Source organism: Streptomyces sp. MI02-7b (genome assembly GCF_033793585.1).
Classification (GTDB): Bacteria; Actinomycetota; Actinomycetes; order Streptomycetales; family Streptomycetaceae; genus Actinacidiphila.
This window is the reverse complement of sequence record NZ_JARAWX010000014.1, coordinates 56285-225513: the sequence shown is the minus strand read 5'-3', so window position 1 is coordinate 225513 and position 169229 is coordinate 56285. Positions and strand designations below refer to the sequence as shown.

Genomic DNA, 169229 nt, shown 5'->3' with positions numbered 1-169229 from the left:
TGGCACCCGCGCCCGCCGCCGCCGCGGCGCGCGGCGCGGCGGCCTTGCGGTTGCGCCGGGCGAGCCGCCGCCGTGACCACCAGCGGCCGCCCGGCGAGCTGTGCAGCACGGAGCCGAGCACGGTGCTGCCCGCGCCGCTGATCAGCTGCCTTACCCGGTCCAGGTCGGCGCGGTGCACCGCGTGCGGGTCGGCGACGACCAGGACGCCGTCGATGCGGTCGGCCAGCGCCAGCGCGTCCGCGTACGTCAGGACCGCCGGGGCCAGGACGACGACGGCCGACCCCGGCTCGTCGGCCTCCGCGAACAGCCGCCCGGCAGCGGCCGAGGTGAGCGCGCGGGCCACATTGCGCACCCGGCGTCCCGGCACGAGGTCGAAGGAGCCGGACTCGCCCGCGTCGACGGGCACCTGGATGCCGGCCGGCCAGCCGCCCTCGCTGAGCTGCGGGGAGCGCGCCCAGCCGGGCCGGGAGCCGTCCGCCGCGCGCAGCCGCGCCGACAGTCCGGGGGTGCGCAGGTCGGCCTCGACCAGCAGGACGTCCATGCCCATCTCGGCGAAGGACGCGGCCAGGTTGACCGCCACCGCGGCGGCCGTGTCCCCGGTGCCGCGCGGGGCGACCACCAGCAGCCGCCGCCGGTCGGCGAAGCGCTGGTCGTAGGCGAGCCGGAAGGCGACGGAGCGGTACTCCTCGGCCAGGCGCGGGTCGGCGTGGTCGACGGCGAGCAGCGGGCCGCTCCTGGTGCGCGGCAGCGTGCCCAGCACGGGCGCGCGCAGCGCCCGCACCACGTCGCCCTCGGAACGCGCGGTGGGGTCGAAGACCAGCCGTACCCAGGCGGCGAGCAGGCCGACGGCGACGCCGACGAGCGCGCCGAGCCCGAGCATCATCGCCAGTCCGGGGCCGGAGGGCGCGTCCGGCGGGGTCGCGACGCGGTTCCAGCTGCCGGGGGTGGTGTCCAGTGACTGCAACTCGGTGATGCGGCTGCTGAGTTCGGAGATACGGCCGACGAGCGTGGCCTGCACGGTGGTGGCCGCGTCCAGGGTGGGTCCCTCGCCGAGGCCGGCGATCTGGGCGTCGAGCTCCTTGCGCTGCTTGACGACCGGGTCGAGCTGCTTCTGCAGGCCGTGCACGGTGTTCTTGATGGTGTTCTCGGTGCTCTCCTTGCGCGCGTCCATGAAGGCCGTGGCCAGGGCGTTGGCGCGGCGGGCCGCCTCGTCCGCGTCGGTCCAGGTGTACGCGAAGCGCAGCACCACGGTGTTGGGCGGGTTGGTGACCTGCAGGTCGGACTGGAGCTCGGGCACCGCCCGCGAGGACAGCCCGAGCCGCTTGGCGGCGCGCTTGGCGATCTCGTTGCTCATCGCGGTCTGCCGCTCCGAGCCGATGTTGATCGACTTGTCGGGCGAGGACGCACCCGCGGCGAACGGGTCGGTCGTGGCGGCGCGCAGCACCACCTCGCTGGTGGCCACGTAGCTGTCGCTGCCGGTCAGCGCCAGGTAGCCGCCGCCCAGCAGGCCGAGCAGCACACCCGCCACGAGCAGCGCGCGGTAGCGGATGAGCTGCCGGAACTGGTCCCGGAGGAGATCGGGTTCGTCCTGTGCCTCGGACATCTGCGAACCGTGCGGTTGATCACTCACGTGCGTGGAACCCCCCATGCGTCCGACCCCACAGGATCGGCACCTCGCGTCGTTGTGTCCAGTGCCTCGGCGAGCAGCGCGCTCATCCGTGACAGTCCCGCTTCGCGGCTGAGATGAGCCGCCACGTACGCCGGGCCGCGGGCGCCCAGTTCGTCGGCTGCCTCCGGGTCCTGGGCCAGTGCCCGGACCGCCTTCATGAACGCCTCCGGGTCCTCCGGCGCCACCAGCAGCCCGGCCTCGGAGCGCACCACCTCCTGGGCGGTGCCCCCCTCGGCGGCGACGGAGGCGATGACCGGGCGACCGGAGGCGAAGTACGAGGTGAGCTTGGAGGGGATGCTCATGTCCAGCACCGAGGCGCGCTGCGTGACCGCCAGCACGTCGGCGGCGGCCAGCACGTCGGGGAACTCCGCGTCCCCGGCGGGCGGGGCGAACTCCAGGTTCGGCACGTCCGCGGCCAGCAGTCGCAGGTGTTCGCGCTGGTTGCCGTCGCCCATGAGCACGATCCGCACCGACGGGTCACGGCGGGCCGCCTCCACCAGCACGTCCAGGCCCTGCTTGAGCCCCATGTTGCCGGAGTGCAGCACCACCGTCCGCTCCGGGGCCCAGCCCAGCCGGGCCCGGGTCTCCTCGCGCGGGCGCGAAGGACGGGCCACGTGCGACCAGTTGGGCACCAGGCGGATGCGGCCGCGGTCGATGCCCATCGCGGCGACCTTGTCGACGAAGGTCTCGTGGATGACGCCGACCAGCGTCGCCCGCTTCAGCGCGTACGCCTCCGCCGCTCCCGCGACGGCCGCCGCCCGGTCCCCGCCGCGGATGCCGCTCTGCGCCGCCGCCGCACCCATGAGGTCCTGCACCACGGGTATGTACGGCACCTTGTGCCGGGCCGCGACCCGGGCGCCGATCACACCGCCCGCCAGGCTCGGCATCTGCGCCACCACCGCGTCGGGACGGATCCGCGGTGCCGCCACCAGGCCGTGCGCCAGGACCGACGCCTCGAACAGGCCGCGCCGCAGCGCGGTCTGACGCGGCGGCACGGTGTGCCGGCGCCGGTGCACCGTGACGCCCGCGCGGTGCTCCTCGGCACGCCACACCCCGCGGTAGGCCGGGTCGAGCCGCCACGACGGGTAGTGCGGCATCCCGGCGAGCACATGGACCTCGGCCCCGCCGCCGTCGGGCGCCGCCCAGTGCTCGGCGATCTGCGTGGCGTACGGGCCGATACCCGCGTGCTCGGGCGCGTAGTTGGTGGAGACCAGCAGCAGAGTGCGGCCCTGGAACTCGGGCACGGACGGACCCCTTCCCCCCAGAAGTGACCAGATGCTCACCTTAACCGTTCACCAGAGAAACATGCCGCCTTCACGCTAATGTCTGAGACTCCGCAACTCGCGAGAAGGTTGTGTTCCTGTGGGGGGGATTGACAACATGTCGCACCGAGTGGGCTACGCTCCCGGCGTCTACGACCTGTTCCACGTCGGGCATCTGAACATCCTGCGGCACGCCCGCAGTCAGTGCGACTACCTCGTCGCCGGGGTGGTCTCCGACGAGATGGCCGCCCTCGCCAAGGGGCGCACCCCGGTCGTGCCGCTCATCGAGCGCCTGGAGATCGTCCGCAGCGTGCGCTTCGTGGACGCCGCCTTCGTCGAGACCGTTCCCGACAAGCTGGAGACCTGGCAGCAGGTCCGCTTCGATGTCATCTTCAAGGGCGACGACTGGCGCGGCACCGACAAGGGGCTGCGGCTGGAACGGGACTTCGCCACCGTCGGCGTCGAGGTCGTCTACTTCCCGTACACCGTGCACACCTCCAGCACGCAACTGCGCCGCGCCCTGGACGCGCTGACCACGCCCGCCGCCGGGGCCTCCGCGCAGTAGGCGGTGCGCGGCCGGCGGTCAGCGCAGCAGCCTGCGCGGGTCCGAGCGCAGGGTGGTCACCAGCGCGAAGCAGATCAGCGCCACGCCGATGCGGCCCGAGGCCTGCAGCAGCGGGCCGCGCAGCAGGATGAAGGAGTACCCGGCGATCAGCGGGATGACGATCGCCATGACATTGCCGGGGCGCCGGTCGACGGCGGTCCGCCGGGCATAGAGGCGGTCGCCGCGCGCGGACAGGTAGCCCAGGCCCAGGAAGCCCGCGACGACGCCCCCGGCGCCGAAGTCGATCCACAGCTCCGCCCACATGGGGGAGGAGAGGTTGACGTTCTTCATGCCCATCCACTGGCCGATCATGACGCCGGTGTCGCGCGGTTTGCCCGGCCACACCGAGCGCGGCACGAAGAAGAACACGGAACCCGCGATCTGCCGCCCGTAGAAGTGGCCGGGTCCGCTGTCGGCGAAGGTGACGGTGTTGGCGAACATGCCCACCTGGTCGTAGTCCTTGACGGCGAGCGGTTCGAAGACCGACGTGGTCTCCACCGGTTTGTAGCCGCCGTCGTCGTACCGGAAGCGGTCGGCGAAGGGGAAGACCACCAGGGCGCCGATGACGCCGAGGGCCAGCGCCGCCCGGTACATCGCGGGGCTTCTCGGGAAGGCCGTGAACAGGAAGGAGAACAGAACCGTCAGGAACCAGTAACGCGGGTTGGAGACCGGGTTGTTCACCACCGCGTTGAGCAGCAGCAGGGCGCCCCAGGTCGCGATGACCAGCGGCCGGCGCCGGGCCCGCCGCGAGGTCACCAGCCAGCGCGTGAAGATCAGCAGGGCCACCAGCGCCGGCACGGTGCCGAAGCCGCGCAGGAAGGCGGAGCCCACATTGGACTCGGCGGAGGCGGCGCCGTCGGCGCGGATGGTGTCGGTGATCGCCTGCCGGCTGCTGAAGAAGACCGCGGGGCCGCCGAGCTTGACGACCAGCAGCGCGCTGCCCGCGAAGGCGACCGCCGCCAGCAGGAACACCCGCTTGCGGTGGAAGGACGCCGAGCGCTCCCGCCGCCGGGCCCGCCGGATGGGGCGGTGCCGCGACAGCAGCGTGCCCACGTCGAACGCGGCGCAGCCGATCAGCACCAGGGCGACCGCCACCAGCAGGTCCGCCCGGGTGCCGACCACCGGCGTGGGCGTCTGGTCCAGGACGTCCTGGGCGAGCGGGGCGACGCCCATCGCCACGTACACGAAGAGCCAGAACGAGCCCTGGATCAGCTTGCGATGGGCGGTCAGCGCCATCACCGCGAGCCGGATGCCCGCATAGCTGGTCAGCACCATCTGCACCCAGAAGACGCTGTCCCGTACGCCCGGCCCCGGCTGCACGGCGACCAGCGCGGGCAGGAACAGTCCCAGACCGAGGATCAGCGGCACCGCCAGTGCCCGGGACAGCAGCGCCCGCGGCGAGACGGCCGGGACCTCAACCTTGCCCGGCGGCAGGCCCGGTGACCGGATTTCGTGCGTCTGAACCGCCATGCAACAGCCCCCCAACGATTCCCCTCGGGCAGTCTATAGATCCGGCTGCCCCGCAACCGTGTACGCCGATAATCTGTGCGGACGGTGCCGGGGAGGGCACGGGTACGGGGGACACAGGGGGGTGCGCCGTGACGGCACGTGATCTGACGGCCTTCACACTGGCCGGGTACGACAAGGGGCGGGGCAAGGTGGTCCAGGCCCTGTGGTTCGCCGTGATGAACACCGTCTTCGCCGCCTGGTTCTGCCCGGCGCGGCTGCGGGTCGCCCTGCTGCGCGCCTTCGGCGCCACGATCGGCGAGGGCGTGCTCGTGCGCCACCGGGTGCGGGTGCTGTGGCCCTGGAAACTGACGGTCGGCGACCACACCTGGATCGGCGAGGGCGCCTGGCTGCTCAACCTGGAGCCCATCACCCTCGGCGCCCATGTCTGCGTCTCGCAGGAGGCGCTGCTCTGCACCGGCAGCCACGACCACCGCGCGGTGGACTTCCGCTACCGCAACGCGCCCATCACCGTCGAGGACGGCGCCTGGGTCGCCGCCCGCGCCGTCGTGCTCGCCGGGGTGACCGTCGGCCGGCACGCGGTCGTCGCCGCCGGCACCGTGCTCGCCAGGGACCTGCCCGAGCTCACCCTGCACGCGGCCGACGGCACGCGCCCGCTCAAGGAGCCGCAACGGTGAAGGTCCTGCACGTCGTCACCCTGCACACGCCCACCAACGCCTTCGGCGGTCCCACCCGGGTCGCCCTCAACCTGGCCGCGGGCCTGCGCGGCCGCGGCGTCGACGCCGAACTCGTCACCCTGGGCGACGGGTTCCCGCCGGGGCGGCTGCCGGACGAGGTGGAGGGCGTGCCCGCGCGGGTCTTCCAGGCCCGGCACGTCCTGCCGCGCTTCGAGGTCTCCGGGATCACCTCGCCCTCGCTGCTGGCCGGCGCCCGGCGCCTGGTGCGCTCGGCCGACGTCGTCCACGTCCACCTGATGCGCGACCTGATCACGCTGCCGGTGGCGGTGGCGGCGCTCCAGTGCGGCCGGCCGCTGGTGCTGCAGACCCACGGCATGATCGACCCCAGCGACAAGCCGCTCGCCAAGGTGCTGGACGCCCTCGCCACCAAGCGCCTGCTGCGCCGCGCGGACGCCGTCCTGCACCTCACCGAGTGGGAGCGCGGCGACCTGGAGGCCGTCGCCGGCCCCGGCGGACCGGCCCGTCCCGTACGGCTGCCCAACGGCACCGCGCTGCACCAGCCGCGCACCCGCAGCGGCCCGCCGACCGTCCTCTACCTGGCGCGGTTCCAGACCCGCAAGCGTCCGCGCGACTTCGCCGCCGCGATTCCGGAGGTGCTGGGGCGGTACCCCGACGCGCGCTTCGTCCTGGCCGGACCCGACTCGGGCGAGCTGGCCGGCACCCTGGAGGCCGTCCGCGAGCTCGGCGTGACGGACGCGGTGCGGCACGTCGGGCCGCTCAGCCACGCCGAGGCGCTGGAGGCCTTCCGCGCCGCCGACGTCTACGTCCTGCCCTCCGTGGACGAGCCGTTCGCGATGTCGCTTCTGGAGTCGATGTCGGTGGGCACGCCCGTCGTCGTTCGGGAGTCCAACGGCCTCGCCCCCGACATCGATCGGGCCGGCGCAGGCCGTGTCGTGCACCGCCCCGGCGACGTCGGCGCGGCGGTCCTGGACCTGCTCCGGCCGGAGGCCAACCAGGCGGCCTCGCAGGCCGCCTGGCGCCTCATCAGGGACGAACTGTCGCTGGACGCCGTGCTCGACACCCTCCAGGAGGTGTACGAGACGGCTATGAAGGCGCCCGCTCGCGCGTCTTCAGCCCGATCTGCCAGCGGTAGAAACTGAGCGCCAGCGCGTAGTCGAACCCGGCGCGGCCGTCGAGGAAGCCCCGTCGGGCGACGTAGGTGTAGCCGAAGAAGAGCAGCGGCTTGAACGGCACCTTCTGGAACAGCCGACCCTGCCGGGTCTTCAGCCCGCGCACCTGCTCCTTGGCGCCCGGGTGGTGCTCCAGCCACGCCTCCCAGTCGGAGTAGCGGTTGTGCCGGTCGAACCAGGTGCGCACCGGGTCCAGGTCGCGGTGCTCGATGCGCCCCCGCAGCCGCCCGACCGGGCCGTCCGCCGTCGGCTGGTAGTGGCCCTCCTGCTCGCCCATGCCGGGCGCGGCCAGGTCGTCGACCTCGGGGTAGGAGACCCGGGTGCGGTCCAGCAGCGAGCGCTTGACCACGGTGTGGCCGCGCCGCAGCGGGCGTCCGGCGAACCAGTACAGCAGCGGGATGTCGAAGGCGGCCGCCGTGACCGGCCGGGCGAAGAGCTCCCGCAGCTCGGCGATGAGCTCCGGCGTCGGCACCTCGTCGCCGTCCAGGAAGAGCAGCCAGGGCACGTCCGGGTACACGTTCTCCAGGCACCACTGCTTCTTCTTCGGGTAGCCGCCGTCCCAGGTGTACGGGACGACCTCGGCGCCGTGCGCCACGGCGATCGCCTGCGTGTCGTCGGTGCTGCCGGAGTCGACGACCACGACCGCCTCGAAGTGGCCGGCGACCGCGTCGACGGTCGTGGCGATGTTCTCGGCCTCGTTCTTGGTGGGGATCGCCACCACCACGGGCAGCCTGCTGACGAGTTCGGTCATCGGTCCTCCTTCGCCCACGCGAAGCAGCCGCGGGAGCCGAAGGTCCTGGCGGCGGCGGTGACGGTGACCTTGCGGGCGGTGCCGGACTTCGTCCCCACCGTCCACGTGCAGTCCTTGGTGGGGGTCAGGGCGCGGTAGGTGCCGGGCGTGATGACGCTGCCCGCCTTCGCCTTGGCGCCGACGGTGTAGGAGCCGTCGGCGAAGCCGGTCTCGGCGGCCCGCAGGATGTCCTCCTGCTTCGGGCACAGATGGGTGACCGCGCCGTTGGCGCCGCCGATCTGGCCGGTGATGATGCCGCCGATGGCGGCGTCCCGGTCGATCCGGGCGACCGAGGCGATGCGGTCGCAGGTCTCCTGGCCGAGCTGGAGCACGGCCGCCGGATCGGTGCCCTTGGGAACCCGGCCGGTCAGATAGGCCTTCTCCTTCTTGGTGAAGGAGCCGGTGACCGGGGTCAGTTCGCCCTGGGGGACCTTGGGCCCGCTGGGGACGGCGTCGGAGGCGGGGTCCGCCGGCGCGGAGGGCGCGGAGGTGGCACCGGCGGACCCGGTGGACGCCGTGGCGGGTGCGGTCGCGGCGGGGGCGGATCCGCCCCGCGCGGCGTCCTTCGTGCCGGAGCCGCCGGACCCGCCGGGGCCGTCCGAACCGCTGGAGCAGCCGGTGAGCAGCACCGCCGCCGCCGTCACGAGGACGGCGGCGGCGAGGCGGACCCGGCGGTGCGTACGGGTCATCCGTTCGTCCCCAGGGAGTAGTGAAGGGCGATCTGCGCGGGCGACAGGACGCTCGGGTAGATCGCGGTCTCGTCGAGGGAGCCGGCGAAGTAGTTGCTGGTCGGGCGGCTGGTCCAGCCCGACAGATTGTCCCCGCCGACGTGCCAGTAGCCGGTGTAGTCGGTGCCCCCGGTGGTGAACGGACTGGATGCCTGCAGCGCGCCGTCGACGAACAGCCGCATCCCCGTCGAGCCCTGCGTGGCGACGACGTGGTGCCACTGGCCGTCGTTGTAGGCCGCGGAGGTGGTGACGGTGCGGTTGCTGCCGCTGCGCACACCGAAGATCAGCCGGCCCGCGTTGGTCATGTAGACGTGCTTGTCCGTGGTGGCGCTGATCTCGGAGGTCCGGTCGCCGAAGCCGACGAGCTTCCCGCCGGCGGTGGTCGTCGTTCTGAACCAGGTCTCGATGCTGTACGAGGACGGCCGGCTGTGCTTGGCGTCGCTGTACGACCACTGCGTCGTGCCGTTGTACGTCACGGCCGTACTGGCCGAACCGGTCAGCGCGCCCGGGCTGACGCCGCGGGTCGGGCCGCCGACGTGGTTGCCGCCGTCGTCCGCCGGGGAGTTGTCGGCGACGAAGGTGTTGGCGGTCTCGTTGTAGCGCCAGTACAGCGTCGCGCCGTCGGCGAGGACCTGGGTCGGGTAGGCCTCGGGTACGGTCGCCGCGGTCACCGTCTGGGTCGGGGACTTGACGGTGGTGTTGGTGCCGTCGCTCGCGGTCACGCGGTAGGTGTACGTGGCGCCCGCGGTCACGTCGGTGTCGGTCCAGGTGAACTGCGGGCGGACCCACGGGAGCGACGACGCGGTCGTGGTGTACACCGGCGTCGCGCCGCCGTTCTTGTACACGCGGTAGGTCAGCGAGCTGTCGTCGAGGTCCAGGCTGGTCTGCACGCGCACCGCGACCGAACCCGGCGTCACGCTGGAGACGCTGACGTTCGGCGTCGTCGGGACCCCCGTGTCGGGACCGGAGGCGAAGCGGGTCAGGCCCTGCTGGGCCACCCCGTTGACCGTGGTGAACTCACCGCCCACCCACAGGTAGTCGGTGCCGCCGGAGGAGGCCAGGCTCATGGCGCGCGGGCCGATGCCCTCGCCCAGGCCGTCGTTGGTGTCGGGGAACCAGCCCAGCTTCGCCGGGTTGTCGACGCCCTGCGCGAGCAGGTGCTTGCGCCGCTGGTTGGGGTACTCGTTCATGGTGCTGCAGTCGTGCGCGTGCGAGCCGCTGTACAGCACGGTCTTGTAGACCTCGACCGACTGGGTGGCTCCCAGGCAGGTGTCCCGCCAGCGCTGGTTGAGGTCGCTGAGGTTGATCGCGATACGGCCGTCGAACACGCCGCCGCCGGTGCCCTCGTTGCCGGTGTAGAAGCCGGTCGCGTCGGTGGCGATGTCCTTGACGACCGAGGTCGACGGGATGAAGGAGGAGCCGTAGCCCTTGACCACCGCGCCGGTGCCGGCGTCCACGACGGCCAGCGCGTGCGAGGCGGTCCCGTTGACCCGGTCGAAGTCGCCGCCCAGGATCGCCTTGCTCCCGTCCGGGGTGAGCGCGAGCGCGCGGCCGGGCGCGTCGCCGTCGGCGGTGAAGGGGGTGACGGCGCCGGAGGTGCTCACGGCCGCGAAGTCGCTGCGGGGCTGGCCGCCGACGGAGGAGAAGTCGCCGCCCAGGTAGACGGTGTCGCCGCTGACGGCCAGGGCGCGCACGGTGGCGTTGACCGACACCCCGAACCCGGACTTCACGGCGCAGGTCGCGATGTCGATCGCGGCCAGGCTGCTCACCGGCGTCCCGTTGACCGCCCCGAAGAAGCCGCCCGCGTACAGGGTCGTGCCGTCCGGCGAGACGGCCAGCGCCCTGACGGTCGCGGTACCCGAGCCGACGGTGAAGGACAGCTTGCAGTCCGTCGGCGCGCCGGTCGCCGCGTCGAAGGCGGCGAAGTTGACCGCCTCCTGCTCACCGGCGCCCCCCGCCGCCTCCCCCGACGGCCGCACCGACGAGAAGGTGCCGCCCGCGAAGACGGTCCCGTTCGCCTGTGCCATCGCGAAGACGATGCCGTTGGTCTGCCAGGTCGGCAGGTTGTCGGCGGTGATCGCCACCGGCGCGGTCAGCGCGCCGGCCGGCTGCGGTGCCACCGCGCCGGCCGCCAGCGAGCCCGCCGCCACGGTCAAGGCGGCGGATATGGATCTGAGCTTGCGCTTTCTCATGTGCCCCCCAAAGGCCCCCAGAGCCCGGGCGCCCCCTGCGGTGCCCGTGCACCGCAGGGTAGGGCGTGGCATACGTCCGATGGACGTGCTTTGAAGAAAAAGTGAGCACTAAGGTGCGCCGAACGTCAGAACGAGTTCCGGGTGGTTCCCGGTGCCCGCGGCCTCGCTCGACCACAGCCACAAGGCGTCCGTGCCCGCGCCGGTGAGCGCGAGGTCGTAGGAGCCGCCCAGCGCCCCGCTCGGCCCCGAGGGACTCAGCGCCGCCGTGTACGTGGTCTGGGAGGCGGTCGCGCCGCTCAGCGTGCCCAGCACGGTGGAGGACAGGGCCGGGCGGTTGCCGTACGTCGCGCCGGTCTCGGTCCAGGCCCCGGTGACCGGGACGACGTTCTGGCTGTCGGCGGAGCCCGCGGTGGGGTCGGAGTTGGTGCGCACCCGCAGCGTCGCGGACTTCAGCACCGTGCCGGCGGGCGCGGACGGCAGTGCGAAGCGCAGGTAGGTGACGTACGCCGAGCCGCCGCGCACGGCCAGCGACCCGGAGGTGCCGTAATTGGTGGAGGGCGCCCCGGCGTTGACGTAGGTGTCGGCGTCGGCTGCCACGGTGACCTGGGTGTCCTGCGGCGGCGGTGTGCCGCCGCCACCGGTGCCCAGGGCGTGGTGCTCGGCGACTTGGGCGGCGGTCAGCACGAGCGGGTACACGGCGGTCTCGTCCAGCTGTCCGGCGAAGAAGTTGCTCGCCGGCTGCTCGGGCCAGCCGCTGAGGTTGTCGCCGCCGATCCGCCAGTAGCCCGCGTAGTCCTGGCTGGTGGTGGTCGTGCCGCTGCCCGCCGGGGCCCCGTCGACGTACAGCCGCATGCCGCCGCCGCCCTGGGTGGCCACCACGTGGTGCCAGGCGCCGTCGTTGTAGGCGGCGGTGGTGGTGACCGTGCGGGTGCCGCCGTTGTAGACGCCGAAGACCAGCCGGCCGTTGTTGGTCATGTAGAGGTGCTTGTCGTAGCTGGCGCTGAGGTTGTCGTCCACGTTCCGGTCGCCGAAGCCGATCAGCTTGCCGCCGGAGGTGGTCGTGGTCCGGAACCAGGTCTCGATGCTGTACGCGGCCGGGCGCGGGTGCCGGGCGTCGCTGTAGGCGTAGTCGTTGGTCCCGTTGAAGCCCATGGCCGTGCCGCCGCCGGGCACCGCGCCCGGGGCCTGCCGGTACAGCGGGCCGTTGAGGTAGACCGCGTTGTCGTCGCCCGGCGAGGAGTCGGCGCCGAACTGGCCGGAGGCCTCCTCGTAGCGCCAGTACAGCGTCGCGCCGTCGGCGACCACCCGCGCCGGGTAGGCCTGCGTGCCGCCTGCCGCCGTCACCGACTGAGCGGCGGACTGGGCGCTGGTGTTCGTGCCGTCGCTCGCGCTGACCCGGTAGGAGTACGTGGTGCCCGGGGTGACCGAGGTGTCGGTGAAGGTGAGCTGCGGGCGCGACCAGGGCAGCGAGGGGCCGGTCGTGGTGTACACCGGAGTGCTCGACCCGTTGCGGTAGACGCGGTACGTCAGCGGCCCGTCGTCCAGGTCCAGGCCGGACCGCCAGCGCACCGCGACCTCGCCGGCCCGCACGCTGGAGACGTTCACCTCGGGCACGCTCGGCGCCCCGGTGTCGGGGCCGGAGGCGAAGCGGGTCAGACCCTGCTGGGCCGCCCCGGCGACGGTGGTGAACTCGCCGCCCACCCACAGGTAGTCGGTGCCGCCGGATGAGGCCACCGTCATCACCCGCGGCCCCAGGCCCTCGCCGATGCCGTCGTTGGTGTCGGGGAACCAGGGCAGCAGCGTCGGGTCGTCCACCGACTCGGCCAGCAGGTGCTTGCGCCGCTGGTTGGGGTACTCGCCCATGCTGCTGCAGTCGTGCGCGTGCGAGCCGCTGTAGAGCACCGTGCGGTACACGACGACGGACTGGGTGGCGCCCAGGCAGTTGTCCCGCCAGCGCTGCCCGAAGTCGGTGGTGTTCAGGGCGATGCGGCCGTCGAAGACCCCGCCGCCGGTGCCCTCGTTGGCGGTGAAGACCGCCGTGGCGTCGGCGGTGAGGTCCTTGACCACCGACGTGGGCGGTATGAAGCCCACCGGGTAGGCCCGGGTCAGGGCGCCGCCCGCGGTGTCGACCACGGCCAGCGCGTGCGAGCCGGTGCCGCCGACGGTGTCGAAGTCGCCGCCGATGACGGCGTGCGCGCCGTCCGGGGTGAGCTGGATCGCCCGGCCGGGCTTGTCGGCGTCCGGGTTCCAGGCGCGCAGCGCCCCGGCTGCGGACAGGGCGGCGAAACGCGGTCGGGACTGGCCGGCGACGGAGGTGAAGTCGCCGCCCGCGTAGACCGTGTCCCCGGTGACCGCCAGCGCCCGCACCGTCGCCGAGAACGTCGGCCGGAAGGAGGCGACCGGGGTGCAGGTGGCGATGTCGATCGCGGCCAGGCTGCTGACGGTGACGCCGTTGACGGCGTTGAACCAGCCGCCCGCGTAGAGCGTCCGCCCGTCCGGCGAGACCTCCAGGGCGCGCACGGTCGCGGTGCCCGAGCCGATGGTGAAGGAGAGCCGGCAGCCGGTGGGCGCGCCGGTCGCCGCGTCGAACGCGGCGAAGTTGACGGCGGGCTGCGTGGTCGTGCCCGCGCCGGAGGAGCGGATGACGGAGAACGTGCCGCCGGCGAAGACGGTGCCACCCTGCTGGGCCATCGCCCACACCACGCCGTTGGTCTGCCAGGTGGGCAGCGGGTCGGCGGTCATCGCGACCGGCGCTGTGAGGGCCGCGGCGGGCGGCGCGGTCGCGACCGCCGCCCCGGCGAGCGACGCCGCCGTCAGTGCGAGCGCGGCCGACAGCGTTCTCGCCGTTCTCGCCGTTCTCGCCGCGCTGGTCGTGCTGGTCGTTTCGGCAGTTCCCGCAGTGCGCATGAGCCCCCCAGCCCTCGCGACCCCCGGCGGCGCAGAAACGAACCGCCTGGCACGGCAGCGTACGCCGTGACAGGCGGCCCGGAGGAGACCCCGACGCGTACTTTCCGCCGGGGTCTCCGGAATGCCCTGCTAGGACCCGAAGGTGAGCACCAGCTTCGGGGTGTTCGCGGAGGACGGCGCCTGACGCGACCACAGCCACAGCGCGTCGGTCCCGGTGCTGGTCACCGCCATGCCGTACGAGCCGCCGAGCGACCCGCTGAGCTGTGCGGCGTCCAGCGGCACCGTGTAGGCCGTGGAGACGGCCGTGGCACCGGTCAGGCTGCCGAGCACCGTCGGGGACAGCGCGGGACGGCTGGTGTACGTGGTGCCGGTCTCCGTCCACGTCCCGGTCACCGGCACCACGTTGGCGGTGTCGTTGGTGCCGGCCGTGGGGTCGCTGCTGGTGGTCAGCCGCAGGACCGCGCTCTTCAGGGTCTGGCCGGCCGGGGCCGACGGCAGGCTGAAGCGCAGGTAGGTCAGGTACGCCGAGCTGCCGCGCACGGCGAGCGACCCGGAGGTGCCGTAGTTGGTGGACGGCGCCCCGGCGTTGACGTACGTGTCCTCGGCCGCGGTCAGCGTGGTCACCGTGTCGGCGGGCGCGCTGGCCAGGTCGTAGTGGTGCGCGACCTGGGCGGCGGTGAGCGCCGCCGGGTAGACCGCCGTCTCGTCGATCTGCCCGTTGAAGTAGTTGCTGGACGGTTGCAGGGGCCAGCCGTTGAGGTTGTCCCCGCCCGCGCGCCAGTAACCGGTGTAGTTCTCGTTACTGGTCTGCGGGTTGGTGCCGGTCAGGGCGCCGTCGACGTAGAGCTTCATGCCGCCGCCGTCCTGGGTGGCCACCACGTGGTGCCAGGTGCCGTCGTTGTAGGACGTGCTGCTGGTGATGGTGTTGGTGGCACCGGTGTAGACGCCGAAGACCAGCCGGCCGTCGTTGGTCATGTAGACGTGCTTGTCGTACTGACCGCTGGTGCCGGTCGTCGAGTTGCCGAAGCCGACGATCTTGCCGCCCGCCGTCGTGGTGGTCCTGAACCAGGTCTCCACGCTGAAGGTGGCCGGCCGGCCGTGGCTGCGGTCGCTGTAGACCCACTGGTTGGAGCCGTTGAAGCCGATCGCGGTGCTGGGCCCGGTCACCGCGGCCGGGGTCTGCCGGTAGGACGGCCCGCCGACGTAGTCGCCGTTGTCGTCCGTGCTGGAGGCGTCGGCGGCGTAGGTGCCGCCCGCCTCGTCGTAGCGCCAGTACAGGGTGGCGCCGTCGTCCAGCACCGCCGCCGCGTAGCTGTTGCTGCCCGATGCCACGGTCACCGTGGCGGTGGAGGACAGCGGGCTGGTGTTGGTGCCGTCGCTCGCGGACACCCGGTAGCTGTGCACCGATCCGGGGGTGAGCCCGGTGTCGGTGAAGCTCAGCTGCGGACGCACCCACGGCAGGGAGGTGCCGGTGGTCGTGTACACGGGGGTGGCGCCCCCGTCCCGGTAGACCTTGTACGTCAGCACGCTGTCGTCGTTGTCCAGGCTCGCCTGCCAGGTCACCTTGGCCTTGCCGGCCGACAGGCTGGCCGCGCCGGCCTCCGGCGTGGTCGGGTTGCCGGTGTCCGGGCCGGACGCGAAGCGGGTCAGGCCCTGCTGCGGGCTGCCGTCGACGGTGGTGAACTCGCCGCCGACCCACAGGTAGTCGGTGCTGTTCTTCGACGAGACGGCCATCACGCGCGGGCCGATGCCCTCGCCCAGCCCGTCATTGGTGTCGGGGAACCAGCCGAGCAGGTGCGGGTCGTTGACGGGCTCGGCCAGCAGGTGCTTGCGCCGCTGGTCGGGGTACTCGCCCATGCTGCTGCAGTCGTGCGCGTGCGAGCCGCTGTAGAGGACGGACTGGTAGACCTCGACCGACTGGGTGGCTCCCAGGCAGTTGTCCCGCCAGCGCTGGCCGAAGTCGCTCAGCTCGAAGGCGGTCCGGCCGTCGAAGACCCCGCCGCCGGTGCCCTCGTTGCCCGTGTAGAGGCCGGTGGCGTCGACGGTGATGTCCTTGACGACCGAGGTCGCGGGGAAGAACCCCACCGGGTACGCCTTCGTCAGCGCTCCGGTGGCGGAGTCCACCACGGCCAGGGCGTGCGAGTCGGCGCCCCCGATGGTGTCGAAGTCGCCGCCGATCATGACGTTCGCGCCGTCCGGGGTGACCTGCACCGCCCGCCCGGGCTCGTCGCCGGTCGGGTTCCACGCGGTCAGGGACCCCGAGGAGGTCAGCGCCGCGAAGTAGCGGCGGGACTGGCCGGCGACGGAGGTGAAGTCGCCGCCCGCGTAGACGGTGTCCGCGGTCGCGTCCAGCGCCCGGACGGTCGCGGAGACCGCCGGGTGGAAGGAGGCGATCGGGGTGCAGGTGGCGGTGTCGATGGCGGCCAGGCTGTTGACCTGGACACCGTTGACGGCGCTGAAGTACCCGCCCGCGTAGAGCGTCCCGCCGTCCGGCGAGACCGCCAGCGCGCGCACGGTGGCCGTGCTGCCCGCGCCGATGGTGAACGACAGCCGGCAACCGGTCGGTGCCCCGGTCGCGGTGTCGAAGGCGGCGAAGTTCACCGCCGGCTGCTCGTTGCTGCCCGCCCCGGAGCCCGGCGGGCGGACGGTGGAGAAGGTGCCGCCCGCGTAGACGACGCCCTGTGCCTGGGCCATCGCCCAGACGATGCCGTTGGTCTGCCAGGTCGGCAGATCGTCGGCGGTCATGGCCACCGGCGCGGTGAGCGCGGTGGCGGCGGGTGCCACCGCCGCGCCCGCCCCGGCCAGTGCGCCCGCCACCAGCGCACCGGCGGCCGTTATTGCCCCAAGTCTTCGCATGTGCCCCCCAAGGCCCACTCGTGCACAAGCGGCCCAATCGCCCGCCTGTGGACGGCAGCGTAGGGGTATGTGAACAGGGCCGGTAGAAAGTTTGACGAATTTGTGTTCACTGAATACCCGACCGGACGTCATCTGCCGGACGCCTCCGGCGGGTCGGGGTCCGCCGGGTCGCCGGCGGAGCCGCCGGGATCCCGGCGGCCGCGTCAGCGGTCGATGCGTACCGTCGCGCCCGCGAGCTGCTGCTCGACCTGTTCGCAGTCGGCGTCGACCATGATCCGGGCCAGCTCGTCCACCCGTACCGAGGGCTTCCAGCCGAGCAGTTCCTCGGCCTTGCTCGCGTCACCGATGAGGGCGTCCACCTCGCTCGGGCGCTCGTACTTGGGGTCGTAGCGGACGTACTCGGCCGCGTCGAGGCCGGCGTGCGCGAAGGAGGTCTCCAGGAACTGCCGCACGGTGGCCGCCTCCCCGGTGGCCACCACGTAGTCGTCCGGGGTGTCGCGCTGCAGCATCAGCCACATCGCCTCGACGTACTCGGGGGCGTAGCCCCAGTCCCGGACCGCGTCGAGGTTGCCCAGGTAGAGCCGGTCCTGCAGCCCCGCCTTGATGCGGGCGACGGCGCGGGTGATCTTGCGCGTCACGAAGGTCTCGCCGCGGCGCGGGGACTCGTGGTTGAAGAGGATGCCGTTGACCGCGAACATGTCGTACGCCTCGCGGTAGTTGACGGTCGCCCAGTAGCCGTACACCTTGGCGCAGCCGTACGGGCTGCGCGGGTGGAAGGGGGTCCGCTCGTTCTGCGGCGGCGGGGTCGCGCCGAACATCTCGGACGAGGAGGCCTGGTAGACGCGGGTGTCGACGCCGCTGGCCCGCACCGCCTCCAGCAGCCGGATCGAGCCGAGGCCCGTGACGTCGCCGGTGTAGAGCGGGGCGTCGAACGAGACGCGGACGTGGGACTGCGCGCCCAGGTTGTAGACCTCGTCGGGGCGCAGGTCGCGCAGCAGGTTGACCAGGGCCACGCCGTCGGAGAGATCGGCGTGATGGAGCGTGAAGGAACGATTCGCCTCCTGCGGCCCCTGGTAGATGTGGTCGATCCGTTCGGTGTTAAAGCTGGACGACCGTCTGACGAGGCCGTGCACCGTGTATCCCTTGCTCAGCAGCAGCTCCGCGAGATAGGAGCCGTCCTGGCCGGTGACACCCGTGATCAGGGCGCTCTTGCCCATGCGCTGTCCCCCCTGGGGTCGGATATGTTTCCTTTGCGTACTGATGTTTGGATTCAGCCCCTATGGGGTGACCCGGGCTGGCAGAATCCGCTGTCATGACCCAAGCGAACGCAACCCTGCCGGAGCGTGCCCGGATCTTCGTCGCGGGCCACCGCGGACTGGTCGGATCGGCGCTGGTGCGCCGGCTGGAGGCCGACGGGCACGAGGTGATCACCCGCGGCCGCGACCAGCTCGACCTGCGGGACGCGGCGAGCACCGAGGCGTTCCTGACCGGGGCACGCCCGGACGCGGTGGTGCTGGCCGCCGCCAAGGTGGGCGGCATCATGGCCAACAGCACCTACCCGGTGCAGTTCCTGGAGGACAACCTGCGGATCCAGCTGAGCGTGATCGCCGGCTCCCACGCCGCCGGCGTGGGGCGGCTGCTCTTCCTCGGCTCGTCCTGCATCTACCCCAAGCACGCGCCCCAGCCGATCCGCGAGGACGCGCTGCTCACCGGCCCGCTGGAGCCGACGAACGAGGCCTACGCACTGGCCAAGATCGCGGGCATCGTCCAAGTCCAGTCCTACCGGCGGCAGTACGGCGCGTCCTTCGTCTCCGCCATGCCGACCAACCTCTACGGGCCCGGCGACAACTTCGACCTGACGTCCTCGCACGTGCTGCCGGCCCTGATCCGCCGCTTCCACGAGGCCCGCCGGGCCGGGGTCCCCGAGGTGGTCCTGTGGGGCTCCGGCACACCGCGCCGTGAGTTCCTGCACGTGGACGACCTCGCCGCCGCCTGCGCCCTCCTGCTGCGCTCCTACGACGGAGACGAGCCGGTCAACGTCGGCTGCGGCAGCGACCTCACCATCCGCGAACTCGCCGAGACCGTACGGGAGGTCGTCGGCTACGCGGGCGACATCGCCTGGGACACCGGCAAGCCCGACGGCACACCGCGCAAGCTGCTCGACGTGTCGCGGCTGACCGGCCTCGGCTGGAAGCCGGAGATCGCCCTGCGGGACGGCATCGCCTCGACGTACGCCTGGTGGCGGGAGCACGGCGCGGACTGACCTCACCCGCGCCGACCGCTCCGCCCCCCGCCCGCCGGGCATCAGTACGCTCCGCGGCCGTCGACGACGGCCCGGAGCGTGCGGGCCATCAGGTCGACGTCGCTGGTGAAGGTCCAGTTGTCCACGTAGCGCAGGTCGAGCTGGAGGGTCTCGTCCCAGGAGAGCTCGGAGCGCCCGCTGACCTGCCACAGGCCGGTCAGGCCCGGCTTCACCGCGAGCCTTCGCAGCTCGACCTCGTCGTAGCGCGCGACCTCATCGGGCAGCGGCGGGCGCGGGCCCACCAGGGACATGTCACCCCGGAGGACGTTGAAGAGCTGGGGCAGTTCGTCCAGCGAGCAGCGGCGCAGGAAACGTCCGACCCGGGTGATCCGGGGGTCGCGGCGCATCTTGAACATCAGGCCGTCGTTCTCGTTGGCGGGCGCCAGTTCCGGCTTGCGGTCGTCGGCGTCGGCCACCATCGTGCGGAACTTCCACATGGTGAAGGGCGCGCAGTCCAGCCCGTGCCGGATCTGCCGGTAGAAGACCGGGCCCTGGGAGCCCAGCCGGATGGCCGCCGCGATGATCCCGAACAGCGGGGAGAGCAGCAGGAGTCCGACCGCCGCCCCGACCCGGTCCAGTGCCGACTTCAGGGTGACCTGCACCCCGCGCCGCACCGGTGGGCTGATGTGCAGGAGCGTGAGCCCGGCGGCGGAGGTGAGCTCCACCCGGCGCTCGGAGACGTCGGTCAGGCCGGGCAGGACGGCCAGCGGCACCCCCGCGTCGTGCACCGCCCACGACAGCCTGCGCAGCCGCTCCCCGGCCATGCGCGGGCCGGGCGCCACCAGCAGCAGGTCCGCGCCGAGTTCGCGGGCGGAGGCCAGGACGGCGCCGGAGTCGCCGCTCGGACGGGCCGGCGGCAGCGATTCCAGCCGGGTGGCGACCGGGGCACCGCACTCCAGGTTCGCGAGGCCGACCGGCACGACGCCGACGACCACGTACTCGTGGTCGGTGCGCGCCGCCAGATGGTCGACCACGTAGTCCGCCGCGCTCGGCTCGCCCACCACGAGCACCCGGCGCACGGCGTGGGCCTCGCGCCGCGAGGCGATCAGGTGATGGTACGTCAGTTTCCGGCAGGCGGCGGTCAGCAGGAGCCCGGGGGTGAGCGCCAGCAGCGCCACCAGGGGCTCGGAGGCCTCGCCCACCACGGTGCGGACCATGGCCAGCACGCCCAGCAGGATCAGCCAGTCGTACAGCACCGAGCGCGCGCTGCGGGACTCGCCCAGCACCCGGGCCGCGTAGCGGTGCCGGCCCGCCAGGACGCACGTCCACGCCAGCGCGGCGGTCCCCGCGCACAGCACGGGATGCGGCTGGCCCGTGGCGTCGAAGACGAGCTCGACGGGTACGCCGACGCCTGCGGCATCCGTGACGAGCGCCGCCGGGAGATACCAGCGCGCCTTGTCGCTCGACCCCGGCGGAGCCGCGACCACGCGGCCCGGCGCGGGAGTTGTATCCGTCTCTTCCGAACTGGGTATACCGACCCGCCGCATGGACCCCCCTGGCACAACGCGACAAAGTGGGCACACCTGCCACTTCCCCAAGCAGCGGTGTGCCGTAGTAAGCCGGAACGCTATGCCAAACAGTTGTACGTTCGCTGCGGTTTACGAAATTTCGGAGGTCCGTTGTCCTGAAGTTCACGTTCGGCTGGATCTGCGCACTCCAGTGAAGCGTCTGCCTTTTTGTGGCTGATTGCGCGTATGTTGCGGCGTGCGGAGATCGACCTGCGGGTTTGCCCGCGACGGGTCCGCATTGTGTACAAACGGCCCTGAATGCGGCGGCGGGGCGCGGAGGGCAATGATTCGGCCACCCGTTCGGCCGTCAGAGTGACGCGCGGACCGCGCGGCGGGGGCCGCCGACGGGACCGGTGGCGCGGAGGGGGCCCTTACCCTTGTCCTTTGTGTCCACTCTGCATGCCGCCCTCGCCGATCTCCTCGACGGGCTCCCGCCGGGCCGCGCCGCCCAGGCCGTCGACCGCCTGATCGCCACGTACCGGGGGCGTACGCCCAGCAGCACGCCGATCCTCCGCGACCGCTCCGACGTGGCGGCCTACGCGTCCTACCGCATGCCCGCGACCTACGCGGCCGTGTGCGCGGCGCTGGCGGAGTTCCGCGACCGGGCGGGCGCGTGGGCGCCGGACAGCCATCTCGACGTGGGCGGCGGCACGGGCGCCGCGACCTGGGCGGTCGCCGACGCCTGGGACGAGGGCACCCACACCAGCACCGTCCTGGACTGGTCGGAGGCCGCCCTCGCACTCGGCCGCGACCTGGCCGGTTCCGCCGGGCACGAGGCCGTACGGCAGGCGCGGTGGCTCAGGGCGCCGCTCGGCACCGGGGCGCGGCTGCCCGAGGCCGACCTGATCACGCTCTCCTATGTCATCGGCGAGCTGCCGGACGCCGACCGCGAGGCCGTCGTCGCCGAAGCCGCGCGGGCCGCGCGCGGCGCGGTGCTCGTCGTCGAGCCCGGCACACCCGACGGCTACGCCCGCGTGCTCGCCGCCCGCGACGCCTTCGTCGCGGCCGGCCTCCACGTGCTCGCGCCCTGCCCGCACGACGAGGTGTGCCCGGTGCAGGCCCCCGACTGGTGCCACTTCGCCGCCCGGGTCGCCCGCACCTCGCTGCACCGCCAGGTCAAGGGCGGCTCGCTGCCCTACGAGGACGAGAAGTTCAGCTACGTCGCCGCGGCGCGCTTCCCCGCCGGGCCCGCGCCGGACCGGGTGGTGCGCCACCCCCAGATCCGCAAGGGGCAGGTGCTGATCGACCTGTGCACGGTGGAGGACGGCCTGCGCCGCACCACGGTCAGCAAACGGCAGGGCTCCTTGTACCGATCGGCCCGCGACGTGGCCTGGGGCGACGCCTGGCCACCCCCGGACCCGGGCGAGTAGCCGGTCCGCGCGGTTCCGGTCGTCGCGTTGCCCAGGGATGCGGCCGGGCGGCCCGTTCCGGCCACGTCCCGCTGGGCCGGGGAGTCGCTTCGCCGGACGTCACGGTGTCCGGCCGGCCCGCGGCGTGCGACCGCCCGCCCCGGGCCCGGTGGCCGCGGCCGTGCCGCGAGGTCTGGCCGGCCCGCACATCACGCCGCAGCTCAGTCCCGCCGTGGCCGCGTTGTGGCCCGGGATGCCGGGCGCCCTTGGGCATGCCGGGTCGTTTCGTCCGCGTCGCGTGGCGGGCTGGGGTGAGGGGCCGGGGGTGCGCGCTCGACAAGCAGGTCCGAGGGGCGGCAGGGCACGCATCGCGGCCGCCCGCCCGGGCCCGGTGGCCGCGGCCGTGCCGCGAGGTCTGGCCGGCCCGGACACATGGCCGCCGGCACGGCCGGGTAGGTCCGTTCTCGTTGCGGGCTTCGGCGCGGGGCCTGGGGGTGCGCCCCCCGGGTGGGCCCGGGCGCTCTGGGCCATCGGCCCGCGTCCTGTGTCCGCCTGCCCCGGGCCCGGTGGTCGCGGCCGTGCGGAGACGTCTGGCCCGGCCCGGACGCCACGCCGCAGCTCAGTCCCGCCGTGGCCGCGTTGTGGCCCGGGATGCCGGGCACCCGGGGGCGCCGGGTCGTTTCGTGCGCCTTGCGCGGCGGGCTTCGGCGCGGGGCCGGGGGTGCGCTCCCGGGGCGGGCCGCGCCGTCAGGCGCTCAGTGCCGCCATGGCCGCGTTGTGGCCCGGGATGCCGCTGACGCCGCCACCCCGCACCGCGCCCGCGCCGCAGAGCAGCACGTTGGCGTGGGCCGTCGCGACGCCCCAGGCGCCGGCGCGCTCCTGTGCGTACGGGAAGGACAGGTCCCGGTGGAAGATGTGCCCCCCGGGGAGACCGACCTCGCGCTCCAGGTCCAGGGGCGACTTCGCCTCGATGCACGGCCGCCCGTCAGCGTCGACCGCCAGGCAGTCCGCCAGCGGCTCCGCGAGCACCGCGTCCAGCTGCGCGAGCGTGGCCTTGAGCAGGGCGTCCTTCGCCCCCGCGGGGTCGGCCGCGAAGAGCCGCGCGGGGGCGTGCAGGCCGAACAGGGTGAGGGTGTGCATGCCGTCCGCGACGAGCCCGGGGGCCAGGATCGTCGGGTCGGTCAGCGAGTGGCAGTAGATCTCCGAGGGCGGGGCCGTGGGCACCGCACCGGCCGCGGCCTCCTCGTAGGCCGTCTGCAGCTGGGTGTAGGACTCCGCGATGTGGAAGGTCCCGGAGAACGCCTCGCGCGGGTCCGCGCCCGCGTCCCGCAGTCGCGGCAGGCGCCGCAGCAGCATGTTGACCTTGAGCTGGGCGCCCTCGGGCCGGTCCGGGGCGGCCTCGCCGAGCAGTCCCGCGAGGGCGTGCGGCGAGGCGTTGACCAGCACGTGCCGGGCCGACACCCGGCCGCCGTCGAAGTCCACCTCGGCCCGGGTCCCGTCGGTGGCGATCGCGGTCACCTCGGTGCCCGTGACGATCTCCGCCCCGGCCGCCCGCGCCGCCTCCGCGAGGGCGTCGGTGAGCGCGCCCATGCCGCCGACGGGCACGTCCCAGTCGCCCGTGCCGCCGCCGATCACGTGGTACAGGAAGCAGCGGTTCTGCAGCAGCGAGGGGTCGTGGGCGTGCGTGAAGGTGCCGATGAGGGCGTCGGTGAGCACCACGCCCCGCACCACGTCGTCGTCGAACGCCGCCTCGAGGCTCTCGCCCAGCGGGCGCTCGAACAGCGCCTCCCAGGCCCGCGGGTCGTCCACGATCCGCTCCAGTTCGCCGCGCGAGGGCAGCGGACCGGTCAGCGTGGGGAAGACCCGCTCGGCGACCCGCTGGGTCATCCCGTAGAAGCGCTGCCACGCCTCGAAGTCGCGGTCGGAGCCGGTGAGCCGCACGAAGCTCTCCCGGGTGCGGGCGGCAGACCCGGCGTCCACGAGCAGGCCGCCGTCCCCGTGCGGGGTGTACGAGGAGATCCGGCGCCGCCGCACCGCGAAGCGCAGCCCCAGGTCGTCGACGATCTTCCGGGGCAGCAGGCTCACCAGGTACGAGTAGCGCGACAGCCGCGCGTCGAAACCGCTGAACGCCCGCGTGGAGACGGCGGCGCCGCCGGTCGAGGGCAGCCGCTCCAGCAGCAGCACCGAGCGGCCCGCGCGGGCGAGGTACGCGGCGGCGACCAGTCCGTTGTGGCCACCGCCCACGATCACGGCGTCGTAGGTGGTCCGGAGGGGCCGGTGGGGCTGCGGCTGCTGAGGCATGGGCCTCTTCGTATCACGGTCAGTCCCGCAGCTCCATGGTGCAGCACTTCACGCTGCCGCCCGCCTTGTGCAGTTCGGACATGTCCACCGGCAGCGGCTCGAAACCGCGTTCCCGCAACGGCTTGAGCAGCCCCTTGGCCGCGGCCGGGACCAGGACGTTCAGGCCGTCGCTGACGCAGTTCAGGCCGAAGGCGAGCGCGTCGTCGCGGGTGGCGACCAGCGCGTCGGGGAACAGCCGGCGCAGCACCGACCGGCTGCCGGGGGAGAAGGCGTCCGGGTAGTACATGATCTCGTCGCCGGAGAGCACGCACAGCGCCGTGTCCAGGTGGTAGAAGTGCGGATCGGTGAGCTCCAGGCCGATCACGGGCCTGCCGAAGTACTCCTGGAGCTCCGAGTGCGACAGCGGGCTGCTGCGGAAGCCCTTGCCGGCCAGAAGCCAGCTCTCGGTGACCGCGAAGTCGCCCTCGCCCTCGTTGATGTGCTGCGGGTCGTGGACGTGCGTGTAGCCGCGGCTGAGGAACCATTCGCGGTGCGCCGGGGCCTCCGCCTTCCGCTCGATGTTGGCGAAGCGGGCGCCGAAGACCCGTCCGTCCACCACGGTCGCGCCGTTCGCCGCGAACACCATGTCCGGCAGGCCGGGGAGCGGCTGCAGGATCTCGACGGCGTGTCCCAGCGAGCGGTACCGGTCGCGGAGGTCCTCCCACTGGAAGAGGGCCAGCGCGGGATCGACCGGCTTGGCGGGGTCCATCCAGGGGTTGATGGAGTAGGTGACCCGGTAGTACGTGGGAGGACACATCAGGTACCGCCGGAACGAAGCGGTTCGCGCAGCGCTCAATGAAAGCTCCTCGCGGTGTCGTTGAGACCGTTGTGCTCATGGTGGACCCCCCGCGGACATCCCGCACCGGATTGCGGACGGAAAAATGCCCGTTCGGCCCTGGTGGGCGGCCTCTAAGGTGAGCGCATGCCGACACCCAGTCCCGCGTCCGACGCATCCTCCGACGCCCTGTTCCCCGAGACCCGCCGGGCCCTGATGCACCGGATCGCGGTCGCCCAGTCGACCTCCCGCACGCCCTCCCTCGTGGCGGCCGTCGTCCGGGACGGCCGCACCGTGTGGACCGGCGCCCGGTCCTGCGTGGACGGGCACGCGCCGGACGGGGACACGCAGTACCGGATCGGCTCGATCACCAAGACCTTCGTGGCCGTGCTGGTGATGCGGTCGCGCGACGCGGGGCGGCTCGGGCTGGACGACCCGGTCGACAAATACCTCGGCGCCACGGCCGCGGACGGGGTGACGATCCGTCAACTGCTGGCGCACACGGCGGGTCTGGCCTCCGAGAGCCCCGGCCCGTGGTGGGAGCGCACCCCCGGCGCGCTGCGCCCGGACCTCGACGGGGTGCTGGGCGAGCGCGCCCGGCTGCACCCGGCGGGGGAGCGGCACCACTACTCCAACCCGGGCTTCGCTCTGCTCGGCGCCGTCGTGGAGCGGCTCCACGACGGACGGCCGTGGGACGAGGTGCTCTGGTCCCAGGTGCTGGAACCGCTCGGCATGACCCGTACCTCGCGCCGCCCGCAGGCCCCGCACGCGGGCGGCTGGGCCGTGCACCCCTATGCAGAGCTGATGCTGCCCGAGGCGGTCCACGAGACCGGGCTGATGGCCCCGGCCGGTGAGCTGTGGTCGACGGCGGACGACCTGTGCCGCTGGGCGGCCTTCCTGGCCGCGGGCGACGAACACGTCCTGTCCGCAGCCACGTTGGAGGAGATGCGCCGGCCCGCCGCGCCCTCCGGCGACTACGGCCTCGGCCTCCAGGTGGCGACGGCGCCCGACGGGCGGCAGTTCGTCGGGCACGGCGGCTCCATGCCCGGTTTCGTGGCGGCGCTGTGGTGCGACGTCGCCGAGGGGCTGGGCGCCGCCGTCCTTGCCAACTCCACCACCGGCGCCCCGACCGGGGTGATCGCCCGCGACCTGCTGGCCATCGTGACCGAGCGCGAGCCGCGCATCCCCGAACCCTGGCGCCCGGTCTCCGACCCCGACCCGGAACTGCTGGCGCTGACCGGCCCCTGGTACTGGGGCACCTCCCCGCACGTGCTGCGGCTGGCCGCGGGCCGTGACCTCGAAATCGCCCCGGCCACCCCCGGCGCCGGCCGCGGCGCCCGCTTCCGCGCCGGCCGGGACGGGACCTGGACCGGCCTGGAGGGCTACTACGACGGAGAGACGCTGCGCGCGGTCCGCTCGGCCGACGGCACGGTCACCCACCTCGACGTCGGCTCGTTCGTCTTCACCCGCACCCCCTACGACCCCGCCGCCCCGGTCCCGGGCGGCGTCGACCCGACCGGCTGGGGGACGCACGGGGCCTAGCGGCGGGGACGCGCTCAGGCGGTGAGCGGGAACTCCCGCCCGAGCGCGGCGAAGACCGCCGCGTTGTGGGCGAAGGCCCGGCGGCACTCCTCGACGACGCGCTGCTTCTCCAGCTCGTCGGCCGGCAGGGCGTCCAGCAGGGCCCGGTACTCGCGCTTGAAGGCGGCGGGGTTGCCGATCGTCTCGAAGACGTAGAAGCGCACGCCGTCGCCCTTGCGGGGGAAACCCCAGGTCCGCTCGGCGATGCCCCGGATGGCCTGGCCGCCCGAGAGGTCGCCGAGGTAGCGGGTGTAGTGGTGGGCGACATAGCCGGCCGGCCAGTCACGGGCGGTCTCGGTGATGCGGGCGGCGTAGGCGGCGGTCTCGGGCAGTGCCGCCGCCCGCTCCCGCCAGCCTGCCCCGAGCAGGTGGCCGAGGTCACGTTCGAGGGCGGCGACCCGCGGCAGCTCCGGCCGCAGGAAGGGGCCCGCGACGGGGTCGCCGGCCAGCATCCCTGCCGCGTCCTCCAGAGCCCGGTAGACGAACCACAGCTGCTCGGTGTAGCGGGCGTAGGCGGCCACCGCCAAGCGGCCCCCGAGCAGGTCGCCGATGAAGGTGGAGTTCTCCGCGTCGGTGTGGCGGTCGTGGCTGGCGGTGCGGATCACCGCCGAGAAGGGTGCGGCTCCGTCAGGGCTGGCGGGCGTCAAGGGGATCCTCCTGCGTCGGGCGCCTTGCAGGGATCATGCCGACTTAGGCTGACCTAAGTCAATGGGCTTGCCGACAACCTGTCGGAAACCAGGCTACGTCCGGGTGGAGCGGTATGGGGTCATTTGCGGGTTCCCATCCCCCAATCGGGGGACCTTCCGGGCACCCCGGGTGCGGACCGGATCCGTACAGGGCGCAGGATGGAAATCCACCATCCGTGGATTCCGCTTACGGCTTTTCCTTCGTTACGTAGGGTGGAGCGAGGGTTCACGGGGCGAGGGAAGGGGCTCGATGGTCACCAAGGGCAGGTTGTCCGGCTGGTTGCGCCGGAAGGCGGGAGAGCGGGACGCCGAGGGCGAGGACGGCTTCGCCCAGCGGACCCCGGGCGCCCGCGACCGGGACGACCTGCTGCTGGCGGCCGCCGTGGCGGGCCTGCCGTTGGCCCCTGCCGCGCACCCGTCCGCCGAGTCCGGCTACCGCTGCTCCTGCGACCGGATCGGCTGTCCCACCCCGGGCAGCCACCCGGTCTCCTTCGCCTGGCAGACCCAGGCCACCACGGACCCGGAGAAGATCCAGCGCTGGCTGCGCACCCAGCCCCTCGCGAACTTCATCACCGCCACCGGCATCGCCCACGACGTCCTCGACGTCCCCGCCGAGGCCGGCCGGATCGCACTGGACCGGCTGGCCGTCGAGGGCGCCGCCACCGGGCCGGTGGCCGTATCCGACGGCCGGACGCTCTTCTTCACCGGCACCCGCGCCACCGCCGACGAGGACGAGTGGTGGCCCTGTGAGCTGGACTGCCATCCCGAGACCCTGGACGAGCACCCCGGCCTGCGCTGGCACTGCCGCGCCAGTTACGTCCTGATGCCGCCCTCGCGCCTGCCGTCGGGCGCGGTCGTGTCCTGGCTGCCGGGCCACGGCCCCGACCGGCCGCTGCCCGACCCCCTGCCGCTGCTCGCGGTCCTCACCGACGCCTGCGCCCAGGTGGAGCACGAGCCGGAAACCGCCGGCTGGATCAGCTGACCCCGCGCCCGCCCGGTCCCGGCGGCGGTGGGCGCCTCGCCGCCGTTTTCCGCGCCGGGTCACCCGGTCGGGCGTGAGCGTCTTCTTCGTGCCGCCCCGGCCGGCGCCCCGCCGTGCTCGGCGCCCAGCCCGCCCCCCTTCCGAGGCCGGGACAGCGCGGGCGGCGTCACCCAAGGCCGGGCGATACGCCGTGAGACCGGCCTCGTCGGCACTGCCGAGGGGCCGGTCTCACGGCGGTGACCAGTCGCGTACGCCGGGATCGCGCCCGGGCCTCGGCGGTGTCAGCCCTTCTCGCCGACGGGACGAGCGTCCGCTTCCCGCGCACCGTCACGCACCGCGTCGGCGGCGGGCGCCTTCGCGGCCGGGGCCGCGGCCCTGCCGGGGCGCAGGAAGAAGAACATCGTCGGGACGAGGTACACCGCCCAGACCGTGACCTGGAGCCAGGTCGGATCCGGCTGGAAGTTGAACACGCCCTTGAGCAGCGTCCCGTACCAGGAGTCGGCCGGGATCGTCGTGCTGATGTCGAAGGCCCGCGCGCCCAGGCCGGGCAGCCAGTCGGCCTCCTGGAGGTCGTGGAAGCCGTAGGCGAGCACGCCCGCCGCGACGACGACCAGCATCGCGCCGGTCCAGGTGAAGAACTTGGCCAGGTTGATGCGCACCGCGCCGCGGTAGAACAGCCAGCCCAGCACCACGGCCGTGAGCAGTCCCAGCGCCGCGCCGACCAGCGGCCGCACGCCGTCGTCGGTGGCCTGCACGGCGGTCCAGATGAACAGCGAGGTCTCCAGCCCCTCGCGGCCCACCGCGAGGAAGGAGGTGACGACCAGGGCGCCGGTGCCCATGGCGACCGCGGCGTCCAGCTTGCCGTGCAGCTCGGCCCTCAGGTGCCGCGCGGTGCGCCGCATCCAGAACACCATCCAGGTCACCAGGCCGACCGCGACGACCGACAGCGAGCCGCCGAGGGCCTCCTGCGCCTGGAAGGTCAGCTCGGAGGAGCCGAACTGCAGGGCGGCGCCGAAGCCCAGGCTCAGCAGCACCGCGGCACCGACGCCGAGCCAGACCGGCGGCAGCTTGTCCTTGCGGTCGGTCTTCACCAGGTAGGCGACCAGGATGCAGACGACCAGGCTGGCCTCCAGGCCCTCACGGAGTCCGATCAGGTAGTTGCCGAACACCCGCCGTCACTTCCTTTCAGTTGTTCTCGAAGAGCGCGCGGCCCCACCAGTCGCCGGTGTCCCGGACGCCCGGCGGCACGGCGTAGACGGCCGAACCCACGTGCTGGATGTACTCGTTGAGCGCGTCGGTCTTGGCCAGCCGCATCTGCAGCGGGATGAAGCCGTCGCGCACGTCGCGCTGGTAGGCGAGGAAGAACAGCCCGGCGTCCAGCCGTCCGAGGCCGTCGGTGCCGTCGGTGAAGGAGTAGCCGCGCCGCAGGATCGTGACGCCGCTGTTGTCCGGGTGCGAGAGCCGGACGTGCGCGTCCGGCTTCATCGCCTTGAAGTCCGGTGTGTCCCGCTCGTGCTTCCTGCCGAGCGGGGCGCCCTCGCCCTTGGTCCGGCCGAAGACGTCCTCCTGCTCGCGCAGCGAGGTCCGGTCCCAGGTCTCGATGTGCATCCGGATCCGCCGGGCCACCAGGTACGAGCCGCCGGACATCCAGGCCGGCCCGTCGGCGGACGCGACCCACACGTGCTTGTCCTGGACGGACTTGTCGGAGCCGGCGGCGTTGTGCGTGCCGTCCTTGAAGCCCATCAGGTTGCGCGGGGTCTGCTCGTCGGGCGTGGTCGAGGAGGTCTTGCCGAAGCCGAGCTGCGACCAGCGCATCGCGACCTTGCCGAAGCCGATGCGGGCCAGGTTGCGGATGGCGTGCACCGCCACCTGCGGGTCGTCGGCGCAGGCCTGCACGCACAGGTCCCCGCCGCTGCGGCCCGCGTCCAGGTTGTCGCCGGGGAACTTCGGCAGGTCCACCAGGGCCTCGGGACGCTTCCCGGCGAGCCCGAAGCGGTCCTTGCCGTCCGCGCCCCGGAAGAGCGAGGGCCCGAACCCGATGGTGAGGGTGAGCCGTGACGGCTGCAGGCCCAGCGCCTCGCCGGTGTCGTCCGGCGGGGCCTCGGCGAGACCGCCGACCGCGCCCTCGCCGACCGGCCGGCCCTGCGTCATCCTGCGCGCGGCCTCGGTCCACTCCTTGAGGAGCGCGACCAGCTCCTCGCGGTCCTCGGTCGTGACGTCGAAGGCCGCGAAGTGCAGCCGGTCCTGGACCGGGGTGGTGATACCGGCCTGATGCGCGCCGTGGAAGGCGATCGCGCTGCCCGCGGAGGCCGCGGGCACCGCGTCGTTCCCGGAGCGCACGGCGGCCACGGCGCTGCCGGCCGCGGCGGCGCCGAGAACGACCCCGGCGCCGGTCCAGCCGAGCAACGTGCGCCGCGAGGTGGTGGTTTCCTCGGACATGCTCCCCAGTCCTCTGCGATTACTTGGCGACGGCCGCGGCGAGCTTGGACAGCGGCTCGGCGAGCGCGTTGACGCTGTCCGAGAGGTCCTTGCGGTCGGCCTTGCCCACGGTGTCGTACGAGACGAACGTGTCGCCCTTGCGGTACTTGGCCAGCAGGCCGTTCAGGGCGGTGAACTGCTTGTCCAGCTCGGTGGTGAGCGCCGCGTCGTTCTCGGCGGCGACCGGCTTCAGCAGCTCGTACGCCTTCTGCGCGCCCTCGACGTTGGCCTGGAAGTCCGACAGGTCGGTGTGGGAGTAGCGGTCCTCCTCACCGGTGATCTTGCCGGTGGCGACCTCGTCCAGCAGCTCCTTGGCGCCGTTGGCCATGCTGGTGGCGGTGATGTCGGCCTTGCCGACCCGGGTCTGCCAGTCCTTCAGGTCGGTGACGAGCTGGTCGGCGAGGGTGCCCTCCTCGGCGCCGGCCTTCTTGTCCTTCCACAGGGACTTCTCCAGGCGGTGCCAGCCGGTCCACTTCTGGCCGTCCTCCAGACCGTCCTCACGGGTGTCGGTCAGGGGGTCGATGTCGCCGAAGGACTCGGCGACCGGCTCGGTGCGCTCCCAGCCGACGCGCGAGGGCGCGAAGAGCGACTTGGCCTTCTCCACGTCGCCGGCCTTGACGGCGTCGGCGAACTGCTGGACCACCGGGATGGTCTGGTCGGCCTGCTCCTGGGCGTACTTGCGGTAGGCGGCGACGGCCGCGTCCAGGCGCGGGTCGGACGTCACGGCGCCCTTGCCGGTCACGGTGATCTTCTGGCGGATGCCGTCGCCCTGCATGCCGGGCTTGCAGGCGATCTCGTACGAGCCGGCCTTGATCTCGGCGGTGATGGTGGCCTTGGTGCCGGGGCCGATGTTCTCCCGCTCGGTCACGATCTTGTCGCTGGGCGTGTAGACGTAGACCTCGGTGACCTTGGAGCCCTTGTTCTCCACGGCGAGCTGCACGTGCCCGGCCGGGAAGGTGGCCTTGGAGATGTCGCAGGCGGTGTCCGAGGCGGTCACCGTGATCGCGTCCGAGGAGGCGCTGTCCGCTTTCTTCGCACAGCCGGTCACGGCGGTGACGGCGACCACTATGCCGGCGGCGGCTACTGCGGACATGCGGACGGCGGACATACAGGCTCCTGGCGATCGGTGCGGCGAGGACTTAGGCATGCCTTCCTGTGGAAAGGCTTGCCTAACCTATCCGAGCCTCATCTCGCCTTGCCCACTTTAGGGTAAAGAAAAGGTAATGAAGGGCGTGGCGGTGCCCGGTGCGCTTCAGGGCGTCACGGCAGGGTCAGCACCTCGGCGCCCGTGTCGGTGACCACCAGGGTGTGCTCGAACTGCGCCGTGCGTTTGCGGTCCTTGGTGACCACCGTCCAGCCGTCGTCCCAGATCTCGTACTCGTGGGTGCCGAGCGTCAGCATGGGCTCGATGGTGAAGGTCATGCCCGGCTTCATCACCGTGGTGGCGCGAGGGTCGTCGTAGTGCGGAACGATCAGACCCGAGTGGAACGCCGTGTTGATGCCGTGGCCGGTGAAGTCGCGCACCACTCCGTACCCGAAGCGCTTGGCGTACGACTCGATCACCCGGCCGATCACATTGATCTGCCGGCCCGGCTTGACGGCCTTGATCGCGCGATTCAGCGACTCCCGGGTGCGGTCCACCAACTGCCGTGAGGTCTCGTCGACTTCTCCGACGAAGTAGGTGGCGTTGGTGTCGCCGTGCACGCCGTGGACGAAGGCGGTGACATCGAGGTTGACGATGTCGCCGTCGCGCAGCAGGGTCGAGTCGGGGATGCCGTGGCAGATCACCTCGTTGATCGAGGCGCACAGCGACTTGGGGAAGCCGCGGTAGCCCAGGTCCGAGGGGTAGGCCTGGTGGTCGCACATGTACTCGTGGGCGATCCGGTCCAGTTCGTCGGTGGTGACGCCGGGCGCGATGGCCTTCGCAGCCTCCTCCATCGCCCGCGCGGCGATCCGGGACGCGACGCGCATCTTCTCGACGGTCTCCGCCGACTGCACCTCCGGCCCGTCGTACGGCCGCGGGGCCGGACGGCCCACGTACTCGGGCCGCGGGATCGAGGCGGGGACGTGACGCGTGGGGGAGAGCTTGCCGGGCACCAGGACAGACATGTCAGCGAGTGTATCGGCGGCCGGTCGGGCAGCATGGCGGCAGGACGTCGTAGGAGGAGGAGCGATGGCGCCGTTCAGGAGGGTCCGCAAGCCGGCGGGAAAGCCCGGTGAGTGGTTCTACTGCATCGAGCACAGAAAGGTGGAGGAGGGGCCGGAGTGCCCGGCCAAGGACCGCATGGGGCCGTATCCCAGCCGGGCCGACGCCGAGCGCGCGATGGAGACCGCCGCCGAGCGCAACCTGCAGTGGGAGAACGACCCGCGGTGGAAGGACCAGCCGCGCGAGGGCGAGGGCGGCTGAACCGCCCGGTGGTGACCAGGCGCACGCCGCGGGGCTGAGGCCCGCGCCGGCCGGGGTCCCGGCCGGCGCGCGGCGGCCTGTTCCCTCGCGTTCCCACCGCGCGCCCGGCGCTTCACCCGATTGGCCAGTCGCGGGCAGCCGGCCCGGAGGTCCGCCGGCTACCCGTGCGTAGCACACCACCCCCTTTTCTGTCCGAGGTTCCGAACGTATTGAGGTTCGGACCGAGGACGCTCCGTTTCTCAGGACATGCGGACCGGATCCGACCACGACAGGTCGGACGGAGCCGGAGGAGACCGGAAGACCAGGAAGACCCGGGAAAGCCGGAGAACCTGAGGAACCGAGAAACCCGAGAAACCCGAGAAACCCGAGAAACCCGAGAAAAGGGGCCCCATGTCCAGGAAACGCAGGCTCGGGACCAAGCAGAAGATCGCGCTGATGACGGGTGCGGCGACGCTCGCCGGCGGCTTCGCCGCGGCGACGATGGCCAGCGGCCACGCCTCCGTGGTGTGCGACGGCCTCGACCAGGCGATACGCAACAACCAGGCCTTCATCGCGGGCCAGCGGGCGAATCCCGACGCGCAGTCGGCGGCCCGCATCGCCAACCGCGAGGCGGTCATCCAGCAGATCAACGTGCAGCGCCAGGCCTCGGGATGCGGTGCGGCCCCGGGGGCTCCCGCGGCCGCGGCGCCCGCGGGCCAGAACCAGGGCCAGAACGCGGCGCAGCCGCCCGCCGCGCCGCCCGCGGGAGCCGTGAACGGCCAGGTCGTCTGCCCGGGTTCGACGGTGACGCTGTCCGGCGAGGCGGGCGCTCCGGCCGCGTCCAGCAACCAGTTCCCGATGGGCACCAGGCTCAAGGTGACGAACCTGGACAACGGCACGTCGACGACGGTCGCCGTGACATCGACGTCCGGAAGCTGCGTACTGCTCAACAACGCGGCCTTCGAGCAGGTCCGCGAGCCGGGCAAGTTCCTGATCCGGAAGGCGCGCATCGAGCGCGTCGGCTGATCGGCGCCCACCCCGCGCCGCTCTCCGGCGACCACCCAGCCGTCCGGGCCACCGCCGAAACAGGAAGCGGCGGTGGCCCGGACCTCTTGACGGGGGCACGACACTCCGCTTCAATCCGGCGTGATGGTCCAGACCAACGGTCCAGACCACTTGCCCGGCACCGTCTGAACCCCCCGCCCCCCACTGGGAGGTCACGTGCTCTTCCGTCGTCATGTCCCGCGCACCGGATCGCGCAGATCCCGCATCCTCTCCGTCGTCACCGCCGCCTTCCTGGCCGCCGCCGGCAGCCTGATCGCCCTGCCCGGCACCGCCCAGGCGGCCAACCTCGTCAGCAACCCCGGCTTCGAGAGCGGCAGCCTGTCGGGCTGGTCCTGCTCGGGCGGATCCGTCGTCAGCAGCCCGGTGCACAGCGGCACCAAGGCGCTGGCCGGAGCCGTCAGCAGCAGTGACACCGCCCAGTGCACCCAGACCGTCTCGGTGCAGCCCAACACCGCCTACTCACTGACCGGTTGGGTGCGCGGAGCGTACGTCTACCTCGGTGTCACCGGCGGCGCCTCCACCTGGACGCCGTCCGCCGCCTCGTACACCCAGCTCACGGTGCCCTTCACCACCGGTGCCTCGCAGACCAGCGTGCAGTTGTACGTCCACGGCTGGTACGCCCAGGGCACCTACAACGCCGACGACATCAGCCTCGATGGGCCGGGCGGCGGGGGCGGCGGCGACACCCAGGCGCCCACCGCGCCCAGCGGCCTGACCTCCACGGGCAAGACCTCCTCCAGCGTCTCGCTGTCCTGGAACGCCTCCTCCGACAACGTCGGCGTCACCAGCTACGACGTCTACCGCGGCAGCACCCTGGCCACCACCGTGACCGGCACCTCCGCCACCGTCACCGGCCTGGCCGCGAGCACCGCGTACACCTTCACCGTCAAGGCGCGGGACGCCGCGGGCAACACCTCGGCGGCCTCCAACGCGGTGAGCGTCACCACCAGCGCGGGCGGTGGCGGCGGCACCGGCTTCAAGCAGGCCGCGCCCTACCTCTACCTCGGCTGGGGCGACCCGCCGAGCCCGTCCACGGTGATGAGCGCCACCGGCGTCAAGTGGTTCACGATGGCCTTCATCCTCTCCTCGGGCGGCTGCAACCCCGCCTGGGACGGCTCCCGTCCGCTGACCGGCGGCACCGACCAGTCCACCATCAACGCCATCCGCGCGGCCGGCGGCGACATCGTCCCGTCCATCGGCGGTTGGAGCGGCAACAAGCTCGGGCCCAACTGCGCGACCCCCGAGGCGCTGGCCGGCGCCTACCAGCAGGTGATCAACGCGTACGGGCTCAAGGCGATCGACGTCGACATCGAGAACACCGACGAGTTCGAGAGCGAGGTCGTCCAGGACCGGGTCCTGAACGCACTGAAGATCGTCAAGCAGAACAACCCCGGCATCCGGACGATCCTCACCTTCGGCACCTCGACGACCGGCCCGACCTACTGGGGCGGCCGGCTCATCGACCGGGCCAACGCGCTGGGCGCCAACATCGACGTCTTCACGATCATGCCGTTCGACTTCGGCGGCGGCGCCGACATGTACGGCAACACCGTGAACGCCGCCGAGGGGCTGAAGACCAAGCTGAAGTCCACCTTCGGCTGGGACGACGCCACCGCCTACGCCCACATCGGCATCTCCGGCATGAACGGTCTGAGCGACCAGCAGGAGAACACCACCCCGGCCATCTGGACCCAGATCCGGGACTGGGCCAACTCCCACCACATCGCCCGGCTCGCCTACTGGGCCGTCAACCGTGACCGCCCCTGCGCGGGCGGCGGCGTGACCAGCAACTGCTCCGGCATCAACCAGAGCACCTGGCAGTTCACCTCGATCACCGCCGGCTTCACCGGCTGATCCCCGGCCCGGCCGGTGATCCGGCCGGGCCCAGCGACCGCCCCACGGGTCAGGCGGCGGGGGACACCGCGTCCTCCGCCGCCGTCCGCATGCTCACCGCGTGCTCGTTGGTCCGCGCGTCGTACGCCATCAGGGTCGGCAGGCACACCGCCAGCGTCCCGACCGCCGCCACGCACGCCAGGCCGCCGGTCCACACCGAGGTCCGCAGCCCCAGCGCCGCCGCCGCGCCACCGGCCCGCACCTGGCCCAGCTGAGGGCCTGTCATGAACGACAGCAGCTCGATGCCGGCCAGCCGGCCGCGCAGGGTGTCCGGGATGGTCTGGTTCCAGATCGTCGAGCGGAACACCCCGCTGATCATGTCCAGCGCTCCCGCCAGCACCAGGAAGAGCAGCACCAGCCACACGTCGCGGGTCAGTCCGGCCGCCGCCATGCACAGCCCGAAGCCCGACGCGGCCAGCACGATCGCCACACCGTGCCGGTGCACCCGGCTGGACCAGCCGCTCGTCAGGCTCATCAGCATCGCCCCGGCCGGCAGCGCCGCGTACATCAGGCCCAGTGACCACGGGGCGCCGAGGTCGTCCGCCATGAAGGGGAACACGGCGATCGGGAACGCCAGGCCCATCGCCGCGATGTCCACCACGTACGTGCCCAGCAGTTCCTTGCGGCTCCACGCGTAGCGCGCGCCCTCGCCGATCGAGCGCAGCGACGGGCGTTCCGCGTCGTGCGAGGGCGGGGACGGTCGCAGCCGCAGGCCCAGCAGCAGCGACACGGCGAAGGTCAGGGTGTCGATGGCGTACGCCCAGCGCAGGCCCGCGTAGGCGATCAGCACACCGGCCAGCGCGGGTGCCGCGATGGCGCCGAGCTGCCAGCGCAGCGCGTTCAGCGAGGCCGCCGCGGTGAGCTGGTCGTGCGGCACGATGCGGGGCACGATCGCCTCCAGCGCGGGGCGTTGCAGGCCCCCGAGCGCGCTCGTCAGCGCCGCCACCACGTACAGCGGCCAGAGCAGCGGACGCGGGAGCAGGGTGTTGGCCAGCAGCAGGGCCGACATCAGGCCGAGCGCCGCCTCCGTCCACAGGATCAGCTTCCGCCGGTCGAGGGCGTCGGCCAAGGCGCCCCCGTAGAGCCCGAACACCACCAGCGGGACCAGTTCCACCGCGCCCAGGGCGCCGACCGCCAGGGTCGAACCGGTCAGGTTCTTGATCTGGACCGGGAGCGCCACGAAGGTCAGGAAGCTGCCGAAGCTGGTGATCAGTCCGGCGCACCACATCAGGCGGAAGTCGCGGGAACTGCGCCACGGAGCGAGGTCGGGGAGGAGATTGCGCACCATGGCATGTTTGGCGGGCGGGCGCCGGGGCGCAACGCATTTTCCGCCGCCCTCCCGGCCGTTCCGGTGCGTGCCGGAACGGCCGGGACAGGGGTCACGCCATCAGGCCGGCCGCCTCCAGGCGCTCCCCGATGGCCTTCACCGCGGTGTCGTCCAGCGGGGTCTGCGGCGCGGCCGTGGCCGGGCAGGGGATGACACCCCGCAGGTGCAGCGCCGCCTTGAAGGCGCCCAGCGCCGAGGCGCTCGCGCTCATCGGGGCGGCCGCCGCGCCGATGTCGACGATGGAGAACAGCGCCGCGAGCCGGTCCTGCTCCGCGGCGGCCTCCCGCCAGCGCCCGGCCAGCGCGTGCTCGTAGAGCCGCACATAGCCGTGCGGGTCGACGTTGCCGAGTCCCGGCACGACGCCATGGGCCCCGGCCAGCAGGGCGGCGTCGACGGTGAGTTCGGAACCGGTGAGCAGCGAGAAGGAGCCGGCCAGACCGCGCCGGCGGAGCTCCACGAGCAGCCGCCGCATGCCGCCGTCGGCGCCGCTGCTGTCCTTGAGACCGGCCAGCGTGCCGTTCTCCGCCAGCGCCAGTACCGTCGCCGCGGGCAGCTTGGTGTGCACGGCGGAGGGGATGTCGTACGCGAACAGCGGCAGGCCGTCGGCGCCGTCCCGCACCCGGCGGAAGTGGTCGGCGATCTCGACCGGGTGCGTGGTGGTGTAGAAGGGCGCGGTCGCCACCAGACCGTCCGCGCCCGCCGCGACGGCCGCGCGGACATGGTCCAGCACCCGCGCCGTGCTCATGTCGACGACCCCGGCGAGCACGGGGACGCGCCCGCCGACCGCCTCGACGACGGTGGTGAGCGCGAGCCGGCGTTGCGCGTCGGACAGATAGGCCGTCTCGCCGCTCGACCCGAGCGCGAAGACGCCGTGGACGCCCGCCGACAGCACATGGCCGACCAGGGCGCGCAGCCCGTCGGTGTCCACGTCGCCCGCGGGAGTGAGAGGAGTGCACAGAGGAGGTACGACGCCACGCAGAGGGGCGTGCATAACGGTCATAACGCCCACTTCTACCAGCTTGCCGGGGGCGGCGACACGAACTGCTCGGCGAGCCGCGCGAGCCGCGGCAGCCGGTCCCGCAGCCGCACCCGCCGCCCCGCGGCGGCACTGACGAGGTGCTGCAGCAGATCCAGCCCGACCTCGCCCGGCTCCGGCGGCACGGACAGCGCCTCATGGGCGAGGCCGGCGAGCTCCCGGTCGCCCGCGTCCATCGCCAGCACCGTCGCCCCGGCCCGGCGGGCGCCGTCCACCCGCTCCAGCAGCGCCGCCTCCGCCCGCTGGGGCGTGACCACCAGCACCGTCTCGCCGCGCCGCACGGCCTCCAGCCGCGCCGTGCCGACCGCGAGATGCGCGGGCGCGCCCGGCGGCACGCGCTGCCGCACCAGCGTGGGGGAGAGCTCCGGCAGCCCGCTCCAGGCCGCCTCGTCGTCCAGATGGGCGGCCATGTGCCACGGTTCGTACCCGCCGCCGCCCACCAGCAGCAGCCCGCCCGGGGACCCGCGGCCGACCGCGCCCCGCAACGCCCCCGCGAACGTCCGGGTCCGCTCCGGCCACTCGCTGCCGGCCAGCAGTTCACGGACGACCTCGACCCGTACGGCATCCATGCCACGGCATCCTGGCGCAGGCCCGCGCCGTCCGGCGGGGCTTCCCGCCCGGCTCACCCGAAGGGGGTCAGTGCGCGGGAACGGCCCGCGCGACCCTGGCCCGCACGTCGGTGAAGTGCCGGCGCATCGCCGCCCGCGCCGCGCCCGCGTCCCCGGTGCGCAGGGCGCCGACGACCGCGCGGTGGTTGGCGATGATGCGCTCGACGGGGTCGTCGGCGGGCGCGAGGGCGGAGCCGACGTCCTGGTAGACGCTCCAGAACAGATCGATGAGCTGGAGCACCAGTTCGTTGTCGCAGGTCGCGTACAACAGCGCGTGGAAGGTGCGGTCGGCGTCCGGATCGGTGACCATCCGCGAGGCGAGCGCGTCGAGTTCGTCCAGCCGCTCCGCCGGTATCGTGCCGGCCACCTCGCCGATCAGCCCGACCTCCAGCAGTTCGCGCACCGCCACCAGGTCGGCCAGCGCCCGTACCCGGGAGCGGATGTGGAAGGTGAGCGAGGGCAGCAGCACCCGCAGCGGCGCGTCGGCCACGAAGGTGCCGGTGCCGTGGCGTATCTCGACGATGCCCAGCGCCTGCAGCGCGCGCACCGCCTCGCGCACGCTGTTGCGGCCGGCGCCCAGCAGATCCATCAGCTGGGGCTCGGTGGGCAAAGTGGCGCCGGGGGCGAGTCGCTGCTCGTGGATGAGCTCGATGATGCGATCCTGGAGCGTCGGGCCGCGGCCCCCGCCGGCGGTTCTGGTCACAAGTGGCCGCCTTTCCCTCGTACTGTCGTGCTTTCTTGACGTGCCGTCAGTGCCTTGTCTACCGTCCCTTGACGACAAGGGACGTCCTACGTCTGCCATGCAAGGGCGCATCGGAGGCAACACCGATGTCATACCTCACATCCGTCCCCTACCGAGCCGGTACCCGGGGAACCTCCGGGGAAGACCCGGAGGCCGTCTACGCCAGCTTCCGCATCCCCGCGGTCGTCGTGACGGGCACCGGCACCGTGCTCGCCTTCGCCGAGGGCCGGCACGAGTCGGCGGCGGACACCGGGCGCATCGACCTCGTCCTGCGGCGGTCGGCGGACGGCGGCCGCACCTGGGACGACCTGCGGGTGGTGACGTCCAACGGCTCCGGCACGGCGGGCAACCCGGCCCCGGTCGTCACCGCGGAGGGCCGGGTCGTCCTGGTCCACGTGCGCAACGCCGGGACCGCCGAGGAACGGGCCATCATCCGCGGCAAGGTGCCCGACGAGGACGGCCGCCGGGTCTGGGTCCAGTACAGCGACGACGACGGGGTCACCTGGTCGGTGCCGCGCGAGATCACCGCCGCCGTCAAGCGCCCCGGCTGGCGCTGGTACGCCACCACCCCGGGCCACGCACTCCAGTTGCGCGCGGGCCGGCACGCCGGCCGGATCGTCGTCGCCGGCAACCACACCTGCCCGCCCGAGGGTCCCGACACCGGCGCCGAGCCCCGCTACAACGGCGGTCACTGCCTGTACAGCGACGACCTCGGGGAGACCTGGCAACTCGGCTACGTCGACGACACGTCCGACGACTACGTCAACCCCAACGAGACCACGGCCGCGGAACTGCCCGACGGCACGGTCTACTTCAACACCCGCACCGACTCCCGCAGCCCCGGCAACCGCGCCGACGCGGTCTCGGCCGACGGCGGCGCCACGCTGGAGCGCCGCTTCCGCCCGCAGGCCGGCCTGGTCGCCCCCGTCGTGCAGTGCAGCGTCCTGCACCTCGGCACACCCGACGTACTGCTCTTCTCCGGCCCCGGGCATCCCACCGCACGGGCCGGGATGACCATCCGGGCCAGCCACGACCGCGGCGTCACCTGGCGGACCGCGCACACCGTGGACGGCCTGCCCGCCGCCTACTCCGACCTGGTGCGGCTGGACGAGGACACCGTCGGACTGCTGTACGAGACCGGCGACTTCGACCCCTACGAGACGATCACCTTCCGCCGCGTCCCCCTCGCGGAGCTGGTCTCTTGATCGGCCGGCGCGGCGTGCTGGCGGCGGCCGGGGGCACGGCGGCGGCGCTCGCCCTGCCCGGCTGCGCCCCCTCCACCGGCGCGACGGGGCAGGGCACCACGACCCTCACCTTCTGGTCCTGGGTGCCCGGCATCGAGCGCAACGTCGCGCTGTGGAACCGGCTGCACCCCGGGGTCCGCGTCGAACTGGAGAAGGTGGCCGCGAGCGGCGGCGCCCAGTACGCCAAGATGCACGCCGCGCTCAAGGCCGGCAGCCCGCCCGACCTCGCCCAGGTCGAGTACCAGATGGTGCCCGGATTCCTGCTCGACCAGGGCCTGGTGGACCTGGCCCGGCATGGCGCCGACCGCTACCGCGCCCGGTTCGCCGACTGGCTCTGGCAGCAGACCGTGTACGCCGGCGGCGTCTACGCCATCCCGCAGGACTCCGGGCCGATGGTGCTGTTCCAGCGCCAGGACCTGTTCGACCGGTGGGGCATCGAGACGCCCGCCACCTGGGACGACTTCGCGGCCGCCGCCCGCGTCGTACGCCGCCGCGGAGCGCACCTCACCTCCTTCTCGCCGTCCAACCCCGGCTGGTTCACCGCCCTGGCCTGGCAGGCCGGCGCCCGCTGGTTCCGGGCCGGCGGCGACACCTGGCTGGTCTCCGTCGACGACGAGCCCACCCGCCGCGTCACCCGCTACTGGGACCGGCTCATCAAGGACCGGCTGGTCACCACCCAGCCCATGATGCAGAGCGCCTGGTACGCCGGCCTCCAGTCCGGCGACCTCGTCAGCTGGACCGGCGGCAGTTGGGGCGACGCGCTGCTCACCGGCAACGCCCCCGGGGGCGCGGGCAAGTGGCGGGTCCGGCCGATGCCGCAGTGGCACACCCCCGGCTCCGGCGCCGCCCCGTCCTCGGGGAACTGGGGCGGCTCCACCACCGCCGTCTTCACCGGCACCCGCAACCCCCGCGCCGCGCTGGACTTCGCGGTGTGGCTCAACAGCGACCCCGCCAGCGTCCGCCTGCTCATCCGGGGCGGCTACGGCTACCCCGCCCCGGTCTCCGGCTTCACCCCGGCCGAACTCGACAACCGCGCGGCCTACTTCGGCGGCCAGGACTACGGCGCGGTGGTCGCCGCCTCCGGCGCCGCGGTGGACCGCGCCTGGACCTGGGGGCCCACCATGGACACCTTCTTCCAACGGCTCACCGACGCCCTCAGCGGCGCCGTCAGCGACGGCACCCCGCTCACCGCCACCCTGCCGGGCCTCCAGGCCCGCACCCTCGCCGACCTGCGCGACAAGGGCCTGAAGGCGGAGGCCGCGTGACCGCGCGGGCGGACGTCGTGCCGCCGGCCGTGCCCGGTTCCGCCCCGGTGCCCGGGGCCCGGCCCGGCCGGGCCGGCCCCACCCGCCCCCGGAGGCGTTCCCGCACCCGCTCCCGCGAGGCGCGCACCGCGGCCGCGTTCCTCCTGCCGTTCTGCGCACTGTTCCTGCTCTGCTTCGTCGTGCCCATCGGCTACGCCGTGCAGCAGAGCCTGCTGCGGACCGTACGCACCGGGCCGCTCGGCTTCGGCGGCTCGCACGACGTGTTCGCGGGCCTCGGCAACTACGCCCACGCGCTGCGTGACGGCTCGTTCCTCGCGGGCTTCGGGCGGGTGCTGCTCTTCGGGGTCGTGCAGGTGCCGCTCATGCTCGCGCTGGCCGCCGGACTCGCCCTGCTCCTGGACAGCGCCTCCGCCCGCGGCATCGGCTTCTTCCGCACCGCGTACTTCCTGCCCTACGGCGTGCCCGGGGTGATCGCGTCGATCCTGTGGGGCTTCCTGTACGTCCCCGGCATCAGCCCCATCGTGCAGATCCTGCACTCGGCCGGCTGGCAGGTCGACTTCCTGTCCCGCTCCACCGTGCTGTGGTCCATCGCCAACATCGTGACCTGGCAGTTCACCGGCTACAACATGCTGGTGCTGATCGCCCAGCTCAAGGCCGTGCCCGCCGAGCTGTACGAGGCGGCCCGCCTCGACGGCGCGAACGCGGCGCGGATCGCCTGGCACATCAAGCTGCCGCTGATCCGGCCGGCCCTCGTGCTGACCGCCGTCTTCAGCATCATCGGCACGCTGCAACTGTTCTCGGAGCCGCTCGTGCTGCGTCCGCTCTCCCCGGCCATCGACTCCGGCTACACGCCCAACCTGCACGCCTACAACGAGGCGTTCTCGGCCAACGACTACCACGTGGCCGCCGCCGAGGCCGTGCTGCTCGCGCTCGTCGCGTGCGCGCTGTCCTTCGGTTTCCTCAGCCTGGTCGGCCGGCGCGGCGGGGACGGGGCGCTGCGATGACCGTCCCCCTCCGCCACCGCGTCCTCACCGCGACCGCGCTGACGCTGGCCGCCGTCTACTTCCTCGTCCCCGTCTACTGGCTCGCGGTCTCCGCGACCAAGTCCAGCGCCGACCTCTTCGGCAGCTTCGGCCTCTGGTTCGCGCACCCGCACCCCGTCGCCTACCTGGGCCGGGTGCTGACCTACGACGGCGGCGTGTACGTCCGCTGGTTCGGCAACAGCCTGCTGTACGCCGGAGTCGGCGCCCTCGGGGCGACCTGGCTGTCGGCCGCCGCGGGCTACGCCCTCGCGCAGTACCGCTTCGCGGGGCGCGAGGCGGTGCTGACCGCCGTCGTCGCGGGCGTCCTCGTGCCGTCCACGGCGCTGGCCCTCCCGCTGTACCTGCTCTTCACCGACCTCGGATTCGCCAACACCTACTGGTCGGTCCTCGTCCCGGGCATGGTCAGCCCGTTCGGGGTGTACCTGTGCCGGATCTATGCCACGGCGGCGATCCCGCGCTCCCTGCTGGAGGCCGCCCGGCTCGACGGGGCGGGGGAGTGGCGGATCTTCCACGGGCTCGGCCTGCGCCTGATGTCACCGGCGCTGGTCACCGTCTTCCTGTTCCAATTCGTCCACATCTGGAACAACTTCTTCCTGCCCCTGGTCATGCTCTCCGACAGCGACCTGTACCCGGTGACGCTCGGGCTGACGTCCTGGCAGGGCTACGCCGACCGGCAGCCCGAGCTCTACCAGTACACGGTCGGCGGCGCGCTGCTGTCCGTCCTGCCGCTGATGCTGCTCATGGTGGTGCTCCAGCGCCACTGGCGGGGCGGCCTCAGCGAGGGGAGCGTCACAGCCTGACCGGCGCGCCGCGGGCCGCCGCTTGCTGGCAGGATCACGTACATGACTGTTGACAGTGGCAATGACACCCCCGCCGCGAAGGCTCCCGCCAAGGACCCGTGGGACCTGCCCGATGTGTCCGGCCTCGTCGTCGGCGTCCTCGGCGGCACCGGGCCGCAGGGCCGCGGCCTGGCCTACCGGCTGGCCAGGGCGGGCCAGCAGGTGATCATCGGCTCCCGCGCCGCCGAGCGTGCGCAGGCCACGGCGGACGAGCTGGGTCACGGCGTCCAGGGCGCGGACAACGCGGAGACCGCCCGGCGCAGCGACGTCGTCATCGTCGCGGTGCCGTGGGAGGGCCACGCCAAGACGCTGGAGTCGCTGCGTGAGGAACTCGCCGGGAAGCTGGTCGTCGACTGCGTCAACCCGCTCGGCTTCGACAAGAAGGGCGCCTTCGCGCTGAAGCCCGAGGAGGGCAGCGCCGCCGAGCAGGCCGCCGTCCTGCTCCCTGACTCCCGGGTCGCCGCCGCCTTCCACCACCTGTCGGCGGTGACGCTGGAGGACCCGGAGGTCGAGACGATCGACACCGACGTGCTGGTCCTCGGCGAGTCCCGCGCCGACACCGATGTGGTGCAGGCGCTGGCCGCGCGCATCCCCGGCGTCCGCGGGGTCTTCGCGGGCCGGCTGCGGGGCGCCCACCAGGTCGAGGCGCTGGTCGCCAACCTGATCTCGGTCAACCGCCGCTACAAGGCCCACGCCGGGGTGCGCATGACGGACCTCTGACCGGCGTCCGAGCGGTGCGCGCGGCCGCCGTGGGGCCGCGCGAGGGCATGGGGGACAATGAGCGGGTTCGTGACCGATCCGACAGGAGCCGCCCCCATGCCCCGCCTCGCCGTCTACGCGCTCATCGTGTGCGTCCTGTCCGCGGTCGCCGCCGTCGTCTCCTTCGTCGAGGGCAGCTGGCTCGGCGTCCTCTGGATCGCGATCACCGGCCTGACCAGCAACATGTGCTGGTACTACGCGCGCAAGGCCAGGATCGAGAGGGCGGCGGCCGTCTCCGCGGCCGGCTCCGGGGACTAGAGGGCGTTGTCCCAGAAGCGGAAGAGCTGGTAGCCCAGGCCCGACAGGCCGTCCGGCAGCCCGAAGGCGTGCGTCACGGAGTCGATGAAGCCGAAGAAGGCCGCGTTGACCTCCGGGATCCACAGCACGCCGAAGACGGCCAGCAGGCCGAAGGACGCGAACGGCTCCATCTGGCGCCGCACCTTGTACGAGAGCCAGGGCTCGATGACCCCGTAACCGTCCAGCCCCGGCACCGGCAGCAGGTTCAGGATCGCCGCCGTCACCTGGAGCATGGCCAGGAACGCGAGCGCCGCGGCGAAGGGCGTCTGCCCCGGGTCGAAGGGGTCCACGAGGTGGAGCGTGAACGGCAGCATCAGCGCGATCGCGAAGAGGATGTTCGTCAGCGGGCCCGCCGCCGAGATCAGGCTGTGCTTCCATCGGCCGCTGATCCGGCCGCGCTCGATGAACACCGCGCCGCCGGGGAGGCCGATGCCGCCCAGGATCACGAAGACCACCGGCAGCACGATGCTGAGCAGCGCGTGCGTGTACTTCAGCGGGTTGAGGGTCAGATAGCCCTTCGCGCCGATCGAGATGTCGCCGCCGTGCAGGGCGGTGCGCGCGTGCGCGTACTCGTGCAGGCACAGGGAGACGATCCAGCCGGACACGACGAACAGGAAGACGGCGAATCCGGTGTTCGAGGAGAAGCCGGTCCACACCGCCCACCCGGAGACTGCCATGATCGCGACCAGCCCCAGGAAAATCGGACTGATCTGCCGCTCACTGCGGGTTGCTGCGGTGGTCATCGTGCGGGCTCCTGCGGAGGGCGGTACGGGGGCGGTCGTGGTGGCCGCCCGATCATGCCACTCGGCTGGCGCCGGGCACACCCATTGGGGCGATAACGTCCTGCGAACGCGAGACGTTCCATGGGGGGCCGTGGGGGTTGTTCCCCCGCCCGCCCTCCCGTGTGCCCCAGGAAGTCTGGGCGCCCCGACGCGCGTGCGGGGTGGGCCGGGTGCGGGGCCTCCGGGGCTGGGCATTCTGGACAGCACATTTCGGTGCCTCGGGCGCTCTCAACTGATCACCCCGGGTTGTGCACCCAAATATGCTCCACAGTCCAGAACGCCCACCCCTATGACCCCGCCCCCTCCGTAGTGTTCGCGCCTGATCCCCGGAGGGTGGTGATAGCGGCACCGTGCCTGGGGTCGCCCGTTGGCGCGGCGCGGTCCGTGGGGCCAGCCTTCGCGCGGCAAGCCGAAGGGGCGGAGTCAGGCAACCGGGGTCACCCGGACCTCCTCTTCACCCCCCTCCGGGGATCAGGCGCGATTCGAGACGGAGGGGGCGGGGGAGGTGGGGGCACCGGAGGCTGGGGGAGGGTGGATGTTCTGGACGGTGCGGGATATTTGTGTGCGCCATCCGGGCAGGGACGGGATGAGCAGGTGCTGGAAACGCGCCCCGCACGCGCGCCGGGGTCACTGACTTGGGCACCCGGCAGGGCGGGCGGGGAACAAAAGCTGCCCGGAGGGCAAGCGGCGCGCGGGACTCGGACACAATGGGGGCGTGCGCTACGGCATCCTCGGGACCACACAGGCCCACCGCGACGACGGCACCGCCGTACCCCTGGCCGGGAACCGGCTGCGCGCCCTGCTGGCGGCGCTGGCCCTCCGCCCCGGGCGGGTGCGCACGACGGAGGCGCTGATCGACGAGGTGTGGGAGGGCGAGCCGCCCTCCGACGCGACCGGGGCGCTCCAGGCGCTGGTGGCGCGGCTGCGCCGGACGCTCGGGCACGAGGCGGTCGCGTCCGTGGACGGCGGTTACCGGCTGGCCGCGGCGCCGGACGCCGTGGACCTGTTCCGGTTCGAGCGCCTGGTGGAGGACGGCGGGCGGGCGCTGGCCGACGGCGACGCCGCCAAGGCGGCCGACGCGCTGGACGGCGCGCTCGCGCTGTGGCGCGGACCCGTGCTGGCCGATCTCCCGGACCGGGCCTCCGTCGCGTCCCGCTACGACGCGCTGCGGCTCGACGCCCGCCGTCTGCGGATCACGGCCGAGGTCGCGCTCGGCCGCGCCGAGCAGGTGCTGCCGGAGATCACGGAGCTGGCGGCCGCCCATCCGCTCAACGAGCCGGTGCAGGCCCTGCGGCTGCGGGCGCTGCGCGGGGCGGGGCGGGCGGCGGACGCTCTGGTCGCGTACGAGGACGTGCGCCGGGAGCTCGCGGACACGCTCGGCACCGATCCGGGCCCGGAATTGCGCGCGCTCCACGCCGAACTGCTCATGCCGGCCGCGCCGGCCCCCGCGCCCGTCCCGCCGCCGCGTCAGGGCAACGCACGCGCCCGGCTGACCAGCTTCGTCGGGCGGGAGGCGGACCTGTCGGCGCTGGCGTCCGACCTGTCCGCCTCCCGGCTGGTGACGATCACCGGGCCCGGCGGTACCGGCAAGACCCGGCTGTCGCAGGAGGTCGGGGACGCGGTCGCCGGTCAGTGGCCGGACGGCGTGTGGTTCGCCGAACTCGCCCCCGTCGAGGACCCGCGCACGGTGGCCGTCGCCGTGGTCAACGCGCTGGGTCTGCGCGAGACCCTGCTGCACCCGGGCTCGGCCGCCGAGGCCGCGTTCGCCGCGGAGGCGAAGGGCGCGGTCGCCAAGGACCCGCTGCTCCAGTTGACCGAGTACTGCGCCGATCGCCGGCTGCTGCTGGTCCTGGACAACTGCGAGCACGTGATCGGCGCCGCCGCCGAGCTGGCCGAGCGGCTGCTCGCGCACTGCCCGGACCTGGCGGTGCTCGCGACCAGCCGTGAACCGCTGGGCATACCGGGGGAGTCGATCCGGCCGCTGGACCCGCTGCCCGAGTCGCCCGCGCTGCGGCTGCTGGCCGACCGCGGCGCCGCGGCCCGCCCCGGCTTCACCCCGGACGAGGACCCGGAGGCGTGCGCGGAACTGTGCCGCCGTCTGGACGGCCTGCCGCTGGCCATCGAACTCGCGGCGGCCCGGCTGCGGATGATGACCCCGCGTCAGCTCGCCGACCGGCTCGACGACCGCTTCCGCATCCTGACCGCGGGCAGCCGCACCGTGCTACCCCGCCAGCAGACGCTGCGCGCCGTCGTGGACTGGAGCTGGGGCCTGCTCAGCGAGGCCGAAAGGACCGTGCTGCGCCGCCTCGCGGTCTTCGCCGGCGGCTGGGACCTGGCCGCCGCCGAGGCCGTGAGCGGCGGGGACGGCGGTGACTTCGTGGACGCGCGCGACGTCGCGCATCTGCTGGCCTCGCTGGTCGACAAGTCGCTGGTGGTCGCCGACCTCACCGAGGACGGCGCCCGCTACCGCATGCTGGAGACCATCGGCGAGTACGCCGCCGAACGGCTCGACGAGGCAGGCGAGCGCGGCACGGTGGGGCGCCGCCACACCTCGTACTTCCGCGAGTACGTCCGCACCGCCGACCCCGAACTGCGCGGTTCGCGCCAACTGCTGTGGCTGGACCGCCTGGAGCGCGAGCACGAGAACCTGCGGGCGGCCATCCGCCGGGCGGTGGAGACGGACGACGAGCAGGAGGCGCTCTGCCTGGTCCTGGCCTCCAGCTGGTTCTGGGAGATGCGCAACTACCGCAGCGAGATGGGCTACTGGCCCGGCGTCGTGGCGAAGATGAGTCCGGTGGACGCCTTCGCGGGACCCCACGCGCTGCCGCCGCTGGACCGCGGGCCGCTGGACGACCCGCTGCCGATGACGCCCCATCTGCTCACCGAGGCCCGGCGCTGGGTGCGCACCGCCGAGGTGTTCGCCCACATGGAGGAGACGGACGCCTGGAGCGAGCCGCGGTTCGTCGCGCTCGGCGAGGCGATCATCGAGGCCTACCCGCCGGAGCTGCCGCAGTCCAGCCGGCGGCCCGGGCTGTTCCGCATGCTGGGCGCCATGCTGACCGGCCGCTTCGACCTGATGCCGGAGCTGATCGACTCCACGGTGAGCAGTTGCCGGCAGCACGGCCGGACGTGGGAGCTGGCGTTCGCGCTGCAGTTGCGGGCCAAGGTCATGAACGATGTCGAGGACCGGTTCGCCCAGTCCATGGAGGACATCCGTGAGGCCCGGGCCCTGTTCGGCCGGGCCGGCGATGACTGGGGCCTGGCGGAAGTGCTCGCGGCGGAAGCCGAGGCGACCGCCAACTCCGGCGACTGGGCCCGCGCCGCGGAGAGCTGCCGCGAGGCCATCGGCCTCGCGCTCAAGCTCGGTGCCCACCAGCAGGTCCCGATGATGACGGTCCGCCTCGGCGACGCCCTGGCCAACAGCGGCCAGGAGGAGGAGGGCGAGCGGCTGGTCCGGGAGGGGATCACCGACGCCCAGCGGTTCCGTCCGGTCGGCGACGACGCGAGCTACTACGGCAAGGTGCTGCTCGTCGCGATGCTCTCCCGGCGCGGCGAACTGGACGAGGGCTTCGAGCTGCTCGACGCCATGCAGGCCGATCCCCCGCGGGGCATGCCCTCGTTCATCTTCGGGCTGCTCGCCGCGATCCGCGGCTGGCTGACCGGCATGGCCGGCGACCCGTACGGCGGACTGCCGCATCTGCGCGAGGCGGTCGACTACATGGAGGCCCATCCGCTGAGCCCGGTCATCGGGCCGCGCATGGGCGTCCTGCTCTTCCCGCCCGCCGTCACGCTCTTCACCGGCATCGCCGGACTGCGCGACGACGGTGACGCGCGGGAGCCGGCGCGCCGAGCCGCGGTGGTGCTCGGCGCCCACGACAACCTGCGGCAGACCGCCTGCACCCCGTGGGAGCGTCACAGCCTCGACGAGGACGCGGTCCGGCTGCGCGCGCACCTGGGGGAGGAGGCGTACGACGACGCCTACCGCGAGGGCGGGACCCTCACCTTCCCCGAGGCGGTCGGGCTGCTGCGAGAACCCCTGTGACACCGGCCGGTGGTCAGCCGGCCTTCTTGCGGGCCGCCGTCTTCTTGGCGGCCGTCTTCTTCGCGGTGGTCTTCTTGGCCGCCGCCTTCTTCGCGGGGGCCTTCTTCGCGGCCGTCTTCTTCGCCGCGGTCGTCTTCCTGGGAGACTGCGACTTCCCGGACTTCTCGGCTTTCTCGCCGCCGCGGGCGTCGATGCTGGCCTGAAGCGCCGCCATCAGGTCCACCACGTTGTCGGGGGCGGAGGTCACCTCGGCCGTCTCGGGCACGGGCTCACCCTCCAGACGGGCGGCGACCAGGGCGTCCAGCGCCTTCTGGTACTCGTCGTGCTGGGACTCCAGGTCGAAGTCCTCGGAAAGGGTCTCCATCAGGCTCTGCGCCATCTTCAGTTCCTGCGGCCGCACGACGACGTTCTCCGGCGGTGCCAGGCCCCCCGCGTCACGTACCTCGTCGGGCCAGTACATGGTGTGCAGGACCAGGAGCTCCTCGTGGACGCGCAGCAGCGCCAGCGACTCGCGGGTCCGCAGGGCGATCTTCGTCACGGCTGCCTTGCCGCTGGTGGCCAGCGCCTCGCGCAGCAGGACGTACGGCTTGGACGCGGCGGCCTCGGCCCCCACGTAGTAGGCGCGGGACAGCGACAGCGGGTCGATCTCGTCGGTGTCGACGAAGGCGAGGACGTCGATGAGCTTGCGGCTCGGCAGCGGCAGCTCCGCCAGGTCCGCGTCGCTGAGGACCGCCGTGCGGCCGCTCTCGTCCTCGTACCCCTTGGCGATCTCCGAGTAGGGGACCTCCTTGCCCTCCTTCTCGCAGAACCGCTTCATGCGGATGCGGCCGCCGTCCTCGGCGTGCACCTGGTGCAGGGAGACGCCGTGCTCCTCGGTGGCCGCGTAGAGCTTGACGGGAATGGAGACCAGCCCGAAGCCGATCGCACCTTTCCACATGGATCGCATACTTTCGTCCCTTTCCGGGGACTTTCCACACTATGCCCGCCCCGTCAGCCTCGCCCGACCGGCAGCCGGCCGAGGTGGACGGCCGCCAGGTGGTCCTCACCCACCTGGACAAGGTCGTCTTCCCGGCGACCGGTCACACCAAGGCGCAGTTGCTGCGGTACTACGCCCAGGTCGCCGCGGTGATGGTGCCGCACGCCACCGGCCGTCTCGCCTCGTTCGTCCGGGCCCCGGAGGGGCCGCACGGGCAGGCGTGGTTCGCCAAACGGCCCCCCGCCGGCACGCCCTCCTGGGTGACCACGGCCGGCGACCCGAAGGAGCCGCACGTCGTCGTCGACTCCACCGCCACCCTGGTCACCATGGCCAACCTCGGCGGCTGGGAGGTGCACGTCCCCCAGTGGACGGCGGCCGCGGGACGCGACGCCCACGACCGGCTCGTGCTCGACCTCGACCCCGGGGAGGGCGCCGACCTCGTCCTGTGCTGCCGGGTCGCCGAACGACTCCGCCAGATGATGGACGACGACGGGCTCACGGCCTTCCCCGTCACCTCCGGCAGCAAGGGGCTGCACCTGTACGCGCCGATCGAGCGCGCGAGCGGACGGGCGGTCAGCGGTTACGCCAAGGCGCTGGCCGGGCGGATGCGCGACGAGCACCCCGGGCTCGTCCTGGTCTCCATGACTCGCAGCCTGCGCCCCGGCAAGATCTTCATCGACTGGTCGCAGAACGCCTCGGCCAAGACCACCGCGTGCCCCTACACCCTGCGGCTGCGGGACCGCCCCGGTGCGGCCGCCCCCGTGACCTGGGACGAGGTCGCCGCCTGCCGCGCGCCGGGGGACCTGGTCTTCGGCCCCGAGGACGTGCTCGGCCGCGTCGACCGGTTCGGCGACCTGCTGGCCGGCCTCGACGACGGCGCCGCCCGGGGCCGGCTGCCGTGACCGACCCCGTCCCGCCGCCCGTGGTGGTGATGCTCGCCCGGCGGGTGGAGACCGTCCCGGAGGCGGACGCGCTGCCCGGCGGCTGCGCGTACGAGCCGAAGTTCGACGGCCACCGCATGGTCGTCCTCACCGACCCGGTGCGCCTGCAGACCCGTTCCGGAAGGATCGTCACCGACACCTTCCCCGAACTCGCCGAGGCCGCGCGGGCGTTGCCGCCGGGCACCGTCGTGGACGGCGAGGTCGTCATCTGGCGCGACGGGCGGCTCGACTTCGGCGCCCTCCAGCGCCGAGCCCTCGGCAGCACCCGGCGGCGCCTGTCCGCACCACCTGCCAACTACGCCGCCTTCGACCTCCTCGCCGCCGCCGGCACCGACCTGCGCGGCCGCCCCTACGACGAGCGTCGAGCCGCCCTGATCGCCCTGCTCACCCCGCTCGGCCCGCCGCTGCAGCCCGTCCCCGCGACCACCGACCGGGCCGAAGCGCTGCACTGGTACGCCTCCCTGGCCGACTCCGGCATCGAGGGCCTGGTCGTCAAGGGGCGTGCCCAGCGCTACCGGCCCGGCCGCCGCGACTGGCTCAAGCTCCGGCACTCCGTCCCGCAGGACGCCGTCGCCATCGGCTTCACCGGCACCCCCCGCACCCCGCGCGCGCTCGTCCTCGACCTCGGCGACGGCCCGCTGGCCTCCGCCCCGCTCGACGCCCCCCTGCGCGCCCAACTCGCCCCCCTGCTCACCCCCGCTCGCCCCGCCACGGCGGCCCTCGACGACGGCACCCCCTACCGCCCGCTGCCCGCCCCCCTCCCCGTCGAGATCCTCCAGGGCGCCGGCCGCCACGCCCTCACCACGGTGCTGCGCCTGCGCCCGCCGTGACCTCGCCGAAGAGGACCGGCACTCCGTGGGGAAAGGCCGTTGAGCGGCGGCCGGTGCCCGCATACGATGGCGCGTCGCCACTCGGCCGCCACCGCCCGTGATTCCCCGCTCCTCAGGAGATCCCTTCCGCCATGCGCGCGTTCCTGCACGCCCTCCGGCTGCTCGCGTTCCTGCTCGGCTTCTACGCCATGAGCCTCGGCCTGCTCGCGGTGATCGTCACCGTGAACGTCGCCCTCGCCGGGGCCGCGATGAAGCAGGGGTACGCGGTGGTCGTCTTCCTGGGCGTCAGCGTCGCCTTCGCCTCACCGGTGGTGTCGGGTCTGGTCGCCTCCGTCCGGGGTGCCAACCGTCACCGGCCCGCGGGCGTGCGGGTGACCGAGGACGAGCAACCGGAGCTGTGGGCGCGGATCCGTGCGGTGGCCGCGGCCGTGGGCACGGCGGCCCCCGTCGAGCTCTGGCTCGTGGCGGAGCCGGTGGCCGCGGTCTGGCAGAGTTCCTGGGTGCTCGGGCTCGTTCCCGGACAGCGGCGTATGGCGCTGGGCGTCCCGTACCTGGTCGGCTTGACGGAGCGTCAACTCGACGCGGTCGTCGCCCATGAACTCGGCCACTTCGCCCGGGGTGACACCCTCCTGTCGGGCCTGGCCGCCCGCAACCGCGTGGGCCTGCTGCGGATCATGGAACGGTACGCCGAGGACGGCCACTCCATCGGCCACGCGATGGGCTCGCTGTTCGCCGGGTACGCGCGCTTCTGCCTGCGGATGACCCAGGCCGAGGCACGCCTCGGCGAACTTGCCGCGGACCGCGCCGCCGCGCGCTTCGCCGGGCGGGACACCACCGCCGCCGCGCTCCGCCGCATCCCGCTGCTCGCCGCCGCGCACACCCGCTACATCCGCGAGTACGCCGGCATCGGCATCGACGCGGGGCTCGGGCTCCTCCCCCCGGTCGAGGAGGTGCACTCCGGGTTCGCCGCGTTCCTGGACAGCGACACCTGGCGCGAGGAGGAGGGGCGCCTGCTCGCGGACCCGCCGCGTGAGAAGAGCTCGCCCTACGACTCGCACCCGCCGATGCGCGAACGGGTCGCGGCGATCGAGGCGCTGCCCGCCGACCTCGGCGGGTCACGCCCCGAGGAGACGCGGCGCGCGGCGATCGGCCTCCTCGTGGATCCCGCCGGCACCGCCGCGCAGACGGTGCGGGCGCTGCCCTGGGCGGTGGGAATGCGTCAGCTGCCCTGGCGGGAACTGGCCGTGGCGGTGGGATCGGCGGAACTCGACGCCGAGACGGCTCCGTTGCTCCGGGCCGCCCGCGCGGCCCTGCGGGGACCGGCGGACCTCGGGGCACTTCTGGACGCCGTCGACGCCTCGAAGTGGCCGGAAATCGTCGACTGCATGCCGCGCCCCGGCTACGGGGGCCACATGCTGCTCGACGACTCCCTGCGGGCCAGGGCCCGCGCCGACGCCGCCGACGCGCTGTACTCCCTCGCCCTCGCGGCGCTGGCCGAGGACGGCCGGGTCCGCTGGGAGCTGGACTGGGAGCGCGGCAAACACCTGGAGTTCGACGAGGGCCTGCACGCCGCCCTGGACCGCGCGGTGGACGCCGCCATCGACCCGCAGGACGGGGCGGGGCCGGACACCAGCGCTCTGCGGGGTCTCGTCGGGAGCCCCGCCGAGCGGACCCCGGCTCAGGCCTGAGCCGCCCCGGCCGGCACCTGCCGGGTGCGGGTCCAGCGCAACAGGGTGTCCGCGTCCCACGTGGTGACCACCCGCTCCGGCGGGACGCCGCACTCCTCGGCACGGGCGCAGCCGAAGATCTGCCAGTCGAGCTGGCCGGGCGCGTGGGCGTCGCTGTCGACGGCGAACAGGACGCCGGCGTCCACCGCCTTGCGCAGGAGCCGGCGGGGCGGGTCGAGGCGGTCGGGGCGGCTGTTGATCTCCACCGCCACACCGAAGCGCTCGCAGGCGGCGAAGACCAGGTCCGCGTCGAACTCCGACTCGGGGCGGGACTTGCCGCGCACCAGGCGGCCCGTGCAGTGGCCGAGCACGTCCACCAGCGGGTTGCTGACGGCGGAGACCAGGCGCCGGGTCATCTCGTCGCGTTCCATGCGCAGTTTGGAGTGGGCGGAGGCGACCACCACGTCCAGCCGGTCCAGCAGGTCCGCGCTCTGGTCGAGTGATCCGTCCGCGAGGATGTCGCACTCGATGCCGGTCAGCAGCCGGAAGGGCGGGGGCAGCCGCTCGTTCAGTTCGGCGACGACCGCGAGTTGGGCCCGGAGCCGGTCCGCGGTCAGGCCGCGGGCGACGGTCAGCCGCGGGGAGTGGTCGGTGAGCACCGCCCACTCGTGGCCGAGCGCGGCCGCCGTGCGGGCCATGGTCTCGATCGGGCTGCCGCCGTCGGACCAGTCGGAGTGCAGATGGCAGTCGCCGCGCAGCGCCGCCCGCAGCCGCTGCCCCGCGTCCCCCTCGGGCCGGGGCACGGCATCCGTTCCGCCGCCCTCCTCCAGCCGGGTGAGATAGCCGGGCCGGGCGCCCGCGAGCGCCTCCCGCACGGCGGCGGCGGTCTTCGGGCCGAGCCCCTTGATCTCCTCCAGGCCGCCGGGAACGGCCGCGCGCCGCCGGAGCTCGTCCGGCGGCAACGCGGCGACCGCGGCGGCGGCGCCCCTGAAGGCCCGTACCCGGTACGTCGGGGCGCCGTCCCGCTCCAGCAGGAAGGCGATCCGGTCCAGCGCCTCGACGGGGTCCATGTCTCCAGGATCAGGTCTTGTTGCGGAACCTCGCCACCGCCAGCGGCGCGCTGATCACCGTGATGCCCACCGCCCACATCAGCGTCATCATCACCGAGTGCGCCACCGCGCCCCCGTTGATGAGGTTGCGGGAGGCGTCCGCGAGGTTGGACAGCGGGTTGTAGCGGGTGAAGGCCTCCAGCCAGCCCGGCATGGTCGTGGGCTTGGCGAAGATCGAGCTTCCGAACTGCAGCGGCAGGACGACGATCATGGACAGCCCCTGGACGGACTGGGGGGTCCGGGCGACCAGACCCAGGAGGATGAAGACCCACATCAGCGAGGCACCGAAGGTCAGGGAGAGCGCCACCGCGCTCACCAGGCCGAAGACGCCGTTGTCCACGTGCAGGCCCAGAATGAAGCCCATCGCGAGCAGGATGACCGTGGCGACCAGGGCCCGGCCGATCTCGACGACGATCTTCGCTATCAGCACGGAGGAGCGGGCGATCGGCATGGTCCGGAAGCGGTCCATGACCCCGGTCTTGAAGTCCGAGTTGACGCCCGTGCCGACGGCCATCGCGATGTTCATGCCCATCATGGCCATCAGGCCCGGCACCATGTAGTTGACGTACTTCTCCTGGCTGCCCTCCAGCGCGCCGCCGAAGACGTACACGAACAGCAGCGTGAAGACGATCGGCATCAGCAGCGCGTCGAACATCGACTCCGGGTCCTGCCGGATCTGCAGGACGTTGCGCCGCACGAGGGCGCCGACGTGCCGGAGGTTGGCCCGCAGCCCGATCCGCGGATCGGCGTCCACGGCCGCGGCGGTGGGCGCGGCGGGGGCGGTGATGGCGGTCATGCGGCGAGTTCCTCTCGGTCCTTGGCGGTGCCGCTGCCGTGCGTGACGGCCAGGAACACCTCGTCCAGGCTGGGCAGATGGGTGTCGATGCCGGCGATCGCGAAGCCGTGCGTGCCGAGTGCGGCCACGATCCCGGTCAGCTGCTCGTCGCTGATGATCGGCACGTTGAGCACGCCGCGCGCGTGGTCCGGGACGGCCTGCGCCCCCGTGCCGAGGGCGGTCGCCATGGCGTCCAGCGTGCCCGGGTCGACCGGCCGCACCTGCAGGGTGCGGCCGCCGACCTTGGCCTTGAGCTCCTCGACCCGGCCGCCGGCGATGACCCGGCCGCGGTCGATGACCGTCAGCTCGTGGGCGAGCTTCTCGGCCTCCTCCATGTACTGCGTGGTCAGCAGCACGGTCGACCCTTCCGCGACCATGTTCTGCACCTCGTCCCACACCTCGTTGCGGGTGCGGGGGTCCAGGCCGGTCGTCGGCTCGTCCAGGTAGAGCACGGCCGGGCGGCCGATCATGGACGCCGCCAGGTCCAGGCGGCGGCGCATACCGCCGGAGTACTCCTTGGCGGGCTTGCGGGCCGCCTCGGTGAGCGAGAACCGCTCCAGCAGCTCGTCGGCCCGCGACCGGGCCTCGCGGCGCGGCAGGTCGAGCAGCCGGCCGATCATGTACAGGTTCTCGCGGCCCGACAGCGACTCGTCCACCGAGGCGTACTGCCCGGTGAGCCCGATCACCCGCCGCAGCTGCCGCGGCTGCGTCAACACGTCGTACCCCGCCACCATCGCCGTGCCCGCGTCGGGCCGGATCAGCGTGGACAGGATGCGCACCAGCGTCGTCTTCCCGGCCCCGTTCGGTCCCAGCACCCCGAGCACGGTCCCCTGCCGCACCTCCAGGTCCACTCCGTCGAGGGCTTTCGTCTCCCCGTAGCGCTTCACGAGTCCCCGCACCCTCACGGCGGCGTCCGCGCTCTTCACGTCTCGCTGTGTCATGCCCCCACTGTCGCCGGGTCCGCTGACATGACGCCGATATCGTGCCGACGCGGCGCCGACGGGCGGTCGGCGCGTACCCCGGAAGTCCGCCGGCGTCGGCATCCCGCCGCAGCGCCCGCGTCCGCCGGCGCTGCCGCCCGATCGTGTGGCCGGACTCTTCGGTCTCGCGGTCGCGGCAGGACGGCCGGGTCCGGCCCGGCCCGCGGTCGTCGACGGCGGCTCCGCCCCCGTCCTCACCGGCGCCCGGGCAGCGAACGGCCGGAGGGGGACGCGCGCCGCGCGTCCCCCTCCGGCCGTCGGCCCCGTGGGGCTCAGACGTTCACCGACACCAGCCGCTGCCCCTGCGCCGTGATGACGTCGAAGCGCGCGATGTCGTCCGGCTGCATCCCCGCCGACCCGTCGAGCGTCAGCGGCTGCGGCTGGGCGGAGGTGCCGTAGCCCGCCGTGGGGACGCTCCAGGTGGAGACGGTCTGCTGGGAGCCGTCCTTGCCGATGGCGACGAGGCGGCAGGTGAGCGGGCCCTGGACGCCGGAGAGGTTGAGCCCGACCTCGCTGCCCCACTTCTTCTCGTTGACGCCGACCGTGGCCTTGACGCCCGTGGAGCTGTCGGAGCTCTTGAACTCCTGGGCGTAGGCGTGCGTCGCCGGGGTGTCCGAGCCGCCGGAGGCCAGCACCGCCACCGTCGGGCCGCCGATGATCAGGGCGACCGACGCGGCGAGGGCGAACATCCTGCGCCGGGCGCGGGTCCTGCGCTCGTCGGAGACCTTGCCGAGCAGCTTGCCGAGGACCGCGTCGTCGCTGGACGGCAGCGGTGCGCCGGCCCCTGCGGGGGCGAGTTCGGCGAGCACGGGCACGAGCCCGCTCAGCTCGTCGAGCTGCTGCCCGCACTGGTGGCAGATGGCGAGATGTTCCTCGAAGCGCGCCATGTCGGCGTCGTCGAGCACGCCGAGGACATAGGCCCCGACGTCGACGTGCGGGTCGTGAGGCGTACCCGCCCCGGAACCGTAACCGTAGACCGTCACGAGGTGGTCACACCCCTTTCCTCAAGAGCGATTTTCAGCGAGCGGAGGGCATAGAAGACCCGCGAGCGCACGGTGCCGGGCGGTACCCCCAGCGCCGCCGCGGCCTCGTTGACCGTCCGGCCCTTGAAGTACGTTTCGATCAGCACCTGGCGGTGGGCCTCGGTGAGATCTTCCAGTGCGTCGGAGATCGTCATCAGCCTCAGGGAGCGTTCGAGTTCGTCCTCGGCCGGGAGCTGGTCGAGGGCGGCCGGGGAGGCCTCCGGGGGCCGTGCCTGACGGCTGCGGTGGCCGTCTATCACGATCCTTCGGGCGACCGTCACCAACCAGGGCCGCAATGACCGGGCGCCGGGGTCGAGCCGGGACGCACTCTTCCACGCGCGCAGGAGGGTTTCCTGCACGACGTCCTCGGCGAGGTAGCGGTCACCGCCGACCAGCCGAAGGACGTATGCGAAGAGCGCGCCCGCGTGTTCGCGGTAGAGCGCCCGCATGAGGTCCTCTTCGGGGACCCCACCTGAGCGATGGTCGGCCACTAGCGCATCCTGCCCTACTGATCGCTGCGGGTCGAGTCCTCGCAATGCCTGCTGTCCCATCAGTATCCGTCCGACCCGTTCTGGGTGGTGGCGCTCTTCGCCCGTGCACCGGGCACGGCCTTCCCGCCTTGGATGTCGGCCGCGAACCAGACCCTGTCCAGGCCCTGGCCCCTGGTGTCGCCCGGGTTCTTGTCGCCCGTGAAGCGGTAGAGCGGCCAGCCGTTGAGCGTGAGCTGGAGGGAACCGTCAGGACGCTTGACGCTGCCGACCAGGTTCTGGTCCACGCCCTGCACCTGGGTGTCCGAGACCGCGGCGGCCGGCTGCCACCGGGTCGCGCACGGGCCGGCGCAGGTCGAGGTCGGCGGGACGTTCTTGTCCTGGTCGAAGCGGTAGAGGACCCAACCCTGGTTGTCGGTGACGAGGGTGCCCAGCTGGGCGTTGTCCACGGTCCGCAGTCCCACCGCCGACTGCGAGGCGGAGGGGAGGGGAAGGACCGCGTCCACCGGGGGGCCGCTGCCGCCGCTCGCGTTGCAGGCGGTGGCAGCGATCAGCATCGCGGCGGCGAAGGCCCCCGCGATCACTGATCGGTGCAGCTTGCTAAGGCTCATGCCAAGGCCCCCGGCATTCCTGGTCGGTGCAACCGCCCCCTGGTGGGCGGTTGCCCACTCATACGCGCGGGGGGCCGGGTGTACTCAACCGTCCCGGAAAAAACTTCCGCCCCGGGGAGGGGGATTCCCGGGGCGGAAGCAGGCGGCAGGGCGCACCGCCGCACAGGGGGGTCCTCGGTGGGCCGGACCTCGGTGGCGGACCTCAGTGGAAGCTGTGCTCCGCGGCGGGGTAGGCGCCGCCGGTCACGTCCTCCGCGAAGGCCTTCGCGGCGTCGCCGAGCGTCTCGCGCAGCGCGGCGTACTGCTTGACGAAGCGCGGCACGCGGCCGCCCGTCATCCCCGCCATGTCGGTCCACACCAGCACCTGGGCGTCGCACTCCGCGCCGGCGCCGATGCCGACCGTCGGGATGTGCAGACTGCGGGTGACCTCCGCGGCCAGCTCCGCCGGGACCAGCTCCAGGACGACGGCGAAGGCGCCCGCGTCCTGCACGGCCTTGGCGTCGCGCAGCAGCTGCTGCGCCGCCTCCTCGCCGCGGCCCTGGACGGTGTAGCCGCCGAAGGCGTTGACCGACTGCGGGGTGAGGCCGATGTGGGCCATCACGGGGATGCCGGCCTGGACCAGCAGCTCGATCTGGTGGGCGGAACGCTCGCCGCCCTCCAGTTTCACGGCGCCGACCCCGGCCTCCTTCAGCAGGCGGGTCGCGGTGCGCAGTGCCTGCGTCGGGCCCTCCTGGTACGAGCCGAAGGGCAGGTCGCCGATCACCATCGCGCGCTTGGTGCCGCGCACGACGGCGGCGGCGAGCATCGTCATCTCGTCCAGCGTGACCGGGACGGTGCTGTCGTAGCCGAGGTGGCAGTTGCCCATCGAGTCGCCGACCAGCAGAACGGGGATGCCGGCCTCGTCGAAGACGGAGGCGGTCATCGCGTCGTAGGCGGTGAGCATGGGCCACTTCTCGCCGCGCTCCTTGGCGGCGGCGATGTCCCGGACCGTGATGCGGCGGGTCCCCTTGCCCCCGTACAGCGCCCTGCTGCTGTCGGACGCGGGCTGGGCAGGCGCCTGGGCAGCCGAAACGGCGTGCGTCATCGCAACGCTCCTTGTGTTCATCTCGAGGCGCCCTGACGGCGTCCCCGGACCGTTTCCATGCTGACACGACCTGCCGTCCGCGCAAAGGGGGACTCCGGTCACTTCGCTTTGCCGACCTTTTACAATACGATACGGTCCCGTATCGAAATTCAGGTCTAGCGTGGAACCATGTCCGCCGACGTGCCGCAGATCCGGCCCCTCAGCGTCCCGGAGGCGGTCCATCGCCGCCGCTGGGCCATCCTCAGCGTCCTGTTGCTCAGCCTCCTCGTGGTGGTGCTGGACAACTCGATCCTCAACGTGGCGATGAAGACGATCGCCGAGCCCGCCCCCACCGGCCTGGGTGCCACCCAGAGCCAGCTGGAATGGGCGATCAACTCCTACACCCTGGTCTTCGCCGGCCTGCTCTTCACCGCCGGCCTGCTCGGCGACCGGCTCGGCCGCAAGAAGGTGCTGCTCTTCGGCATGGTCGTGTTCGGCATCGGATCGGTGCTGTCGGCCTTCGCCGGCTCCTCCGGGGAGCTGATCGGCTTCCGCGCCGTCATGGGCTTCGGCGGCGCCTTCGTCATGCCGGCCACCCTCGCCATCATCATCAACGTCTTCGAACGCGAGGAGCAGCCCAAGGCGATCGGTATATGGACCGGCGCCGTCGGCCTGGCCATCGCGATCGGCCCGGTCACCGGCGGCCTGCTGCTGCAGCACTTCTGGTGGGGCTCGGTCTTCCTGGTCAACGTGCCGATCATCCTGGTCGCGCTGGTGGCGATGGTGCTGCTCGTCCCCGACTCCCGCGACCCGCGGCCGGGCCGGCTCGACCCGATCGGCGTGCTGCTGTCCATCGTCGGCCTCGTGCTGCTGGTGTACGGCATCATCAAGGGCGGCCAACTGGCCGACTTCGGCGCCCCGGAGGCCTGGACGACCATCGTCGGCGGTCTGCTGATCCTCGGCGCGTTCGTCTGGTTCGAGGCGCGCAGCACACACCCCGCCTTCGACGTGGCGTACTTCCGCAACCCGACCTTCTCGGCCTCGGTCTCCGCGATCGGCCTGGTCTTCTTCGCGCTCATGGGCGTGACGTTCTTCATGGTCTTCTACATGCAGAGCGTGCGCGGCTACAGCGCGCTGGAGTCCGGGCTGCTGCTGCTCCCGCTGGCCGTCGCCCAGCTGATCTTCGCGCCGCGGGCCCGACTCGTCGTCGACCGCATCGGCGCCCGGGCCACCTGCGGCGCCGGCCTCGGGCTGATCGCGCTGTCCTTCCTCGGCTTCCAGCTGCTGGACGGGGACAGCCCGATCTGGATCCTGGAGCTGCTGTTCTTCCTGATGGGCACGGCCATGGCGCACGTCATGCCGCCCGCCACGGTCGCGATCATGTCCTCGCTGCCGCGCGAGAAGGCGGGCTCGGGCTCCGCCGTCAACAACACCTTCCGGCAGGTCGGCGGCGCCCTCGGCGTGGCAGTCCTCGGTTCCGTGATGTCCACGGTCTACCGTGACGGCATCAAGGACCATCTGACCGGCCTCCCCGCCGGTGTACAGCACCAGGCCGGCGAGTCCATCGAGGCCACCCGTGCCGTCGCCGAGCACATGGGCCCCGCGGGCAAGGCGCTCATCGGCCCCGCCACCGACGCGTTCATCCACGCCATCCACGTCACCGCCTGGGCCTCGACCGCCGTCGCCCTGCTCGGGATGGTCGTCGTGCTGCTCTTCCTGCCGCGCAAGAACGCGGGGACGCGCCCCGCGGGCGGCGAGGAGCGTGAGGCCCGTCCGGTCGAGGTAGGCCGATGACGGTGCCGGTGCCGGTACCTGCGACGCCCGCGCGGGAGCGCTCCGAGGCCGGACGGCCCCGGTGCCCGCGCGGGCGTCCGCGCAGCGCCGAGGCCGATTCGGCGATCGTCGAGGCCGTGCTCCGGCTCATCGAGGAGGGCGCCACCATCGGCGGGCTGTCCATGGAGGGCATCGCCCGCGCCGCGGGCGTCGGCAAGTCCACCGTCTACCGGCGCTGGCCCGGCAAGGACGCCCTCATGCTCGACGTCCTGCGGTCCCTGGACGAGACCGCGCCCGAGCTGGCCGGGGTCTCGGTCCGGGACGACCTGGTGACCTGTGTGGAGTTCATACGGCGCCGCGCCCTGGTGAAGCGGTCGTCCGCGCTCATGCGCAACGTCCTCGCCCAGTTCCAGAACGTTCCCGAGCTGTGGGCGGCCTACCACGACACGGTCATCGTCACCCGCCGCCGGCAGGTCGCCGAGGTCCTGGCCCGCGGTATCCGCGAGGGCGAACTCCGCGACGACATCGACCTGGAACTCCTCAGCGACCTCTTCGTCGGCCCTATGCTCTCGCGCGTGATGCTGCGCCCCGAGGCGTCGCTGCCGGACGGACTGTCCGAGCAGATCGTGGACTCGGTGCTGCGCGGCGTGCGGGCGGTGCGCTGAAGGGGGGCGTAACGGGCGGAATGTGCCCGTTGTGTCACAGGCGCCCACGTGCCGCCCCTCGCGGGAACCCGCCGCCCGGCGCGCCCCGTCCTTCACGTGTCGATCCCCTATGGTCGACTGAGCACTTCGCAAGACAGTGAGGACTTCCCTTATGGCGCAGGCGTACGACGCGGATGTGACCACCGAAGGCGGCGGGGAGCCGCGACGCGGGTCCGGCGCGGCGGGACGATTCCGGCGTTGGGTCAAGAAGTTCAGGGACGGCATGTGGCGGCGCGGCATCATCACCGCCGTACTGGCCGTCCTCACAGCTGTGGTGATGGGCTTTCACGGGGCGCTGCCCAACCGGATCGGCAACGTGGGCAGCCTGCTGGAGACCTTCCTTCCGTGGGTCGGGCTGGCGATCCCGGTACTGCTCGTGGTGGCTCTGCTCCGGCGCTCGGCGACCGCGCTGATCGCGCTCCTGCTGCCGGTGCTGGTCTGGGTCAACTTCTTCGGCGGTCTGCTGTCCGACAAGCACACCGGTGGCGGCGATCTGACCGTGCTCACGCACAACGTCAACGCCGACAACCCCGACCCCGCCGGCACCGCCCGCGACCTCATCGCCTCCGGCGCCGACGTGATCGCCCTGGAGGAGATCGCGGCCGGCCAGGCACCGTCGTACGAGAAGGGACTGAAGGGCACTTACCGCTATCACTCCGTGCAGGGCACGGTCGGGCTGTGGAGCAAGTACCCGCTCACCGGCGTGCGCCCGGTCGACATCGGGCTCGGCTGGGTCCGCGCCATGCGGGCCGCGATCACCACGCCGGACGGGAAGGCCGCGGTCTACGTCGCCCATCTGCCCTCGGTGCGCGTCAAGTTCAACGCGGGCTTCACGGCGGGGGAGCGGGACCACAGCGCCGACGACCTCGGCGAGGCCATCGCCAGCGAGAAGGTGCCCGACGTGATCCTCATGGGCGACCTCAACGGCACCATGAACGACCGCGCCCTCGCCAACATCACCTCGCAGATGCGCTCCACGCAGGGCGCCGCCGGCCACGGGTTCGGCTTCAGCTGGCCCGCCGACTTCCCGATGGCGCGGATCGACCAGATCCTCGTGAGGGGCGCGGAGCCCACCGACTCCTGGGTGCTGCCGCCGACCGACAGCGACCACCGGCCGGTCGCCGCCAAAGTGGCACTTTCGTAGCAAGAGGGCTTAACACGCCGTTCGTCTGTGGGTGACACCACGGGAAGAATGGTCGGGGAGAGTTTGTTCCGCAGATAAACTTATAGGGCTCCCCGCCCCCCACCTCCCCGGAAGGGTCGCTCATGCCTCTCGCCCTGCTCGCACTGGCGATCAGCGCATTCGGCATCGGTACGACGGAGTTCGTGATGATGGGCCTGCTGCCCAACGTCGCCGACGACCTGCACACCTCCATCCCGACCGCCGGCTACCTCGTCTCCGGCTATGCCCTCGGTGTCGTCATCGGCGCGCCCCTGCTGGCCGCCCTCACCACGCGCATGCCGCGCAAGGCCCTGCTCATCATGCTCATGGGCCTGTTCACGGTCGGCAACACCCTGTCCGCGCTCGCCCCCGGCTTCGGCTGGCTGCTGGCCGGACGCATCCTCGCCGGGCTGCCGCACGGAGCCTTCTTCGGCGCCGGCGCGGTCGTGGCGGCCGGCATGGTCGACCCGGCGCGCAGGGCCCGCGCGGTCTCGCTCATGATCGCCGGGCTCACCGTCGCCAACATCGTGGGCGTCCCCGCGGCCACGCTCATGGGCCAGCACCTGGGATGGCGGGCCACCTTCCTCACCGTCGGCGTGATCGGTCTCGTCGCCATGGCCAGCATCGCGCTCCTCGTCCCGCGCATGCCCGTGGCGCCGGGCGGCGGACTGCGGCACGAACTGTCGGCCTTCCGCAACGCACAGGTCTGGCTGGCGCTGGCCACCACGATCTTCGGCTTCGCCGCGGTCTTCACGGTCTACAGCTACGTCACGCCGCTGCTCACCGAGGTCGCCGGGTTCGGCGACGGCAGCGTCACGATCGTGCTGGCGCTCTTCGGCGTCGGCGCCACCATCGGCAACCTGCTCGGCGGGCGCCTCGCCGACCGGGCGCTGCGGCCCGCCCTGCTCGGCAGCCTCGCGGCGCTCGCGGTGGTCCTGCTGCTGTTCACGGTCACCTCGCACGCGCGGTGGAGCGCGGCGCTGAGCGTCGTCCTCCTCGGGATCGCCGCGTTCGCCGCGGGCTCGCCCCTGATGATGCTCGTCATGGACAAGGCCCGGCACGCCCCCGGACTGGCCTCCGCCGCGAACCAGGCGGCGTTCAACCTGGCCAACGCGGGGGGTGCGTGGCTCGGCGGGTTCGTCATCGCGAGCGGGCTCGGCTACGTCGCGCCCGCGGTCGCGGGCGCGGGGCTCGCGGTGAGCGGTGTCGTGATAGCGGGGGCGGCGGTGCTGCTCGAGCGCCGTTCCGGGGGGTCCGCGTCGCGGGTGGTGGCGGCGGGGGCGGTGCGGGGGGCGCCCGAGCGCGTCGGCTAGCGCCGGGCTGTCCGGGTAGGTTTTTTCCCCGCCCTCCCGCCCGTGTGCCCTGTGAGGTCTGGGCGCCCCGGCGCGCGTGTGGTGGGGGCCGGGTGCGGGGCCTCCGGGGCTGGCCATTCTGGACAGCACATTTAGGTGCCTCGGGTACCTGCCGTTGATCACCCCGGGTCATGCACCCAAATATGCTCCACAGTCCAGAACGCCCACCCCTCCGACCCCGCCCCCTCCGTTTCGTATCGCGCCTGATCCCCGGTGGGGGGTAGTGGCGGCACCGTGCCCGGGGCCGCCCGCTGGCGCAGCGCGGTCCGCGGGGCCAGCCCATCGCGCGGCAGGCCGAAGGGGCGGAGTCAGGCAACCGCGGTCACCCGGACCGCCCCCACCCCCCTCCGGCGCGGTCCGCGGGGCCAGCGCTCGCGCGGCAGGCCGCCGGGGCAGAGTGAGGCGACCGGGGTCACCCCGGACCGCCTCTTCACCCCCCTCCGGGGATCAGGCGCATATGGAGACGGAGGGGGCGGGGTCGGAGGGGTGGATGTTCTGGACGCTGCGGGATATTTGTGCGCGCCATCCGGGCAGGGACGGGATGAGCAGGTGCTGGAAACGCGCGTAAATATCCCAGTCCAGGACGTGCAGCCCCGGAGGCCCCGCACCCGGTCCACCCCGCACGCGCGCCGGGGCGCCCTGACTTCACAGGGCACACGGGAGGGCGGGCGGGGAAAAAGCCTCCCCGGTCCGGACGCGAAGCGTCAGGCGTGTTCGCGCCAGCGATTCGTGATCGGAAGCCGCCGGTCCTTCCCGAACCCCTTCGCCGAGATCTTCGTCCCCGGCGGATACTGCCGCCGCTTGTACTCCGCCGTGTCCACCATCCGCAGCACCTTCGAGACGAGCTCCGCGTCGAACCCGGCGGCGACGATCGCGTCGCGCCCCTGGTCCTGGTCGACGTACATCGCCAGCATCCGGTCCAGCACGTCGTAGTCCGGCAGGGAGTCCGTGTCGACCTGACCGGGCCGCAGTTCCGCGCTCGGCGGCTTGGTGAGGGAGTTCTCCGGGATCGGCGGGGTCTGGCCGCGCTCGCCTGCCGCGTCGTTCCGCCAGCGTGCGAGGCGGAAGACGGTGGTCTTGTAGACGTCCTTGATCGGCCCGTACGCGCCGACGGAGTCGCCGTACAGGGTGGAGTAGCCCACTGCGAGCTCGCTCTTGTTGCCCGGGGCGAGGACGATGTGCCCCTCCTGGTTGGAGATGGCCATGAGCATCGTGCCGCGGAGCCGGGACTGCAGGTTCTCCTCTGCGAGGCCGGTGAGCCCGAGGGCGCCCATGTAGGCGTCGAACATCGGGGCGATGGGGACGGTGCGGAAGTTCAGCCCGGTGCGCCGGGCGAGCTCGGCGGCGTCGTCCTTGGAGTGGTCCGAGGAGTACCGCGACGGCATGGAGACGCCGTACACGTTGGCCGCCCCGACCGCGTCGCAGGCGATGGCCGCGACGAGGGCCGAGTCGATGCCGCCGGACAGCCCGATGAGCACCGAGCGGAAGCCGTTCTTGGCGACGTAGGCACGCAGGCCGACCACGAGCGCGGTGTAGATCTCCTCGTCGTCGCCGAGCCGGGGCGCCTCCTCGCCGCGGACCTCCGGCTCGTAGGCCGGGAGCGGCTCGGCGGAGAGCGTGACGTGCTCGATCTCCAGACCGTCGTCCGCGATGCCGCCGGGCACCTTGGCGGGGTCGGCGGCCGGCAGGTCGAGGTCGAGCAGGACGCAGCCCTCCTCGAACTGCGGGGCGCGCCCGATCACGTCGCCCTCGGCGGAGACGACGATCGAGTCGCCGTCGAAGACCAGCTCGTCCTGGCCGCCGATCATCGCGCCGTAGGCGAGGGTGCAGCCGGCCTCCTGGGCCCGCTTGCGCACCAGCTCCAGCCGGGTGTCGTCCTTGGCGACCTCGTACGGGGAGGCGTTGATCGCGACCAGCAGACCGGCCCCCGCGGTGCGGGCGGCGGGCACACGGCCGCCGTCCTGCCAGAGGTCCTCGCAGATGGCGAGGGCGACGTCGACCCCGTGCACCCGGATCACCGGCAGGGTGTCACCGGGCACGAAGTAGCGGAACTCGTCGAAGACGCCGTAGTTGGGGAGGTGGTGCTTGGCGAACTTCAGCACGACCTTCCCGCCGTGCAGCACGGCGCCCGCGTTGCGGGGCGAGCCGGCCGGCTGGCCGTAACGCGGCTGGGCCTTCTCACTGCGGTCGAGGTAGCCGACGATCACCGGCAGGTCCCCGAAGCCCTCCGCGGCCAGGCGGGCCGCGAGCTGCTCCAGGGCGGTCCGGCTGGCTTCGACGAAGGAGGAGCGCAGCACGAGATCCTCGACGGGGTACCCGGTCAGCACCATCTCGGGGAACGCCACGAGGTGGGCTCCCTGTTCGGCGGCGTGCCGGGTCCAGCGCACCACCGACTCCGCGTTGCCGGCGAGGTCGCCCACGGTGGAGTCGATCTGATTCAGAGCGAGGCGTAGTTGAGGCACGGCGCCCAGTGTAATCGTCAGACCGACGCGATGTCCGGCTGCGCGCTGTGTGGCGCGGCCCACGTCTTGTCGTTCCGACTGTCGGAGCGGCGCGACGGATGCGTAATCTGGTCGAAACCGCGGCGGGTGATACTGGCGTGCCCCGCCATGCCTTTTGGCTGTGGTGCACAGGTGGTATGACCTGCAAGGATGTAGCTATGGACAAGCAGCAGGAGTTCGTTCTCCGCACCCTTGAGGAGCGGGACATCCGCTTTGTGCGGCTTTGGTTCACGGACGTGCTGGGCTATCTGAAGTCCGTGGCGGTCGCGCCGGCCGAGCTGGAGCAGGCCTTCGACGAGGGCATCGGCTTCGACGGCTCGGCGATCGAGGGCTTCGCCCGGGTGTACGAGTCCGACATGATCGCCAAGCCGGACCCCGGCAGCTTCCAGATCCTGCCCTGGCGCGCCGAGGCGCCCGGCACCGCCCGGATGTTCTGCGACATCCTCATGCCGGACGGCTCCCCGTCGTACGCGGACCCGCGCTTCGTCCTCAAGCGGTCCCTGGCCAAGGCCTCCGACCTGGGGTTCACCTTCTACACGCACCCCGAGATCGAGTTCTTCCTGCTGAGGAACCTGCCGCTGGACGGCACCGTCCCGGTCCCGGCCGACAACTCCGGCTACTTCGACCACACGCCGCAGAACGTGGGCCAGGACTTCCGCCGGCAGGCGATCACGATGCTGGAGTCGATGGGCATCTCGGTGGAGTTCTCCCACCACGAGGGCGCCCCCGGCCAGCAGGAGATCGACCTGCGCTACGCGGACGCGCTGTCCACCGCCGACAACATCATGACCTTCCGGCTGGTCATGAAGCAGGTCGCGCTGGAGCAGGGCGTGAACGCCACCTTCATGCCCAAGCCCTTCAGCCAGCACCCCGGCTCCGGCATGCACACCCACCTGTCCCTCTTCGAGGGCGACCGCAACGCCTTCCACGAGTCCGGCGCCGAGTACCAGCTCTCCAAGGTCGGCCGCTCCTTCATCGCCGGGCTGCTGAAGTACGCCGGCGAGATCTCCGCGGTCACCAACCAGTGGGTCAACTCCTACAAGCGCATCTGGGGCGGCGCCAACCGTCCCGCGGGCGCCGGCGGCGAGGCCCCCTCGTACATCTGCTGGGGCCACAACAACCGCTCCGCACTGATCCGCGTCCCGATGTACAAGCCCGGCAAGACCGGCTCCACCCGCGTCGAGGTCCGCTCCCTCGACTCAGGCGCCAACCCCTACCTCGCCTACGCCGTACTCCTCGCGGCCGGCCTCAAGGGCATCGAGCAGGGCGCCGAGCTCCCCCCGGGCGCCGACGACGACGTCTGGGCCCTGTCCGACGCCGAGCGCCGCGCTCTCGGCATCGAGCCCCTGCCGCAGAACCTCGGCGAGGCCATCCACCTCATGGAGCGCAGCGAACTGGTCGCCGAGACGCTCGGCGAGCACGTCTTCGACTTCTTCCTCCGCAACAAGAAGCAGGAGTGGGAGGAGTACCGCTCCGAGGTCACGGCGTTCGAGCTCCGCAAGAACCTCCCGAACCTCTAGCCCGTCCGGTCCGGGCCGACGGCGTGAAGCCGCCGGCCCGGCGCCGCGTCGCGCACCCTGGGCCGTACCGTGCTGGAGTGGCCACGTCCGAAGGGGAGTCTCATGGCCGGACGCAGTACGAGCCGCTCCCCGACCGGTGCGCTCACCTACGCCGCTGTCGGGGCGACGCGCCCCGCGCAGGAGCCGTGGTCGCCGGAGGGCGCGGGCCTGCGCCCCTTTTCCCGCACCGTCGTCATCGGCCACGGGGACGCGGACTGGCGCGCCGCGGCGGACGCCGTGCTGCGCTGGGGCGTCAAGCGGCGCAGCGGCTTCACCGTGACGGGCTGTGACGGCGCCGGTGAGCGGGTCGCCGCGGGAGCCGAGTACCGGATCACCGTGGGCCTCGGCCCGTTCGCCGTGCGGGAGCCCGTGCGGGTGGTGGCGGTGGTGGACGCACCTGAGCGATGCGGCTTCGCCTACGGGACGCTGCCCGGGCACCCCGTCTCCGGCGAGGAGGCCTTCGTGGTCCACCGCTCCCCGGACGGCGCGGTCTCACTGACGATCCGCTCCCTGACCCGCGCCGCTCCGCACGGTCCGTGGCGGGTCCTGTTCCCGGTGCTGCTCCTGGCGCAGCGGTTCTTCCGGCGGCGTTACCTACGGGCCCTGACGGCGTGCACCTGAAGGGGGCTACGCGTCACCCTCGGACGTCCAGCAGTCGCTCGTGCTGGCGGCGCGCGACGGCCTCGGGCACCGCCACCGGATCGCCCTCACCCTGCGGCAGCAGGAACTGCGACAAGGTGCCGCCGGTGCGGACGACGGACTCCACATTGCCCTTGCCACCGGGCGCGGACGCGTTCGTGATCAGGTAGGACACCGCCTCGTCGCCGGCCTCGACGGGTGCCACGTCCTTGACGGTGAAACCGTACTCCCAGCCCGCGGCGGACCTGGCCCTGAAGCCGCCGCACTCGGGCACCGCCTCCTTGAGCTCCGCCACCCAGGCCCGCGCCTCGGCCTCGGTGTGGCTGCTCAGCGCCAGGCTCCCCGACGTCGTCCCGCCGGCGCCGCGCACGCCGTCCAGCGTCTCCCACACCAGCGCCTTTCGCGCGTGGCGCGGACGCGCACTCATCATGTCGGCCAGCGGCTGGCACCTGGGCGGCGACGCGGTCACCACATCGTCCGGGTCGAACAGCGGCATCCCCGGCCCGACGTCGGCACTGAGCCCCGGAACGTCCGAGTCCCGGAGCAGGGCCCTCGTCAGCTCTCCCTTGCCCAGCGACCTGTCTTCGGTTGCCTTCGCCGCCCCCGGACGGCTGCCGCAGCCGGCGCACATCGCCGCGACGGCCACGAGGACAGCACAACGCATCAGACTCCGCACAGCAGGTCCCCCCACCAACCCCGGGGGCATGCCCCCCGTACCCCGATCTCGGCGGTGACCCTGGCAGCCGGCCGGTGCGACCAGGCTCTCCCGCTTCGGAATGGCGGAGTCACCCGCCCGGCTGGGCGGCCAGGAACACGGCCGCCACCGAAGGGCGGACCGCGTACGTCGCGCCGATGCTGCCCTCCGGAGCCTGCCACCAGTGGAAGGGAAGGCGCCGCCCGCTGTTGCCGTGTGCCTTGCTCATCCCGGACAGCACACCCGCCACGCGGTGCGCGGGGTTGCCCTCGTTCGGCCCGCCCATGACCTCGTCCACCAATTCCGTGCAGTGGATGCTCCGCCCGGGGTTGCGCAGCAGGTACTGGAACACCCGCAGGGTCTGTGCGGGGAGTTCGGCCAGGAACACCGCGGCGCGCTCCAGGTCCTCCGGGCCCCATTCCGGGGCGCCGTAGTGCCCCTCCTCACCGGAGTGCTGCGCCCACCGCGCGTCGGTCTCGATCAGGAACAGTGTCACGTCGGCCCCCCAGGCTGGTGATCGGCCCCGCCATTCTGCCCGGCACGAGCACATCGCGAGCACGCATTGGCACGGCTGTGTTCCCACCGGACCGGGTCACGAGGCCCGCGGGGGCTGGATCCAGCCGACGGAGCGTTCGACGGCGCGCTTCCAGCTGTCGTACTCGGTCTCCCGCCGCGCGGGCTCCATCGCGGGCAGCCACTGGGCGGCGCGGTGCCAGTTGCGGCGCAGGACCTTCAGGTCCGGCCAGTAACCGGCGGCCAGGCCGGCGGCGTAGGCGGCGCCGAGGGAGACGGTCTCGGCGACCATGGGGCGGACGACGGGGACGTCGAGCACGTCGGCGAGGAACTGCATGAGGAGGTTGTCGGCCGTCATGCCGCCGTCGACCTTGAGCTCCTTCAGGGCGATCGAGGAGTCGGCGTTCATCGCGTCGACGACCTCGCGGGTCTGCCAGCCCGTGGCCTCCAGGACGGCGCGGGCCAGGTGGCCCTTGGTGATGTACGAGGTGAGGCCGACGATGACCCCGCGGGCGTCGCTGCGCCAGTGCGGGGCGAACAGCCCGGAGAAGGCGGGGACGATGTAGCAGCCGCCGTTGTCCTCGACCGTGCGCGCCAGGGTCTCGATCTCCGGGGCGCTGTTGATCAGGCCGAGCCGGTCGCGGAACCACTGGACGAGGGAGCCGGTGACGGCGATCGGGCCCTCCAGCGCGTACACCGCGGGCTGCCCGTCGATCTTGTACGCGATGGTGGTGATCAGCCCGTGCGTCGAGCGCACGAGGCGGTCGCCGGTGTTGAGCAGCAGGAAGCTGCCGGTGCCGTAGGTGCACTTCGCCTCGCCGGGGGAGAAGCAGGTCTGCCCGAACAGCGCGGCCTGCTGGTCGCCGAGGGCGGCGGCGAGACGGACTCCGGGGAGCACGACCTTGGCCTCCCCGTAGACCTCGGCCGAGGCGCGGATCTCCGGGAGCATCGCGCGGGGCACGCCGAAGAAGTCCAGCAGCTCGTCGTCCCAGGCCAGCGAGCGGATGCTCATCAGCATGGTGCGGCTGGCGTTGGTGACGTCGGTGATGTGCAGACCGCCGTCGGGTCCGCCGGTGAGGTTCCACAGCAGCCAGGTCTCCATGGTGCCGAAGAGCACGTCGCCGTCCGCGGCGCGTTCCCGCAGGCCCGGGGAGTTCTCGAAGCTCCAGCGCAGGCGGGGCGCGGAGAAGTAGGTGGAGGGCGGCAGGCCGCAGCGTTCCATGAAGAACTCCGAGCCCGGCTCCAGCGACAGCTCGTCGACCTGGCGCGCGGTGCGGGTGTCCTGCCAGACGATGGCCCGCCCCAGGGGGGTGCCGGTGGCGCGGTCCCACAGCACGGTGGTCTCCCGCTGGTTCGCGATCCCGATGGCGGCGACCTCCTCGGGGGTGATGTCCGCCTCGGACAGGGCCTGCGGCACGATGCGCTGGAGGTTGCGCCAGATCTCCAGGGCGTCGTGCTCCACCCATCCCGGCTTGGGGAAGTGCTGCTGGTGCTCGCGCTGTGCGACCGACACCAGGCGCCCGCGGTGGTCGAACAGGATGCATCGGGTGGAGGTGGTGCCCTGGTCGATGGACAACACATACCGTTCAACCATGTCGGGGGCCTGCCTTCCGATGCGTTCGGGGCCAGCTGCGGGACCTGCTACCAGCGGGCCGCTCCCAGGTCTCTGGAGATCGCCCGGGCCGCCTCCCGGAGCAGGGTGACCATGGCCGGTTGCGGCCGGCCCTTGGAGTCGCAGATCCGCTCGACGGGCCCGGCGACGCCGATCGCGCCCACGACCAGCCCGCCGTGGCCGCGGATGGGCGCGGCCACGCCCGCCTCGCCCATCGACATCTCCTGCACCTCCGCGCCCCAGCCCTGCTCGCGGACCTCGGCGAGGGCGCGGCCCAGCTCCTCGGGGTCGGTCAGGGTGTGCCGGGTGTACGCCTCCAGCCCGGCGGCGACCGCCGCGTCCACGTGGCTGGCCCCGAACGCCAGCAGCACCTTGCCCAGGGCGGAGGCGTGCAGCGGCAGCAGCGCCCCCACGTCGAGGGTCTGCAGACTGTCGTCTGGCCGGAAGACGTGGTGGACGATGAGTACCTGGCCTTCCAGGGGGGTGCCCAGCCGTACCGTCTCGCCGCTGCGCGCGGCCAGGGCGTCGGCCCAGTTGATGGAGCGCGAGCGCAGGTCGTTGACGTCCAGGTAGCTGCTGCCCAGGTGCAGGAGGGCGGCGCCGAGCTGGTACTTCCCGGTCGACGGGTCCTGCTCGACGAAGTCGACGTGCTGGAGGGTGCGCAGAATTCCGTGGGCGGTGCCCTTCGCCAGACCCAGCGAGGCCGCCACCTCGCCGAGACCCAGCCGGCGGGAGCCCCCGGCCAGCAGGCGCAGGATTGCCGCCGCCCGTTCGATGGACTGGAGCGGGCCGGCCATGTATCGATCGTAGCCCGGCTGTTGCGGCTCGGCAGCGGACGCGGTCCCCGGGCCCCTCCGGCAGGGGGAATGCGGCGTTCGGTAATGCCGACCCGGTTTCATTGCCCTTCACCCGGTCTGTCAATAGCGTTCGCAGGACGTCCGGGTGCCCGCCCGGCGGGGCTCCTCGGAGGGAGGACACATGACGGCGGAGCCGAACACGATGCCGCAGCGTGAGGACGTGCACGTCGCCCCGCTGTCCCACATCCCCGGCGCCCTGTCCGTCGTCCGCCGGCGGGTCCGCGCGGTCCTGGCCGACTGGAACCTCTGCCCGGAGCTGACCGAGGACGTGCTCCTGGTGATCTCCGAGCTGACCACCAACGCGATCGTGCACGCCCTGGGGCCCGCGACCCTGCGGGTGTCGTGGGTCGCGCTGGACGGCCTGAGCGCTCTGCACATCGAGGTGACCGACTCCGGGCCGGCCAACCCCTGCGGGCCGCCCGGCGGCATCGACCCCGACGAGCACGGCCGGGGGCTCGGCATCGTCAAGGCCCTGTCCGCCCGCTACGGCATGCGCACCGACCGTGACGGAGTCACCCGCTGGGCCGACCTCCCCGTGCGGGTGGCCGCCGCCTGAACCCCGCCGGCCCCGCCGGTCACTGCCCGAGATAGGCCGGTGCAAGCGCGGCCGTGGCCATCCGCCGCGCCTTCCCGGTGCCGTCGGCCGGCACCGTCCACAGGTCGGCGCCGAAGTCGCCCGCGAGGGCGTAGACGATCGTGCGGTCGTCCCGCCAGACGACCTGGTCGTCGACGCTGCGGTCCTCCGAGAGCGGCCGCTCCCGCATCGTGGCGAGGTCCAGGACGTACAGCCGCCACGGGGCGTCGGGGGACAGGCCCGCCACGCGCTTCTTGAAGACCAGACGGGTGCCGTCGGGGGACAGCGAGGGGCACTCGACGTTGCTGCGCAGGGTGCGCACCGAACCTGCGGCGACGTCGCCGCGCACGAGGTAGGTGCGGCCCGCGGTGCCCAAGGTGGCGTAGAAGTGCCCGTCGTCGGCGAAGGTCACGCCCCAGAAGTTGACGTCGGCCGCGTGGTAGGGCCTGCCGTCCTTGGTGATCGTGAAGTCCTCGAGGTTACCCCGCAGGTCCCAGGTGCGCGTGTCGAGGACGGAGGTGCGGGTGGAGAAGTTGGTGCCGGCGTACGAGTCGCCGCCGACGAAGACCGTCCAGGCGACCATGCGGCCGCTGGGGGAGACCCGGGCCCGGGTGGGGATGCCGGCCAGCGGGTAGCTGCGGAGCTCCTTCAGGTGCGCGTCGAGCACGACCGCACGGTAGGTGTCCTGGACGGTGCCGTGCACGGACTGCAGGCAGATGCCGGTGCCGGCGGCGGCGTAGAAGCGCAGGCACTTGATGCCGGAGGCGGTGCGGGCCCCGTCGGGACGGTCGGCGGGCACGGTCGCCAGCTCGTCGCGGTGCGGGCCCCAGGCCATGTTCCGGAAGACCATGCGGGGCGCGTCCGGGGCGAGGGAGACGCTGCCCTCGGTGACGGCAGGACCGCCCGCCTGGGGGCGGTCCTTCTCGGCGGCCCGGTCCGCGGCGTGCAGCACCGCCGCCGCGGCGACGGCGGCGAGGACCGCCACGGCGGCCAGCAGCACGAGCAGGCGGTTCCGGGGGCTGATGGGGGCGGTGTCCATGCGGTCCATGCGCAGCCTTTCTGCGGGGTCAGGAGGCCGATCCCGGTCGTGTCGGTCGTGCGGGGCGCAGCCACACCGCGCAGGCCGCGCAGACCGCCAGTGCCGCGGTGGCGGTGGTCAGGGCCGTACGGTCGCCCCAGGCGGTCCAGGCGGCGCCGAAGGCCAGGGACGCGGCGAAACGGGCCGCGGCCTGCCCGGTCTGGATGAGGGCGAGCCCGGCGCCGCGCAGCTCGGCGGGCACCGCGGTGGAGGCGGCGGCCATCAGGACGCCGTCCGTGGCGGCGTAGAAGGCGCCGTGCAGCAGCAGGACGAGGTAGGCGGGCCCGTGCGCGAGCAGCAGGGCGTACGCGCCGAGCAGCGCCGCGTGCCCGGCGAGGAACATCCGCCAGCGCCCCAGGCGGTCGGCGAGCCGGCCCAGCGGGATCGCGAGCAGCAGGAAGGCGGCCGCGGTGCCCAGCGGCATCAGCGCGAACCACCGGTCGGGCACCCCCAGGCGGTGCTGCAGCAGCAGGTAGACGAAGGAGTCGCTGACGGTCGACAGCCCCAGCAGGGTGGCGCAGATCGTCAGGCGCCGCACGTCCGGGCGCCGCAGCAGCGCGACCGAGGCGCGCAGCGAGGGCTGCGCCGCCGGGGCCGCGGGCACCGGCGGATCCTCGGGGCCCGCCGCCGGCCGCGGCCGGCCGCCCGGGACGAAGAGCAGCAGCACGAGCACGCCCAGCGCGGCCACGCAGAAGCTGACGGTGAAGACGGCGTCGTAGCCGTCGGCCGCCTGCCGCAGGATGAGGAAGGCGACCAGGGGGCCCAGCAGCGCCCCGGCCGTGTCCATGGCGCGGTGCACGCCGAAGGCCCGCCCGCGCGCCTCGGGCGCGGAGGAGAGCGAGATCAGCGCGTCGCGCGGCGCCGTGCGCAGGCCCTTGCCCGTGCGGTCGGCGGCCAGCACCGCGCCGATCAGCGGCAGGCTGTGGACCAGCAGCAGGGCCGGCTTGCACACCGCCGACAGCCCGTATCCGAAGGCCGCGACGGCCTTGTGGCGGCCGCCGCCGCGGTCGGCGAGGTGGCCGCCGACCAGCCGCACCAGCGCGCTGAAGCCGTTGTAGACGCCGTCGAGCAGGCCGAAGCCGAGCGGTGAGAGGCCGAGCCCGGCGACCAGGTAGAGCGGCAGGACGGCGGTGACCATCTCCGACGAGACGTCGGTGATGAGGCTGACCGTGCCCAGGACGAGGACCGTGGGGGCGACGGCGGCCGCGACCCGAGGCCCGGGACGCGTCGCGTCCCGGGCCTCGTCGCCGGCGGCGCCGCGGCTGTCCGCGACGTACACGCTCAGCTCGCCCAGATACCGGTGATGTCGGAGGCCGAGGCGGCGTTGCCCGCGTGCGTGGTGAGACCGGCCAGGTCCTCCAGCGTGCGCAGCACGTTGTAGTGGTTGTAGGTCGTCGCCGAGGACGAACCGGCCTTGACCGGCTGGCCGTACAGGACCGTCGGGATGCGGTTGCCCGCCAGGCGGTTGTCCTCGTCGAAGGTGACGACGAGCACGCTGTTGTGCGTCTTGGCCCAGGTGGCGTAGGCGCCCAGCTTGTTCTTCAGCCAGGTGTCGCCGGTGGAGACCGAGCAGTCGTGCATGTCGCTGCACAGGTTGGGCGTGACGAAGGAGACCTTCGGCAGCGTGGTGAAGTCCGTCGGGAACTGCGCGAAGGTCTTCGCCGTCGACGTCGGGACGTTCTTGAAGGCGAACCACGGGTTGTGCTTGCGCGCGTAGTCGCCGCTGCTGCAGGTGGTCGAACCCTGGCTCGGCAGCGTCTCGTTGTAGCTGGCCCAGCTCTTGCCCGCGGCGATCAGCTCCGAGGCGAGGTTGGCGGCCGAGCTGAAGCCCGGGGTGTAGCAGCTGTCGTCGGTGACGCCCTGGTTGCCGCCCGAGAAGATCTGCAGGTAGTTGGGCTGGCTCGGGTGCGTGACGCCGTACGACTGCGTGAGGCTGGCGCCGCCGGCCTTCAGCGTGTTGTTGAGGTACGGGGCGCTGGAGCTGCCGATGACCTGGCTGTAGGCGTGGTTCTCCATCATGACCACGACCACGTGGTCGGGGTTGGGCACATTGCCCGCGGCGTGGGCGGTCTCGGAGCCGCCGAGCGCGGCCCACAGGCCGAGCGAGGCGGCGGCGAGGCCGCAGGCGGATGCGACAGCGGTGACAGTGCGACGGGGACGGGACAGGGACCAGCCGGACACGACGGACCTCCGGGGCGGGGGACAGGGAGTGGCGCCGCGCCAGGTTAGGAGGAGGCCGCGGAAGCCGGAAGCGCTCCTCAGGTGAAGGTACGTGGAACGCTGCGTGGTACCGGGGAACGTCAGGTCAAGCGCAGGCAAAGAGCCCGGGGGACGCGCAACTCGCGTCCCCCGGGCTCCCGCTGCCGATGCGTCACATCACGTCACATCAGGTCACTTCACGTAGGTGATGCCGTCCGTGGTGATGGCCGGGCGGCCCGAGGTGCCCACCACGACGATCTTCAGGGTGTGCTTGGCGCTCGTGCTCCAGGACGTGGACCAGATGGTCTGCCGGTACAGCGTGCTGGAGGACTTCAACTCCACGGTGGCCTTCTTGACGCCGTCCACGTAGACATACGCCTGCCCGGAGGTCGAGGCCCGCGAGACCACCCAGCCCACCGAGCGTCCGGTGAACGTCCAGGTGAGGCCGGCGTTCTTGGACGAGGAGGTGAGCGACTTGCCGCCGAGGTAGCTGGTGGAGCTCTTCGTGGACCACGATCCGGTCCTGACCGCCGAGGTCTCCTGGATGATCGCGGCGGTGCGGCTGACCGAGGCGGTGCTGTAGTTGCCGGCGAGGTCGGTGGCCCGCAGGTTGTACGTGACGGCGCTGCCGGCCTTGCCCGCGGTGCTCCAACTCGTCGTCGTGGGAGCGAAGGTGGCGGCGGACGGCGTGGTCGCCGAGGAGCTCTTGAGGACCGTGTTGTCCGCGGCCTTCCAGGTCACGGTGACCGGCACGGAGGTGCTGGACACCGTGGCGTTGCGGATTCTCACCGCGGGGGCGGTGGTGAAGGTCGGCTTGGTGGTGTCGCCGGTCACCGCGAGCGAGGCGGACACCGACGTCTTGTTGTTGATGTGCACCGCGCGAACCGCCACCGTGTGGTTGCCGGTCGGCACCGTGATCGCGGCCGAGGTGGCCGTGTGGGTGGTCGTGGCCTTCACGACGCCGTCGACCAGCACCTCGAAGCGCTTGACGAGCACGGCCGGCGTGGTGGTCTTCCAGGTCACCGTCATGGCGCCCTTGGTGTAGTACCTGGAGCCGGACTTGGTGGCGCCGGTCGGCGTGCCGAGCGTGGGCGTCGCGACGGGGCCGGCCGCGTAGGAGCGGATCGTGGGCAGCTTGTCGTACAGGTTCTGGCCCGGGCAGGCGGTGGCGAAGCCGTCACGGTGCCCGGAGATCGCGTTGAAGGTGTACTTGGTGCCCAGCTTGAAGGGCGGGCTGTCGCTCGCGCCCTCCGTCAGGGTCTGCGTCTTGCTGCCCGGGTTGGGGTTGATCTTGTACTGGCCGAGCTTCCACGCGGCGAGCGCCGCGACCGAACCCAGCATCTGCGAGGTGATGGGCGTGGCGGCCTTGCCGTCGATGACCTGGTACGTGCCGAGCACCGCGATGCCGAAGCTGCGGGTGTTGAAGCCGTAGGTGTGCGCGCCGATGACGGGCAGGTCGATGCCGCCGTAGCGGCCCTCGAAGATCGTGCCGCACTTGTCGACCAGGGCGTTGTAGCCGATGTCGCGCCAGCCCTCGGCCTGCACGTGGTACGCGTAGATCGACCGCACGATGCTCGCCGAGGCGGAGCAGTCGTAGCTGACGGCGGTGTCGGTGTGGTGGACGAAGACCGCGGTGACGTCCGTGGCGTAGTCCGGGTCGCCGGCCTCACGGATCTTCTCGTCGGCGCCCCAGCCGGCCCGGGAGACGATCGCGGGCTTCGCCACGGTGGACGCCGGAGCGGTCGGCCGGGTCGAGCTGGGGCTGGGGCTGGGGCTGGTGCTCTTGGTCGGCGTGGCCGTGGGGGAGGCCTTCGTCGGCGTCGGGCTCGCGGACGTCGTGGCGGTGGCCGGCGGCGTGGTGGTCTGCGAGGCCGGTGCCGAGGTCGGCGCGGACGGGCTCTCGGTGGTGCCGGAGGTGGCGGAGGGGTCCGGCGTGGTGCCGGTCGCGGTGTCCGTCGCCGTGGGCTCGCCGGGGGTGGTGCTGGGGGACTCCTCGCCGTCGGCGGCGTCCTCCGCGAAGGCCGCGGGGGCCATCGCCAGGCCGGAGCCGCTTGCGGAGCCGCCGTGCGAGGCGTCGCCCACGAGCTCCAGGCGCATGCCGTCGGGCAGCCGGCCGGACTCGCCGCTCGCGGAGACGACCTTCAGCTGCACGCCGTCGGAGGGCCCCACGTACAGCGGTGCGGAACCGCCGCGCATGTGCTGCTCGGCGCCCGGGTCCGGCGCGTCGTCGTTGTGCGGGTCGACCGTGTTCCAGCCGGACCACTGGCCGGTGGCCACCGACCGGGTGCGGACCTGCACGGTGCCGTCCAGCACGCTGCGCGGATCGTCCCACGTCAGCCCGACCAGCCCGAAGGTGTCGGTGGAGCGCTGCGGCACGGTGCGCTCGCCGCCCTGGCCCTCCAGCTTCACCGAGCGGACGACGGTCGGCACGGGCTTTCCGGCCCCCGCCGCGGCGGTGCCCTCCGGTCCCTGTGCGACGGTCACGGCCGTCACCGCTCCCGCGCCGCCGAGCACGACCGCTCCGATCGCGAGCCAGGCGCGTCCGCGCAGCCGCGGTAGTCCCGGCAGTCGTCGCGACCCCGCGGATCTCCTGCTTCCCTTTGGCATTTCCGTTGCCCCGCCCCTGATGACCGATCGACCGGCTGGTTGTACGTTCAAATGACCAACGCTTTTTATCAGACGGCCCTTTGGCCCCTCGCGCCGCGGTCGGGGTCCGCGGGAAAGCGCCCATACCGTTGCTTATCGGAGCCGGAACGGGCCGGATACCCTCTGAAGTGCGGAGCGGCGCGGCCGAGGGCCCGGACGCCGCGACGCCGGGAGACGGCGGAAGGTGGTCGGAGTGCTGGAAGGGCGACGGGACACCAGGTTCGGGCGGCTGCTCAAACGCGGCTTCGCCGACGCCGTGGCCGCCGAGAGCATGCTGGGCGGCGAGGAACTGGTGTCCGTCGGCAACGACCCGGTGCTTCTGGACGCCCTGGGCGCCACCGCGGACCCGGACCAGGCGCTGACCGGCCTGGTGCGGCTGGTGGAGGCCCTGGACGCGGGCGAGCGCCGCACCCTGCTCGACACGATCACCGCCGCCAAGCCGCTGCGCGACCGGCTGCTCGGGGTGCTGGGCGCCTCCGAGGCGCTGGCCGACCACCTGACCCGGCACCCGCGCGACTGGCACGCCCTGGTGACCTACGAGCACGCGGATCTGCACCCGGGGACGACGGACTTCGAGCGCGGCCTGCGCAGCGCCGCCGACCCGGACGCGCTGCGGGCCGCCTACCGGCGCTGCCTGCTGGGCATCGCCGCCCGGGACGTGTGCGGCACCAGCGACCTCGTGCAGACCGCCGCCGAGCTGGCCGACCTGGCGACCGCCACACTGCGCGTCGCGCTCGCCATGGCCGAGGCGGAGGCCCCCGGCGACGCCGCGCAGTGCCGGCTCGCGGTGATCGCCATGGGCAAGTGCGGCGGCCACGAGCTCAACTACATCTCCGACGTGGACGTCATCTTCGTCGCCGAGGCCCGCGGCGAGACCGACGGCCTGGAGGACGAGGCCAAGGCGGTCCAGGCGGCCACGCGGCTGGCCTCGCGCATGATGCGGATCTGCTCCGACACCACCGCGGAGGGCAGCATCTGGCAGGTCGACGCCAACCTGCGCCCCGAGGGCCGGCGCGGCCCCCTGGTGCGGACGCTCTCCAGCCACGTGGCGTACTACAAGCGGTGGGCGAAGACCTGGGAGTTCCAGGCGCTGCTCAAGGCCCGCCCGGTCGCCGGCGACCCGGCGCTCGGCCAGGAGTACGTCGAGGCCCTGTCGCCGATGGTGTGGCAGGCCGCGGAACGCGACCACTTCGTGCCCGACGTGCAGGAGATGCGGCGCCGGGTCGTGGAGAACATCCCCGTCGCGCACGTGGACCGCGAGCTCAAGCTGGGCCCCGGCGGCCTGCGGGACGTGGAGTTCGCCGTGCAGCTGCTGCAGCTCGTGCACGGCCGCACCGACCCCGCGCTGCGCAGCGGCACCACCTTGACCGCGCTCGCCCAGCTCGCCGCGGGCGGCTACGTGGGGCGCGCGGACGCGGCGGCGCTCGACGCCTCGTACCGCTTCCTGCGCACGATGGAGCACCGCATCCAGCTGCAGAAGCTGCGCCGTACCCACCTCGTGCCCGAGGACGAGGCGGACCTGCGCCGGCTCGGCCGCTCCCTGGGCTTCCGCGCCGACTCCGTCGCCGAGCTGTACCGCGAGTGGAAGCGGCACGCCCGGGAGGTGCGCCGCCTGCACGAGAAGCTCTTCTACCGGCCGCTGCTGGACGCCGTGGCCCAGCTGGCGCCGGGCGAGGTCGGCCTCACCCCCGACGCGGCCAAGCAGCGCCTGGAGGCGCTCGGCTACGCCGACCCCGCCGCCGCGCTGCGCCACCTGGAGGCGCTGGCCTCCGGCGTCAGCCGCAAGGCCGCCATCCAGCGCACGCTGCTGCCGGTGCTGCTGGGCTGGTTCGCCGACTCCGCCGACCCGGACGCGGGCCTGCTGAACTTCCGCAAGGTCAGCGACGCGCTGGGCCGGACCCCCTGGTACCTGCGGCTGCTGCGCGACGAGGGCGCCGCCGCGGAGAACCTCGCCCGGGTGCTCTCCTCCGGGCGCCTCGCCCCCGACCTGCTGATGCGCGCCCCCGAGGCGGTCGCCCTCCTCGCGGACGACGAGGGCCTGCAGCCGCGTTCACGCGCCGCGCTCGACCAGGAGGTGCTGGCGGCGGTCCATCGCGCCGGCTCCGCCGAGCAGGCCGTGGCCGCCGTGCGCGGCGTCCGGCGCCGCGAGCTGTTCCGTACCGCCGCGGCCGATGTGATCGGGGTCCACCGGGACGCGCCCGACGCCGTGGGCGCCGCCCTCACCGACGTCAACGCCGCCGCTGTCGCAGGGGCCTTGCAGGCCGCCGTCAACGCCGTCGAGGCGGCGGACGGCGAGCCGCTGCCGACCCGCTTCACCGTCATCGGCATGGGCCGCTTCGGCGGTCACGAGCTCGGCTACGGCTCCGACGCCGACGTCCTGTTCGTCCACCAGCCCTACGAGGGGGTGGAGGAGCACCACGCCTCCCGCGTGGCCGTGAAGGTCGCCAACGAGCTGAGGCGGCTGCTGCAGATCCCGACCACCGATCCGCCGCTCCTCATCGACGCCGACCTGCGCCCGGAGGGCAAGAGCGGGCCCCTGGTGCGCACGCTGGCCTCGTACGCCGCCTACTACCGGCGCTGGTCGCTGGCCTGGGAGAGCCACGCCCTGCTACGGGCCGAACACGTCGCGGGGGACGAGGAACTGGGCGCGCGCTTCATGGCGCTCGCGGACCCGCTGCGCTACCCGGCCGGGGGCCTGACGGAGGAGGCGGTCCGGGAGATCCGCCGTCTCAAGGCCCGTATGGAGTCCGAGCGCCTGCCGCGCGGCGCCGATCCGACGACCCACGCCAAGCTGGGGCGGGGCGGGCTCAGCGACGTCGAGTGGACCGTGCAGCTCTTCCAGCTCCAGCACGGCGCGCGGATCCCGGGCCTGCGGACCACGCGTACCCGGCCCGCGCTCGCAGCGGCGGCGGAGGCGGGCCTGCTCGGCGCGGAGGACGCCGAAGTCCTGGACGCCGCCTGGGTCCTGGCCGGCCGGGTCCGCAACGCCGTGATGCTCGTCCGGGCCCGCCCCGGCGACACCTTCCCCGGCGACGGCAGGGAACTCGCCGCGGTCGGCCGCCACCTCGGGTACGAACCCGGGCACGTGGGGGACATGGTGGAGGACTACCGCCGCACGACCCGCCGCGCGCGTGCGGTGGTCGAGCGGCTCTTCTACGACGCCTGAGACGCCGGGGCGGGGCGGCGCGACCGCCCCGCCCCGCGACGACCGGTCCTACGCCGTGGCGACCCGCACGTGGCGCGGGAGCCGGTAGGCCAGCCCCCCGTAGACCGCCCAGGAGGCGGCGAAGCCGACCGCGAGGCAGGCGGTGCCGCCGGCCGCGTCCAGCCAGAAGTGGTTGGCGGTGGAGACGATCACCAGCAGCGTCGTGACGGGGTAGAGCACCCCCAGCACCCGGACCCAGGTGTGCCGGGCCAGCATCGCCACGGTGATGCCGCACCACAGCGACCAGCCGATGTGCATCGAGGGCATGGCCGCGTACTGGTTGGACACATGGGCGAGGTCGCCGGAGGCCATGGAGCCCCATGTGTGGTGGATCCGCACCGTGTCGATGAACCCGCCGCCCATCAGGCGCGGCGGCGCCAGCGGGAAGAAGTAGTACCCCAGCAGTGCGATGCCGGTCGTCACGAACAGCACCAGCCGGGTCGGCGCGTAGCGCCCGGGGTGCCGGCGGAAGAGCCAGACGAGCACCGACAGGGTTACCACGAAGTGCAGCGTGGCGTAGTAATAGTTCATCCCGACGATGAGCCACGTTACCGAGTTCACGGCATGGTTGATCGCGTGCTCGAAGGCGAGGCCGAAGGACTGCTCCAGGTCCCACACCCGGTCCGCGTTGCGCATGGCCGCCGTCTTCTGCTCGGGCACGGCGTTGCGCACGAGTGAGTAGATCCAGTAGCTGACGGCGATCAGCAGGATCTCGAACCACAGCCGTGGTCGGCGCGGTGACAGCCGTCCGTTGCCCGTCGTCGCTCCATCGGGGTCACGGGAATCGATGGAGCGCGGCGGGTCGGCCGTTGCGATACGGCGTGCCATGGTCTTCGCGGTCGATTCCCCCATGGGGCGATAGTCTGCCATGCCGGGGTAGGCCGTCCGATCAGCCCCCGGTCGGATTCTGTGCATCCCTTGTACGCCTCCAGGCCGACTGCTGTACCGGTACGGCTGCCCCGGCTTGGGGACCTGATGCCGTCGAGCCGCGTACGACCAGTTCAGGCAGGAAGACGAACTCGCTGTGCGGCGCCGGGGTGCCCCCGACTTCCTCCAGCAGCGCGCGCACCGCGGCCTGGCCCATCGCCGTGACCGGCTGGCGGATCGTGGTGAGCGGCGGATCGGTGAACGCGATGAGCGGGGAGTCGTCGAACCCGACGACGGAGACGTCGCCCGGCACGGACAGACCGTGCTGCCGGGCGGCCCGGATGGCGCCGAGCGCCATCATGTCCGAGGCGCACACCACGGCGGTGCAGCCGGCCTCGATCAGCCCCGAGGCGGCCGCCTGGCCGCCCTCCAACGTGAACAGGGAGTGCTGGATACGGTCCTCGGTCTCCCGCGCCGGTATGCCGAGCACCTGGTCCATGCTGCGCAGGAAGCCCTCGATCTTGCGCTGCACGGGGACGAAACGCTTGGGGCCGACCGCCAGCCCGATCCGCTCGTGCCCGAGCGACGCCAGATGCGTGACGGCCAGCCGCATCGCGCCCCGGTCGTCGGGGGACACGAAGGGGGCCTTGATCTTGTCGGAGAAGCCGTTGATGAGCACGAAGGGCACGCCCTGGCCGTGCAGTCGGTCGTAGCGCTCCATGTCGGCGGTGGAGTCGGCGTGCAGGCCGGAGACGAAGATGATCCCGGCGACGCCGCGCTCGACCAGCATCTCGACCAGTTCGTCCTCGGTGGAGCCGCCGGGTGTCTGGGTGGCCAGCACGGGCGTGTACCCCTGGCGGGTCAGCGCCTGCCCGATGATCTGCGCGAAGGCCGGGAAGATGGGGTTCTCCAGCTCGGGCGTGATGAGTCCGACCAGGCCGGCGCTGCGCTGGCGCAGCCGGACGGGCCGTTCGTAGCCGAGCAGATCGAGTGCGGCCAGCACGGACTGGCGGGTTGCCGCGGAGACTCCGGGCTTGCCGTTCAGAACACGGCTGACCGTCGCTTCGCTCACCCCCGCCTGGGCTGCGATGTCGGCAAGCCTTGCGGTCACAGGATTGGACTGTACCGGTCGCATCTCAGATCGCCCACCAGATGCACGAATGGGCCGGAAGACGGATGTTTCCGCCGGTGGGCGTCGCGGGCTCGCTGGAGAGCACGAGCCGTCCGGGAACAGGCAGTTCGACGGGTGTGGAGCGGGTGTTCACGGTGCACGCCAGGCCGGGCCGGGCGAGGGCCAGCACCCCCTCGGGGGCGTCCTGCCAGTGCACCGACTCCCCCGCGCCGAGGCCGGGCAGTTCGCGGCGCAGCCGCAGGGCCGCGCGGTACAGCTCCAGGGTGGAGGCGGGGTCGCCGGTCTGGGCCTCGACGCTCAGCCCCGCCCAGGAGGCCGGCTGCGGCAGCCAGCTGCCCCCGCTGCCGAAGCCGTACGAGCTGCCCCCGGCCGTCCACGGGATCGGCACCCGGCAGCCGTCGCGCAGACCGTCCTGGCCGTTGGCGCGGAAGAAGGAGGGGTCCTGGCGGACATCGTCGGGCAGGTCGGTGACCTCGGGCAGGCCGAGCTCCTCGCCCTGGTAGACGTAGACCGAGCCGGGCAGCGCCAGCATCAGCATCGCCGCGGCGCGCGCACGGCGCAGCCCGGTGGCGCCGCCGCCGTAGCGGGTGACGTGGCGGACCACGTCGTGGTTGGACAGCACCCAGGTGGTGGGGGCGCCGACGGAGACGGTGGCGGCCAGCGACTCGTCGATCACCGCGCGCATGGCGGCGGCGTCCCAGTCGCAGCGCAGAAAGTGGAAGTTGAAGGCCTGGTGCAGCTCGTCGGGGCGCACGTACAGCGCCATCCGTTCCGGGGTGGGGGCCCAGGCCTCGGCGACGCCGATGCGCTGCCCCGGGTAGCCGTCGAGCAGCCGCCGCCATGAGCGGTGGATCTCGTGCACCCCGTCCTGGTCGAAGAACGGCAGCACCTGGGAGCCGATCATCGTGACCTGCTCCTGGTGCCCGATGTCGGGAAGGCCGGGGGCCTTGACCATGCCGTGGGCGACGTCGATGCGGAAGCCGTCGACGCCGAGGTCGAGCCAGAAGCGCAGGATCCGGTCGAACTCCTCCCGCACCTCGGGGTGGTCCCAGTCGAGGTCGGGCTGCTCGGGCGCGAACAGGTGCAGGTACCAGTCCCCGTCGGGGACGCGGGTCCAGGCCGGCCCGCCGAAGACCGACTCCCAGTCGTTGGGCGGCAGTTCGCCGTTCACGCCCTTGCCCGGGCGGAAGTGGTAGCGCTCGCGGTCCGGACCCCCGTGCCGGTCCGCGAGCGCGGCCCGGAACCACGCGTGCCGGTCGGAGGTGTGGTTCGGGACGATGTCCACGATCACCCTCAGACCCAGCTCGTGCGCGGTCCGGACGAGGTCGTCGGCGTCCGCGAGGGAGCCGAAGAGGGGGTCCACGGTCCGGTAGTCGGCGACGTCGTAGCCGCCGTCGGCCTGGGGGGAGGCGTAGAACGGGGTCAGCCAGACGGCGTCGGCCCCCAGCTCCGCCAGATAGGGCAGCCGCGCCCGGACGCCGGGCAGGTCGCCCACCCCGTCGCCGTCGCCGTCCGCGAAGGAGCGCACGTACACCTGGTAGATGACGGCGCTGCGCCACCAGTCGGTTTGCGCGTCCTCGGGCCGGTCCGCGGCCGCGGGGGCCTCGCCGTGGACGACGGGTGCGAGCTCTTGGGTCATGTCGGTCCCTCGTGAGTCGGCGCCGGTCCCTGCCGATGATTCCCATCCAGCACCCCGATCGGCAATACCTTTCAGAAATTTGCGGAAGATGGCGTAACGCCTTCCAAGCAGCCGGCGCTCCCACGGCACGTCTCCTCCCGGCAACTGCGAGGACACACGCGCGTAACGATCGGAAGATCTTGCAAGTCTTTGCAGCAAGGTCTTTCGGGGAGCTTTCATCCCTGTTACGTTCCTCGACAGCCCGGCGGCCGCAAAGGTGCAGTCGGCAGGGGGGTCGCGGAGACGCGCCCCGCAGTATCACGGGCTTTCATCCTGGAGGAGATCACATGCGGCGTGGCATAGCGGCCACCGCGCTGGTTGCGGCGCTCGGGCTCGCGGCAACGGCTTGCGGCGGCGACGGCGGCAGTGACAAGGCCGACGGTCCCGTCACCATCACCTGGTGGGACACCTCGAACGCCACCAATGAGGCGCCGACCTACAAGGCCCTGGTCGCGGACTTCGAGAAGGCGAACCCGACCATCAAGGTCAAGTACGTCAACGTCCCCTTCGACGCGGCGCAGAACAAGTTCGACACCGCGGCCGGCAGCAAGGGCGCCCCCGACGTGCTCCGCTCCGAGGTCGGCTGGACGCCCGCGTTCGCCAAGAAGAGCTTCTTCCTGCCGCTGGACGGCACCGAGGCCCTCGCCGACCAGGACAAGTTCCAGGCGTCCCTGCTCAAGCAGGCCCAGTTCGACGGCAAGACCTACGGTGTCCCCTTCACCACCGACACCCTGGCGCTGGTCTACAACAAGAAGCTCTTCCAGCAGGCCGGTGTCGCCGACGCCCCCAAGACCTGGGACGACCTGAAGGCCGCCGCCAAGACCATCAAGGCGAAGACCGGTGCCGACGGCTTCTGGCTGAACACCGCGTCCTACTACGCCCAGCCGTTCCTGTACGGCGAGGGCACCGACATGGTCGACACCTCCGCCAAGAAGATCACCATCAGCGGTGCGGCCGCCGTCAAGGGCCTCACCACGTGGCAGAGCATGTTCTCCGGCGCCGGGCTGCACAAGGCCGACACCACCGCGGACGCCTACGCCCACATCCAGGACGCCTTCGTCAACGGCAAGGTCGCCGCGATCATCCAGGGTCCCTGGGAGATCACCAACTTCTACAAGGGCTCCGCGTTCGCCGACAAGGACAACCTCGGCATCGCCCCCGTCCCGGCCGGCTCCGCCGGTTCGGCCGGCGCCCCCACCGGTGGCCACAACCTCGCCGTCTACGCCGGCTCGGACAAGGCCCACCAGGCGGCCTCGCTGAAGTTCGTGAAGTTCATGACCTCGGCGAAGAGCCAGACCACCATCGCCCTGAAGAACTCCACGCTGCCCACCCGCTCGGACGCGTACACCGCCGAGGTGACCGCCGACCCGGGCGTCAAGGGCTTCCAGGCGGTCCTGTCCTCCGCCCAGCCGCGCCCCGAGCTGCCCGAGTACAGCTCCCTGTGGGGCCCGTTCGGCGACGAGCTGACCAAGGTCGCCGGCGGCAAGGAGCCGCTCGACAAGGGCCTGGACAACGCGGCCGTCGCGATGGCCAAGCTGCTGCCCGACTACAGCAAGTGATCCCCGCGGCCGCCGGCCCCGCCCCCGAACCGGGCGGGCCGGCGGCCACCGGCTGTTCCACCCCGGAAGACGCCCCGCAAGTCACCCCGGAAGACACCCCGTAGAGAAGGCCCCAACGATGACAGTCGCCGTCGAGGGCGCGGTGCAGAAGTCCCGCGATACGCGTGGATCACGCCCCGGTCCGATCGAGCGCCTCAAGCGCTCCTACCAGAAGCACTGGTACGCGTACGCGATGATCGCCCCGGTGGTCGTCGTGCTCGGCGTCCTGGTGGGCTACCCGCTCGCCCAGGGCCTGTACCTCACGCTCACCGACGCCAACAGCCTGAACTCGGCCCGCACCATCGGCGTCAACCACATCGACGCCACCTACCAGTTCATCGGCCTGCACAACTACGCCGACATCCTCTGGGGCCCGACCTCCTACGACCGCTTCTGGTCGCACTTCATCTGGACGGTGATCTGGACCGCGGTCTGCGTCGCCCTCCACTACGGCCTGGGCCTGGGGCTCGCGCTGCTGCTCAACCAGAAGCTGCGCGGCCGCACCTTCTACCGCATGATGCTGATCCTGCCGTGGGCGGTGCCGACCTTCGTCACCGTCTTCTCCTGGCGGATCATGCTCAGCGACTCCGGGGTGGTGAACTCCGTCCTGGGGGGTCTCCATCTGCCGCAGCCGCAGTGGCTGGAGGACTCCACCTTCCAGCAGATCGCCGCGATCGGTGTCAACACCTGGGTGGGCGTGCCCTTCATGATGGTCTCGCTCCTCGGCGGCCTGCAGTCGATCCCCTCGGAGCTGTACGAGGCCGCCGAGATGGACGGCGCGAACGCCTGGCAGCGCTTCCGCAACGTCACCCTGCCCGGCCTGCGCTCGGTCAGCAGCACCGTCGTGCTGCTCGGCATCATCTGGACGTTCAACCAGTTCGCCATCATCTACCTGCTCTTCGGCAGCGGCGCACCGGACGCGCAGATCCTCGTGACCTGGGCCTACCAACTCGGGTTCGGCCAGCAGCCGCGCGACTACGCGCAGTCCGCCGCCTACGGCGTGCTCCTGCTGTCGATCCTGATCGTCTTCACCACCTTCTACCGCCGCTGGCTGGCCCGCCATGACCAGCTCGCCGCCTGAGGGGATCAGCAGCATGAGCACCACGACCCAGACCACGATCCCGGGCTCCGGCCCCGCCGGCGATCCCCACGCCGCCGCGTCCGAGAAGGAGCGCCCGGGCCGGTACCGCCGCGGCCGGCGCAGCCGCACCGCGTCGGTGCTGTCGCACGGCGTGCTGATCGCCGCCAGCGTCGTCGCCCTCTTCCCGATCGGCTGGCTGGTCTTCCTCTCGCTCGGGCCGGACAAGGACGACTACCTGCACCCGGGCCGGATCCTGGACAAGGCCGGCTTCTCCAACTACTCCTTCGTCCTGGAGCACACGGGCTTCCTGACCTGGTTCGGGAACACCCTGATCGTCGCCGGGTCCACCTGCGTCATCGGCGTGCTGATCGCGGCCACCACCGGCTACGCCGTCTCCCGCATGCGCTTCCCGGGCTACAAGAAGTTCATGTGGGCGCTGCTGGTCACCCAGATGTTCCCGGTCGCCGTGCTCATGGTCCCGATGTACGTGATCCTCTCGGACCTGGGCCTGATCGACACCTACGGCGGCCTGATCCTCATCTACTGCTCCACCGCCGTGCCGTACTGCGCGTGGATGCTCAAGGGCTACTTCGACACGATCCCCTTCGAGATCGACGAGGCCGGCCGCGTCGACGGACTCAGCCCCTTCGGCACCTTCTGGCGGCTGGTGCTGCCACTGGCCCGGCCCGGCCTGGCGGTGGCCGCCTTCTACACCTGCCTCACCGCCTGGGGCGAGGTCGCCTTCGCGACCACCTTCATGCTCGACGACGGCAAGTACACCCTCGCCGTGGGCCTGAGCAGCTTCGTCAGCGAGCACGACGCGCAGTGGAACTACATGGCCGCCACCGCGGTGCTCATCGCCATCCCCGTCAGCTTCGTATTCTACCTCGTGCAGAAGCACCTGGTCACCGGCCTCACGGCCGGCGCGGCCAAGTCCTGACCGCACGACCCGGGGCACCCGGCCCGACGGCCGGTTGCCCCGGCCCTGCCTCCATCGCCGTACCGCGACTCCAATCCTCCAAGGGATCACCATGACCCAGTACCTGGCGGACTCCACCCGTCACCCCCACGCCTCCGACCAGCCCGTGGCCGCCACGGACTGGTGGAGAGACGCGGTCATCTACCAGGTCTACCCCCGGAGTTTCGCCGACGGGAACGGCGACGGCATGGGCGACATCCCCGGTGTCCGCGAGCGCCTCCCCTATCTGCGCGACCTCGGGGTGGACGCCGTCTGGCTGAGCCCCTTCTACGCGTCCCCGCAGGCCGACGCCGGTTACGACGTGGCCGACTACCGGGCCATCGACCCGATGTTCGGCACCCTGCACGACGCCGACGGCCTGATCCGCGACGCCCACCGGCTGGGCCTGCGGATCATCGTCGACCTCGTCCCCAACCACTCCTCCGACCAGCACGAGTGGTTCAAGCAGGCGCTGCGCGAGGGCCCCGGCTCCCCGCTGCGGGCGCGCTACCACTTCCGCCCCGGCAAGGGCGAGAACGGCGAACTGCCGCCCAACGACTGGGAGTCCATCTTCGGCGGACCGGCCTGGACCCGCGCGGCCGACGGGGAGTGGTTCCTGCACCTGTTCGCGCCCGAGCAGCCGGACTTCAACTGGGAGCACCCGGCGGTCCAGGACGAGTTCCGCTCGATCCTGCGGTTCTGGCTCGACATGGGCGTCGACGGCTTCCGCATCGACGTCGCACACGGTCTGGTGAAGGCCGACGGCCTGCCCGACATCGGCGCCCACGAGCAGCTCAAGCTGCTTGGCAACGATGTCCTGCCCTTCTTCGACCAGGACGGCGTCCACGACGTGTACCGCTCGTGGCGGCGCATCCTCGACGAGTACCAGGGCGAGCGCATCGCCGTCGCCGAGGCCTGGACGCCCACCGTGGAGCGCACCGCCCACTACGTCCGCTCCGACGAACTGCACCAGGCCTTCAACTTCCAGTACCTGGGCACCAAGTGGGACGCCCGGGAGCTGCGCGAGGTCATCGACCGCTCGCTGGACGCCATGCGTCCCGTTGCCGCGCCCACCACCTGGGTGCTGTCCAACCACGACGTCGTCCGCCACGCCACCCGGCTGTCCGCCGACGAGAAGAGCTACGACGTACGCCGCGCCCGCGCCGCCTCCCTGCTGATGCTGGCGCTGCCCGGCTCCGCGTACGTCTACCAGGGCGAGGAACTCGGCCTGCCCGAGGTCACCGACCTGCCGGACGAGGCCCGCCAGGACCCGGCGTTCTTCCGCGCCGCCGGCCAGGACGGCTTCCGCGACGGCTGCCGGGTGCCGATCCCGTGGACGGCGGAGGGCAGCTCGTACGGCTTCGGCAGCGGGGGCAGCTGGCTGCCGCAGCCGGCCTCCTGGGCGGGGCTGAGCGTCGAGGCCCAGACCGGCGACCCCGCCTCCACCCTGGAGCTGTACCGCGCGGCCCTGCGGCTGCGCCGCGAACTGCCCGGCCTCGGCGCGGGGGAGTCGGTGCACTGGCAGGACGCCCCGGAGGGCGTGCTGGTCTTCCGCCGCCCCGGCTTCGCGTGCACCGTCAACACCACCGGCGCCCCGGTGACCCTGCCGGCGCCCGGCGCGGTGCTGCTGAGCAGCGCTCCCGTCGAGGTCACGGCGGACGGGGTGGTCCTCCCGTCCGACACGACCGTCTGGTGGGCCGTTTGACGTGCGCCGCGGTCGCATAGGGTCGGGGACTGTGAACACCACGGCCCGCCTCGCCGACATCGCGGCCCAGGCGGGGGTCAGCGAGGCCACCGCCAGCCGCGTGCTCAACGGGAAGGCGGGGGTCGCCCCCGCCACCCGGCAGAGGGTGCTGGCCGCACTGGACGTGCTCGGTTACGAGCGCCCGGTGCGGCTGCGCCGGCGCAGCGCCGGCCAGATCGGTCTGATCACCCCCGAGCTCAACAACCCGATCTTCCCCGCCTTCGCCCAGGTCATCGAGCAGAACCTGACCGGCTACGGCTACACCGCGGTGCTGTGCACCCAGCACCCCGGCGGCTCCACCGAGGACGAACTGGTGGAGGCGCTGGTGGAGCGAGGGGTGCGCGGCATCGTCTTCCTGTCGGGCCTGCACGCCGACGTCACCGCCGACCCCGAGCGCTACGCCCGGCTCCTCGGGCAGGGCGTGCCCTATGTGCTGGTCAACGGCTACAACCCGGCGATCGCCGGGCCGTACATCTCGCCGGACGAGCGCGCCTCGGCGCGTATCGCCGTCCAGCACCTGGTGGAGCTCGGCCACCAGCGGATCGGCCTGGCCGTCGGGCCCAACCGCTATGTGCCGGTGCACCGCAAGGTCGACGGCTTCGTCGAGGCGCTCGGTGACTTCCTGGGCCTCGGCGAGGAGGCGGCGGCTGGCTGCGTGCAGCACACGCTGTTCTCCGTCGAGGGCGGCCACGCGGCCGCCGGCGCGCTGCTGGACCGGGGCTGCACGGGCATCGTGTGCGGCAGCGACCTGATGGCGCTGGGGGCCGTGCGGGCGGCGCGGGAGCGGGGGCTGACGGTCCCCGGGGACGTCTCGGTGGTCGGTTACGACGACTCACCGCTGATCGCCTTCACCGATCCGCCGCTGACCACGGTCCGGCAGCCGGTCGAGGCGATGGGCGCGGCCGCCGTGAACGCGCTGCTGGAGGAGATCGGCGGCAATCCGGTGCAGCGTTCGGAGTTCGTCTTCCAGACGGAGCTCGTCGTGCGCGGTTCCACCGGCCAGGCACCCGGCGGCGGCCGGCGCTCCTGACCGAGGGCGCCCGCACGGGGTTCCGCCGCGGCGCGCCGAGGTGTGCGCCGGGGCGGACCCCGGGACCCGCCCCGGGCGGGGCGCGGCGGGGTGGCTCGTCGGCCCCGGGATCCGCCTCCGTCGATGTCTCCGGTCCAGCCGGCCGGGCGCGTGGGGCCGCCGTCAGGGGCGGACCCCCGGCCGGCCGGACCGGGATGAGGAGGAACGTAACAGCGCCTCACGCCGGGATGGAAGGCCCCTGCTGAAACTTTCTGCAAGATTCTGCAGGTAGGGGTGGTGGAGGGCGGTGGAGGGCGGTAGGGAGCGGTGGGGGAGGCGGGGCGGTGGGCCGAAGGGGTCAGGGGGCGATGCCCACGCCCGGCAGCCGGCCGAGCATCCGCTCCCGCGCGGCGGACAGGGCCGGCCAGTGCAGGCCCCCGGGTCGCGGGCGGACGCGGAAGGCGTACGGGCGCGGGGTGTAGTCGGGGGCGAAGAAGCACCCGGTGCCGTAGACGGCGTCGAACGCCGGGCAGGAGGCCGCGACCGACGCCGGGGTGGGCTTGCGGCCGGTGCGCACCCAGTCCGCCAGGGCGTCGACGGCGGCGGCGTACTCCGCCGTGCTCAGTTCGCTGTGCTCGGTCTCCCGGGTGAAGGTCTGCGCCAGCAGGCGACCGCGGTGGGCACCCTCCAGGGAGGCCCGGTAGGCCGCCTCGTGCTCGACGAACGCCGTGGGGTCGTCGATGGCGTGCATCGTGAGCACCGGGACGGAGACCGCGCCGGTGACGTCGCTGTCGAAGGACAGGTCGCGCGTGGCCGCGGGGTCCGCGGAGAAGCGCTCCACGCCCGCGTTGAGGGCCGCGTCGTCGTGCGATCCGGTGTAGCGCACGGAGGCGTTGCCGAACGGATTGCGGCCGCCCAGCCGGTTGACCACGATGTCGCGGAAGGTGAAGGTCGCGAAGCGCAGGTGCGACTCCAGCGTGCGCTCGGGGATCCGCGTCACCGCGAGGATGTCGTCCAGGTTCCGCTGCTGCAGGGGCGTGCGCTCCTGCGGCGGTGACGCGAAACCGGTGCACTCCTGCAGCCTGGAGCGCAGGCCCGCGCTCGTCATCGTCGAACCCTCGCGCAGTCCCGTCCACAGCGGGTACGGGGGTTCGGTCGGCCGCGGGTGGTTCTGGCAGTAGTACTGGTAGACCACGCGCAGGTCCACCCGGTAGTCGTAGCCGCGCGAACCGCCGCCCAGGACACCGCTGGTCAGCAGCGCGCCGTCGTACGGAGCGTGCCGGCCCGTGCCGTAGATCTCGGCGACCTTGGCCGCCACGTCGCCTCCCCAGGACTGGCCGTGGACGAAGGTCCGGCGCGGGGTGCCGAAGCGGCCGACGAACAGCCGCCGCACGTTCTCGGTGTCCGCGGCGGCCATCCGCGTGCCGTAGCCGCCGCGGCGGTACGACGAACCCGCCCAGGCGTACCCCTCCTCGACCATCACCGACCAGCGCTCCAGGTCGCCGGTGCTGCGCTCGGGGTCGGAGCCGTCGCCGAGGTCGGGGCCGCCGTGGGCGTGCACGACCAGCGAGCCGTTCCAGTCGTGCGGAACGGCCATCGCGTAGAAGGCGCCGTTCGCGTCCTGGCCCCGGTAGCAGGTGGCCTCCGCGGCGAGGCTCGCCGGGCACGGCGCGGGGGAGGGCCCGTCGGCCGCGACGGCCGGGACGGGGCCGGCCGCGCCGGCGGCGAGGAGTCCGGCGAGGGCGCAAGCGACGGCGGCGACGCGGCCCCGCGCGGACCGGCTCCGTGCCGACGGCACCGGCACCGGCACCGCGGAGCGTGTGCGGCGAGAGAAGTGTCCGAGCATCTCCTCGTCTCCCTTCGGTCTTCCCGCGCACCGTTGCGCGGCGCACCGATGGTCGATGACCGCAGGTCGGGGGTCCAGGGACTCCGGGTTTGCGTTCATAGAGTTCGGTGACGCGCCGTCAGGACCGGTGTCGCGAGGGGCTGTCCGGGGACGGAACCCGCCCCGGTGCGACCGCATTGGAAATCCTTGCGACATCTTGCTGTAAGACCCGCGCAAGGGGTACGGTCCCGCTCACGGTCCGGCACTGCCGCCGGGCCACGGCTCATGGCGCGTGGGCTCCCCGAGGTACACCCGTCCGCACACGGATTCCGCAAGGAGAACCCCCGTGGCCCAGCCCACCGGGCTGCCCGCGTCCGCCGCGCGTTCACGCGCGCGCAGACGCGGAGCCGCAGCCGTCGCGGTGGCGGCCCTCGCCGCCGCCCTCGCCGTCCCCGCCTCGGCCCCCGCGGCCTCGGCCGCCGCCCCGCCCGCCCCGCCGTCCGACGCCGTGCTGGCCGCACAGCCGGCCCGCCACGACCTGACGCGGGAGCAGTTCTACTTCGTCCTGCCGGATCGTTTCGCCAACGGTGACTCCTCCAACGACAGGGGCGGCCTGACCGGCACCCGGCTCAGCACCGGCTACGACCCCACCGACAAGGGCTTCTACCAGGGCGGCGACCTCAAGGGGCTCACCAAGCGGCTCGACTACATCAAGGGCCTCGGCACCACCGCGATATGGATGGCGCCGATCTTCAAGAACCGGCCCGTGCAGGGCACGGGCGATCAGGCGTCGGCCGGCTACCACGGCTACTGGATCACCGACTTCACCCAGGTCGACCCGCACTTCGGCACCAACGCCGACCTCACGTCGCTGATCTCCAAGGCCCACGCCAAGGGCATGAAGGTCTTCTTCGACGTCATCACCAACCACACCGCCGACGTCGTGGACTACGACGAGAAGTCCTACGGCTACCTCTCCAAGGGCGCGTTCCCGTACCTGACCAAGGACGGCGTGCCGTTCGACGACAGCGACTACGCGAAGGGCGGCCACGGCTTCCCCGCCGTCGACCGCGACTCCTTCCCCCGCACCCCCGTCGTCACCGCGGACAGCAAGGTCCCGGCCTGGCTCAACGACTCGGCGATGTACCACAACCGGGGCGACTCCACCTTCGCCGGCGAGAGCGCCGACCAGGGCGACTTCTCCGGCCTGGACGACCTGTGGACCGAGCGTCCCGAGGTCGTGAAGGGGATGGAGGAGATCTACCAGAGGTGGGTCCGCGACTTCGCCGTCGACGGCTTCCGCATCGACACCGTCAAGCACGTCGACCTGCCCTTCTGGACCCAGTGGGCCACGGCGCTGGACGCGTACGCCGCGCAGCACGGGCGCAAGGACTTCTTCATGTTCGGCGAGGTCTACTCCGCCGACACCGCCATCACCTCCCCGTACGTCACGCAGGGCCGCCTGGACTCGACGCTGGACTTCCCCTTCCAGGACGCCGCCCGCCAGTACGCCTCCCAGGGCGGCTCCGCGGCCCGGCTCGGCTCGGTCTTCGGCGACGACTACCGCTACACCACCGACAAGGCCAACGCCTACGAGCAGGTCACCTTCCTCGGCAACCACGACATGGGCCGCATCGGCACGTTCCTGAAGCAGGACAACCCGAAGGCCGACGACGCCGAACTCGTCCGGCGCGACCGGCTCGCCAACGAGCTGATGTTCCTCTCGCGCGGCAACCCCGTCGTCTACTACGGCGACGAGCAGGGCTTCACCGGCGCGGGCGGTGACAAGGACGCCCGCCAGACGATGTTCGCCTCCAAGGTCGCCGACTACCTCGACGACGACGAACTGGGCACCGACCGCACCCACGCGAGCGACGCCTACGACACCGGCGCCCCCCTCTACCGGGCGATCGCGAAGCTGGCCGCGCTCCGCAAGGCCCACCCCGCCCTGGCCGACGGCGTCCAGACCGAGCGCTACGCGGCCGACGGTGCCGGGATCTACGCCTTCTCCCGCACCGACGCGAAGACCCGGACCGAGTACGTCGTGGCCGTGAACAACGCCACCGAGGCACGCACCGCCGACGTCCCCACCGGCTCCGCGAACACCGCCTTCACCGCCCTGTACGGCACCGAGGGCTCCGTCACCAGCGGTGGCGACCGGAAGATCGGTGTCACCGTCCCGGCGCTGTCCACCGTGGTCTACCAGGCGAGCAGGCCGCTCGGCTCCCCCGCCGCCAGGCCCGCCCTCACCCTGAAGGCCCCCGCCGCGGGCGCCACCGGCACCGTCGAGCTCTCCGCCGATGTCGACGGCGGGCAGCTGAACCGGGTCGTCTTCGCCGCACAGACCGGAAACGGGCCGTGGAAGGTGCTGGGTTCGGCCGACCACGCGCCGTACAAGGTCACCCAGACGGTCGGCGACGACGTGACGCCCGGCACCGCGCTGCGGTACAAGGCCGTCGTGATCGATTCCGCCGGCCGGACCGCCGCCGCCACCGCCGACACCACCAGCGGCACTCCGGCCCCGCCGCAGCCCCCGGTGGCGAGCAGCCGCGACTACGCGGTCGTCCACTACAAGCGGTCCGACAACAACTACGCCGACTGGCGCCTGTACGCCTGGGGCGACATCGCCGACGGCGAGGGCACCACCTGGCCCGCCGGCCACGACTTCATCGGCCGCGACGCCTACGGCGCCTTCGCCTATGTGAAGCTCAAGCCGGGCGCGTCCAGCGTCGGTTACCTCGTCATCGACAAGGACGGCACCAAGGACGTCGCCGCCGACCGCTTCATCGACGTCACCAAGAACGGTGAGATCTGGGTCGAGCAGGGCAAGGAGGCCGTCGCCACCCAGGCCCCCTCCGGCACCGAGCCGGGGCAGGACCGTTCCAAGGCCGTCCTCCACTACCACCGTGCCGACGGCGATTACACCGGCTGGGGCCTGCACACCTGGACCGGCGCCGCGAACCCGACCGACTGGACCGCCCCGCTGCAGCCGGTGCGGACCGACGCCTACGGCGCGGTCTTCGAGGTGCCGCTCGCCGCGGGTGCCACGTCGCTCAGCTACATCCTCCACAAGGGCGACACCAAGGACCTGCCCGCCGACCAGTCGCTCGACCTCGCCACCTACGGACACGAGGTGTGGCTCCTGAACGGCACCGAGAAATACCTGCTGCCCACCACCACGGGCTCCTCCGCCGACCTCGACCTGTCCTCGGCCAAGGCCCAGTGGATCGACGCCGACACCGTCGCCTGGAAGACCGGCGACACCGCCGCGAGTCACCAGTTGGTCTACGCCCCGGACGGCGGCCTGGCGGTCGCGGACGGCGCTCTGACCGGCGAGGGCCACTGGCTCCGTCTCGAGCGCGTCCCGGGTGGTCTGACCGACGCCCAGAAGGCCCGCTTCCCCCACCTGAAGGACTACGCGGCCTTCAGTATCGACCCGCGCGACCGCGACCGGGTCCGCACGGCGCTCACCGGGCAGATCATCGCAACCCAGCACCTCGCCGATGGAGCCCTGCTGTCGGCCACCGGCGTCCAGATCCAGGGCGTCCTGGACGACCTGTACGCCGCGAAGGCGACCAAGGCCGCGCTCGGCCCGGTCTTCTCCCACGGCAGGCCCACCCTCTCCGTATGGGCCCCGACCGCGCAGTCCGTCACCCTGGACCTGGCCGGACGCACCCTCCCGATGCGGCGCGACGCGGCCACCGGCGTCTGGAGCGTGACCGGTGAGCGGAGCTGGACCGGCAAGCCGTACCGCTACGCCGTGAAGGTCTGGGCGCCCAGCGTGCAGAAGGTCGTCACCAACACCGTCACCGACCCCTACTCGGTCGCCCTGACCGCCGACTCCGAGCAGAGCCTCGTCGTGGACCTCGACGACAAGGCGCTCGCCCCGGGCGGCTGGTCGCACCTGGCCAAGCCCAAGGCGGTCGGCCTGAACAACGCCCAGATCCAGGAACTCCACATCCGGGACTTCTCCGCCGAGGACGCCACCGTCCCCGCCGCGGACCGGGGCAAGTACACCGCCTTCACCGACACCGGCTCCGCCGGCATGACCCATCTGCGGGCGCTGGCGAAGTCCGGTGTCTCCTACGTCCACCTGCTGCCGGCCTTCGACTTCGCCACGGTCGCGGAGAAGAGCGCCGACCAGGCCACCGTCGACTGCGACCTGGGCGCCTACCCGGCCGACTCCGACAAGCAGCAGGAGTGCGTGGCCGCGGTCGCCGCGAAGGACGCCTACAACTGGGGCTACGACCCGTTCCACTACACCGTCCCCGAGGGGTCCTACGCCACGGACCCGGACGGCACGAAGCGCACCGTCGAGTTCCGGAAGATGGTGCAGAGCCTCAACACCTCCGGCCTGCGCGTCGTGATGGACGTGGTCTACAACCACACCGCCGCGAGCGGCCAGGACGACACGTCCGTCCTCGACCGGATCGTGCCCGGCTACTACCAGCGCCTGCTGGACGACGGCACCGTCGCCGACTCCACCTGCTGCTCCAACACCGCGACCGAGAACGCGATGATGGGCAAGCTCGTCGTCGACTCGATCGTCACCTGGGCCAAGGAGTACAAGGTCGACGGCTTCCGCTTCGACCTGATGGGCCACCACCCCAAGGCGAACATCCTCGCCGTCCGCAAGGCGCTGGACGCGCTGACCCCCGCGAAGGACGGCGTCGACGGCAAGAAGATCATCCTCTACGGCGAGGGCTGGAACTTCGGCGAGGTCGCCGACGACGCCCGCTTCGTGCAGGCCACCCAGAAGAACATGGCCGGCACCGGCGTCGCCACCTTCTCCGACCGGGCCCGCGACGCGGTCCGCGGCGGCGGCCCCTTCGACTCCGACCCCGGCGTCCAGGGCTTCGCCTCCGGCCTGTTCACCGACCCCAACGGCTCCGCGGCCAACGGCACCGAGGCCGAGCAGAAGGCCCGCCTGCTGCACTACCAGGACCTCATCAAGGTCGGCCTCACCGGCAACCTGAAGTCCTTCTCCTTCACCGACAGCGGGGGCAAGGAGGTCACCGGCGCCGAGGTCGACTACAACGGCTCGCCCGCCGGCTACGCGGACGCGCCGGGCGACGCCCTCGCCTACGTGGACGCCCACGACAACGAGGCACTCTTCGACGCCCTCGCCTACAAGCTGCCGAAGGGCACCTCGCCCGCCGACCGGGCCCGGATGCAGGTGCTGGCCGAGGCCGTCCCGGTCCTCTCCCAGGGGCCGGCGCTCTACCAGGCGGGCTCGGACCTGCTGCGCTCCAAGTCCCTGGACCGCAACTCCTACGACTCCGGCGACTGGTTCAACGCCGTCCACTGGGACTGCCGCGCGGGCAACGGCTTCGGCCGCGGCCTGCCCCCGAAGGCCGACAACGAGTCCAAGTGGCCGTACGCCGAGCCCCTGCTGACCGCGCCCACCCTCACGGTCGGCTGCCCGGAGATCACCGCGGCCTCGGACGCCTACCAGGACCTGCTGCGCATCCGCTCGACCGAACCCGCCTTCGGGCTCGGCACGGCCGCGCAGGTGCGGGACCGGCTCTCCTTCCCGTTGTCCGGCAGGGGCGAGACCCCGGGTGTCATCACCATGAGGCTCGGCGACCTGGTCGTGGTCCTCAACGCCACCCCGCGCGCCCAGGAGCAGCGGGTCGCCGCCCTCGCCGGTACGGGCTACGTACTGCACCCGGTCCAGGCCGCGGGGTCCGACCCCGTGGTCAAGCGGTCCGCCTACGACGCCGCCTCAGGCACCTTCACGGTCCCGGCGCGGACCGTCGCGGTGTACGTCCGCCGGTAGCGCGACGCTCCGTCACCGCCCGGTCGGCGCGCCCCTGCCAGGGGGTGCCCCGGCCGGGCGGTGCTGCGTACGGGCGAACTCCGCGTCCATCCGCGTGAATGCCGGGCATGTCGTCCCGGCATCGTGATCTCCGAGGGGTACGTATCGGGCGGCTCCGGTGACACTCCGTAAACAACGTGGTCCCCGGAAGCCCCACCGTGTCACCGCGGCCGCCCGCCCATGCAACGGCGTGCCGCGGACCACCCTTGGGAGGATTCCTTGAAGCGTCGCCGTCGAATATCGCTTTCCACCGTCTCCGCCCTGCTCGTGCTGCTCGGCAGCACGCTGGCCGGAGCGGGCGGGTCGGCGCAGGCCGACGAACGAGGGCCGGCAGCCGTCGCCCCGACCGTCGTGCCCGGTGCCCCGGCGGATCACGGGCCGGGCGCGAAGCCGAAGTCGCCCCTGGTCGGCGACCCGAAGAACCCCCGCGCCTGTCTCGGGATCGCCTTCACCGACCCCGCGTTCTTCTGCGGCGACCCCCGGCTCGGCCCGAGGTTCCTGCCGAAGAAGGGTGTCCTGGGCGCGATCCTCGCCGACTACCGACGCCTCGGCGGCCAGACCGCGAACGGGTTCATCGCGACCTGGTGGAATCCCAACACGGGCGGCTTCATCTTCCCGCCGAACGACGGCTACCGGTCCGGTGTGACGCCGTTCAGTGTGAGCCTGACCTTCACCGTCGGGCAGAGGATCGACCGCTTCGGAGGCGAGGGCGGCAGGTTCCTGGCGCCGGCCGGTACCCCGTACTTCCAGCGTTCCCTCACGCCGCAGAGCCTCAACACCATTGAGAGCGACTACCCCTTCAACTACCACGTGTACAAGGTCCTGAAGCCCTTCACGGTCCAGGCGGGCTTCATCGAGCCCTGGTTCGGGCAGCCGGGCAACGGCGTCCAGTACGTGCTGCCGCCGGGCGACAGCGTGGGCGCCCACGTGGTCAACGGCGACCTGGCGCGCCTGAACTGACGAGGTCCCGATGAACCGACGTGAGCTGTGCGAGGCGCTCGCCGCCGCGGGCGTGGCCGACGGGTTGTACGAGATCCCCGGCGTCCACGAGAACACCCCGCGCCCCGTGGACTTCAGGTACCTCCGGCAGGAGGGCGACGCCTGGGTCGTGGGCAACCACGAGCGGGGTGTGGACGACCCGCACGGGCGTTTCGGTACCGAGGACGCGGCCTGCCGCTTCCTCTACGACCGGCTCACGAACCGCGGGCCCGGCCCGGGCCCCGGCAGCGAGGAGGAGATGGCGGCGATCCTGCGGGACCGGGAGGAGATCCGGCGGGCGGCCGACGCGGCCTACGACCGGGCCCGCCGCGCACAGCCCTGACCCGCGATCCTGCCGCCCCCCCGGCGGCGGAGCGGCCCGCCCCGGACCTCCGGGCGGGCCGCTCCGCTTCTGACGCTCTGCTTCTGACGTTCTACAGCTTCTTCTCCAGCAGCGTCACCGGGTACGGGCTGCCCTTGCCGCCCTGTTTGCGGGGCTGCTCGCCGACGACCGTGTAGCCGGCCGTCACGTACCAGTCGCGCAGCCGGGCGTTGCCGGCCACGCAGTCCAGGCGGGCCCAACCGCGCCCCGTGGCGGCGATGCGGCGTTCGGCCTCGGCGAGCATGGCCCGGCCCGCGCCGCGCGGGGCCGTCGCGCGGTCCACCATCAGCCGGTGCACATAGCCGGCGTCCGGCGGCCGCACGCCCCAGGCGGGCTCGTCCGTCCACCACAGCTCCCAGCCGCCGACGACCCGGCCGCCGTTCCTCTCGGCGAGCCACACCTCGCCCTCGGCCATGCGGGCCCGGAAGTGGTCCTCGCCCATCTCACCGGGCTTCCACTGGTCGATGCCCTGCTCCTGCATCCAGCGCGCGGCGCCGTCCCGGAGGCGTACGAGGAGGGGGGCGTCGTAGTGCTCCGCGAGCCGGAAGCAGAGGTCGTTCATGCCGCCATTGTCGTCGCCCCCGCACCGGCCCTCGCCGGGCGGGCCCACCGGGCGCAAGGCGGAGCGTGCCGGGCGCGCGGCGTCACGGGAACCTGCGCCGGAGGCCGCGGCGCCTGCGCGGGCGGGACGGCCGGACGCGATCCACCTCGAACCACGCGGTCACGGGCCGGGGCACGACGGCCGGGGCCGCCGGACCGGTGGCGGGGCGGCCACCGGGCCGACGGCCCCGAGAGGTCAGCGCAGCGTGGTGATCCCGGTGCCCGAGTCGAGCACCGCCGACAGCTCGGCCCGGGCGCCCTGCTCGGCCCGCACCGCCATCGTCGGGCCCTCGGCGGAACCGCTCACGCCGCCGGTGGCCTCGATCCGGGCGACGTCGGGGCTGCCGGCCGCCAGCAGGTACCAGTGCCCGGCCGTGGACTTCCACAGCACCCCGGCCAGCACCTGGGGCACCGACCTGCCGCACGCCCCGGTGTCCTTCGTGCTCTGGCCCACCGGCGCCCCCGGGCTCGCCGGCTCGGCGACCGGCGGCAGGAACAGCGCCAGCGTCCGGCCGTTCGTGCCCGTCCAGGTGTCGGCACGGGTGCACACCCAGGCAGCCCGGCCGTTGTCCTCGGGCAGCGGCTGTTCGGCGTACTGCCAGGCGTTGACCGTACGGACCCCCATGCCCCGCATGGAGCCGAGGTGGCAGGCCGTGCGCGCCCAGCTCGCCAGGGCGTCCTTGCCGGCGGCCTCGGCCGGCGTGGCGCTGTCCGGCGCCTGGTACGTCAGGTGCACCGGCACGAGGTCGCCCAGGTCGGTGAGGAGGAACGGCTTGCCCGGGCCCACGCCCTTCGCCGCCTGGAACTCCAGCGCCGGCCAGGAGGTGCCGCACGGCCCGTTCGCGCCGGCCGGGGAAGTGTCGCTCCCGGCGCCCGGCATCCGCACGGGGTCGGTCACCCCGTCCGCCGTCCGTCCCAGCTTCTGGGCGGGCCGGCCCGGCCCGAGCAGATCGCGGGACGCCGACCCGGTCACCCACGGGGCGGTCAGGAAGCGTGTGTTGCCGTCGATCCTGCCGAGCACCACGGCGGCGGTCGACGCGTCCGCGCCGTCCACCCGCGTGAAGTCCAGGGCCGCCCCGCCCTTGCCGTCGCGGGGCTCCGCGTAGCGCACGAGCCGCAGGCCGTCGTACATCAGCACCACGCCGGCGGCGTCCACGTCGCCCGCGTACAGCAGTTGCGGGGGCTGCGCGGGCAGGCTCTCGGTGGTGCCCTTGGTGGCCGAGACCGCCACCCGCTCGCCGGGGTGGGCCCACACCTGGAGCGCCCGGCCCAGCAGCTTCGCGTCCCCGGCGCGGCCGCCGCGGGCCGGCCAGACGGTGAAGTCCACCCGGGAGGCACGCTTCCACGCGGTGCCGTCCACCCGGACCAGCTGCGCCGGGTCCAGGAATCCCGCGCCGTACGCGTTCGGCGGGCCGCCCGCCGAGTACGGCTCCGGCCCGCCGCCCAGCACGGCCACCAGGACCGCCGTGACCGCCACCGCGGCGGCCGCGATCAGCCCGGCCCGGCCGTGCTGCCGCCTGCGCAGCAGATCCGTCGGCCGGGCCTGCACGGTGCACGGGTCGAACCCGCCCGCGCCGAGCAGCCCGTACGGGACCGCCTCGGCGGACTTGAGCGCGGCCCGCGGGTCGGGCGCGTCGGCGGCGGCGAGCAGTTTGCGCACCTCGCGGCCGTCGGAGCGGCGCAGGTTCTCCAGTTCCAGCAGCGCGTACGCCGCCCGGGCCGGGGCGTCGAGCCCGGCCAGCGCCCGGTCCAGGGCCGCCTCGTCCGTCCCGCCCGCCTTCGGGTGCAGCCGCAGGCCCCAGACGTGCGGCGGCAGGACACCCGTCGCCACCTTCCGCAGCCAGCCGCGGGCACCCTCCTCCTGCTCGAACGCCAGCGCCGCGCACAGCACTTCCTGCCGCATCAGCGCGTACGACCGGTCCACCGGGCCGCGCGGCCCGGGCACCCCGAGCGAGGCCGGGTCCGGCTCGCTCGCCGACCTCGGCAGGGCGCGCTGCACCAGGGTGTGCGCGTTCATCACCCGGCGGTGCCTGCCGAGCCCGGCGGGCAGGATCAGATACGCGAGCCGGACCAGATGCGGGTAGTTCTCGACGAGCGCGGCCTCGGCCTCCTCGACGTCCACGATCACGGGAGCGCCGCGCCGGGTCCGGGTGGCGGTCGCTTGTTGAGAAGTCACGTTCCGTAGAACGAGTGAAGCCCGGGGAGGTCACCCCGCCGCACCCGGGTCGGACCCGTCATGGCGGGGAATCACCTTGGGCCGCACGGGATGTGACGATGCGTGAGGTCCCGGGCGGCGCCGCGCCGAGCGCGACGTCCGGAACCCGCCGGACCGCCCGGGCCTTCGCGGCGAGGCTGGGGGGCATGACCACGACGTACACCGCCCCTTTCCGTGTCCGCGCCCTCGACCCCGCCGTCCTGGAGCGGCTGCGCCTCACCGACGACGCGGGGCTGACGCCCGAGCCCGCGGTGGACGCCGAGGGCGGCGCCCCGCTGCGCTGCTGCCTGCGCCGTAGCCGCCCCGGCGAGCGCGTGTCCCTCGTCGCGTACGCCCCGTTGCGCCGGTGGGCGGCCGCGACCGGCGCCCGGCCCGGTCCGTACGACGAGACGGGCCCCGTCTTCGTGCACGCCCGCGCGCAGGACTGCCCGGGGCCGCCCGAAGGCGCCGGATACGCCCCGGCGCTCGGTCTGCACGGCGAGCGGCGGGTGCTGCGCTCGTACGACGCCGGGGGCCGCATCCTGGGCGGCCGCCTGGTGCGGCTCAGCGCGGAGGAGGCCGCGGCGGGCGCGGCCGAGGCCGTGCTCGCCACCCGCTTCAAGGACCCGAGGGTCGCGCTGGTGCACGTACGGGCCGTGGAGTACGGCTGCTTCCTCTACGAGGCCGTGCGCGTCCGGTGAGCCAGCGGCACGCGCCGAGGGCGCCCGTCGTCGTGACGGGCGCCCTCGGCGCGCGGAAGCGGTGGGTGCCGGACCCTGCTCAGACGAGGCCGGCCTTCTCCAGGGCGGTGCAGCAGGTGTCGACGATGAGGCGGGTGACGGTGTAGGGGTCGACGTTGGCGTTGGGGCGCCGGTCCTCGATGTAGCCCTTCTTGTCGACCTCGACCTGCCAGGGGATGCGCACCGAGGCGCCGCGGTTGGACACGCCGTAGCTGTACTCGCTCCAGGGGGCGGTCTCGTGGGCACCGGTGAGCCGGTCCTCGACGCCGACGCCGTAGTTGCGGATGTGCTCCAGCGGCTTGTCGTCGCGGCCCAGGGACTCGGCCGCCTCGATGATCGCGTCGTAGCCCTCGCGCATGGCCTTGGTGGAGAAGTTGGTGTGGGCACCGGCGCCGTTCCAGTCGCCCTTGGCGGGCTTGGGGTCCAGCGTCGCGGAGATCCCGAAGTCCTCGGCGGTGCGGTAGAGCAGCCAGCGCGCGACCCACAGCTGGTCGGCGACCTCCAGCGGGGACAGCGGGCCCACCTGGAACTCCCACTGGCCGGGCATGACCTCGGCGTTGATGCCGGAGATGCCCAGGCCCGCGGCCAGGCAGTTGTCGAGGTGGGCCTCGACCACGTCACGGCCGTAGATCTCGTCCGCGCCGACACCGCAGTAGTAGCCGCCCTGCGGGGCCGGGTAGCCGCCCTCGGGGAAGCCCAGCGGGCGGCCGCCCTGGAAGAAGGTGTACTCCTGCTCGATGCCGAACAGCGACTCCTGCGCGGCGAACCGCTCGGCGACCGGGCGCAGCAGCGCGCGGGTGTTGGACTCGTGCGGCGTGCCGTCGATGTTGAACACCTCGCACAGCACCAGCAGGTGGTCCCCACCGCGGATCGGGTCCGGGTAGCTGGCCACCGGCTTCAGCACCCGGTCCGAGCTGTGGCCCTCGGCCTGGTTCGTGCTCGACCCGTCGAAACCCCAGATGCCCGGCTCCGCGCCATCGGCGAGGATCTTGGTCTTCGAGCGCAACTTGGCGGTCGGCTCGGTGCCGTCGATCCAGATGTACTCGGCCTTGTAACTCACGGGTGTCATCCTTGGGGTGGGTGGGCCTTGCGGGACGGGTGATCTGTTCCGCTGCAGCGTCACAATCCGTGATTTCGCATCCATTGCCCGGTTGTTAACCCGATGTGAACGAGCCCGCGCCCGGCGCTCCGGGCACCTCCCGGGGCCGTGGCACCCCTGCCCGGTACGGCCTCTGGGCAGCGCTTACGCTGTGTGCCATGCCTCACATCACCGTGGACTACTCCGCAGAACTGGCGGACGCGTTCGACCGGCGCGCCTTCGCGCTCGCCCTCCACCCGCTCATCGCCAAGATCGTCGACACGAAGGCCGAGGCCTGCAAGACCCGTTTCCGCCGCGTCGAGGAGGCGGTCATCGCCGACGGCGGCGCGGAGCACGCCATGGTGTACGCGCAGATCGCCGTCATGGCCGGACGCAGCCCGCAGGTCAAGGCCGAGCTGAGCGAGGCCGTCCTGGAACTCGTGGCCGCCCACCTGGCGCCCACGCCGCGACTGCGGGTGCAGAGCGCCGTCGACATCAGCGAGCTCGACCCCGCCTGGTACCGCAAGCACATCGAGCCCGCGAAGGAGGCATGACCATGCGCATCGGACTGCTCGGCACCGGCCCGTGGGCGGGGATCACCCACGCCCCCGCCCTCGCCGCCCACCCCGGCGTGGAGTTCACCGGCATCTGGGGCCGCCGCCCCGAGGCGGCGGCAGCGCTCGCCGCTGAGCACAACACGCGCGCGTACGCCGACGTCGACGACCTGATCGCCGACGTGGACGCGGTCGCCGTCGCCCTGCCCCCGGACGTCCAGGCACCGCTGGCCGTACGGGCCGCCGGGGCCGGCCGGCACCTGCTGCTGGACAAGCCGGTGGCGACGGGCGTGGACGACGCGCGCCGGGTCGCCGAGGCCGCGGAGGCGGCCGGGGTGGCGTCGGTCGTCTTCTTCACCCTGCGCTTCGCCGCCCCCAGTGCCGCGTGGATCGACGAACGCGCCGCCGAGGACGGCTGGTTCACCGCCCGCGCCGACTGGCTCGGCTCGGTCTTCACCTCCGGCGCCAGCCCGTACGCCAACTCGCCCTGGCGGCGCGAGAAGGGCGCGCTGTGGGACGTCGGGCCGCACGCGCTGTCCGTGCTGCTGCCGGTGCTCGGCGACGTCACCGAGGTCGCCTCCGGCCGTGGCCCCGGCGACACCGTCCACCTCGTGCTCCGGCACACGAGCGGCGCGTCCAGCACCGCGACGCTCAGTCTCACCACGCCCCCCGAGGCCGCCGGTGTGGCCGTCGAATTCCGCGGCACCCGCGGGGTCGCCGCCCTGCCCGAACGCGCCGACGGCCCCGTCGACGCCTTCCGCAACGCGGTGGACGCCCTGCTCACGGCGGTGGAGACGGGTGTCGCCCACCCCTGCGACGCCCGTTTCGGACTCCGTGTGACGGAGCTGCTCGCCTCCGTGTGAGCCACGGCGCGGGAGACGGTGACGCGCCGTCAGGTGCCAAACCCTGGCGGGGGGCTTGCGAAGTGCCTATCGTTTTGGGTATGGCAGCGGACTGGTGGTCCATCGAAGTCCTCAACGCCAGCACATCCGCCGCGGCATGGCGCGACGCGTACGCGCCCGCGCTCGTGGAGTCCGCGGTCACCAACCGTGCGCTGGCGTGGGAATGGCACACGTTCGGTTGGGGCGTGGTCTTCGAGTTGTGCTTCCGCGAGGAGGAGCACTGGCTCGGCTGGCGCGCCCTGCCCGGCATCCGGGCGGCGCTCGACGCCGTGCCCGATCCGGTCTCCGGCGTGCTGGTGCACCGCGGCCGCGGCGGCACCAGCGGCGCGTACGTCCCGCGGTCCCCGCGGCGCTCCCCGGGCGCGGCGGCGCGCGCGCTCCCCGAGCCGCCGCCGGCGCCCGGGGGCGGCCCCGTGCTGTGCGACGGGCTCGGCCGCGTCTGACGCCCCGGCCGCCGGGAACGGGAAGAAACCCGCTCCGGCGGGACTTGTAAGGATCATGAAGGCGATCGTGTACACGGAGGGCGGCGGCCCGGAGGTGCTGCGCCTGACCGAGCGGCCCGTCCCGGAGCCGGCTCCGGGCGAGGTACGGGTGCGGGTCGAGGTGTCCGGGGTGAATCCCACGGACTGGAAATCGAGGACGGCCGCCCCGCCCGGCGGCGGCGAGCGGGTACCGGGCCAGGACGGCGCCGGTGTGGTGGACGCCGTCGGCGAGGGCGTCGACCCCGCCAGGAACGGGCAGCGCGTCTGGATCTGGGAGGCCGCCTACCAGCGTCCCGGCGGTACCGCGCAGGAGTACGTCACGGTGCCGGAGCGGCAGGCCGTCCCGCTGCCCGACGGGGCCTCCTTCGACCTCGGCGCGAGCATCCCCATCCCCGCGATGACCGCGCACCGCGCGCTGACCGTGCTGGAGGGCGGCCCGCACCGGCTCGGTCCCGGCACGCTCCGCGGCCGCACCGTGCTGGTCGCCGGCGGCGCGGGCGCGGTCGGCAACGCGGCGATCCAGCTCGCGCGGTGGTCGGACGCGACCGTGATCACCACGGTCAGCGGTCCGCACAAGGCGGCACTGTCCGCCGCCGCCGGTGCGCACCACGTGGTCGACTACCGGGCCGGGAACGCGGCGGAGGAGATCCGCCGGGTCGCCCCCGACGGCGTCGACATCGTCGCGGAGGTCTCGGTGGCGGTCAACGTGCCGCTCGACCTCGCCGTGCTCGCGCCGAACGGCGTCGTCGCCTACTACGCCGACAACGGCGGCCCGGAGGTGACGCTGCCCGTACGGGAGACCTTCTCCCGCAACCTGCGCTGGCAGGGCGTGCTCGTCTACACCATGCCGGCCGCCGCCAAGCGCGAGGCGATCGCGGCGATCACCGCCGCCCTGACCGTGGACGCCCTGCGGGTGGGCGAGGAGGCGGGGCTGCCGCTGCACCGCTTCCCGCTGGAACGCACCGCGGAGGCGCACGCCGCCGTCGAGGGCGGCGCGGTGGGCAAGGTCCTCATCGACGTGTAGGGCGGGCCGGCGTCACTGGCGTGTCGCGTTTGTTCAAGACCGGGTGCCGCCCGCGTTCCTAGCGTGGGCGGCATGACCGATCTTCACGCGTACCTGACCGAGGCCGCCGCCGAGGCCGCCCGCATCGCCCGAGGTGTCCCCGCCGGCCCGGAGCAGCTCGCCGCCCCGACGCCCTGCGCCGCGTGGGACACCAGGGCCCTGCTCAACCACTGGATCCTCTACACCTCGTACGGCCTGGAGCACCGCGCCCTGCGTGAGCCGCTCCCCGAGGAGCTGACCGCCCGCGACTTCACCGCCGGGCCGGACTGGGCGCGGGCCTACGCGGAGCAACTGGACCGCGCCGTCGCGGCCTGGGCCGACCCGGCGGTCTGGGAGGGTGAGATCGACCTCGGCCCCGCGCGGATGCCCGCGGCCGAGATCGCCTCGATGATCATCAAGGAGCTGGCCGTCCACGGCTGGGACGTCGCCCGGGCGACCGGCCAGGAGTACCGCTGCGGCGACGGCCTCGGCGAGCTCGTGCTCGGCGTGGTCGACCGGCACGGGGAGGTCTACCGCCGGTACGACGGCTTCGCCGCGCCCGTCACGCTGCCCGCCCCCGCTGCGGCGTCGGCCTTCGACCGGGCGCTCGCGCTGTCCGGCCGCACCCCCTGGGCCTGACCGGCCTCGGGCCGGACGTGACCGGGCTCAGGCGCCGATGACGTCGGTGGCGAGGAGGCCGAAGAGCAGGGCGCCGATGACGAGGCGGTAGACGATGAAGGCGTTGAAGGAGTGCTTGGCGACGAACTTCAGCAGCCAGGCGATGGAGGCGTAGGCGACGACGAACGAGACCGCGGTGCCGACCACCAGGGGGGCGGTGTCGATGCCGGCGCCGAGGGCGTCCTTGAGCTCGTACAGGCCGGCGCCGACGAGGGCCGGGATGCCGAGGAAGAAGGACAGCCGGGTGGCGGCGACCCGGTCCAGGTCGAGGATGAGCGCGGTGGACATCGTCGCGCCGGAGCGGGAGAAGCCGGGGAAGAGCAGGGCGAGGATCTGGGAGGAGCCGACGAGCATGGCGTCCTTGAAGGTGGTGTCGTCCTCGCCGCGCTTGTGGCGGCCCATCTGGTCGGCGGCCCACATCACGCCGCTGCCGACGATCAGCGAGCCGGCGACCACCCACAGCGAGGCGAGGGGGCCTTCGATGAGCGGCTTGGCGGCGAGGCCCACGACCACGATCGGGATCGTCGCGAAGATCACCCACCAGCCGAACTTGTAGTCGTGGTGGTACCGCTCCTCGCGGTTGACCAGGCCGGTGAACCACGCCCTGCAGATCCGGACGATGTCCTTGAAGAAGTAGACCAGCACGGCGGCGATCGCGCCGGACTGGATCACCGCGGAGAAGGCGACGACGGCCTTGTCGTCGACATCGATGCCCATCAGGCCCTCGGTGATCTTCAGATGGCCGGTGGACGAGATCGGAAGGAACTCCGTGACCCCCTCCACCACGCCGAGCACAGCTGCCTGACCGATACTGATGGCGCTCATGGGACCCATCTCTGCGGAGTACGTGGCGTGCCTGCGACCGTCACGGCCGGAGCCCTACGGAGTGTAAAAGACACGTCGCGCCCCCCGCGAACCAGGGCGCCGGTCCTGTGGCGCGTCCCACGGTCCCCGGAGCCGGGCGTCCCTTCGCGCCTGCCATCCCCCGCGAGACGGGGCCTTGGGCATACTGGCGCAGGCCAGACGCGTCCAGGAGCCCAATATGTCGATGATCAGCAATCTTCGCAAAGCCGTCCGTTTCGCCCATCTGCGCCACCGGCGCGTGGACTTGAGCCATCCCGCGCGCTCGCCCCTGGGCAGCGCGGTGGTCAACTGCGTCGTCTACCAGGAGGGGTTGCGGCAGGACGACTGCGCCGCGTACGAGGCGATAGCCAGGGTGCGCAAGTCGGGCCGGGGGTTCGTGTGGATCGGGCTGCACGAGCCGTCCGAGGCCGAGTTCGCGGGCGTCGCCGAGCTGTTCGGGCTGCACCCGCTCGCCGTCGAGGACGCCGTGCACGGTGAGCAGCGGCCCAAGCTGGAGCGGTACGGGGACACCCTGTTCACGATCCTGAGGACCGTCCGCTACGTGGACCACGACCGGTTGACGGCGACCAGCGAGATCGTGGAGAGCGGCGACATCATGGTCTTCACCGGCGCCGACTTCGTCATCACCGTGCGGCACGGCGGGCACGGCTCCCTCGGGCCGCTCCGCGAGGGGCTGGAGACGGTTCCCGACCAGCTCGTCAAGGGACCGGCCGCGGTCCTGCACGCGATCACCGACCATGTCGTCGACCAGTACCTCGCCGTCACGGCCGCCGTGCAGAGGGACATCGACGAGGTCGAGGCGGACGTCTTCTCCGACCACCGCGGCCGCGGCACCGACGCCGGCCGGATCTACCAGCTCAAGCGCGAACTGCTGGAGCTCAAGCGGGCGGTGGCGCCGCTCGGCCGTCCCCTGCAGTCCCTCTCCCAGGACCAGTTGCCCGGCGTCGACGCCGATCTGCGCGCCTACTTCCGCGACGCGGCGGACCATCTCTCCCGCGCCACCGAGCAGGTGACCGCCTTCGACGACCTGCTCAACTCGATCCTGCAGGCCAATATCGCGCAGGTGACGATGGCCCAGAACGAGGACATGCGCAAGATCAGCGCCTGGGTCGCCATCCTCGCCGTGCCGACCATGATCTGCGGGCTGTACGGCATGAACTTCGACCACATGCCGGAACTGCGCTGGACCTACGGCTATCCGCTCGCCGTCGGGGTCATGCTCGTCGCGTGTGTCGTCATCCACCGGGGATTCCGGCGCAACGGGTGGCTGTGAGGCGGTCCGAGGGACTGTTCGGCGGTCGTGCTGTGTGACATATTACTGGTGTGGGCAGGCCGACGAACTGCGCCCCGGAACTGGACCTGCTGGTCGGCGCCGACGACGTCCTGCTGGAGCTGGCCGGCCGCCGGGGCCAAGGGCTGGGTCGCCGGCCTCCCCAACGCGCTCCCGCAGGTCACCACCGCGCTGTTCCGCGCGGCGGTCGCGGGCGACCCGGCGGCGCAGCCGCTGTACCGGGCGCTGCACCCCTTGATGCGCTGGGACTCCCGCACGGAGTTCGTGCAGGCCGTGAAGGTGTCGATGGACGTCGCGGGCCGGTACGGCGGCCCCTGCCGCCCCCCGCGCCAGCCGCTCCTGCCGGAGCAGGAGAAGGCCGTACGGGCGGCGACCGAGCAGGCCCTCGCGGCCGGCGCGAACTGAGCGGGGGCCGCACGTTGCGCAGCTCCCTCCTCCTGCACGCCGTCGACTCCCACACCGAGGGCATGCCCACCCGTGTCGTCACCGGCGGCATCGGTACCGTCCCCGGCGCCACCATGAACGAACGCCGCCTGTACTTCCGGGACCACCTCGACCACCTCCGTCACCTGCTGATGGACGAACCGCGCGGTCACGCCGCCATGAGCGGGGCGGTCCTGCAGCCGCCCACCCGCCCGGACGCCGACTGGGGCGTCATCTACATCGAGGTCTCCGGTTACCTGCCGATGTGCGGCCACGGCACGATCGGCGTGGCCACCGTCCTCGTCGAGACGGGCATGGTGCCGGTGACCGAGCCGGTCACCACGATCCGCCTGGACACCCCGGCCGGTCTCGTCGTCGCCGAGGTCGCCGTCAACGGTGGTGCGGCCACCGCCGTGACCCTGCGCAACGTGCCGTCGTTCGCCGTCGCCCTGGACCGCAAGGCCACCCTCGCCGACGGCCGCACGGTGACGTGCGACCTCGCCTACGGCGGCAACTTCTACGCGATCCTGCCGCTGGAGGCCTTCGGCCTGCCCTTCGACCGGGCCCGCAAGGACGACATCCTCGTCGCCGGACTGGCCCTGATGGACGCCATCGACGCCGAGGACCCGCCCGTCCATCCCGAGGACCCGACCATCCGCGGCTGCAAGCACGTCCAGTTGCTCGCCCCGGGCTCCGACGCGGCCCGCTCGCGGCACGCGATGGCCATCCACCCCGGCTGGTTCGACCGCTCAGCGTGCGGTAGGGGCACCAGCGCGCGCATGGCGCAGCTGCACGCCCGCGGTGAACTCCCGCTCCTCCAGGACTTCGTGAACGAGTCCTTCATCGGCACGCACTTCACCGGCCGCCTGACCGGCACCGCCGAGGTGGCCGGGCACCCCGCCGTCCTGCCCTCGATCACCGGACGGGCCTGGATCACCGGCACGGCCCAGTACCTGCTCGATCCCGACGACCCCTTCCCGGCCGGTTTCGTGCTGTAGCCGCCCGGCCCCGATACTGGTCGCCGACCCCATGCCCGGCAGCCGAGGAGGACCGGCCCGATGACCGCTCACGACGGGCCCGCCCTGCCCTCCCTCGGCGGGCAGCGGCCCAGCTACCGCGAACGCGTCGCGGACGCCCTGCGGGCCGCGCTCGTGGCGGGCGAGCTGCGCCCGGGGGAGGTGCACTCCGCGCCCGCCCTGGCCGGCCGCTTCGGGGTCTCGGCCACCCCGGTGCGCGAGGCGCTGCTCGACCTGGTGAAGGAGGGCCTGGTGGACCCGGTGCCCAACAAGGGCTTCCGGGTCACCGAGGTCTCCGAGCGGCAACTCGACGAGTACACACACATCCGCGCCCTCATCGAGATTCCCACCGTCGCCGGCCTGGCCGCCGTCGCCGACCCCGCCGCGCTGGAGGCGCTGCGCCCGGCCGCCGAGGCCATCGTCGGCGCCGCGGCGACCGGCGATCTCATCGGGTACGTCGAGGCCGACCGGCGCTTCCACCTCGGCCTGCTCGCCCTGGCCGGCAACGAGCACCTGGTCGAGGTCGTCGGCGACCTGCGCAAGCGCTCCCGCCTCTACGGCCTGACCGCGCTCGCCGAACGCGGCCTGCTGACCGCCTCGGCCCAGGAGCACCTGGAACTGCTCGACGCCCTGCTCGCCCGCGACGAGGAGGCGGTGCGGGCCGTGATGACGCGCCACCTCGGGCACGTCAGGGGTCTGTGGGCGCGCTGATACGGTGGCCGGACCCCGAGTCACCGGTCCCGGCCGCCGCCGTCGCGCGCCCACCAGGCGCTGGAGCGTGAAGCGCATGACCCCGCACCTTCTGTCCGCCGCGCCCGGCCCGGCGGCCGCAGCGCGCGCCGCCGGCCACCGGTAGGGCGGGCGCCGTGGGGCCCTTCTTCACCCTGAGCACGGAGCCCGGGGAGCCGCGCGCCGAGGGCTTCGTACCGCTCGCGGAGGTGTACGACGGCTCCGCGCGGGAGGCGCTGGCCGGGCGGGTCGCCGAGGTCGGACGGCGGCTCGGCACCGGCGAGCGCCGTGTCGCGGCCTCCCTGGCCCACCAGGGGCTCGCCGCCCGCCTGTGGTCGGTCGCCCTGGGACCCGCGGCGCTGACCGGGCACCTGCCCGACCTGACCGGCGGGCGCCTGTGGTGGCACCCGGACCGTGCCGTGCCGGACGAGCTCAGGCTGCCCGCGGCGGGGGAGCGGTTGCCGGCGGACCGGCTCGGCGAGGCGGTGCTGCACGGGCATCTCGTCCCGCTGACCGAGGCCGTCCGCGCGGTGTCCGGCGTATCCGCCGGGCTGCTGTGGGGGAACGCGGCCTCGGCGCTGGCCGGGACGCTGCGGGTGCTGCAGGCCTGGTGCCTGGGGGAGGGCGGGCGGCCCGGGGCCGCGGCCCGCGCGGCCGGTCTGACGGCGGCTCTGCTGGCCGACCCCCTGCTGCGGGACACCGGCACCCTCGATCTCGCCGGACCCGCCGCTCCGGCCTACCGGCGCCGCAGTTGCTGCCTGTACTACCGGGTGCCCGGCGGCGGTCTGTGCGGGGACTGCGCGCTGCGCTGAGGGCGGGCCGGCCGGACCGGCGGGTGCCGGGTGGAAAGACGATCACCCCGCGGGAAGGACGCACCTGGGACCGCAGGTGCGCTCGATCCGAGGGCTGACGGGCCGGCCTCGCCCTCGTCCACCAGGTTGATGCATTGGTGTAGTTGTTGCAATAAATGCGCAATAAAGGTCTGGGTTGCCGAACGCCGAAGGGGCCGTGCCGCATGGGCGCCTCCACGCTTCCCGACATGCCGTACGACTGCGCCGCGCCGGGGCCGCGCCAAGTACCACGCCGCCTACGTCAGGCCGGAACGCGTGGGGGCCGTCGCTCGCGCCCTCCGCATGCGGAAGGACGCGGGCGACGGCCCCGGAACAGCGATACGGCGCGGGCCGGTGACCCGCGGCGCTGTCACACGTCGAAGTAGAGCTCGAACTCGTGCGGGTGCGGCCGCAGCGCGATCGGCGCGATCTCGTTGGTCCGCTTGTAGTCGACCCAGGTCTCGATCAGGTCCGGGGTGAAGACCCCGCCCTGGAGGAGGAACTCGTGGTCGGACTCGAGGGACTCCAGGACCGCCGACAGCGAGGTCGGGACCTGCGGGACGCCCGCGTGCTCCTCGGGGGCGAGCTCGTAGAGGTCCTTGTCGACGGGCTCGGCCGGCTCGATCTTGTTTTTGATGCCGTCGAGACCGGCGAGCAGCAGCGCCGAGAAGGCCAGGTACGGGTTGCCGGAGGAGTCCGGGGCGCGGAACTCGATGCGCTTGGCCTTGGGGTTGGCACCCGTGATCGGGATGCGGATGGCCGCCGAGCGGTTGCGCTGCGAGTAGACCAGGTTGACCGGGGCCTCGAAGCCGGGGACCAGGCGGTGGTAGGAGTTCACCGTGGGGTTGGTGAACGCCAGCAGCGCCGGGGCGTGCTTGAGGATGCCGCCGATGTAGTAGCGGGCGGTGTCGGACAGGCCCGCGTAGCCCTGCTCGTCGTAGAAGAGCGGGTCGCCACCCGCCCACAGGGACTGGTGGACGTGCATGCCGGAGCCGTTGTCACCGAAGATCGGCTTGGGCATGAAGGTCGCGGTCTTGCCGGCGCGCCAGGCGACGTTCTTCACGATGTACTTGAAGAGCATCAGGTCGTCGGCCGCGGCGAGCAGCGTGTTGAACTTGTAGTTGATCTCGGCCTGGCCGGCGGTGCCCACCTCGTGGTGCTGGCGCTCGACCTGCAGGCCGGACTTCATCAGCTCGAGGGTGATCTCGGCGCGCAGGTCGGCGAAGTGGTCGACCGGCGGGACCGGGAAGTAGCCGCCCTTGTACTTGACCTTGTAGCCGCGGTTGTCCTGCTCCGCACCGGTGTTCCAGGCGCCGGCCTCGGAGTCGATGTGGTAGAAGGACTGGTTCGCGCTGGTCTCGAAGCGGGCGCTGTCGAAGACGTAGAACTCGGCCTCGGGGCCGAAGTACGCGGTGTCGGCGATGCCGGAGGAGGCGAGGTAGGCCTCGGCCTTCTTCGCCACGTTCCGCGGGTCACGGCTGTACTGCTCACCGGTGATCGGGTCGTGGATGAAGAAGTTGACGTTGAGTGTGGAGTCCCTGCGGAACGGGTCGAGCTTGGCCGTCGACAGGTCCGGCACCAGGGCCATGTCGGACTCGTGGATGGCCTGGAAGCCGCGGATCGAGGAGCCGTCGAACATCAGCTGCTCGTCCGGGTCGAAGGACTCGACCGGGACCGTGAAGTGCTGCATCACACCGGGCAGGTCGCAGAACCGGACGTCCACGAACTTGACGTCGTTGTCCGAGATGAACTTCTTCACCTCGTCGGCGTTTTGGAACGACATCCAACTCCTCCTTGGCCCGGCCCGGGAGGCCGGATTGCAGCTCATGGGTGCGACCAGTGCGGTGGCGCACGTTGAAGGTGACGATAGAGACCGGGCATTTCCCCGTCGTGACCCATTTGTTTCTTGCAGGTTAACCGAGCCACCGGGTGGTTGACGGGTCGCGCGCGGGGGGCCCGGCGGCACCGCGTACCGTGGACGCGTGGACAACAGGGATGTCATCGGATCGTGGATCGAGGGCCCGAAGGCGGCCGCGGAGCGGATGGGTGTCGAATTCGGCTACCGCGGCAAGCGCCTCGGCCTTCCGGAGGAGGGCCCCGGTTCGATCGCCCCGGTCGGGCGGCGGATCGCGGCGCTCTTCATCGACTGGGGCCTGTGCGCGCTGATCGCATACGGCCTGATCGCGCACCGTGACGCGGCCGCGGCCAATCCGTGGACCACGGTCGTCTTCGGTGTCATGAGCGTGCTGCTGCTGGGCACCGTCGGCACCACCCCGGGCAAGCGCCTGCTGGGACTGCGCGTGGTCCGGGAGGACGGCGGGCGGCTCGGCCCCGGCGCGGCGGTGCTGCGCACGTTCCTGCTCCTGCTGGTGATCCCGGCGGTGGTCTGGGACCGCGACACCCGCGGCATGCACGACAGGGCCGTGAAGGCGGTCCAGGTCCGGATGTGACCCGTCGGGTCCTGATCGCATCCGGACCCCACGGAAACGGGACGTGCCCCGGACGAGTCGACTCGTCCGGGGCACGTCCCGTTTCCGTTCGTATACGGTCCCGCGGGCTCAGCGGCCCTTCGGCATCCGCATGCCCTTGGGCATCGGGCCCTTGGGGACCGGCATGTTGCTCATCAGGTCGCCGAGCGCCCGCAGGCGGTCGTTCACCTCGGTGACCTTGGGCCCCGGCACCACGCGCGGCAGCTTCAGCAGCGTGGCGCGGATCTTCTTCAGGGAGACCTCGCCCTCGCCGTTGCCGACGATGATGTCGGTCACCGGCACGTCGTAGACCACCCGCGCCATCTTCTTCTTCTCGGCGGCCAGCAGGCTCTTGACCCGGTTCGGGTTGCCCTCGCCCACCAGCACGATGCCGGCCTTGCCGACCGCGCGGTGCACGACGTCCTGGTTGCGGTTCATGGCCACCGCGGGCGTCACCGACCAGCCCCGGCCGACGTTGTCGAGCACGGCCGCCGCGGCGCCCGGCTGTCCCTCGAGCTGGCCGAAGGCCGCCCGCTCGGCACGCCGCCCGAAGACGACCGCCATCGCGAGGAGGGCCAGCAGGAGGCCCAGGATGCCCGCGTAGATGGGGTGACCGATCGCGAAGCCGACGGCGAGGATGACACCGAAGGTGACGACTCCCACAGCCGCGAGGACGAGGCCGACCTTGGAGTCGACCCGCCTGGTCATCTTGTACGTCTGGGCGATCTGCTTGAGGCGCCCAGGGTTGTTCTCGGATTCTTCCCTCGCCATGCCGCACAGGATACGTGTCCCGGGCGGCGCCGGCCCCACCGGAGGGGCCGGGAAGGGCCGGGAAGGCGGGGAAGGAGGCTAGAGGCTGTCCTGACGGCCCGTGCGGGCGGAGACCAGGGCGTCCATGACGTGCTGGGCCTCGCGGCGGTCCTTGGCCCGCTTGCGGTCCTCGAGCACGGCCGACCAGGCGTTGCGTCGCGCGGTGGCCTCGGCGCCACGGAACAGGAAGGACTCCACGGCGCGCAGCGCGCCCGCCGCGGCGCCGGGGATGGTGCTCTGGCGATGGAGTTGTGCGGCCTCGGCCTGCATGGTGGTGTCCCCCTCAGGACGGCTCAGTCGCGCGTGGATGTTCCGCTTGTCCAGAGTCACCACATTGTGTTACCAGCCCGTGACTGGTCGGTCAAACCGTCGTGAAACCCGGTCGGTCCCTTCGCGTCGGCCCGCTGCGCCTGCCGCACGTCAGAGACACGAAAGGGGCCCGAGTGGGGCCCCTGACGTGACGAACCGCACGTTCGCCGATCGAGTGCGGTGGGTGATCAGACGGCCTCGGCGGCCACCGCGCCGCGCCGCTCCATCGCCTGCTGGAAGAGGCGTCCCGCCCGGTACGAGGACCGCACGAGGGGGCCGGACATGACGCCGGCGAAGCCGATCTCCTCGGCCTCCTCCTTCAGCTCCACGAACTCCTGCGGCTTGACCCAGCGCTCCACCGGGTGGTGCCGCAGGCTCGGCCGCAGGTACTGCGTGATGGTGATCAGCTCGCAGCCCGCGTCGTGCAGGTCCTGCAGGGCCTGGCTGATCTCCGCGCGTTCCTCGCCCATGCCGAGGATCAGGTTGGACTTGGTCACCAGACCGGCCTCGCGGGCCTTGGTGATGACCTCCAGCGAACGCTCGTAGCGGAAGCCGGGGCGGATGCGCTTGAAGATCCGCGGGACGGTCTCGACGTTGTGCGCGAGCACCTCGGGCCGGGCGCCGAAGACCTCGGCGAGCTGCGCGGGGTCGGCGTTGAAGTCCGGGATCAGCAGCTCGACCTTGGTGCGGCCGGCCGCACGGGTGCCGGTCATCGCGTGGATCTGGCGCACCGTCTCGGCGTACAGCCAGGCGCCGCCGTCCTCGAGGTCGTCGCGGGCGACGCCGGTGATGGTGGCGTAGTTCAGGTCCATCGTGACGACGGACTCACCGACGCGGCGCGGCTCGTCGCGGTCGAGGGCCTGCGGCTTGCCGGTGTCGATCTGGCAGAAGTCGCAGCGCCGGGTGCACTGGTCGCCGCCGATGAGGAAGGTGGCCTCACGGTCCTCCCAGCATTCGAAGATGTTGGGGCAGCCCGCCTCCTGGCACACCGTGTGCAGGCCCTCGCGCTTCACCAGACCGTGCAGCTCGGTGTACTCGGGGCCCATCTTCGCCCGGGTCTTGATCCACTCGGGCTTGCGCTCGATGGGGGTCTGGCTGTTGCGGACCTCCAGACGGAGCATCTTGCGGCCCTCAGGTGCCACAGCTGACACGGTCGACTCCCTCTCGCGACTTCATTTCCTCGGTGAACATCAGCCTACGCCCGTGGATTCCCATCTCAGACCGCGCGCGGCAGCGGCTCGGCCGACTCCAGAACGGCTCGCAGGTGCTTCTCCACGACCGGCAGCACGTCCGTGACGCCGATCTCGCGCCCCAGCTCGTTGCTGAGCGAGGCCACGCCCGCGTCCCGGATGCCGCACGGCACGATCCGGTCGAACCAGGTGTTGTCCGGATTGCAGTTGAGCGCGAAGCCGTGCATGGTGACGCCCTTGGCGACCCGGATGCCGATCGCGGCCAGCTTGCGGTCCTCGCGGCGCTGGCCGGCGTTGGAGGGGGCGTACTCGGGGCCGGACAGCCGCGGGTCGAACTCGTCGTCGTGCAGACGGGGGTCGAAGTCCAGGGTCAGCCCGGGGATGACCGCCGGGCGGTCCTCGATCGGGTCGCCGAGCACCCACACCCCGCTGCGGCCCTCCACGCGGGTGGTCTCCAGGCCGAACTCGGCGCACGCGTTGATCAGCGCCTCCTCCAGCCGGCGCACATGGGCGACGACGTCGACGGGGCGCGGCAGCTTCAGGATCGGGTAGCCGACGAGCTGGCCGGGGCCGTGCCAGGTGATCTTGCCGCCGCGGTCCACGTCGATCACCGGCGTACCGTCCAGCGGCCGCTCGCTGTCCTCGGTGCGGCGGCCGGCGGTGTACACCGGCGGGTGCTCCAGCAGCAGGCAGGTGTCGGGGATCTCGTCCGCGAAGCGCGCGGCGTGCACACGGCGCTGCTCCTGCCATGCCTCCTGATACTCCACGGCGTTCTCGCCGAAGCCCAGATGGACGAAGTGCAGCTCACTCACGGCCGCTCCCTTGTGATCGCCTGCTGCGGCGCCCCCGTTCATCGATACCGGACGCCTTGGCAACTGTACGTCCGCCGCGGCCCTGCCTTGCAGCGGGCTGCGGATAGCAGCCGGGAGGGGCGGACGGAAGGATTCCGGGGTTATGCGGGGGGAGGTTCACCCGTTACAGCGAATGCGAGGCTCTGGTAGTGAGCGTCCCGGCACAGAACGTTACATTCGCGCCGTTCTGGAGATAGCCCGGAAGGCAGGGGACCGCACCACTGATGTCCGACCGTTCCTCGCAGCGCCCCCCCAACCGCCAACTCGCGGCCCTCATCGCCGAAGCCGGCTTCTCCAACGCGGGACTCGCCCGCCGCGTGGACCAGCTCGGCATCGAGCACGGGCTCGACCTGCGGTACGACAAGACCTCCGTCACCCGCTGGCTGCGCGGCCAGCAGCCGCGCGGCACCACCCCCGCGCTGATCGCCGAGGTCTTCACCCGGCGGCTCGGGCGGCGGCTGTCCGCCCACGACCTCGGCCTCGACGCGGTGGCCCCGGTCTACGCGGGACTGGAGTTCGCCGCGTCCCCCGAGGAGGCCGTGGAGATCGTCTCCGGGCTGTGGCGCAAGGACACCGGCAGCCAGGCCGACCTGCGCAAGATCGCCTTCACCCCGGCGGGCCTGGTCGTGCCCAGCCGCGACTGGCTCATCGGGCGCGCCGACGACCGGGTCGGGCGCAACGCCGACCCGGGCCCCCAGGGCGGCGGCACACCCCGGCTGCCCGCCCAGCGCACCCGCGGCGACGCGGCGCCCCAGGTGCCGGGAGGTCCCGGCGGGAACCGCGTCACCATGGGCGACCTCGCCGCCCTGCGTTCCGTCGGCGAGCTCTTCCGCTCGCTGGACAACGCCTTCGGCGGCGGCCACGCCCGCCAGGCCCTGGTCCGCTACCTGGAGCACGAGGCCGAGCCGATGCTGCGCGGCAGCTACGGCGAGACCATGGGCCGCCGGCTGTTCGCCGCCGTCGCCGACCTGACCCGGCTCGCCGGCTGGACCTCGTACGACATCGGCGCCCACGGCCTCGCCCAGCGCTACTTCGTGCAGTCGCTGCGGCTGGCCCAGGCGGCCGGCGACCGGGTCTACGGGGGCTACGTCCTGGTCACGATGAGCCGCCAGGCGGTCTACCTCGGGCACGGCCGCGAGGCCGTCCAGCTCGCCCGGGTCGCCCAGCAGGGCGTGGGCAGCGGGGCCCCGCCGGTCGTCCAGGCGCTGCTGCACGCGGCCGAGGCCCGCGGGCACGGTCTGCTCGGCGAGGTCAGGGCGTGCACCGCCGCGCTGGTACGCGCCGAACGCGCCCTGGAGACCGCCCGCGCCGGGGACGACGTGCCGTCCTGGGCCCGCTTCTTCGACGAGGCCCAGCTCGCCGACGAGTTCGGCCACTGCCACCGCGACCTCCAGCAGTACCGCGCCGCCTCCCAGCACGCCGAACGCTCGCTGCAACTGCGGCCCGCCGCCTACGCCCGCAGCCGGCTGTTCTGCCGCACCGTGCTCGCCACCGCCCGCCTCGGGCTCGGCGAGGTCGACGCGGCCTGCGCGCTGGGCGCCGAGGCCATGCAGGCCGCCGTCGAGATGCGCTCGGTCCGCGCCCTGGAGTACGTCCGGGACTTCGGGCGCCGGCTCGACGCGCACCGCGACACCTCGTCGGTGCGGGCCTTCCACGACCGGGCCACGGCGCTCGGGGTCCTCGTGGGCTGACGCACGGGCCGGCGCGCGGCCGGCCGGCCCCGGGGCGCTGCTTCCCCGGGCCGGCCGGGGCCGCTCACGCGGCCAGCGGCTCCGTCCGGGTCCCCGGGCGCAGGCCCACGTCGCGCAGCAGCCGCTGCGCCGCCCGGCGCCCGGAGAGCATCGCGCCCTGCACCGTGCTGGTGTCGCGATGGTCGCCGCAGACGTACAGCCCCTGCAGGATGCGCACCGGGCGCCGCAGATCGTGCGGCGCGGGCATGGCGGGGACGGCCTCCGGGTCGTGGTGCACGGCCAGCCGCCGCCAGCCCGCGGTGGAGGTGCCGTAGAGCTCGGCGAGATGGGCGCGCACGGCGCGGTCGTCGGGGTCCGGCACGGCGGCGGCACCGAGCAGCACCGAGGTCACCAGCGTCCGGCCGACCGGCGCGCGGGACGGGTCGACCAGGCTTGCCGGGAGCGAGTGCGAGACCGGTCCGCGCCGGTCCGCGTCCAGCACGAGCGCGGCCTCCCGCAGCGGCGCCGTCGGCGCCATGTGGTGGACCACGGTGACGGCGTGGAAGTCGGGCACGCGCAGCCCCGGCAGGAGTTCGGCCGCCGCGCGGGCCCCGGTGGCCACCACCACGGCCCGGCACGGCAGTTCCTCCTTGTCCTCAGTCAGCACCGCGTTGGTGGAGGCCGCCACCGCGCGCGTGCCCAGCCGCAGCGACCCCTCCGGCAGCGCGGCCGCGAGCTGCCGCGGCAGGGCCTGCGCGCCCCCCGCGGGCACGCAGGTGCGCCCGAGGGCGAAGGCGCGCAGCACCAGGTCGGCGCAGCGGCTGGACGTCGTCAGACCAGGGTCGCAGAGCAGCGCCGAGAGCAGCGGCCGCAGGTACCCGTCGACCGCGCGGGGCGCGAGCCCGCGTGAGGAGAGCGCTTCGGCGGCTGTCGTCTCGGGCCGCTCCAGGAGGCGTTCGACCGGGGTGTCGGCCAGGCGGTGGAGCGCCGCCCGCAACCGCGCCTTGTCCAGCGGCGAGCCCAGCGGCGCGCGGGCCGCCGCCAGTGCGCCGCGCGGGTCGCCGACGCGGTAGCCGCGGCCCGCGGCCCGCACCAGGACGGCGGGTGAGAAGGGCCGCAGCTGGAGGTTGTCCAGACCCGGAGTGCGGAGCAGTTCCGGATAGGAGGTGTTGAGCAATTGCGGCCCCCGATCCAGCAGGAAGCCGTCCACCTCGTCGGTGGCCATGCGCCCACCGACCCGGTCGTCGGCTTCCAGGACGGTCACCTGGAGCCCGGCACTGATCAGATGATGCGCCGCCGACAGGCCGGCGACACCGGCCCCGATCACGCATACGTCCGTAGAAGAACCGGTAGAGCGTGCTGTTGAGAGCACGTTGCCCCTCCCCGAGGTCGGCACGTTTCCCCGCTCGCGTCAGCTGGCGCTGGAAGCGTCATGCCCAGAACTTCGCCAACTGATGCCGCCCGGGGGCCGCGTGGTGGCATTCAGTGCCGCTCTTCGGCCAGTGCCGCGCGGATCGCCTCCTCGATGCCGGGGTGGGCCCAGGCGAACGAGGTGTCGAGGAGCTTGCGCGGCACGGCCCGCGTACTGCCGAGGATGTCGGTGGAGAACTCCCCGACGACGGTGCGCAGGACGGGCGCGGGGACCGGGAACAGCGCGGGCCTGCGCAGCACCCGGGCCATGGCGGCGGTCACCTCGGCGTTGGTCAGCGGCTCGGGCGCGCACAGGTTGACCGGCCCGGAGACCGTGTCGTGGTCGATGATGTGGCGCAGCGCGGCGACCTGGTCGTGCAGCGAGATGAAGCTCCAGTACTGCCGTCCGCTGCCCAGCCGTCCGCCCAGCCCCGCCTTGAACAGCGGGAACAGCCGCGCCCAGGCGCCGCCCCGGCCCGAGACGACCAGGCCCGTGCGGGCGAACGCCGTCCGGATGCCCGCGTCCTGGGCCGGGGCCGCGGCGGCCTCCCAGTCGCGGCACACGTCCGGCAGGAAGCCCTCCCCGTACGGGGCGTCCTCCTCGACCCGGCGGTCGCCGGTGTCGCCGTACGCGGTGATCCCGGACCCGCTCACCAGCACGCGCGGCGGAGTGGCCAGCGAGGCCAGAGCGCCGGCGAGCGTCGCGGTGCCCCGCACCCGGCTGTCGTGGACGGTCCGCTTGTACGCGTCCGTCCAGCGGTGGTCGCCCACGTTCGCCCCCGCGAGGTTGACCACGGCCTCGGCACCCTCCAGGGCCGAGGCGTCGATCCCGCCTCCCTCGGGGTCCCAGCGCGCCTCGTCCGCCCCGGAGGGCGGCCGCCTGACGAGGCGTACGACCTCGTGGCCGTCGGCGAGCAGGGAGCGGACCAGGGCGGAACCGATGAGACCGGACGAGCCGGTGATCGCGATACGCATGGGGACATGGTCGCGCCTCGGCGCCGCCCGTTGTGACAGGGTGACGGGCATGTCCGGGATACGTGTGCGCGCCGCCCTGCTCTCCGACGACCCCGCCCTGGCCCGGCTGGACCGTGCCACGTGGTCGACGCTGCACGCGGTCGCGCCGCCGCCGCAGGAGCACCAGGACTTCTTCGGCGAGCGCTCCGGACCCGACGCGTACCTGGTCGCCGAGGTCGACGGGCGGACGGCCGGATACCTGCGCCTCGTGCCGCCGACGCCGCTGGCCTCCAACGCCCATGTACGCCAGATCCAGGGCCTTGCGGTCGACACCTGGGCCCGCGGCCGCGGCGTCGGGCTCGAACTCGTCATGGCGGCACTGGAGGCCGCCCGGGGGCAGGGCGCGCGGCGGGTGACACTGCGGGTGCTGGGCCACAACACCCCGGCCCGGCGGCTGTACGAGGCGGCCGGCTTCACGGTCGAGGGCGTCCTGCCCGGGGAGTTCCTGCTGGACGGCGTCTACGTGGACGACGTGTTGATGGGGCGGGCGCTGTGACCGCCGCCGCGACCGCTGCCGCCCGGGGCGGGGCTCAGCCGAAGCGCTCCCACAGCCGGGGGAAGCGCTGCGCCACCGCGTCCGCGTTCTCGAAGTCGACGTAGACGCCCTCCGGCTCGGCCGGCTGCGGCGGCAGGTCCAGATCCGGCAGCCGCACCCCGGTCAGCTGCTCGTACGCCTCGTCGGCCGCGTAGCCCAGGTCCTCGGCGTCGCCGTCCACCTCGGGGTCGAAACTCTCGGCCAGCTCCGCCAGCGCGTCGGGGTCGTGCACCGCGCCCTCGAACACATGCCGGCCCTGCCCGATCAGCCAGCACCGGAAGAAGTCGAACGCGTCGTCACCCGCGCCGCCCAGCATCAGATCCGCGGCGCCCCACACGTCCCACCGGTACGCCCGGTTGAAACGGCTCTCGAAGTGCCGCGCGAAATCGACGACGGACTCCGGGTCGAGCTGCGTCAGCCGCTCCACCAGCAGATCGGCGTGCTCCTCCGGGTCCCCGCCCGCCGCCGTCCGGGTACTGTCGACGATCTCCCAGAACTCCGTCTCGTCCATCACCGCTCCAGCATCGTGTCTGGGGCCTGCCCCCGCACGCGGAGAGACGCGGATGCGCCCGTGTCGTGACGTTACTCTGCCCGCGCGGGGGCCTGTGCGCCCGGGTGTTGACGCCGCCGGGACGGGCGGGCGACGCGGGAGTCGACGGGCGGCGGCGGTCAGCCGTCGTAGGCCGCCGCCATGGTGCGGGCCGCGCGGGCGAAGCGGGCGCGGAGCGGGGCGGGGGAGAGGAGTTCGGCCTCGGGGCCGAGGGCGAGCAGTTGGTGGTAGACGACGTCGAGGGACTCCACGGGCAGTGTGACGGTGACCCGGCCGTCCGCGTCGGGCGGCGCGGCCGCGTCCAGCGCCTCGCGGGCGGCGGCCGTGTCGGCGACGTACGGCAGGTGCCGGGCGCCCTCCGGGGTGAGCCGCAGCACGACCTCGGCCCGCAGCACGGACCGCGCGAACTCGGCGGCCCGCGCCTGCCAGAACGCGGGCAGGTCGAACCCCGGGTCCCTGGCGAATCCTTCGGGCAGGACGTCCGCGGCGCTGAAGCGGTCCACCCGGTACACCCGGACGTCCCCCTCGGTGCGGGCGACCGCGTACCAGACGCCCGCCTTGAGCACGAGCGCGTACGGATCCAGCTCCCGTTCCACCTCCGTGTCCGCGCGCCGGTACCGCGCCCGCAGCCGGCGGTCGCCCCACACCGCCTCCGCCAGGGCCGGCAGCAGCGGGGGCGTGGCCGGTTCCTGCCACCATCCGGGCGCGTCCAGGTGGAAGCGCTGCGCCGCGGTGCGCGGGGCGTCCCGCAGCTCGGGCAGCAGCGCGGCCGCCACCTTCAGCCGGGCCGCGGACCCCGCGTCGTGCAGCCCCATCGCCTCCAGCGCCGCGGGCACACCGGACAGGAACAGCGCCTCCGCCTCCGCGCGGGCGAGCCCGGTGAGCCGGGTCCGGTACCCGTCCACGAGCCGGTAGCCGCCCGCGCGCCCCCGCTCCGCGTACACCGGGACGCCCGCCTCCGACAGCGCCAGCACGTCCCGGCCGACGGTCCGCTCGGACACCTCCAGGGCCCCGGCGAGCTCGGCCGACGTCATGGAGCCGTGGGACTGCAGGAGCAGGACGAGGTGGATCAGCCGTGCCGCGCGCATGCCGTCGAGGCTAAGCCCTGGGTCCGACACCGCGGCGGGGCCGGTCCGGACAGCCGGACCGGCCCCTGTGGTGCCCGCTGCGCGCGCCTCGGCGCGGGGGAAGGTCGACGCAGCGCGCGACCCGCAAGGGCGTTGGGGCCACCGAGGGGGCGGTGCCTCCCCGTCCTTGCCGGCGGTGCATGGCCATGCCCCCTGAAGTACGGCCGCGGTGCCCCAACCACTCACCGCGGCACGGGATTTCCCGCGGGAACGGCCGAGGCCCCAGCCCGCGAAGGGGCTGGGGCCTCGGCCGTCGTACGGTCCCGCGGCGACGTGCGGTCGATTACAGACCGAGGTCGCCCTCGAACTCGCCGGCCTCCAGGCGGGCCTTGACGTCGTTCAGGTAGCGGGCGGCGTCCGCGCCGTCGACCAGCTGGTGGTCGTACGACAGGGTCAGGTACGCCACGTCGCGGATCGCGATGGTCTCGCCCAGGTCCGGGTGGTTGATCACCATCGGGCGGCGCACGGTGGCGCCGATGCCCAGCTCGGCGACCTGCGGGTAGTTCACGATGATCGTGTCGAACAGCGCACCGCGCGAACCGGTGTTGCTGATCGTGAACGTGCCGCCGGACAGATCGTCCGGGCTGATCTTCTTGTTGCGGACCTTGCCGGCCAGCTCGGCGGTCTTCTTGGCGATGCCCGCCAGGCTCAGGTCGCCGGCACCCTTGATGACCGGGACCATCAGGCCCTGCTCGGAGTCGACCGCGATGCCGATGTTCTCGGCGTCGTGGTAGGTGATCGTGCCGTCGTCGTTGATCTTGGCGTTGACGACCGGGTGGGCCTTCAGCGCCTCTGCGGCGGCCTTGACGAAGAACGGCATCGGCGAGAGCTTGACGCCCTCGCGGGCCAGGAAGGACTCCTTGGCCCGGGCCCGCAGCTTCATGATCTTGGTGACGTCCACCTCGACCACGGTCGACAGCTGCGCCTGGCTGTGCAGGGCCTTCATCATGTTGTCGGCGATGACCTTGCGGATGCGCGACATCTTGACGGTCTGCCCGCGCAGCGCGGCAGCGGCGGCCGGCACCGTGACACCCGCGGCCGGGGCCGGGGCGGTCGGCGCGGCGGCGGCGGCCTTGGCGGCCTCCGCGGCGGCCAGGACGTCCTGCTTGCGGATCCGGCCACCGACACCGGTGCCCTTGACCGAGGCCAGGTCCACGCCGTTCTCGGCCGCGAGCTTGCGCACCAGCGGGGTCACGTACGCGCCCTCGTCGGTGGGCGCGGTCGCCGAGGGGGCGGCCGCAGGGGCCGGGGCCGGGGTGAACGGAGCCGGAGCGGCGACCGGCGCGGGGGCCGGGGCCGGGGCGACCGGAGCCGGGGCGACCGGAGCCGGAGCAGGCGCCGGAGCGGGGGCCGGGGGAGCGACCGGGGCGGGGGCCGGAGCCGCGGCGGCCGGGGCCGGTGCGGGGGCGGCGGGGGCCGGAGCGGCGGCGGGCGCGGCACCGGCGGCACCGATGACGGCGAGCTTGGCGCCGACCTCGGCGGTCTCGTCCTCGCCGACCAGGATCTCCAGCAGGGTGCCTGCGGCCGGCGACGGGATCTCGGTGTCGACCTTGTCGGTCGAGACCTCGAGCAGCGGCTCGTCGGCCTCGACGCTCTCGCCGACCGACTTCAGCCAGCGGGTGACGGTGCCCTCGGTCACCGACTCGCCCAGCGCCGGCAGGAGCACCGGGGTGCCCTCGGCGGCGCCGGCCGGGGCCGGTGCGGGGGCAGGGGCCTCGGCGGCGGGAGCCGGGGCCGGGGCGGGGGCCTCCTGCACCGGAGCCGGCGCGGGCACCGCGGCGGCCGGGGCGGGAGCGGCAGCGGGCGCGCCCGTGCCGTCGTCGATGACGGCCAGCTCGGCGCCGACCTCCACCGTCTCGTCCTCGGCCACCTTGATGGACGAGAGGATGCCCGAAGCGGGCGCCGGGATCTCGGTGTCGACCTTGTCGGTCGACACCTCGAGCAGCGGCTCGTCGGCCTCGACGCGCTCACCCTCGGCCTTGAGCCAGCGGGTGACGGTGCCCTCGGACACGCTCTCGCCGAGCGCCGGCAGGGTTACGGAAACCGCCATGGTTTCGGTTGCTCCTAACGATCTGTGCGGATTGGTCTGCGTGTCCGTGGATCAGTCGTGCGCGTGCAGCGGCTTGCCGGCCAGCGCCAGGTGAGCCTCGCCGAGCGCCTCGTTCTGCGTCGGGTGCGCGTGGATGAGCTGGGCGACCTCGGCGGGCAGGGCCTCCCAGTTGTAGACCAGCTGCGCCTCGCCGACCTGCTCGCCCATACGGTCACCGACCATGTGGACGCCGACCACGGCGCCGTCGCGGACCTGGACGAGCTTGATCTCGCCGGCGGTCTTGAGGATCTTGCTCTTGCCGTTGCCGGCCAGGCTGTACTTCAGGGTGACGACCTTGTCGGCGCCGTACAGCTCCTTGGCCTTGGCCTCGGAGATGCCCACGGAGGCGACCTCCGGGTGGCAGTACGTGACGCGCGGCACGCCGTCGTAGTCGATCGGCACGGTCTTCAGGCCGGCCAGCCGCTCCGCGACGAGGATGCCCTCGGCGAAGCCGACGTGGGCCAGCTGCAGGGTCGGGACCAGGTCGCCGACCGCGGAGACGGTGGGCACGTTGGTGCGCATGTACTCGTCGACCAGGACGTAGCCGCGGTCCATCGCGACCCCGGCCTCCTCGTAGCCCAGGCCCTGGGAGACCGGGCCGCGGCCGACGGCGACGAGCAGCAGCTCGGCCTCGAACTCCTTGCCGTCGGCGAGGGTGACCTTGACGCCGTCGGCGGTGTACTCGGCCTTGGAGAAGAAGGTGCCGAGGTTGAACTTGATGCCGCGCTTGCGGAAGGCGCGCTCCAGCAGCTTGGAGCTGTTCTCGTCCTCGACCGGCACGAGGTGGGGCAGGCCCTCGACCACCGTGACGTCGACACCGAAGGACTTCCACGCGGAGGCGAACTCGACGCCGATGACGCCGCCGCCGAGCACGATGGCGGACTTCGGGATGCGGTCCAGGACCAGCGCGTGGTCGGAGGAGATGATCCGGTCGCCGTCGATGGTCAGGCCCGGCAGCGACTTCGGCACGGAGCCGGTCGCCAGGAGCACGTGGCGGCCGGTGTAGCGCTGGCCGTTGACGTCCACCGAGGTCGGGGAGGACAGGCGGCCCTCGCCGGTCACGTAGGTGACCTTGCGGGAGGCCACCAGGCCCTGCAGACCCTTGTAGAGGCCCGCGATCACGTCGTCCTTGTACTTGTGGACGCCGGCGATGTCGATGCCCTCCAGGGAGGCCTTGACACCGAACTGCTCGGCTTCGCGGGCCTGGTCCGCGATCTCACCGGCGTGCAGCAGAGCCTTCGTGGGGATGCAGCCGCGGTGCAGGCAGGTGCCGCCGAGCTTGTCCTTCTCGATCAGGGCGACGTCCAGACCGAGCTGCGCCGCGCGCAGCGCTGCGGCGTAGCCGCCGCTACCGCCACCGAGGATCACTAGGTCGAAAACGGTGCTGGCGTCGTTCGCCACGTCACGTCCTCCATGCATGGATACGCCGGAGCCGGTCCGTCATGACCGGGCGGCGGCTTTTGTTCGGCCGCTTCTGTTAAACGGGGCCCTGTCGTGCCGAGACAACATCTTCGCACTTGTTCGGGGCGGACGAGGCACCGGGCCGGGGTGTGAGACGTACGGAACGCCCCTGGCCAGGCTTACTCGCCGGTATCCCCGGTGAAATACGGGAGTGCGTTGTCCCTTTGCTCGCTCTTGGCGAACGCGTACGGCCCCGGATGCCATACCCGGGGCCGTACGGAATGTGCCGAGGCTTACACCGCGGTCAGAGCAGCTCGCCCTCGCCGGCCTTCTCGGCCAGCCGCACCAGGGTGCGCACGGCGGAGCCGGTTCCACCCTTGGGGGTGTAGCCGAACGGGCCGGACTCGTTGAACGCGGGACCCGCGATGTCCACGTGGGCCCAGGTGATGCCCTCGCCGACGAACTCCTTCAGGAACAGGCCGGCCGCCAGGCCGCCGCCCATCCGCTCGCCCATGTTCGCGATGTCGGCGGTGGGGGAGTCCATTGCCTTGCGCAGGTCGGTCGGCAGCGGCATCGGCCAGGACTGCTCGCCGACCTCGCCCGCCGTCTCGTGCACCGCGGTGCGGAAGGCGTCGTCGTTGGACATGACACCGAAGATGCGGGTGCCGAGGGCCAGCACCATGGCGCCGGTCAGCGTCGCCACGTCGATGATCGCGTCCGGGTTCTCCTCCGAGGCGCGGGTGATCGCGTCGGCCATGACCAGGCGGCCCTCGGCGTCGGTGTTGAGCACCTCGACGGTCTTGCCGCTGTACATCCGCAGCACGTCGCCGGGGCGGGTGGCCGCGCCGGAGGGCATGTTCTCGGCGAGCGCCAGCCAGCCGGTCACGGTGACGGGCAGGCCCAGGCGCGCGGCGGCGACCACGGTGGAGAACACGGCGGCGGCGCCGCTCATGTCGCACTTCATGGTCTCGTTGTGGCCGGCCGGCTTCAGCGAGATGCCGCCCGAGTCGTAGGTGATGCCCTTGCCGACCAGCGCGAGGTGCTTGGCGTCGCGGCCCTTGCCGCCGCTGTAGACGACCTTCACCAGGCGCGGCGGGTTCGCCGAGCCCTGGCCGACGCCCATGATGCCGCCGTAGCCGCCCTTGACGAGCGCCTTCTCGTCCAGCACCTCGACCTTGAGGCCGTGCTCCTTGGCGGCCTCCTGCACGAAGGCGGCGAAGGCCTTCGGCGTGAGGTCGTTCGGCGGCATGTTGATCAGGTCACGGGAGCGGTTGACCTCTTCCGCGATGACCGTGGCGCGCTCGGCGGCGGCCTTGAAGGCCTTGTCGCGCGGCTTGGCGCCGACCAGCGCCACCTCGGCCAGCGGCGCCTTGCCGTTGCCGGCCTGGTAGGCGGTGTACGCGTACGCGCCCAGCAGCGCGCCCTCGGCGACCGCCTGGGCGGCCGCGGCGTCCGCCACCGGCAGCGCGAGGGCGGCCTTCTTGGAGCCGGCCAGGGTGCGGGCGGCGGCACCGGCCGCCTTGCGCAGCACCTCGGTGTCGAACGCGGCACCGTCCGCCGGGGCCTCCCCGAGGCCGACCGCCAGCACGACCGGCGCCTTCAGCCCGGCCGGGGCGGGGAGCTTGGTCACCTCACCCTCAGCGCCCGAGGCGCCCAGCGTCTCGAGCGTCGCGGCGAGCCTGCCGTCGAAGGCCTGGTCGACCGCCTCCGCCCCGGTGGCGACCTCGGGGCCCTTCGTCCCCTTGGTCACGCCGATGACGACGGCGTCCGCGCGCAGCGCCGCGGCGGAGGAGGTGCTGAGAGTCAGTGCAGTCACGGTGATGGAGATCCTGTTCCTTCAGAGGCCCGAATTCTTGGCACCGGGCATCGCCCGGCGGCGCGGGGCGGGGGTGCAGGACCGACCTTACGCTCACTCCTGACACTTCCGCCCGCGGCGTGCACCCCGCGGCCGAAGGCGCGGGTTTTCCCTATCCGGTTCGGCCGCCCGCCGCCAGCACGACCAGGGCGGCGGTGCACGCCGTCTCGCACAACGCGCCGAAGACGTCGCCCGTGACACCGCCCAGCCGCGCCCGGCAGCGGCGCAGCAGCAACTCCGCGGCGCCCAGGGCGATCAGGGCCGCCGCGGCGAACCGCGCCACCGCGTACGGGCCGAACGGCAGCCCCGCCGCGGCGCACAGCGCCACCACCCCGGCGGCCAGCCCCCACGCCGCCCGCGCCGGGACCGCGCCGGCCACCGCCGCACCCAGCCCCTCCGGCCGGGCCGGGGGCACCCCTTCGCGGCAGGCGAGCGTCACGGCGGTGCGGGCCGCCACCGACGCCACCGCGAAAGCGGCCGCCCCGCGGGCCCACGAGGTCCCGTACGCCCCGGCCAGCGCGGCGACTTGGCCGAGCAGGACCAGGACCAGGGTCAGTACGCCGAAGGGCCCGATGTCCGACTGCCGCATGATGCGCAGCGCGTCCTCGGCGGGCCGTCCGCTGCCCAGTCCGTCGGCGGTGTCGGCGAGTCCGTCCAGATGCAGTCCCCTGGTGAGCGCGGCGGTCACCGCGACCGTGCCGGCCGCGGCGAGCAGCGGTCCGCAGCCGAGCAGCAGCAGCACCCCGCCGGCCGCCGCGGCGAACAGCCCGGCGACCAGGCCGACCAGGGGGGCGGCCAGCATCCCCGCCCGGGCCGCCGGGCGGTCCCAGCGGGTGACCCGCACACGCAGCACGGTCAGGGTGCCGAAGGCGAACCGCAGTCCGTCGGCGGGGGTCGCGGCGGCGGGGCTGGCGGTCATGGCGTGCAGAGTAACGGCCGCTTCCTGACCGTATAGTGCGCATACCAGGCCGAACGGGAGCAATCGGTATGAGCGACTGGTGGTACCGCAACATCATCGAGCCGGGAAAGCTGCCACTGCTCCTCGCCCTCTTCGCCTTCGTCGCGACCTTCGTGATCACACGGACCATCACCCGCCTGATCCGCGCCGGAAAGGGCCCGTTCCGGAACATCTCCTCGGGCGGGACGCACATCCACCACGTCGTGCCCGGCATCATCCTCATGACGATCGGCGGCTTCGGGGCCGTGGCCAGTTCCACGCACGGCTTCGGGGCGGGGCTGGCGGCCGTGGTCTTCGGCATCGGAGCGGGGCTCGTGCTCGACGAGTTCGCGCTGGTGCTCTACCTGGACGACGTGTACTGGAGCGAGCGCGGCCGCAAGAGCGTGGAGGCCGTCGTGATCACCTTCTCCCTTGTGCTCATGCTGCTCGGCGGCCTCGCCCCGTTCGAGGTCGACTCGCTCTCCGCCGACCAGCAGCAGAACCGCCTGACGGCGGTCCTCACGATCGTCGTCAACTTCCTCTTCGTCCTGGCCGCCCTGGTGAAGGGCAAGTTCCGCACCGCCGTGGTGGGCGTCTTCGTGCCCTTCGTCGCCCTGGTCGGCGCACTCCGGCTGGCCCGCCCGGACTCCCTGTGGGCCGAGCGGCTGTACGGGCGGCGCCCGAGGACGGCCCACCGCGCGGAACTGCGCGCCGCCAGGCACGCCGCCCGCTGGCGGGGCCCGACGCGGCGCCTGCAGGACTGGCTCGGCGGCTTCACCGAGCACTGATCGGGCCGGGGCAGGCGGCACGGACCTGTGCCGCGCACGACAGAGGTGACCCGCAGTGACGCCCGCGGGGAGTGCCGCGGGGCGGCGTGCGATGCTCACCGGCGGGGCGACGGCAGCCGGGGGACGCCGGGGAAGCCGTCCGCCGCGGTTCGCCGGCCGGATCCGCCGCACCGGTCCGGTCCGCAGCCCGTGCCGCGCCCCGGAACCGGCCGGAGCAACGCGAGGCTCGGCCGCGCCTGTTCCAGGGTTCGGCGCGACCTCGTCCGGGCGTCTGATCACGGAGACCGGTGCGGATTGCGGGGCACGAAGCCGAGCCGCGCGGACCGTCCGGTGACGCCCCATCCGCCGCGCGCACCCGGCGAACCGGCGCGTACGACGCGCGGGTGCACCTGCCGCGCGCCGCGTACGGCCGGCCGGTCGTGCGGTCACGCTGAGGGTCCGGCGAGGCGGTCAGGCCTCAAGACGCGCTCGTGCCCTTGCGGGCCGTCACCTCGGGTCGGGTGTCTTGGCCTGGCGCGGTTCGCCGCTCGCCTGCCCGGCCGGGCGACGCCCGCGGGGCGGCGTGCGGAGGGCGATGCGCTGCGCGACGAGCGTGCGCGTCGCGGTCGGCCGGCCGGTCGTGCCGGTCACCTTAAGGGGCCGCCGAGGCCGTCAGGCCTCAGGCGCGTTCGGGCAGTTCGGCGGAGAGTGCCGCGGCGGCCTTGAGCAGCGGCAGTACGAGCAGCGCACCCGTGCCCTCGCCGGCCGTCACCTTCAGGTCCAGCTGCGGTTCGATCGACAGCCGGTCCAGTGCCTTGGCCTGGCCCGGTTCGCCGCTCGCCTGCCCGGCCAGCCACCAGTCCGGCGCACGGAAGGCGATGCGCTGCGCGACGAGCGCGCACGCCGCCGACACCACGCCGTCCAGGACCACGGGCAGCTTGCGCACCGCCGCCTGCAGCAGGAAGCCGGTGATCGCGGCCACGTCGGCGCCGCCCACCGCGGCCAGCAGCTCCAACTGGTCGCCCAGGACCGGCCGCGCCCGGCGCAGCGCGTCCCGGATCGCCGCGCACTTGCGCATCCAGGCCACGTCGTCGATGCCGGAGCCGCGGCCCGTCACCACGGACGCGTCCGTGCCGCAGAGCGCGGCGATGAGCACCCCGGCGACCGTGGTGCCGCCGACGCTCAGATCGCCGAGCAGGACCAGGTCGGTGCCGGAGTCCGCCTCCTCGTCGGCGACCGCCATGCCCGCGCGGAACGCGGCCTCGGCCTCCTCGGCCGTCAGCGCGTCCTCGACGTCGATCCGGCCCGAGCCGCGCCGCACCCGGTGCGCCGTGACCTCGGCGGGCAGTTCCTCGGCGGGGGTGTCCACACCGACGTCCACCACCCGGACCACCGCGCCGTACTGACGCGCCAGCACGTTCACCGGCGACGCCCCGTCCAGGACCGCGCGGACCAGCTCCACGGCGGTGCCCGCCGGGCGCGCCGACACCTTCAGCGCCGCCACCCCGTGGTCGGCCGCGAACAGCACCGCCTTGGGGCGTTCGATCGGCCGCACGACGGCCGCGCTCTGTGCCGCGGAGAGCCACTCCGCGAGTTCGGCCAGGTTGCCCAGCGCCCCGGCCGGTCGCACCAGCCGCTGCCAGCGGTCGTGCGCGTCACGGCGTACGCCGGCGTCCGGGCGCTCCACGCGGGAGGCGAAGTCATCGAGATTCAGGCCGCTCACGGGATCGAACACTACCGTTCCACCGCGCCCCGCGCCGAGGTCAGCCCCGCAGCGTCAGCGTCTGTCCGGCCACGACCAGCAGCACGTGCTCCGACTCGCCGGCCACCATCGCGTTCAGCCGCCCCAGTTCGTCCCGGAAACGGCGCCCGCTCGCCGTGGCCGGGACCACGCCGGAACCCACCTCGTTGCTGACGGCGACCACGGTCCGCCGGGTGGCGCGCCAAGCCGCCGTCAACTCCTCCACACGACGGCGCAGTTCGCGCTCGCCGCCGTCCGCCCAGCTCGCGTCGGACCAGGCGCCGACCTCGTCCATCGCGTGCGTCAGCCAGAGCGACAGGCAGTCGACCAGCAGCGCCGGGCCCCCGTCCCGCCCGAGCAGCGGCACCAGGTCGCAGGTCTCCAGCGTCTGCCAGCCGCCCGGCCGCCGCTCCCGGTGCAGCGCCACGCGCCGCGCCCACTCCGGGTCCTCGTCCCGGGTCCCGCCGGTGGCGACGTACAGCACCTCCGGGAAGGCCGACAGCCGTCGCTCGGCCTCCGCCGACTTGCCAGAACGGGCCCCGCCCAGGACGAGGGTGCGGCGCGGCAGGTCCGGCACCTCGTGGAAGTCGCCGACGGTCAGCGTCGTCCCGTCCGGCACGGCGCGTGCGCCCAGCGCGGCCAGCCGGCGGCGCGTCTCCGGGCCGGGGTGCACCGCGTGGTCGAGGTGCACGGCGATCACGTCCGTCGTGCCGGTGACGGCTCCCGCGGCGCGCAGCCGGGCCAGCGCGTCGGGCCGCGCCACGACGTCCAGCAGCACCGTCCCGTACGGGCGTTCCGCCTCCGCGAGCCCGGCTGGGCCGCACTCCGGCGGCAGGTACAGCAGCCGTTCGCCCGTCGGCGCCACCACCTCGTACCCGGCCCCGGGCGCGTCCACCGGCACCGACCGGATCCGGTGCCGCGTCGGCAGCGTCATCTCCTGCCCGGCGGGCAGCCGCGCCGGGGCCGGCAGACCCGCGGGGATCTCCACCGCCGGTCCGTCGTGCGGATGGGACAGCAGCACCTGCCGCGCACCGGCCAGCGAATGCCCCGACCGGGCGGCCGCCAGCGCCACGCCGGGCGTGAGGTCCAGCAGCAGCACCCCGTCCACGAGGAGGGAGGTCGCCGCCCGCGCCCGTTCGCCCACCGCCACCGCGCACGCCGCGCACGGGCAGCCGGGCAGTGGCAGGCCCTCGGGGCCCCCGGTGCCGAGAAGTGTCAGTTCCACGTCCCGATTCTTTCGCGTCCGCGCACGCTACGCTGCCGGGCAGGCACCCCGAGGGACGAGGAGACGGACATGGCGTGGACCTGGCGTTTCGAGAAGACCGACGGCACGGAGGTCGTACCCGCGGTCGAGCCCGAGGAGTTCACCACACAGGGCGACGCCGAGTCCTGGATCGGCGAGGTCTGGAAGGACCTGCTCCAGGGCGGCGCCGACCAGGTCGTCCTCTTCGAGGACTCCACCAAGATCTACGGCCCCATGAGCCTGCACGGCGACGAGTAGCCCGCGCCGCCGTCTCCGCGGTGTGGAGGGCGCCGTGCGGCGCCCTCCACACCGGGTGTTCCGCCGGGCGGGGTTCTAGAGCTCGCCCAGGGTCACACTGACCGTCTTCTCGTTGCCGTCGCGCACAAAGGTGACGTCCACCTTCTTGCCCGGGGCGGAGGGGGCCAGCGCCTCGGACAGCGCCTGGGAGGTCTGGATCTGGGTGTTGCCGACGCCGATGATGATGTCGCCGGGCTCGATGCCCGCCTTGGCGGCCGGGCCGCCCCGGACGACGGAGATGACGGCGACGCCGGCCGGGCTGAAGTCCGGCCCGAGCACGGTGCGGCCTGTGACGCCGAGGGCGGCCCGCCCGGACGAGGTGACCTTGCCGTCCTTGATGATCTGATCGGCGATACGGGTGATCGTCGAGGAGGGGATCGCGAAGCCGATGCCCGGCGCCGAGTTGTTCCCGTTCCCGGAGGACGGGTTGATCGCGCCGAGGGTGGGGATGCCGATGATCTCGCCGGACAGGTTGACCAGCGCCCCGCCGCTGTTGCCCGGGTTGATGGGCGCGGAGGTCTGCACCAGGTTGGCGATGGTGGCCCCGGGGGTGCCGCCGGACGCCGTCTCGGTGACGGTGCGGCCGAGGGCGGAGACGATGCCCTGGGTGACGCTGCCGCTGAGCCCCAGCGGGCTGCCCATGGCGAGCGCGATCTGCCCCACCTCGACCTTGGACGAGTCCGCGAAGCGTGCCGCGCGCAGCCCCGACGGCGGCTTCTCCAGGGCGATCACCGCGAGGTCCTGCTCCGGGTAGCTCGCCACCAGCGTGGCCTTCTGCGGCTCGTTGTCGTTGGCCAGCGTCACCTGGAAGGTGGTGTTCTTCCCGACGACATGGGCGTTGGTGACGATGTGGCCCTTGGTGTCGTAGACGATGCCGGAACCGAGCTCCTCGGACGTCGTGATCTGCACGACCGAGGGCAGCACGTTCCGGACCACGTCCTGGTAGTTGTCCTGCAGCTCGCGGGCGCCGGTCGCCTCCGAGACCTCCGGCGCCGCGGACGTCTTCGCCGCGGGGGACTGGGGGGAGGAGGGGGAGCCGGAGGTGCATCCGGCGAGCATCAGCAGCGTCGCGGTCGCCGCGCACAGGGCCCCGAGCGTCCGTCGGGAGGTCGGCATGGAATCGGTCATGCCGGAAGTGTCGCTTTCGGCACACTCTGTGGCGTGTAGCCCGCCCCGGTCAGTCCCGGACGCCGCACAGATGCAGCAGTGCCGCCACCGAACGGTACGGATCGGTGCGCCCGGCGAGCTCCTCCGCGGCGAGCAGTTCCTCCGGCACCTCGGTGGGCGCGGCGTCGTCACCGTCCGGGGCGGTGTCGGTGAAGATCCGCACTCCGTACCAGGCGTGCAGCGGAGCGCCGATGCCGTTGAGGGTGGTGGTGAGTGCCGCGAGCCGGTCGGCGCGGGCGGTCACTCCCAGCCGGTTGGTGTACGTGGTGCCGCCGCCCGAGAGCGCGGCCAGCGCGGTCGTCCAGTCGCCCTGCAGCGCGGGGCGCATCGCCAGCGCGTCGGCGTTGCGCACCAGCAGGGAGAGCAGCCCGCCCGGAGCCAGTACGCGGGCCAGCCCGGCGAGCATCGGGTCGGGCTCGGGCACGTACATGAGCACCCCGTGGCAGAGCACCACGTCGAAGCTGCCGGGCCCGAAGTACCGGCCGGTCTCCCGGCCGTCGCCCTCGACCAGGGTGACGCGCTCGCGTATGCCCTCGGGCTCGGTGGCCAGCGCCGCGCGCAGCGTGCCCGCCATCGCCGGATCGGCCTCCAGGCCGGTGACGAGGTGGCCGGCGCGGGCCAGCCGCAGGGCCTGGGTCCCCTGGCCGGGGCCGACGTCGAGGACGCGCAGCCGGCGGCCCACCGGGAAGCGGGCGGTGATCTGCTCGTCGAGCTGGCGGGCCACCAGCTCCTGGCGCACTGTGTTCCGGAGTCCGCCCAGCCCGTCCAGCCAGCGGCCGGCGACGGAGGCGAACCCGCCGTCCGCGCTCAGAGCTGCTTCGTGCCGCGCTTGACCTGCGGCTTGGGCAGGCGCAGGCGGCGCATCTGGAGGGACCGCATCAACGCGTAGGCAACGGCGCCCCGGGTGTTCTGGCCGGGGAAGCGCTTGGCCAGTTCGCGGCGCAGGAGGAAGGCGGAGACGGCCGAGTCGACGACGATCACCACGATCACCACCAGCCACAGCAGCAGCGAGAGCTGCTTGAGCGCCTCGTTCTGCACGATGCTCAGCACGAGGATGACCACGGCCATCGGCAGGAAGAACTCGGCGGCGCGGAAGCGGGAGTCCACGTAGTCGCGGGCGAACTTGCGCACCGGGCCCTTGTCACGCACGGGCAGGTAGCGCTCGTCGCCGTTCATCAGCGCCTCGCGCTGCTTGGACATGTCCGCGCGGCGCGCGTCGCGCGCCTGCCTGGCCGCCGCCTTGCGGTCGCCGGGCGCGGTCACGACCTTGCGCCGCTGCGTCTGGGCCTCGCTGCGCTTGGGGGTAGGACGGCCCTTGGGGGCCTGCGGGTCACGGGTCTGCCGGTCCTCGACCACCGTGGTGGCTGAGGCCTGCTCATCTTGAGAACGACGTCGGAACACAACACCAAGGTTACGTGGTCGCCGACCGGACCCCCAGCCCCTCACCTACTCCCTGGGCCTGAGGTCACCGAACTGTGATCGTTCTCAAGGATGAGCGCTTCCGCAGCAGAACAGTGGGGTAATGGAACCACGCCCCGTACTGTGGGGTCTGTAGATGGTGTGCCGGCCAGCCGACTGAAGGGGGCGCGCGAGGCCCATGAGCGGTGTCATGAAGCGGATGGGGATGATCTTCCGCGCGAAGGCCAACAAGGCCCTTGACCGGGCCGAGGATCCGCGCGAGACCCTCGACTACTCGTACCAGAAGCAGCTGGAGCTGCTGCAGAAGGTGCGCCGGGGAGTGGCGGACGTCGCGACGTCCCGCAAGCGCCTGGAGCTGCAGCTGAACCAGCTGCAGCAGCAGTCCGCGAAGTACGAGGACCAGGGCCGCAAGGCGCTCGCCCTGGGCCGTGAGGACCTGGCCCGCGAGGCGCTCTCGCGCCGGGCCGCGCTGCAGCAGCAGGTCACCGACCTGGAGACGCAGCACCAGACGCTGCAGGGCGAGGAGGAGAAGCTCACCCTCGCCGCCCAGCGGCTGCAGGCCAAGGTGGACGCCTTCCGCACCAAGAAGGAGACCATCAAGGCCACCTACAGCGCCGCCAAGGCCCAGACCCAGATCGGCGAGGCCTTCTCCGGCATCTCCGAGGAGATGGGCGACGTCGGCCTGGCGATCCAGCGGGCCGAGGACAAGACCGAGCAGCTGCGCGCCCGCGCGGGGGCCCTGGACGAGCTCCTGGCATCGGGCGCGCTGGACGACCCGACCGGCATCGCCAAGGACGACATCCAGGCCGAGCTGGACCGGCTCTCCGGCGGCAGCGACGTGGAGCTGGAACTGCAGCGCATGAAGGCCGAGCTCGCCGGGGGTTCCCCGCAGCAGGCCCTCGAGAGCGGGCAGGCCGGTCAGCCGCGCCAGCAGCAGGCGCAGCCCCAGGACCAGCCGCGTTTCGACAAGCAGTAGCAAGCAAGCAGTAACGAGCAGTGGCGAGCACGGACCGGCAGAGGGAAGAAGCGTCGAGGCACCCCTGAGGAGGGCGTCGTGATCGTGAGGATCATGGGCGAGGGCCAGGTGACGGTGGACGCGAGCCACCTCGCCGAACTCAACAGGCTCGACGACGAGCTCCTGGCCGGGATGGAGAAGGGCGACGAGACCGCGTTCCGGCGCACGCTGACCGCGCTCCTCGACGCGGTCCGCAGGCTCGGCACACCGCTTCCGGACGACTCCCTGGAGCCGTCCGAGCTGATCCTGCCCGGCCCGGACGCCACCTTGGAGGAGGTCCGGGCCATGCTCCGCTGGGGGTCCCCCCAGACGGAGTCCGGGGGAGGACTGATCCCCGGCTGACCGACGCACCAGCGCACCCGACCGTGCCCCGGCCCCGGTTCCGCACCGGACCGGGGCACGGTCGTTCCGCGGGGCCCGTACCGTTGGGCAGCGTGCAGCATCGTTCCATGCGGGACCGGGCCCGCCTGTGGCCGACGGCCCACCCCGTCGCCCTCGACGCCGGGCTGGCGGCCGCGGTTCTGGCGATCATCCTCGGCAACATGTTCATCGGGCCGCACGCGGAGCGGTACGACACCTCCGTCACCGACATCGTGCTCAGCGTCGTCGCCTGCGCCGCTCTGTTGCTGCGCCGCCGCAGCCCGCTGGGCGTGCTGGTGTTCACCGGCGCGGTCACCGTCGTCTACCTGCTCACCGCGAGCGGCGACAGCCGGGGCCCGGTGGCCGGCGCCGTCATCGTCGCGCTGTACTCGGCCTCCGCCCGCACCGATCGCGCCACCACCTTCCGCATCGGGCTCGCCTCCTGCCTGGTGCTGACCGTGGTCGCCATGCTCTTCGGGGCCAGGCCCTGGTACTCCGCCGAGAACATCGCCCTGTTCGCCTGGTCCGGCATGGCCGCCGCGGCCGGTGAGGCCACCCGCAGCCGGCGCGCCTACATCGTCGCCGTCGAGGAGCGGGCCGAGCGCGCGGAGCGGACCCGGGAGGAGGAGGCCAAGCGGCGGGTCGCGGAGGAGCGCATGCGCATCGCCCGCGAGCTGCACGACGTGGTCGCCCATCACATCGCCCTGGTCAACGTCCAGGCCGGCGTCGCCGCCCACGTCATGGACACCCGGCCCGACCAGGCCAAGCAGGCCCTGGCCCACGTCCGCGAGGCCAGCCGTTCCGCCCTGGACGAGCTGCGCGCCACCGTGGGACTGCTCCGCCAGTCCGGCGATCCCGCGGCGCCCATGGAACCCGCGCCGGGACTCGGCGTCCTGGACCAGCTCGTCGAGGGCTTCCGGCGGGCCGGACTGCCGGTCGACGTCGCCGAGGACGGCGCCGGCACGCTGCCCGCGACCGTCGACCTGACCGCCTACCGGCTGATCCAGGAGTCACTGACCAACGTCCACAAGCACGCCGGCCGGGGCGCCCGTGCCGAAGTGCGGATCGCCCGCGCCGCCGGGGCCCTGGAGGTCACCGTCGTGGACCGCGGCGGCCGCCCCGACGCCGCCGTCCCGGCCCCCGCCGCCCCCGGCGGCGGCCACGGCCTCATCGGCATGCGGGAACGCGCCGCGGCCCTCGGCGGCACCTGCGAGGCGGGTCCGTGTCCGGACGGCGGGTTCCGTGTGCACGCCCGGCTTCCGCTGGCGGTGACCGCCTGAGGGCGGCACGGGCACCCGGCGGCAGTGGGAGGATGCCCCCATGATCAGGGTGCTGCTCGCGGACGACCAGGCGCTGCTGCGGGGCGCGTTCCGCGTCCTCGTGGAGTCCGAGCCGGACATGGAGGTCGTCGGGGAGGCCTCCGACGGCGCCGAGGCGATCGCGATGGCCCGCAGCACTCGGGCCGACGTCGTGCTCATGGACATCCGGATGCCCGGCACGGACGGCCTGGCCGCGACCCGGGCGATCACCGGCGACGAGGACCTGGCGGGAGTGGCGGTGCTGGTCCTCACCACCTTCGAGGCCGACGAGTACGTGGCCCAGGCGCTGCGCGCCGGCGCCGCCGGATTCCTCGGCAAGGGCGCCGAGCCCGACGAGCTGCTGGGCGCGATCCGCACCGTCGCCGCCGGGGACGCGCTGCTGTCGCCGTCCGCGACGAAGAGCCTGATCGGGCAGTTCCTGGCGCAGGCCGGCACACCGTCCCGTCCCGCCCCCGAGCTCGACGCGCTCACCGCCCGCGAGCGCGAGGTGCTGATCGAGGTCGCGATGGGCCTGCCGAACGACGAGATCGCCGAACGCCTCGGCGTGAGCCCGCTCACCGTCAAGACCCATGTGAACCGCACCATGGCCAAGCTGGGCGCCCGCGACCGCGCTCAGCTGGTCGTGGCGGCGTACGAGTCCGGCCTGGTGCGCCCGGCCGGGCGCTGAACTACGCCCGGCGCCGTACCGCAGCCGCAGTACGCGGCCGCCGCACACCACGACCTCGGAGTGAGAAAACCCCCCTCCCCGACAGGAGAAGCTGGGGTGGTCCGACGACCGATATCTGAATCCGCATCCTCTGACCCAGAGAAGAGACCGCACCACGATGTCCTGGCTGTCCAGAATCAGCCTCGCCCAGCGCGCCCTGATCGCGCTCATGGCCGTGGTCGCCGTCGTATTCGGCGCGATCGCGATACCTTCGCTCAAGCAGCAGCTGCTGCCCTCCATCGACCTGCCCATCGTCTCGGTGATCACGACCTTCCAGGGTGCCTCGCCCGATGTCGTCGAGAAGCAGGTCGTCGAGCCGATCGAGGACGGCATCAAGGGTGTCGACGGGATCACCGGCATCACCTCGACGGCCAGCGAGGGCTCGGCCGTGATCATGGCCCAGTTCGACTACGGCAACGACAGCGACAAGCTGGTGGCCAACGTCCAGCAGGCAGTGAACCGGGTCTCCTCGCGTCTGCCGGAGGCCGCGGACCCGCAGGTCGTGGCCGGCTCGACTGACGACATCCCGACCGTCGTGCTCGCCGCGACCTCCACCGGACTGGACCAGCAGGCGCTCGCCGACGGCCTGGACCGCTCCGTGGTCCCGGTGCTGCAGGACATCGACGGCGTCGGCCAGGTCACCGTCACCGGCGTCCAGGACCAGGTCGTCACGGTCACCCCGGACGACGCGAAGCTCGCCAGGGCCGGGATCGGCGCGGCCGCCGTGGTGCAGGCGCTGCAGGCCGGTGGCCACCCGGTGCCCGCCGGTTCCTTCGACGAGAACGGCAAGAGCCGTACCGTCCAGGTCGGCGGCGAGTACGCCTCGCTGGACGAGATCAAGGACCTGCGCGTCCCGGCGGGCGCCAAGCCCGTGCGGCTCGGTGACATCGCCACCGTCGTCGAGGCGCCGGACGCCACCGACTCCATCACGCGCACCGACGGCGAGCCGAGCCTCGGCATCGCCGTCACCATGACCCAGGACGGCAGCGCCGTCGCGGTCTCCACGGCGGTCAAGGACAAGCTGGCGGACATGGAGCGGGACCTCGGCAAGGGCGCGAAGCTCACCGTCGTCAGCGACCAGGGTCCTGCGGTCTCCAAGTCGATCCACGGCCTGACCACCGAGGGCCTGCTGGGCCTGCTCTTCGCGGTCCTGGTCATCCTGGTCTTCCTGGCGTCGCTGCGCTCGACGCTGGTGACCGCGCTCTCCATCCCGCTGTCGGTCGTGCTGACGCTGATCGTGCTGTGGACCCGCGACCTGTCCCTCAACGTCCTCACGCTGGGCGCGCTGACGATCGCCATCGGCCGGGTCGTCGACGACTCCATCGTGGTGCTGGAGAACATCAAGCGGCACCTGGCCTACGGCGAGGAGAAGCACTCGGCGATCATCACCGCCGTGCGCGAGGTCTCCGGCGCGGTCACCGCGTCCACGCTCACCACGGTCGCGGTCTTCCTGCCGATCGGACTGGTCGGCGGCCTGGTCGGGGCGCTGTTCGGTTCCTTCTCGCTGACCGTGGCGGCCGCGCTGCTCTCCTCGCTGCTGGTCTCGCTGACGGTGGTGCCGGTGTTCTCGTACTGGTTCCTCAAGCCCCCGGCCGACGCCGGCACCGTGGACCCGGACGAGATCCGCCGGGCGGCGGAGGCGAAGGAGGCCGGCAGCCTGCTGCAGCGGCTGTACGTCCCGGTGCTGCGCTTCGCCACGCGCCGCCGCATCACCAGCGTCGTGATCGCGGTCGCGGTGCTGTTCTGCACCTTCGGCCTGGTCCCGCTGCTGAAGACGAACTTCTTCGACCAGGGCGACCAGGACACCCTGACGGTCAAGCAGCAACTCGCGCCGGGCACCGGCCTGAAGACCTCCGACGCCGCGGCCGGCAAGGTCGAGAAGCTGCTGGGAAGCATCGACGAGGTCAAGGACTACCAGGTCACCGTCGGTTCCTCCGGCTTCCTGGCGGCCTTCGGCGGCGGTACCGGCGCCAACCAGGCCAGCTTCCAGGTCCGTCTGAAGGACGCCGGCGACACCGCCGCCGCCCTGGACAAGATCCGCGCCGGCCTGAAGACGCTCGACGGCGTCGGCACCACCTCGGTCTCCGCGGGCGGCGGCTTCGGCAGCCAGAACCTGTCGGTCGTGGTGAAGGCCGCCGACGGCGACACCCTCGCCAAGGCCGCCGACCAGGTCCGCGACGCCGTGGCCGGACTGGACGACGTCACCGACGTCACCAGCGACCTCGCGCAGTCCGTGCCCCGGATCGAGGTCCACGCCAAGCAGGCCGAGGCTGCGAAGTACGGCCTCAACGACACCACCATCGGTGCCGCCGTCACCCAGGCCGTGCACGGCACGACCGTCGGCAAGGCGGTGCTGGACGACACCGAGCGCGATGTGCGGGTCACCTCCGAGCAGGGCGCCACGACCCTCGCCGGGCTCAAGGCGCTCACCATCGAGACCCCCGTGGGCCCGGTGAAGCTGGGCAAGGTCGCCGACGTGGTGGAGGCCCCCGGGCCGGTGCAGAAGACCCGGATCGACGGCGCTCGGGCGGCGACGATCACGGCGACGCCGACCGCCGACAACACCGGCGCCGTCAGCACCGCCCTGCAGAAGAAGATCAAGTCGCTCCACCTCCCCAAGGGGGCGACGGCCGAGATCGGCGGCGTCTCCTCGGACCAGGGCGACGCCTTCTCGGGGCTCGCGCTGGCGATGCTCGCCGCCGTCGCCATCGTCTTCATGCTGCTGGTCGGCACGTTCCGCAGCCTGGTCCAGCCGCTGGTGCTGCTGGTGTCCATCCCGTTCGCCTCGACCGGCGCCATCGGCCTGCTGCTCATCACCGGCACCCCCCTGGGTGTGCCGGCACTGATCGGCATGCTGATGCTCATCGGCGTCGTGGTGACCAACGCGATCGTGCTGATGGACCTCATCAACCAGTACCGCGCGCAGGGTTACGGCGTGGTGGAGGCGGTCATCGAGGGCGGCCGGCACCGTCTGCGTCCGATCCTGATGACGGCGCTGGCGACCATCTTCGCGCTGCTGCCGATGGCCCTCGGGGTCACCGGTGAGGGCGGCTTCATCGCCCAGCCGCTCGCCGTGGTCGTCATCGGCGGTCTGCTGACGTCGACGCTGCTCACGCTGCTGCTCGTGCCGACCCTCTACACGATGGTCGAGCTCCGCAAGGAGCGGCGGGCCAAGCGCAAGGCGCTCAAGCGGGCCGCGAAGGCGGGCGGTTCCGGCGCGGGCGAGGCCGAGCCGACGCCCGAGCTGACCAAGGTCTGACAGCCTTGAGCAGGGCCTGACGGCAGAGGGGCCAGGGGCGAACGCCCCTGGCCCCTCTGCCTGTTGTCCGTCTGTTGTCCGCCTGTCGTGAGCCCGTTGCGGCCGCGTACGGCTCTCACAGGAAGAAGCCCGAGGGGATGTACGGCTCCGGCGGCCGCATCCCGCGCAGGCAGATCCAGCCGGACGTCCTCAGTTCCAGGCCCGCGGTCAGGCCGACGTCCACCGCCCACTGCTGCTCGGCCGTCAGATTGCCGACCCGTGCCGGGGTGCCCTCGGGCAGGCTCAGCAGCGCGGCCGTGAGCAGCCGGGTCGCCAGCCTGCGCGACGTGGCGGCGAGCAGCCGTACGTACCCGTCCTCACCGACGTAGCAGTAGCCGCTTCCGGCGAGGTCGTCGACCACCAGCAGGCCGCTCTCGGTGAGCAGTTGGTCGTGGTCGGGACCGTGCGCGCCGCCCCGGGTGCGCCGGTCCACGGAGTCCATCATGTCGCGGTGCTCGGCCGACCCCTCGTGCACCGCCCCGTCCGGCGCCGGCAGGTCGCCCTTGCGGACGGCACCCTCCAGGCGCATCGCCGGGTGCAGCGCGAAGCCCGCCCGGCGGTAGGTCGCCGCCGCCCGCGCGTCGGGGGAACTGCAGATGATGCCGCGCAGGCAGCCGCGCCCGTAGGCCACGGCGGCCGCGAGCAGTTCGCGTCCGACCCCCTGCCGCTGCGCGGACGGCAGCACGGCGAACAGCGACAGGCCCCATGTCCCCTCGCGGCGCGTCGACATGGAGACGCCCAGGGGCATGCCGGAGGTCTCGTCCACGGCCAGCCAGCAGCCACCGGGGTCGGTCCGCGCGACGTGCCGGTTGCGGCGGCGCAGCAGAGCGGCCCGCTCGGGAGGCATCCCCTCGGGCGGGCCGCTGCTGGGCAGGGCGTCGGAAGCGCCGAAGGCGGCGGCGGCCACGACCGCTATCGCGTCGGCGTCCTCGTCGGAGTCACGGAGGGGGCGAAGGATCATGCGCCCATCCTGCCCGCTACGGCAGGGCGAGCATCCGCTCCAGCGCGAGCTTGGCGAAGTGCTCGGTCTCCTCGTCGACTTGGATGCGGTTGACGACCTTGCCGTCGGCCAGCGACTCCAACGTCCACACCAGGTGCGGCAGGTCGATCCGGTTCATGGTCGAGCAGAAGCAGACGGTCTTGTCGAGGAAGACGATCTGCTTGTCCGGGTGCGCCTTGGCCAGCCGGCGCACGAGGTTGAGCTCGGTGCCGATCGCCCACGAGGAGCCGGCCGGGGCCGCCTCCAGCGCCTTGATGATGTACTCGGTCGAGCCGACCTGGTCGGCCGCGGCCACGACCTCGTGCTTGCACTCGGGGTGCACCAGGACGTTGACGCCGGGGATGCGGGCGCGGACGTCCTCGACCGACTCCAGCGAGAAGCGGCCGTGCACCGAGCAGTGGCCGCGCCACAGGATCATCCTGGCGTCGCGCAGCTGCTCCGTGGTGAGCCCGCCGTTCGGCTTGTGCGGGTTGTAGACGACGCAGTCCTCCAGGGAGAAGCCCATGTCGCGGACGGCGGTGTTGCGGCCGAGGTGCTGGTCGGGGAGGAAGAGCACCTTGTTCTCCCGGCCCTCGCCCTGCTCGAAGGCCCACTCCAGGGCGCGCTTGGCGTTGCTGGAGGTGCAGATCGTGCCGCCGTGCCGGCCGGTGAACGCCTTGATGTCGGCGGAGGAGTTCATGTACGAGACGGGCACGGTGACGTCGGCGACGCCGGCCTCGGTGAGCACGTCCCAGCACTCGGCGACCTGCTCGGCGGTGGCCATGTCGGCCATCGAGCAGCCGGCGGCCAGGTCGGGGAGGATCACCGCCTGGTCCTCGGAGGTCAGGATGTCCGCGGACTCGGCCATGAAGTGCACACCGCAGAAGACGATGTACTCGGCCTCGGGCCGGGCGGCGGCGTCGCGCGCCAGCTTGAAGGAGTCGCCGGTCACGTCGGCGAACTGGATGACCTCGTCGCGCTGGTAGTGGTGGCCCAGGACGAAGACCTTGTCGCCGAGTTTCTCCTTGGCGGCGCGGGCCCGTTCCACCAGGTCCGGGTCGGAGGCGGCAGGCAGGTCGCCGGGACAGTCCACACCGCGCTCGCTGCGGGGGTCGGACTCGCGGCCCAGGAGAAGCAGCGCGAGCGGGGTCGGCTGGACGTCCAGCGGTTCGGTGGTGGTGGTCACGGGCCCGGAGCCCTTTCTCTGCGGAACTGCGGCTCAACCTTTTCGTCTATTTGACGCTATCTATCATAACCCGTTCGCGTCAGGATGACGATGGGCATCGCGTCACTGTGACGCATTACCCGGAGCAGCGTCGGTGTGCGAGCATGGATGACGCGAAAGACGGTCGGACCCGGAGGAATGAATCCGGGAAGCCACCGGTTGACCGTCGTGGCAGCAGTCCGTACAACCCGGGAGTGATCAGATGACGGTTCAGGACGAGACCAGCCAGAGCGAGGGCATCCTGCTGTCCGACGCAGCGGCCTCCAAGGTCAAGAGCCTGCTCGAGCAGGAAGGCCGCGAAGACCTCGCGCTGCGCGTCGCCGTCCAGCCGGGCGGCTGCTCCGGTCTTCGCTATCAGCTGTTCTTCGACGAGCGCGCGCTCGACGGCGACGTCGTGAAGGACTTCGGCGGCGTCAAGGTCGTCACCGACCGCATGAGCGCCCCGTACCTCGGCGGCGCCTCGATCGACTTTGTGGACACGATCGAGAAGCAGGGCTTCACGATCGACAACCCGAACGCGACCGGCTCCTGCGCCTGCGGCGACTCCTTCCACTGAGTCCCGGCGCGGACGCGCACGCACACGGAGGCGGCGGACACCGAACGGTGTCCGCCGCCTCCGGCGTTGTGCGGGATCAGGTGTGCGGCACGGTGCTGCCGTCGGAGAGGTCCACGACCTTCCGGTCGCCGAGCGGCCGGTCCAGGGAGACCGTGCGGGTGAACTTCTTGGCGATCATGATGCAGGCCGCGCCGGGGTTCTTCTCCACCGAGGTGACGCGCACCTCCACCACCCGGCCCGAGCCGTCGGCGGTCGCCGCGTAGCTGCTGCAGACGCCGCCCCAGAAGCGCAGGGTCAGCTTCGAGCCCTCGACGGTGTACGACTCCACCTTCGTCGTCCCCGCCCGCGGCGCCGTGCCCGGGCCGGGGGCCCCGGGCCCGGTCGAGGGTGACGGGCCGCCGCGCAGGTACGCCGGGTCCACGGCGGGCTGCGCCAGCACCGAGGTGCCCCGCACGCCGGGCTGCGTCAGCGTGAACAGCCACGACGGGACCAGTGCCCGCCGCCCGCTCACGAACTGCGCCGACAGCCCGAACTCGGCCTTGCGGATCTCCTGGCCCCGGGGGCCGGACGGCAGGCACGGCAGCTGCCTCGGCAGCGCCGGGTCCTCGCCGGGTGCGCGGGACTCCTTGGGGACCACCGTCGGGCAGGTGCGAAGCCCCAGGTCGCCGCCGGTGCCGGAGCGCCGCAGCTGCTCCAGCGCCTCCTCGGCCGACACCACGGGATAGGTGTCGCCCCGGGTCAGCGGCGCCATCGACCCGTACGCCGTGACCACGCCCTCGTGGCCCACGGTCAGCACCGTGCGCCACCCGTGCGTCGGCAGGCCCGCGACCCGCGGGTCCGCGGTGACCTCGCGAAGGGCTCCCGCGGACTCGCCGGCGTCGGTGCGGGCGTCCTTCAGGCCGAGTGCCGCGAGCACGGGAGCCGCCTCGCGCAGCGCCCGGTCGGCGGGCACCGCCTGGTCGCCCGGGGCGGGGAGGCGCTTCTTCGGCGGGGAGGCGGTGGTGTAGCGGGAGTACGCCCAGTCGCCGGGCGCCTGCTGGTTCACCCGCAGGGCGGGCCCGCCGCCGTCCGGGGTGCCGCCGGCCTTCCACGCGCCGTGGTCGGAGCCGACCGTCCCGGACATGCCCAGGGCGCGTGCCAGCTTCTCCACCGCGGACCGGGAGACCGTGCCGGGGCGCTGAAGGGCGGCGGACGACGGACCGGCGGGCAGGTCGGTCCTCAGGACCGGGTCGCCGACCGGGCCGTGCGTGGCGCCGTCGAGCTCCAGCGGCGTTGGGGACCCGTTCCCGGCGCCGTTCCCGGCGCCGGCGGGGGTACCGGGCGTGCCGCCCTGGGCGCTCGCCCAGTAGGCGCCGCCGCCCCCGGCGGCCAGCACGGCCGCGGCGACCGCGGTGACGGCCCAGGACGGCCTGCGCCGGCGGCGCGGCGGCGCGCTCTCGCTCTCCACGGTGGCTCCTTCGGCTCCCGTACCACGGGGTACAGCAGATGACGCCCCTGTGACTCAGGAGCGGGACGTCACTTGGACGGGCCGGAGCGCGTCGCGGTTCCGATCAGTCGCCGTACTCGGCCATGCCCTCGACGACGTGCGCGGACGCCTCGGGCACCGTGATGCCCTGCAGGGTGGAGGGGGCGACCCGTGAGACCTCCGTCGCGGCGGGGGTCTCCCAGTGCTGGGCCATCTTGCGGCAGTCGCCGAGCAGCTCGGCGAGCGTCTCAGGTTCGCCGAGCGGGGCGGCGGGCAGGGAAGGGGTCATAAGCCGACCCTAGGCATCCTGAATCACATGAGAAAGCCCTACTATCGGGTAGTTTCTCCGTGTCGGCGTTCACCGGTGCACCCGGTAGCGTTGACAGCTCCGTTGCCCGTTTCCACGTCCGCCCCCCGCAGGAGCAGCCCAGCCGTGCGTATCGCAGTCACCGGCTCCATCGCCACCGACCATCTGATGACCTTCCCCGGCCGATTCGCCGACCAGCTCGTCGCGGACCAGCTGCACACGGTCTCCCTCTCCTTCCTGGTCGACACCCTCGACGTGCGCCGTGGAGGCGTCGGCGCGAACATCTGCTTCGGAATGGGCCAACTGGGTGTACGGCCCGTGCTCGTCGGGGCCGCCGGCTCCGACTTCGACGACTACCGGGCGTGGCTGGACCGGCACGGTGTGGACACCGCGTCGGTGCGGATCTCCGAGGTCCTGCACACCGCGCGCTTCGTCTGCACCACCGACGCCGACCACAACCAGATCGGCTCCTTCTACACCGGTGCGATGAGCGAGGCCCGCCTCATCGAGCTGCACTCCGTCGCCGCCCGCGTCGGCGGCCTCGACCTGGTCCTCATCGGCGCCGACGACCCGGAGGCGATGCTCCGCCACACCGAGGAGTGCCGTTCCCGCGGCATCCCGTGGGCCGCGGACTTCTCGCAGCAGATCGCCCGTATGAACGGCGACGAGATCCGGATACTGCTGGACGGCGCGGCCTATCTCTTCTCCAACGAGTACGAGAAGGGCCTCATCGAGTCCAAGACCGGCTGGACCGAGGAGGAGATCCTCGGCCGGGTCGGCACCCGGGTCACCACCCTGGGGTCCCGCGGTGTGCGCATCGAGCGGGTCGGCGAGGAGTCGATCGTCGTCGGATGCGCCGAGGAGGAGGCCAAGGTCGACCCCACCGGCGTGGGCGACGCCTTCCGTGCCGGCTTCCTGTCCGGTCTCGCCTGGGGCGTCGGGCACGAGCGCGCCGCGCAGGTGGGCTGCATGCTCGCCACCCTGGTCATCGAGACCCTCGGCACCCAGGAGTACCAGCTGCGCCGGGCGCACTTCATGGACCGCTTCACCAAGGCCTACGGCGACGAGGCCGCCGACGAGGTCCGCACGCACCTGCGCTGACCTCGCCGCGCCGTTTCCTTCGCGCCCCGCCGCCCTTCCGGGGCGGCGGGGCGCGGGTGCGCGAGGGGTCAGGACAGCCGGCGCACCCAGTAGGCGACGCCACGCGGCGCCTCGTGCGCACCGGCGTACTCCTGGCCGCGCATCTCGCACCAGGCGGGGATGTCGAGCCGGGCGGCCTCGTCGTCGGACAGGACGGAGACGATGCCGCCGACCGGCACGTCCTCGATCACCTTCGCCAGCTCGATGACCGGGATCGGGCACCGCTTGCCGAGGGAGTCCACCACCAGCTCCGGCAGGCCCTCGCCCGCCCCGCCGGTGGGCCGGGCCGACGGCTCGGGGGCGCCGAGGCGTTCGCGGACGGTCCGGACGACGCCGGGCAGTGTCTCCAGGAAGCCCTCGACGTCGTCGGCCACCGCGCCGTACGGCAGCGACACGCGGACGTTCCCCTCCGACAGCACGCCCATGGCCTTGAGGACATGGCTGGGCGTCAGGGTGCTCGACGTGCACGACGACCCGGAGGAGACGGACCAGCCCGCCCGGTCGAGTTCGTGCAGCAGCGCCTCGCCGTCGACATAAAGACAGGAGAACGTCACGACGTTGGGCAGTCGCAGCGAAGGGTGCCCGACGACCTCGACGTCCGCCACCAGCTCCGGCACCCGGGCGCGGATCCGGTCGACCAGCGCCGACAGACGTGCCGCCTCCGCGACCGCCTCCGCGCGCACCGCGCGCAGCGAGGCGGCCGCCGCGACGACGGCCGGGAGGTTCTCGAAGCCGGGGGCGCGGCCGGACTCCCTTTCGTCCGTGGGTCCCTGGGGAGCGAAGCGGGTGCCCTTGCGCACCGCGAGCAGCCCGACCCCGGACGGCCCGCCCCACTTGTGCGCGCTCGCCGCCAGCAGGGACCAGGGGCCCTCGACCGGACCCCAGCCCAGCGACTGGGCGGCGTCCACCAGCAGCGGCACCCCGGCCGCCCGGCACCGTTCCGCCACCTCCGCGATCGGCTGCACCGTGCCCACCTCGTGGTTGGCGGACTGCAGACAGGCCAGCGCGGTGTCCTCCCGCAGCGCCTCCGCGAAGGCGGCGGCGTCGACCAGGCCGGTGCGGTCCACCCCCACCTCGGTCACCGGGCCGCCCTCCACCGCGTGCAGGACGGAGGAGTGCTCGACCGCGGAGACGACCGCGTGCCGCCCCACCCGCCGCCGTCCGGCCAATGCCCCGGAGACCGCCGCGTGGACCGCGCGTGTCCCCGAAGGAGTGAAAACCAGTTCGTCCGGCCGGCACCCCACGGCCTCCGCCGCGGCCTCCCGCGCCGCGTCCAGCAGCAGTCGGGCCCGGCGCCCCTCCCGGTACAGCCGGGCGGGGTCGGCCCAGCCCTCGTCGAGGGCGGCGAGCAGGGCCTGACGGGCGACGGGATGCAGGGGAGCGGCGGATGCGGCATCGAAATAGGGCACGTCCCGCACGGTACGCCCCGTGGGTCCCGACGGCTTCTGGGCCTGCGTCAGAAGGCCCCGGAACGGGGCGTTCCGCGAGTACGGGACGGCGTCCGACACCCCTTCGGGGGCCGCCCCGGCGCGTTGGCACCCCTCCCCGCGCGGCCCAAAAACGAGTCCAGTAGGGTTTGGTCCGCATAAACATCCACACCACTGCCCGCGCCAGGGCGACCGACCAGCACAGGCCGGGAATCCGGACGCGCGGGCGAGACTCTCGGGAAGGCGCTACGTGAGTCCCTACGGCTCCGACCGCTCGTCGCGGCGCCCGATGCGGCGGATTCTGCCGCAGGCGCTGGCCGCGGGCCTGGTCCTTGCGACCGCCACCGGTTGCACATACGAGGACTTCCCCCGCCTCGGCATGCCCAGCCCCGCAACAGCCGAGGCACCGCGGATCCTCTCGCTCTGGCAGGGTTCCTGGGCGGCCGCGTTCGCGGTCGGTGTGCTCGTCTGGGGACTGATCCTCTGGAGCATCATCTTCCACCGCCGCAGCCGCACCAGGGTGGAGGTGCCGCCCCAGATCCGGTACAACATGCCGATCGAGGCGCTCTTCACCACGGTTCCGCTGGTCATCATCTCGGTGCTCTTCTACTTCACCGCGCGGGACGAGTCCAAGCTCCTGGAGACCTCGAAGCGGCCCGACCACGTCATCAACGTGGTCGGCTTCCAGTGGAGCTGGGCCTTCAACTACGTCGAGGACGTGGACGGCAACCCGTCGACGCCCCCGGCCGGCAAGGTGCCCGCGGAGCTCTCCTCGATCTCGGCGAAGAAGCTGGACGCGCCCGCCGGTGCGGACGGCGTCTACGACTTCGGCTCCGCGGCCACCCGGGACCCGGACACCGGCAACCCGGGCCCGACCCTGTGGCTGCCGAAGGGCGAGTCGGTTCGTTTTGTGCTCACCTCGCGTGACGTCATCCACGACTTCTGGGTGGTCCCCTTCCTGATGAAGATGGACGTCATCCCCGGGCACACCAACGTCTTCCAGGTGACCCCCAACAAGGAGGGCACCTTCATGGGCAAGTGCGCCGAGCTGTGCGGCGTGGACCACTCCCGGATGCTCTTCAACGTCAAGGTCGTCTCTCCGGCGCAGTACCAGCAGCACCTGAAGGACCTGGCGAAGAAGGGCCAGACCGGTTACGTCCCGGCAGGCATTGCCACCACCGGCAACGCCAAGAACGCGGAGACCAAGACCCAGTGAGCATTCTCAACGAACCCCACGGCGCGGCCGCGGCGCACGAAGACACGTACGAGGACGAGCTGCCGCTGCGCACCAAGCAGCCCGGCGCGGCGGTCGTGAAGTGGCTGACCACGACCGACCACAAGACGATCGGCTCGCTCTACCTCGCGACGTCGTTCTTCTTCTTCATCATCGGCGGCATCATGGCGCTCATCATGCGCGCCGAGCTCGCCCGCCCCGGCACCCAGGTGGTGTCGAACGAGCAGTTCAACCAGCTCTTCACGATGCACGGCACCGTGATGCTGCTGATGTTCGCGACGCCGCTGTTCGCCGGTTTCGCGAACTGGATCATGCCGCTGCAGATCGGCGCCCCCGACGTCGCGTTCCCGCGGCTGAACATGTTCGCCTACTGGCTCTACCTGTTCGGCTCGCTCATCGCGGTCGCCGGCTTCCTGACGCCGAACGGCGCCGCCGACTTCGGCTGGTTCGCCTACTCCCCGCTCACCGACGCGGTCCGCTCGCCGGGCATCGGCGGCGACCTGTGGATCATGGGTCTGGCCTTCTCCGGCTTCGGTACGATCCTCGGCTCGGTCAACTTCATCACCACGATCATCTGCATGCGCGCCCCCGGCATGACGATGTTCCGGATGCCGATCTTCGTCTGGAACGTGCTGCTCACCGGTGTGCTGGTGCTCTTCGCCTTCCCGGTGCTGGCCGCCGCGCTGCTCGCCCTGGAGGCGGACCGCAAGTTCGGTGCCCATGTGTTCGACGCCGCCAACGGCGGCGCCTTGCTGTGGCAACACCTGTTCTGGTTCTTCGGGCACCCAGAGGTGTACATCATCGCGCTGCCGTTCTTCGGCATCATCAGCGAGGTCATTCCGGTCTTCTCCCGGAAACCGATGTTCGGTTACGTCAGCCTCATCGCGGCGACCATCTCCATCGCTGGCCTCTCGGCGACCGTGTGGGCCCACCACATGTACGTCACCGGCGGCGTGCTGCTGCCGTTCTTCTCGTTCATGACCTTCCTGATCGCGGTACCGACCGGTGTGAAGTTCTTCAACTGGATCGGCACGATGTGGAAGGGCTCACTGAGTTTCGAGACACCGATGCTCTGGGCGATCGGCTTCCTGATCACCTTCGCCTTCGGTGGTCTGACCGGTGTCATCCTGGCTTCGCCACCGCTGGACTTCCACGTCTCCGACTCGTACTTCGTGGTGGCGCACTTCCACTACGTCGTCTTCGGAACCGTCGTCTTCGCGATGTTCTCCGGCTTCCACTTCTGGTGGCCGAAGTTCACCGGCAAGATGCTGGACGAGCGGCTGGGCAAGATCACCTTCTGGACGCTGTTCTTCGGCTTCCACGGCACGTTCCTCGTCCAGCACTGGCTGGGCGCCGAGGGCATGCCGCGCCGCTACGCGGACTACCTGGCCGCGGACGGCTTCACCACGCTGAACACCATCTCGACCATCAGCTCGTTCCTGCTGGGCCTGTCGATGCTGCCGTTCTTCTACAACGTGTGGAAGACCGCCAAGTACGGCAAGCCGGTCGAGGTCGACGACCCGTGGGGCTACGGCCGCTCGCTGGAGTGGGCGACCTCCTGCCCGCCGCCGCGGCACAACTTCCTCACGCTGCCGCGCATCCGGTCCGAATCCCCGGCGTTCGACCTCCACCACCCGGAGATCGCCGCTCAGGACCAGCTGGAGAACGTCGGCCCGGCCCCCAAGGCCGTCTCCGGCGGCGATGAGAAGGAGACGGGCAAGTGAAGTTCCAGGGCAGGCTGTTCCTGTGGCTCTCCTTCTTCTTCCTGGCCATGGCCGTCATCTACGGTCTGTGGTCCAAGGAGCCGGTCGGCACCACGGCGCTGTTCCTCTCCTTCGGCCTGGCCGTGATGATCGGGTTCTACCTGGCCTTCACCGCCCGCCGGGCGGACACCGGGGCACAGGACCGTGAGGACGCGGACGTCGCGGACGACGCCGGCGAGCTGGGCTTCTTCAGCCCGCACAGCTGGCAGCCGCTGCTGCTGGCCTTCGGTGGTGCCACCGCGTTCCTCGGCATCATCTTCGGCTGGTGGCTGATCTACTTCGGCGCGCCCTTCATCCTCTTCGGACTGTGGGGCTGGGTCTTCGAGTACTACCGGGGCGAGAACCGCACCCAGTGAGCCCGTCGCGCACACGGGCGAGGCCCGGACACCCGAATGGGGTCCGGGCCTCGCCCGTTCGCACGCGCCCGACGCGCGCGAACGGGCTCTTATGCATAACGTGTGATCATGGGTCTCTTTTCTCCCCGCCGAATGGCGATCGCACTCGTGACAGCGGTGGCGGCAGCTCCGCTCGCCAGCTGCTCGGGTGGCGGCGATCCGTTGGCCAAAGCTCCCTACGACGCTTCGGGCGACGTGGTGTGGGCCGCGGGCACGGGCACGAAGAAGGCCGACCCCCGGAAGCCGCTGGAAATCACCGTCAAGGGTGACAGCAAGCGCATCACGGATGTGACGGCCACCGACGGCGCCGGCCGATTCATCCGCGGGCGGCTCTCCGAGGACGGCAGGCACTGGCAGAGCACCTCCGCACTGGGGGCGGGGGCCCACTACACCGTACGGGTGAGCACCGAGGACAAGGACGGCCGTCAGGGCCGCAAGACGCTGGCGCTGGACACCCGTGCCCCCGACAAGCTGCTGCGGGTCACCTTCGGCCCCGAGAGCGGCACCTACGGCGTCGGACAGCCCGTCACCGCCGAACTCAGCGCCCCGGTCAAGGACATCAACGCACGCATCGCCGTCGAGCGCAGTCTGCACGTCGACTCCGCGCCGTCGGCCGGCCAGGGCGCCTGGTACTGGGTGGACGACCGCACCCTGCACTACCGCCCGCGCACCTACTGGCCCGCGCACGCCCGGATCGAGGTGCGCAGCACCCTCGACGGCCTGCACATCAAGGGCGGCATGTACGGCGGCCCGGCCAAACCCCTGACGCTGCGCACCGGCGATCGGGTGGAGGCGCTCACGGACGCCGAGACGCACACCATGACCTTCAAGCGCAACGGCCGCGTCGTGCGCACCATCCCGGTCACCACCGGCAAGCCCGGCTTCTCCACCCGCAACGGCATCAAGGTCGTGCTGGGCCAGGAGGCCAACGTACGGATGCGCAGCGAGACCGTGGGCATCGCGTCGGGCAGTTCGGACGCCTACGACCTGCCCGTGCAGTGGGCCACCCGGGTGACCTGGAGCGGCGAGTACGTGCACGCCGCGCCCTGGTCGGTGGGCTCGCAGGGCGTCGCCAACGTCAGCCACGGATGCACCGGGATGAGCACGGACAACGCGCACTGGTTCTTCGACAACGTGCGGCGTGGGGACATCGTGGTGGTCACGCACAGCCTGGGTGACGAGATGGCGCCGTTCGGGAACGGATTCGGCGACTGGAACCTCAGCTGGGCCGACTGGCGCAAGGGCAGCGCCGCCGGGGCGCGGGCCGGCACCGACCCGGCCGCGGCGGACGACACGGACGACCCGCAGGCCCGTCTGCGGCCGGTCCTGTGACCTCTGCGCCGGCTACGCGTCGACGGACAGACGCTGCCTGAGCAGCCCCGCCAGGGCGGCGCTCAGCTCGACCGGGTCGACGGGGTGGCTCACCGCCGCGTCGGCCCGGCTCCAGCTGGCCAGCCAGGCGTCCTGGGGGCGTCCGATCAGCACCAGCACCGGCGGGCAGCGGAAGATCTCGTCCTTGACCTGCCGGCACACACCCATGCCGCCAGCCGGCACGGACTCGCCGTCCAGCACGCACGCGTCGATGCCGCCGTTCTCCAGCGCGCTCAGCACGGCGGGAAGGGTCGCGCACTCCAGGTACTCCACCGGCGGCAAGTCGGCTGCGGGGCGGCGTCCGACGGCTAGACGGACCTGCTCCCGGGTGTTCCTGTCGTCGCTGTAGACCAGCACCGTCGCGGTCGTCTGCATCCGTGCCTCCTCGCCTTCGTGGAGTCGCCTGCCTGTGGCCGAACCTTACTCCTGAGCAGGGTCCTTCGAGGAGTGTTAGCTCCTTCGGGCGATCTCTGCCGCTGTCCCAACGGCCTTGACACACCGAATGGCACCCCCCGGAGTGAGCGCGAGATAAGGGACCGACATAATGTCGGTCGTGGCGACAGCAACAGCAGTAGAAACCGGGCACGCGCACCCGTCGGTCAACCGGCCGAACCTCACCAGCGTCGGAACCATCATCTGGCTGAGTTCCGAGCTGATGTTCTTCGCGGCCCTCTTCGCGATGTACTTCACCCTTCGCTCGGTGACGGGTGCCGAGTACTGGAAGGCTCACGCCGATCTCCTGAACGTTCCGTTCTCGGCGGCGAACACCACGATCCTCGTGCTCTCCTCCTTCACCTGCCAGATGGGTGTCTTCGCCGCCGAGCGCGGCGATGTGAAGAAGCTGCGCGCGTGGTTCACGGTCACCTTCATCATGGGCGCGATCTTCATCGGCGGTCAGATCTTCGAGTACACGAACCTGGTCAAGGAGGACGGCCTTTCGCTGTCCTCGGACCCGTACGGTTCGGTGTTCTACCTGACCACCGGCTTCCACGGTCTGCACGTGACGGGCGGTCTCATCGCCTTCCTGCTGGTCCTGGGACGGACCTACGCGGCCAGGCGGTTCACCCACGAACAGGCCACCGCCGCCATCGTCGTCTCCTACTACTGGCACTTCGTCGATGTCGTCTGGATCGGCCTCTTCGCCACGATCTACCTGATCAAGTAAGCGGACCGCCGCGGCAGCCGCGGCCTTCGGTCCGTGTCCCAGACCCATCGACGCAAGAGATCCTGACACCGGGGTAATCCGTGAAAAAGCTCTCCGCACGACGGCGCCACCCGATGGCGGCGCTCGTCGTCCTACTTCTCGCGCTCACGGCCATCGGGGGGCTGTACGCGGCGCTCGCGCCCGCACCCAAGGCGCAGGCCGACGACAGCTCCCAGTCCCTCGCCATCGAAGAGGGCAAGAAGCTGTACGCCGTCGGTTGCTCCAGCTGCCACGGTACGTCGGGCCAGGGAAGCAGTGACGGCCCGAGCCTGGTGGGCGTCGGCTCCGCGGCCGTGGACTTCCAGGTCGGCACCGGCCGCATGCCGGCCCAGCAGCCCGGCGCGCAGGTTCCGAGCAAGAAGAACATCTACTCGCAGAAGCAGATCGACCAGCTCGGCGCCTACATCGCGTCGCTGGGCCCCGGCCCGTCCACGCCCACCGAGGATCAGACCAACCCGAGTGGCGCGGACACCGCGCGAGGCGGGGAGCTGTTCCGCACCAACTGCGCGCAGTGCCACAACTACCAGGGCAAGGGTGGCGCCCTGACGAACGGCAAGTACGCCCCGTCGCTCTCGGGCGTGAGCAACAAGCACCTGTACGAGGCCATGCTCACCGGCCCGCAGAACATGCCGTCGTTCCCCAACAGCACGATGCCCGAGCAGAACAAGCGCGACATCATCGCCTACCTGAACGCCGTCAACGGCGACAAGGCGCCGAGCCCCGGCGGCATGTCGCTGGGCAGCCTCGGCCCCGTCACTGAAGGCCTGTTCGGCTGGATCTTCGGCCTCGGCGTTCTGATCGTCTGTGCGTGCTGGATCGGCGCCCACACCACCAAGGCCAAGAAGTCATGAGTCAGGACATGTCAGAAGAGAACCTGCCGGAGCGTTCGGCTCACGACCGTGGCCAGGTCGGCCTCGCGGATGAGCACCCGTTCGCCGACCCGGGCCTGCCCGCGCACCTGCCGCGCCGCCAGGACATCGACGAGAAGGCCGCGAAGTCCTCCGAGCGGACCGTGGCGCTGCTGTTCACCGCCTCGATGATCGCCACGCTCGGTTTCATCGCGAGCTTCGTCGTCATCCCGATCGACAAGATCGTCTACGTCTGGCCGCTGGGCCACATCAGCGCGCTCAACTTCGCGCTGGGCATGACGCTGGGCGTCTCCCTGTTCGCCATCGGCGCGGGCGCGGTCCACTGGGCCCGCACGCTGATGGACGACACCGAGCGCCCGGCCGACCGGCACCCGATCGAGGCCGACCCGGAGACCCGGGCCCAGGTGATGCAGGACTTCGCCGACGGCGCCCGCGAGAGCCAGCTCGGCCGTCGCAAGCTGATCCGCAACACCCTGCTCGGCGCGCTCACCCTGGTCCCGCTGTCCGGCGTCATGCTGCTGCGCGACCTCGGCCCGCTGCCGGAGGAGAAGCTCCGCCACACGCTGTGGGCCAAGGGCAAGCTGCTGGTCAACCAGAACACCAACCAGCCGCTGCGTCCCGAGGACGTCGCCGTCGGTTCCCTGACCTTCGCCGTGCCCGAGGGGCTCGAGGAGGACCAGGAGGACTTCCAGGAGCAGATCGCCAAGTCCGCGCTGATGATCGTCCGCATCGAGCCGGAGGACATCAAGGACAAGCGGGCGCGCGACTGGGCGCACCAGGGCATCCTGGCCTACTCGAAGATCTGCACCCACGTCGGCTGCCCGATCAGCCTGTACGAGCAGCAGACGCACCACGTGCTCTGCCCCTGCCACCAGTCGACGTTCGACCTGTCCGACGGTGCCCGGGTGATCTTCGGCCCGGCGGGCCACGCTCTGCCGCAGCTGCGGATCAGCGTGAACGACGAGGGCTACCTCGAGGCGCTCGGCGACTTCGAAGAGCCCGTGGGCCCTGCCTTCTGGGAGCGTGGATGAGTACCAACGAGAGCGTGAGCGCCAAGCCGCGCGGCAAGGCGCCCGCGGGTGAGCGTGTCGCCGACTGGGCGGACGGCCGGCTGGGCATCTTCAGCCTGGCCAAGGCCAACATGCGGAAGATCTTCCCGGACCACTGGTCCTTCATGCTGGGCGAGATCTCCCTCTACAGCTTCATCATCGTCATCCTGACCGGTGTCTACCTGACGCTGTTCTTCCACCCGGCGATGAACGAGGTCGTCTACGACGGCTCGTACACCCCGCTGCAGGGCATCAGGATGTCCGAGGCGTACGCGTCGACCCTGCACATCAGCTTCGACGTGCGCGGCGGTCTGCTGGTCCGGCAGATCCACCACTGGGCGGCCATTGTCTTCGTGGCCGCGATGCTCGTGCACATGATGCGCGTCTTCTTCACCGGCGCCTTCCGCAAGCCGCGCGAGGTCAACTGGCTCTTCGGCTTCCTGCTGCTGTTCCTCGGCATGTTCGACGGCTTCATGGGCTACTCGCTGCCGGACGACCTGCTGTCGGGTACCGGTATCCGGTTCATGGAGGGCGCGGTCCTGTCCGTGCCGATCGTCGGCACGTACCTGTCGTTCTTCCTCTTCGGCGGGGAGTTCCCGGGGCACGACATCGTGCCGCGGTTCTACACGATCCACGTGCTGCTGATCCCGGGCATCATGGCGGGCCTGCTGGTGGCCCACCTGATCCTGGTCTTCTACCACAAGCACACGCAGTTCCCGGGTCCCGGCAAGACCGAGAAGAACGTGGTCGGCATGCCGCTGCTGCCGGTCTACACCGCGAAGGCGGGCGGCTTCTTCTTCCTGGTCTTCGGCGTCATCGCGGCCATGTCCGCGCTGGTGTCGGTCAACCCGGTCTGGGCGTACGGCCCCTACCGGCCGGACCAGGTGTCGACCGACGCGCAGCCCGACTGGTACATGGGCTTCTCCGAGGGCCTGATCCGCATCATGCCGGGCTGGGAGATCAGCCTGTGGGGCCACACGCTCGTGCTGGGCGTGTTCATCCCGCTGGTGATCTTCCCGCTGGTCCTGGGCTTCATGGGCGTCTACCCGTTCCTGGAGTCGTGGGTCACCGGTGACAAGCGCGAGCACCACCTGCTCGACCGCCCCCGCAACCGCCCGGTCCGCACCGGCATCGGCGCGGCCTGGATCAGCCTCTACCTGATCCTGCTGGTCGGTGGTGGCAACGACCTCTTCGCCACCCGCTTCCACCTGTCGATCAACGCGATCACCTGGGTGGTCCGGATCTCCTTCTTCGTGCTGCCGGTGCTGGTCTTCTTCATCACGAAGCGGATCTGCCTGGGCCTGCAGCGGCGCGACCGCGACAAGGTGCTGCACGGTCGCGAGACCGGCATCATCAAGCGGCTGCCGCACGGCGAGTTCATCGAGATCCACGAGCCGCTGGACCAGGCCAAGCTGTTCACGCTCACCTCGCACGAGCAGCCGGAGCCGCTGGCCATCGGCCCGGCGACGGACGAGAACGGCGTGGAGAAGAAGGTCGGCCTCACCACGCGACTGCGCGCGAGGCTGTCGCGCGGCTACTACGGCGAGGGCACCCAGATCCCCAAGCCGTCGGCCGAGGAGTACGAGGAGATCACGAGCGGCCACGGCCACCACTGATCCCGGACGCTGTGCCACCGGGAAGGGCCCTGTTCGTCGGAGTTCATCCGATGGACGGGGCCCTTTCCCGTTCCCCCGCGCCGATAGGGTGGGGGCGAGGACGTCCGTTGCCCATCCCCTGCACGTCAGACCACCCGGAGTGTGGACCATGAGCGTTGTGAACCCCGCTGGAGGCGACACCGCGGCGGGCCGCTCCTGGCCCGGGATCCTGGGAGCCCTGCTGGCGGGGCAGGACCTGAGCACCGCGGAGACGGCCTGGGCGATGGACCGCATCATGAGCGGCGGGGCCTCCGACGCCCAGATCGCCGGCTTCATGGTGGCGCTGCGGGCCAAGGGCGAGACCGTCGACGAGGTCACCGGCCTCGTCGAGTCGATGTACGCGCACGCGCAGCCCCTCGACATCCCCGGGCCGGCCGTCGACATCGTGGGCACCGGCGGCGACCGGGCCAGGACCGTCAACATCTCGACGATGTCCGCCATCGTCATCGCGGGGACCGGGACCAAGGTCGTCAAGCACGGCAACCGCGCGGCCAGCAGTGCCAGCGGGGCCTCCGACGTGCTGGAGAAGCTGGGCATCAACCTGGACCTGTCGCCCGACCGCGTCGCCCGGGTGGCCGAGGAGATCGGCATCACCTTCTGCTTCGCGGCCAAGTTCCACCCCGCGATGCGCTACGTGGCCTCGGCGCGGCGCGACCTGGGGGTGCCGACCTCCTTCAACATCCTCGGCCCGCTGACCAATCCGGCCCGGGTCGGGGCGTCGGCGGTCGGCTGCTTCGACACCCGGATGGCCGGTCTGATCGCGGGGGTGCTGGCACGGCGCGGCTCCTCCGCGCTGGTGTTCCGCGGTGACGACGGCCTGGACGAGCTGACGGTCACCTCCACCTCGCAGGTCTGGATCGTGCGCGAAGGGACCGTGGAACAGGTCCCCTTCGACCCGCGCGACGTCGGCATCGAGCTGGTGCGGATCGAGGCGCTGCGGGGTGCCGACGCGGCCTACAACGCGGATGTGGCCCGCCGGCTGCTGGCCGGTGAGACCGGGCCGGTGCGGGACGCCGTCCTGCTCAACTCCGCTGCCGCGCTGGTGGCGCTGGAAGCCGCGGAGGGCAGTCTGACCGAGCGGATCGCCGCGGGAATGGCACGGGCGGCGGAGTCCATCGACTCGGGCGCGGCCGCGAAGACCCTGGAGCGGTGGGCGGCGGCCACGAACGCGTAGCCGCGCGGACGTTCGCAGGCGAGGGCCGGGGCCGGGCGCCCCGGCCCTCGCGCGTCTTCCGGCCCTCGCGCGCTCCCGGTACGGCCCGCGCGGTCCCGGGAGCCGCCGTGCGATGTCCGGGATGCGGACCGCGGCTTGCGGCACCGGGCGTCTGTGGCAGGATGCTGCGCAGGTCACGAGTGACAGCGACACGGCCCCGGCCCGCTGTCCGGCAACCCTCCTTCCGTGGCGGGGTGCCCCGGGTGATGACCAGGCCGCAGGCAGCGAGGTCTGCGGCAAGCGCGGTCATGAGGAGTTCTTCCATGAGCAAGCGAATGCGCTAGGGCCCGAAGGCCCCTTTTCCACCCTCCCCGGGCGCGCCGCCGTGTGCCGTCCGGCGCCGCGAGGGCTTTCCCGTCATCCCTGACGCCCTGTCGCTCCCCCCTGCCCACAGGAGACTTCGCCATGTCCGTGCACCTTGCTGCGACCGTCCGCACCACCACCGCCCCGCTGCCGGTCCTCGGCCGCGACGTCCTCGTCCCGCTCGTCACCGGTGGCGAGGTCGCCTACGCCGCCCTCGACTACGCCGCGAGCGCGCCCGCGCTGCAGCGGGTGTGGGACGACGTGGCCGCCTACGCGCCCTACTACGGCAGCGTGCACCGGGGCGCGGGCTACCTCTCGCAGCTGTCGACGGACCTGTTCGAGAGCAGCCGTGCGGAGGTGGCCGCCTTCCTGGGCTGCCGTGCCGACGACCAGGTCGTGTTCACCCGGTCGACCACGGACTCGCTCAATCTGCTGGCGTCCGTGGTGCCCGACGGCACCCGCGTCTTCGTCTTCGAGACCGAGCACCACGCCTCACTGCTGCCCTGGCGGCAGGGCGACGTCACCTACCTGAGCGCGCCCCGGACCCCCGCGGAGGCGGTGTCCGTGCTGGAGCGGGCGCTCGCCGCGTGTCAGTCGGAGGGTCCGGCGCTGGTCTGCGTGACGGGTGCGTCCAATGTGACCGGTGAGCTCTGGCCGGTGCGCGAGCTGGCGGCCGCGGCCCACGCGCACGGTGCGCGCATCGTCCTGGACGCCGCGCAGCTCGCGCCGCACCACCCCGTCGACGTGGCCGCGCTCGACGTGGACTGGGTCGCGTTCTCCGGGCACAAGCTCTACGCGCCCTTCGGCTCCGGCGTCCTGGCCGGCCGGGCCGACTGGCTCCGCGAGGGCGAGCCGTATCTCGCGGGCGGCGGCGCCACCCGGCGGGTCGCCCGCCGCGAGGACGGCGGCGTCGACGTGGACTGGCACACCACGGAGGCCCGCCACGAGGCCGGTTCGCCCAACGTCATCGGCGTCCACGCCATCGCCTCCGCCTGCCGGGCCCTGCGCGAGGCCGGCTTCGAGTCCCTCGTCGAGCGCGAGCAGGCACTCGTCGCCCGGGTGCGCGACGGTCTCGCGGGGATCCCGCAGGTGCGGGTGCTCTCCCTGTTCGGCGAGGACGCCCCGCGGGTGGGCGTCCTGTCCTTCGTGGTCGACGGCTGGAACAGCTCCCACTTCGCCGCGGCGCTGTCGGCCGAGTACGGCATCGGCGTCCGCGACGGGCTGTTCTGCGCCCATCCGCTGGTCCGCACCCTGCTCGGCGACCACACGGAACCGGGCGACTGCGGGGGCGACACCACCCTCAACGCCGTTCGCGTCTCCTTCGGCGCGGGTACCCCCGACGAGCACGTCGAGCGCTTCCTCACCGCCGTCGCCACCCTCGTCACCGACGGCGCCCAGTGGCGCTACCGCACCGAGAACGGCCGCTGCGTTCCCGCGTAACGCCGCGCCGGGCGCGCCCGGAGCCGAGGTCTACTAGGAGTCGAGGCCGATGGCGAAGGCGGCTTCGAGGTCGTGCTGGGAGTACGTCCGGAAGGCCACGTGCGTGTCGGTGGCCTCGACGCCGGGGATCTTGCTGATGCGCCCGGGGATGACGTCCGCGAGCTGGTCGTGCTGGGCGACACGGACCATGGCGACCAGGTCGTACGTGCCGGTGACGGAGTAGACCTCGCTGACGCTGTCGAGCGCCGCGATGGACTGCGCGATCTCGGGGATCCGGTCGACGCTGGTCTTGATGAGCACGATCGCGGTGATCACGGCTGTAGGTCTCCTTGGGTCGCCCTGGCTGCGGCCTCAAGCTTAGGCCTTGCCCGGTAGCACCCCCAGGCGCACAGGAAACCGAAGAGGAAGCCGGTGATGTGCGCCAGGTACGCCACGCCCGGGCCTGACTGGGGGGCCTGTCCGGCGAGGGACTGCAGGACGAACCAGAAGACCAGCACCATCCACGCGGGGAAGCGCAGCGGCAGGAAGAAGAGGAAGGGGAAGAGACTGGTCACGCGCGCCCGGGGATAGAGGTAGAGGTACGCGCCGAGCACGCCGGAGATGGCGCCGGACGCGCCGACCAGTGCCTGGGTTGACGTGGTGTGCGCCAGGGCGTAGCCGTAGGTGGCCAGGTAGCCGCACGCCACGTAGAAGACGAGGTACCGCAACCGGCCCATGCGGTTCTCGACGTTGTCGCCGAAGACGTAGAAGAACAGCATGTTGCCCAGCAGGTGCACCCAACTCCCGTGCACGAACAGCGCCGTGAGCACCGACACGAAGGGCGACCGTCCGAGGCCGTCCGGCGGGGGGCAGCCGGTCGGCATCACGACCGACGCGGCGGTGACACGCCCGTGCCAGAGTTCCGCGGGAATGACACCCCACCGGGCGAAGTACGAGGCCTGGGCGCACGCCAGCTCGTGGCCGGTGCCGTACACGGGGTTGAGCCCGGAGGCCGGGCCGATCAGGAAGACCGCCACGCACAGCCCGATCAGGGCGTACGTCACCACGGGTCTGCGGCGGACAGGGTTCTTGTCGTACACCGGGATGACCATGGATCGATCATGACGGAACGGGTGTAACGGGCACAGGACGCCTCGCCGCAGCGCCGGATCCCGCCGAGGCCGTAGGGTGACCGGAACGCAAACGCGCGACCTAGGAGCAGATCCGATGACGGTTCCACTGCCGACGTCCACGACCCGGTGGCGCTGCACCCTCTGCGGAAACCTGACCCGGTTCGACGTCACCCGGTCCAGCAGGGTCGTCGAGTACGTCCACCTGGACCTCGCGGGGGAGCCCAGCGTCGAGGAGCGCGAGGTGCTCAGCGAGACCGTCGAGTCGGTGCGCTGCCGCTGGTGCAACGCCGTGGACCGGGTCGAGCTGGTGGACCGTCCCGACGCGGCGGCTGCGCAGGCCTGACCGCCGCCAGGGACAATGGAGGGGCGCGGCGTGGCCTGAGAGGCCGGGGAGGCCGGGGAGGCGCCGAAGAACTGGACAGGAGTGACTGGTGGACCGGACCGGCGGTAATCCGGGCCACGGCGACGAGGCGGCCGGGCCCGCGGCTCCGGCTGCCCCGGACGGCTCGGCCCCGCCCGAGGCCCTCGACCGTCCGCTGCCCGAGGGCGTGCGCCACCGCGTGGTCTCGCTCGCGGCCGACGCCTTCGGCGGGCTGACCCTGGGCGAGCTGCCCGCGGTGCTGCGCCCGTACGCCCGGTTCACCCCGAGTCGCCGTGCCAAGTTCGCGGCCACCGCACTGGCTACCGCCCTGGAGAGCGATCCCGCCTTCCGGCAGCGCGTCGCCGGACGGCTGCGGGAGGCGGAACCCGATCTGTGCGATGCGCTGGACGCCGGCACCCCGCCGCCGGCCGTGGATCCGCTCGATGTGGCCGCCGCCGCCTATCTGCTGCGGCCCGCGGGCTGGGCGAAGCTGGTCGCCGCCGCCGGGGAGGAGGCGCAGCGCGCCAGCGCTGAGCGGGCCGGCGAGGAGGCGCTGCGCGAACTGCGGCAGCTGAGGACCGAACTCGACGAGGCGCGGGCGCAGTCCCGCACCGAGGCCGTCCGCGCCCGCGCCGACCTGGACGCGGCCCGCAAGGAGGCCGAGTCGCTGCAGCGCAAACTGCGCAGCGCCGCCAGCGATGTGAAGCGCGCGGAGGCGGCCCTGCGCAAGGTCGAGGCCGAACTGGACGAGGTGCGTTCTGCCGCCGCGGCGGACAAGGCGGCCGCGGACGGCGAGGCACGCCGGCTGCGCGCCCGGCTGGCCGAGGCGGAGTCGGCGGTCGAGGCGGGCCGCCGGGCG

The 169229-nt window shown here is 72.5% G+C and carries 143 protein-coding genes, 1 pseudogene and 1 riboswitch (1 of these 145 cut by a window edge); of the genes and pseudogenes, 71 read left to right on the top strand and 73 right to left on the bottom strand.

The window, feature by feature from the left end; genetic code table 11:
* On the bottom strand, positions 1 to 1603 hold a 1603-nt coding region (locus tag PV364_RS23840), incomplete at its 3' end, for a lipopolysaccharide biosynthesis protein (RefSeq protein WP_319662266.1).
* 23 nt (positions 1604 to 1626) lie between these two features.
* On the bottom strand, positions 1627 to 2883 hold the full coding sequence (locus PV364_RS23835) for a glycosyltransferase family 4 protein (protein WP_319662284.1): 1257 nt from the start codon (positions 2881 to 2883) through the stop codon (positions 1627 to 1629).
* Between the two features lie 166 nt (positions 2884 to 3049).
* Here PV364_RS23835 and PV364_RS23830 point away from each other — a divergent pair, with 166 nt between their 5' ends.
* A complete protein-coding gene (locus PV364_RS23830) occupies positions 3050 to 3496 on the top strand; it encodes an adenylyltransferase/cytidyltransferase family protein (RefSeq protein ID WP_319662265.1) in 447 nt (148 codons plus the stop codon).
* 18 nt (positions 3497 to 3514) lie between these two features.
* Here PV364_RS23830 and PV364_RS23825 read toward each other — a convergent pair whose 3' ends face one another.
* A complete protein-coding gene (locus tag PV364_RS23825) occupies positions 3515 to 5005 on the bottom strand; it encodes a hypothetical protein (protein WP_319662264.1) in 1491 nt (496 codons plus the stop codon).
* A 128-nt stretch (positions 5006 to 5133) separates the two neighbouring features.
* Here PV364_RS23825 and PV364_RS23820 point away from each other — a divergent pair, with 128 nt between their 5' ends.
* Both PV364_RS23820 and PV364_RS23815 read left to right on the top strand, forming a co-directional pair.
* Complete coding sequence (locus tag PV364_RS23820; protein ID WP_319662263.1) at positions 5134 to 5679, top strand: WcaF family extracellular polysaccharide biosynthesis acetyltransferase; 546 nt, start codon at positions 5134 to 5136, stop codon at positions 5677 to 5679.
* On the top strand, positions 5676 to 6839 hold the full coding sequence (locus PV364_RS23815; RefSeq protein WP_319662262.1) for a glycosyltransferase: 1164 nt from the start codon (positions 5676 to 5678) through the stop codon (positions 6837 to 6839). Before PV364_RS23820 ends, PV364_RS23815 begins: the two co-directional genes overlap by 4 nt.
* On the opposite strand, the gene PV364_RS23810 is transcribed toward PV364_RS23815, so the two are convergent.
* From PV364_RS23810 to gmd, 6 genes are all read right to left on the bottom strand, one after another.
* A complete protein-coding gene (locus PV364_RS23810) occupies positions 6784 to 7620 on the bottom strand; it encodes a glycosyltransferase family 2 protein (protein WP_319662261.1) in 837 nt (278 codons plus the stop codon). The two genes, PV364_RS23815 and PV364_RS23810, sit on opposite strands and share 56 nt — an antisense overlap.
* Positions 7617 to 8348, bottom strand: coding sequence for a hypothetical protein (locus PV364_RS23805; protein WP_319662260.1), 732 nt, complete (start codon positions 8346 to 8348; stop codon positions 7617 to 7619). The genes PV364_RS23810 and PV364_RS23805 overlap by 4 nt, the downstream gene beginning before the upstream one ends.
* Positions 8345 to 10579, bottom strand: a complete 2235-nt coding sequence (locus PV364_RS23800; protein ID WP_319662259.1) for a LamG domain-containing protein — start codon at positions 10577 to 10579, stop codon at positions 8345 to 8347. Before PV364_RS23800 ends, PV364_RS23805 begins: the two co-directional genes overlap by 4 nt.
* 108 nt (positions 10580 to 10687) lie before the next feature.
* Complete coding sequence (locus tag PV364_RS23795) at positions 10688 to 13486, bottom strand: LamG-like jellyroll fold domain-containing protein (protein ID WP_319662257.1); 2799 nt, start codon at positions 13484 to 13486, stop codon at positions 10688 to 10690.
* Positions 13487 to 13615: 129 nt separating this feature from the next.
* On the bottom strand, positions 13616 to 16342 hold the full coding sequence (locus tag PV364_RS23790) for a LamG-like jellyroll fold domain-containing protein (RefSeq protein ID WP_319662256.1): 2727 nt from the start codon (positions 16340 to 16342) through the stop codon (positions 13616 to 13618).
* A 203-nt stretch (positions 16343 to 16545) separates the two neighbouring features.
* A complete protein-coding gene (gene gmd, locus PV364_RS23785; protein WP_319662255.1) occupies positions 16546 to 17559 on the bottom strand; it encodes a GDP-mannose 4,6-dehydratase in 1014 nt (337 codons plus the stop codon).
* Between the two features lie 95 nt (positions 17560 to 17654).
* Here gmd and PV364_RS23780 point away from each other — a divergent pair, with 95 nt between their 5' ends.
* Positions 17655 to 18605, top strand: a complete 951-nt coding sequence (locus PV364_RS23780) for a GDP-L-fucose synthase (protein WP_319662254.1) — start codon at positions 17655 to 17657, stop codon at positions 18603 to 18605.
* A gap of 41 nt (positions 18606 to 18646) precedes the next feature.
* On the opposite strand, the gene PV364_RS23775 is transcribed toward PV364_RS23780, so the two are convergent.
* Positions 18647 to 20131, bottom strand: a complete 1485-nt coding sequence (locus PV364_RS23775; protein ID WP_401977186.1) for a sugar transferase — start codon at positions 20129 to 20131, stop codon at positions 18647 to 18649.
* Between the two features lie 407 nt (positions 20132 to 20538).
* On the opposite strand from PV364_RS23775, the gene PV364_RS23770 reads away from it, so the two are divergent.
* On the top strand, positions 20539 to 21522 hold the full coding sequence (locus PV364_RS23770) for a small ribosomal subunit Rsm22 family protein (protein WP_319662251.1): 984 nt from the start codon (positions 20539 to 20541) through the stop codon (positions 21520 to 21522).
* A 726-nt stretch (positions 21523 to 22248) separates the two neighbouring features.
* Here PV364_RS23770 and PV364_RS23765 read toward each other — a convergent pair.
* Positions 22249 to 23802 (bottom strand): NAD(P)/FAD-dependent oxidoreductase, encoded by a 1554-nt coding sequence (locus PV364_RS23765; RefSeq protein ID WP_319662250.1) that lies wholly within the window; start codon positions 23800 to 23802, stop codon positions 22249 to 22251.
* A gap of 19 nt (positions 23803 to 23821) precedes the next feature.
* The gene (gene ddaH / locus PV364_RS23760; protein WP_401977181.1) at positions 23822 to 24637 is read right to left on the bottom strand and encodes a dimethylargininase; all 816 of its coding nucleotides are present in this window, start codon (positions 24635 to 24637) and stop codon (positions 23822 to 23824) included.
* Positions 24638 to 24763: 126 nt separating this feature from the next.
* Here ddaH and PV364_RS23755 point away from each other — a divergent pair, with 126 nt between their 5' ends.
* Positions 24764 to 26158: a serine hydrolase domain-containing protein gene (locus PV364_RS23755; protein WP_319662249.1), complete on the top strand. Its 1395-nt coding sequence runs from the start codon at positions 24764 to 24766 to the stop codon at positions 26156 to 26158.
* A gap of 14 nt (positions 26159 to 26172) precedes the next feature.
* Here PV364_RS23755 and PV364_RS23750 read toward each other — a convergent pair whose 3' ends face one another.
* Complete coding sequence (locus tag PV364_RS23750; RefSeq protein ID WP_319662248.1) at positions 26173 to 26802, bottom strand: biliverdin-producing heme oxygenase; 630 nt, start codon at positions 26800 to 26802, stop codon at positions 26173 to 26175.
* Between the two features lie 331 nt (positions 26803 to 27133).
* On the opposite strand from PV364_RS23750, the gene PV364_RS23745 reads away from it, so the two are divergent.
* A complete protein-coding gene (locus PV364_RS23745; RefSeq protein ID WP_319662247.1) occupies positions 27134 to 27865 on the top strand; it encodes a bifunctional DNA primase/polymerase in 732 nt (243 codons plus the stop codon).
* Between the two features lie 281 nt (positions 27866 to 28146).
* Here the strand turns inward: PV364_RS23745 and efeU are convergent, their stop codons facing one another.
* From efeU to map, 4 genes are all read right to left on the bottom strand, one after another.
* The gene (gene efeU / locus PV364_RS23740; protein WP_319662246.1) at positions 28147 to 29034 is read right to left on the bottom strand and encodes an iron uptake transporter permease EfeU; all 888 of its coding nucleotides are present in this window, start codon (positions 29032 to 29034) and stop codon (positions 28147 to 28149) included.
* A 16-nt stretch (positions 29035 to 29050) separates the two neighbouring features.
* Entirely contained in the window at positions 29051 to 30304 is a 1254-nt protein-coding gene (gene efeB, locus PV364_RS23735) for an iron uptake transporter deferrochelatase/peroxidase subunit (protein ID WP_319662245.1), read from the bottom strand.
* A 19-nt stretch (positions 30305 to 30323) separates the two neighbouring features.
* On the bottom strand, positions 30324 to 31451 hold the full coding sequence (gene efeO, locus PV364_RS23730) for an iron uptake system protein EfeO (RefSeq protein WP_319662244.1): 1128 nt from the start codon (positions 31449 to 31451) through the stop codon (positions 30324 to 30326).
* Positions 31452 to 31603: 152 nt separating this feature from the next.
* Positions 31604 to 32452, bottom strand: a complete 849-nt coding sequence (gene map / locus PV364_RS23725) for a type I methionyl aminopeptidase (RefSeq protein WP_319662242.1) — start codon at positions 32450 to 32452, stop codon at positions 31604 to 31606.
* A 64-nt stretch (positions 32453 to 32516) separates the two neighbouring features.
* On the opposite strand from map, the gene PV364_RS23720 reads away from it, so the two are divergent.
* The 3 genes from PV364_RS23720 (at position 32517) to PV364_RS23710 (ending at position 35648) form a co-directional block, all read left to right on the top strand.
* Positions 32517 to 32750, top strand: coding sequence for a hypothetical protein (locus tag PV364_RS23720; RefSeq protein ID WP_319662240.1), 234 nt, complete (start codon positions 32517 to 32519; stop codon positions 32748 to 32750).
* A 390-nt stretch (positions 32751 to 33140) separates the two neighbouring features.
* Positions 33141 to 33755, top strand: a complete 615-nt coding sequence (locus PV364_RS23715) for a hypothetical protein (RefSeq protein ID WP_319662239.1) — start codon at positions 33141 to 33143, stop codon at positions 33753 to 33755.
* A 243-nt stretch (positions 33756 to 33998) separates the two neighbouring features.
* Positions 33999 to 35648: a carbohydrate binding domain-containing protein gene (locus tag PV364_RS23710; protein ID WP_415924595.1), complete on the top strand. Its 1650-nt coding sequence runs from the start codon at positions 33999 to 34001 to the stop codon at positions 35646 to 35648.
* A gap of 49 nt (positions 35649 to 35697) precedes the next feature.
* Here PV364_RS23710 and PV364_RS23705 read toward each other — a convergent pair whose 3' ends face one another.
* From PV364_RS23705 to PV364_RS23690, 4 genes are all read right to left on the bottom strand, one after another.
* The gene (locus tag PV364_RS23705; protein WP_319662237.1) at positions 35698 to 36975 is read right to left on the bottom strand and encodes an MFS transporter; all 1278 of its coding nucleotides are present in this window, start codon (positions 36973 to 36975) and stop codon (positions 35698 to 35700) included.
* A gap of 91 nt (positions 36976 to 37066) precedes the next feature.
* On the bottom strand, positions 37067 to 38005 hold the full coding sequence (locus PV364_RS23700) for a dihydrodipicolinate synthase family protein (protein ID WP_319662281.1): 939 nt from the start codon (positions 38003 to 38005) through the stop codon (positions 37067 to 37069).
* Positions 38006 to 38025: 20 nt separating this feature from the next.
* Positions 38026 to 38619 (bottom strand): hypothetical protein, encoded by a 594-nt coding sequence (locus PV364_RS23695; RefSeq protein ID WP_319662236.1) that lies wholly within the window; start codon positions 38617 to 38619, stop codon positions 38026 to 38028.
* Between the two features lie 67 nt (positions 38620 to 38686).
* Positions 38687 to 39361: a FadR/GntR family transcriptional regulator gene (locus tag PV364_RS23690; protein ID WP_319662235.1), complete on the bottom strand. Its 675-nt coding sequence runs from the start codon at positions 39359 to 39361 to the stop codon at positions 38687 to 38689.
* Positions 39362 to 39486: 125 nt separating this feature from the next.
* On the opposite strand from PV364_RS23690, the gene PV364_RS23685 reads away from it, so the two are divergent.
* From PV364_RS23685 to PV364_RS23660, 6 genes are all read left to right on the top strand, one after another.
* Complete coding sequence (locus PV364_RS23685) at positions 39487 to 40605, top strand: sialidase family protein (RefSeq protein ID WP_319662234.1); 1119 nt, start codon at positions 39487 to 39489, stop codon at positions 40603 to 40605.
* The gene (locus PV364_RS23680) at positions 40602 to 41909 is read left to right on the top strand and encodes an ABC transporter substrate-binding protein (RefSeq protein ID WP_319662233.1); all 1308 of its coding nucleotides are present in this window, start codon (positions 40602 to 40604) and stop codon (positions 41907 to 41909) included. The genes PV364_RS23685 and PV364_RS23680 overlap by 4 nt, the downstream gene beginning before the upstream one ends.
* 47 nt (positions 41910 to 41956) lie before the next feature.
* Positions 41957 to 42913 carry a carbohydrate ABC transporter permease gene (locus PV364_RS23675; RefSeq protein ID WP_415924594.1) on the top strand — a complete coding sequence of 319 codons (957 nt, stop codon included), beginning with the start codon at positions 41957 to 41959 and terminating at the stop codon, positions 42911 to 42913.
* Positions 42910 to 43752 (top strand): carbohydrate ABC transporter permease, encoded by an 843-nt coding sequence (locus PV364_RS23670; protein WP_319662231.1) that lies wholly within the window; start codon positions 42910 to 42912, stop codon positions 43750 to 43752. Before PV364_RS23675 ends, PV364_RS23670 begins: the two co-directional genes overlap by 4 nt.
* A 42-nt stretch (positions 43753 to 43794) precedes the next feature.
* Positions 43795 to 44511, top strand: a complete 717-nt coding sequence (gene npdG / locus PV364_RS23665) for an NADPH-dependent F420 reductase (RefSeq protein ID WP_319662230.1) — start codon at positions 43795 to 43797, stop codon at positions 44509 to 44511.
* Between the two features lie 69 nt (positions 44512 to 44580).
* On the top strand, positions 44581 to 44808 hold the full coding sequence (locus PV364_RS23660) for a hypothetical protein (protein ID WP_401977169.1): 228 nt from the start codon (positions 44581 to 44583) through the stop codon (positions 44806 to 44808).
* Here the strand turns inward: PV364_RS23660 and PV364_RS23655 are convergent.
* Entirely contained in the window at positions 44805 to 45590 is a 786-nt protein-coding gene (locus PV364_RS23655) for a site-2 protease family protein (RefSeq protein ID WP_319662229.1), read from the bottom strand. The two genes, PV364_RS23660 and PV364_RS23655, sit on opposite strands and share 4 nt — an antisense overlap.
* Positions 45591 to 46344: 754 nt before the next feature.
* Here PV364_RS23655 and PV364_RS23650 point away from each other — a divergent pair.
* Positions 46345 to 49671, top strand: a complete 3327-nt coding sequence (locus PV364_RS23650) for a BTAD domain-containing putative transcriptional regulator (RefSeq protein ID WP_319662228.1) — start codon at positions 46345 to 46347, stop codon at positions 49669 to 49671.
* Between the two features lie 13 nt (positions 49672 to 49684).
* Here the strand turns inward: PV364_RS23650 and PV364_RS23645 are convergent, their stop codons facing one another.
* A complete protein-coding gene (locus tag PV364_RS23645; RefSeq protein WP_319662227.1) occupies positions 49685 to 50617 on the bottom strand; it encodes a Ku protein in 933 nt (310 codons plus the stop codon).
* A gap of 32 nt (positions 50618 to 50649) precedes the next feature.
* On the opposite strand from PV364_RS23645, the gene ligD reads away from it, so the two are divergent.
* The 3 genes from ligD (at position 50650) to PV364_RS23630 (ending at position 54106) form a co-directional block, all read left to right on the top strand.
* On the top strand, positions 50650 to 51549 hold the full coding sequence (ligD, locus tag PV364_RS23640) for a non-homologous end-joining DNA ligase (protein ID WP_319662226.1): 900 nt from the start codon (positions 50650 to 50652) through the stop codon (positions 51547 to 51549).
* Positions 51546 to 52418 carry an ATP-dependent DNA ligase gene (locus PV364_RS23635; protein ID WP_319662224.1) on the top strand — a complete coding sequence of 291 codons (873 nt, stop codon included), beginning with the start codon at positions 51546 to 51548 and terminating at the stop codon, positions 52416 to 52418. Before ligD ends, PV364_RS23635 begins: the two co-directional genes overlap by 4 nt.
* Positions 52419 to 52549: 131 nt before the next feature.
* Entirely contained in the window at positions 52550 to 54106 is a 1557-nt protein-coding gene (locus PV364_RS23630; RefSeq protein ID WP_319662223.1) for a M48 family metalloprotease, read from the top strand.
* Here the strand turns inward: PV364_RS23630 and PV364_RS23625 are convergent.
* The 7 genes from PV364_RS23625 to panB all read right to left on the bottom strand — a co-directional run bounded on the left by PV364_RS23625 (position 54097) and on the right by panB (position 60214).
* Positions 54097 to 55155 (bottom strand): PHP domain-containing protein, encoded by a 1059-nt coding sequence (locus PV364_RS23625; protein WP_319662222.1) that lies wholly within the window; start codon positions 55153 to 55155, stop codon positions 54097 to 54099. The two genes, PV364_RS23630 and PV364_RS23625, sit on opposite strands and share 10 nt — an antisense overlap.
* A 10-nt stretch (positions 55156 to 55165) precedes the next feature.
* The gene (locus tag PV364_RS23620) at positions 55166 to 55990 is read right to left on the bottom strand and encodes an ABC transporter permease (protein ID WP_319662221.1); all 825 of its coding nucleotides are present in this window, start codon (positions 55988 to 55990) and stop codon (positions 55166 to 55168) included.
* Positions 55987 to 56970, bottom strand: a complete 984-nt coding sequence (locus PV364_RS23615; RefSeq protein ID WP_319662219.1) for an ATP-binding cassette domain-containing protein — start codon at positions 56968 to 56970, stop codon at positions 55987 to 55989. The genes PV364_RS23620 and PV364_RS23615 overlap by 4 nt, the downstream gene beginning before the upstream one ends.
* A gap of 311 nt (positions 56971 to 57281) precedes the next feature.
* Complete coding sequence (locus tag PV364_RS23610; RefSeq protein WP_319662218.1) at positions 57282 to 57992, bottom strand: zf-HC2 domain-containing protein; 711 nt, start codon at positions 57990 to 57992, stop codon at positions 57282 to 57284.
* Positions 57989 to 58582 (bottom strand): sigma-70 family RNA polymerase sigma factor, encoded by a 594-nt coding sequence (locus PV364_RS23605; protein WP_319662217.1) that lies wholly within the window; start codon positions 58580 to 58582, stop codon positions 57989 to 57991. The genes PV364_RS23610 and PV364_RS23605 overlap by 4 nt, the downstream gene beginning before the upstream one ends.
* Entirely contained in the window at positions 58582 to 59130 is a 549-nt protein-coding gene (locus tag PV364_RS23600; RefSeq protein ID WP_319662216.1) for a hypothetical protein, read from the bottom strand. Before PV364_RS23600 ends, PV364_RS23605 begins: the two co-directional genes overlap by 1 nt.
* A gap of 202 nt (positions 59131 to 59332) precedes the next feature.
* Positions 59333 to 60214: a 3-methyl-2-oxobutanoate hydroxymethyltransferase gene (gene panB / locus PV364_RS23595; RefSeq protein ID WP_319662215.1), complete on the bottom strand. Its 882-nt coding sequence runs from the start codon at positions 60212 to 60214 to the stop codon at positions 59333 to 59335.
* A gap of 168 nt (positions 60215 to 60382) precedes the next feature.
* On the opposite strand from panB, the gene PV364_RS23590 reads away from it, so the two are divergent.
* The 4 genes from PV364_RS23590 to PV364_RS23575 all read left to right on the top strand — a co-directional run bounded on the left by PV364_RS23590 (position 60383) and on the right by PV364_RS23575 (position 65145).
* Entirely contained in the window at positions 60383 to 61987 is a 1605-nt protein-coding gene (locus PV364_RS23590; RefSeq protein WP_319662214.1) for an MFS transporter, read from the top strand.
* Entirely contained in the window at positions 61984 to 62631 is a 648-nt protein-coding gene (locus tag PV364_RS23585; RefSeq protein WP_319662213.1) for a TetR/AcrR family transcriptional regulator, read from the top strand. The genes PV364_RS23590 and PV364_RS23585 overlap by 4 nt, the downstream gene beginning before the upstream one ends.
* 262 nt (positions 62632 to 62893) lie before the next feature.
* The gene (locus PV364_RS23580) at positions 62894 to 63814 is read left to right on the top strand and encodes an endonuclease/exonuclease/phosphatase family protein (RefSeq protein WP_415924593.1); all 921 of its coding nucleotides are present in this window, start codon (positions 62894 to 62896) and stop codon (positions 63812 to 63814) included.
* Between the two features lie 122 nt (positions 63815 to 63936).
* Complete coding sequence (locus PV364_RS23575) at positions 63937 to 65145, top strand: MFS transporter (protein WP_319662211.1); 1209 nt, start codon at positions 63937 to 63939, stop codon at positions 65143 to 65145.
* Positions 65146 to 65888: 743 nt separating this feature from the next.
* On the opposite strand, the gene PV364_RS23570 is transcribed toward PV364_RS23575, so the two are convergent.
* Positions 65889 to 67646, bottom strand: coding sequence for an NAD+ synthase (locus tag PV364_RS23570; protein WP_319662210.1), 1758 nt, complete (start codon positions 67644 to 67646; stop codon positions 65889 to 65891).
* A 197-nt stretch (positions 67647 to 67843) separates the two neighbouring features.
* On the opposite strand from PV364_RS23570, the gene PV364_RS23565 reads away from it, so the two are divergent.
* Together PV364_RS23565 and PV364_RS23560 are read left to right on the top strand one after the other, a co-directional pair.
* The gene (locus tag PV364_RS23565) at positions 67844 to 69205 is read left to right on the top strand and encodes a glutamine synthetase family protein (protein WP_319662209.1); all 1362 of its coding nucleotides are present in this window, start codon (positions 67844 to 67846) and stop codon (positions 69203 to 69205) included.
* A gap of 102 nt (positions 69206 to 69307) precedes the next feature.
* Complete coding sequence (locus PV364_RS23560) at positions 69308 to 69865, top strand: DUF1990 domain-containing protein (RefSeq protein ID WP_319662208.1); 558 nt, start codon at positions 69308 to 69310, stop codon at positions 69863 to 69865.
* A 13-nt stretch (positions 69866 to 69878) separates the two neighbouring features.
* Here PV364_RS23560 and PV364_RS23555 read toward each other — a convergent pair whose 3' ends face one another.
* The 4 genes from PV364_RS23555 to PV364_RS23540 form a co-directional block, all read right to left on the bottom strand.
* Positions 69879 to 70547 (bottom strand): hypothetical protein, encoded by a 669-nt coding sequence (locus PV364_RS23555; protein ID WP_319662207.1) that lies wholly within the window; start codon positions 70545 to 70547, stop codon positions 69879 to 69881.
* A gap of 121 nt (positions 70548 to 70668) precedes the next feature.
* Positions 70669 to 71073, bottom strand: a complete 405-nt coding sequence (locus tag PV364_RS23550) for a DUF6416 domain-containing protein (protein WP_319662206.1) — start codon at positions 71071 to 71073, stop codon at positions 70669 to 70671.
* A gap of 96 nt (positions 71074 to 71169) precedes the next feature.
* Positions 71170 to 72684 (bottom strand): glycerol kinase GlpK, encoded by a 1515-nt coding sequence (gene glpK / locus PV364_RS23545; protein ID WP_319662205.1) that lies wholly within the window; start codon positions 72682 to 72684, stop codon positions 71170 to 71172.
* A 47-nt stretch (positions 72685 to 72731) separates the two neighbouring features.
* Positions 72732 to 73499, bottom strand: a complete 768-nt coding sequence (locus tag PV364_RS23540; protein WP_319662204.1) for an IclR family transcriptional regulator — start codon at positions 73497 to 73499, stop codon at positions 72732 to 72734.
* A 181-nt stretch (positions 73500 to 73680) separates the two neighbouring features.
* Here PV364_RS23540 and PV364_RS23535 point away from each other — a divergent pair, with 181 nt between their 5' ends.
* Positions 73681 to 74115, top strand: a complete 435-nt coding sequence (locus PV364_RS23535) for an ATP-binding protein (protein ID WP_319662203.1) — start codon at positions 73681 to 73683, stop codon at positions 74113 to 74115.
* Positions 74116 to 74134: 19 nt separating this feature from the next.
* Here the strand turns inward: PV364_RS23535 and PV364_RS23530 are convergent, their stop codons facing one another.
* The 4 genes from PV364_RS23530 to PV364_RS23515 form a co-directional block, all read right to left on the bottom strand.
* Complete coding sequence (locus tag PV364_RS23530; RefSeq protein WP_319662278.1) at positions 74135 to 75157, bottom strand: TolB-like translocation protein; 1023 nt, start codon at positions 75155 to 75157, stop codon at positions 74135 to 74137.
* Positions 75158 to 75200: 43 nt separating this feature from the next.
* A complete protein-coding gene (locus PV364_RS23525; RefSeq protein ID WP_319662202.1) occupies positions 75201 to 76490 on the bottom strand; it encodes an MFS transporter in 1290 nt (429 codons plus the stop codon).
* A gap of 2 nt (positions 76491 to 76492) precedes the next feature.
* Positions 76493 to 77392 (bottom strand): alkaline phosphatase family protein, encoded by a 900-nt coding sequence (locus PV364_RS23520; protein ID WP_319662201.1) that lies wholly within the window; start codon positions 77390 to 77392, stop codon positions 76493 to 76495.
* A 210-nt stretch (positions 77393 to 77602) separates the two neighbouring features.
* Entirely contained in the window at positions 77603 to 79894 is a 2292-nt protein-coding gene (locus tag PV364_RS23515) for a peptidoglycan recognition protein (RefSeq protein WP_319662200.1), read from the bottom strand.
* Positions 79895 to 80249: 355 nt separating this feature from the next.
* Between PV364_RS23515 and PV364_RS23510 the strand changes: the two genes are divergently transcribed.
* The gene (locus PV364_RS23510) at positions 80250 to 83222 is read left to right on the top strand and encodes a bifunctional [glutamine synthetase] adenylyltransferase/[glutamine synthetase]-adenylyl-L-tyrosine phosphorylase (RefSeq protein WP_319662199.1); all 2973 of its coding nucleotides are present in this window, start codon (positions 80250 to 80252) and stop codon (positions 83220 to 83222) included.
* Between the two features lie 48 nt (positions 83223 to 83270).
* Here the strand turns inward: PV364_RS23510 and PV364_RS23505 are convergent, their stop codons facing one another.
* The 3 genes from PV364_RS23505 to PV364_RS23495 are packed head-to-tail and all read right to left on the bottom strand — an operon-like array spanning position 83271 to position 86899.
* Positions 83271 to 84113, bottom strand: coding sequence for a phosphatase PAP2 family protein (locus PV364_RS23505; protein ID WP_319662198.1), 843 nt, complete (start codon positions 84111 to 84113; stop codon positions 83271 to 83273).
* A 37-nt stretch (positions 84114 to 84150) separates the two neighbouring features.
* On the bottom strand, positions 84151 to 85239 hold the full coding sequence (locus PV364_RS23500) for a LacI family DNA-binding transcriptional regulator (protein ID WP_319662197.1): 1089 nt from the start codon (positions 85237 to 85239) through the stop codon (positions 84151 to 84153).
* Positions 85240 to 85264: 25 nt separating this feature from the next.
* Positions 85265 to 86899 (bottom strand): glycoside hydrolase family 13 protein, encoded by a 1635-nt coding sequence (locus PV364_RS23495; RefSeq protein WP_319662196.1) that lies wholly within the window; start codon positions 86897 to 86899, stop codon positions 85265 to 85267.
* 326 nt (positions 86900 to 87225) lie between these two features.
* On the opposite strand from PV364_RS23495, the gene PV364_RS23490 reads away from it, so the two are divergent.
* From PV364_RS23490 to PV364_RS23470, 5 genes are all read left to right on the top strand, one after another.
* On the top strand, positions 87226 to 88497 hold the full coding sequence (locus tag PV364_RS23490) for an extracellular solute-binding protein (RefSeq protein ID WP_319662195.1): 1272 nt from the start codon (positions 87226 to 87228) through the stop codon (positions 88495 to 88497).
* A gap of 118 nt (positions 88498 to 88615) precedes the next feature.
* Positions 88616 to 89617: a carbohydrate ABC transporter permease gene (locus PV364_RS23485; RefSeq protein ID WP_319662194.1), complete on the top strand. Its 1002-nt coding sequence runs from the start codon at positions 88616 to 88618 to the stop codon at positions 89615 to 89617.
* Positions 89618 to 89630: 13 nt separating this feature from the next.
* Complete coding sequence (locus PV364_RS23480) at positions 89631 to 90557, top strand: carbohydrate ABC transporter permease (protein ID WP_319662193.1); 927 nt, start codon at positions 89631 to 89633, stop codon at positions 90555 to 90557.
* A 91-nt stretch (positions 90558 to 90648) separates the two neighbouring features.
* Positions 90649 to 92280, top strand: coding sequence for a glycoside hydrolase family 13 protein (locus PV364_RS23475; protein WP_319662192.1), 1632 nt, complete (start codon positions 90649 to 90651; stop codon positions 92278 to 92280).
* 31 nt (positions 92281 to 92311) lie between these two features.
* On the top strand, positions 92312 to 93349 hold the full coding sequence (locus tag PV364_RS23470) for a LacI family DNA-binding transcriptional regulator (RefSeq protein ID WP_319662190.1): 1038 nt from the start codon (positions 92312 to 92314) through the stop codon (positions 93347 to 93349).
* A 337-nt stretch (positions 93350 to 93686) separates the two neighbouring features.
* Here the strand turns inward: PV364_RS23470 and PV364_RS23465 are convergent, their stop codons facing one another.
* Complete coding sequence (locus tag PV364_RS23465) at positions 93687 to 95174, bottom strand: hypothetical protein (RefSeq protein ID WP_319662189.1); 1488 nt, start codon at positions 95172 to 95174, stop codon at positions 93687 to 93689.
* Positions 95175 to 95499: 325 nt separating this feature from the next.
* Between PV364_RS23465 and pulA the strand changes: the two genes are divergently transcribed.
* The 3 genes from pulA (at position 95500) to PV364_RS23450 (ending at position 102292) form a co-directional block, all read left to right on the top strand.
* Positions 95500 to 100932 (top strand): pullulanase-type alpha-1,6-glucosidase, encoded by a 5433-nt coding sequence (gene pulA, locus PV364_RS23460; protein ID WP_415924592.1) that lies wholly within the window; start codon positions 95500 to 95502, stop codon positions 100930 to 100932.
* Between the two features lie 258 nt (positions 100933 to 101190).
* On the top strand, positions 101191 to 101931 hold the full coding sequence (locus PV364_RS23455) for a TNT domain-containing protein (protein ID WP_319662188.1): 741 nt from the start codon (positions 101191 to 101193) through the stop codon (positions 101929 to 101931).
* 10 nt (positions 101932 to 101941) lie between these two features.
* Positions 101942 to 102292: a hypothetical protein gene (locus tag PV364_RS23450; RefSeq protein WP_319662187.1), complete on the top strand. Its 351-nt coding sequence runs from the start codon at positions 101942 to 101944 to the stop codon at positions 102290 to 102292.
* 91 nt (positions 102293 to 102383) lie between these two features.
* Here the strand turns inward: PV364_RS23450 and PV364_RS23445 are convergent, their stop codons facing one another.
* Together PV364_RS23445 and PV364_RS23440 are read right to left on the bottom strand one after the other, a co-directional pair.
* Positions 102384 to 102893, bottom strand: coding sequence for a GNAT family N-acetyltransferase (locus PV364_RS23445; protein ID WP_319662186.1), 510 nt, complete (start codon positions 102891 to 102893; stop codon positions 102384 to 102386).
* A 234-nt stretch (positions 102894 to 103127) separates the two neighbouring features.
* A complete protein-coding gene (locus PV364_RS23440) occupies positions 103128 to 105107 on the bottom strand; it encodes a hypothetical protein (protein ID WP_319662185.1) in 1980 nt (659 codons plus the stop codon).
* 185 nt (positions 105108 to 105292) lie between these two features.
* On the opposite strand from PV364_RS23440, the gene PV364_RS23435 reads away from it, so the two are divergent.
* Entirely contained in the window at positions 105293 to 105826 is a 534-nt protein-coding gene (locus tag PV364_RS23435) for a DUF1203 domain-containing protein (RefSeq protein WP_319662183.1), read from the top strand.
* A gap of 79 nt (positions 105827 to 105905) precedes the next feature.
* Here PV364_RS23435 and glnII read toward each other — a convergent pair whose 3' ends face one another.
* The gene (glnII, locus tag PV364_RS23430) at positions 105906 to 106925 is read right to left on the bottom strand and encodes a glutamine synthetase (RefSeq protein WP_319662182.1); all 1020 of its coding nucleotides are present in this window, start codon (positions 106923 to 106925) and stop codon (positions 105906 to 105908) included.
* A 197-nt stretch (positions 106926 to 107122) separates the two neighbouring features.
* On the opposite strand from glnII, the gene PV364_RS23425 reads away from it, so the two are divergent.
* From PV364_RS23425 to PV364_RS23405, 5 genes are all read left to right on the top strand, one after another.
* Entirely contained in the window at positions 107123 to 107497 is a 375-nt protein-coding gene (locus PV364_RS23425; RefSeq protein ID WP_319662181.1) for a 5-carboxymethyl-2-hydroxymuconate Delta-isomerase, read from the top strand.
* Between the two features lie 2 nt (positions 107498 to 107499).
* Complete coding sequence (locus tag PV364_RS23420) at positions 107500 to 108360, top strand: Gfo/Idh/MocA family oxidoreductase (RefSeq protein WP_319662276.1); 861 nt, start codon at positions 107500 to 107502, stop codon at positions 108358 to 108360.
* An 80-nt stretch (positions 108361 to 108440) separates the two neighbouring features.
* Positions 108441 to 108842, top strand: coding sequence for a hypothetical protein (locus tag PV364_RS23415; RefSeq protein WP_319662180.1), 402 nt, complete (start codon positions 108441 to 108443; stop codon positions 108840 to 108842).
* Between the two features lie 55 nt (positions 108843 to 108897).
* On the top strand, positions 108898 to 109905 hold the full coding sequence (locus tag PV364_RS23410; protein ID WP_319662179.1) for an NADPH:quinone reductase: 1008 nt from the start codon (positions 108898 to 108900) through the stop codon (positions 109903 to 109905).
* Between the two features lie 72 nt (positions 109906 to 109977).
* Complete coding sequence (locus tag PV364_RS23405; RefSeq protein WP_319662178.1) at positions 109978 to 110562, top strand: TIGR03086 family metal-binding protein; 585 nt, start codon at positions 109978 to 109980, stop codon at positions 110560 to 110562.
* Positions 110563 to 110589: 27 nt separating this feature from the next.
* On the opposite strand, the gene PV364_RS23400 is transcribed toward PV364_RS23405, so the two are convergent.
* A complete protein-coding gene (locus PV364_RS23400; protein WP_319662177.1) occupies positions 110590 to 111426 on the bottom strand; it encodes an undecaprenyl-diphosphate phosphatase in 837 nt (278 codons plus the stop codon).
* Between the two features lie 217 nt (positions 111427 to 111643).
* Here PV364_RS23400 and PV364_RS23395 point away from each other — a divergent pair, with 217 nt between their 5' ends.
* The 5 genes and pseudogenes from PV364_RS23395 to PV364_RS23375 all read left to right on the top strand — a co-directional run bounded on the left by PV364_RS23395 (position 111644) and on the right by PV364_RS23375 (position 115736).
* On the top strand, positions 111644 to 112738 hold the full coding sequence (locus PV364_RS23395; RefSeq protein WP_319662176.1) for a magnesium and cobalt transport protein CorA: 1095 nt from the start codon (positions 111644 to 111646) through the stop codon (positions 112736 to 112738).
* 56 nt (positions 112739 to 112794) lie between these two features.
* Positions 112795 to 113161: pseudogene (locus PV364_RS23390) on the top strand (dihydrodipicolinate synthase family protein); the annotation flags it as partial.
* A gap of 14 nt (positions 113162 to 113175) precedes the next feature.
* Positions 113176 to 114177: a proline racemase family protein gene (locus tag PV364_RS23385; RefSeq protein ID WP_319662175.1), complete on the top strand. Its 1002-nt coding sequence runs from the start codon at positions 113176 to 113178 to the stop codon at positions 114175 to 114177.
* Between the two features lie 60 nt (positions 114178 to 114237).
* Positions 114238 to 114906 (top strand): GntR family transcriptional regulator, encoded by a 669-nt coding sequence (locus PV364_RS23380; protein WP_319662174.1) that lies wholly within the window; start codon positions 114238 to 114240, stop codon positions 114904 to 114906.
* 155 nt (positions 114907 to 115061) lie between these two features.
* Positions 115062 to 115736, top strand: a complete 675-nt coding sequence (locus PV364_RS23375; RefSeq protein ID WP_319662172.1) for a (2Fe-2S)-binding protein — start codon at positions 115062 to 115064, stop codon at positions 115734 to 115736.
* Between the two features lie 388 nt (positions 115737 to 116124).
* Here PV364_RS23375 and glnA read toward each other — a convergent pair whose 3' ends face one another.
* On the bottom strand, positions 116125 to 117537 hold the full coding sequence (gene glnA / locus PV364_RS23370) for a type I glutamate--ammonia ligase (protein WP_319662171.1): 1413 nt from the start codon (positions 117535 to 117537) through the stop codon (positions 116125 to 116127).
* Positions 117538 to 117736: 199 nt separating this feature from the next.
* On the opposite strand from glnA, the gene PV364_RS23365 reads away from it, so the two are divergent.
* Positions 117737 to 118204 (top strand): RDD family protein, encoded by a 468-nt coding sequence (locus tag PV364_RS23365; protein ID WP_319662170.1) that lies wholly within the window; start codon positions 117737 to 117739, stop codon positions 118202 to 118204.
* A gap of 108 nt (positions 118205 to 118312) precedes the next feature.
* Here the strand turns inward: PV364_RS23365 and PV364_RS23360 are convergent, their stop codons facing one another.
* From PV364_RS23360 to lipB, 4 genes are all read right to left on the bottom strand, one after another.
* Positions 118313 to 118993 (bottom strand): DUF4191 domain-containing protein, encoded by a 681-nt coding sequence (locus tag PV364_RS23360; RefSeq protein ID WP_319662169.1) that lies wholly within the window; start codon positions 118991 to 118993, stop codon positions 118313 to 118315.
* A 78-nt stretch (positions 118994 to 119071) separates the two neighbouring features.
* Positions 119072 to 119302, bottom strand: a complete 231-nt coding sequence (locus tag PV364_RS23355; RefSeq protein WP_319662275.1) for a hypothetical protein — start codon at positions 119300 to 119302, stop codon at positions 119072 to 119074.
* Positions 119303 to 119529: 227 nt separating this feature from the next.
* Complete coding sequence (gene lipA / locus PV364_RS23350; RefSeq protein WP_319662168.1) at positions 119530 to 120492, bottom strand: lipoyl synthase; 963 nt, start codon at positions 120490 to 120492, stop codon at positions 119530 to 119532.
* Between the two features lie 65 nt (positions 120493 to 120557).
* Positions 120558 to 121343 carry a lipoyl(octanoyl) transferase LipB gene (gene lipB, locus PV364_RS23345; RefSeq protein ID WP_319662167.1) on the bottom strand — a complete coding sequence of 262 codons (786 nt, stop codon included), beginning with the start codon at positions 121341 to 121343 and terminating at the stop codon, positions 120558 to 120560.
* Positions 121344 to 121606: 263 nt separating this feature from the next.
* Between lipB and PV364_RS23340 the strand changes: the two genes are divergently transcribed.
* Positions 121607 to 123073: a regulator gene (locus PV364_RS23340; RefSeq protein WP_319662166.1), complete on the top strand. Its 1467-nt coding sequence runs from the start codon at positions 121607 to 121609 to the stop codon at positions 123071 to 123073.
* A 64-nt stretch (positions 123074 to 123137) separates the two neighbouring features.
* Here the strand turns inward: PV364_RS23340 and PV364_RS23335 are convergent, their stop codons facing one another.
* Both PV364_RS23335 and PV364_RS23330 read right to left on the bottom strand, forming a co-directional pair.
* Entirely contained in the window at positions 123138 to 124379 is a 1242-nt protein-coding gene (locus tag PV364_RS23335) for an NAD(P)/FAD-dependent oxidoreductase (protein ID WP_319662165.1), read from the bottom strand.
* 155 nt (positions 124380 to 124534) lie between these two features.
* Complete coding sequence (locus PV364_RS23330) at positions 124535 to 125437, bottom strand: TIGR01777 family oxidoreductase (RefSeq protein ID WP_319662164.1); 903 nt, start codon at positions 125435 to 125437, stop codon at positions 124535 to 124537.
* A gap of 49 nt (positions 125438 to 125486) precedes the next feature.
* Here PV364_RS23330 and PV364_RS23325 point away from each other — a divergent pair, with 49 nt between their 5' ends.
* Positions 125487 to 125972 carry a GNAT family N-acetyltransferase gene (locus PV364_RS23325; protein ID WP_319662163.1) on the top strand — a complete coding sequence of 162 codons (486 nt, stop codon included), beginning with the start codon at positions 125487 to 125489 and terminating at the stop codon, positions 125970 to 125972.
* Positions 125973 to 126006: 34 nt separating this feature from the next.
* Here the strand turns inward: PV364_RS23325 and PV364_RS23320 are convergent, their stop codons facing one another.
* From PV364_RS23320 to PV364_RS23295, 6 genes are all read right to left on the bottom strand, one after another.
* Positions 126007 to 126522 (bottom strand): DUF4240 domain-containing protein, encoded by a 516-nt coding sequence (locus tag PV364_RS23320; RefSeq protein WP_319662161.1) that lies wholly within the window; start codon positions 126520 to 126522, stop codon positions 126007 to 126009.
* Between the two features lie 158 nt (positions 126523 to 126680).
* Positions 126681 to 127649, bottom strand: coding sequence for a helix-turn-helix transcriptional regulator (locus PV364_RS23315; RefSeq protein WP_319662160.1), 969 nt, complete (start codon positions 127647 to 127649; stop codon positions 126681 to 126683).
* Positions 127650 to 127971: 322 nt separating this feature from the next.
* Positions 127972 to 129738 carry a 2-oxoglutarate dehydrogenase, E2 component, dihydrolipoamide succinyltransferase gene (gene sucB / locus PV364_RS23310; RefSeq protein ID WP_319662159.1) on the bottom strand — a complete coding sequence of 589 codons (1767 nt, stop codon included), beginning with the start codon at positions 129736 to 129738 and terminating at the stop codon, positions 127972 to 127974.
* A 51-nt stretch (positions 129739 to 129789) separates the two neighbouring features.
* Positions 129790 to 131178, bottom strand: coding sequence for a dihydrolipoyl dehydrogenase (lpdA, locus tag PV364_RS23305; RefSeq protein ID WP_319662158.1), 1389 nt, complete (start codon positions 131176 to 131178; stop codon positions 129790 to 129792).
* A 304-nt stretch (positions 131179 to 131482) separates the two neighbouring features.
* A complete protein-coding gene (locus tag PV364_RS23300; protein ID WP_319662157.1) occupies positions 131483 to 132994 on the bottom strand; it encodes a leucyl aminopeptidase in 1512 nt (503 codons plus the stop codon).
* Positions 132995 to 133145: 151 nt separating this feature from the next.
* Entirely contained in the window at positions 133146 to 133952 is an 807-nt protein-coding gene (locus PV364_RS23295) for an adenosylcobinamide-GDP ribazoletransferase (protein WP_319662156.1), read from the bottom strand.
* 68 nt (positions 133953 to 134020) lie between these two features.
* Here PV364_RS23295 and PV364_RS23290 point away from each other — a divergent pair, with 68 nt between their 5' ends.
* Positions 134021 to 134758 (top strand): hypothetical protein, encoded by a 738-nt coding sequence (locus PV364_RS23290; RefSeq protein WP_319662155.1) that lies wholly within the window; start codon positions 134021 to 134023, stop codon positions 134756 to 134758.
* A gap of 658 nt (positions 134759 to 135416) precedes the next feature.
* Here the strand turns inward: PV364_RS23290 and cobT are convergent.
* Positions 135417 to 136460 (bottom strand): nicotinate-nucleotide--dimethylbenzimidazole phosphoribosyltransferase, encoded by a 1044-nt coding sequence (gene cobT / locus PV364_RS23285; RefSeq protein WP_319662154.1) that lies wholly within the window; start codon positions 136458 to 136460, stop codon positions 135417 to 135419.
* Between the two features lie 40 nt (positions 136461 to 136500).
* Positions 136501 to 137703 carry a bifunctional adenosylcobinamide kinase/adenosylcobinamide-phosphate guanylyltransferase gene (locus tag PV364_RS23280; protein ID WP_319662152.1) on the bottom strand — a complete coding sequence of 401 codons (1203 nt, stop codon included), beginning with the start codon at positions 137701 to 137703 and terminating at the stop codon, positions 136501 to 136503.
* Between the two features lie 69 nt (positions 137704 to 137772).
* Here PV364_RS23280 and PV364_RS23275 point away from each other — a divergent pair, with 69 nt between their 5' ends.
* Positions 137773 to 137979 carry a hypothetical protein gene (locus PV364_RS23275; RefSeq protein ID WP_319662151.1) on the top strand — a complete coding sequence of 69 codons (207 nt, stop codon included), beginning with the start codon at positions 137773 to 137775 and terminating at the stop codon, positions 137977 to 137979.
* A 75-nt stretch (positions 137980 to 138054) separates the two neighbouring features.
* Here the strand turns inward: PV364_RS23275 and PV364_RS23270 are convergent, their stop codons facing one another.
* Genes PV364_RS23270 through PV364_RS23260 form a run of 3 tightly spaced genes read right to left on the bottom strand, consistent with a single transcriptional unit; the run spans position 138055 to position 140586 of the window.
* A complete protein-coding gene (locus PV364_RS23270) occupies positions 138055 to 139146 on the bottom strand; it encodes a S1C family serine protease (RefSeq protein WP_319662150.1) in 1092 nt (363 codons plus the stop codon).
* Between the two features lie 49 nt (positions 139147 to 139195).
* Entirely contained in the window at positions 139196 to 139945 is a 750-nt protein-coding gene (locus PV364_RS23265; RefSeq protein ID WP_319662273.1) for a class I SAM-dependent methyltransferase, read from the bottom strand.
* A 47-nt stretch (positions 139946 to 139992) separates the two neighbouring features.
* Entirely contained in the window at positions 139993 to 140586 is a 594-nt protein-coding gene (locus tag PV364_RS23260) for a DUF3043 domain-containing protein (protein WP_319662149.1), read from the bottom strand.
* 196 nt (positions 140587 to 140782) lie between these two features.
* Here PV364_RS23260 and PV364_RS23255 point away from each other — a divergent pair, with 196 nt between their 5' ends.
* The 5 genes from PV364_RS23255 to PV364_RS23235 all read left to right on the top strand — a co-directional run bounded on the left by PV364_RS23255 (position 140783) and on the right by PV364_RS23235 (position 147263).
* On the top strand, positions 140783 to 141580 hold the full coding sequence (locus PV364_RS23255) for a PspA/IM30 family protein (protein ID WP_319662148.1): 798 nt from the start codon (positions 140783 to 140785) through the stop codon (positions 141578 to 141580).
* A 78-nt stretch (positions 141581 to 141658) separates the two neighbouring features.
* On the top strand, positions 141659 to 141961 hold the full coding sequence (gene pspAA / locus PV364_RS23250) for a PspA-associated protein PspAA (RefSeq protein ID WP_319662147.1): 303 nt from the start codon (positions 141659 to 141661) through the stop codon (positions 141959 to 141961).
* 107 nt (positions 141962 to 142068) lie between these two features.
* A complete protein-coding gene (locus tag PV364_RS23245; protein WP_319662272.1) occupies positions 142069 to 143259 on the top strand; it encodes a sensor histidine kinase in 1191 nt (396 codons plus the stop codon).
* 40 nt (positions 143260 to 143299) lie between these two features.
* Positions 143300 to 143965, top strand: coding sequence for a response regulator transcription factor (locus PV364_RS23240; protein ID WP_319662146.1), 666 nt, complete (start codon positions 143300 to 143302; stop codon positions 143963 to 143965).
* A gap of 157 nt (positions 143966 to 144122) precedes the next feature.
* Positions 144123 to 147263: an efflux RND transporter permease subunit gene (locus PV364_RS23235; protein ID WP_319662145.1), complete on the top strand. Its 3141-nt coding sequence runs from the start codon at positions 144123 to 144125 to the stop codon at positions 147261 to 147263.
* 115 nt (positions 147264 to 147378) lie between these two features.
* Here the strand turns inward: PV364_RS23235 and PV364_RS23230 are convergent, their stop codons facing one another.
* Positions 147379 to 148263: a GNAT family N-acetyltransferase gene (locus tag PV364_RS23230; protein WP_319662144.1), complete on the bottom strand. Its 885-nt coding sequence runs from the start codon at positions 148261 to 148263 to the stop codon at positions 147379 to 147381.
* Positions 148264 to 148279: 16 nt separating this feature from the next.
* Positions 148280 to 149467 carry a quinolinate synthase NadA gene (gene nadA / locus PV364_RS23225; RefSeq protein WP_319662143.1) on the bottom strand — a complete coding sequence of 396 codons (1188 nt, stop codon included), beginning with the start codon at positions 149465 to 149467 and terminating at the stop codon, positions 148280 to 148282.
* Between the two features lie 241 nt (positions 149468 to 149708).
* On the opposite strand from nadA, the gene PV364_RS23220 reads away from it, so the two are divergent.
* Entirely contained in the window at positions 149709 to 150062 is a 354-nt protein-coding gene (locus PV364_RS23220) for a HesB/IscA family protein (protein WP_319662142.1), read from the top strand.
* Between the two features lie 76 nt (positions 150063 to 150138).
* On the opposite strand, the gene PV364_RS23215 is transcribed toward PV364_RS23220, so the two are convergent.
* Both PV364_RS23215 and PV364_RS23210 read right to left on the bottom strand, forming a co-directional pair.
* Positions 150139 to 151509: a hypothetical protein gene (locus PV364_RS23215; protein ID WP_319662141.1), complete on the bottom strand. Its 1371-nt coding sequence runs from the start codon at positions 151507 to 151509 to the stop codon at positions 150139 to 150141.
* Between the two features lie 103 nt (positions 151510 to 151612).
* A complete protein-coding gene (locus tag PV364_RS23210; protein ID WP_319662140.1) occupies positions 151613 to 151816 on the bottom strand; it encodes a hypothetical protein in 204 nt (67 codons plus the stop codon).
* A gap of 144 nt (positions 151817 to 151960) precedes the next feature.
* Here PV364_RS23210 and PV364_RS23205 point away from each other — a divergent pair, with 144 nt between their 5' ends.
* Positions 151961 to 152935, top strand: coding sequence for a carbohydrate kinase family protein (locus PV364_RS23205; RefSeq protein WP_319662139.1), 975 nt, complete (start codon positions 151961 to 151963; stop codon positions 152933 to 152935).
* A 68-nt stretch (positions 152936 to 153003) separates the two neighbouring features.
* Here PV364_RS23205 and PV364_RS23200 read toward each other — a convergent pair whose 3' ends face one another.
* Positions 153004 to 154383, bottom strand: a complete 1380-nt coding sequence (locus tag PV364_RS23200) for a cysteine desulfurase/sulfurtransferase TusA family protein (RefSeq protein ID WP_319662138.1) — start codon at positions 154381 to 154383, stop codon at positions 153004 to 153006.
* A gap of 268 nt (positions 154384 to 154651) precedes the next feature.
* Between PV364_RS23200 and coxB the strand changes: the two genes are divergently transcribed.
* The 4 genes from coxB to PV364_RS23180 all read left to right on the top strand — a co-directional run bounded on the left by coxB (position 154652) and on the right by PV364_RS23180 (position 159125).
* Entirely contained in the window at positions 154652 to 155617 is a 966-nt protein-coding gene (gene coxB / locus PV364_RS23195; RefSeq protein WP_319662137.1) for a cytochrome c oxidase subunit II, read from the top strand.
* Complete coding sequence (gene ctaD, locus PV364_RS23190; RefSeq protein ID WP_319662135.1) at positions 155614 to 157359, top strand: cytochrome c oxidase subunit I; 1746 nt, start codon at positions 155614 to 155616, stop codon at positions 157357 to 157359. Before coxB ends, ctaD begins: the two co-directional genes overlap by 4 nt.
* Positions 157356 to 157754, top strand: coding sequence for a cytochrome c oxidase subunit 4 (locus tag PV364_RS23185; RefSeq protein ID WP_319662134.1), 399 nt, complete (start codon positions 157356 to 157358; stop codon positions 157752 to 157754). The genes ctaD and PV364_RS23185 overlap by 4 nt, the downstream gene beginning before the upstream one ends.
* Before the next feature lie 132 nt (positions 157755 to 157886).
* Positions 157887 to 159125 (top strand): L,D-transpeptidase, encoded by a 1239-nt coding sequence (locus tag PV364_RS23180; RefSeq protein ID WP_319662132.1) that lies wholly within the window; start codon positions 157887 to 157889, stop codon positions 159123 to 159125.
* Positions 159126 to 159137: 12 nt separating this feature from the next.
* On the opposite strand, the gene PV364_RS23175 is transcribed toward PV364_RS23180, so the two are convergent.
* Positions 159138 to 159539 (bottom strand): hypothetical protein, encoded by a 402-nt coding sequence (locus PV364_RS23175; RefSeq protein ID WP_319662131.1) that lies wholly within the window; start codon positions 159537 to 159539, stop codon positions 159138 to 159140.
* A 169-nt stretch (positions 159540 to 159708) separates the two neighbouring features.
* Between PV364_RS23175 and PV364_RS23170 the strand changes: the two genes are divergently transcribed.
* From PV364_RS23170 to PV364_RS23145, 6 genes are all read left to right on the top strand, one after another.
* The gene (locus PV364_RS23170; protein ID WP_319662130.1) at positions 159709 to 160329 is read left to right on the top strand and encodes a heme-copper oxidase subunit III; all 621 of its coding nucleotides are present in this window, start codon (positions 159709 to 159711) and stop codon (positions 160327 to 160329) included.
* 80 nt (positions 160330 to 160409) lie between these two features.
* Positions 160410 to 161219 (top strand): cytochrome c, encoded by an 810-nt coding sequence (locus PV364_RS23165; protein WP_319662129.1) that lies wholly within the window; start codon positions 160410 to 160412, stop codon positions 161217 to 161219.
* Positions 161220 to 161227: 8 nt separating this feature from the next.
* Positions 161228 to 162268 (top strand): ubiquinol-cytochrome c reductase iron-sulfur subunit, encoded by a 1041-nt coding sequence (locus tag PV364_RS23160; protein ID WP_319662128.1) that lies wholly within the window; start codon positions 161228 to 161230, stop codon positions 162266 to 162268.
* On the top strand, positions 162265 to 163902 hold the full coding sequence (locus tag PV364_RS23155) for a cytochrome bc complex cytochrome b subunit (protein ID WP_319662127.1): 1638 nt from the start codon (positions 162265 to 162267) through the stop codon (positions 163900 to 163902). The genes PV364_RS23160 and PV364_RS23155 overlap by 4 nt, the downstream gene beginning before the upstream one ends.
* 148 nt (positions 163903 to 164050) lie before the next feature.
* The gene (gene trpD, locus PV364_RS23150; protein WP_319662126.1) at positions 164051 to 165115 is read left to right on the top strand and encodes an anthranilate phosphoribosyltransferase; all 1065 of its coding nucleotides are present in this window, start codon (positions 164051 to 164053) and stop codon (positions 165113 to 165115) included.
* Between the two features lie 171 nt (positions 165116 to 165286).
* Positions 165287 to 165403, top strand: a riboswitch (SAM riboswitch).
* Between the two features lie 156 nt (positions 165404 to 165559).
* A complete protein-coding gene (locus PV364_RS23145) occupies positions 165560 to 166897 on the top strand; it encodes an aminotransferase class V-fold PLP-dependent enzyme (protein ID WP_319662124.1) in 1338 nt (445 codons plus the stop codon).
* Positions 166898 to 166930: 33 nt separating this feature from the next.
* Here PV364_RS23145 and PV364_RS23140 read toward each other — a convergent pair whose 3' ends face one another.
* A complete protein-coding gene (locus PV364_RS23140) occupies positions 166931 to 167212 on the bottom strand; it encodes an Lrp/AsnC family transcriptional regulator (protein ID WP_319662123.1) in 282 nt (93 codons plus the stop codon).
* Positions 167209 to 167988, bottom strand: a complete 780-nt coding sequence (locus PV364_RS23135) for a rhomboid family intramembrane serine protease (protein ID WP_319662122.1) — start codon at positions 167986 to 167988, stop codon at positions 167209 to 167211. The genes PV364_RS23140 and PV364_RS23135 overlap by 4 nt, the downstream gene beginning before the upstream one ends.
* A gap of 115 nt (positions 167989 to 168103) precedes the next feature.
* Between PV364_RS23135 and PV364_RS23130 the strand changes: the two genes are divergently transcribed.
* Both PV364_RS23130 and PV364_RS23125 read left to right on the top strand, forming a co-directional pair.
* A complete protein-coding gene (locus PV364_RS23130) occupies positions 168104 to 168352 on the top strand; it encodes a hypothetical protein (RefSeq protein WP_319662121.1) in 249 nt (82 codons plus the stop codon).
* An 88-nt stretch (positions 168353 to 168440) separates the two neighbouring features.
* Positions 168441 to 169229 carry the 5' portion of an NYN domain-containing protein gene (locus PV364_RS23125; protein ID WP_401974768.1) on the top strand. It continues 615 nt past the right edge of the window, so only the first 789 of its 1404 coding nucleotides appear in the window; its start codon is at positions 168441 to 168443; its stop codon lies off the right edge, out of view.

What these genes read in the sequence shown, in the direction of transcription:
- PV364_RS23355 (WP_319662275.1), bottom strand. Translation starts at nt 119,302, where the DNA reads ATGCAGGCCGAGGCCGCACAACTCCATCGCCAGAGCACCATCCCCGGC.
- PV364_RS23135 (WP_319662122.1), bottom strand. Translation starts at nt 167,988, where the DNA reads ATGGTCATCCCGGTGTACGACAAGAACCCTGTCCGCCGCAGACCCGTG.
- sucB (WP_319662159.1), bottom strand. Translation starts at nt 129,738, where the DNA reads ATGGCGGTTTCCGTAACCCTGCCGGCGCTCGGCGAGAGCGTGTCCGAG.
- PV364_RS23295 (WP_319662156.1), bottom strand. Translation starts at nt 133,952, where the DNA reads ATGACCGCCAGCCCCGCCGCCGCGACCCCCGCCGACGGACTGCGGTTC.
- PV364_RS23630 (WP_319662223.1), top strand. Translation starts at nt 52,550, where the DNA reads ATGCGCGCGTTCCTGCACGCCCTCCGGCTGCTCGCGTTCCTGCTCGGC.
- glpK (WP_319662205.1), bottom strand. Translation starts at nt 72,684, where the DNA reads ATGGTTGAACGGTATGTGTTGTCCATCGACCAGGGCACCACCTCCACC.
- PV364_RS23765 (WP_319662250.1), bottom strand. Translation starts at nt 23,802, where the DNA reads ATGCCTCAGCAGCCGCAGCCCCACCGGCCCCTCCGGACCACCTACGAC.
- PV364_RS23425 (WP_319662181.1), top strand. Translation starts at nt 107,123, where the DNA reads ATGCCTCACATCACCGTGGACTACTCCGCAGAACTGGCGGACGCGTTC.
- PV364_RS23560 (WP_319662208.1), top strand. Translation starts at nt 69,308, where the DNA reads ATGGCCGGACGCAGTACGAGCCGCTCCCCGACCGGTGCGCTCACCTAC.
- panB (WP_319662215.1), bottom strand. Translation starts at nt 60,214, where the DNA reads ATGACGCACGCCGTTTCGGCTGCCCAGGCGCCTGCCCAGCCCGCGTCC.
- PV364_RS23775 (WP_401977186.1), bottom strand. Translation starts at nt 20,131, where the DNA reads ATGCGGCGGGTCGGTATACCCAGTTCGGAAGAGACGGATACAACTCCC.
- PV364_RS23715 (WP_319662239.1), top strand. Translation starts at nt 33,141, where the DNA reads ATGTCCAGGAAACGCAGGCTCGGGACCAAGCAGAAGATCGCGCTGATG.
- PV364_RS23155 (WP_319662127.1), top strand. Translation starts at nt 162,265, where the DNA reads ATGAGTACCAACGAGAGCGTGAGCGCCAAGCCGCGCGGCAAGGCGCCC.
- PV364_RS23320 (WP_319662161.1), bottom strand. Translation starts at nt 126,522, where the DNA reads ATGGACGAGACGGAGTTCTGGGAGATCGTCGACAGTACCCGGACGGCG.
- PV364_RS23670 (WP_319662231.1), top strand. Translation starts at nt 42,910, where the DNA reads ATGACCGTCCCCCTCCGCCACCGCGTCCTCACCGCGACCGCGCTGACG.
- PV364_RS23360 (WP_319662169.1), bottom strand. Translation starts at nt 118,993, where the DNA reads ATGGCGAGGGAAGAATCCGAGAACAACCCTGGGCGCCTCAAGCAGATC.
- PV364_RS23340 (WP_319662166.1), top strand. Translation starts at nt 121,607, where the DNA reads ATGTCCGACCGTTCCTCGCAGCGCCCCCCCAACCGCCAACTCGCGGCC.
- PV364_RS23745 (WP_319662247.1), top strand. Translation starts at nt 27,134, where the DNA reads ATGGTCACCAAGGGCAGGTTGTCCGGCTGGTTGCGCCGGAAGGCGGGA.
- PV364_RS23490 (WP_319662195.1), top strand. Translation starts at nt 87,226, where the DNA reads ATGCGGCGTGGCATAGCGGCCACCGCGCTGGTTGCGGCGCTCGGGCTC.
- PV364_RS23605 (WP_319662217.1), bottom strand. Translation starts at nt 58,582, where the DNA reads ATGGGACAGCAGGCATTGCGAGGACTCGACCCGCAGCGATCAGTAGGG.
- PV364_RS23415 (WP_319662180.1), top strand. Translation starts at nt 108,441, where the DNA reads ATGGCAGCGGACTGGTGGTCCATCGAAGTCCTCAACGCCAGCACATCC.
- PV364_RS23600 (WP_319662216.1), bottom strand. Translation starts at nt 59,130, where the DNA reads ATGAGCCTTAGCAAGCTGCACCGATCAGTGATCGCGGGGGCCTTCGCC.
- PV364_RS23420 (WP_319662276.1), top strand. Translation starts at nt 107,500, where the DNA reads ATGCGCATCGGACTGCTCGGCACCGGCCCGTGGGCGGGGATCACCCAC.
- PV364_RS23685 (WP_319662234.1), top strand. Translation starts at nt 39,487, where the DNA reads ATGTCATACCTCACATCCGTCCCCTACCGAGCCGGTACCCGGGGAACC.
- PV364_RS23695 (WP_319662236.1), bottom strand. Translation starts at nt 38,619, where the DNA reads ATGGATGCCGTACGGGTCGAGGTCGTCCGTGAACTGCTGGCCGGCAGC.
- PV364_RS23290 (WP_319662155.1), top strand. Translation starts at nt 134,021, where the DNA reads ATGAGCGACTGGTGGTACCGCAACATCATCGAGCCGGGAAAGCTGCCA.
- PV364_RS23790 (WP_319662256.1), bottom strand. Translation starts at nt 16,342, where the DNA reads ATGCGAAGACTTGGGGCAATAACGGCCGCCGGTGCGCTGGTGGCGGGC.
- PV364_RS23485 (WP_319662194.1), top strand. Translation starts at nt 88,616, where the DNA reads ATGACAGTCGCCGTCGAGGGCGCGGTGCAGAAGTCCCGCGATACGCGT.
- PV364_RS23580 (WP_415924593.1), top strand. Translation starts at nt 62,894, where the DNA reads ATGTGGCGGCGCGGCATCATCACCGCCGTACTGGCCGTCCTCACAGCT.
- PV364_RS23505 (WP_319662198.1), bottom strand. Translation starts at nt 84,113, where the DNA reads ATGGGGGAATCGACCGCGAAGACCATGGCACGCCGTATCGCAACGGCC.
- PV364_RS23830 (WP_319662265.1), top strand. Translation starts at nt 3,050, where the DNA reads ATGTCGCACCGAGTGGGCTACGCTCCCGGCGTCTACGACCTGTTCCAC.
- map (WP_319662242.1), bottom strand. Translation starts at nt 32,452, where the DNA reads ATGTCTGTCCTGGTGCCCGGCAAGCTCTCCCCCACGCGTCACGTCCCC.
- PV364_RS23315 (WP_319662160.1), bottom strand. Translation starts at nt 127,649, where the DNA reads ATGCGCGCGGCACGGCTGATCCACCTCGTCCTGCTCCTGCAGTCCCAC.
- PV364_RS23565 (WP_319662209.1), top strand. Translation starts at nt 67,844, where the DNA reads ATGGACAAGCAGCAGGAGTTCGTTCTCCGCACCCTTGAGGAGCGGGAC.
- PV364_RS23380 (WP_319662174.1), top strand. Translation starts at nt 114,238, where the DNA reads ATGACCGCTCACGACGGGCCCGCCCTGCCCTCCCTCGGCGGGCAGCGG.
- PV364_RS23405 (WP_319662178.1), top strand. Translation starts at nt 109,978, where the DNA reads ATGACCGATCTTCACGCGTACCTGACCGAGGCCGCCGCCGAGGCCGCC.
- PV364_RS23180 (WP_319662132.1), top strand. Translation starts at nt 157,887, where the DNA reads ATGGCGATCGCACTCGTGACAGCGGTGGCGGCAGCTCCGCTCGCCAGC.
- PV364_RS23535 (WP_319662203.1), top strand. Translation starts at nt 73,681, where the DNA reads ATGACGGCGGAGCCGAACACGATGCCGCAGCGTGAGGACGTGCACGTC.
- PV364_RS23255 (WP_319662148.1), top strand. Translation starts at nt 140,783, where the DNA reads ATGAGCGGTGTCATGAAGCGGATGGGGATGATCTTCCGCGCGAAGGCC.
- PV364_RS23800 (WP_319662259.1), bottom strand. Translation starts at nt 10,579, where the DNA reads ATGAGAAAGCGCAAGCTCAGATCCATATCCGCCGCCTTGACCGTGGCG.
- glnA (WP_319662171.1), bottom strand. Translation starts at nt 117,537, where the DNA reads ATGTCGTTCCAAAACGCCGACGAGGTGAAGAAGTTCATCTCGGACAAC.
- PV364_RS23445 (WP_319662186.1), bottom strand. Translation starts at nt 102,893, where the DNA reads ATGAACGACCTCTGCTTCCGGCTCGCGGAGCACTACGACGCCCCCCTC.
- PV364_RS23480 (WP_319662193.1), top strand. Translation starts at nt 89,631, where the DNA reads ATGAGCACCACGACCCAGACCACGATCCCGGGCTCCGGCCCCGCCGGC.
- PV364_RS23175 (WP_319662131.1), bottom strand. Translation starts at nt 159,539, where the DNA reads ATGCAGACGACCGCGACGGTGCTGGTCTACAGCGACGACAGGAACACC.
- PV364_RS23400 (WP_319662177.1), bottom strand. Translation starts at nt 111,426, where the DNA reads ATGAGCGCCATCAGTATCGGTCAGGCAGCTGTGCTCGGCGTGGTGGAG.
- PV364_RS23810 (WP_319662261.1), bottom strand. Translation starts at nt 7,620, where the DNA reads ATGACCGAACTCGTCAGCAGGCTGCCCGTGGTGGTGGCGATCCCCACC.
- PV364_RS23475 (WP_319662192.1), top strand. Translation starts at nt 90,649, where the DNA reads ATGACCCAGTACCTGGCGGACTCCACCCGTCACCCCCACGCCTCCGAC.
- PV364_RS23170 (WP_319662130.1), top strand. Translation starts at nt 159,709, where the DNA reads ATGTCGGTCGTGGCGACAGCAACAGCAGTAGAAACCGGGCACGCGCAC.
- PV364_RS23270 (WP_319662150.1), bottom strand. Translation starts at nt 139,146, where the DNA reads ATGACCGATTCCATGCCGACCTCCCGACGGACGCTCGGGGCCCTGTGC.
- PV364_RS23330 (WP_319662164.1), bottom strand. Translation starts at nt 125,437, where the DNA reads ATGCGTATCGCGATCACCGGCTCGTCCGGTCTCATCGGTTCCGCCCTG.
- PV364_RS23555 (WP_319662207.1), bottom strand. Translation starts at nt 70,547, where the DNA reads ATGCGTTGTGCTGTCCTCGTGGCCGTCGCGGCGATGTGCGCCGGCTGC.
- efeO (WP_319662244.1), bottom strand. Translation starts at nt 31,451, where the DNA reads ATGTCCGCCGTCCGCATGTCCGCAGTAGCCGCCGCCGGCATAGTGGTC.
- npdG (WP_319662230.1), top strand. Translation starts at nt 43,795, where the DNA reads ATGACTGTTGACAGTGGCAATGACACCCCCGCCGCGAAGGCTCCCGCC.
- PV364_RS23825 (WP_319662264.1), bottom strand. Translation starts at nt 5,005, where the DNA reads ATGGCGGTTCAGACGCACGAAATCCGGTCACCGGGCCTGCCGCCGGGC.
- PV364_RS23325 (WP_319662163.1), top strand. Translation starts at nt 125,487, where the DNA reads ATGTCCGGGATACGTGTGCGCGCCGCCCTGCTCTCCGACGACCCCGCC.
- PV364_RS23700 (WP_319662281.1), bottom strand. Translation starts at nt 38,005, where the DNA reads ATGCACGCCCCTCTGCGTGGCGTCGTACCTCCTCTGTGCACTCCTCTC.
- PV364_RS23230 (WP_319662144.1), bottom strand. Translation starts at nt 148,263, where the DNA reads ATGATCCTTCGCCCCCTCCGTGACTCCGACGAGGACGCCGACGCGATA.
- PV364_RS23240 (WP_319662146.1), top strand. Translation starts at nt 143,300, where the DNA reads ATGATCAGGGTGCTGCTCGCGGACGACCAGGCGCTGCTGCGGGGCGCG.
- PV364_RS23450 (WP_319662187.1), top strand. Translation starts at nt 101,942, where the DNA reads ATGAACCGACGTGAGCTGTGCGAGGCGCTCGCCGCCGCGGGCGTGGCC.
- PV364_RS23220 (WP_319662142.1), top strand. Translation starts at nt 149,709, where the DNA reads ATGACGGTTCAGGACGAGACCAGCCAGAGCGAGGGCATCCTGCTGTCC.
- trpD (WP_319662126.1), top strand. Translation starts at nt 164,051, where the DNA reads ATGAGCGTTGTGAACCCCGCTGGAGGCGACACCGCGGCGGGCCGCTCC.
- PV364_RS23495 (WP_319662196.1), bottom strand. Translation starts at nt 86,899, where the DNA reads ATGACCCAAGAGCTCGCACCCGTCGTCCACGGCGAGGCCCCCGCGGCC.
- PV364_RS23210 (WP_319662140.1), bottom strand. Translation starts at nt 151,816, where the DNA reads ATGACCCCTTCCCTGCCCGCCGCCCCGCTCGGCGAACCTGAGACGCTC.
- PV364_RS23780 (WP_319662254.1), top strand. Translation starts at nt 17,655, where the DNA reads ATGACCCAAGCGAACGCAACCCTGCCGGAGCGTGCCCGGATCTTCGTC.
- PV364_RS23805 (WP_319662260.1), bottom strand. Translation starts at nt 8,348, where the DNA reads ATGACCCGTACGCACCGCCGGGTCCGCCTCGCCGCCGCCGTCCTCGTG.
- PV364_RS23590 (WP_319662214.1), top strand. Translation starts at nt 60,383, where the DNA reads ATGTCCGCCGACGTGCCGCAGATCCGGCCCCTCAGCGTCCCGGAGGCG.
- PV364_RS23145 (WP_319662124.1), top strand. Translation starts at nt 165,560, where the DNA reads ATGTCCGTGCACCTTGCTGCGACCGTCCGCACCACCACCGCCCCGCTG.
- PV364_RS23720 (WP_319662240.1), top strand. Translation starts at nt 32,517, where the DNA reads ATGGCGCCGTTCAGGAGGGTCCGCAAGCCGGCGGGAAAGCCCGGTGAG.
- PV364_RS23645 (WP_319662227.1), bottom strand. Translation starts at nt 50,617, where the DNA reads ATGCGATCCATGTGGAAAGGTGCGATCGGCTTCGGGCTGGTCTCCATT.
- PV364_RS23465 (WP_319662189.1), bottom strand. Translation starts at nt 95,174, where the DNA reads ATGCTCGGACACTTCTCTCGCCGCACACGCTCCGCGGTGCCGGTGCCG.
- PV364_RS23160 (WP_319662128.1), top strand. Translation starts at nt 161,228, where the DNA reads ATGTCAGAAGAGAACCTGCCGGAGCGTTCGGCTCACGACCGTGGCCAG.
- PV364_RS23275 (WP_319662151.1), top strand. Translation starts at nt 137,773, where the DNA reads ATGGCGTGGACCTGGCGTTTCGAGAAGACCGACGGCACGGAGGTCGTA.
- PV364_RS23435 (WP_319662183.1), top strand. Translation starts at nt 105,293, where the DNA reads ATGACCACGACGTACACCGCCCCTTTCCGTGTCCGCGCCCTCGACCCC.
- PV364_RS23245 (WP_319662272.1), top strand. Translation starts at nt 142,069, where the DNA reads ATGCGGGACCGGGCCCGCCTGTGGCCGACGGCCCACCCCGTCGCCCTC.
- PV364_RS23705 (WP_319662237.1), bottom strand. Translation starts at nt 36,975, where the DNA reads ATGGTGCGCAATCTCCTCCCCGACCTCGCTCCGTGGCGCAGTTCCCGC.
- ligD (WP_319662226.1), top strand. Translation starts at nt 50,650, where the DNA reads ATGCCCGCCCCGTCAGCCTCGCCCGACCGGCAGCCGGCCGAGGTGGAC.
- PV364_RS23410 (WP_319662179.1), top strand. Translation starts at nt 108,898, where the DNA reads ATGAAGGCGATCGTGTACACGGAGGGCGGCGGCCCGGAGGTGCTGCGC.
- PV364_RS23540 (WP_319662204.1), bottom strand. Translation starts at nt 73,499, where the DNA reads ATGGCCGGCCCGCTCCAGTCCATCGAACGGGCGGCGGCAATCCTGCGC.
- efeB (WP_319662245.1), bottom strand. Translation starts at nt 30,304, where the DNA reads ATGTCCGAGGAAACCACCACCTCGCGGCGCACGTTGCTCGGCTGGACC.
- PV364_RS23620 (WP_319662221.1), bottom strand. Translation starts at nt 55,990, where the DNA reads ATGACCGCCATCACCGCCCCCGCCGCGCCCACCGCCGCGGCCGTGGAC.
- PV364_RS23795 (WP_319662257.1), bottom strand. Translation starts at nt 13,486, where the DNA reads ATGCGCACTGCGGGAACTGCCGAAACGACCAGCACGACCAGCGCGGCG.
- PV364_RS23625 (WP_319662222.1), bottom strand. Translation starts at nt 55,155, where the DNA reads ATGGACCCCGTCGAGGCGCTGGACCGGATCGCCTTCCTGCTGGAGCGG.
- PV364_RS23655 (WP_319662229.1), bottom strand. Translation starts at nt 45,590, where the DNA reads ATGACCACCGCAGCAACCCGCAGTGAGCGGCAGATCAGTCCGATTTTC.
- PV364_RS23235 (WP_319662145.1), top strand. Translation starts at nt 144,123, where the DNA reads ATGTCCTGGCTGTCCAGAATCAGCCTCGCCCAGCGCGCCCTGATCGCG.
- PV364_RS23615 (WP_319662219.1), bottom strand. Translation starts at nt 56,970, where the DNA reads ATGACACAGCGAGACGTGAAGAGCGCGGACGCCGCCGTGAGGGTGCGG.
- PV364_RS23575 (WP_319662211.1), top strand. Translation starts at nt 63,937, where the DNA reads ATGCCTCTCGCCCTGCTCGCACTGGCGATCAGCGCATTCGGCATCGGT.
- PV364_RS23755 (WP_319662249.1), top strand. Translation starts at nt 24,764, where the DNA reads ATGCCGACACCCAGTCCCGCGTCCGACGCATCCTCCGACGCCCTGTTC.
- gmd (WP_319662255.1), bottom strand. Translation starts at nt 17,559, where the DNA reads ATGGGCAAGAGCGCCCTGATCACGGGTGTCACCGGCCAGGACGGCTCC.
- PV364_RS23395 (WP_319662176.1), top strand. Translation starts at nt 111,644, where the DNA reads ATGTCGATGATCAGCAATCTTCGCAAAGCCGTCCGTTTCGCCCATCTG.
- PV364_RS23585 (WP_319662213.1), top strand. Translation starts at nt 61,984, where the DNA reads ATGACGGTGCCGGTGCCGGTACCTGCGACGCCCGCGCGGGAGCGCTCC.
- PV364_RS23130 (WP_319662121.1), top strand. Translation starts at nt 168,104, where the DNA reads ATGACGGTTCCACTGCCGACGTCCACGACCCGGTGGCGCTGCACCCTC.